The organism is Pseudomonas sp. RHF3.3-3, from assembly GCF_048069595.1.
GTDB lineage: Bacteria > Pseudomonadota > Gammaproteobacteria > Pseudomonadales > Pseudomonadaceae > Aquipseudomonas > Aquipseudomonas fuscovaginae_B.
Genome location: NZ_CP182250.1, coordinates 6,262,501 through 6,491,279, shown reverse-complemented (window position 1 = coordinate 6,491,279; position 228,779 = coordinate 6,262,501). Strand labels below are relative to the sequence as shown.

At 62.7% G+C, this 228,779-nt stretch carries 192 protein-coding genes, 3 tRNA genes, 1 other RNA gene and 3 pseudogenes (2 of these 199 only partly in view); 125 read left to right on the top strand and 74 right to left on the bottom strand.

The window, feature by feature from the left end:
• The 37 genes from rplL to bfr form a co-directional block, all read left to right on the top strand.
• Positions 1-186 carry the 3' portion of a 50S ribosomal protein L7/L12 gene (gene rplL, locus ACMGT0_RS28540; protein WP_017901526.1) on the top strand. Its footprint begins 183 nt before the window's first position, so only the last 186 of its 369 coding nucleotides appear in the window; its start codon lies off the left edge, out of view; the stop codon is at positions 184-186.
• A 220-nt stretch (positions 187-406) separates the two neighbouring features.
• Complete coding sequence (gene rpoB, locus ACMGT0_RS28535) at positions 407-4,480, top strand: DNA-directed RNA polymerase subunit beta (RefSeq protein ID WP_026144791.1); 4,074 nt, start codon at positions 407-409, stop codon at positions 4,478-4,480.
• A 64-nt stretch (positions 4,481-4,544) separates the two neighbouring features.
• Positions 4,545-8,744 (top strand): DNA-directed RNA polymerase subunit beta', encoded by a 4,200-nt coding sequence (rpoC, locus tag ACMGT0_RS28530; protein ID WP_054059486.1) that lies wholly within the window; start codon positions 4,545-4,547, stop codon positions 8,742-8,744.
• Between the two features lie 217 nt (positions 8,745-8,961).
• A complete protein-coding gene (gene rpsL, locus ACMGT0_RS28525) occupies positions 8,962-9,333 on the top strand; it encodes a 30S ribosomal protein S12 (protein ID WP_003186084.1) in 372 nt (123 codons plus the stop codon).
• 110 nt (positions 9,334-9,443) lie between these two features.
• Positions 9,444-9,917 carry a 30S ribosomal protein S7 gene (gene rpsG / locus ACMGT0_RS28520; protein WP_007970418.1) on the top strand — a complete coding sequence of 158 codons (474 nt, stop codon included), beginning with the start codon at positions 9,444-9,446 and terminating at the stop codon, positions 9,915-9,917.
• A 30-nt stretch (positions 9,918-9,947) separates the two neighbouring features.
• Positions 9,948-12,074, top strand: a complete 2,127-nt coding sequence (gene fusA, locus ACMGT0_RS28515) for an elongation factor G (RefSeq protein WP_054059485.1) — start codon at positions 9,948-9,950, stop codon at positions 12,072-12,074.
• Between the two features lie 30 nt (positions 12,075-12,104).
• Positions 12,105-13,298, top strand: coding sequence for an elongation factor Tu (gene tuf, locus ACMGT0_RS28510; RefSeq protein WP_026144793.1), 1,194 nt, complete (start codon positions 12,105-12,107; stop codon positions 13,296-13,298).
• A 158-nt stretch (positions 13,299-13,456) separates the two neighbouring features.
• On the top strand, positions 13,457-13,768 hold the full coding sequence (gene rpsJ / locus ACMGT0_RS28505) for a 30S ribosomal protein S10 (RefSeq protein WP_003186070.1): 312 nt from the start codon (positions 13,457-13,459) through the stop codon (positions 13,766-13,768).
• Between the two features lie 81 nt (positions 13,769-13,849).
• Positions 13,850-14,485: a 50S ribosomal protein L3 gene (rplC, locus tag ACMGT0_RS28500; protein WP_010443950.1), complete on the top strand. Its 636-nt coding sequence runs from the start codon at positions 13,850-13,852 to the stop codon at positions 14,483-14,485.
• Between the two features lie 12 nt (positions 14,486-14,497).
• The gene (gene rplD / locus ACMGT0_RS28495; RefSeq protein ID WP_017901531.1) at positions 14,498-15,100 is read left to right on the top strand and encodes a 50S ribosomal protein L4; all 603 of its coding nucleotides are present in this window, start codon (positions 14,498-14,500) and stop codon (positions 15,098-15,100) included.
• A complete protein-coding gene (rplW, locus tag ACMGT0_RS28490) occupies positions 15,097-15,396 on the top strand; it encodes a 50S ribosomal protein L23 (protein WP_002555488.1) in 300 nt (99 codons plus the stop codon). The genes rplD and rplW overlap by 4 nt, the downstream gene beginning before the upstream one ends.
• Before the next feature lie 14 nt (positions 15,397-15,410).
• Positions 15,411-16,235 carry a 50S ribosomal protein L2 gene (rplB, locus tag ACMGT0_RS28485; protein ID WP_017901532.1) on the top strand — a complete coding sequence of 275 codons (825 nt, stop codon included), beginning with the start codon at positions 15,411-15,413 and terminating at the stop codon, positions 16,233-16,235.
• A gap of 16 nt (positions 16,236-16,251) precedes the next feature.
• Positions 16,252-16,527, top strand: coding sequence for a 30S ribosomal protein S19 (gene rpsS, locus ACMGT0_RS28480; protein ID WP_002555486.1), 276 nt, complete (start codon positions 16,252-16,254; stop codon positions 16,525-16,527).
• A gap of 11 nt (positions 16,528-16,538) precedes the next feature.
• A complete protein-coding gene (gene rplV, locus ACMGT0_RS28475; protein WP_003304070.1) occupies positions 16,539-16,871 on the top strand; it encodes a 50S ribosomal protein L22 in 333 nt (110 codons plus the stop codon).
• 13 nt (positions 16,872-16,884) lie between these two features.
• Positions 16,885-17,571, top strand: coding sequence for a 30S ribosomal protein S3 (gene rpsC, locus ACMGT0_RS28470; protein WP_007924192.1), 687 nt, complete (start codon positions 16,885-16,887; stop codon positions 17,569-17,571).
• Positions 17,572-17,583: 12 nt separating this feature from the next.
• Positions 17,584-17,997: a 50S ribosomal protein L16 gene (rplP, locus tag ACMGT0_RS28465; protein WP_003228729.1), complete on the top strand. Its 414-nt coding sequence runs from the start codon at positions 17,584-17,586 to the stop codon at positions 17,995-17,997.
• Positions 17,997-18,188 (top strand): 50S ribosomal protein L29, encoded by a 192-nt coding sequence (gene rpmC / locus ACMGT0_RS28460; protein ID WP_002555481.1) that lies wholly within the window; start codon positions 17,997-17,999, stop codon positions 18,186-18,188. The genes rplP and rpmC overlap by 1 nt, the downstream gene beginning before the upstream one ends.
• 2 nt (positions 18,189-18,190) lie before the next feature.
• Positions 18,191-18,457: a 30S ribosomal protein S17 gene (gene rpsQ / locus ACMGT0_RS28455; protein ID WP_026144794.1), complete on the top strand. Its 267-nt coding sequence runs from the start codon at positions 18,191-18,193 to the stop codon at positions 18,455-18,457.
• Between the two features lie 23 nt (positions 18,458-18,480).
• On the top strand, positions 18,481-18,849 hold the full coding sequence (gene rplN, locus ACMGT0_RS28450) for a 50S ribosomal protein L14 (RefSeq protein WP_009397502.1): 369 nt from the start codon (positions 18,481-18,483) through the stop codon (positions 18,847-18,849).
• Between the two features lie 11 nt (positions 18,850-18,860).
• Positions 18,861-19,175, top strand: a complete 315-nt coding sequence (rplX, locus tag ACMGT0_RS28445; RefSeq protein WP_010443924.1) for a 50S ribosomal protein L24 — start codon at positions 18,861-18,863, stop codon at positions 19,173-19,175.
• 20 nt (positions 19,176-19,195) lie between these two features.
• The gene (gene rplE / locus ACMGT0_RS28440; RefSeq protein WP_054059483.1) at positions 19,196-19,735 is read left to right on the top strand and encodes a 50S ribosomal protein L5; all 540 of its coding nucleotides are present in this window, start codon (positions 19,196-19,198) and stop codon (positions 19,733-19,735) included.
• A gap of 13 nt (positions 19,736-19,748) precedes the next feature.
• Positions 19,749-20,054 carry a 30S ribosomal protein S14 gene (gene rpsN, locus ACMGT0_RS28435; RefSeq protein WP_017901535.1) on the top strand — a complete coding sequence of 102 codons (306 nt, stop codon included), beginning with the start codon at positions 19,749-19,751 and terminating at the stop codon, positions 20,052-20,054.
• Positions 20,055-20,266: 212 nt separating this feature from the next.
• Entirely contained in the window at positions 20,267-20,659 is a 393-nt protein-coding gene (rpsH, locus tag ACMGT0_RS28430; protein ID WP_017901536.1) for a 30S ribosomal protein S8, read from the top strand.
• A gap of 12 nt (positions 20,660-20,671) precedes the next feature.
• Positions 20,672-21,205 carry a 50S ribosomal protein L6 gene (gene rplF, locus ACMGT0_RS28425; RefSeq protein WP_017901537.1) on the top strand — a complete coding sequence of 178 codons (534 nt, stop codon included), beginning with the start codon at positions 20,672-20,674 and terminating at the stop codon, positions 21,203-21,205.
• Between the two features lie 10 nt (positions 21,206-21,215).
• On the top strand, positions 21,216-21,566 hold the full coding sequence (gene rplR, locus ACMGT0_RS28420) for a 50S ribosomal protein L18 (protein ID WP_017901538.1): 351 nt from the start codon (positions 21,216-21,218) through the stop codon (positions 21,564-21,566).
• Positions 21,567-21,569: 3 nt separating this feature from the next.
• Positions 21,570-22,070: a 30S ribosomal protein S5 gene (rpsE, locus tag ACMGT0_RS28415; RefSeq protein WP_017901539.1), complete on the top strand. Its 501-nt coding sequence runs from the start codon at positions 21,570-21,572 to the stop codon at positions 22,068-22,070.
• A gap of 2 nt (positions 22,071-22,072) precedes the next feature.
• Complete coding sequence (gene rpmD / locus ACMGT0_RS28410; RefSeq protein ID WP_054059482.1) at positions 22,073-22,249, top strand: 50S ribosomal protein L30; 177 nt, start codon at positions 22,073-22,075, stop codon at positions 22,247-22,249.
• 3 nt (positions 22,250-22,252) lie between these two features.
• A complete protein-coding gene (rplO, locus tag ACMGT0_RS28405; protein ID WP_010220318.1) occupies positions 22,253-22,687 on the top strand; it encodes a 50S ribosomal protein L15 in 435 nt (144 codons plus the stop codon).
• On the top strand, positions 22,688-24,016 hold the full coding sequence (gene secY / locus ACMGT0_RS28400; protein ID WP_010443917.1) for a preprotein translocase subunit SecY: 1,329 nt from the start codon (positions 22,688-22,690) through the stop codon (positions 24,014-24,016).
• A gap of 28 nt (positions 24,017-24,044) precedes the next feature.
• A complete protein-coding gene (gene rpmJ, locus ACMGT0_RS28395; RefSeq protein WP_002555468.1) occupies positions 24,045-24,161 on the top strand; it encodes a 50S ribosomal protein L36 in 117 nt (38 codons plus the stop codon).
• A gap of 129 nt (positions 24,162-24,290) precedes the next feature.
• Complete coding sequence (gene rpsM, locus ACMGT0_RS28390) at positions 24,291-24,647, top strand: 30S ribosomal protein S13 (protein ID WP_017901542.1); 357 nt, start codon at positions 24,291-24,293, stop codon at positions 24,645-24,647.
• A gap of 30 nt (positions 24,648-24,677) precedes the next feature.
• Positions 24,678-25,067 carry a 30S ribosomal protein S11 gene (rpsK, locus tag ACMGT0_RS28385; RefSeq protein ID WP_007924177.1) on the top strand — a complete coding sequence of 130 codons (390 nt, stop codon included), beginning with the start codon at positions 24,678-24,680 and terminating at the stop codon, positions 25,065-25,067.
• An 18-nt stretch (positions 25,068-25,085) separates the two neighbouring features.
• Positions 25,086-25,706 (top strand): 30S ribosomal protein S4, encoded by a 621-nt coding sequence (gene rpsD / locus ACMGT0_RS28380; protein WP_017901543.1) that lies wholly within the window; start codon positions 25,086-25,088, stop codon positions 25,704-25,706.
• 22 nt (positions 25,707-25,728) lie between these two features.
• Entirely contained in the window at positions 25,729-26,730 is a 1,002-nt protein-coding gene (locus ACMGT0_RS28375; RefSeq protein WP_003186012.1) for a DNA-directed RNA polymerase subunit alpha, read from the top strand.
• Positions 26,731-26,772: 42 nt separating this feature from the next.
• Positions 26,773-27,159, top strand: coding sequence for a 50S ribosomal protein L17 (rplQ, locus tag ACMGT0_RS28370; RefSeq protein ID WP_017901545.1), 387 nt, complete (start codon positions 26,773-26,775; stop codon positions 27,157-27,159).
• 191 nt (positions 27,160-27,350) lie between these two features.
• Complete coding sequence (locus ACMGT0_RS28365; RefSeq protein WP_054059481.1) at positions 27,351-28,799, top strand: catalase; 1,449 nt, start codon at positions 27,351-27,353, stop codon at positions 28,797-28,799.
• Between the two features lie 156 nt (positions 28,800-28,955).
• The gene (bfr, locus tag ACMGT0_RS28360) at positions 28,956-29,420 is read left to right on the top strand and encodes a bacterioferritin (protein ID WP_054062546.1); all 465 of its coding nucleotides are present in this window, start codon (positions 28,956-28,958) and stop codon (positions 29,418-29,420) included.
• 182 nt (positions 29,421-29,602) lie between these two features.
• Here the strand turns inward: bfr and uvrA are convergent, their stop codons facing one another.
• Positions 29,603-32,437, bottom strand: a complete 2,835-nt coding sequence (gene uvrA / locus ACMGT0_RS28355; RefSeq protein WP_054059479.1) for an excinuclease ABC subunit UvrA — start codon at positions 32,435-32,437, stop codon at positions 29,603-29,605.
• 190 nt (positions 32,438-32,627) lie between these two features.
• On the opposite strand from uvrA, the gene ACMGT0_RS28350 reads away from it, so the two are divergent.
• Positions 32,628-34,025, top strand: coding sequence for an MFS transporter (locus ACMGT0_RS28350; RefSeq protein WP_054059478.1), 1,398 nt, complete (start codon positions 32,628-32,630; stop codon positions 34,023-34,025).
• Positions 34,026-34,034: 9 nt separating this feature from the next.
• Positions 34,035-34,544 carry a single-stranded DNA-binding protein gene (locus ACMGT0_RS28345; RefSeq protein WP_054059477.1) on the top strand — a complete coding sequence of 170 codons (510 nt, stop codon included), beginning with the start codon at positions 34,035-34,037 and terminating at the stop codon, positions 34,542-34,544.
• Positions 34,545-34,689: 145 nt separating this feature from the next.
• On the opposite strand, the gene ACMGT0_RS28340 is transcribed toward ACMGT0_RS28345, so the two are convergent.
• Both ACMGT0_RS28340 and ACMGT0_RS28335 read right to left on the bottom strand, forming a co-directional pair.
• The gene (locus ACMGT0_RS28340; protein WP_081006021.1) at positions 34,690-35,526 is read right to left on the bottom strand and encodes a hypothetical protein; all 837 of its coding nucleotides are present in this window, start codon (positions 35,524-35,526) and stop codon (positions 34,690-34,692) included.
• Between the two features lie 90 nt (positions 35,527-35,616).
• Complete coding sequence (locus ACMGT0_RS28335; protein ID WP_054059476.1) at positions 35,617-37,515, bottom strand: MAC/perforin domain-containing protein; 1,899 nt, start codon at positions 37,513-37,515, stop codon at positions 35,617-35,619.
• 283 nt (positions 37,516-37,798) lie between these two features.
• On the opposite strand from ACMGT0_RS28335, the gene ACMGT0_RS28330 reads away from it, so the two are divergent.
• Positions 37,799-41,122, top strand: a complete 3,324-nt coding sequence (locus ACMGT0_RS28330; protein WP_416770689.1) for an ATP-binding protein — start codon at positions 37,799-37,801, stop codon at positions 41,120-41,122.
• A gap of 2 nt (positions 41,123-41,124) precedes the next feature.
• Here the strand turns inward: ACMGT0_RS28330 and ACMGT0_RS28325 are convergent, their stop codons facing one another.
• The 3 genes from ACMGT0_RS28325 to ACMGT0_RS28315 all read right to left on the bottom strand — a co-directional run bounded on the left by ACMGT0_RS28325 (position 41,125) and on the right by ACMGT0_RS28315 (position 44,055).
• Positions 41,125-41,826 carry a hypothetical protein gene (locus ACMGT0_RS28325; protein WP_081009827.1) on the bottom strand — a complete coding sequence of 234 codons (702 nt, stop codon included), beginning with the start codon at positions 41,824-41,826 and terminating at the stop codon, positions 41,125-41,127.
• On the bottom strand, positions 41,819-42,994 hold the full coding sequence (locus ACMGT0_RS28320) for an AAA family ATPase (protein ID WP_206542424.1): 1,176 nt from the start codon (positions 42,992-42,994) through the stop codon (positions 41,819-41,821). Before ACMGT0_RS28320 ends, ACMGT0_RS28325 begins: the two co-directional genes overlap by 8 nt.
• A gap of 149 nt (positions 42,995-43,143) precedes the next feature.
• Positions 43,144-44,055, bottom strand: coding sequence for a LysR family transcriptional regulator (locus ACMGT0_RS28315; protein ID WP_054062544.1), 912 nt, complete (start codon positions 44,053-44,055; stop codon positions 43,144-43,146).
• A gap of 302 nt (positions 44,056-44,357) precedes the next feature.
• On the opposite strand from ACMGT0_RS28315, the gene ACMGT0_RS28310 reads away from it, so the two are divergent.
• On the top strand, positions 44,358-46,433 hold the full coding sequence (locus ACMGT0_RS28310; protein ID WP_416773576.1) for a mechanosensitive ion channel family protein: 2,076 nt from the start codon (positions 44,358-44,360) through the stop codon (positions 46,431-46,433).
• Between the two features lie 131 nt (positions 46,434-46,564).
• Here ACMGT0_RS28310 and ACMGT0_RS28305 read toward each other — a convergent pair whose 3' ends face one another.
• Complete coding sequence (locus ACMGT0_RS28305; RefSeq protein ID WP_416770687.1) at positions 46,565-50,860, bottom strand: DEAD/DEAH box helicase; 4,296 nt, start codon at positions 50,858-50,860, stop codon at positions 46,565-46,567.
• Between the two features lie 189 nt (positions 50,861-51,049).
• Here ACMGT0_RS28305 and ACMGT0_RS28300 point away from each other — a divergent pair, with 189 nt between their 5' ends.
• Positions 51,050-51,934: a sugar nucleotide-binding protein gene (locus ACMGT0_RS28300; RefSeq protein WP_162491335.1), complete on the top strand. Its 885-nt coding sequence runs from the start codon at positions 51,050-51,052 to the stop codon at positions 51,932-51,934.
• A complete protein-coding gene (locus ACMGT0_RS28295) occupies positions 51,927-52,856 on the top strand; it encodes an NAD-dependent epimerase/dehydratase family protein (RefSeq protein WP_054061300.1) in 930 nt (309 codons plus the stop codon). The genes ACMGT0_RS28300 and ACMGT0_RS28295 overlap by 8 nt, the downstream gene beginning before the upstream one ends.
• Before the next feature lie 57 nt (positions 52,857-52,913).
• On the opposite strand, the gene ACMGT0_RS28290 is transcribed toward ACMGT0_RS28295, so the two are convergent.
• The 5 genes from ACMGT0_RS28290 to ACMGT0_RS28270 all read right to left on the bottom strand — a co-directional run bounded on the left by ACMGT0_RS28290 (position 52,914) and on the right by ACMGT0_RS28270 (position 57,125).
• Positions 52,914-53,612: an OmpW/AlkL family protein gene (locus ACMGT0_RS28290; RefSeq protein WP_054061299.1), complete on the bottom strand. Its 699-nt coding sequence runs from the start codon at positions 53,610-53,612 to the stop codon at positions 52,914-52,916.
• Positions 53,613-53,853: 241 nt separating this feature from the next.
• Positions 53,854-54,387 carry a DUF3299 domain-containing protein gene (locus ACMGT0_RS28285; protein ID WP_054061298.1) on the bottom strand — a complete coding sequence of 178 codons (534 nt, stop codon included), beginning with the start codon at positions 54,385-54,387 and terminating at the stop codon, positions 53,854-53,856.
• Between the two features lie 11 nt (positions 54,388-54,398).
• On the bottom strand, positions 54,399-55,664 hold the full coding sequence (locus ACMGT0_RS28280; RefSeq protein WP_054061297.1) for an ABC transporter permease: 1,266 nt from the start codon (positions 55,662-55,664) through the stop codon (positions 54,399-54,401).
• Position 55,665: 1 nt separating this feature from the next.
• Positions 55,666-56,376: an ABC transporter ATP-binding protein gene (locus ACMGT0_RS28275; protein ID WP_416770683.1), complete on the bottom strand. Its 711-nt coding sequence runs from the start codon at positions 56,374-56,376 to the stop codon at positions 55,666-55,668.
• Between the two features lie 152 nt (positions 56,377-56,528).
• On the bottom strand, positions 56,529-57,125 hold the full coding sequence (locus ACMGT0_RS28270) for a DUF2796 domain-containing protein (RefSeq protein ID WP_054061073.1): 597 nt from the start codon (positions 57,123-57,125) through the stop codon (positions 56,529-56,531).
• A gap of 145 nt (positions 57,126-57,270) precedes the next feature.
• Between ACMGT0_RS28270 and ACMGT0_RS28265 the strand changes: the two genes are divergently transcribed.
• The 8 genes from ACMGT0_RS28265 to ACMGT0_RS28230 all read left to right on the top strand — a co-directional run bounded on the left by ACMGT0_RS28265 (position 57,271) and on the right by ACMGT0_RS28230 (position 67,043).
• Positions 57,271-57,624: a hypothetical protein gene (locus ACMGT0_RS28265; RefSeq protein ID WP_416770680.1), complete on the top strand. Its 354-nt coding sequence runs from the start codon at positions 57,271-57,273 to the stop codon at positions 57,622-57,624.
• Between the two features lie 204 nt (positions 57,625-57,828).
• Positions 57,829-60,897 carry a formate dehydrogenase-N subunit alpha gene (fdnG, locus tag ACMGT0_RS28260; protein ID WP_152972995.1) on the top strand — a complete coding sequence of 1,023 codons (3,069 nt, stop codon included), beginning with the start codon at positions 57,829-57,831 and terminating at the stop codon, positions 60,895-60,897.
• On the top strand, positions 60,897-61,847 hold the full coding sequence (gene fdxH / locus ACMGT0_RS28255; RefSeq protein ID WP_416770679.1) for a formate dehydrogenase subunit beta: 951 nt from the start codon (positions 60,897-60,899) through the stop codon (positions 61,845-61,847). The genes fdnG and fdxH overlap by 1 nt, the downstream gene beginning before the upstream one ends.
• Positions 61,844-62,500 carry a formate dehydrogenase subunit gamma gene (locus ACMGT0_RS28250; protein ID WP_054061078.1) on the top strand — a complete coding sequence of 219 codons (657 nt, stop codon included), beginning with the start codon at positions 61,844-61,846 and terminating at the stop codon, positions 62,498-62,500. Before fdxH ends, ACMGT0_RS28250 begins: the two co-directional genes overlap by 4 nt.
• Positions 62,501-62,504: 4 nt before the next feature.
• Positions 62,505-63,431, top strand: coding sequence for a formate dehydrogenase accessory protein FdhE (fdhE, locus tag ACMGT0_RS28245; protein WP_054061079.1), 927 nt, complete (start codon positions 62,505-62,507; stop codon positions 63,429-63,431).
• Between the two features lie 161 nt (positions 63,432-63,592).
• Positions 63,593-65,020 (top strand): L-seryl-tRNA(Sec) selenium transferase, encoded by a 1,428-nt coding sequence (gene selA, locus ACMGT0_RS28240; protein WP_416770676.1) that lies wholly within the window; start codon positions 63,593-63,595, stop codon positions 65,018-65,020.
• Positions 65,017-66,939 carry a selenocysteine-specific translation elongation factor gene (selB, locus tag ACMGT0_RS28235; RefSeq protein WP_416773574.1) on the top strand — a complete coding sequence of 641 codons (1,923 nt, stop codon included), beginning with the start codon at positions 65,017-65,019 and terminating at the stop codon, positions 66,937-66,939. Before selA ends, selB begins: the two co-directional genes overlap by 4 nt.
• Before the next feature lie 8 nt (positions 66,940-66,947).
• Positions 66,948-67,043 (top strand) — tRNA-Sec (locus ACMGT0_RS28230).
• A gap of 67 nt (positions 67,044-67,110) precedes the next feature.
• On the opposite strand, the gene ACMGT0_RS28225 is transcribed toward ACMGT0_RS28230, so the two are convergent.
• Positions 67,111-68,100, bottom strand: a complete 990-nt coding sequence (locus ACMGT0_RS28225) for an asparaginase (protein ID WP_054061489.1) — start codon at positions 68,098-68,100, stop codon at positions 67,111-67,113.
• 75 nt (positions 68,101-68,175) lie between these two features.
• On the bottom strand, positions 68,176-69,618 hold the full coding sequence (locus ACMGT0_RS28220; RefSeq protein WP_054062535.1) for an alanine/glycine:cation symporter family protein: 1,443 nt from the start codon (positions 69,616-69,618) through the stop codon (positions 68,176-68,178).
• Between the two features lie 179 nt (positions 69,619-69,797).
• Here ACMGT0_RS28220 and ACMGT0_RS28215 point away from each other — a divergent pair, with 179 nt between their 5' ends.
• Positions 69,798-70,610 (top strand): Cro/Cl family transcriptional regulator, encoded by an 813-nt coding sequence (locus tag ACMGT0_RS28215; protein WP_054061194.1) that lies wholly within the window; start codon positions 69,798-69,800, stop codon positions 70,608-70,610.
• Positions 70,611-70,692: 82 nt separating this feature from the next.
• Here the strand turns inward: ACMGT0_RS28215 and trxA are convergent, their stop codons facing one another.
• From trxA to ACMGT0_RS28200, 3 genes are all read right to left on the bottom strand, one after another.
• Entirely contained in the window at positions 70,693-71,565 is an 873-nt protein-coding gene (gene trxA / locus ACMGT0_RS28210) for a thioredoxin (RefSeq protein WP_416770673.1), read from the bottom strand.
• Between the two features lie 146 nt (positions 71,566-71,711).
• Positions 71,712-72,383: a 50S ribosomal protein L11 methyltransferase gene (locus ACMGT0_RS28205; protein WP_054062533.1), complete on the bottom strand. Its 672-nt coding sequence runs from the start codon at positions 72,381-72,383 to the stop codon at positions 71,712-71,714.
• Entirely contained in the window at positions 72,380-72,835 is a 456-nt protein-coding gene (locus ACMGT0_RS28200) for a YbaY family lipoprotein (RefSeq protein WP_054060971.1), read from the bottom strand. Before ACMGT0_RS28200 ends, ACMGT0_RS28205 begins: the two co-directional genes overlap by 4 nt.
• Positions 72,836-72,974: 139 nt before the next feature.
• Between ACMGT0_RS28200 and nrdR the strand changes: the two genes are divergently transcribed.
• From nrdR to ACMGT0_RS28140, 12 genes and pseudogenes are all read left to right on the top strand, one after another.
• Positions 72,975-73,439, top strand: a complete 465-nt coding sequence (gene nrdR / locus ACMGT0_RS28195; protein ID WP_026144921.1) for a transcriptional regulator NrdR — start codon at positions 72,975-72,977, stop codon at positions 73,437-73,439.
• On the top strand, positions 73,436-74,575 hold the full coding sequence (gene ribD, locus ACMGT0_RS28190) for a bifunctional diaminohydroxyphosphoribosylaminopyrimidine deaminase/5-amino-6-(5-phosphoribosylamino)uracil reductase RibD (protein ID WP_416770670.1): 1,140 nt from the start codon (positions 73,436-73,438) through the stop codon (positions 74,573-74,575). The genes nrdR and ribD overlap by 4 nt, the downstream gene beginning before the upstream one ends.
• 45 nt (positions 74,576-74,620) lie before the next feature.
• A complete protein-coding gene (locus ACMGT0_RS28185; RefSeq protein WP_054061163.1) occupies positions 74,621-75,283 on the top strand; it encodes a riboflavin synthase in 663 nt (220 codons plus the stop codon).
• 16 nt (positions 75,284-75,299) lie between these two features.
• The gene (ribBA, locus tag ACMGT0_RS28180; RefSeq protein ID WP_273824155.1) at positions 75,300-76,391 is read left to right on the top strand and encodes a bifunctional 3,4-dihydroxy-2-butanone-4-phosphate synthase/GTP cyclohydrolase II; all 1,092 of its coding nucleotides are present in this window, start codon (positions 75,300-75,302) and stop codon (positions 76,389-76,391) included.
• 91 nt (positions 76,392-76,482) lie between these two features.
• The gene (ribE, locus tag ACMGT0_RS28175) at positions 76,483-76,959 is read left to right on the top strand and encodes a 6,7-dimethyl-8-ribityllumazine synthase (protein ID WP_017902308.1); all 477 of its coding nucleotides are present in this window, start codon (positions 76,483-76,485) and stop codon (positions 76,957-76,959) included.
• The gene (gene nusB, locus ACMGT0_RS28170; protein WP_054062531.1) at positions 76,956-77,456 is read left to right on the top strand and encodes a transcription antitermination factor NusB; all 501 of its coding nucleotides are present in this window, start codon (positions 76,956-76,958) and stop codon (positions 77,454-77,456) included. Before ribE ends, nusB begins: the two co-directional genes overlap by 4 nt.
• Positions 77,457-77,474: 18 nt before the next feature.
• On the top strand, positions 77,475-78,440 hold the full coding sequence (gene thiL / locus ACMGT0_RS28165; RefSeq protein WP_416770667.1) for a thiamine-phosphate kinase: 966 nt from the start codon (positions 77,475-77,477) through the stop codon (positions 78,438-78,440).
• Positions 78,437-78,940 carry a phosphatidylglycerophosphatase A gene (locus ACMGT0_RS28160; RefSeq protein WP_017902311.1) on the top strand — a complete coding sequence of 168 codons (504 nt, stop codon included), beginning with the start codon at positions 78,437-78,439 and terminating at the stop codon, positions 78,938-78,940. Before thiL ends, ACMGT0_RS28160 begins: the two co-directional genes overlap by 4 nt.
• Before the next feature lie 10 nt (positions 78,941-78,950).
• Entirely contained in the window at positions 78,951-79,721 is a 771-nt protein-coding gene (locus ACMGT0_RS28155) for a substrate-binding periplasmic protein (RefSeq protein WP_416770666.1), read from the top strand.
• A 99-nt stretch (positions 79,722-79,820) separates the two neighbouring features.
• Entirely contained in the window at positions 79,821-80,438 is a 618-nt protein-coding gene (gene ribA / locus ACMGT0_RS28150; protein WP_054057971.1) for a GTP cyclohydrolase II, read from the top strand.
• Positions 80,435-80,854, top strand: a complete 420-nt coding sequence (locus tag ACMGT0_RS28145; RefSeq protein ID WP_054057972.1) for a hypothetical protein — start codon at positions 80,435-80,437, stop codon at positions 80,852-80,854. The genes ribA and ACMGT0_RS28145 overlap by 4 nt, the downstream gene beginning before the upstream one ends.
• 67 nt (positions 80,855-80,921) lie before the next feature.
• Positions 80,922-81,113: pseudogene (locus ACMGT0_RS28140) on the top strand (cobalamin-binding protein); the annotation flags it as partial.
• 110 nt (positions 81,114-81,223) lie between these two features.
• On the opposite strand, the gene dxs reads toward ACMGT0_RS28140, so the two are convergent.
• The 3 genes from dxs to ACMGT0_RS28125 form a co-directional block, all read right to left on the bottom strand.
• Positions 81,224-83,122, bottom strand: coding sequence for a 1-deoxy-D-xylulose-5-phosphate synthase (dxs, locus tag ACMGT0_RS28135; RefSeq protein WP_416770664.1), 1,899 nt, complete (start codon positions 83,120-83,122; stop codon positions 81,224-81,226).
• Between the two features lie 129 nt (positions 83,123-83,251).
• Positions 83,252-84,139 (bottom strand): (2E,6E)-farnesyl diphosphate synthase, encoded by an 888-nt coding sequence (ispA, locus tag ACMGT0_RS28130; protein WP_054062528.1) that lies wholly within the window; start codon positions 84,137-84,139, stop codon positions 83,252-83,254.
• A complete protein-coding gene (locus tag ACMGT0_RS28125; RefSeq protein WP_054062527.1) occupies positions 84,136-84,378 on the bottom strand; it encodes an exodeoxyribonuclease VII small subunit in 243 nt (80 codons plus the stop codon). The genes ispA and ACMGT0_RS28125 overlap by 4 nt, the downstream gene beginning before the upstream one ends.
• A gap of 411 nt (positions 84,379-84,789) precedes the next feature.
• Between ACMGT0_RS28125 and ACMGT0_RS28120 the strand changes: the two genes are divergently transcribed.
• From ACMGT0_RS28120 to ACMGT0_RS28095, 6 genes are read left to right on the top strand one after another with little or no spacing between them, the layout of a single operon-like run.
• Entirely contained in the window at positions 84,790-85,581 is a 792-nt protein-coding gene (locus ACMGT0_RS28120; protein ID WP_054057976.1) for a YfaP family protein, read from the top strand.
• Between the two features lie 35 nt (positions 85,582-85,616).
• Entirely contained in the window at positions 85,617-87,341 is a 1,725-nt protein-coding gene (locus ACMGT0_RS28115) for a DUF2138 domain-containing protein (RefSeq protein ID WP_416770663.1), read from the top strand.
• Positions 87,326-87,985: a DUF1175 domain-containing protein gene (locus ACMGT0_RS28110; protein ID WP_054057977.1), complete on the top strand. Its 660-nt coding sequence runs from the start codon at positions 87,326-87,328 to the stop codon at positions 87,983-87,985. The genes ACMGT0_RS28115 and ACMGT0_RS28110 overlap by 16 nt, the downstream gene beginning before the upstream one ends.
• Entirely contained in the window at positions 87,982-92,553 is a 4,572-nt protein-coding gene (locus tag ACMGT0_RS28105) for an alpha-2-macroglobulin family protein (protein WP_416770662.1), read from the top strand. The genes ACMGT0_RS28110 and ACMGT0_RS28105 overlap by 4 nt, the downstream gene beginning before the upstream one ends.
• Position 92,554: 1 nt before the next feature.
• Positions 92,555-94,201: a DUF2300 domain-containing protein gene (locus ACMGT0_RS28100; protein WP_416770661.1), complete on the top strand. Its 1,647-nt coding sequence runs from the start codon at positions 92,555-92,557 to the stop codon at positions 94,199-94,201.
• A 3-nt stretch (positions 94,202-94,204) separates the two neighbouring features.
• Complete coding sequence (locus ACMGT0_RS28095) at positions 94,205-95,014, top strand: YfaP family protein (protein ID WP_273824147.1); 810 nt, start codon at positions 94,205-94,207, stop codon at positions 95,012-95,014.
• A gap of 181 nt (positions 95,015-95,195) precedes the next feature.
• Here ACMGT0_RS28095 and ACMGT0_RS28090 read toward each other — a convergent pair whose 3' ends face one another.
• The 13 genes from ACMGT0_RS28090 to ACMGT0_RS28030 form a co-directional block, all read right to left on the bottom strand.
• Positions 95,196-96,239: a PDDEXK nuclease domain-containing protein gene (locus ACMGT0_RS28090; protein WP_416770660.1), complete on the bottom strand. Its 1,044-nt coding sequence runs from the start codon at positions 96,237-96,239 to the stop codon at positions 95,196-95,198.
• A 300-nt stretch (positions 96,240-96,539) separates the two neighbouring features.
• Positions 96,540-97,700 carry a diguanylate cyclase gene (locus tag ACMGT0_RS28085; protein WP_416770659.1) on the bottom strand — a complete coding sequence of 387 codons (1,161 nt, stop codon included), beginning with the start codon at positions 97,698-97,700 and terminating at the stop codon, positions 96,540-96,542.
• Between the two features lie 138 nt (positions 97,701-97,838).
• On the bottom strand, positions 97,839-99,323 hold the full coding sequence (locus tag ACMGT0_RS28080; protein WP_416770658.1) for a leucine-rich repeat domain-containing protein: 1,485 nt from the start codon (positions 99,321-99,323) through the stop codon (positions 97,839-97,841).
• Positions 99,317-101,263: a putative bifunctional diguanylate cyclase/phosphodiesterase gene (locus ACMGT0_RS28075; RefSeq protein WP_416770656.1), complete on the bottom strand. Its 1,947-nt coding sequence runs from the start codon at positions 101,261-101,263 to the stop codon at positions 99,317-99,319. The genes ACMGT0_RS28080 and ACMGT0_RS28075 overlap by 7 nt, the downstream gene beginning before the upstream one ends.
• A 510-nt stretch (positions 101,264-101,773) precedes the next feature.
• Complete coding sequence (locus ACMGT0_RS28070) at positions 101,774-102,532, bottom strand: LexA family transcriptional regulator (protein WP_054058416.1); 759 nt, start codon at positions 102,530-102,532, stop codon at positions 101,774-101,776.
• A 229-nt stretch (positions 102,533-102,761) separates the two neighbouring features.
• On the bottom strand, positions 102,762-103,289 hold the full coding sequence (ppa, locus tag ACMGT0_RS28065; RefSeq protein ID WP_054062521.1) for an inorganic diphosphatase: 528 nt from the start codon (positions 103,287-103,289) through the stop codon (positions 102,762-102,764).
• 172 nt (positions 103,290-103,461) lie between these two features.
• Positions 103,462-104,274, bottom strand: coding sequence for a zinc-dependent peptidase (locus tag ACMGT0_RS28060; protein ID WP_054058414.1), 813 nt, complete (start codon positions 104,272-104,274; stop codon positions 103,462-103,464).
• Positions 104,275-104,278: 4 nt separating this feature from the next.
• Positions 104,279-104,932, bottom strand: a complete 654-nt coding sequence (locus ACMGT0_RS28055; protein WP_054058413.1) for a DedA family protein — start codon at positions 104,930-104,932, stop codon at positions 104,279-104,281.
• A gap of 280 nt (positions 104,933-105,212) precedes the next feature.
• A complete protein-coding gene (locus ACMGT0_RS28050; protein ID WP_054058412.1) occupies positions 105,213-105,671 on the bottom strand; it encodes a GNAT family N-acetyltransferase in 459 nt (152 codons plus the stop codon).
• A gap of 107 nt (positions 105,672-105,778) precedes the next feature.
• On the bottom strand, positions 105,779-106,609 hold the full coding sequence (eutC, locus tag ACMGT0_RS28045; protein WP_416770655.1) for an ethanolamine ammonia-lyase subunit EutC: 831 nt from the start codon (positions 106,607-106,609) through the stop codon (positions 105,779-105,781).
• A complete protein-coding gene (locus ACMGT0_RS28040; protein WP_054059794.1) occupies positions 106,606-108,000 on the bottom strand; it encodes an ethanolamine ammonia-lyase subunit EutB in 1,395 nt (464 codons plus the stop codon). Before ACMGT0_RS28040 ends, eutC begins: the two co-directional genes overlap by 4 nt.
• 138 nt (positions 108,001-108,138) lie before the next feature.
• The gene (gene eat, locus ACMGT0_RS28035) at positions 108,139-109,509 is read right to left on the bottom strand and encodes an ethanolamine permease (RefSeq protein ID WP_054059793.1); all 1,371 of its coding nucleotides are present in this window, start codon (positions 109,507-109,509) and stop codon (positions 108,139-108,141) included.
• A 223-nt stretch (positions 109,510-109,732) separates the two neighbouring features.
• The gene (locus ACMGT0_RS28030) at positions 109,733-111,253 is read right to left on the bottom strand and encodes an aldehyde dehydrogenase family protein (protein WP_054059792.1); all 1,521 of its coding nucleotides are present in this window, start codon (positions 111,251-111,253) and stop codon (positions 109,733-109,735) included.
• A gap of 400 nt (positions 111,254-111,653) precedes the next feature.
• On the opposite strand from ACMGT0_RS28030, the gene ACMGT0_RS28025 reads away from it, so the two are divergent.
• Positions 111,654-113,585 carry a sigma-54-dependent Fis family transcriptional regulator gene (locus ACMGT0_RS28025; RefSeq protein ID WP_416770653.1) on the top strand — a complete coding sequence of 644 codons (1,932 nt, stop codon included), beginning with the start codon at positions 111,654-111,656 and terminating at the stop codon, positions 113,583-113,585.
• 124 nt (positions 113,586-113,709) lie between these two features.
• Here ACMGT0_RS28025 and ACMGT0_RS28020 read toward each other — a convergent pair whose 3' ends face one another.
• Together ACMGT0_RS28020 and ACMGT0_RS28015 are read right to left on the bottom strand one after the other, a co-directional pair.
• Positions 113,710-114,414 (bottom strand): methyl-accepting chemotaxis protein, encoded by a 705-nt coding sequence (locus tag ACMGT0_RS28020; RefSeq protein ID WP_416773572.1) that lies wholly within the window; start codon positions 114,412-114,414, stop codon positions 113,710-113,712.
• A gap of 198 nt (positions 114,415-114,612) precedes the next feature.
• Positions 114,613-115,497, bottom strand: a pseudogene (locus ACMGT0_RS28015) (methyl-accepting chemotaxis protein); the annotation flags it as partial.
• Positions 115,498-116,060: 563 nt separating this feature from the next.
• Between ACMGT0_RS28015 and ACMGT0_RS28010 the strand changes: the two are divergent.
• Both ACMGT0_RS28010 and ACMGT0_RS28005 read left to right on the top strand, forming a co-directional pair.
• Positions 116,061-116,735 (top strand): histidine phosphatase family protein, encoded by a 675-nt coding sequence (locus ACMGT0_RS28010; RefSeq protein ID WP_416770651.1) that lies wholly within the window; start codon positions 116,061-116,063, stop codon positions 116,733-116,735.
• A 128-nt stretch (positions 116,736-116,863) separates the two neighbouring features.
• Complete coding sequence (locus ACMGT0_RS28005; RefSeq protein WP_054062516.1) at positions 116,864-117,199, top strand: hypothetical protein; 336 nt, start codon at positions 116,864-116,866, stop codon at positions 117,197-117,199.
• 59 nt (positions 117,200-117,258) lie between these two features.
• On the opposite strand, the gene ACMGT0_RS28000 is transcribed toward ACMGT0_RS28005, so the two are convergent.
• Positions 117,259-118,713 carry an ArnT family glycosyltransferase gene (locus ACMGT0_RS28000; RefSeq protein WP_416770649.1) on the bottom strand — a complete coding sequence of 485 codons (1,455 nt, stop codon included), beginning with the start codon at positions 118,711-118,713 and terminating at the stop codon, positions 117,259-117,261.
• 141 nt (positions 118,714-118,854) lie between these two features.
• Complete coding sequence (gene ggt / locus ACMGT0_RS27995) at positions 118,855-120,681, bottom strand: gamma-glutamyltransferase (RefSeq protein WP_416770647.1); 1,827 nt, start codon at positions 120,679-120,681, stop codon at positions 118,855-118,857.
• Between the two features lie 188 nt (positions 120,682-120,869).
• Between ggt and ACMGT0_RS27990 the strand changes: the two genes are divergently transcribed.
• Positions 120,870-122,510: a hypothetical protein gene (locus ACMGT0_RS27990; protein WP_416773570.1), complete on the top strand. Its 1,641-nt coding sequence runs from the start codon at positions 120,870-120,872 to the stop codon at positions 122,508-122,510.
• A gap of 94 nt (positions 122,511-122,604) precedes the next feature.
• On the top strand, positions 122,605-123,312 hold the full coding sequence (locus tag ACMGT0_RS27985) for a dienelactone hydrolase family protein (protein ID WP_273821518.1): 708 nt from the start codon (positions 122,605-122,607) through the stop codon (positions 123,310-123,312).
• Positions 123,313-123,387: 75 nt separating this feature from the next.
• Here the strand turns inward: ACMGT0_RS27985 and ACMGT0_RS27980 are convergent, their stop codons facing one another.
• From ACMGT0_RS27980 to ACMGT0_RS27960, 5 genes are read right to left on the bottom strand one after another with little or no spacing between them, the layout of a single operon-like run.
• The gene (locus ACMGT0_RS27980) at positions 123,388-125,556 is read right to left on the bottom strand and encodes a beta strand repeat-containing protein (protein ID WP_416770646.1); all 2,169 of its coding nucleotides are present in this window, start codon (positions 125,554-125,556) and stop codon (positions 123,388-123,390) included.
• A gap of 11 nt (positions 125,557-125,567) precedes the next feature.
• Positions 125,568-126,305, bottom strand: a complete 738-nt coding sequence (locus ACMGT0_RS27975) for a PilW family protein (RefSeq protein ID WP_416770644.1) — start codon at positions 126,303-126,305, stop codon at positions 125,568-125,570.
• Positions 126,302-126,715 carry a hypothetical protein gene (locus ACMGT0_RS27970; protein WP_054062510.1) on the bottom strand — a complete coding sequence of 138 codons (414 nt, stop codon included), beginning with the start codon at positions 126,713-126,715 and terminating at the stop codon, positions 126,302-126,304. Before ACMGT0_RS27970 ends, ACMGT0_RS27975 begins: the two co-directional genes overlap by 4 nt.
• On the bottom strand, positions 126,699-127,163 hold the full coding sequence (locus ACMGT0_RS27965; protein WP_054059339.1) for a pilus assembly FimT family protein: 465 nt from the start codon (positions 127,161-127,163) through the stop codon (positions 126,699-126,701). Before ACMGT0_RS27965 ends, ACMGT0_RS27970 begins: the two co-directional genes overlap by 17 nt.
• A complete protein-coding gene (locus tag ACMGT0_RS27960; protein ID WP_054062509.1) occupies positions 127,163-127,618 on the bottom strand; it encodes a type IV pilin protein in 456 nt (151 codons plus the stop codon). Before ACMGT0_RS27960 ends, ACMGT0_RS27965 begins: the two co-directional genes overlap by 1 nt.
• A 235-nt stretch (positions 127,619-127,853) precedes the next feature.
• Here ACMGT0_RS27960 and ACMGT0_RS27955 point away from each other — a divergent pair, with 235 nt between their 5' ends.
• The 8 genes and pseudogenes from ACMGT0_RS27955 to ACMGT0_RS27920 all read left to right on the top strand — a co-directional run bounded on the left by ACMGT0_RS27955 (position 127,854) and on the right by ACMGT0_RS27920 (position 146,482).
• Positions 127,854-129,536: an AMP-binding protein gene (locus ACMGT0_RS27955; RefSeq protein WP_416770641.1), complete on the top strand. Its 1,683-nt coding sequence runs from the start codon at positions 127,854-127,856 to the stop codon at positions 129,534-129,536.
• A gap of 439 nt (positions 129,537-129,975) precedes the next feature.
• Entirely contained in the window at positions 129,976-130,332 is a 357-nt protein-coding gene (locus ACMGT0_RS27950; protein ID WP_416770639.1) for a hypothetical protein, read from the top strand.
• Positions 130,333-130,994: 662 nt separating this feature from the next.
• Positions 130,995-131,111 (top strand): annotated as a pseudogene (locus ACMGT0_RS27945) (cell filamentation protein Fic); the annotation flags it as partial.
• Between the two features lie 72 nt (positions 131,112-131,183).
• Positions 131,184-136,457: a DEAD/DEAH box helicase gene (locus tag ACMGT0_RS27940; RefSeq protein ID WP_416773568.1), complete on the top strand. Its 5,274-nt coding sequence runs from the start codon at positions 131,184-131,186 to the stop codon at positions 136,455-136,457.
• Positions 136,458-136,463: 6 nt separating this feature from the next.
• Entirely contained in the window at positions 136,464-139,256 is a 2,793-nt protein-coding gene (locus tag ACMGT0_RS27935) for a helicase-related protein (protein ID WP_416770637.1), read from the top strand.
• A 24-nt stretch (positions 139,257-139,280) separates the two neighbouring features.
• Positions 139,281-143,756, top strand: a complete 4,476-nt coding sequence (locus tag ACMGT0_RS27930; RefSeq protein WP_416770635.1) for an Eco57I restriction-modification methylase domain-containing protein — start codon at positions 139,281-139,283, stop codon at positions 143,754-143,756.
• Positions 143,757-145,706 carry a chromosome partitioning protein ParA gene (locus tag ACMGT0_RS27925; protein WP_416770633.1) on the top strand — a complete coding sequence of 650 codons (1,950 nt, stop codon included), beginning with the start codon at positions 143,757-143,759 and terminating at the stop codon, positions 145,704-145,706.
• Positions 145,703-146,482, top strand: a complete 780-nt coding sequence (locus tag ACMGT0_RS27920) for an HNH endonuclease (RefSeq protein ID WP_416770631.1) — start codon at positions 145,703-145,705, stop codon at positions 146,480-146,482. Before ACMGT0_RS27925 ends, ACMGT0_RS27920 begins: the two co-directional genes overlap by 4 nt.
• A 95-nt stretch (positions 146,483-146,577) precedes the next feature.
• Here the strand turns inward: ACMGT0_RS27920 and ACMGT0_RS27915 are convergent, their stop codons facing one another.
• The 8 genes from ACMGT0_RS27915 to ACMGT0_RS27880 all read right to left on the bottom strand — a co-directional run bounded on the left by ACMGT0_RS27915 (position 146,578) and on the right by ACMGT0_RS27880 (position 157,046).
• Positions 146,578-146,859 (bottom strand): hypothetical protein, encoded by a 282-nt coding sequence (locus ACMGT0_RS27915; protein ID WP_416770629.1) that lies wholly within the window; start codon positions 146,857-146,859, stop codon positions 146,578-146,580.
• Positions 146,856-147,836: an integrase domain-containing protein gene (locus ACMGT0_RS27910; RefSeq protein WP_416770627.1), complete on the bottom strand. Its 981-nt coding sequence runs from the start codon at positions 147,834-147,836 to the stop codon at positions 146,856-146,858. The genes ACMGT0_RS27915 and ACMGT0_RS27910 overlap by 4 nt, the downstream gene beginning before the upstream one ends.
• Positions 147,837-148,780: 944 nt before the next feature.
• A complete protein-coding gene (locus tag ACMGT0_RS27905; RefSeq protein WP_416770625.1) occupies positions 148,781-150,037 on the bottom strand; it encodes an integrase domain-containing protein in 1,257 nt (418 codons plus the stop codon).
• A gap of 187 nt (positions 150,038-150,224) precedes the next feature.
• Positions 150,225-150,613: a transfer-messenger RNA gene (ssrA, locus tag ACMGT0_RS27900) on the bottom strand.
• Between the two features lie 85 nt (positions 150,614-150,698).
• Positions 150,699-150,977 (bottom strand): hypothetical protein, encoded by a 279-nt coding sequence (locus ACMGT0_RS27895; RefSeq protein WP_054057150.1) that lies wholly within the window; start codon positions 150,975-150,977, stop codon positions 150,699-150,701.
• Between the two features lie 236 nt (positions 150,978-151,213).
• Positions 151,214-154,051, bottom strand: a complete 2,838-nt coding sequence (locus ACMGT0_RS27890) for an FAD-binding and (Fe-S)-binding domain-containing protein (RefSeq protein ID WP_416770623.1) — start codon at positions 154,049-154,051, stop codon at positions 151,214-151,216.
• Positions 154,052-154,136: 85 nt separating this feature from the next.
• Positions 154,137-155,282 (bottom strand): FMN-dependent L-lactate dehydrogenase LldD, encoded by a 1,146-nt coding sequence (lldD, locus tag ACMGT0_RS27885; RefSeq protein ID WP_416770622.1) that lies wholly within the window; start codon positions 155,280-155,282, stop codon positions 154,137-154,139.
• Positions 155,283-155,351: 69 nt separating this feature from the next.
• Entirely contained in the window at positions 155,352-157,046 is a 1,695-nt protein-coding gene (locus ACMGT0_RS27880; RefSeq protein WP_416770620.1) for a lactate permease LctP family transporter, read from the bottom strand.
• 261 nt (positions 157,047-157,307) lie between these two features.
• Between ACMGT0_RS27880 and ACMGT0_RS27875 the strand changes: the two genes are divergently transcribed.
• On the top strand, positions 157,308-158,075 hold the full coding sequence (locus ACMGT0_RS27875) for a GntR family transcriptional regulator (RefSeq protein WP_054058266.1): 768 nt from the start codon (positions 157,308-157,310) through the stop codon (positions 158,073-158,075).
• 208 nt (positions 158,076-158,283) lie between these two features.
• Here the strand turns inward: ACMGT0_RS27875 and smpB are convergent, their stop codons facing one another.
• Positions 158,284-158,766 (bottom strand): SsrA-binding protein SmpB, encoded by a 483-nt coding sequence (smpB, locus tag ACMGT0_RS27870; RefSeq protein WP_010447282.1) that lies wholly within the window; start codon positions 158,764-158,766, stop codon positions 158,284-158,286.
• Between the two features lie 127 nt (positions 158,767-158,893).
• Here smpB and ACMGT0_RS27865 point away from each other — a divergent pair, with 127 nt between their 5' ends.
• Together ACMGT0_RS27865 and ACMGT0_RS27860 are read left to right on the top strand one after the other, a co-directional pair.
• Positions 158,894-159,328, top strand: a complete 435-nt coding sequence (locus ACMGT0_RS27865; protein ID WP_054058265.1) for a type II toxin-antitoxin system RatA family toxin — start codon at positions 158,894-158,896, stop codon at positions 159,326-159,328.
• On the top strand, positions 159,321-159,635 hold the full coding sequence (locus tag ACMGT0_RS27860; RefSeq protein WP_054058264.1) for an RnfH family protein: 315 nt from the start codon (positions 159,321-159,323) through the stop codon (positions 159,633-159,635). The genes ACMGT0_RS27865 and ACMGT0_RS27860 overlap by 8 nt, the downstream gene beginning before the upstream one ends.
• A gap of 110 nt (positions 159,636-159,745) precedes the next feature.
• Here ACMGT0_RS27860 and ACMGT0_RS27855 read toward each other — a convergent pair whose 3' ends face one another.
• Complete coding sequence (locus ACMGT0_RS27855; RefSeq protein WP_054058263.1) at positions 159,746-160,276, bottom strand: outer membrane protein assembly factor BamE; 531 nt, start codon at positions 160,274-160,276, stop codon at positions 159,746-159,748.
• 98 nt (positions 160,277-160,374) lie between these two features.
• Between ACMGT0_RS27855 and fur the strand changes: the two genes are divergently transcribed.
• Complete coding sequence (fur, locus tag ACMGT0_RS27850; RefSeq protein WP_026145177.1) at positions 160,375-160,779, top strand: ferric iron uptake transcriptional regulator; 405 nt, start codon at positions 160,375-160,377, stop codon at positions 160,777-160,779.
• Positions 160,780-160,867: 88 nt separating this feature from the next.
• Here the strand turns inward: fur and recN are convergent, their stop codons facing one another.
• Positions 160,868-162,541, bottom strand: a complete 1,674-nt coding sequence (gene recN / locus ACMGT0_RS27845; protein WP_054058262.1) for a DNA repair protein RecN — start codon at positions 162,539-162,541, stop codon at positions 160,868-160,870.
• Between the two features lie 239 nt (positions 162,542-162,780).
• Here recN and grpE point away from each other — a divergent pair, with 239 nt between their 5' ends.
• The 8 genes from grpE to ACMGT0_RS27805 all read left to right on the top strand — a co-directional run bounded on the left by grpE (position 162,781) and on the right by ACMGT0_RS27805 (position 173,187).
• Positions 162,781-163,347 carry a nucleotide exchange factor GrpE gene (grpE, locus tag ACMGT0_RS27840; protein WP_017904117.1) on the top strand — a complete coding sequence of 189 codons (567 nt, stop codon included), beginning with the start codon at positions 162,781-162,783 and terminating at the stop codon, positions 163,345-163,347.
• A gap of 99 nt (positions 163,348-163,446) precedes the next feature.
• The gene (dnaK, locus tag ACMGT0_RS27835) at positions 163,447-165,363 is read left to right on the top strand and encodes a molecular chaperone DnaK (protein WP_054058261.1); all 1,917 of its coding nucleotides are present in this window, start codon (positions 163,447-163,449) and stop codon (positions 165,361-165,363) included.
• A gap of 150 nt (positions 165,364-165,513) precedes the next feature.
• Positions 165,514-166,638 carry a molecular chaperone DnaJ gene (gene dnaJ / locus ACMGT0_RS27830; RefSeq protein WP_054062493.1) on the top strand — a complete coding sequence of 375 codons (1,125 nt, stop codon included), beginning with the start codon at positions 165,514-165,516 and terminating at the stop codon, positions 166,636-166,638.
• Between the two features lie 9 nt (positions 166,639-166,647).
• Positions 166,648-167,454, top strand: coding sequence for a 4-hydroxy-tetrahydrodipicolinate reductase (dapB, locus tag ACMGT0_RS27825; protein ID WP_416770615.1), 807 nt, complete (start codon positions 166,648-166,650; stop codon positions 167,452-167,454).
• Between the two features lie 357 nt (positions 167,455-167,811).
• A complete protein-coding gene (gene carA, locus ACMGT0_RS27820; RefSeq protein ID WP_054062491.1) occupies positions 167,812-168,948 on the top strand; it encodes a glutamine-hydrolyzing carbamoyl-phosphate synthase small subunit in 1,137 nt (378 codons plus the stop codon).
• 105 nt (positions 168,949-169,053) lie between these two features.
• On the top strand, positions 169,054-172,275 hold the full coding sequence (gene carB, locus ACMGT0_RS27815) for a carbamoyl-phosphate synthase large subunit (protein ID WP_054058272.1): 3,222 nt from the start codon (positions 169,054-169,056) through the stop codon (positions 172,273-172,275).
• 2 nt (positions 172,276-172,277) lie between these two features.
• Positions 172,278-172,754: a transcription elongation factor GreA gene (gene greA / locus ACMGT0_RS27810; protein WP_054058271.1), complete on the top strand. Its 477-nt coding sequence runs from the start codon at positions 172,278-172,280 to the stop codon at positions 172,752-172,754.
• Positions 172,755-172,782: 28 nt separating this feature from the next.
• Positions 172,783-173,187 carry a hypothetical protein gene (locus ACMGT0_RS27805; RefSeq protein WP_054058257.1) on the top strand — a complete coding sequence of 135 codons (405 nt, stop codon included), beginning with the start codon at positions 172,783-172,785 and terminating at the stop codon, positions 173,185-173,187.
• Positions 173,188-173,199: 12 nt separating this feature from the next.
• Here the strand turns inward: ACMGT0_RS27805 and ACMGT0_RS27800 are convergent, their stop codons facing one another.
• Positions 173,200-173,508: a YhbY family RNA-binding protein gene (locus ACMGT0_RS27800; protein ID WP_054058256.1), complete on the bottom strand. Its 309-nt coding sequence runs from the start codon at positions 173,506-173,508 to the stop codon at positions 173,200-173,202.
• 96 nt (positions 173,509-173,604) lie between these two features.
• On the opposite strand from ACMGT0_RS27800, the gene rlmE reads away from it, so the two are divergent.
• The 16 genes from rlmE to ACMGT0_RS27720 all read left to right on the top strand — a co-directional run bounded on the left by rlmE (position 173,605) and on the right by ACMGT0_RS27720 (position 189,590).
• Positions 173,605-174,237 (top strand): 23S rRNA (uridine(2552)-2'-O)-methyltransferase RlmE, encoded by a 633-nt coding sequence (gene rlmE, locus ACMGT0_RS27795; protein ID WP_017904126.1) that lies wholly within the window; start codon positions 173,605-173,607, stop codon positions 174,235-174,237.
• Positions 174,238-174,436: 199 nt separating this feature from the next.
• The gene (gene ftsH, locus ACMGT0_RS27790) at positions 174,437-176,347 is read left to right on the top strand and encodes an ATP-dependent zinc metalloprotease FtsH (protein WP_054058255.1); all 1,911 of its coding nucleotides are present in this window, start codon (positions 174,437-174,439) and stop codon (positions 176,345-176,347) included.
• An 8-nt stretch (positions 176,348-176,355) separates the two neighbouring features.
• On the top strand, positions 176,356-177,207 hold the full coding sequence (folP, locus tag ACMGT0_RS27785) for a dihydropteroate synthase (RefSeq protein ID WP_416770612.1): 852 nt from the start codon (positions 176,356-176,358) through the stop codon (positions 177,205-177,207).
• 16 nt (positions 177,208-177,223) lie between these two features.
• The gene (gene glmM / locus ACMGT0_RS27780; protein ID WP_054058253.1) at positions 177,224-178,561 is read left to right on the top strand and encodes a phosphoglucosamine mutase; all 1,338 of its coding nucleotides are present in this window, start codon (positions 177,224-177,226) and stop codon (positions 178,559-178,561) included.
• 66 nt (positions 178,562-178,627) lie between these two features.
• Positions 178,628-179,383 (top strand): triose-phosphate isomerase, encoded by a 756-nt coding sequence (gene tpiA, locus ACMGT0_RS27775; protein WP_054058252.1) that lies wholly within the window; start codon positions 178,628-178,630, stop codon positions 179,381-179,383.
• A gap of 3 nt (positions 179,384-179,386) precedes the next feature.
• On the top strand, positions 179,387-179,770 hold the full coding sequence (gene secG / locus ACMGT0_RS27770; RefSeq protein WP_081005950.1) for a preprotein translocase subunit SecG: 384 nt from the start codon (positions 179,387-179,389) through the stop codon (positions 179,768-179,770).
• A 29-nt stretch (positions 179,771-179,799) separates the two neighbouring features.
• Positions 179,800-179,885: transfer RNA gene (locus tag ACMGT0_RS27765), tRNA-Leu, on the top strand.
• Positions 179,886-179,981: 96 nt separating this feature from the next.
• A tRNA-Met gene (locus ACMGT0_RS27760) sits at positions 179,982-180,058 on the top strand.
• A gap of 141 nt (positions 180,059-180,199) precedes the next feature.
• Positions 180,200-180,658, top strand: coding sequence for a ribosome maturation factor RimP (gene rimP / locus ACMGT0_RS27755; RefSeq protein ID WP_054058270.1), 459 nt, complete (start codon positions 180,200-180,202; stop codon positions 180,656-180,658).
• A gap of 47 nt (positions 180,659-180,705) precedes the next feature.
• Positions 180,706-182,187, top strand: coding sequence for a transcription termination factor NusA (gene nusA, locus ACMGT0_RS27750; RefSeq protein ID WP_017904133.1), 1,482 nt, complete (start codon positions 180,706-180,708; stop codon positions 182,185-182,187).
• Positions 182,188-182,214: 27 nt separating this feature from the next.
• Entirely contained in the window at positions 182,215-184,731 is a 2,517-nt protein-coding gene (gene infB / locus ACMGT0_RS27745) for a translation initiation factor IF-2 (RefSeq protein WP_054058251.1), read from the top strand.
• Between the two features lie 159 nt (positions 184,732-184,890).
• Positions 184,891-185,307 (top strand): 30S ribosome-binding factor RbfA, encoded by a 417-nt coding sequence (gene rbfA / locus ACMGT0_RS27740; RefSeq protein WP_054058250.1) that lies wholly within the window; start codon positions 184,891-184,893, stop codon positions 185,305-185,307.
• A gap of 3 nt (positions 185,308-185,310) precedes the next feature.
• A complete protein-coding gene (gene truB / locus ACMGT0_RS27735; RefSeq protein WP_054058249.1) occupies positions 185,311-186,228 on the top strand; it encodes a tRNA pseudouridine(55) synthase TruB in 918 nt (305 codons plus the stop codon).
• Positions 186,229-186,342: 114 nt separating this feature from the next.
• On the top strand, positions 186,343-186,612 hold the full coding sequence (gene rpsO, locus ACMGT0_RS27730) for a 30S ribosomal protein S15 (protein ID WP_017904137.1): 270 nt from the start codon (positions 186,343-186,345) through the stop codon (positions 186,610-186,612).
• A gap of 225 nt (positions 186,613-186,837) precedes the next feature.
• Positions 186,838-188,943, top strand: a complete 2,106-nt coding sequence (gene pnp, locus ACMGT0_RS27725) for a polyribonucleotide nucleotidyltransferase (RefSeq protein ID WP_054058248.1) — start codon at positions 186,838-186,840, stop codon at positions 188,941-188,943.
• Positions 188,944-189,233: 290 nt separating this feature from the next.
• Positions 189,234-189,590: a BON domain-containing protein gene (locus ACMGT0_RS27720; protein WP_054058247.1), complete on the top strand. Its 357-nt coding sequence runs from the start codon at positions 189,234-189,236 to the stop codon at positions 189,588-189,590.
• A gap of 260 nt (positions 189,591-189,850) precedes the next feature.
• Here the strand turns inward: ACMGT0_RS27720 and ACMGT0_RS27715 are convergent, their stop codons facing one another.
• From ACMGT0_RS27715 to dksA, 14 genes are all read right to left on the bottom strand, one after another.
• Positions 189,851-190,153, bottom strand: a complete 303-nt coding sequence (locus ACMGT0_RS27715; protein WP_054058269.1) for a DUF2845 domain-containing protein — start codon at positions 190,151-190,153, stop codon at positions 189,851-189,853.
• A 2-nt stretch (positions 190,154-190,155) separates the two neighbouring features.
• Positions 190,156-193,080: a DUF748 domain-containing protein gene (locus tag ACMGT0_RS27710; RefSeq protein WP_054058246.1), complete on the bottom strand. Its 2,925-nt coding sequence runs from the start codon at positions 193,078-193,080 to the stop codon at positions 190,156-190,158.
• A 109-nt stretch (positions 193,081-193,189) separates the two neighbouring features.
• On the bottom strand, positions 193,190-194,206 hold the full coding sequence (locus ACMGT0_RS27705; protein WP_054058245.1) for a class I SAM-dependent rRNA methyltransferase: 1,017 nt from the start codon (positions 194,204-194,206) through the stop codon (positions 193,190-193,192).
• Between the two features lie 110 nt (positions 194,207-194,316).
• Complete coding sequence (gene acs, locus ACMGT0_RS27700; RefSeq protein WP_054058244.1) at positions 194,317-196,254, bottom strand: acetate--CoA ligase; 1,938 nt, start codon at positions 196,252-196,254, stop codon at positions 194,317-194,319.
• 193 nt (positions 196,255-196,447) lie between these two features.
• On the bottom strand, positions 196,448-198,112 hold the full coding sequence (pgi, locus tag ACMGT0_RS27695) for a glucose-6-phosphate isomerase (protein ID WP_054058243.1): 1,665 nt from the start codon (positions 198,110-198,112) through the stop codon (positions 196,448-196,450).
• A 306-nt stretch (positions 198,113-198,418) separates the two neighbouring features.
• On the bottom strand, positions 198,419-199,279 hold the full coding sequence (gene panC, locus ACMGT0_RS27690; protein WP_054058242.1) for a pantoate--beta-alanine ligase: 861 nt from the start codon (positions 199,277-199,279) through the stop codon (positions 198,419-198,421).
• Positions 199,276-200,076: a 3-methyl-2-oxobutanoate hydroxymethyltransferase gene (panB, locus tag ACMGT0_RS27685; protein ID WP_054058241.1), complete on the bottom strand. Its 801-nt coding sequence runs from the start codon at positions 200,074-200,076 to the stop codon at positions 199,276-199,278. Before panB ends, panC begins: the two co-directional genes overlap by 4 nt.
• Positions 200,077-200,502: 426 nt before the next feature.
• The gene (gene folK / locus ACMGT0_RS27680) at positions 200,503-200,985 is read right to left on the bottom strand and encodes a 2-amino-4-hydroxy-6-hydroxymethyldihydropteridine diphosphokinase (RefSeq protein WP_054062486.1); all 483 of its coding nucleotides are present in this window, start codon (positions 200,983-200,985) and stop codon (positions 200,503-200,505) included.
• Between the two features lie 4 nt (positions 200,986-200,989).
• Entirely contained in the window at positions 200,990-202,378 is a 1,389-nt protein-coding gene (locus ACMGT0_RS27675; protein ID WP_416770605.1) for a polynucleotide adenylyltransferase PcnB, read from the bottom strand.
• Positions 202,379-203,112: 734 nt separating this feature from the next.
• Positions 203,113-204,549: a sigma-54-dependent transcriptional regulator gene (locus ACMGT0_RS27670; protein ID WP_054058239.1), complete on the bottom strand. Its 1,437-nt coding sequence runs from the start codon at positions 204,547-204,549 to the stop codon at positions 203,113-203,115.
• A gap of 22 nt (positions 204,550-204,571) precedes the next feature.
• A complete protein-coding gene (locus tag ACMGT0_RS27665; RefSeq protein ID WP_162491334.1) occupies positions 204,572-207,526 on the bottom strand; it encodes a sensor histidine kinase in 2,955 nt (984 codons plus the stop codon).
• A complete protein-coding gene (locus tag ACMGT0_RS27660; protein WP_003176118.1) occupies positions 207,510-207,686 on the bottom strand; it encodes a hypothetical protein in 177 nt (58 codons plus the stop codon). The genes ACMGT0_RS27665 and ACMGT0_RS27660 overlap by 17 nt, the downstream gene beginning before the upstream one ends.
• 76 nt (positions 207,687-207,762) lie before the next feature.
• Positions 207,763-208,662, bottom strand: a complete 900-nt coding sequence (gene gluQRS, locus ACMGT0_RS27655; RefSeq protein ID WP_054058237.1) for a tRNA glutamyl-Q(34) synthetase GluQRS — start codon at positions 208,660-208,662, stop codon at positions 207,763-207,765.
• Positions 208,663-208,758: 96 nt separating this feature from the next.
• A complete protein-coding gene (dksA, locus tag ACMGT0_RS27650) occupies positions 208,759-209,202 on the bottom strand; it encodes an RNA polymerase-binding protein DksA (protein ID WP_017904154.1) in 444 nt (147 codons plus the stop codon).
• 309 nt (positions 209,203-209,511) lie between these two features.
• On the opposite strand from dksA, the gene ACMGT0_RS27645 reads away from it, so the two are divergent.
• Together ACMGT0_RS27645 and sfsA are read left to right on the top strand one after the other, a co-directional pair.
• Entirely contained in the window at positions 209,512-210,684 is a 1,173-nt protein-coding gene (locus ACMGT0_RS27645) for a pyridoxal phosphate-dependent aminotransferase (RefSeq protein ID WP_054058236.1), read from the top strand.
• Positions 210,684-211,391: a DNA/RNA nuclease SfsA gene (gene sfsA / locus ACMGT0_RS27640; protein WP_054058235.1), complete on the top strand. Its 708-nt coding sequence runs from the start codon at positions 210,684-210,686 to the stop codon at positions 211,389-211,391. Before ACMGT0_RS27645 ends, sfsA begins: the two co-directional genes overlap by 1 nt.
• On the opposite strand, the gene ACMGT0_RS27635 is transcribed toward sfsA, so the two are convergent.
• Positions 211,388-211,705 (bottom strand): Rieske (2Fe-2S) protein, encoded by a 318-nt coding sequence (locus tag ACMGT0_RS27635; RefSeq protein ID WP_054058234.1) that lies wholly within the window; start codon positions 211,703-211,705, stop codon positions 211,388-211,390. The two genes, sfsA and ACMGT0_RS27635, sit on opposite strands and share 4 nt — an antisense overlap.
• A gap of 213 nt (positions 211,706-211,918) precedes the next feature.
• On the opposite strand from ACMGT0_RS27635, the gene ACMGT0_RS27630 reads away from it, so the two are divergent.
• The 4 genes from ACMGT0_RS27630 (at position 211,919) to deoC (ending at position 215,582) form a co-directional block, all read left to right on the top strand.
• Entirely contained in the window at positions 211,919-212,794 is an 876-nt protein-coding gene (locus tag ACMGT0_RS27630; RefSeq protein WP_054058233.1) for a heme/hemin ABC transporter substrate-binding protein, read from the top strand.
• 50 nt (positions 212,795-212,844) lie between these two features.
• Complete coding sequence (locus ACMGT0_RS27625; protein ID WP_416773566.1) at positions 212,845-213,828, top strand: FecCD family ABC transporter permease; 984 nt, start codon at positions 212,845-212,847, stop codon at positions 213,826-213,828.
• On the top strand, positions 213,828-214,595 hold the full coding sequence (locus ACMGT0_RS27620) for a heme ABC transporter ATP-binding protein (RefSeq protein ID WP_416770600.1): 768 nt from the start codon (positions 213,828-213,830) through the stop codon (positions 214,593-214,595). Before ACMGT0_RS27625 ends, ACMGT0_RS27620 begins: the two co-directional genes overlap by 1 nt.
• Positions 214,596-214,802: 207 nt before the next feature.
• Positions 214,803-215,582 (top strand): deoxyribose-phosphate aldolase, encoded by a 780-nt coding sequence (gene deoC / locus ACMGT0_RS27615; RefSeq protein ID WP_416770598.1) that lies wholly within the window; start codon positions 214,803-214,805, stop codon positions 215,580-215,582.
• A 210-nt stretch (positions 215,583-215,792) separates the two neighbouring features.
• On the opposite strand, the gene ACMGT0_RS27610 is transcribed toward deoC, so the two are convergent.
• The 4 genes from ACMGT0_RS27610 to ACMGT0_RS27595 all read right to left on the bottom strand — a co-directional run bounded on the left by ACMGT0_RS27610 (position 215,793) and on the right by ACMGT0_RS27595 (position 219,106).
• Positions 215,793-216,593, bottom strand: a complete 801-nt coding sequence (locus ACMGT0_RS27610) for a Crp/Fnr family transcriptional regulator (RefSeq protein ID WP_054058230.1) — start codon at positions 216,591-216,593, stop codon at positions 215,793-215,795.
• A gap of 15 nt (positions 216,594-216,608) precedes the next feature.
• Positions 216,609-216,881, bottom strand: coding sequence for a TfoX/Sxy family protein (locus ACMGT0_RS27605; protein WP_010444127.1), 273 nt, complete (start codon positions 216,879-216,881; stop codon positions 216,609-216,611).
• A 233-nt stretch (positions 216,882-217,114) separates the two neighbouring features.
• A complete protein-coding gene (locus ACMGT0_RS27600) occupies positions 217,115-217,459 on the bottom strand; it encodes a pentapeptide repeat-containing protein (RefSeq protein ID WP_017904163.1) in 345 nt (114 codons plus the stop codon).
• Between the two features lie 90 nt (positions 217,460-217,549).
• Positions 217,550-219,106: an AAA family ATPase gene (locus ACMGT0_RS27595; RefSeq protein ID WP_416770595.1), complete on the bottom strand. Its 1,557-nt coding sequence runs from the start codon at positions 219,104-219,106 to the stop codon at positions 217,550-217,552.
• 115 nt (positions 219,107-219,221) lie between these two features.
• On the opposite strand from ACMGT0_RS27595, the gene mrcB reads away from it, so the two are divergent.
• Genes mrcB through ACMGT0_RS27580 form a run of 3 tightly spaced genes read left to right on the top strand, consistent with a single transcriptional unit; the run spans position 219,222 to position 222,635 of the window.
• Positions 219,222-221,546: a penicillin-binding protein 1B gene (gene mrcB, locus ACMGT0_RS27590; RefSeq protein ID WP_054058228.1), complete on the top strand. Its 2,325-nt coding sequence runs from the start codon at positions 219,222-219,224 to the stop codon at positions 221,544-221,546.
• Between the two features lie 16 nt (positions 221,547-221,562).
• Positions 221,563-222,306: a tetratricopeptide repeat protein gene (locus ACMGT0_RS27585; RefSeq protein WP_273821037.1), complete on the top strand. Its 744-nt coding sequence runs from the start codon at positions 221,563-221,565 to the stop codon at positions 222,304-222,306.
• The gene (locus ACMGT0_RS27580; protein ID WP_054058226.1) at positions 222,306-222,635 is read left to right on the top strand and encodes a YqcC family protein; all 330 of its coding nucleotides are present in this window, start codon (positions 222,306-222,308) and stop codon (positions 222,633-222,635) included. Before ACMGT0_RS27585 ends, ACMGT0_RS27580 begins: the two co-directional genes overlap by 1 nt.
• Before the next feature lie 126 nt (positions 222,636-222,761).
• On the opposite strand, the gene ACMGT0_RS27575 is transcribed toward ACMGT0_RS27580, so the two are convergent.
• Positions 222,762-223,193 carry a DUF4124 domain-containing protein gene (locus tag ACMGT0_RS27575; RefSeq protein ID WP_416770592.1) on the bottom strand — a complete coding sequence of 144 codons (432 nt, stop codon included), beginning with the start codon at positions 223,191-223,193 and terminating at the stop codon, positions 222,762-222,764.
• 402 nt (positions 223,194-223,595) lie between these two features.
• Here ACMGT0_RS27575 and ACMGT0_RS27570 point away from each other — a divergent pair, with 402 nt between their 5' ends.
• The 5 genes from ACMGT0_RS27570 to msrP all read left to right on the top strand — a co-directional run.
• Positions 223,596-225,320 carry an acetolactate synthase 3 large subunit gene (locus ACMGT0_RS27570; protein ID WP_054058267.1) on the top strand — a complete coding sequence of 575 codons (1,725 nt, stop codon included), beginning with the start codon at positions 223,596-223,598 and terminating at the stop codon, positions 225,318-225,320.
• Between the two features lies 1 nt (position 225,321).
• Entirely contained in the window at positions 225,322-225,813 is a 492-nt protein-coding gene (ilvN, locus tag ACMGT0_RS27565; protein ID WP_010444113.1) for an acetolactate synthase small subunit, read from the top strand.
• Positions 225,814-225,865: 52 nt separating this feature from the next.
• Positions 225,866-226,882: a ketol-acid reductoisomerase gene (ilvC, locus tag ACMGT0_RS27560; RefSeq protein WP_054058224.1), complete on the top strand. Its 1,017-nt coding sequence runs from the start codon at positions 225,866-225,868 to the stop codon at positions 226,880-226,882.
• Between the two features lie 145 nt (positions 226,883-227,027).
• Positions 227,028-227,885 (top strand): CDP-diacylglycerol--serine O-phosphatidyltransferase, encoded by an 858-nt coding sequence (gene pssA / locus ACMGT0_RS27555; protein WP_054058223.1) that lies wholly within the window; start codon positions 227,028-227,030, stop codon positions 227,883-227,885.
• Between the two features lie 63 nt (positions 227,886-227,948).
• Positions 227,949-228,779, top strand: the 5' portion of a protein-coding gene (msrP, locus tag ACMGT0_RS27550) for a protein-methionine-sulfoxide reductase catalytic subunit MsrP (protein WP_054058222.1). Its footprint extends 183 nt past the window's final position; 831 of the gene's 1,014 nt are visible here — the first part of the coding sequence; its start codon is at positions 227,949-227,951; the stop codon falls past the right edge of the window.

Sequence of the window (228,779 nt, the reverse complement as noted above, 5' to 3'; positions counted from 1 at the left end):
GAAGCTGGCGACAAGAAAGTCAACGTCATCAAGGCTGTTCGTGAACTGACCGGTCTGGGCCTGAAAGAAGCCAAAGAGAAAGTTGACGGCGCTCCTCAGGTCGTTGCTGAAGGCGTTTCGAAAGAAGCTGCTGAAGACGCCAAGAAGAAGCTGGAAGAAGCAGGCGCCAAAGTCGAGCTCAAGTAAGCTCAGACCTTGCGTCTCCGGCCCAAGCGTTAAGCGAAAGGCTGATGGCTGGTGGCTTTTGCCACCGGCCTTTTTCCGTTATTGGCGGCCGGCTCGGCCGGCGCCTCTAACGTGCTTCACCCACCCGAGGCGGTGGCGCAGACCAAGGGGTCTGCAAGATTTTCTGGCTGCTCCCGTCGGGAGAGGCCAAACAAGCAGGTGACCAAGCTGGGGAACGCTGATGGCTTACTCATATACTGAGAAAAAACGTATCCGCAAGGACTTTAGCAAGTTGCCGGACGTCATGGACGTACCGTACCTCCTGGCTATCCAGCTGGATTCGTATCGCGAATTCTTGCAGGCGGGCGCGACCAAGGACCAGTTCCGTGACGTCGGTCTGCATGCGGCCTTCAAATCCGTTTTCCCGATCATCAGCTACTCCGGCAACGCTGCTCTGGAGTACGTTGGCTATCGTTTGGGCGAACCGGCCTTTGACGTCAAGGAATGCGTATTGCGCGGTGTGACCTACGCGGTTCCGCTGCGGGTGAAAGTGCGCCTGATCATTTTCGACAAAGAATCGTCGAACAAAGCGATCAAGGACATCAAAGAGCAAGAAGTCTACATGGGTGAAATCCCCCTGATGACTGAGAACGGTACCTTCGTTATCAACGGTACCGAGCGCGTAATCGTTTCCCAGCTGCACCGTTCCCCGGGCGTGTTCTTCGACCACGACCGCGGCAAGACGCACAGCTCCGGCAAACTGCTGTACTCGGCTCGTATCATTCCTTACCGCGGTTCGTGGCTGGACTTCGAGTTCGACCCGAAAGACTGCGTGTTCGTCCGTATCGACCGTCGTCGCAAGCTGCCAGCTTCCGTGCTGCTGCGCGCGCTGGGCTACAGCACCGAAGAAGTCCTCGACGCCTTCTACACCACCAACGTATTCCACGTTAAGGGCGAGAGCCTGAGCCTGGAACTGGTGCCTCAGCGCCTGCGTGGTGAGATCGCTGTCCTCGACATCCAGGATGGCAACGGCAAGGTTATTGTCGAGCAGGGTCGTCGTATCACCGCTCGTCACATCAACCAGCTGGAAAAAGCCGGTGTCAAAGAGTTGGAAGTACCGCTGGACTACGTCATCGGCCGTACTACCGCCAAGGCTATCGTGCACCCGGCCACCGGTGAAATCCTGGCTGAATGCAACACCGAGCTGAGCACCGAGCTGCTGGCCAAGATGGCCAAGGCCCAGGTCGTTCGCATCGAAACGTTGTACACCAACGATATCGACTGCGGTCCGTTCATCTCCGATACCCTGAAGATCGACTCCACCAGCAACCAACTGGAAGCGCTGGTCGAGATCTATCGCATGATGCGTCCTGGCGAGCCGCCAACCAAGGATGCCGCCGAGACCCTGTTCAACAACCTGTTCTTCAGCGCCGAGCGTTACGACCTGTCCGCCGTCGGCCGCATGAAGTTCAACCGTCGTATCGGTCGTACCGAGATCGAAGGTTCGGGCGTGCTGTGCAAGGAAGATATCGTCGAGGTTCTCAAGACCCTGGTCGACATCCGTAACGGCAAGGGCATCGTCGACGACATCGACCACCTGGGTAACCGTCGCGTCCGCTGCGTCGGCGAGATGGCCGAGAACCAGTTCCGCGTTGGCCTGGTGCGTGTAGAGCGCGCGGTCAAGGAACGCCTGTCGATGGCCGAAAGCGAAGGCTTGATGCCGCAGGACCTGATCAACGCTAAGCCAGTGGCAGCGGCGGTGAAAGAGTTCTTCGGTTCCAGCCAGCTGTCGCAGTTCATGGACCAGAACAACCCGCTCTCCGAGATCACCCACAAGCGCCGTGTTTCCGCACTCGGCCCAGGTGGTCTGACCCGTGAGCGCGCGGGCTTCGAAGTTCGTGACGTACACCCGACCCACTACGGTCGCGTATGCCCGATCGAAACCCCTGAAGGTCCGAACATCGGTCTGATCAACTCCCTGGCGGCCTATGCCCGCACCAACCAGTACGGCTTCCTGGAAAGCCCGTACCGTGTGGTGAAAGAGGGTGTGGTCACCGACGACATCGTGTTCCTGTCCGCCATCGAGGAAGCCGATCACGTGATCGCGCAGGCTTCGGCGACCATGAACGAGCAGAAAGTGCTGGTCGATGAGCTGGTAGCCGTTCGTCACCTGAACGAATTCACCGTCAAGGCGCCGGAAGACGTCACCCTGATGGACGTTTCGCCGAAGCAGGTCGTTTCGGTCGCTGCGTCGCTGATTCCGTTCCTCGAGCACGACGACGCCAACCGTGCGTTGATGGGGTCGAACATGCAGCGTCAGGCCGTACCTACCCTGCGTGCCGACAAGCCGCTGGTCGGTACCGGCATGGAGCGCAACGTGGCCCGTGACTCCGGCGTGTGCGTCGTGGCTCGTCGTGGCGGCGTGATCGACTCCGTCGATGCCAGCCGTATCGTGGTTCGTGTTGCCGATGACGAAGTCGAACCAGGCGAAGCCGGTGTCGACATCTACAACCTGACCAAATACACCCGCTCGAACCAGAACACCTGCATCAACCAGCGTCCGCTGGTGAGCAAGGGTGATCGCGTTCAGCGCAGCGACATCATGGCCGACGGTCCGTCCACCGACATGGGTGAACTGGCCCTGGGCCAGAACATGCGCATCGCCTTCATGGCGTGGAACGGCTTCAACTTCGAAGACTCCATCTGCCTGTCGGAACGCGTTGTTCAGGAAGACCGCTTCACCACGATCCACATCCAGGAACTGACCTGTGTGGCCCGTGACACCAAGCTCGGCCCAGAAGAAATCACCGCGGACATCCCGAACGTGGGTGAGGCTGCGCTGAACAAGCTGGACGAGGCCGGTATCGTCTACGTCGGCGCCGAAGTCGGCCCGGGCGACATCCTGGTGGGCAAGGTCACTCCGAAAGGCGAGACCCAGCTGACTCCGGAAGAAAAACTGCTGCGCGCGATCTTCGGTGAGAAGGCCAGCGACGTTAAGGACACCTCCCTGCGCGTGCCGACCGGCACCAAGGGTACCGTCATCGACGTACAGGTCTTCACCCGTGATGGCGTCGAGCGTGACAGCCGTGCCCTGTCCATCGAGAAGAGCCAGCTCGACGAGATCCGCAAGGACCTCAACGAGGAGTTCCGTATCGTTGAAGGCGCGACCTTCGAACGTCTGCGTTCCGCTCTGGTCGGTCACACCGTCGAAGGCGGCGCTGGCCTGAAGAAAGGCCAGGAGATCACCAACGAGGTTCTCGACGGTCTCGAGCACGGCCAGTGGTTCAAGCTGCGCATGACCGAAGACGCTCTGAACGAGCAGCTCGAGAAGGCCCAGGCCTACATCGTCGATCGCCGCCGTCTGCTGGACGACAAGTTCGAAGACAAGAAGCGCAAGCTGCAGCAGGGCGATGACCTGGCTCCGGGCGTACTGAAGATCGTCAAGGTCTACCTGGCAATCCGTCGTCGCATCCAGCCGGGCGACAAGATGGCCGGTCGTCACGGTAACAAGGGTGTGGTCTCCGTGATCATGCCGGTCGAAGACATGCCGCACGACGCCAACGGTACTCCGGTCGACGTGGTTCTCAACCCGCTGGGCGTACCTTCGCGTATGAACGTCGGTCAGATCCTCGAAACCCACCTGGGCCTCGCGGCCAAGGGCCTGGGCGAGAAGATCAACCGCATGCTCGAAGAGCAGCGCAAGGTCGCTGACCTGCGCAAGTTCCTGCACGAGATCTACAACGAGATCGGCGGTCGCAACGAAGAGCTGGACAGCTTCTCCGACCAGGAAATCCTGGACCTGGCGAAGAACCTCAAGGGCGGCGTACCTATGGCCACCCCGGTGTTCGACGGTGCCAAGGAAGTTGAAATCAAGGCCATGCTGAAACTGGCTGACCTGCCAGAAAGCGGCCAGATGCAGCTGTTCGACGGCCGTACCGGCAACAAGTTCGAGCGTCCGGTTACCGTTGGCTACATGTACATGCTCAAACTGAACCACTTGGTAGACGACAAGATGCACGCTCGTTCTACCGGTTCGTACAGCCTGGTTACCCAGCAGCCGCTGGGTGGTAAGGCGCAGTTCGGTGGTCAGCGTTTCGGGGAGATGGAGGTCTGGGCACTGGAAGCATACGGTGCTGCCTACACTCTGCAGGAAATGCTCACAGTGAAGTCGGACGATGTGAACGGTCGGACCAAGATGTACAAGAACATCGTGGACGGCGATCACCGTATGGAGCCGGGCATGCCCGAGTCCTTCAACGTGTTGATCAAGGAAATTCGTTCCCTCGGCATCGATATCGATCTGGAAACCGAATAACACGTGACGCGATCGAGAGCGGGGCTGTATCAGCCCGCTCTCTGCTCCGCCAGGAGGAAAGGCCTTGAAAGACCTACTGAATTTGCTGAAAAACCAGGGTCAAGTCGAAGAGTTCGACGCCATCCGTATCGGATTGGCCTCGCCTGAGATGATCCGTTCGTGGTCGTTCGGTGAAGTTAAAAAGCCGGAAACCATCAACTACCGTACGTTCAAACCTGAGCGTGACGGCCTGTTCTGCGCCAAGATCTTTGGCCCGGTCAAGGATTACGAGTGTCTGTGCGGTAAGTACAAGCGCTTGAAACATCGTGGAGTGATCTGCGAGAAGTGCGGCGTGGAAGTCGCTCTGGCCAAGGTTCGTCGTGAGCGCATGGCGCACATCGAACTGGCTTCGCCGGTTGCCCACATCTGGTTCCTGAAGTCCCTGCCGTCCCGTATCGGCCTGCTGATGGACATGACCCTGCGTGATATCGAGCGCGTTCTCTATTTCGAGAGCTATGTCGTTATCGACCCGGGCATGACCACCCTGGAAAAAGGCCAACTGCTGAACGACGAGCAGTACTTCGAAGCCCTCGAAGAGTTCGGTGACGACTTCGACGCCCGCATGGGTGCCGAGGCTGTCCGCGAGCTGCTGCACGCGATCGACCTGGAGCACGAGATTGGCCGTCTGCGCGAAGAGATTCCGCAAACCAACTCGGAAACCAAGATCAAGAAGCTGTCCAAGCGTCTGAAGTTGATGGAGGCCTTCCAGGGCTCCGGCAACCTGCCAGAGTGGATGGTGTTGACCGTTCTGCCGGTTCTGCCGCCAGACCTGCGTCCACTGGTGCCACTGGATGGCGGTCGCTTCGCGACTTCCGACCTCAACGATCTGTATCGTCGGGTGATCAACCGTAACAACCGTCTCAAGCGCCTGCTGGATCTGTCCGCGCCTGACATCATCGTGCGCAACGAAAAGCGCATGCTGCAGGAAGCCGTTGACGCCCTGCTGGACAACGGTCGTCGCGGTCGCGCTATCACCGGTTCGAACAAGCGTCCTCTGAAATCCCTGGCCGACATGATCAAGGGTAAACAGGGTCGTTTCCGTCAGAACCTGCTCGGCAAGCGCGTTGACTACTCCGGCCGTTCGGTAATTACCGTAGGTCCGACCCTGCGTCTGCACCAGTGCGGTCTGCCGAAGAAGATGGCCCTCGAACTGTTCAAGCCGTTCATTTTCGGCAAGCTGGAAATGCGTGGTCTGGCGACCACCATCAAGGCTGCCAAGAAGATGGTCGAGCGCGAACTGCCAGAGGTCTGGGACGTTCTCGCCGAAGTGATTCGCGAACACCCCGTACTGCTCAACCGTGCACCGACCCTTCACCGTCTGGGTATCCAGGCCTTTGAACCGGTACTGATCGAAGGTAAGGCTATCCAGCTGCACCCTCTGGTCTGTGCTGCGTACAACGCCGACTTCGACGGTGACCAGATGGCCGTGCACGTGCCGCTGACGCTGGAAGCCCAGCTGGAAGCGCGCGCGCTGATGATGTCGACCAACAACATTCTGTCGCCAGCCAACGGTGAGCCGATCATCGTTCCGTCGCAGGACGTGGTACTGGGTCTGTACTACATGACCCGTGAAGCGATCAACGCCAAGGGTGAAGGTCGCGTGTTCGCCGACCTGCAGGAAGTCGACCGCGTATTCCGCGCCGGCGAAGCCGCGCTGCACGCCAAGATCAAGGTCCGTATCACCGAAACCGTGAACGACCGTGACGGCAACAGCGTCCAGAACACCCGTATCGTCGACACCACTGTCGGCCGTGCGCTGCTGTTCCAGGTGGTTCCGAAAGGCCTGTCGTTCGACGTCGTCAACCTGCCGATGAAGAAAAAGGCGATCTCCAAGCTGATCAACCAGTGCTATCGCGTGGTGGGTCTGAAAGAGACCGTGATCTTCGCTGACCAGCTGATGTACACCGGTTTTGCCTACTCGACCATCTCCGGCGTTTCCATCGGTGTTAACGACTTCGTTATCCCGGATGAGAAAGCCCGCATCATCGGTGCTGCCACCGACGAAGTGAAGGAGATCGAGAGCCAGTACGCCTCCGGCCTGGTAACCCAGGGCGAGAAGTACAACAAGGTCATCGACTTGTGGTCCAAGGCGAACGACGAAGTTTCCAAGGCGATGATGGCCAACCTCTCGAAAGAAAAGGTTGTCGACCGTCACGGTGAAACCGTCGACCAGGAATCCTTCAACTCGATGTACATGATGGCTGACTCGGGTGCGCGGGGTTCCGCAGCACAGATCCGTCAGCTGGCCGGTATGCGTGGCCTGATGGCCAAGCCGGACGGTTCCATCATCGAAACGCCGATCACGGCGAACTTCCGTGAAGGTCTGAGCGTACTCCAGTACTTCATCTCGACTCACGGTGCTCGTAAGGGTCTGGCGGATACCGCGTTGAAAACCGCGAACTCCGGTTACCTGACTCGTCGTCTGGTTGACGTTGCACAGGACCTGGTCGTGACCGAGGTTGACTGTGGCACCGAGCAGGGCCTGGTCATGACGCCGCACATTGAAGGCGGTGACGTGGTCGAGCCGTTGGGTGAACGCGTTCTGGGTCGAGTGATCGCCCGTGACGTCTTCAAGCCGGGCACCGAGGACGTTATCGTCCCAGCCGGCACCCTGGTTGACGAGAAGTGGGTCGAGTTCATCGAGCTGAACAGCATCGACGAAGTGGTCGTGCGTTCGCCGATCAGTTGCGAAACCCGCTACGGCATCTGCGCCAAGTGCTACGGTCGCGACCTGGCTCGTGGCCACCTGGTGAACATCGGTGAAGCGGTCGGCGTTATCGCTGCCCAGTCCATCGGTGAGCCGGGTACCCAGCTGACCATGCGTACGTTCCACATCGGTGGTGCGGCGAGCCGGACCTCGGCTGCCGACAGCGTCCAGGTGAAGAACGGCGGTACCGTTCGTCTGCACAACCTGAAGCACGTGGAGCGTGTCGACGGTCACCTGGTGGCGGTATCCCGTTCCGGTGAGCTGGCGATTGCCGACGACTTCGGTCGTGAGCGCGAGCGCTACAAGCTGCCGTACGGTGCGGTGATTTCGGTGAAGGAAGGCGACAAGGTCGACGCTGGTGCCATCGTGGCCAAGTGGGACCCGCACACTCACCCGATCGTTACCGAAATGAAAGGTACCGTGACCTACGTGGGCATGGAAGAAGGCATCACGATCAAGCGTCAGACCGACGAATTGACCGGTATGACCAACATTGAAGTACTCGACGTCAAGGATCGTCCTGCAGCCGGTAAGGACATGCGTCCTGCGGTGAAGATGGTCGACGACAACGGCAAGGACCTGTTGCTGCCAGGCACTGACGTTATCGCTCAGTACTTCCTGCCAGCCAACGCCCTGGTCGGTGTGGCGGACGGTGCGCGGATCGCGATCGGTGACGTTATCGCTCGTATTCCGCAGGAAACTTCGAAGACCCGTGACATCACCGGTGGTCTGCCGCGTGTTGCCGACCTGTTCGAAGCCCGTCGTCCGAAAGAGGCGTCGATCCTGGCCGAAGTCAGCGGTACCATCGCGTTCGGTAAAGAGACCAAGGGCAAGCGTCGTCTGGTCATCACTCCGAACGACGGTAGCGATCCGTACGAAGAGCTGATTCCGAAGTGGCGCCACCTGAACGTCTTCGAAGGTGAACAGGTCAACCGCGGCGAAGTTATCTCCGACGGTCCTAGCGATCCGCACGACATCCTGCGTCTGCTGGGTGTGAGCGCGCTGGCCAAGTACATCGTCAACGAGATCCAGGACGTTTACCGCCTGCAAGGCGTGAAGATCAACGACAAGCACATCGAGACGATTCTGCGTCAGATGCTGCGCAAGGTTGAGATCACCGAATCGGGCGACTCCAGCTTCATCAAGGGTGACCAGATGGAACTGACCCAGGTACTCGTGGAAAACGAGCGCCTGGCCACGGAAGACAAGTTCATTTCCAAGTTCACTCGTGTGTTGCTGGGTATCACCAAGGCGTCGTTGTCGACCGAGTCGTTCATCTCCGCGGCCTCCTTCCAGGAGACTACCCGCGTACTGACCGAAGCGGCCGTTACCGGCAAGCGCGACTACCTGCGCGGCCTGAAGGAAAACGTGGTCGTGGGTCGTCTGATCCCGGCCGGTACCGGTCTGGCCTACCACAGCGAGCGCAAGCGTCGCCGTGATCTGGACAAACCGCTGCGCGTAAGCGCCAGTGAAGTGGAAGCTGCACTGACCGAAGCGCTGAACTCGAGCGGTAACTGAGTTCTGCGGTAGTAACAGAGTGAGGCCCTGGTAGCCTCTTCCCGCCTGGCGTGACGTTTTTCGTCACGATGAGCGGGGAGAGGAGGCCGGGGCCTCGTCTTGACTGGGGACAAGATCCTCTTTAGACTCTTGTACCCCTAAATTTGGCGGGGATCCGTTCCTGTCATTTTGCTTTCTTGTCGACAATAGCGTCGCAAGACAACAGTGGAGCTAGTAGATGGCAACTATCAACCAGCTGGTACGTCAGCCGCGTAAGCGTATCGTCGAGAAATCCGACGTTCCTGCGCTGCAGAACTGCCCGCAACGTCGTGGCGTGTGCACCCGTGTGTACACCACTACGCCGAAAAAACCTAACTCGGCACTGCGTAAAGTATGCCGTGTGCGTCTGACCAACGGTTTCGAGGTTTCCTCGTACATCGGTGGTGAAGGCCACAACCTGCAAGAGCACAGCGTGGTTCTGATCCGTGGCGGTCGTGTAAAAGACTTGCCAGGTGTTCGTTACCACACCGTTCGCGGCTCTCTGGATACCTCCGGCGTTAAAGGCCGTAACCAGGGTCGTTCGAAGTACGGTACCAAGCGTCCGAAGTAATTGGTCGTTTGCAGTTTCTAATTTTATTGAGTCGATAAGAGTAAGGTCGGGCATGAGCACCCTTGGGTGTGTTGTCCCGAGCTAACCTGAAGACCGTTTGAGGGCTTATCATGCCAAGACGTCGCGTAGCAGCCAAACGTGAGATTCTCGACGATCCTAAGTACGGATCGCAGATTCTCGCCAAGTTCATGAACCACGTAATGGAAAGCGGCAAGAAGGCCGTTGCCGAGCGTATCGTTTACGGTGCTCTGGATACCGTGAAGGCACGCAAGGCCGGTACCGATCCCCTGGAACTCTTCGAAAAAGCACTCGACGCCATCGCTCCGCTGGTCGAAGTGAAGTCGCGCCGCGTTGGTGGTGCTACTTACCAGGTTCCGGTAGAAGTTCGTCCTTCGCGCCGTAATGCTCTGGCAATGCGTTGGTTGGTAGACTTCGCCCGCAAGCGCGGCGAGAAGTCCATGGCTCTGCGTTTGGCTGGCGAACTGCTGGACGCTGCCGAAGGTAAAGGTGCTGCAGTTAAGAAGCGTGAAGACGTGCACCGTATGGCTGAAGCCAACAAGGCTTTCTCGCACTACCGCTTCTAATTTTAGCGTCACTAATTTTGCGAGGGCTTTATGGCTCGTACTACTGCAATCAACCGCTACCGTAACATTGGTATCTGTGCCCACGTTGACGCGGGCAAGACCACCACTACCGAGCGGATCCTGTTCTACACAGGCCTCAGCCACAAGATGGGTGAGGTTCATGACGGCGCTGCGACCACCGACTGGATGGTGCAGGAGCAGGAGCGGGGTATTACCATTACCTCCGCTGCCGTAACCACTTTCTGGAAAGGCTCGCGCGGTCAGTACGATAACTATCGTGTGAACGTGATCGACACCCCCGGCCACGTAGACTTCACCATCGAAGTAGAGCGTTCGCTGCGCGTACTCGACGGCGCTGTCGTTGTGTTCTGCGGTACTTCCGGTGTTGAGCCTCAGTCCGAAACCGTATGGCGTCAGGCCAACAAGTACGGTGTTCCACGTGTTGTCTACGTGAACAAGATGGACCGTGCCGGTGCCAACTTCCTGCGCGTTGTCGGTCAGATCAAGAACCGCCTGGGTCACACCCCGGTTCCTGTTCAGCTGGCGATCGGTTCTGAAGATAACTTCCAGGGTCAGGTCGACCTGATCAAGATGAAAGCCATCTACTGGAACGACGACGACAAGGGCACCACCTATCGCGAGGAAGAGATTCCTGCCGATATGGTCGAGCTGGCCAACGAGTGGCGCAACAACATGGTCGAGGCAGCTGCCGAGGCCAACGAAGAGCTGATGAACAAGTACCTTGAAGAAGGTGACTTGACCGTCGAAGAGATCAAGGCTGGTCTGCGCGCCCGTACCCTGGCGAGCGAGATCGTTCCTGCGGTCTGCGGTTCCTCGTTCAAGAACAAGGGCGTTCCGCTGGTTCTCGACGCCGTTATCGACTATCTGCCGGCTCCGACCGAGATCCCTGCGATCAAGGGCGTTCATCCGGACAGCACTGACGACAACGAAATCGTCGACGAGCGTCATGCGGACGACAACGAGCCGTTCTCGGCTCTGGCGTTCAAGATCGCTACCGACCCATTCGTGGGTACTCTGACCTTCGTTCGCGTCTACTCCGGCTTCCTGAGCTCCGGTGACTCCGTCATCAACTCGGTAAAAGGCAAGAAAGAGCGCGTTGGTCGTATGGTGCAGATGCACGCCAACCAGCGTGACGAAATCAAGGAAGTACGTGCGGGCGACATCGCTGCTCTGATCGGTATGAAGGACGTCACCACCGGTGACACCCTGTGCGATATCGACAAGCCGATCATCCTCGAGCGTATGGACTTCCCTGAGCCGGTAATTTCGGTTGCTGTAGAGCCGAAAACCAAGGCTGACCAGGAGAAGATGGGTATCGCACTGGGCAAGCTGGCCCAGGAAGACCCGTCGTTCCGCGTCAAGACCGACGAAGAAACCGGCCAGACCATTATCTCCGGTATGGGTGAGCTGCACCTGGACATCCTCGTTGACCGCATGAAGCGCGAGTTCAACGTCGAGGCCAACATCGGCAAGCCGCAGGTTTCGTACCGCGAGAAGATCACCGTTGGCTGCGAGATCGAAGGCAAGTTCGTTCGTCAGTCCGGTGGCCGTGGCCAGTTCGGCCATTGCTGGATTCGCTTCGCTCCGGCTGAAGTGGATGAAAAAGGCAATATCACTGAAGGTCTGGTGTTTGCCAACGAGGTCGTCGGTGGTGTGGTTCCTAAGGAATACATCCCGGCTATCCAGAAGGGTATCGAAGAGCAGATGAAGAACGGCGTTGTTGCCGGCTATCCGCTGATCGGCCTGAAGGCTACCGTGTTCGATGGTTCCTACCATGACGTCGACTCTAACGAGATGGCGTTCAAGGTGGCTGCCTCCATGGCGACCAAGCAGCTGCGTGAGAAGGGCAAGGGCGTCGTGCTTGAGCCGATCATGAAGGTTGAAGTAGTAACCCCTGAAGACTACATGGGTGACGTGATGGGTGACCTGAACCGTCGTCGTGGTCTGATCCAGGGTATGGAAGACTCGGTCTCCGGCAAGGTCATCCGCGCTGAAGTGCCGCTGGGTGAAATGTTCGGTTATGCGACCGATGTTCGCTCCATGTCCCAGGGTCGCGCGAGCTACTCCATGGAGTTTTCCAAGTACGCCGAAGCTCCGTCGAACATCGTCGAAGCTCTCGTTAAAAAACAAGGCTAATCCAGCCCTTTAGGCAAGGAGTTAATTGTCGTGGCTAAAGAAAAATTTGATCGTTCCCTACCTCACGTCAACGTTGGCACCATCGGTCACGTTGACCACGGTAAAACCACTCTGACCGCTGCTCTGACTCGCGTTTGCTCCGAAGTTTTCGGTTCCGCAGTCGTTGAATTCGACAAGATCGACAGCGCTCCAGAAGAGAAAGCTCGCGGTATCACCATCAACACCGCGCACGTTGAGTACAACTCGAACATTCGTCACTACGCTCACGTTGACTGCCCAGGTCACGCTGACTACGTGAAGAACATGATCACCGGTGCTGCCCAAATGGACGGCGCGATCTTGGTTTGCTCGGCTGCCGATGGTCCGATGCCACAAACTCGTGAGCACATCCTGCTGTCCCGTCAGGTAGGCGTTCCGTACATCGTGGTCTTCCTGAACAAGGCTGACCTGGTTGACGACGCTGAGCTGCTGGAACTGGTCGAGATGGAAGTTCGCGACCTGCTGAGCACCTACGACTTCCCAGGTGATGACACTCCGATCATCATCGGTTCGGCTCGTATGGCGCTGGAAGGCAAAGACGACAACGAAATGGGTACTACCGCTGTCAAGAAGCTGGTAGAAACTCTGGATGCCTACATCCCTGAGCCAGTTCGTGCTATCGACCAGCCATTCCTGATGCCAATCGAAGACGTGTTCTCGATCTCCGGTCGCGGTACCGTAGTTACCGGTCGTATCGAGCGTGGTATCGTCAAGGTCCAGGACCCACTGGAAATCGTTGGTCTGCGTGACACCACCACCACCACCTGCACCGGTGTTGAAATGTTCCGCAAACTGCTCGACGAAGGTCGTGCTGGCGAGAACTGCGGCGTTCTGCTGCGTGGTACCAAGCGTGACGACGTTGAGCGTGGCCAGGTTCTGGTCAAGCCAGGTTCGGTCAAGCCGCACACCAAGTTCACCGCAGAAGTTTACGTTCTGAGCAAGGAAGAAGGCGGTCGTCACACTCCGTTCTTCAAAGGCTACCGTCCACAGTTCTACTTCCGTACTACTGACGTGACCGGTAACTGCGAACTGCCAGAAGGCGTTGAAATGGTAATGCCAGGTGACAACATCCAGATGACTGTCACTCTGATCAAAACCATCGCAATGGAAGACGGTCTGCGTTTCGCAATCCGCGAAGGCGGCCGTACCGTTGGTGCTGGCGTTGTAGCCAAAATCATCGAGTAAGCTTCTCTTTTGAGATAGCTTCGATGCTTTGAAAAAGCCCCCGCTCAGCGGGGGCTTTTTTATTGGGTTGACACCTTATGGGGGCGTCTATAGAATTGCGCCTCCTTTTAACGGGCGTATTGCGCCCGGTGGGAATAGCAGCCGGAGTCTGAAATCCAATGCAAAATCAGCAAATCCGTATCAGGTTGAAGGCTTTTGACCATCGCCTGATCGACCAATCCACCCAGGAAATCGTGGAAACCGCGAAACGTACTGGTGCTCAAGTGCGTGGTCCAATTCCACTGCCTACTCGTAAAGAGCGGTTCACCGTTCTGGTCTCCCCGCACGTCAACAAAGACGCGCGTGACCAGTACGAGATCCGTACTCACAAGCGCGTCCTGGACATCGTCCAGCCAACGGATAAAACCGTTGACGCTCTTATGAAGCTCGATCTTGCGGCAGGCGTGGAAGTGCAGATCAGCCTCGGCTAAGACTCAGGTCTTGGTCGTGTAACGCTCTGAAATGGGCGGCCATAGCGGGTGAAAGCCCCGTACACTCATGAGGTTTACAACATGACTATTGGTGTAGTCGGTCGTAAATGCGGTATGACCCGTATTTTCACCGAAGAAGGTGTCTCCATTCCGGTCACGGTCATCGAGATCGAGCCGAATCGCGTCACCCAGTTCAAAACTGAAGAAACCGATGGCTACCGTGCAGTGCAAGTCACTGTCGGCGAGCGTCGCGCTTCGCGTGTTACAGCAGCTCAAGCGGGCCACTTCGCCAAGGCGAACGTAGCCGCTGGTCGCACCGTCCTGGAATTCCGTCTTGAAGAAGGCGAATACAAGGCTGGCGATCTGATCAATGCTGAAATCTTCGCCGCTGGCCAACTGGTTGATGTAACCGGTCAGTCCAAGGGTAAAGGCTTCGCCGGTACGATCAAGCGTTGGAATTTCCGCGGGCAAGATAACACCCACGGTAACTCCGTATCCCACCGCGTTCCAGGCTCTATCGGCCAGTGCCAGACTCCTGGTCGTGTATTCAAGGGCAAGAAAATGTCCGGTCACATGGGCGCTGAGCGCGTGACCGTGCAGTCCCTGGAAGTAGTGCGCGTGGACGCTGAACGCAATCTGTTGTTGGTCAAGGGCGCTGTTCCTGGCGCTACTGGCGGCAACGTGGTTGTACGTCCAGCAGCCAAGGCTCGCGGTTAAGGGGAAGCTGACATGCAATTAAATGTAAATGGCGCTCAAGCGATCGAAGTTTCCGAACTGACATTTGGCGGCGAATTCAACGAGACGCTGGTTCACCAAGCAGTCGTGGCCTACATGGCTGGCGGCCGTCAAGGTAGCAAGCAGCAGAAGACCCGTTCCGACGTTTCCGGTGGCGGCAAGCGCCCATGGCGTCAGAAAGGTACTGGCCGTGCTCGTGCCGGTACTATCCGTAGCCCAATCTGGCGTGGCGGTGGTACCACTTTCGCAGCTCGTCCTCAGGATCACTCCCAGAAGCTGAACAAGAAGATGTATCGCGCAGCCCTGCGCTCCATCCTTGCTGAGCTGGTGCGTACTGATCGTCTGGTCGTTGTTCAGGATTTCGCTGTTGAAACCCCGAAAACCAAAGACCTGCTGAGCAAACTGACTGGCCTGAGCCTGACCGACGTTCTGATCGTGTCTGACGCTGTTGACCAGAACCTGTACCTGGCTGCTCGCAACCTGCCACACGTCGACGTTCGTGACGTGCAGGGTTCCGATCCGGTCAGTCTGATCGCATACGACAAGGTGTTGATCACCGTGTCGGCCGTGAAGAAATTCGAGGAGCTGCTGGGATGAACCAGGAACGCGTATTTAAAGTTCTGCTTGGCCCGCACGTTTCCGAGAAGGCTACGGTTCTGGCAGACAAGAAAGGCCAGTTCGTTTTCAAGGTTGCGACCGACGCAACCAAGCTGGAAATCAAGAAGGCCGTCGAAAGCCTGTTCAGCGTGAAAGTAGAGCGCGTGACTACCCTGAACGTTCTGGGTAAGAGCAAGCGTACCGCTCGCGGTCTGGGCAAGCGTAATGACTGGAAGAAGGCAGTTATCTCCCTTCAGCCAGGCCAAGATCTCGATTTCAGCAGCAGTGCTGAGTAAGGAAGGGGTGCATCATGGCAATCGTTAAATGCAAACCGACTTCCCCTGGCCGCCGTTTTGTGGTCAAGGTGGTCAACCAGGAGCTGCACAAAGGCGCTCCTCACGCACCGCTGCTCGAGAAAAAATCGAAGTCTGGTGGTCGTAACAACAATGGCCGCATCACTACTCGTCACGTAGGTGGTGGTCATAAGCAGCATTACCGTCTGGTCGACTTCCGTCGCAACGATAAAGATGGCATCGCTGCCACTGTCGAGCGTATCGAATACGATCCAAACCGTACTGCTCACATCGCTCTGCTGCTGTACGCAGACGGCGAGCGTCGCTACATCATCGCCCCTAAAGGCGTGAGTGCTGGCGACCAGCTGATCGCAGGTGCTCTGGCTCCAATCAAGCCAGGCAACACCCTGCAGCTGCGCAACATCCCAGTGGGTTCGACCGTACACGGTATCGAACTGAAACCAGGCAAGGGTGCACAGATCGCTCGTTCCGCTGGTGCTTCGGCTCAGCTGATCGCTCGTGAAGGCGTGTACGTTACCCTGCGTCTGCGTTCCGGCGAAATGCGTAAAGTGCTGTCGGAATGCCGTGCAACGCTGGGCGAAGTCTCGAACTCCGAGCACAGCCTGCGTTCCCTGGGTAAAGCCGGTGCCAAACGCTGGCGTGGCGTTCGCCCAACCGTTCGTGGTGTTGCCATGAACCCGGTTGACCACCCACATGGTGGTGGTGAAGGTCGTACCTCCGGTGGTCGTCATCCGGTATCGCCATGGGGCTTCCCGACTAAGGGCGCGAAGACTCGTGGTAATAAGCGTACCGACAACATGATCGTCCGTCGTCGCAAGTAAATAGAGGGATACGACAGTGCCACGTTCTCTGAAAAAAGGTCCTTTTATCGATCTTCACCTACTGAAGAAGATCGAAGTGGCGGCGGAGAAGAACGATCGCAAACCAGTTAAGACCTGGTCGCGCCGTTCCATGATCCTGCCACAAATGGTCGGTCTGACCATCGCTGTGCATAACGGTCGTCAGCATGTCCCAGTTCTGGTGAACGAAGACATGGTCGGTCACAAACTGGGCGAATTTGCCGGCACCCGTACCTATCGTGGTCACGTGGCCGACAAGAAAGCCAAGCGTTAAGGGGTTAGGAAATGGAAGTAGCCGCTAAGTTGTCGGGCGCTCGAATCTCCGCCCAGAAAGCCCGCTTGGTCGCCGACCAGATCCGCGGGAAGAAGGTGGGCGATGCGCTCAACCTGCTGGCTTTCAGCAGTAAGAAAGCCGCCGAGATCATGAAAAAAGTGCTGGAGTCGGCCGTAGCCAACGCCGAGCATAACGAAGGCGCTGACGTTGATGACCTGAAGGTCAGCACCGTTTTCGTCAACGAAGGGCGTTCGCTGAAGCGCATCATGCCACGTGCCAAGGGCCGTGCTGATCGCATCGTCAAGCGGTCTTGCCATATCACTGTCAAGGTTGCTGACAAGTAACGGAGTCGAAGAGATGGGTCAGAAAGTACATCCCATTGGCATTCGCCTGGGAATCGTCAAGGAGCACACCTCCGTCTGGTACGCAGACGGTCGCACTTACGCGGACTATCTGCTTGCAGATCTGAACGTGCGTGAGTACCTCCAGGACAAACTAAAAAGCGCGTCCGTAAGCCGTATCGATATCCATCGTCCGGCCCAAACCGCACGCATCACCATCCACACCGCTCGTCCAGGTATCGTTATCGGGAAGAAAGGTGAAGATGTTGAAAAACTGCGTCAGGACCTGACCAAGCAAATGGGTGTGCCTGTGCACATCAATATCGAAGAGATCCGCAAGCCGGAGCTCGACGGTATGCTGGTTGCGCAGAGCGTAGCTCAGCAGCTGGAGCGTCGCGTCATGTTCCGTCGTGCCATGAAGCGCGCCGTACAGAACGCCATGCGCATTGGTGCCAAGGGCATCAAGATCCAGGTGAGCGGTCGTCTCGGCGGTGCTGAGATCGCACGTACTGAATGGTATCGCGAAGGTCGTGTGCCACTGCACACCCTGCGTGCCGATATCGACTATGCCACCTACGAAGCTCACACCACCTACGGTGTGATCGGTGTCAAGGTTTGGATCTTCAAGGGCGAAGTAATTGGTGGTCGCCAGGAAGAGCTGAAGCCGCAAGCACCAGCGCCTCGTAAAAAAGCTGCCAAGTAAGGGGTACGCCAAATGTTGCAACCAAAGCGTACGAAGTTCCGCAAGCAGATGACCGGCCACAACCGTGGTCTGGCACTGCGCGGTAGCAAAGTCAGCTTCGGCGAGTTCGCGCTGAAGTCTGTTGCTCGCGGTCGTCTCACCGCCCGTCAGATCGAGTCGGCACGTCGTGCCCTGACCCGTCACGTAAAACGTGGCGGCAAGATCTGGATCCGTGTATTCCCGGACAAGCCTATCTCCAAGAAGCCCCTCGAAGTTCGTATGGGTAAAGGTAAGGGTAACGTCGAGTACTGGGTTGCCCAGATTCAGCCAGGCAAGGTCCTGTATGAAATCGAGGGTGTTTCTGAAGAGCTGGCGCGTGAGGCTTTCGCCCTGGCTGCTGCAAAGCTGCCTCTCGCCACCTCCTTTGTTAAACGGACGGTGATGTGATGAAAGCGAATGAACTTCGTGAAAAATCCGCACAGCAGCTGAACGAGCAACTGCTCGGCCTGCTGCGCGACCAGTTCAATCTGCGCATGCAGAAAGCAACTGGCCAGTTGGGGCAGTCTCACCTGCTCTCGCAAGTTAAGCGCGATATCGCTCGTGTGAAAACTGTGCTCAACCAGCAGGCAGGTAAGTGATCATGGCTGAAGCCGAAAAGACCGTCCGTACGCTGACTGGCCGTGTTGTCAGCGACAAAATGGACAAGACCATCACCGTTCTGATCGAGCGTCGCGTCAAGCACCCGATCTACGGTAAATACGTTAAGCGTTCGACTAAGCTGCACGCGCACGACGAAACCAACCAGTGCCACATCGGCGACAAGGTCTCCATCCGTGAGACCCGTCCGCTGGCCAAGACCAAGTCTTGGGCGCTGGTCGAGGTTATCGAACGCGCTGTGGAAGTCTAAGGGCTAGGGGTCGGAGAAATTATATGATTCAGACTCAATCCATGCTCGATGTGGCCGATAACAGCGGCGCTCGTCGCGTTATGTGCATCAAGGTGCTTGGTGGCTCCCATCGTCGTTACGCAGCTATCGGTGACATCATCAAAGTTACCGTGAAGGAAGCAATTCCTCGCGGTAAGGTGAAAAAAGGCCAGGTGATGACTGCTGTTGTAGTCCGCACCCGTCACGGCGTTCGCCGTGCTGATGGCTCGATTATCCGCTTTGATGGCAACGCTGCTGTTCTGCTGAACAACAAGCAAGAGCCGATCGGCACCCGTATCTTTGGGCCAGTGACCCGTGAACTTCGCTCTGAGAAGTTCATGAAGATCGTCTCGCTCGCCCCAGAAGTGCTGTAAGGAGATCCGACATGCAAAAGATTCGTCGTGACGACGAGATCATCGTGATCGCCGGCAAAGACAAAGGCAAGCGCGGTAAGGTGCTTAAGGTTCTGGCTGACGACCGTCTGGTCGTCGGTGGCCTGAACCTGGTCAAGCGTCATACCAAGCCTAACCCGATGTCGGGCGTACAGGGCGGTATCGTCGAGAAAGAAGCGCCACTGCACGCTTCCAACGTCGCCATTTTCAACAGCGAAACCAACAAGGCTGACCGCGTTGGTTTCAAAGTAGAAGACGGCAAAAAAATTCGTGTCTTCAAGTCGACCCAAAAAGCGGTTGATGCTTGAACACTGCTAGGTAGAAGACCATGGCACGACTGAAAGAGATTTACCGGAACGAAATCGCTCCCAAGCTTAAGGAAGAACTTAAGCTGGTGAACGTGATGGAAGTCCCGCGCATTACCAAAATCACCCTGAACATGGGTCTGGGCGAAGCGATCGGCGACAAGAAAGTCATCGAGCACGCTGTTGCTGACCTGGAAAAGATCACCGGCCAGAAGGTCGTCGTGACTCACGCTCGCAAATCCATCGCAGGCTTCAAAGTCCGCGAAGGTTGGCCGATCGGTGTCAAGGTGACCCTGCGTCGCGATCGTATGTATGAGTTCCTGGATCGTCTGCTGTCGATCTCCCTGCCTCGGGTTCGCGACTTCCGCGGCCTGAATGCCAAGTCCTTCGACGGTCGTGGCAACTACAGCATGGGCGTGAAAGAGCAGATCATCTTCCCGGAAATCGACTACGACAAGATCGATGCTCTCCGCGGTCTGGACATTACCCTGACCACCACTGCCAAGACGGATGAAGAAGGTCGCGCCCTGCTGCGTGCTTTCAAATTCCCGTTCCGCAACTGATTGGAGTAGGAAAATGGCCAAGAAGAGCATGAAGAACCGTGAGCTGAAGCGTCAGCTCACCGTTGCCAAGTACGCCACCAAGCGTGCAGCGCTCAAAGCTATCATCGTCGACCTGAACGCAAGTCCAGAAGCACGTTGGGAAGCTTCGATCGCTCTGCAGAAGCAGCCACGTGACGCCAGCGCCTCGCGCCTGCGTAACCGCTGCCGCCTGACTGGTCGTCCGCACGGCGTTTACCGCAAGTTCGGCCTGGGCCGTAACAAGCTGCGTGAAGCCGCCATGCGGGGTGACGTACCAGGTCTGGTCAAAGCCAGCTGGTAAGCCGCACTTCCTCAGTCGCCCTGGTCGGGCTCGCAAGATCCTGACCGGTGGTGACCTGGAGTCTGAATCAAGCCCCTTTTGGGGCTTGATTCATTTCTGGCGTATGTCTAGAATGACCGGCTCGCCTGAGCCTGCACTTTTTACGTGTGAAGCAGCTCGGCGACAGTTGCAGCCGCAAGGCTCATTTTTTTTGTATCAGGAGCATCTAGCCCATGAGTATGCAGGACCCGTTAGCGGACATGCTAACTCGAATCCGTAATGCCCAGATGGCTGAAAAGTCCGTCGTAAGCATGCCGTCTTCCACGCTGAAGGTGGCTGTAGCAAAAGTCCTGAAGGACGAAGGTTACATTGCGGGTTTTCAGGTAACCACCGACGCCAAGCCGTCGCTGTCCATCGAGCTGAAGTACTTCGAAGGCCGTCCGGTCATCGAGGAAGTGAAGCGCGTTAGCCGTCCAGGCCTGCGTCAGTACAAGTCCGTCGAAGAACTGCCGAAAGTACGTGGCGGTCTGGGCGTGTCTATCGTCTCCACCAACAAGGGTGTGATGACTGATCGTGCTGCGCGCGCTGCCGGTGTCGGCGGCGAAGTTCTTTGCACAGTGTTCTAAGGGGGGATAAGCATGTCTCGCGTCGCTAAGAACCCCGTTAAGCTGCCAGCTGGTGTCGAAGTCAAATTCGCCGGCCAACAGCTTTCGGTGAAGGGTGCCAAGGGCACTCTCGAACTGAATGTCCATTCGTCCGTCGAGATCGTCCAGGAAGCTGGTGAGCTGCGTTTCGCCGCTCGCAACGGCGACCAGCAGACTCGCGCAATGGCTGGTACCACGCGTGCGTTGGTCAACAACATGGTCCAGGGCGTTAGCCAAGGCTTCGAGCGCAAGCTCCAGCTGGTCGGTGTTGGTTACAAGGCACAAGCAAAAGGTTCGGTCCTGAACCTGGCCCTTGGCTTCTCGCACCCAGTGGATTACGAACTGCCGGAAGGCATCACCGCTGAAACGCCTAGCCAGACCGACATCCTGATCAAGGGTATCGACAAGCAGCTGGTAGGTCAGGTGGCCGCCGAGATCCGCGACTTCCGTCCACCAGAGCCTTACAAAGGTAAAGGTGTGCGCTACGCGGACGAAGTCGTCCGTCGTAAAGAAGCCAAGAAGAAGTAGGGCATAGCAAATGACCGACAAAAAAGTTACTCGACTGCGTCGCGCTCGCAAAGCACGCCTGAAAATGCACGAACTCGAAGTCGTGCGTCTCTGCGTGTTCCGCTCTTCGCAGCACATCTACGCCCAGGTCATTTCGGCCGACGGCAACAAGGTCCTGGCCAGCGCCTCGACTTTGGATAAAGAACTGCGTGATGGTGCCACCGGCAACATCGACGCGGCCACTAAGGTTGGCCAGCTGGTCGCTTCGCGTGCTAAAGCCGCAGGCGTCTCGCAGGTGGCTTTCGACCGCTCTGGCTTCAAGTACCACGGCCGCGTCAAGGCGCTGGCTGAGGCTGCTCGTGAAGCTGGGCTGGAGTTCTAAGTTATGTCCAATAACGACCAAAAGCGCGACGAAGGCTACATCGAGAAGCTGGTTCAAGTTAACCGCGTAGCCAAAACCGTAAAAGGTGGCCGTATCTTCACTTTCACCGCGTTGACCGTGGTAGGTGATGGTAAGGGCCGTGTAGGCTTCGGCCGTGGCAAGTCCCGTGAAGTGCCTGCTGCGATCCAGAAGGCCATGGAAGCGGCTCGCCGCAACATGATCCAGGTGGACCTGAACGGCACCACTCTGCAGTACGCCACGAAGTCCGCCCACGGCGCTTCGAAGGTCTACATGCAGCCTGCATCTGAAGGTACCGGTATCATCGCTGGCGGCGCTATGCGTGCTGTCCTCGAAGTTGCTGGCGTTCAGAACGTTCTGGCCAAGTGCTACGGCTCGACCAACCCGGTAAACGTGGTTCACGCCACTTTCAAAGGTCTGAAAGCCATGCAGTCCCCTGAGTCCATTGCTGCCAAGCGCGGCAAAACTGCAGCGGAGATCCTGTGATCATGGCAACCGTAAAAGTAACGCTGATCAAAAGCACCAACGGCCGCATCCCTAGCCACAAACTGTGCGTGAAGGGTCTGGGTCTGCGTCGCATCGGTCACACTGTAGAAGTCCAGGATACTCCCGAGAACCGCGGGATGATCAACAAGGCTTACTACATGCTGCGTGTCGAGGGTTAATCGATGAAACTCAATGATCTGAGTCCAGCGCCGGGTTCCCGTCGCGAAAAGCATCGTCCGGGCCGTGGTATCGGTAGCGGTTTGGGTAAGACTGGTGGCCGTGGCCACAAAGGTCAGACCTCCCGTTCCGGTGGCACCATCGCTCCAGGCTTTGAAGGCGGTCAACAGCCGCTGCATCGTCGCCTGCCGAAGTTCGGCTTCGTTTCCCTGAAAGCCATGGACCGCGCAGAAGTGCGTCTGTCCGAGCTGGCCAAGGTGGAAGGCGACGTCGTAACCGTGCAGTCCCTGAAAGATGCCAACGTGATCAACCAGAACGTACAGCGTGTGAAAATCATGCTGTCGGGCGAAGTGACTCGCGCTGTAACTATCAAGGGCATCGCCGCCACCAAGGGTGCGCGTGCGGCTATCGAAGCAGCTGGCGGCAAGTTCGAGGAATAAATGGCTAAGCAAGGTGCTCTCTCAGCGCTCAGCAAAGGCGGGTTATCCGAGCTCTGGGCTCGTCTGCGTTTCCTGTTCCTGGCGATTATCGTCTACCGGATAGGTGCGCACATCCCAGTTCCAGGTATCAACCCGGACCGGCTGGCGGACCTGTTTCGACAGAATGAGGGGACCATTCTTAGCTTGTTCAACATGTTTTCCGGCGGCGCGCTGGAGCGGATGAGTATCTTTGCACTGGGGATCATGCCGTACATTTCGGCATCGATCATCATGCAACTGATGACCGCTATCAGCCCGCAGCTGGAGCAGTTGAAGAAGGAAGGTGAGGCTGGTCGTCGCAAGATCAGCCAGTACACCCGCTATGGCACCGTCGTCCTGGCCCTTGTTCAAGCCATTGGCATGTCCATTGGCCTGGCTGGTCAGGGCGTAGCTTTTTCTGCTGATTTCGGCTTCCATTTCGTCGCGGTGTCCACGTTCGTGGCTGGCGCGATGTTCATGATGTGGCTGGGTGAGCAGATTACGGAGCGCGGTGTTGGCAACGGTATCTCGATGCTGATTTTTTCGGGTATCGTCGCCGGTCTTCCGAGAGCGATCGGGCAGTCTTTCGAGTCTGCGCGTCAGGGTGATATCAACATTTTCGCCCTGGTTGCCATCGGTTTGCTGGCAGTAGCGATTATCGGTTTCGTGGTGTTCATTGAGCGTGGCCAGCGTCGTATTGCTGTTCACTACGCCAAGCGTCAGCAGGGCCGCAAGGTCTTCGCTGCGCAGACCAGCCACTTGCCGCTGAAAGTGAATATGGCCGGTGTGATTCCAGCTATCTTCGCGAGCAGCATCTTGCTGTTTCCGGCTTCGTTGGGTGCCTGGTTCGGTCAGTCTGAAGGTATGGGCTGGTTGCAGGACATCTCGCAGTCGATCGCTCCTGGTCAGCCGTTGAATATTCTGCTGTTTAGTGCAGGGATTATTTTCTTCTGCTTCTTCTATACGGCGTTGATGTTCAATCCGAAAGACGTAGCGGAAAACCTGAAGAAGTCCGGTGCCTTTATTCCGGGTATCCGTCCAGGCGAGCAGTCGGCACGCTACATTGATGGCGTTCTGACCCGTTTGACCATGTTCGGTGCTCTATATATGACGGCCGTGTGCCTGTTGCCCCAGTTTCTGGTGGTTGCAGCAAACGTTCCGTTCTACCTTGGCGGGACCTCGTTGCTGATCGTGGTCGTGGTTGTGATGGACTTCATGTCCCAAGTGCAATCTCACCTCGTTTCGCACCAGTACGAATCCCTGATGAAGAAAGCCAACCTGAAGGGCTACGGCAGCGGCATGCTGCGCTGAAGCACCCATAAGGTTCGAGGAGTTGGTGATGAAAGTTCGTGCATCGGTGAAAAAGCTGTGCCGTAACTGCAAGATTATTCGCCGCGAAGGTGTGGTTCGAGTAATTTGCAGCGCGGAACCGCGTCACAAACAGCGCCAAGGCTGAGTGTGATCTGCTTGAAGCCCAGCAGCTAGTGCGCTGCTGGGTTGATTATTTGTTATTACAGCGATATTATCTCGCGCCCTATTTCTTGGCTTCCGGGGCGTAGGTAGCTGTCAATTGGAGTCCCACTGAATGGCCCGTATTGCAGGCGTTAACATTCCAGATAACAAGCACACTGTTATCTCGCTGACCTACATCTATGGTGTTGGTCGCACTACTGCACAGCAGATCTGTGCAGTGACTGGGGTCAACCCAGCCGCGAAGATCAAGGATCTGAGCGACGAGCAGATTGAACAGCTGCGTGGCGAAGTGGCGAAGTTCACCACTGAAGGTGACCTGCGTCGCGAAATCAACATGAAAATCAAGCGCTTGATGGACCTGGGCTGCTACCGCGGTCTGCGTCATCGTAAAGGTCTGCCAGTGCGCGGTCAGCGTACCAAGACCAACGCGCGTACTCGCAAAGGTCCGCGTAAGCCGATCCGCAAGTAATCGCACCAGCGAATCGACAGGAATTTAGTCATGGCAAAACCTGCTGCTCGTCCTCGTAAGAAAATTAAAAAGACAGTGGTTGATGGCATCGCCCACATCCACGCGTCTTTCAACAACACCATCGTGACCATCACCGATCGTCAAGGTAATGCTCTGTCCTGGGCTACCTCCGGCGGTTCGGGTTTCCGCGGTTCCCGTAAGTCCACCCCGTTCGCTGCCCAGGTTGCCGCTGAACGTGCTGGCCAAGCTGCGCTGGAATATGGCCTGAAGAACCTCGACGTCAACGTCAAGGGCCCAGGTCCAGGTCGTGAGTCCGCTGTCCGTGCTCTGAACGGCTGTGGCTATAAGATCGCCAGCATCACCGACGTGACGCCAATCCCGCACAACGGGTGCCGTCCGCCGAAGAAGCGCCGCGTGTAATCCAGGAGATTGTAAAGAATGGCTCGTTACATTGGTCCAAAATGCAAATTGGCTCGTCGCGAAGGCACCGACCTCTTCCTGAAGAGCGGCGTGCGCGCTATCGAATCCAAGTGCAACATCGAAGCAGCTCCTGGTATCCACGGCCAGCGTCGCGGTCGTCAGTCCGACTACGGCACCCAGCTGCGTGAGAAGCAAAAAGTTCGTCGTATCTACGGCGTACTCGAGCGTCAGTTCAGCGGCTACTATAAGCAAGCTGCTGGCAAGAAAGGTGCAACCGGTGAAAACCTGCTGCAACTGCTCGAGTGCCGTCTGGACAACGTCGTATACCGCATGGGCTTCGGCTCGACTCGTGCCGAATCGCGTCAGCTGGTATCGCACAAGTCCATCAGCGTTAACGGCAAGACCGTAAACGTTCCGTCCTACCAGGTTCGTGCTGGTGACGTGGTTGCTGTTCGCGAAAAGGCGAAGAACCAACTGCGTATCGTCCAGGCCCTGGAACTGTGTGCTCAGCGTGGCCGCGTAGAATGGGTAGATGTGGACACTGACAAGAAGTCGGGCGTTTTCAAAAGCGTTCCTGCTCGCAGTGACCTCTCCGCCGACATCAACGAAAGCCTGATTGTCGAGCTCTACTCCAAGTAAGGGCTAGAAAATAGGTGCATCCATGCAGATTTCGGTAAATGAGTTCCTGACACCCCGTCACATCGACGTGCAGGTTGTCAGTCCAACCCGCGCTAAGATCACTCTCGAGCCTCTCGAGCGTGGTTTTGGCCACACCCTGGGCAACGCGCTGCGCCGCATCCTGTTGTCCTCAATGCCAGGCTGTGCAGTAGTCGAGGCCGAGATTGACGGTGTGCTCCACGAGTACAGCGCCATCGAAGGTGTACAGGAAGATGTCATTGAAATCCTGTTGAACCTTAAAGGTCTGGCTATCAAGCTGCACGGCCGTGACGAAGTTACGCTGACCTTGTCGAAGAAGGGTTCGGGGGTGGTTACCGCTGCCGATATTCAGCTGGATCATGATGTCGAGATCGTTAACCCCGATCACGTAATCGCCAACCTGGCGTCCAATGGCGCCTTGAACATGAAGCTCACCGTAGCTCGTGGCCGTGGCTATGAACCAGCAGACTCGCGTCAGAGCGATGAAGACGAAAGCCGCAGCATCGGTCGCTTGCAGCTCGACTCTTCGTTCAGCCCGGTTCGCCGTATCGCCTACGTGGTGGAAAACGCCCGTGTCGAACAGCGTACCAACCTGGACAAACTGGTTATTGATCTGGAAACCAACGGTACCCTGGATCCTGAAGAGGCTATCCGTCGTGCTGCAACCATCCTGCAACAGCAGTTGGCTGCGTTCGTCGACCTCAAGGGTGACAGTGAGCCAGTGGTTGTCGAGCAGGAAGACGAGATCGATCCGATCCTGCTTCGCCCGGTTGACGATCTGGAACTGACTGTACGTTCGGCTAACTGCCTTAAGGCGGAAAACATCTACTACATCGGCGACCTGATTCAGCGTACCGAAGTAGAGCTGTTGAAGACTCCGAACCTGGGCAAGAAATCCTTGACCGAAATCAAGGATGTTCTGGCCTCCCGCGGTCTGTCCCTCGGCATGCGCCTCGATAACTGGCCGCCTGCAAGTCTTAAGAAGGACGACAAGGCGACTGCCTGATCGTCGTAATCACCGAACGTAGTGTTTGGTAAGGAATGAACCATGCGTCATCGTAAAAGTGGACGTCACCTGAGCCGCACCAGCTCGCACCGCAAAGCCATGTTCCAAAACATGGCTGTGTCGCTGTTCGAGCACGAGCTGATCAAAACCACTCTGCCAAAAGCCAAGGAACTGCGCCGCGTTGCCGAGCCGCTGATCACCCTGGCTAAAGTAGACAGCGTTGCTAACCGCCGTCTGGCTTTCGACCGTACTCGTTCGAAAGCTATCGTTGGTAAGCTCTTCAACGACCTGGGCAAGCGTTACGCTACCCGTCAGGGTGGCTACCTGCGCATCCTGAAGTGCGGTTTCCGCGCTGGCGACAACGCTCCTATGGCGTACGTCGAGTTGGTTGATCGTGCTACTGCTGGCGATGCTGTATCTGCCGAGTAAGACGTCAGTCTGAAACAGAAAACCGGGCCCAGTGCCCGGTTTTTTGTGCCTGCTATAAAGGCACAGGTTGTTAATAGTTGTTAACTATTGCCTTTGATGGATTAATGCATTTGTTCCTGTAACCTTCATGGTCAATACTTCCCCTCAGCCGATTAGCCGGCAGCACCAAGACCCAGAGAGGAAGGATGAGTATGAGCCAGAACAAAACGCTGACGACCGCCAGCGGCGCTCCCGTCGCAGATAACCAGAATTCCCGTTCCGCCGGCCCGCGTGGCCCGCTGCTGCTCGACGACTTTCACCTGATCGAGAAGCTTGCCCACTTCAACCGTGAGAACATCCCTGAGCGTCGCGTACACGCCAAGGGTTCGGGTGCCTACGGTACCTTCACCGTTACCAGGGACATCACCCAGTACACCAGCGCCAAGCTGTTCGAGGCGATCGGCAAGAAGACCGAGACCTTCCTGCGTTTCTCCACCGTCGGTGGCGAGCGTGGCTCGGCCGATACCGAGCGCGATCCACGGGGTTTCGCCCTGAAGTTCTACACCGAGGAAGGTAACTGGGACATCGTCGGCAACAACACGCCGGTGTTCTTCATTCGCGACCCGCTGAAGTTTCCAGATTTCATCCACACCCAGAAACGCCTGCCGCAAAGCAACCTGAAAAGCGCGCAGATGATGTGGGACTTCTGGTCGCACTCGCCTGAGGCATTGCACCAGATCACCATCCTGTTCTCCGATCGCGGGATTCCGGATGGCTACCGCCACATGCACGGTTTTGGCAGCCACACCTACAGCCTGATCAACGCCAAGGGCGAGCGTCACTGGGTGAAATGGCACTACAAGACCAAGCAGGGCATCAAGAACCTGGCGCCGGCCGAGGCGGCACGCCTGGCAGGTACCGATCCGGATTATGCCCAGCGTGACCTGTTCAACGCCATCGAGCGTGGCGATTTCCCGAAATGGCGCGTGTGCATCCAGGTCATGACCGAGGCCCAGGCGGCGGCACACTACGAGAACCCGTTCGACGTGACCAAGACCTGGTCGCAGAAGGAGTTCCCGTTGATCGAAGTCGGTGAGCTGGAACTGAACCGCAACCCGCTGAACTACTTCGCTGAAGTCGAGCAGGCGGCCTTCGGTCCAAGCAATATGGTCCCGGGTGTCGGCCTGTCGCCAGACCGCATGCTGCAAGGCCGCGTATTCGCCTACGCCGATGCCCACCGCTATCGCGTCGGTACCAACCACCAGCAACTGCCGGTGAACGCGCCACGCAGTCCGGTCAACAGCTACCAGCGCGACGGTGCCATGGCCTTTGGCAGCAACGGCGGTGCCGCGCCGAACTACGAGCCCAACAGCTACGCCGATGCGCCGAAACAGGCTCCTCGCTACGCTGAGCCGGCACTGGCCCTGAGTGGTGCCGCAGATCGCTACGATCATCGCGAAGATACCGACTACTTCAGCCATGCCGGTGCGCTGTTCCGGTTGATGAACGACGAACAGAAGGCGCTGTTGATCAGCAACATCGCCGGTGCGATGGCCGGTGTGTCCGATGACGTGGTGCAGCGCCAACTGCAGTATTTCTTCAAGGCCGACCCGGCTTATGGTGAAGGTGTCGCGAAAGCGTTGGGAGTAGTGCTGAAGTAAGTCTAAACGAGAAGCAGAACCGCCCTCAATTGGGCGGTTTTTCGCTTCAAATCGATGGTTTTTCTCTGCTATTTCTCACTTTTCTGCTGTTTTTGCCGTGACCTTCCGGTCAGCTTGGTTCAAAATACAGACTTTCAGGCAGGGAGATGTAGGGCGATGCAAGGTCACCCGGACGTAATCGATTACCTCAACACGTTGCTGACCGGCGAACTGGCAGCCCGTGACCAATATCTGATCCATTCGCGGATGTATGAGGACTGGGGCTTCAGCAAGCTCTACGAGCGCATGAATCACGAAAGTGAGGAAGAGGCTCAGCACGCCGATGCACTGATCCGCCGGATCCTGATGCTCGAAGGCACACCGCGCATGCGGCCGGATGATCTCGACATTGGTACCACTGTGCCCGAGATGTTCGAGGCCGACCTGCGCCTGGAGTACAAGGTGCGTGCCGCGCTGTGCAAGGGCATCGAGCTCTGCGAGCAGCACAAGGACTACGTCTCCCGCGATATCCTGCGTCAGCAACTGGCCGATACCGAGGAAGATCACACCTACTGGCTGGAGAAACAGCTGGGGTTGATCAAGTCCATTGGCCTGGAGAATTACCTGCAGTCGCAGTGCTGAGGTGAATGGCCGGTGCCATGCACCGGTTCGCCGGCCAGCCAGGCTCCTGCAGGATCGCGTCGTGCCGCGATATCGGATACACCGCCCCCTGTAGGAGCCAGGCTTGCCGGCGAAAGCGTCCTCAACGCTCACCAAAAAGCCCCTGCCATCACACGATGACAGGGGCTTTTCATTCCCGTTGATTACGCCCGATCGCGAATCAGCAACGGCTTCAGGTAATGCCCGGTATGCGACTGCGGCATCTCGGCTACCTGCTCCGGCGTACCCACCGCGATGATCTGGCCGCCCTTGGAGCCGCCCTCGGGTCCCAGGTCCACCAGCCAGTCGGCGGTCTTGATCACATCCAGGTTGTGCTCGATCACCACCACGGTGTTGCCGTGGTCACGCAGGCGGTGCAGTACGTCCAGCAACTGCTGGATATCCGCGAAGTGCAGGCCGGTAGTCGGCTCGTCGAGGATATACAGGGTCTTGCCGGTATCGCGCTTGGACAGCTCGCGGGACAACTTGACCCGTTGCGCCTCGCCACCGGACAGGGTGGTCGCCGACTGCCCCAGCTTGATGTAGGAAAGCCCCACATCCATCAGTGTCTGCAGCTTGCGCGCCAGTGCCGGTACGGCATCGAAGAACTCCCGCGCTTCCTCGATGGTCATCTCCAGCACTTCGTGGATGCTCTTGCCCTTGTACTTGATCTCCAGGGTTTCGCGGTTGTAGCGCTTGCTCTTGCACACGTCGCACGGCACATAGATATCCGGCAGGAAGTGCATCTCCACCTTGATCAGGCCATCGCCCTGGCAGGCTTCGCAACGGCCGCCCTTCACGTTGAACGAGAAGCGCCCCGGACCATAGCCCCGGGAACGGGCCTCCGGCACACCGGAGAACAGTTCACGGATCGGCGTGAACAGGCCGGTATAGGTCGCCGGGTTCGAACGCGGGGTACGGCCGATCGGGCTCTGGTCGATATCCACCACCTTGTCCAGGTGCTGCAGGCCGTTGATGCTGTCGTGGGCCGCCGCTTCCAGGGTCGTGGCGCCGTTGAGTGCGGTCGCACTGAGGGGGAACAGGGTGTTGTTGATCAGGGTCGACTTGCCCGAGCCGGACACACCGGTCACGCAGGTCAGCAGGCCGATCGGGATTTCAAGGTCGACATTGCGCAGGTTGTTGCCGCGGGCGCCCTTGAGGGTCAGCGACAGCTTCTTGTTGCGCGGCGTGCGCTTGGCCGGCACCTCGATCTTCACCCGCCCCGACAGGTACTTGCCAGTCAGCGAGTCCGGGTGCGCCATGACCTCGGCCGCGGTGCCCTGGGCGACAATGCTGCCGCCATGCACGCCGGCACCGGGGCCGATATCCACCACATAGTCGGCCAGGCGGATCGCGTCCTCGTCGTGCTCGACCACGATCACCGTGTTGCCGATGTCCCGCAGGTGCTTGAGGGTGCCGAGCAGGCGGTCGTTGTCGCGCTGGTGCAGGCCGATGGACGGTTCGTCGAGGATGTACATCACGCCCACCAGGCCGGCGCCGATCTGGCTGGCCAGGCGAATGCGCTGGGCTTCACCGCCGGACAGGGTGTCGGCGCTGCGGTCCAGGGTCAGGTAGTCGAGGCCGACGTTGACCAGGAACTGCAGGCGCTCGCAGATCTCCTTGAGGATCTTGTCGGCGATCTCGCCGCGGCGCCCGGTCAGCTTCAGCCCCGAGAAGTAACCGGCTGCATCGCCGATCGGCAGGTTGGTGACCGCCGGCAGGGTTTTCTCGCCGACCCACACATGCCGGGCCTCGCGACGCAGGCGTGTCCCGCGGCAATCCGGGCAGGGTTGGGTACTGAGGAACTTGGCCAGCTCCTCGCGCACGGTAGCCGACTCGGTCTCGCGGTAGCGCCGCTCCAGGTTGGGCACGATGCCTTCGAACGGGTGCGAGCGCTTGACGATATCGCCGCGGTCGTTGAGGTACCTGAAGTCGACGTTCTGGTTGCCGCTGCCGTTGAGGATGACCTTCTGCTGGTCCGCCGGCAGGCTGTTGAACGGCACTTCCAGGCTGAAGCCATAGTGCGCGGCCAGCGAGCCGAGCATCTGGAAGTAGTAGACGTTGCGCCGGTCCCAGCCGCGTATCGCACCCTCGGCCAAGGTCAGTTCGCCATTGACCAGGCGCTTGACGTCGAAGAACTGCTTCACCCCCAGGCCGTCACAGGTCGGGCAGGCACCGGCCGGGTTGTTGAAGGAGAACAGCTTGGGTTCCAGTTCGCTGATGGCGTGGCCGCAGACCGGGCAGGCGAAACGCGCGGAGAAGATCATTTCCTCGCCCGGCTCGTCGTCCATCGGTGCGACCAGGGCAATGCCGTCGGCCAGCTTCAAGGCGGTCTCGAAGGATTCGGCCAGGCGCTGCTGAAGGTCGGCGCGGACCTTGAAGCGGTCGACCACCACATCGATCGTGTGTTTCTTCTGCTTGTCGAGTTTGGGCACTTCGTCCAGCTCGTACAGCTTGCCGTCGACCCGCGCGCGGACGAAGCCTTGAGCCCGCAGTTCCTCGAACACCGACAGGTGCTCGCCCTTGCGCTCGCGGATCACCGGTGCCAGCAGCATCAGCTTGGCGCCTTCGGGCTGGGCCAGCACCAGGTCGACCATCTGGCTGACGGTCTGCGCTTCCAGCGGGATGTCGTGGTCCGGGCAGCGCGGCGTCCCCACGCGGGCATACAGCAGGCGCAGGTAGTCGTAGATCTCGGTAATGGTGCCGACCGTCGAGCGCGGGTTGTGCGAGGTCGATTTCTGTTCGATGGAGATCGCCGGCGACAGGCCTTCGATGGTGTCGACATCGGGCTTTTCCATCATCGACAGGAACTGCCGGGCGTAGGCCGACAGCGACTCGACATAGCGGCGCTGGCCTTCGGCATACAGCGTGTCGAACGCCAGGGACGACTTGCCGGACCCGGACAGGCCGGTGATGACGATCAGCTTGTCCCGGGGCAGGGTCAGGTCGATGTTCTTCAGGTTGTGGGTTCGAGCCCCACGAATCAGGATCTTGTCCAAAGTGGCCTCGCACGGCGGGCGGTAAAGGCAGGAGTATAAGGCTAAATACTGGATGGATGCACACTATCGCGACACAGCATTGCAGCCTTGCATGACAGGATGCTGAACGAGTGAGCGACAAAGCGTCACCCTATACCCGCTCAAACGATGGGACTGATAGAATCGCCGCCGGTTCACACGAGGTTTTTCCATGCACGATCCCCACAGCGAACGCATGAGTGGCGGCGAGACCCGCGCGGCAAGCGGCCTGGCCCTGGTGTTCGCGTTCCGTATGCTTGGCATGTTCATGGTGTTGCCGGTCCTGGCGACCTACGGGATGGATCTGGCGGGCGCGACACCGGCGCTGATCGGCCTGGCCATCGGTGCCTACGGCCTGACCCAGGCCCTGTTCCAGATCCCCTTCGGGATCATTTCCGACCGTATCGGCCGCCGCCCGGTGATCTACCTGGGCCTGGTGGTCTTCGCCCTCGGCAGCCTGCTGGCGGCCAACGCCGACTCGATCTGGGGCGTGATCGCCGGGCGCATCCTGCAGGGCGCCGGGGCGATTTCCGCGGCGGTCATGGCGCTGCTCTCGGACCTGACCCGCGAACAGCACCGTACCAAGGCCATGGCCATGATCGGCATGACCATCGGCCTGTCGTTCGCCGTGGCGATGGTGGTCGGGCCGCTGCTGACCCGGGCCTTCGGCCTGTCCGGGCTGTTCCTGGCGACGGGCGGCATGGCGCTGGTCGGCATCCTGATCATCGCCCTGATGGTGCCCAGGGCCACCAGCCCGCTGCAGCACCGCGAGTCCGGCGTGGCGCGCCAGGCCCTGTTGCCGACGCTCAGGCACCCGGACCTGCTGCGCCTGGACCTGGGCATCTTCGTGTTGCACGCGATGCTGATGTCGAGCTTCGTCGCCCTGCCGCTGGCCTTCGTGGAAAAGGCCCACCTGCCCAAGGAGCAGCACTGGTGGGTGTACCTGACCGCCTTGCTGATCTCCTTCTTCGCCATGATCCCGTTCATCATCTACGGCGAGAAGAAACGCAAAATGAAACGAGTTTTGCTCGGCGCGGTGACGACGTTGATGCTCACTGAGCTATTCTTCTGGGAGTTCGGTGATGGTTTGCGGGCCCTGGTGATCGGTACGGTGGTGTTCTTCACCGCCTTCAACCTGCTGGAGGCCTCGCTGCCGTCGCTGATCAGCAAGGTTTCACCGGCCGGAGGCAAGGGCACGGCGATGGGGGTGTATTCCACCAGTCAGTTCCTCGGCTCGGCTCTCGGCGGTATTCTGGGCGGCTGGATGTTTCAGCATGGCGGTCTGTCGGCAGTCTTCCTCGGATGCGCCGCACTGGCTGCCCTCTGGCTGGCCTTTGCTGTTACCATGCGTGAACCTCCCTATGTGACGAGCCTGCGCTTGCCGTTATCGCCTGAGGCGATCCGCGAAGCGGGTCTGGTCGAGCGCCTGAAAGCCGTCGTAGGGGTAACCGATGCAGTCGTCGTCGCCGAAGAGGCCGCCATCTACATCAAACTGGACACCGAATTGTTGGATCGCACCACCCTTGAGCGCCTGGTCAATGAACCGGCCTCGCAAGCGTGCGAAGCCTAGGAGAACGTTATGGCCCGTGGGGTTAACAAAGTCATATTGGTCGGCACTTGCGGCCAGGATCCCGAAGTTCGCTACCTGCCCAACGGCAACGCCGTGACCAACCTGAGTCTGGCGACCAGCGAGCAGTGGACCGACAAGCAGACCGGCCAGAAGGTCGAGAAGACCGAGTGGCACCGTGTGGCGATGTTCGGCAAGGTCGCCGAGATCGCCGGCGAATACCTGCGCAAGGGTTCGCAGGTCTACATCGAGGGCAAGCTGCAGACCCGCGAGTGGGAAAAGGACGGGATCAAGCGCTACACCACCGAGATCATCGTCGACATGCAGGGCACCATGCAGTTGCTGGGCGGCCGTCCACAACAGGGCGACCAGGGTGGCTACGATCAGTCCGCGCCACGCCAGCAGGCCCCTCGCCAGCAGGCACCGCGTCCACAGCAGGCACCCCAGCGTCCAGCCCCTCAGCAGGCCGCTCCGCAGCCGGCTCCGGACTTCGACAGCTTTGATGACGATATTCCGTTCTAAGCCGCTGCTTATCCAGCACTGAGAACCTGAAAAGCGAAGCCAGCAACCTGGCTTCGCTTTTTTATTGCCGGCTGCAAAGCCATTGATCGGCCCACATGCCCGTCCTGAACTTTCGCACAAGCCCAGGCCCGGGCTTGCAGGACATCTACAGCAGCGATTCGTGGCGCGTCGGCGTCTTCTCTTCGTGGTAGTGCGGGCGGCCCGTATCGGAATCCATCAGTGCCGGGGTGGCGAGGATGGTTTCGGTCGGCAGGCAATCCTCGTTGCCCTGGAACCAGCAGGCCAAGGCCGAGTTGCGGTTGCCGTGCATGTCGACGACGCTCAGGTACGTGTTCGTCCCGGGCGGCGGCGGGGCAGGAAACGTCTTGGGCGGCAGCACCAGCGCGTCGCCCGGCTTGACCCACAGGTCGGCCAGTTCGATCTGGTTCACGTAGGGCCGCCAGCGCGCCACGCTGATGACCAGCGGCAGCCGGGTATAGCGGGCCAGGAACACGTGGGCGAAGTTGTGGTACTCGAGGTCGGTCGGGTTGTAGTTGAGCAACTCGCGCTGGCGCTCCGGCCCGAGATAGGGCGATTGATGACCTGCCCACTTGCCGTAGGTGTACTGCGCGATCATCAGTTGCTCGTATTCGAAGCGGATGCATTCGCCACTGCGCAGTAGGGTCATGCCAAAGGCCTGGGCCGTTTCCTCCGTGGCCCATAGCGGTTTGTAGCAGACCTCCCTGGCATGGAAGTCGAACTCGGTGATTTCATAGGAACCGCAGGCCGTAGGCACCCGGCGTGGCTTGCTGCCGATGCCTGTGTATTTATGGCCAAGCTCCAGCTCGGGTCTGGTCGGCGCCAGCTCGATCAGGTGACCACGAGGTTCGCTGCAGGGGACTGCCAGGCCCTGATCGTTGTACAGGAACGGGAACTTGTTGGTATCGAGCGGCTGCTGGGCGCCGTCCTCGATGAAGGAAATGCTGTTGAAGAACTGCATCATGACAGGGACCATCCAGGTCGGGGGCTGGGGACAGGCCGGTTGATCGAGGGACCGATCCGGCGGTCGTGCCGGATCGGTGAGCTTACCTCTTTAACGTTGCGGCTGTTGCTGCACGCGGAACCAGTCCATGCCATGGGGTTCGCGCCAGCGGCGAACGGCTGCGCGTTTTTCAACCTGGGTCAGGCACAGGCCGGCCCCATGGTGGTAGACCATCAGCAGGTGGAAGATGTCGTCGCCACGCCGGTCCCAGATCACGTCGTCCTCCTGGCGCCCCGGTTTTATCGGGTGCAGGCGGCAATCGCTCTGGTCCTGCATGCCTTGCAGGAGGCTGCCGGTCTCGTAGTTGATCAGCAGGATCGGATGGTTGATCTCCGGGTAGGGCTTCTCCAGTTCCCTCATGTACCAGAGCTGCCCTGGATTGCTGGCATCCGTTTTCTGCATGGCGATCCGGCTCTTGTTCTGCGGGTCGGCGACCAGTACCGGATGGTCACCGGTGTTGTTGTGCAACCGGTAGAGGACGGTTTGCGTGTCTTCGAGCACCTTGGCGGTCTGTACCAGTTTCACCCGGCCGAAGGAATCGTGGGACAGCCGTGCGCTGATCTTCACTCGTGGCCTGAGGTCTTTTCCCACGTCGCCGAAGCCGGCAATCACGCCGTCCACACCGGCATCTTCCAGGTTGTTGCCGGCCAGCGCGTAGGTCAGGCCAGCCAGGAAGTTGGGCTGCATGCTCCTGACCAGGATCTCCCAGCGCGTCAGGGTGGCTTGCGTGGCGCCGTGGACCAGCAGCGCTTCACGCATGGCGGCGTTCGGGTAGTAGCGGCTGTCGCGCGGCCAGCGTTCGGTGGTCAGCAGCAATTTGTGCTCGGATTTCCCGTTCAGCAGCAGTGCCATGGCGTCCCAGAACTTCTCGAAGGCTTGTGGCGCGGCATCGGCCGCCGGTGGGTAGTGCACGGCTTCGCTGGTCTGCTTGCTCTTGTTGTCGATGAACACCGCACGCAATGCCGGGCCGTTGGCAGCCGCATTGGGCGAACTGCGACGACTGTCGCGGCCGATGACAATCACCGACTCGGACCAGGTCGCATCGATCTCGGCCTTGTAGCTGGTATACCACTGGTAGGCATCTTCCAGGGCCGTGCGGCGCGGGCCATCCTTGACGAAGAGATAGATCGGGGAGAGCTTGAGCTCCACCACCCGTGGACTATCGATCAGGGAATGGCGCCACTTGATGAATTCCGGCTGATAGTTCTGGGGGTTGATCGAACTGAAGTCGATGGAGTGTGTGCCCCCACAGGTGGTCAGCCGGCTTTGACGGTTGGCGATGCGGCTTTTGACCTCCTCTGTGGTTGCGGTCGAGGCTGTGGCGCTGACAAACGCCCCGTATTCGGCTTCGAGCATCGCCTTGAGGCTGGTCTTGTTGCTCAGGTATTTCTTGGAGGCGGTCATGGCGTAGTTCAGCGACCCGCCGACCACGACTTCCTTGACGATGTCGACGCCGAAGTCGACGAAGAAATTGAAGAATTTCCGGGCGTCAGCCGGATCGAAGACCTCGGGCAGTTCCGTGACCCGGCTCTTGAACACCTCGGTGGCATTGTCGGGGTTGACCGCCAGGCTCAGCCTCCACAAACGTACCGTGTGGCTGTAGAGCGCGGCCTCGTGTTCCTGGAGTTGTGAAATATCGCTGCCGAAGGTGGCCTTGAAGCCGGCCGAGAAGGCGCCATAGCTGCCCTTGGCCTCGACGCTCGATTGACTGTGCCGCTCATATTCCTCATGGGAGGAAAAGCTCTCGGTGAAATAGTCTTCCTGGGTCACCAGGTCGAGGGTGACGTGCTTGCCGATGTTGTAGGTGCGCTCCAGGCATTTGATCGGCTGCTTGCCGAACTCGGTATCGCCAACCTTCTGGCATTCCTTGCTGTCGCCGGCCCAGTCCAGTTTGTTCAGGCCCAGTCCCAACAGCTGCGAACCACTGATGTCTGTCAACTCGCTGCTCATTGCAGGCTCCTTTCGTCCAGGTTGTATCAATTGGGGCCAATTGATGGGGCCCAGTATCGGGAGAGGGGCCAATGCCAGACAGTCCAGAGCGGTCTCAGTGCAGTATCAGTTTGGTATCAGCGAGCTGACCAAACTGCCGCACCAGTGGGTTAACGTGGTCGCGGTGCTGGAGTACACTCCCGCGACAGCCGGCTGATAGCAACTTGGTATTGCCCTACACCGATATCCCCGGCGCTTTCATTGGCGAGCCCGCCCAGGGTGAGGGGCGCTCGGGGCTATCGACATGGACTCCAGAGATCTTCCGCTTTCCGTCGTGCCGAGGGTCGAGCCGATGCTTTCCGATGGTCGGGTCCTGCTCGACAGCGGCCTGCTCAAGGCCCTGCGCAAGCAGCATGGCCTGAGCCAGGAAACCCTCGCCGAAGCCTGCCTCAATCGTCATCTGTGCGTCTCCATCGCCTCCATCAAGCGGGCCGAAACCGGCAAGCCGGTGCTGTATCGAACGGCCCGCCACCTGGCGACAGCCTTCGATGTCGACGTCAGCACCCTGCTGGGGCAATCGGCCACCGAGGCCTTGGCCGAAGTCGAAAGCACCATGGCCGAACTGCACGAGCGTCTGTTCCAGGCACCGGAATACGCGATGACGCGCTACGTCCTGGAGTTGTGCTTTGTCACCGATGAAGGCGCGCGTTCGGCGCCGTTGACCGAAGGCATCGAGCGGTTGATCCAGCAGTTTGGTGGCGTCTGCATCGGCAATGCCCAGGGCCTGGTCATTGCCCGGTTCGGTTCGCCCCAGGCCTACCGCAGTGACAGCGAACGGGGCCTGCTGTGTGCCCTGGCGTTGAGCCGCGAGCAGTTTGTCCGGGGCGGGCACGGGATCGTGCTGCGGCTGGTGCGCGAGCACGAGGCGATGCCGCTCGAGGTCCTGGCCCAGGTCCACCATGTGTTTCCCTCCCTGTATGGCAACGCGCCGGTGCATGTCGCGCAGGACCTGATCGAACAACTGGCCTTGCGCTTCGAATTCGCCGCGGCCGACCCGGTATTGCCCAGCTATCGCAAATGCCTGCGCCTGCGCAGCCTCGACGACAATGCGCCGCGGCCTTTGGTAGGCCGGGCGATCGAGCTGTTGCAGTTCAAGGGCGTGATCGAGGCCGCCGAGGAATGCCAGGACGGTCATGTGGTTTACCTGCGTGGCATGGCCGGTATTGGCAAGACCCGGCTGGTCAGCGAGTTCTGCGAAATGGCCCGGCAGGGCGGGTTCGTCTGTCATCGTGGCGATGTGCTGGATTTCGGCATGGACCATGGCCTCTGGCCCCTCGGCCAACTGGTCCTCAGCCTGCTGGGCCTGGGGACTGCGGAGCCGGTTCAGGCACAGGCCCTGGAGGTGGCGGTGAGCCGGTTGAAACTGGCCGAGCCGTCGCTGATGTTTCTGCAGATGCTCACGGGTGTTCAGTACGTCGATCGCGCGTTCAAGGCACAGCAGGCGCTGTACGCGGCGATGGGCGGCGAGGCGCGCTCGCAGGGATTGTTCAACGCGCTGTTGCAACTGCTGTTGCGTGTCGCCGTGCAGCAGCCTTTGCTGATCATCGTCGAAGACCTGCATTGGGGCGACAGCGGCCTGTTGGCGATGCTCGGTCGGCTGCTCGATGCCAGCCGCGAAGCGCCGATTGTCTGGCTGCTCACCTCGCGCCCCGAAGGCGACCCGCTGGAAAGCGAACTGCGCCCGCGTTGCGCCAGCCCCATGAGCCTTCTGGAACTCGCGCCGATCCGCCCGCGTGAGGCGACGGTACTGGCCGAGCAGTTCGTCGACGTCGACCCGGCCTATCGCGCCGACTGCGTGGTGCGGGCCCAGGGCAACCCGCTGTACCTGACGCAGTTGTTGTCGAGCCAGGAGCGGATTGTTCCCGACAGCCTGCGGCACCTGATCCAGACGCGGGTGGAACGTTTCACGCCGTCGCAACGCCGGGCCCTGCATTACGCCGCGGTGTTCGGCAACCGTTTCGAGCTGGCGCTGTGGCGCGAGGCGCTGGCCCAGCCCGACTACGTGCCCGAGGCGCAATGGCGCCAGAGCCTGCTGCGGGAGGTCGAGCCGGGCAGCTACAGGTTCGTCCACGATCTGGTCATGCACTGCCTCTACGATGCGATGCCGCAGGTATTGCGCGACCAATTGCACCGCGAGGTGGCCTCGCTCTACCGCCAGCGCGACCAGGCGCTGTGTGCCCAGCACCTGCTGCGGGCCAACGCACCGGAGGCGTTCGACGCGCTGCTGCTGGCCATGGCGGAAAAACTGCAGAACTGCCAGTACGAGTCGGTCCTCGCCCTCGGCCAGCAGGCGGTGGGCCTGGGCAAGCGCGGCGAGGCCAGCTTCGACCTGGCGCACCGTTGCGCCCAGGCGTGTTCGGGGCTGGGGCGGACGTTGCAGGCCCGCACGCACTTTCAACAGGCGCTGATGCTGGCGGCCCGGGGGGAGGAGCGCATCGAGGCGGCACTGGGGCTGGCCTCGGTATTGAACACCCTCGACTGCCTGGAGGAAGAAGAGCGCCTGATCGAACAGATCCTGCCGGTGGCACACAGCCTGCGGGCGCACACGGCGCTCGCCCGGCTGTATCACCTGCGCGGCAATATCTACTTCCCCCGTGGCGACTATGCCGAGTGTCGGCGCCTGCACGAAGAGTCGCTGTCCTTTGCGCGGATCGGCAAGCACCTGGAAACCCAGGCCAAGGCCCTCAGCGGCATTGGCGATTCCTACTATGCCCAGGGCAGCATGCAGACGGCCTGCGAAGTGTTCGACCAATGCGTGCGCCTGTGCGAGCGCCATGAGCTGGTGCAGGTGGAAGCGGCCAATCGCAGTGCCCGTGGTTCGGCGCGTTTTTATCTGGGACAGCCGGAGCTGGCCCTGCAGGACGCCATGCAGGCTGTCGCCGGCAGCCGCCGGATCGGCAACCACCGCGCCGAAGTGTTCTGCCGGCTGACGGCGGCCTGGGTCCTGCTGGCGTCGGGTGAGGAGGTGAGGGCGCAGCAGGAACTGTCCGAAGCCCTGGAGTTGGCGCGCAACCTGGGCGCCAGCCGTTTCGAGGTGCTTGTGCTGGAGGGGCTGGCGCGGGTGGCGCTGTGCCAGGGCGAGCGCGAACAGGCCCAGGCACTGATCCTGGCAGCGGTGGAGCGGGTCGAGCGCTTCGACCTGCAGCGCTACATCGGCCCCTGGGTCTATGGCAGCCAGGCCCTGATGCTGGATGATGCAGCCCTCAAGCGCCAGGCCCTGCAGCGGGGAGAGGCGTTACTGGACCAGGCGTGCCTGGCCCATAACACCCTGCGCTTTCGGGTGAGCGCGGCCGAGGTCTGCCTGCTGGCGGGCGATTTCGAGCAGGCCGTCGGGCACGGGCAGCAGATGGCGCTGCTGCCCGAGTCCGCGTCCTGTGCCTGGGTGCGTCACCATGTGCGGCTGATCGGTGCGGCGGCACAGTGGCTGCAACACACCGATCAGGTCAGTGCCCAGGCGTTGCGGGCAATCCGCCGCGACGCCGAAGCACTCGGTTTCGTGGCGACCATGCCTCTTCTGATCAGTAGTTTGAATGCTTCATCCCGACAGTCAGACTTGTCCGCTGAGTAAATTCAAGGACGATTCAGATATTCGCGTAGAGAATTTTCAAAAACAACAGCCTGGCCGCACAGTGTTTTTACTTGTGCCCAGTTCGTGCGGACACTATCGGCGTTCTCCCTATAGGCTCGAACGCTTTTCCTGATGCGGTTCGCTTTCGGCAGTCGCTCCAGCGCATCCTCCAACGCAGGGTTGCATTCTGCGTCAGCGCAAAGCGGATGCTCCTCGGGAAGTATGGCGGTTGCCAGCCAACTTCCTGTCGATTGTGCCGGTAGGCACCAGAGGGTTTTGGCGTCTGGTGTCGTTGGCGACAACCAACTCCTCATCATTGCTTCGAGTTGTGCACAGGTATCCGCGACCGGTGGGCAAGGCTGGTTGCAGGGTAACGGCCGCCAGTTTTTCTGACGTGCCATCTCTTCTATCGCCGGGCCACAGTCGGCATAGCGTTTGAGCGCCACGTCGGTATCCAGATGAATGATGAACAGGTCGTAACCTTCCAGCGTCGGGTCCGAACTCAGGGGGCCGCAATGCCTTTCACCAGCGTCCTTGCACCATTTAAGTACACCCGGCCAACCATTTCCTCGCAAGCCCGGTTTCGGCTCGGGCTGAAGCAGTGTCATTTGGAATGGATCCGGAAGAATGGCCCGCAATGCTGCGCTGATCAGCTCATAGTCCGTTGGCCCTTCGGCAATCAGAGCGATGTGCAGCTCAGACATTCGGCACACCTCCCAGGTGCCCCATCAACCAAAGGCGCGATAACGGGTACTCCTCATTCATTGCCCGAAGTTTGTCTGACAGCTCCAGCCTGCGTACCCGGGTCAGTCCTTCGCTATTACGTTCCACGACAAACAGCCGAACATCAGGATCCGACAAGTCCAGCCCATCAAGCACCGCTGGGTTATGTGCGGTAAAGAGCATTTGCCGTTCTGGCCCGTTGTGCTTCAGCCAGCCGGCCAGGCGTGCTGTCAGGCGTGCGACCAGTCTTGGGTTGAGCGCCTGATCCAGGTTGTCGATGGCAAAAAGTCTGGGGGCAGACGGCAATAGACAAAGAAGTGCGCAGAATATGACATAGAGGGCACCCTCACTGGCGTCATAGGCTGTCAACTCGTTGCGGCTTTTGTGCATATGGCGATCGGTGAATTTCAGCATCCATTTGGTTCGCGGAACCTTGGGGGAGAGTAATGCTGAACCCCGTGTCGTGGCCTGGACGTCTGAAACCCAGTCGATCAACTCAAGAACTTCATCCAGTACCTCGCTGTCATCAAGCAGCTTGCTCAGCTCTGAAAAACCCTCAGCCAACTGACCACCACTAAGGCCTACCGGTGCCCGTGGCTGCATGTCCGGTACCGTCCCGCGCAGAGTCGGAGTATTCGGGCAGTAGATCGCATATTCCTGCAGGCACTTCATCAACTGCGCTGCCGGGTTTGCCTGTTCTATCTCGACCAGTCGCAACGCCGCCAGGCCAGCTTGCGGATTGAGGTTCTTCTTGTTGCGTACACCGTCGGAAACAATGTCCTGAACCCCATCTTTCAGGACTTCGGTCTTGTAGGTCCACGCCGGCTCCGGCGATTCCAGAGGATTGAGCAGAGAGACACGGTAAAGTTGTTCGCAGCAGCCTTCTGCACTGATACCGATATGCGCCGGGGTCCGTTTGGTGGTAAACGAACTTTTGAACAGCCGTGGTACCCCTGCCCGTACGCCACGACGCAACAATGCCTCATCATCGACAACCCCGTTGGCAGCGGAGCCCAGCACTCCTATCGCTTCCAGGATATTGCTTTTGCCCACGCCGTTGGCGCCAATGAAACAGTTGACACGACCTAGTTCAACCGTTTCCGAATGGATGGACTTGAAACCATCAACATGAATGGTTTTGACGATCATGGCGTACCTGTCATTGAAGTTGGCGGAGATACTGGGCTCAGGCACTGTGCCCTCCTATCAGGACGCGTGCATATCCAGTCGGGTACTGTACAACGTTCTGAGCTGGCTCTCAGCTAGCAGTGAGCTGACACCTTCGTTCCGGTGTTGCCTCAGCCAAACCGCTGCTCCAGCAGAAAATCGACGAACGCCCTGAGCCGCAGCGGCACGTGCCGGCCATGGGGATAGAGCAGGGTGAAAGGGCGCGAGCGGCCGGCGAAAGGCTGCAGCACCTCCACCAGCGAACCCTCGGCCAGTTCCTTCTCGACGATGAAGCGGTAGGTCTGGAACAGGCCGGCACCATGTCGGGCCAGCGTCACACCGCCCAGCACGTCTTCCGAACAGCAGTAGCCGCTGTCGGCCAGCACCTCGCGGTCCTTGCCATCTTCCCTGAACAGCCAGGTGATGCGCCGCCCGTTGCTGGGCAGTTCGAACTGGATGCACTCATGGTCCTGCAAGTCCTCCAGCTGTCGCGGCGTCCCGGCCCGGCGCAGATAGTCGGGGCTGGCGACCACCACCAGTGCCGCATCCTCCAGATGCCGGGCGATCAGCCCGGAGTCGGGCAGCACCCGTACCCGGATCGCCAGGTCGTAGCCTTCCTCGACGAAATCGATGTTGCGGTTGCTGATATGCGTCTCGACCTGTACTGCCGGGTAGCGCGCGCGAAAGGCCGGCAGCAGGGGCAGCAGGCGATGGTGGGCGTAGGTGGTGGGAATGCTGATGCGCAGGGTGCCGGCCGGCTCCTGCTGTTTGCCCATGACCTCGCGCTGGGCCTCGGACAGTTGCGTCAGCGCCTGTCGACACTGCTCGAAGTAGGCCCGACCGCCTTCGGTCAGGCGAATGCTGCGGGTGGTGCGGGTAAACAGGCGCACGCCCAGGCGCTGCTCCATGCGCGAGATCGACCGGCTCACGGCCGCCGGCGTGACGCCGGCCACCGCGGCCGCACCGGTGAAACTGCCGGCTTCGGCGGCCAGGCAGAACAGCTCGATACTGCCGAGCAGGATGTCGTCGAATTGTCTTCGCATGCTGGATGGCACCCGGGACCCAAGGGGGAATGGCTAGTGAAATACCGCGACTGGCCCGCTGGCGCAATCTTTCGTCTCCCACAGGGGCCGCGCCGAACGCAAAACGAGGGTATCCCCCTACCTGTAGGAGGGTGGCTTGCCCGCGAACACGCCCTCAAGCCTTGCGCAAAACCATGGAGTCCGCGCAGGTGGAACGCTCGGGTGAACCCCAAGCGAACTTTGCCGGTCTTGCGGGACTCAGTTCCTTACAGTGACCGCCGAAGAGGAATTGCGCCGTGCCCGGATTCAAGCTGGCCATCGTCTTGTCGACCTTCCTGCTAGCCGTCAGTTGCGGGGTTGGCGCCGCTCCCGCCGCCACGCCCCAGGCTCCGCCCGAGCCGCTGGTGCAGGGTGGCCTGCTGGGCGCCCTCAGTTCCAGTATCGAGGAGGTCCAGGACAAGCTCGACCTCAACGACAACCTGCTGGACGCCTGGCGCCTGCGAGCCGACCGGGCGGCTGATGAAATGGATCGGCTGGTCAGCCAGACCGTCGAGCGTTCGCCCTGGAGCGTGGCCGCCGACTTCCTGCTGCTGTCGCTGGTGTGGATCGGCAGTTTCGCCGGGCTGAGTCTGCTCGGCCGGTTCGCCGCCCGCCGGTTTAACCGCCAGCCACTGTTGCTCAATCGCGAACGCGGACGCTCGCTGGTGGGCTACCTCCTGCCCTACATGTTGCCAGCCCTGGCCAGCCTGCCGCTGACCCTCTATGCCAGTCATCTGCTGCCGGTCTCGGTGGGCCGCGCCCTGGCGCTGTGCCTGGCCTATGCTACCAGCAGCGGGGTGTTCTCCACCGGGCTGCTGCTGTGCCTGAGCGTGCTGTTCGATCTTGGCCACAAGCGCCAGGCGGTGCGGGTCATCCGCAGCTACAGCCCGCGCCCGCTGTTCCTGATCGGTTTCCTGGCGGCCCTCAGCGATGCGCTCACCAGCCCGCAGATCGCCCGGCAACTGGGCGGCAATATCACCAGCAGCGTCGCCGTGTTCACCGGGCTGTTCGCCTCGCTGTGTTTCGGTGTGCTGGTGTTCCGCCTGCGTCGCCCGGTGGCCCACCTGATCCGCAATCGGCCCCTGGCCCAGCGCCTGCGCCAGCCGGCACTGCAGGAGTCGCTGCGGATCTTCTCCGGCCTGTGGTACTGGCCGATCCTGCTGATGGTGCTGGTCTCGGTGGTGAACCTGATCGGTGCCGGCGAAGACAGCCAGAAGGCCTTGCGCTGTGCCTTGCTGACCACCGTGCTGCTGATCGGCACGGTGTTTCTCAGCACCATCATCCAGCACCTGTTCAAGGGCCGCAGCGCCGAGGCGATCCAGCGCAGCAGCGTGTACAAGGAGCGTCTGCTGAGCCTGTTGCATGCGCTGTTGCGGATTGCCCTGGCGGTGACCTTCATCGAATTGCTCGGGCGGATCTGGGGGCTGTCGCTCTACGAGTTCGCCGCCCAGAACTCCGTGGGGCGGGCGATCAGCGATGCTCTGAGTCGCATCGGCCTGATCCTGCTGGCCACCTGGTTGCTGTGGGTGGTGCTCGACACGGCGATCCAGGAAGCGCTGAAGCCGCCGATCAACCCGCGCTCCTCGCGCCAGCCGAGCATGCGGGTGAAAACCATCCTGCCGTTGCTGCGCAATGCGGTGAAGATCATCCTCGTGGTGATCTGCACCATCACCACCATGGCCAACCTGGGGATCAACGTTGCGCCACTGCTGGCGGGGGCCGGGGTGGTCGGGCTGGCGATCGGCTTCGGTTCCCAGCAACTGGTGCAGGATGTGATCACCGGCCTGTTCATCATCATCGAGGACACCCTGTCGATCGGCGACTGGGTGGTGCTCGACTCCGGCCACGCCGGCACGGTGGAGGGGTTGACCATCCGCACCCTGCGCCTGCGTGACGGCAAGGGTTTCGTCCATTCGGTGCCGTTCGGCCAGATCAAGGCGGTCACCAACCAGTCGCGGCAATTCGCCTTTGCCTTCTTCTCGGTGCAGTTCACCTACGACACCGATGTCGACAAGGCCACCGCGCTGATTCGCGAGGCCGGGCGGATGATCAGCGAGGACAGCTTCCTCAAGTTCAACCTGCAGGGGCCGCTGGAGGTATTCGGGGTGGACCGGATGGATTTGAATGGCGTGGTGCTGACGGCACAGTTCCGCACGGTATCCGGTGGGCAGTACGCGGTGAGCCGGGCATTCAACGAGCGCTTGAAGAAGCTGGTGGATCAGAGCCCCTGGGTGCACTTCGCGCAGACTTATCCACAGACGGTGATGTTGCCGAACCGCACACCGCCGCAGGAAGAGGTGGCGCCAAAACCGGAAGGCGGGGCGGTGCTGCTGCCTGGGGAACGGGTGCAGACTCAGTGATTCGGGGTGCCTGTCCTGGCCCTTTGGCAGATGAATCCGGCCCCACAAGTGCTCGCTCGTGCATGAATCCTGCGAACCACGCTGACACTGTGGGAGCCGGATTCATCCGCGAAGAGGCCCTTCAGTCTTTTCTAATGCCGGATCAGCTTTTGTTTGACCTCATCCGCTGCCGGCTGCTCGAGTTCCAGCCAGAACAGCTGTTTGCCGGCGATTTCGGCGGCTGCGGGTATCCCATCGCGATACACCAGCCGATTACCTGCCAACGCCGGCACCTTGCTGCCCGGCAACAAGGTGCCGGCCAGGTTCAGCGGGTCGGCGCCACATACCGCGACCAGGCTGCCATCCAGGGGTCGACGACGAACCTCGCGCAACAAGGGAATGGCCTCGGGCAAGGCGAACTGTTCTCCGGCCAGGCCACTGACGAAGCGCCCGCCCCGAATCTCGCCACGGGCTTCCAGGCGATGGAGGGTGCGCAGCAGCTCGCGCCAGCTCGGCAGCCATTCCGCTTCCCGTTCCAGCAGCCGCCAGAACACCACGCCATAGCGGCGCAGCAGGGTCCTGGCGATATGCTCGAGGGTTTCTTCCGGCAAGCGATCAGTTGCCTCGGCCGGGGAGCGGCGCAACAAGGCCCAGCGTCCGGCGTCCTCCATCCCGCCGACCAGCGGCCCACGCCCGCGCCGCGCGCCCCGAGCCTGGCGTTTGCTGGCCGGTGTGATCAGCGCCCGCAGCCCGGCGAAGCTGTCGGCGTTCACCAGCCCGGCGCCGACCAGTTCCTGCAGCGCGGCCTCCAGTTCGGTCGGCAGCAGATGGGCCTCGTGCAGCAGTTCGTCGAAGAATAACGCGCCGTGCTGGCTCAGTGCGGCATGGACCTTGAGGGTGCGCGGTGACAGCTCCTCGATCGCGGTCTGTTGCGCCAGGCTGCTCCACCGCGTCACCTGGGGCCGCGGCAGCAACACGACCGGGGTGCTGCGCAGCGTCATCGCCGCACCCTTGCCGCGGGCGTTGAGCCGCATCCACACCAGCTTGCCCGAGCGGCACAACTCATCCAGCCAGCTCGATGAATAATCCTTCAGGCGGGCATTGAGCAGTTCGCTGTCCCAGGCGCCGGCGGCTGCGGCATAACCTTCGAGCTGGCTGACGATCGCTGGCAGGGCGGCATTGCCGCGGGCCTGGCTGGCGCTGGAGAGGTGCTGCCAGTCGAACAGGAAACGCATGAAGTCCTGCAGGCTGACCGGTTCGATTTCCCGCCGCAGGCGCTTGACCGTATAGCGATGAATGCGCGCCAGCAGATGCCGTTCGCACCACTGTTCGGTGCTGGCGCCAGGGCTGAAACGGCCGCGCAACACATAACCCTCGCCCTCCAGTTTCGCCAGGGCATGGGCCACCGTGGTGTCGTCCAGGGCCAGCGGCCGGGCGATCTGCGCCAGCGACAACGGGCCAAAGCCACTGAGGCGGGCGCGGACCACCTCGACGGCGGCCTCGTCGCGGTCCCGGTTGCGCTCGAAGTCCGCCAGCGGTTGCAACGCCGGTTGCAGTGCGGCCTGTGGATAAAGGGCCCGCAGGCAGCCCAGGCGCTCCAGGGCCACCCAGCCGCCCTGGCCGTCGAGTTGCAGGTGGGTGGCGCGCCCACTGTCAGCCAGGGCCTGGAGCCAGTCCGCCCAGTGCGTGTTGTCCGCCACCTCGGCATCGCTGACCAGCGCCAGGCTCATCAGCGCTTCGTGCATTTCGTCGACACTGGCCGGTTGCGGCCAGGCTTCTGCCCGCACCGCGTTGATCGCGTCGCCGTCCAGTGCGCCCAGATCGTCGGTACTCTGCGGGTCGCTCCAGCGGCGGTTGAGCACGGCCTGGGTCCGGCGCTCCTCCAGTGGCGCGTCGTCGAGAAAGGTGTAGGGCTTGGCGTTGAGGATCTCCGCCGCCAGGGGCGAGGGCGCTGGCAGGTCGCGGGCGATCAGGCGGATGTCACCGGCCTCCATGCGCCGTAGCAGGGCCAGCCAACCCTCGCTGTCCATGGCTTCGTGCAGGCAGTCGTCGAGGGTTTGCCGTACCAGCGGGTGATCGGGAATCTCCCGTTCGCCGGCGAGGTTTTCCAGGCAGGCGATCTGGTCGGGGAAGACGCAGGCGGTCAGGTCCTCGCCTTTCATCCGCTGGATCTGCGGTGGCACCTTGCGCCCGCCGACGAAGCGCGGCAAGGCCAGCGCGACCCCGGCATTCCAGCGCCAGCGCACGCCGAACAGCGGTGCGTCGAGCAGAGCCTGGACGAGGATCTGCTCGGCGCTCTGGCTACGCAGGTAACGCCAGACTTCCTCCAGGGCGAAGCTGTGGCTGGTGGACAGCGACAGCACGATGGCGTCCTCGCTGGCCGCTGCCTGCAATTCGAAGTTGAACGTGCGGCAGAAACGCTTGCGCAGGGCCAGGCCCCAGGCGCGGTTGACCCGGCTGCCGAAGGGGCTGTGGATAACCAGCTGGGTGCCGCCGGATTCGTCGAAGAACCGCTCCATCAGCAGGGTATCCTGCGACGGCAGCGCGCCGAGGGCCTGGCGGGCGCGGGCCAGGTATTCGACGATCTGCTCGGCGCTGGCCAGGTCCAGGCCGAGCTCATGGCACAACCAGTCCAGGCTCGGCCGCAGATTACCCGGCGTGGCCCCCAGCAACTCGTCCAGCTGGCTGCGCAGGCGCGCCACGGCAAACGACAGTTCGTTGCTGCGTCCGGGCGCTTCGCCGAGCCAGAACGGAATGCTCGGCGGCTGGCCTTGGGCATCCTCGACCCGCACCCGGCCGGTCTCCACCCGTAAAATCCGATAGGAATGGTTGCCCAACTGGAAGACATCGCCGGCGATGCTCTCCACGGCGAAATCCTCATTGACGGTGCCGATGTTCAGCCCCTGGGGCTCGAGCAGCACGGCGTAGTCGGCGTTGTCCGGAATGGTCCCGCCGCTGGTCAGCGCCGTCAGCTGGGCGCCGCGCCTTCCGCGCAGGGTGCGGGCCACGCTATCGCGGTGCAGGTAGGCGCTGCGCAGACCCTGGCGACTGTTGAAGCCCTCGGCGAGCATCTGCAGCAGTGCCTGGTAGGTCTGTTCGTCGAGTTCGGCGTAGGGGCTGGCGCGGCGGATCATCGCCAGCAGCGCCGCTTCCTGCCATTGCTGGCAACTGACTTCGGCGACGATCTGCTGTGCCAGCACATCCAGCGGCGCGCGGGGAATCAGCAGGACATCGAGCTCGCCGCGGCGTACGCAGTCGAGCAGGGCGGCACATTCGAGCAGGTCGTCGCGGCTGGTCGGGAACAGCCGGCCCTTGGGCGTGCCGCCGACCTGATGGCCGGAGCGGCCGACCCGTTGCACAAACGCCGAGATCGAGCCCGGCGAGCCGATCTGGCAGACCAGTTCGACTTCGCCGATGTCGATGCCCAGTTCCAGCGACGCGGTGGCGACCAGTACTTGCAACTCGCCGCGCTTGAGACGCTGCTCGGCCTCCAGCCGGTGCTCCTTGGCCAGGCTGCCGTGGTGGGCGGCGACGGCCTGCTGGCCCAGGCGCTCGCTCAGGTGGCGGGTCAGGCGTTCGGCCAGGCGCCGGGTATTGACGAACACCAGGGTGGTGCGATGTTCGCGGGCCAGTTCGGCGAGCCGGTCGTAGACCTGTTCCCAGACGTCGTTGGCCATCACCGCGCTCAACGGCACCCTGGGTACTTCGAGGGCCAGGTCGCGCGGGCGGGCGTGGCCGATATCGATGATTTCGCAGGGGCGCCGGTTGCCGACCAGGAAGCGTGACACCGCGTCGATCGGCTTCTGCGTGGCGGACAGGCCGATCCGCAGCAGCGGTTCGCCGCATAATGCCTGCAGGCGCTCCAGGCTCAGTGCCAGGTGGCTGCCGCGCTTGCTGGCGGCGATGGCATGGATTTCGTCGACGATCACTGTGCGGGTGCTGGCGAGCATGCGTCGCCCGGACTCGGAGCCGAGCAGCACATACAGCGATTCCGGGGTGGTGACCAGGATGTGCGGCGCGCTCTTGCGCATCTGCACACGCTCCCGGTCCGGGGTATCGCCGGTGCGCACCGCGGTATCGATCCGCAAGGGCGGCAGGCCCTGGCGCTCGAGTTCGGCGGTGATCCCGGCCAGCGGCTCCTGCAGGTTGATGCGGATATCGTTGGAGAGCGCCTTGAGCGGCGAGACGTAGACCACCCGGGTTTCGGCTGGCAGCTTGCCACCTTGGGCGAGGCCCTGGCGCACCAGCTCGTCGATCACCGCGAGAAAGGCCGTGAGGGTCTTGCCGGAGCCGGTGGGCGCGGCGATCAGGGTCGACCGGCGCTGACCGATGAGCGGCCAGGCACGGGCCTGGGCGGCGGTGACGTCCGGGAAGGTGTGGCGAAACCAGGCGCTGACGGCCGGGTGAAAACCCGCCAGGGCGCCGGGGACCGATTCGGGAAGGTTCATACTGTCCTTTATGCGGCCGCCGGCCGCAGGTTGCAAGCGGGACCGGCCGACCGTGCCTCCCGGCACTTTCTCCGTGACGATTGCCTCCAAAACCCGCAAAATGCAACGATTGTGGTTATCGCCAGTGGGAAACCCCCGGTTTTCCGTACACCTTCATCGTTCTGAACTGATTCTGGGCCAGCTGACTCTATGCGAATGCGCCTTATGTTATTGGGCGGCGGGAATGCCCTCGGGCAGGCGCTGATTCGCCTGGGTGCGGAGGAAGACATCAGTTTCCTCGCCCCCCGCCCGCCGCAGGACGGCTGGGACGCCGCGAGCCTGACGCAACTGCTGGACGACACCCGTCCGGATGCGTTGATCAACCTCGCCTACTATTTCGACTGGTTCCAGGCCGAAACGGTCAGCGAAACCCGCCTGGCCGGCCAGGAGAGTGCGGTCGAGCGTCTGGCCGAACTTTGCCAGCATCACAACATCATCCTCGTCCAACCCTCCAGCTATCGGGTTTTCGATGGCTCGCGGGCGACCGCCTACAGCGAAAAGGACGAGCCGGTCCCCCTCGGCCTGCGTGGCCAGGCCCTGTGGCGCATTGAGCAGAGCGTGCGGGCGACCTGTCCGCAGCACGTGCTGTTGCGTTTCGGCTGGCTGCTGGATGACAGCACCGACGGTTCCCTGGGGCGCTTCCTGGCCCGGGCCGAGCAGCCCGAGGAACTGCTGCTCGCCGACGACCGGCGTGGCAACCCGACGCCGGTGGACGATGCCGCGCGGGTGATCATCTCGGTGCTCAAGCAACTCGATTGCGCCGCGCCGCTGTGGGGCACCTATCACTACGCCGGCCATGAGGCGACCACGCCGCTGGCGCTGGGCCAGGCGATCCTCGGCGAAGCGCGCAACTACCGTTCGCTGGCGATCGAGGCACCGACGGCCCAGGCCCACGCGGCCCGTCCGGACGCCGCCGAAGAGCCGCAGCACGCGGTGCTGGCCTGCAAGAAAATCCTTCACACCTTCGGTATCAAGCCCCGCGCCTGGCGCGCCGGGCTGCCGGCTTTACTGGACAGGTTCTATCGTCATGGCTGATGCCCCCATTCTGATCACCGGTGGCGCCGGTTTCATTGGTTCCAACCTGGCCGAGCGGCTGCTGGCAAAGGGTTATTCGATTCGCGTGCTGGACGACCTGTCGACCGGCAAGCGCAGCAACCTGGCCCTGGACGATCCGCGGGTCGAACTGATCGTGGGCGACGTGGCCGATGCCGCGCTCGTCGCCCGGACCATGGTCGGCTGCCAGGCGGTGGTGCACCTGGCGGCGGTGGCTTCGGTGCAGGCCTCGGTGGACGATCCGGTGCGCACTCATCAGAGCAACTTCATCGGCACGCTGAATGTCTGCGAGGCCATGCGCCAGGCGGGCGTCAAGCGGGTGCTGTTCGCGTCGAGCGCGGCGGTGTACGGCAACAACGGCGAAGGCGAGTCGATCGTCGAGGACACGGCCAAGGCGCCGCTGACGCCCTACGCGTCGGACAAGCTGGCCAGCGAATACTACTTCGACTTCTACCGTCGCCAGCATGGCCTGGAACCGGTGATCTTCCGCTTCTTCAACGTTTTCGGACCACGCCAGGACCCTTCCTCGCCGTACTCCGGGGTGATCAGCATTTTCAGCGAACGGGCGGAGAAGGGCCTGCCGATCACCGTGTTCGGCGATGGCGAGCAGACCCGCGATTTCATCTACGTCGGCGACCTGGTGGATGTGCTGGTGCAGGCGCTCGAAGCGCCACGGGTGGAAGAAGGCGCGATCAATGTCGGCCTGAACCGCTCCACCACCCTCAACCAGATGCTGCAGGCGCTGGCCGAAGTGGTCGGGCCGCTGCCACCGGTGAGCTACGCGCCGGCCCGTTCCGGCGATATCCGCCATTCGCGGGCGAACAACCAGCGTCTGCTGGAGCGTTTCGCGTTCCGCGAGCCGACACCGATGAGCGTCGGGCTGGCCCGCCTGCTGGGCCGCTGAGGTCAGTCGGCAGAAACGAAAAAGGCGCCTTTCGAGGCGCCTTTTCGTTGGGCTGGATCAGAACTTGTAGCCCAGGCCGACCATGTAGACCATCGGGTCGACATCGACGTTGACCTTGGCACGGGTGCCGCCGGCCACGGCGTTGTTGTCGACGTAGGCGGTGGTATCGATATCGATGTAGCGGACCTGGGCGTTGATCATCAGCTTGTCGGTGAGCATGTAGTCGGCACCGACCTGCCAGGCCACGCCCCAGGAGTTCTTCGCACGGAAGTTGTCGAAGCCGGCGGCGTTCGCCTCGCTGCCGACGTGCTCGTCGTAGATCCAGGTGTAGTTGATACCCGCGCCCAGGTAAGGCTGGAAGGCCGACTTGGCGTCGAGTGGGTAGTACACCAGGCTCAGGGTCGGCGGCAGGTGCTTGAGGGTACCGAGCTTGCCGTTGGCAGCGCCCAGGGCGGTGTTCTTGATCTTCACGTCATGCTCGAACGGGGTCGCCGCCAGCAGTTCGATACCGAGGTGATCGGTGACCATGTAGGCGAAGTTCAGACCCAACTGGGTGTCGCTGCTCATGGTCGCCTTGCCGCCCAGGTCGGCGCCGGCCAGCGGACCGCGATCGACCTTGACGCTGGAACTGTCGGCTTTCGGGTTGACCGTGATCGCACCGGCGCGAACGATGATGTCGCCGGCGTCGTGCGCATGGGCAAGTGGAGAGGCGAGGGCGAGCGCAACGAGAGAGGCGCTGAGCAGGGACTTGTGCATGGGGGCTCCAGAGGACGTTTCGAATTCACTGGGGCCAATGGTAAGGAGCGGACCGAACGGGTCCTTGACTCAGCTCAATGAAAGGCCAATGGAGGGGCCTTCCAGGGATTTTTGTGTAGCTATTCGCGGATAAATCCGGCTCCCACAGTTTGTGGTGCACACGGGATTTGCGTTCAACACGATCCCTGTGGGAGCCGGATTCATCCGCGATGAGGTTGCCACCTACCGCAAGACTACCCCCTCAATTCGGCAGCTCGTACACGTAGATCTTCTGCGCCTCCATGCTGTACCCGGCATCCGCCAGCTCACTGGTGCTCGGTTTCACCTGCAACACCCCCTCGATCCAATACGGCTGGTACAGCTCATCGAGCTTGACCCCCAGTTCGCTGGTCACGTGCACGATCTGGTTCGATGGCGGTGGTGGCACATGGATGCAGGCGCCGAAATACGGCACCAGCAGGAACTCGGTGGTGCGTCCTTCCTCGCTCACTTCCAACGGCACGATGTAACCCGGCAGGCGCACGTGCTGGCCATCGAGGGCCTTGACCACCGGCGCATTGGGCAGGGCCTGCCTGGCCGCCGGCGCGGCCTCGGGGTCCATGTTGCCCAGTTGCGACAGGTCGTGCAGCGGGCGCATGTCGGGTTTTTCCTCGGGCGCATCCGGCGGGATCATCTCCTGCCAGACCAGCTCGCGGATGGCGTCCTTGGCCCAGGTGGGCAGAGCCACCAGCAACAGCAGCGCCAGCAGGGCGCGGGGCAATACGGCTTTCTTCATTGCACAGGGGCTCACAAACGAATGGACAGGCCATCGGCCAGGGACTGTCGATAGGCGCGCCAGGCCGGCACGCTGCCCATCAACAGGGCGGCGACGAGAATACCGCCGAGCAGCGTCCATTCATATTCGCTTGGCCAGGACAGCGGCAGGTAAAGCCCGTAGTTGGACTGCACGTAACCCTGGGCCAGGGCGATGCCCAGGTACAACAGACCAAGCCCGGCCGTCACTCCGGCCAGCGCCAGGGCGAAGGCTTCCAGCACCAGCAGGCTGGCGATATGCCAGGGGCGCGCGCCCACCGAGCGCAGGATCGCCATTTCCCGCCGGCGTTCGTTGAGGCTGGTGAGGATCGCCGTGAGCATGCCGATCAGGCCGGTCAGCACCACGAACAGCGAGACCACGAACAGGGCCTTTTCCGCCGTACCCATCAGGCTCCAGAGTTCCTGCAGGGCCACGCCCGGCAGGATCGCCAGCATCGGCTCGCCACGGAACTCGTTGATCTCCCGTTGCAGGGCGAAGGTCGCGATCTTGCTCTTGAGGCCGAGCATGAAGGCGGTGATCGCCTGGGGCGTGAGGTCCATGTTGCGCGCCTGGTCGGCGCTGATCCGCCCGGCGCCGTGGGCCGGGACACCGTTGTGCCAGTCGATGTGGATCGCCTCCATGCCGCCGAGGCTGATGTGCAGCGTGCGGTCCACCGGCGTGCCGGTGCGCTTGAGGATGCCGACCACGGTGAACGGCTTGTCATCGTGCTTGACCAGGCTGATCGCGGCGACCCCATGGGCCAGCACCAGCTTGTCGCCGAGCTTGTAGTGCAGGGCCTCGGCGACTTCGGCACCGAGCACCACCTCGAACGGATCGGTGGCGAAGGCGCGGCCGCTGGCCAGTTCGAGGTTCTGCTGGTGGCCGTACTGGTAGTGCTCGAAGTACGCCTCGCTGGTGCCCAGCACCCGGTAGCCGCGGTGCGAGTCGCCGAGGGACATCGGGATCGCCCACTTCACCCGCGGGTCGTTGGCGAAGTGCTCGAAGCTGTCCCAGCGGATATTGTTGGTGGCGTTGCCGATACGGAACACCGAGTACAGCAGCAGGTTCACCGAGCCGGAGCGGGCACCGACGATCAGGTCGGTGCCGCTGATGGTGCTGGCGAAGCTGGCGCGGGCTTCGGTGCGCACCCGTTCCACCGCCAGCAGCAGGCAGACCGAGAGAGCGATGGCGAAGGCCGTGAGCAGGGCGGTGAAACGGCGGTTGGCCAGGCTGGCCAGGGCCAGTCGTAACAGGTACATCTCAAACCTCCGCGGGCGCGGCCGCGCGATTGAGTTCGGCCAGGGACAGGTGGCGGTCGAACAGCGCTGCCAGGCTCTGGTCATGGCTGACGAACAGCAGGCTGGAGCCGGCCTCGCGGCATTCGGCGAACAGCAGTTGGAGGAAGGCTTCGCGGGCATCGTAGTCGAGGGCCGAGGTCGGCTCGTCGGCGATCACCAGTTCCGGTTGGCCGATCAGTGCGCGGGCGGCGGCGACCCGTTGCTGCTGGCCGATCGACAGCGAGTCGGCACGGCGTTCCAGCAGCGCCGGATCCTTGAGGCCCAGGTGGGCGAGCAGGGTCGCGGCGGCCAGGTCGACACTGCCGTGGCGCTGCGCGGCGCGGCTGGCGCGCAACCTGGAGAAGTGACAGGGCAGCTCGACGTTCTCGCGCACCGAGAGAAACGGCAGCAGGTTGAACTGCTGGAAGATGTAGCCGGTGTGATCGACGCGAAAACGGTCGCGGGCACCGGCGCCCAGTTCGGTCAGTTCCTGGCCGAGCAGGCGGATGCTGCCGCGGCTGGGTTTCTGCACACCGCCGAGCAGGCCGAGCAGGGTGGTCTTGCCACTGCCGCTGGGGCCCTTGAGAAACAGGGTTTCGCCGCGTTCCAGGCGGAACGTCGGGATATCCAGCAACTGCGGATGCCCGGGCCAGTTGAAGCCCAGGTCGGACAGTTCGATAAGTGCTTGGGTCATGGAAACCGCTTCACAGGTGATAGGCCTTGTAGGAGCCGGCGTGCTGCCGGCGGCTCTCCGACGATCCACCCCAGGCGGCCATCCGAGAATGAGTCGGTGGCGCCAGTGGCATCGCTATGGCCAGCAAGCCGGCTCCTACCATGGGCATTGGATCAGAATTTCAGGGTAGCGGCCTTCGGCGTCGCATCGACACCCTGCTGGCCGCTTGGCGAGATCAGTTGTACCTGGATTTTCTGGGTGGCGGGGAACGTCTTGAAGACCTGGCTCAGGTCGAGCTGCTTGAGCGCAGTCGGCGTGCTGCAGGTGAACTGGTAGTGCGCGTGGATTTCGCTGTGGTCGTGATGGTGCTCGTGCTCGCCGCCCGCCTGGGCGTGGTCGTCGTCATCATCGTCGTCGTGGTCGGCATCTTCCGGCGCCGGGTCACCGAACAGCGGGCTCTCCAGCTCCTGGTTGGCGACCACGCAACCGGCACCCTTGGGCAGGTTGAACAGTTCCAGCGGCTTGTCCAGCAGCGCACGCACGGCGGCGACCTTGGCCTTGTCGGCATCGCTGGTGGCCGCGTGCTCGAAGCCCACCAGGTTCATCGCCGGGCTTTGCAGTTCCAGTTCCAGGGTCTGCGCATCCAGCACCGCATTCAGGCGGCCTACGCCATGTTCATGGGCACCGAGGCTGCCATGTTCTTTTTCATGGGCCTGGGCGGCGACCAGGGGCAACAGGGCGAAAGGCAGGGCGAGAAGCAGGCGGCGCATGGCGTTTCTCCGGAAACGGCGAAGGGGATTTTGTTATGTGATCTTATAACGTTTCTGGCTGTTTCGGCCACCCGCTTGGCTATCCTGCTGACGCATGGGAGCATGCAGCCCTGCCTGTGGCACAAAGATGAACGAGGACCGATGCATGGTGAGGATTCGTGGGACCGTCGGCCAGTGGCCGGTGGATTTGACGCTGGAGCTGGACGACAACGAGTGGGCCCGTCTGGGCGCGCAGTTGCAGGGCGTGACGCCGCAGCAGGCGCCCGCCGCCGCAGTGGTGAGCAAACCGGCGAGCCAGGACGACACCCAATGGCAACTGGCCCGGGAGCTGTTGCGCCAGGCCGGACAGCTGAGCGGGCCGGAACTGCGGGAGCAGTTGGAGGCGCTGACCGGCAGCACGGCAGCGGGCAAGCGTCTGCTGGTGCGGTTGCGCCATAGCAGCGAGGTCCGGGTCGAGAGTGGCGCGGATTCGCCGCTCTTCAGTTGGATCGGTGGTTGATTGCCAACGTCCGGTTGCCGGACACGCGACTTCGGCAAATCTTCCTCATTACCCCGCGTCAACTGTCGGCGTCTTGACCCATGTCATCGCACGTTCAGGAATCTTGGCTAGAGTTACCTATTGGCAGGCAGTATTTGCCTCCACCGTGATTGCCAAGAGGCGCCGGCCATGTCCCGTGCGCCCCCACCTGATCAGGAGTGCACGATGGACCTCAACCGTCGGCAGTTCTTCAAGGTCGCCGCTGTCGGCCTTGGAGGCTCGAGCCTTGCAGCGTTGGGCATGGCCCCGACGCCGGCGTTCGCCGAGCAGGTGCGCCATTTCAAGCTGGCGCATACCAAGGAAACCCGCAACACCTGTCCCTACTGCTCGGTCGGCTGCGGCCTGATCCTGTACAGCCAGGGCGACGCGGGCAAGAACGTCAAGCAGAACATCATCCATATCGAGGGCGATGCGGACCATCCGGTCAATCGCGGCACCCTCTGCCCGAAAGGCGCCGGCCTGCTGGACTTCATCCACAGCCCGAGCCGGCTGCTGTACCCCGAGGTACGCAAGCCCGGCAGCAAGGAGTGGACCCGCATCAGTTGGGACGAGGCGCTCGATCGCGTCGCCGAACTGATGAAGCAGGACCGCGACGCCAACTTCATCGAAAAGAATGCCCAGGGCCAGACGGTCAACCGCTGGCTCACCACGGGGTTCCTTGCCGCGTCCGCCGCTTCCAGCGAAGCCGGCTACCTGACGCACAAGGTGATCCGTTCGCTCGGCATGCTGGGGTTCGATAACCAGGCGCGTGTCTGACACGGTCCGACGGTGGCAAGTCTTGCCCCGACGTACGGCCGTGGCGCCATGACCAATCACTGGTCTGACATCGCCAACGCGAACCTGGTCCTGGTGATGGGCGGCAACGCCGCTGAAGCGCATCCGTGCGGCTTCAAGTGGGTGACCGAAGCCAAGGCGCACAACCAGGCGCGGCTGATCGTGGTCGACCCGCGGTTCACCCGTACCGCCTCGGTGGCGGACTACTATGCGCCGATCCGCACCGGTAGCGACATCGCCTTCATGGGCGGGCTGATCAACTATCTGCTGAGCAACGACAGGATCCAGCACGAATACGTGCGCAACTACACCGACGTGTCGTTCATCGTCAAGGCCGGCTATGGCTTCGAGGATGGCCTGTTCAGCGGCTATGACGCGGCCAAGCGCACCTATGTCGACAAGTCCGGCTGGGGCTACGAGCTCGGCGAGGACGGTTTCGCCAAGGTCGACCCGACCCTGCAGCACCCGCGTTGCGTCTACCAGTTGATGAAGCAGCACTACAGCCGCTACACGCCGGAAGTGGCGAGCATGACCTGTGGCATGCCCCAGGACCGGATGATGACGATCTGGGAAGAGATCGCCACCTGCTCGGCACCGGGCAAAACCATGACCATCCTCTATGCCCTGGGCTGGACCCAGCACTCGATCGGCGCGCAGATCATCCGCAGCGCGGCGATGGTGCAACTGCTGCTGGGCAACGTCGGCATGCCGGGTGGCGGGGTCAACGCCCTGCGCGGTCACTCCAACATCCAGGGCCTGACCGACCTGGGCCTTTTGTCCAACTCGCTGCCGGGCTACCTGACCCTGGCCGGCGATGCCGAGCAGGACTACGCCGCCTTCATCGACAAGCGTGCGCCCAAGCCGCTGCGGCCGGGGCAGTTGTCCTACTGGCAGAACTACGGCAAGTTCCACGTCAGCCTGATGAAGGCCTGGTATGGCGCCAACGCCACCGCAGCCAACAACTGGGGCTACGACTGGTTGCCCAAGCTCGATGTGCCGGCCTACGACGTGCTGCGCATGTTCGAGATGATGGGCCAGGGCAAGGTCAACGGCTACATGTGCCAGGGCTTCAACCCGATCGCCGCGCTGCCGGACAAGAACCGCGTCACCGCCGCGCTCGGCAAGCTCAAGTGGCTGGTGATCATGGACCCGCTGGCCACCGAGACCTCGGAGTTCTGGCGCAACGCCGGGCCGTTCAACGACGTCGACACGGCCAACATCCAGACCGAGGTGATCCGCCTGCCCACCACCTGCTTCGCCGAGGAGGATGGCTCGCTGGTCAACAGCAGCCGCTGGCTGCAGTGGCACTGGAAGGGCGCCGACGGCCCGGGCGAAACCCGTACCGACGTGCAGATCATGAGCGAGCTGTTCCTGCGCCTGCGCCATCGCTACCAGGCCGAGGGCGGTGCCTACCCGGCCCCGATGCTCAATATCAGTTGGCCGTACAAGATCCCCGAGGAGCCTTCGCCCGAAGAGCTGGCCAAGGAGATGAACGGCTGGGCGGTCAGCGACCTGAGCGACCCGAGCGGGGTCACGCTCAAGGCCGGCCAGCAGCTCTCGGCCTTCGCCCAGTTGAAGGACGACGGCAGCACCGCGTCCGGCTGCTGGATCTTCGCCGGTTGCTGGACCGAACAGGGCAACCAGATGGCCCGGCGCGACAACAGCGACCCGTACGGTATGCACCAGGTGCAGAACTGGGCCTGGGCCTGGCCGGCCAACCGCCGCATCCTCTACAACCGCGCCTCCAGCGACCCGCAGGGCAAGCCCTGGGATCCAGAGAAGAAACGCCTGGTGTGGTGGAACGGCAAGGCCTGGGGCGGTACCGACGTGCCGGACTTCAAGGCCGACTCGCCGCCGGAAGCGGGGATGAATCCGTTCATCATGAACCCCGAAGGCGTGGCGCGCTTCTTTGCCGTCGACAAGATGGCCGAGGGGCCGTTCCCCGAGCACTACGAGCCGTTCGAGACACCGATCGGCATCAACCCGCTGCACCCGCAGAACAAGAAGGCCATCAGTAACCCGGCCGGGCGGATCTTCGATTCGGTGTGGGACACCCTCGGCAAGCACGAGGAGTATCCCTACGCGGCGACCACCTACCGGCTGACCGAGCACTTCCACTTCTGGAGCAAGCATTGCCGCCTCAACGCGATTGCCCAGCCCGAGCAGTTCGTCGAGATCGGCGAGGTGCTGGCCAACGAGAAGGGCATCAAGGCCGGCGATCGGGTGCGGGTGTCGAGCAAGCGCGGACACATCGACGCGGTGGCGGTGGTGACCAAGCGGATCCGTCCGCTGCAGGTCAACAACCAGACCGTGCACCAGATCGGTATCCCGTTGCACTGGGGCTTCACCGGTACCACCCGGCATGGCTACCTGACCAACACCCTGGTGCCGTTCCTCGGTGATGGCAACACCCAGACGCCGGAGTCCAAGTCGTTCCTCGTCAAAGTGGAGAAACTCTGATGGCCAGCCAAGACATCATCGCCCGCTCGGCCACGACCACCGTGCCGCCTTCGGTACGCCAGCAGCAGGAAGTCGCCAAGCTGATCGACACCACCAAGTGCATCGGCTGCAAGGCCTGCCAGGTGGCGTGCTCGGAGTGGAACGAACTGCGTGACGAGGTCGGCCATAACCACGGCACCTACGACAACCCCCAGGACCTCTCCGCCGAGACCTGGACCCTGATGCGCTTCACCGAGCACGAGCGCGACGACGGCAACCTGGAGTGGCTGATCCGCAAGGACGGCTGCATGCACTGCGCCGAGCCCGGTTGCCTGAAGGCCTGCCCGAGCCCGGGAGCGATCATCAAGCACGCCAACGGCATCGTCGACTTCAACCAGGACCACTGCATCGGCTGCGGCTACTGCATCACCGGCTGCCCGTTCAACATCCCGCGGATCTCACAGAAGGACCACAAGGCCTACAAGTGCACCCTGTGCTCCGACCGCGTGACCGTCGGCCTGGAGCCGGCCTGCGTGAAGACCTGCCCGACCGGGGCGATCGTCTTCGGCAGCAAGGACGAGATGAAGGAGCATGCCGCCGAGCGCATCGTCGACCTCAAGTCCCGCGGCTACGACAAGGCCGGGCTGTACGACCCGGATGGCGTTGGCGGCACCCACGTGATGTACGTGCTGCACCATGCCGATACGCCGAAGCTGTACGCCGGCTTGCCGGAGCAGCCGGTGATCAGCCCGCTGGTGGGGTTGTGGAAGGGCGTGACCAAGCCGCTGGCGCTGCTGGCGATGGGCGCGGCGGTGCTGGCCGGGTTCTTCCACTATGTGCGGGTCGGGCCGCAGCGGGTCGAGGAAGATGAACATCCGACGCCACCCGACGGCAGCGTTCATCAGGTGGACCCGTCGGTGCATGTCTATGATCCGAACCGTCCCGGTGGGCAAGGGGAGCAGCGGCCATGAAGGACAACAAGCCTATCCTGCGCTACAACGCCAACGAGCGCAGCAATCACTGGATCGTCGCGATCCTGTTCGTGCTGGCCGGGTTGTCGGGGCTGGCGCTGTTCCATCCGGCGCTGTTCTGGCTGAGCAACCTGTTCGGTGGCGGCCCGTGGACGCGGATCCTGCACCCGTTCATCGGCGTGGCGATGTTCGTGTTCTTCCTCGGCCTGGTGCTGCGTTTCTGGCGCGCCAACTTCATCACCGCCAACGACCGCCTGTGGTTGCGCCGGGTCGACCGGGTGATGCGCAACCAGGAAGAGGGCGTACCGCCGATCGGCAAGTACAACGCCGGGCAGAAGCTGTTGTTCTGGACCCTGCTGGCGTGCATGCTGGTGCTGCTGGTCAGCGGCGTGGTGATCTGGCGGGCGTACTTCAGTCACTACTTCGACATCGGCGCGATCCGCTTGAGCGCCTTGCTCCATGCCCTGGCGGCGTTCGTGCTGATCCTCAGCATCATCGTGCACATCTACGCCGGCATCTGGATCAAGGGCTCCATCGGCGCCATGCTGCATGGCTGGGTCAGCCGGGCCTGGGCACGCAAGCACCATGAACTGTGGTATCGCGAGGTGACCGGCGACAAGAACCCTCACGACCACGGCGGAAAACAAGGATGAACGTTTGAGCACCCTTCTCGAACCCGGGCAGATCGAAGCGTCGGCGGTGGCGCCGCCGTTCCTGCATCTGCCGCCGGCCAACCTATTCGAACTGCGTGCCGCGCGCCTGGAACAACTCGCCGAGGGGCATGCCCTGGGTGACTACCTGCACCTGGTCGCCCAGTTGTGCCGGGTCCAGCAGCAACTGATCGACAATCCACCTGGCGGTTTGCCGGTGGCCGAGGAACGCCAGCGGCTGTGCATCAGCCATGGTCTCCCCCCTCTGGCGGCGGACAGTCTGGTGCGTGAAGGCCCCTGGCTGGCCTGGTTGCAGGCGTTGCTCGATGGCCTCGATTCACCGGTGACGGGGGCCTTGGCCGAGGCGTTGGACAGTTTGCGTGGCAGTGACGACAACCAGCGCAAGGGCTGGGGCATCGCCCTGCTCGGCGGTCAATACGACGCGGTGCCGGCGGCCCTGGTGCCATTCCTCGGCGCCGCGTTGCAGGCGGCCTGGGCCAGTTGGTTGCTGGCCTTGCCCAGCCAGGAGCTCAAGCCCGCCGGCAGCCTGGCCCAGTGCCCGGCCTGCGGTTCGCCGGCCATGGCCGGGGTGGTGCGCAACCGTGGCAAGCACAATGGCCTGCGTTACCTGGCCTGCTCGCTGTGCGCCTGCGAATGGCATGTGGTGCGGGTCAAGTGCGTGTACTGCGAGTCGAGCAAGGACCTGCGCTACACCAACCTCGAAGACGATCGGCATGCGCCTGGCAAGGCGCCGTTGCGGGCGGAATGTTGTCCGGGCTGCCAGGGCTATCTCAAGCAGAACTACCTGGAGAACGACGCCGCCGCCGAGCCGCTGGCGGATGACCTGGCAAGCCTGGCCCTGGACATTCGGCTGGACGAGGAGGGTTTCCACCGGTTGGCCCCGAACCTGATGCTGGCGCCTGGGGGAGGGTGAGTGGCTACACTGGAAAATCGAGTCGTCTTCATTCGCGGGCAAGCCACGCTCCTACAGAAGCCTGCACTGCGCCGAATATGTGAACGACTCAACCCTTGCAGGAGCGCGGCTTGCCCGCGAATGGTCCCGCCCCGACACCGAATGAACCGAAGGTTGCCCGAATGCCTGCGAGCCTCGCCAACGAAACCCCACGCCTGCCTTCTATCGACACCCTGTTGCGCCACCCCGCCTGCCAGCCGCTGCTCGACCGTCATGGTCGCGACGCGGTCCTGGCCACCCTGCGCCAGTTGCTCGACGATCTGCGCGAGCCGACCCGTCAGGGCCAGTTGAGTGCAGCGGAGCTGGCCGCCGAAGTCCTGCTCGGCCGCGCCGGCGAGCGCCTGGCGATCCGGCAGAGCAGCCAGGTCCGCCGGGTGTTCAACCTAACCGGCACGGTGCTGCACACCAACCTCGGGCGGGCGCTGCTGCCCGAAGAAGCCGTCGAGGCCATGCAGACCGCCGCCCGCTACCCGCTCAACCTCGAGTTCGACCTGAGTACCGGCAAGCGTGGCGACCGCGACGACCTGATCGAAGGGCTGATCCGCGAGCTGACCGGCGCCGAGGCGGTCACCGTGGTCAACAACAACGCCGCCGCGGTACTGCTGGCGCTCAACAGCCTGGGGGCGCGCAAGGAAGGGATCATTTCCCGCGGCGAACTGATCGAGATCGGTGGTGCGTTCCGCATCCCCGACATCATGGCCCGCGCCGGCGTACGCCTGCACGAGATCGGCACCACCAACCGTACCCACGCCCGCGACTACGAAGGCGCGATCAACCCGCGCACCGGCCTGTTGATGCGTGTGCATTGCAGCAACTACAGCATCCAGGGGTTCACCACCCAGGTGCCCACCGCCGAGCTGGCCCGCATCGCCCATCAGCATGAGTTGCCGTTGCTCGAGGACCTCGGCAGCGGCAGCCTGCTCGACCTGACCCGTTGGGGGCTGCCCGCCGAGCCGACCGTGCGCCAGGCGTTGGCCGACGGCGCCGATATCGTCACCTTCAGTGGCGACAAGCTGCTCGGCGGCCCCCAGGCCGGGATCATCGTCGGCCGCAAGGACTTGATCGCGAAGATCAAGAAGAACCCGCTCAAGCGCGCCCTGCGGGTGGACAAGATCACCCTGGCGGCGCTGGAGGCGGTGCTGGCGCTGTACCGCAATCCCGACCGTCTGGCCGAGCGCCTGCCCAGCCTGCGCCTGCTGACCCGGCCTCAGGCCGAGATCGCCGCCCAGGCCGGGCGGCTGGCGCCGGAACTGGCGGCCCGTCTTGGCGCGCAGTGGACGGTCAGCGTCGAAGCCGCCCTGGGCATGATCGGCAGTGGCAGCCAACCGGTGGCACGCCTGCCCAGTGCCGCACTGTGCCTGCGTCCGCAGGTGTCGAAGAAGTTGCGCGGGCGCAGCCTGCATGTGCTGGAGCGGGCCCTGCGCGACCTGCCGGTTCCGGTGCTCGGTCGTATCGACGACGACGCGCTGTGGCTCGACCTGCGCCAACTGGACGATGAAGCCCAGTGGCTGGCGCAACTGCCGGCGCTGCAACTGGGGCCGGTGCAGTGATCGTCGGCACCGCCGGGCATATCGATCACGGCAAGACCGCGTTGCTCCAGGCCCTGACCGGCCAGGCCGGCGACCAGCGCCAGGAAGAGCGTGCCCGTGGCATGACCATCGACCTCGGCTACCGCTACGCCACCCTCGCTGAGGGGGAAGGGCTGACCGGTTTTATCGACGTGCCGGGGCACGAACGGTTTATCCACAACATGCTCGCCGGCGCCCACGGTATCGACCTGGTGTTGCTGGTGGTGGCCGCCGACGATGGGGTCATGCCGCAGACCCGCGAGCACCTGGCGATCATCGAGTTGCTGGGCATTCCCCAGGCGCTGGTGGCGATCAGCAAGTGCGACCGGGTCGAGCCGGCGCGGTTGGCTGAAGTCGACACGCAAGTGGCCGAGCTGCTGGCGCCGGGGCCTTATGCCGGGGCGTTGCGCTTTGCGCTGTCGAGTGTTACCGGCGAAGGTATCGAGGCGTTGCGCCTGGCCTTGCGCGAAGCCCAGTCGCGTGTGCGCCGGCGCAGTGTCGCGGGCGGTTTTCGCCTGGCGGTCGACCGGGCGTTCTCGGTGTCTGGCGCCGGTATCGTCGTGACCGGCACGGCCTTGTCCGGGCAGGTCACCGTCGCAGACAACCTGCTGTTGGGCGCGGCCGGCAAGGCGGTGCGGGTGCGCGGCCTGCACGCGCAGAACCAGGCGGCGCCGCAGGCCGTGGCCGGGCAACGGGTGGCGCTGAACATCAGTGCCGAGCGCCTGGCGGTGGAGCAGGTGCATCGCGGCGACTGGCTGCTGCCGGCCTGGCTGCATGCGCCGAGTTCGCGAGTCGACATCGAGCTGCAGCTGTTGCCCGGTGAAACCCGTACTTTCGAACACTTCAGTGCCGTGCACGTGCACCTCGGGACCCAGGATGTCACCGCCCGGGTGGCCTTGCTCGAAGGCGAGAAGCTGCTGGGCGGCCAGCGCATGTTCGCCCAGTTGCTGCTCAACGCGCCGTTGCAGGCGGTGCATGGCGATCGTCTGGTCGTGCGCGACCAGCGTGCCCAGCGCACGCTGGGAGGTGGCCGGGTGCTCGATCCGTTTGCGCCGAGCCGGCAGCGTCGCAGCGAGGTGCGTCTGCGCCAGTTGCAGGTGCTGCGCGATGCCGGCGATCTGGAGCAGGCCCTGCCCGCGTTGCTCGAAACCGCTCCGGGCGGGCTCGACCCGCAGCGGCTGGAGCGGCAGTTCAATCGCCTGCGCGAGACCTGGCAACTGCCGGAGGGGGTACAGGTGATCGCCACTCGCCAGGGCCCGTTGCTGTTTGCCCGAACGCAGTGGCAGGCACTCCGGGAGCAGTTGCTGGAGCGGCTGACAGCCTTCCATCAACAGGAGCCCGACCAGTTGGGGCCGGACCGCGATCGACTGCGCCGTTTCAGCGCCTTGCCCCTGGAGCGGCCGGCGTTTGTCAGCCTGCTGGAGGAACTGCTGGGCGAGGGCGGCATCAGCAGCAGTGGTCCGTGGTTGCACCGGCCGGATCACACGGTGCAGTTGAGCGAGGCCGATGAGCTGTTGTGGCAGCGCCTGCAACCGCGCCTGCTGGCGGGCGAGTTCGATCCGCCCTGGGTCAGGACCCTGGCCGGCGAAGAGCAACGGGAGGAAGGCGAAGTGCGCCTGCTTCTGCGCAAGCTGGCGCGGCTGGGGATGTTGCACCAGGTGGTGCGGGACCTGTTCTATCCACAGGCGACGTTGCAACGCATGGCCGAGCTGCTGTTGCGGCAGGCTGCGGCATCGCCGATAGTGCAGGTGGCGGCGTTTCGCGATATGTTGGGCATCGGTCGCAAACGCAGTGTGCAGATACTGGAATATTTCGACCGTATCGGCCTGACCCGCAGGGTCGCCGACCAGCGTCATATCCGTGTTGACAGTGCCCTGGCCCGGCAGCAGGCCAGGGACTGAAGCTTCAGGGAAGGCAATCGCGCCCGGTGGCGCGGCCGGGCTTCAAACCCGGTTGGGGACGGCAACCGTTCCCGGGCAGGTTCGACTCCCGCTGCCTTCCGCCAATTTCACCAGAGCCTTGTGCAGGGCTTACCGGTTGGTTGCCCGCGAATAGGCCCGCAAGAGCGGCGCTTACGCGCGCTCCCCGCACAGGTCCAGAGCAAACCACTGCTGCGCCGCCTGCACATCCAGCCCCGCACCGAGCAATGCGAACAACTTGCCCAGCGCGGCTTCGCGGGTCATGCCGCCGCCGCTGACCAGGCCGGTATCGCGCAGGCGGCTGCCAGCGGCGTAGGTGTCGAACACCACCGAACCTTCCGGGCATTGGCTGATGGCAACGATCATCACGCCACGCTGGCGGGCCTCATGCAGCACGTCGAGCAGTGCCTGGTCATCGGACGGGCCGGTACCGCTGCCGTAGCATTCCAGCACCAGGCCCTGGATGCCGCTGTCGAACAGACCGCGCAGATGGGCGGCCTGCAGGCCGGGGTACACCGGCAGCACGGCCAGGTTGACCGGGACCCGTGGCTGGCGGTAGTCCAGCCGATCCGGGACTGCCGCCGCCCGCTCGCCTTCGCGATGACGGGATGGCGCGGTGAAAGCGTCGAACGCCTCGCTGCGCAGTTTCGAGGCACGGCAGCCGTGCAGCAACTGGCCGTGGAAGAACAGTTGCACACCGTTCGCCAGGCCGTGCTCGAAGTGCTTCAGGGCACCGAGCAGGTTGTCCCAGGCATCGCTGTCCGGCGCACCGGCCGGCAGCATGGAGCCGGTCAGCACTACCGGTACCGGCAGGCCGAGCAGCAGGAACGACAGGGCCGCGGCGCTGTAGGCCAGGGTGTCGGTGCCGTGCAGCACCAGCACGCCGTCATGGCCACGCTGTTCGACGGCGTCGACGATGGCATCGCGCATCGCCAGCCAGTTGGCCTGTTGCATGTTGGCGCTGTCGATCAGCGGGTTGAGCTCATGCAGCGACCAGTGCACCTGCGGCGCGTCGGCGCAGCCGGCGAGGTATTCGCGCATGCGCGCCTCGAAGCCGCCAGCCGGAGCCAGGCCTTCGGCGGTCTGCAGCATGCCGATGGTGCCCCCGGTATAGAGGACGAGGAGATTCTTGACTGCACCCATGGGAGCATTCCGTAGAGATTTGGCGAGAGAAAGACACAGCCGCCCACGAACGGGGCGGCTGAGGCAAGGAGAATATCAGCGTTGCGGCTGCGCTTGGGCGGCTGCTTTGTCAGTGGCTGTTTCTACTTGCGGGTTGGCGGGCCAGGCGGCGCGGTCCAGGTCCAGGTCGTTGAACTTGCTGGAATCGAACACGGGCTGGTCGACGCCGGCACGACGTTGCTCGTCGTAGTCGCGCATCACCCGCAGACCGACCTTGAACAGCAGGGCCAGGGCGATCAGGTTGACGAAGGCCAGGCAGGTCATGGTGATGTCGGCGAAGGCGAACACGGTCGACAGGTTCTGCATCGAGCCCCAGACGATCAGGGCCAGTACCAGGGCGCGGTAGGTCATCAGCACGGCGCGGTTGCGGCTGAGGAACTGCAGGCTGTTCTCGCCCAGGTAGTAGTTGTAGAGGATGCAGGTGAAGACGAACAGCGACAGCGCGACGCTGACGAAGATCCGGCCCCAGTCACCGACCACGGCGGCCAGGGAGTTCTGGGTCAGGACGATGCCGTCCCCTTCGAAGCCCGGGGTGTAGAAGCCCGACAGCAGGATCAGCAGCGCGGTGCAGGTGCAGATCACGAAGGTGTCGAGGAACACGCTGAATGCCTGGACCACGCCCTGGGCGCCCGGGTGTTTCACGGCCGCCACGGCGGCCACGTTCGGGGCACTGCCCAGGCCGGCTTCGTTGGCGAACACGCCACGCTTCACTCCCATGACGATGGCGCTGCCGAGCAGGCCGGCGAAGGCCGGGTCGAGGCCGAAGGCGCTCTTGAAGATGGTTTCCAGCATGGCCGGCACGTGTTCGATCTGGGTGCCGATCACGTACAGGGTCACGCCGATGTAGGCCAGGGTCTTGACCGGCACCAGCAGGTCGGAAACCGCGGCGATACGCTTGATGCCACCGAGGAACACGATCGCCAGCAGGACGGCGAGGACGATACCGGTGTGGTTGGGCGAGAAGCCGAAGGCGTTCTGCAGCGAATGGGTCACGGTGTACGACTGCAGGCCGTTGAAGGCGAAGCCGTAGGTGACCAGCAGCAGTACGGAGAACACCACCGCCATGCCTTTCAGCTTCAGGCCGTGCTGGATGTAGTAGGCCGGACCGCCACGGTACAGGCCATCGCCATCGGCGCGCTTGTAGACCTGGGCCAGGGTACATTCGAAGAAGCTGCTGGACATGCCGACCAGTGCGGTGACCCACATCCAGAACACGGCGCCCGGACCACCGAGGGTCACGGCGATACCGACACCGGCGATGTTACCGGCACCGACGCGGCCGGCCAGGCTCAGCATCAGGGCCTGGAACGAGCTCAGTTGGCCTGCCTGGCCGCGGAGGGACTCCTTGAAAACACCGAACATGTGGCCGAAGTGGCGGAATTGGACGAACCGCGAGCGGATCGTGAAGTAGCTGCCGAGTCCGACGATCAGCACGATGAGCAGTTTCCCCGAGAGGAAATCATTGAGTGCTTCTAGCATTGGAGAATGACCTCGATTCTTATTCTTTGCGTGAAAAGAGCAACAGGCGGCAGGCGCGCTGCTATCCGTTGGGGCGCATGGTTGGTCATGGCAGGGGTGGTGACAATTTCGCGGGTTGCTCTGCTTTGGTGCGAGTTGATGCTAGAATGGCGTCACTCGCACCATCCGGGTTCATCGTCATGAGCGACAATTTCGCCGTCAATCTCAAGCTGGCCTGCAGTCATTACCGCTCTATTTCAGAGGTTTGCCGCCAGCTGTCGATCAATCGTGCACAGTTCAACAAGTACTTGAGCGGGCAAAGCCATCCGACGAACTACAACCTCAAGCGCATCGGCGACTTCTTCGGGGTGGAGGATTACGAGCTGGGCCTGCCGCCGGAGCAGTTCGCCCGTCTGATCGGTGCGCGCAATCCGGCGCAGCGCACCGAGCAGCGCAACGATCCGATCAGCGAGCTGTTCAAGCCGTTGCATCAGGAGGCGGGCAACCTGTCGCGTTATTGCGGTTACTACTTCGAGTATTCCAATTGCATGTCGGTTCCCGGCTCGATCCTGGTGTCGCTGGTGCACCTGCGCGAGGAACGAGGGCATTTCCTCTTCGAGCGCCAGGAGCGCCAGGAGCGCAGCACCGCCAACGACGGGCATGCCGAGGTGCGTTGCCGTTATCTCGGTGCGGCCTTCCAGTTGCAGGATCGGCTGTTTCTGATCGATTACGAATCGCTGACCCTCAACGAGATGAGCCAGACGATCCTCATCCCCAGTTTCAAGAGCCGCATTACCCGCCTCAATGGCCTGAAGACCGGGGTTTCCAGCGGCGACCGGCGTAACCCGGCGTGCACCCGCGTGGTCTGGGAGTTCCTGGGGGAAGAAATCAACCGCATCAACGCCTACCGCCAGGTCAAGCTCTACCGCCCGGATGACCCGCGGATCGATGATGACGTGCGCGAACGGCTGAGTGCCGGCTCGGTGGGCAATGGCCTGTTCGAGATCGAGTGATGCGTTGCAATGCCTGTGAGCCACTCAATCCTGTAGGAGCAGGGCTTGCCCGCGAAGAGGCCAGCAAACCCTGTCCAACGCCTCAGTAGAGCGCCGCGAACAGCTTGCGCCGGTAGGTGGTCACCAGCGGATGGTCGTTGCCCAGCAGGTCGAACACCTGCAGCAGGGTCTTGTGTGGCAACCCCTCGCTGTAGCCGCGATTGCGGGTGAACAGCTTGAGCAAGGCATCCAGTGCGGCTTCGTACTGCTGGCGGGCCAGTTGCTGGATCGCCAGTTGGAAGGTCGCCTCGTCATCCTGCGGGTTCTGGGCCAGGCGGGCCTTCAGGTCGGCAGCATCGGGCAGATCGGCGGCCTGGCGCAGGAAGGTCAGTTGCGCCTTGGCGCCGGCCAGCGCCGCCTTGTGCTCGTCGCCCTTGACCGCATCGAGTACGGTCTGGGCCTCACCCAGCTCACCGCGTTCGGCGAGGCAGCGGGCGTACAGGATCAACGCCTTGGCGTTGCTGTTGTCTTCATTCAGCAGGGCGACGAGGGTGGCCTCGGCTTCGGCGACGCGGCCTTCGCCGAACAGCGCCTGGGCCTGTTCGAGCGGGTCGGCGGCGGCCGGCGGCGGCATCTGCACATGGGGTTCGAGCATGGCGCGTACCGCCGATTCCGGCTGGGCACCGGCGAAACCGTCGACCGGCTGGCCGTCCTTGAACAGCACCACGGTCGGCAGGCTGCGGATACCGAAACGGGCGACGATGTCCTGCTCGGCATCGCAGTCGACCTTGGCCAGCAGCAGCTCGCCCTGATAGCTCTCGGCGATCTGTTGCAGCATCGGCATCAGCGCCTTGCAGGGCGCACACCACTCCGCCCAGAAGTCCACCAGCACCGGCTTGTGGAAAGAGTTCTGGATCACCGACTGGTCGAAGTTCAGGGCGGTGGCGTCGAAGATGTAGGGCGTGTCCTGGGTCATCGGGAGTCTCGAAGAACGGGGTATCGCGCAACTATAAGGCCTGGGCCGGTTGGCCGAAAGCGGGTGTTCACAGGAGTTTGCCAATCAGGCCACTGTGGGAGCGGGCTTGCCCGCGAATGGACCTGCATGTCCACGGCAAGAGTGTGTCAGGCCAGATGCCCTCGTGGCCGGCTGGCGTGATAGAGGCTGACCTGGCGGAATTCCTCCGGTTCCATCAGGTCCGGCAGGGTCAGGGCCTGGAGGATCTCCAGTCGCCGGTATAACGGATGACGGAAATCCCGCACCCGCGAGTCGGCCACCAGCGCCTCCCGGCCGCGGCTGAGGAACTGGTCCAGCAGCGGCAGGTTTTCCCGGTCGTACAGCACATCGGCGACCAGAATCAGGTCGAAGCGATCGCTCTCGGCGAAGAAATCCTCGCTGTAGTGGAGCGTCACCTCATTGAGTGCGGCATTCGCCCGGCAGGCGGCCAGTGCCAGTGGGTCGAGGTCGCAGGCCACCACTTCCCGCGCCCCGGCGCGGGCCGCGGCAATGGCCGCGATGCCGGAGCCGGCGCCGAAATCCAGCACGCGCTTGCCGGCCACCCACTCCGGCCGTTCGGCCAGGTAGCGGGCCATGGCCAGGCCGCTGGCCCAGCAGAAGCACCAGTAGGGTGGTTCGTGCAGGATGCGCCGGGTCTCTTGCGGGGTGAACTCGCGATCCATGTTCCCGGCGTCGATCAGCCACAGTTTGAGGTCGGTCCCAGGCAGCGCGCTGGCGGTCAGCCGCGCATCGCCGAGCAGCGCGGCCAGCGCCCGCTGCAGGTCGAGCGGGGCGTTCATGGGGCGCTGACGAATTGCAACGGGCCCATGGCCTGAGTGGTCGGCTGGGTCACGGCCACGGAGGGCAGGTGCAGGATCAACTGCCCGGATTGGCTGGCCCGCCCGCGCAGTTCGACGCGCGCACCGACCGGGAACACGTCCGGGTTGAAGCGCAGACGGAACGGCAGCACCTGGCCGGTGCCATTGATCCTGCTGCTGGCGAGCAGCTGCTGCGGCCGGCCGCGCTCGTCGATCACCAGCAGCGCCAGCTCGACCTCGGCATTGGCCGGTACCCCCAGCAGGGTGCCGCTCAACTCGCGCTGGTACGCGGGCAACGGGCCGAGTGCTTCGTATTCATTCACCGGCTTCTTCACCTGCTGCTGGGGCGGTGGCGTCGGCACGGGCTTGGGTGCACTGCTGCAGGCGAGCAGCAGGCCGGTGAGGCTGAGCAAAACAAGCGGTCGTACTGACATCTACAGCTCCAACTGAGGCGAAAATCGACGGTTCTGATGGGATAACGTTAGCCCGCCGACTGTATACCGCAAACCCTATGGCTTGTCTTGCCACGGAGATGCGCTACCATGGCCCTCCCATTTTTTGTTGCCTGCCACCATGCACTGTCCCTTCTGCGGTGCCAACGACACCAAAGTCATCGACTCGCGTCTGGTCGCCGAGGGCGAACAGGTGCGCCGCCGGCGCGAATGCGTGGCCTGCGGTGAGCGTTTCACCACCTTCGAAACCGCCGAACTGGTTCTGCCACGCCTGATCAAGCAGGACGGCAGCCGCCAGCCCTTCGACGAAGAAAAACTGCGTGCCGGCATGCAGCGGGCCCTGGAAAAGCGCCCGGTGAGTGTCGAGCGCCTGGAAGCCGCACTGGCCCATATCAAGCACAAGCTGCGCGCCACCGGCGAGCGCGAGGTCAAGTCGCTGGTCGTCGGCGAAATGGTGATGACCGAGCTGCAGAAACTCGATGAGGTCGCCTACATCCGTTTCGCCTCGGTCTATCGCCGCTTCCAGGACCTCGACGAGTTCCGCGAGGAAATCGATCGTCTTGCCCGGGAGCCCGCCAAGGAATGAGCCTTGCAGCCGAACAGGCGGTTCTCGACGCCCACTACATGGCCCGTGCCCTGGAGTTGGCGCGCAAGGGGCGCTATTCCACCCATCCGAACCCTCGGGTCGGCTGCGTCATCGTGCGTGACGGCGTGGTGGTCGGCGAAGGTTGGCACGTGCGCGCCGGCGAGCCCCATGCCGAGGTCCATGCCTTGCGCGAGGCGGGCGAGTTGGCCCGTGGCGCGACCGCCTACGTGACCCTGGAGCCGTGCAGTCACTTCGGGCGTACGCCGCCCTGTGCCGAAGCGCTGGTCAAGGCCGGCGTGGGGCGGGTGGTGGCGGCCATGCAGGACCCCAATCCGCAGGTTGCCGGCAATGGCCTCAAGCGTCTGGCCGATGCCGGGATCGCCGTACACAGCGGCGTGCTCGAAGGCGAGGCGCGGGCGATCAACCGCGGCTTCCTCAAACGTATGGAGCACGGCCTGCCGTTCGTGCGGGTCAAGTTGGCGATGAGTCTCGACGGGCGCACCGCGATGGCCAGCGGCGAGAGCCAGTGGATCACCGGTCCTGCCGCGCGTTCCGCCGTGCAGCGTCTGCGCGCCGAGTCCAGCGTGGTGCTTACCGGCGCCGATACGGTGCTGGCCGACAGCGCCCGGCTGACCGTGCGCCCTGCCGAGCTGGGCCTGGACCCCGAGCTGACGGCCCTGGCCGAGAGCCGGCCGCCGCTGCGGGTGCTGATCGACGGGCGCCTGCGGGTGCCCCTGGAGGCGGCATTCTTCCAGGCCGGCCCGGCACTGGTGGTGACCTGCGCGACCGCGGTCGGCGCCGCCTACCAGGCCGCCGGCCACGAAGTCCTGAGCCTGCCCGGCCAGGACGGCCAGGTCGACCTGGCGAAATTGCTCGGGCAACTGGCTGCCCGTGGCGTCAACGATCTGCTGGTCGAGGCCGGTCCGCGCCTGGCCGGCGCCTTTGCCCGCCAGGAACTGGTGGACGAGTACCAGATCTTCGTCGCCGGCAAGTTTCTCGGCTCCAGCGCACGGCCCCTGCTGGACTGGCCGCTGGAACGGATGAGCGAGGCGCCACGGCTGAAAATCACTGAAATGCGCGCGGTCGGCGATGACTGGCGAGTCACCGCAATACCTGACCCGGCACCCGGCGTATAATTCGCGGCCAGCGCCAGGCGCTGGCTCGTTTTCGAGGAGTACTTCATGTTTACCGGCATCATCGAATCCATCGGCAGCATCCGCGCGCTGAGCCCGAAAGGCGGCGACGTGCGTGTCTATGTAGAAACCGGCAAGCTCGACCTGGGTGACGTCAAGCTCGGCGACAGCATTGCGGTCAACGGCGTCTGCCTGACCGCCGTCGAGCTCCCGGGCGACGGGTTCTGGGCCGACGTCAGCCGCGAAACCCTGGACTGCACCGCCTTCAACGACCTCAAGGCCGGCAGCCGGGTCAACCTGGAAAAGGCCCTGACGCCGACCACCCGCCTGGGCGGTCACCTGGTCAGCGGCCACGTCGACGGCGTCGGCGAGATCGTCGCCCGCGAGGAAAACGCCCGGGCCATCCAGTTCCGCGTGCGTGCACCCAAGGAGCTGGCCAAGTACATCGCCCACAAGGGCTCGATCACCGTCGACGGCACCAGCCTGACGGTCAACGCGGTGCACGGCGCCGAGTTCGAACTGACCATCGTCCCGCATACACTGGTCGAGACCATCATGGCCGACTACCGCCCCGGTCGTCGGGTCAACCTCGAGGTCGACCTGCTGGCCCGCTACCTGGAGCGCCTGCTGTTGGGCGAGAAGGCCGCGGAGCCGACCAGCGGCGGCATCACCGAAAGTTTCCTGGCCGCCAACGGCTACCTCAAATCCTGACGCAAGGGGGTGCCGCGTGGCGCTCAACACGATTGAAGAACTGGTCGAAGACATTCGCCAGGGCAAGATGGTCATCCTCATGGATGACGAAGACCGCGAGAACGAAGGCGACCTGATCATGGCCGCCGAGTGCTGCAAGGCCGAGCACATCAACTTCATGGCCAAGCACGCCCGTGGCCTGATCTGCATGCCGATGAGCCGCGAGCGCTGCGAACTGCTCAAGCTGCCGCTGATGGCGCCGCGCAACGGTTCCGGTTTCGGCACCAAGTTCACCGTGTCCATCGAGGCCACCGAAGGGGTGACCACCGGCATCTCCGCCGCCGATCGAGCGCGCACCGTGCAGGCGGCAGCGGCCAGGGACGCCAAGGCCGAAGACATCGTCAGCCCCGGTCACATCTTCCCGCTGATGGCCCAGCCCGGCGGTACCCTGGCCCGCGCCGGCCACACCGAGGCCGCCTGCGACCTGGCGCGCATGGCCGGTTTCGAGCCGAGCGGGGTGATCTGCGAGGTGATGAACGATGACGGCACCATGTCCCGGCGCGCCGAGCTGGAAGCCTTCGCCGCCGAGCACAACATCAAGATCGGCACCATCGCCGACCTGATCCACTACCGGATGATCCACGAGAGTACCGTTCAGCGGATTGCCGAGCAGCCGCTGGACAGCGAACTGGGCCAGTTCACCCTGGTGACCTATCGTGATTCGGTGGAAGGCGACGTGCACATGGCCCTGACCCTGGGCAAGGTCTGCGCCGAAGAGCCGACCCTGGTGCGGGTGCACAACATGGACCCGCTGCGCGACCTGCTGATGGTCAAGCAACCCGGGCGCTGGAGCCTGCGCGCGGCGATGGCGGCGGTGGCCGAGGCCGGTAGCGGCGTGGTGCTGCTGCTCGGCCATCCGCTGGATGGCGACGTGCTGCTGGCGCATATCCGCGAGACGGTCGAACATACGCCAGTGAAAAAGCCGACCACCTACAGCATCGTCGGTGCCGGTTCGCAGATCCTGCGCGACCTGGGCGTACGCAAGATGCGCCTGATGAGTGCGCCGATGAAGTTCAACGCGATATCCGGTTTCGACCTGGAAGTAGTAGAATACGTGCCCTCCGAATAAAAGGCCGGCTGGTTTCGACCTTGATTCGCGGTACACATATCCCTGAGGGGCGCGTATCAGACGCGTCCCGGCTCTTTAAGAGAATTGTCGAATGACCCTGAAGACCATCGAAGGTACCTTCATCGCCCCCAAAGGCCGCTATGCCCTGGTGGTCGGCCGTTTCAACAGCTTCGTCGTCGAAAGCCTGGTCAGCGGCGCGGTTGACGCCCTGGTTCGTCACGGCGTGAGCGAAAGCGATATCACCATCATCCGTGCACCTGGCGCGTTCGAGATCCCGCTGGTGGTGCAGAAAGTCGCCCAGCGTAGCGAATACGCGGCGATCATCGCCCTGGGCGCGGTCATTCGTGGCGGTACTCCGCACTTCGAATACGTGGCGGGTGAGTGCACCAAGGGCCTGGCCCAGGTGTCCATGGAGTTCGGCGTACCGGTCGCCTTTGGCGTGCTGACCGTCGATTCCATCGAACAGGCCATCGAGCGTTCCGGCACCAAGGCCGGCAACAAAGGTGCCGAAGCCGCCCTGTCCGCCCTGGAAATGGTCAGCCTGCTGGCGCAGTTGGAGGCCAAGTGATTAACGACGACAGCGATCGTTTCAACCCGCGCGAGCCTCGCCCCGAAGGCGCCGGCAAGCCGTCCAAGAGCGCCAAGCGTCGCGAAGCCCGTCAGCTCGCGACCCAGGCCCTCTATCAATGGCACATGGCCAAGCAGTCGCTGAATGAAATCGAAGCGCAGTTCCGTGTCGACAACGATTTCAGCGATGTCGACGGTGCGTACTTCCGTGAAATCCTTCACGGGGTTCCGCAGTTCAAGAACGAGATCGACAACGCGCTCAAGCCCTGCCTGGATATCGAGATCGAAGAGCTCGACCCGGTCGAGCTGTCGGTGCTGCGCCTGTCCACCTGGGAACTGCTCAAGCGTGTCGACGTGCCGTACCGCGTGGTGATCAACGAAGGCATCGAACTGGCGAAGATCTACGGTTCCACCGACGGTCACAAGTTCGTCAACGGTGTGCTCGACAAGCTGGCACCGAATCTGCGCGAAGCCGAAGTGAAGGCGTTCAAGCGCTGACCGGCGCTTGCTCCTCCCATGGGTGAGTTCGAGCTGATCCGCAATTTCTTTGCCGCCGCGCCCTGTGCGCAGGCCGGCGAAGGTGTTGCGTTGGGCATCGGCGACGACTGCGCCCTGCTCGATGTCCCCGTCGGGGAGCAATGGGCGATTTCCACCGACACCCTGGTGGCCGGTGTGCACTTCGCCGATCCCTGCGATGCTTTCCTGCTCGGGCAGCGTGCCCTGGCCGTGGCCGCCAGCGACCTGGCCGCCATGGGCGCGACGCCGGTGGCCTTCACCCTGGCCCTGACCCTGCCGCACAACGATGTCGACTGGCTGCAGGCGTTCGCCCGCGGGCTGGACCGGATGGCCCGCCAGTGCGGGTTGCGCCTGGTCGGCGGCGATACCACCCGTGGTCCCCTGAGCCTGACGCTGACGGTGTTCGGCCGGGTGCCCATCGGTCAGGCGCTGACCCGCAGTGGCGCGCAAGTCGGCGACCTGCTCTGCGTGGGGGGCGACCTGGGCAATGCTGCCGGCGCCTTGCCGCTGGTGCTCGGCCAGCGGAGTGCCGAGCCGGCGTTGGCCGAGCCATTGCTGGCCCACTACTGGTCGCCCCGGCCGCAGTTCGAACTGGGGCTGGCCTTGCGCGGCAAGGCCAGCGCGGCGCTGGATATTTCCGACGGCCTTTTGGCCGATTGCGGACATATCGCGGCGGCATCCGGCGTGCGTTTGCTGGTCGAACGTGAAAAGCTGCCGTTGTCCCCGTCACTGCTGGGCTTTCTCGGCCAGGCGGCGGCCTGGGAGGCGGCGCTCAGTGGCGGTGACGACTATGTCCTGGCATTCACCCTGCCTCCCGCCGAGCTGCCCGCGCTGTTGCTCGGCCATGACTCGGTCCGGGTGGTCGGGCGCGTGGTCGCCGGGCAGGGCGTTGCCCTGCTGGCGGCCGATGGCCAGGACATCACCCCGCGAGTCCGCGGTTATCAACATTTTCCGGAGACGCCGTGACAGATCATCCCAAACAGGTTCCCGCCGAGTTCGTGCCACCGTCGGTGTGGCGCAACCCCTGGCATTTCCTGGCGTTCGGCTTCGGCTCCGGAACCTTGCCCAAGGCCCCGGGTACCTGGGGTTCGCTGGTTGCGCTACCCTTTATACCGTTGTGGCAGATGCTGCCGGACTGGGGCTACTGGCTGATGCTCGGCATCACCATGCTGTTCGGCTTCTGGCTGTGCGGCAAGGTCGCCGACGACCTGCGGGTGCATGACCACGAAGGCATCGTCTGGGACGAGATGGTCGGCATGTGGATCACCCTGTGGCTGGTGCCGCAGGGCTGGTACTGGTTGCTGGCGGGCTTCCTGATGTTCCGCTTCTTCGACATCCTCAAGCCCTGGCCGATCCGCTGGATCGACCGGCATGTGCACGGCGGGGTCGGGATCATGCTCGATGACGTTCTGGCCGGGGTGTTCGCCTGGCTGGCCATGCAGGGACTGGTGCATCTCTTCACCTGAGGAATTGACTATGTCCGGCTTGCGTTTGTGGGGCCTGCTTGCGCTGGTGCTGCTCAGCCCGTTGCTCAGGGCGCAGGAGGTCGCTGGCTTGCCGGCGCAGATCCGCCTGGTCAGCGAGGAGTGGGCCGACTACACCAATGCCGATGGCAGCGGGCTGGCCTGGGACGTGCTGCGCGAGGTGTTCGAGCCGCAAGGGATCAAGGTCGAGATTCGCAGTGAGCCGTACGTGCGTTCGGTGGGGCTGGTGGAGCGCGGCGAGGCGGATGCCTGGGTGGGCTCCTACAGCCAGGAAATCAGTGGGGCCCTGTACCCGCGCTGGAACTACGATACCGATCACATCTATGCCGTGGGCCTGGCCATCAAGCCGGTGCCCACCCTGGAGAACCTCGGCAGCTATCGCCTAGCCTGGGTGCGTGGCTACAAGTACCAGAAGTACCTGCCCAACGTGCGCGACTTCAACGAGATCCAGCGGCGTGACGGGATCCTGTCGATGCTGCAGCACGATCGGGTCGATTTCTATATCGATGCGTTGACCGAGGTCGAATCTGTACTCGGGCAGGCCGAGGACCCCAAACTGTTCCGTAATACCCACCTGGCGGAACTGCCGCTCTACCTCGGCTTCGCCGACAACGAGCGGGGGCGGGCGCTGCTGGCATTGTATGATCAGCGCATGACCGAGCTGGTCAAGGCGGGTGGCCTGCGCAGGATATTCGAGCACTGGAAGCAACCCTACCCGTTCGAAAGCGGAAAGTTTCCGGCTGTGACCGATCAAACTTATTGATAGTTATCATGGACAAATCGGCCTAAGCGTCTGTAGGAACCTCCTGTTACAATGTCGCAACCGCGAATTTCCAGCCTTCATACTGATCAGGAGCACAGGGTGCCTGTCGTTTTTGTCGCTGCCTCCAAACTGCCTACCCCCTTCGCGACTTTCACCATGAACGGTTTTCTCGAGGAAGCCACCGGTCGTGAACATGTCGTGCTGACGCTCGGGGATGTGGCCGATGGCGCACCGGTGCTTGGCCGCGTGCATTCCGAATGCCTGACCGGCGATGCCTTGTTCAGCCAGCGTTGCGACTGTGGTTCGCAACTGGAAGCCGCCCTGCAGGCGATTGCCCGTGAAGGTCGTGGCGTGTTGCTCTACCTGCGCCAGGAAGGTCGGGGTATCGGCCTGATGAACAAGATCCGCGCCTACGAGTTGCAGGACGGTGGCGCCGACACGGTCGAGGCCAACGAGCGCCTGGGTTTTGCCGCTGACCAGCGTGACTATGCGATCTGCCGGCCGATGCTCGAACACCTGGGCATCCAGTCCCTGCGGCTGATGACCAACAACCCGCGCAAGGTCAAGGCGTTGACCGACATGGGTATCACCGTGGCCGAGCGGGTGCCGCTGCACACCGGGCACAACCCGCACAACCGGCTCTACCTGGCCACCAAGGCCGGCAAGCTCGGCCACATGATGGGCAACGAGCACCAGAGCGAGGCCGACCCGGCGTGACTCGCGGGCAGGTGAAACGGCGGCTCGCCTTCGGCTGGTACAAGCAATTGCTGCTGACGGTCCTGCCGCTGTTCGTCGCCAACTGGACCTTTGGCCAGACGGAACCGGTGCTGCCGGTGCTGGCGATGCCGTTGTTCATTGCCGGTATCGCTTCGATGTTCATCAGCCTGCGGTTTTTCGGCGGCTACAAGCATGCGTTGATCGCCACCGAGAAGGCGCTGGACACCCCTGAGGAACCGGCGGCCTGGATCACGCTGGCCAACGTCCGGCGCAAGGCACTGGTGATCGCGGCCCTGCCGACCTGGATCGGCACCCTGGCGGTGTTCGTCGGCCTGGAGGCGGTGCCGCTGATTCTGCTGGTGCTGTCCACCGTGCTGCTGTTCTACCTCTACCGCATTCCGCGCCAACTCGGCTGATGGGACGCTGGCTGGCGGTGTTGCTGCTGGCCGTTGTGACGTCGGCTGTCGCTGCGCCACGGGTCAGCTTGAGGCGGTCTTGCAGCGTGATCCGCAGGTGATCCTGGCGAGCAACCAGGCTCAGCTCGATGCCTGGAAGGCCTGGCCGCTGCGGGAAGGACGGTTGGTACAGGTGCCGGACAAGGAGTTGGAGCGGCCCAGTGGGCAGATGATCGAGGCGGTGGCTCGCCTGTGGGCGGTGATGGTACCGGGGCGGTAGCTGCATTCGCGGGCAAGCCCACTCCCGCAAGGGCGGGGCTTTCGATGGCGTGAGGGCTTTCCGTGGGAGCGGGCTTGCCCGCGAAGGGGCCGCCCACCATTCCACTTGGCTTAGAGGCCGAGCAGCTTCATCCGCTCGGTGACCGAAGCCTCGATCCCCGCCACATCCAGCCCGCACTCGGCCAGCATCTGCGCCGGCTTCGCATGCTCGACGTAGGCGTCCGGCAAGCCCAGGTGCAGGATCGGCTTGAGCAGGTTGTCCTGTGCCAGGAACTCGCTGACCGCCGCACCGGCGCCACCCATGATGGCGTTTTCCTCGATGGTCACCAGCAACTCGTGGCTGCCGGCGACCTCGCGGACCAGTGCCTCGTCCAGCGGTTTGACGAAACGCATGTCGACCACGGTCGCATCCAGCTTCTCGGCCACCACCAGCGCTTGCGCCAGCTGCACGCCGAACACCAGCAGGGCGACCTTGCTGCCGCGGCGGCGCACCACGCCCTTGCCGATCTCGATCGGTTCGAGGTTCTTCTCGATGGTCGCGTTCGGACCGCTGCCACGCGGGTAGCGCACGGCCGCCGGGCCGTTGTACAGGTGGCCGGTGCTGAGCATCTTGCGCAGTTCGTTCTCGTCGCTCGGCGTCATCACCAGCATGCCGGGGATGCAGCGCAGGTACGACAGGTCGAAGCTGCCGGCGTGGGTCGGCCCGTCTTCGCCGACCAGGCCGGCGCGGTCGATGGCGAACAGCACGTCGAGGTTCTGCACCGCCACGTCATGCACCAGTTGGTCATAACCGCGCTGCAGGAAGGTCGAATAGATCGCCACCACCGGCTTGGCGCCTTCGCAGGCCATGCCGGCGGCGAAGGTCACCGCATGCTGTTCGGCGATCGCCACGTCGAAGTAGCGCAGCGGGAAACGTTCGCTGAAGGCCACCAGGTCGGAGCCTTCCTTCATCGCCGGCGTAATGCCGACCAGGCGGGGGTCGGCGGCGGCCATGTCGCACAGCCATTCGCCGAACACCGCGGAGTACTTCGGCCCGCTGGGCTTCTTCGGCGCGGCGGCGGGGGCGTCGAGCGGCTCGAGCTTGGTGATCGCGTGGTAGCCGATCGGGTCGATTTCGGCCGGGGCGAAGCCCTTGCCCTTCTTGGTCACCACGTGCAGGAACTGCGGGCCCTTGAGGTCGCGCATGTTGCGCAGGGTGGCGATCAGGGTCGGCAGGTCGTGGCCGTCGATCGGGCCGATGTAGTTCCAGCCCAGCTCTTCGAACAGGGTGCCGGGTACCAGCATGCCCTTGGCGTATTCTTCGGTGCGGCGGGCGATTTCCCAGGCGCCGGGCAGGCGCGACAGCACTTTCTTGCTGCCTTCGCGCATGCTGGCGTAGGTGCGGCTGGAGAGAATCTTGGCCAGGTAGTTCGACAGCCCGCCGACGTTGCGCGAGATCGACATGTCGTTGTCGTTGAGGATCACCAGCATGTTGGCGTCGACTTCCGGCGCGTGGTTCAACGCCTCGAAGGCCATGCCCGCGGTCAACGCACCGTCGCCGATCACCGCGATGGCCTTGCGCTCGCTGTTCTGCAGGCGGGCGGCGATGGCCATGCCCAGCGCGGCGCTGATGGAGGTGCTGGAGTGGCCGACGCCGAAGGTGTCGTACTCGCTCTCCGAGCGGCGCGGGAAGGCGGCCAGGCCGTCCTTCTGACGCAGGGTGTGCATCTGCGCGCGGCGACCGGTGAGGATCTTGTGGGGATACGCCTGGTGACCCACGTCCCATACCAGCCGGTCGTCCGGGGTATCGAAGACGTAGTGCAACGCGATGGTCAGCTCGATGACGCCAAGCCCGGCACCGAAGTGCCCGCCGGTCTGGCCGACCGAATAGAGCAGCTCCTGGCGCAGTTCATCGGCCAGGGTTTCCAGCTCGGCTTCACCTAACCGGCGCAGGCCGGCCGGCGTGTCGGCACGGTCCAGCAGGGGCGTGGTCGGGCGCTGGCGGGGAATCTCATGGAACGTCGTGGGCATCAGGCGAATCGTTATAGGTATGAAGACGCGGCAGTTTACCTTATGGAGCGCACGCTGCCCACGCGATGTCGCATCAGCGGGTCGGATGCTGGCGTTTCGATTGTGCGAAAGGCCAGCATGACCGTCCGGTCAGCTGCGCCGTTCGACGATGTAGCGGGCCAGCTCGCGCAGTGGCTCGGCGGCCGCGTCAAACGGTCGCAGGGCGTGCAGCGCCTGGTCGCGCAGCTCCAGGGCGTAGGCCTTGGCCGCCTCCAGGCCGAGCAGGGCCGGGTAGGTCGGCTTGTCGCGGGCGATGTCGGCACCCTGGCGTTTGCCGAGGGTGGCGGTATCGCTTTCGACGTCGAGGATGTCGTCCTGCACCTGGAAGGCCAGGCCGATGGCCTGGGCGTAGGTCTGCAGCGACTTGAGTTCGTCCTTCTGCACGTTGACGCTGGCCAGGGCGCCGAGGGTGACGCTGGCCTCGATCAGCGCACCGGTCTTGTGCCGGTGCATGGTTTCCAGGGCCTTCTGGTCGAGCTTGAGGCCCACCGAGCCGAGGTCGATGGCCTGGCCGCCGACCATCCCGGCCGGGCCTGCGGCGTGGGCCAGGGTGTTGACCATCGACAGACGGATCTCGGCGTTCAGGTCGCTCAGGCGCGGGTCGAGCAGGGCGCTGAAGGCCAGGCTCTGCAGGCCGTCGCCGGCGAGGATCGCACAGGCCTCGTCGAAGGCCTTGTGGGTGGTCGGCTGGCCGCGACGCAGATCGTCGTCGTCCATGGCCGGCAGGTCGTCGTGGACCAGCGAATAGGCGTGAATCAGTTCAACGGCGCAGGCGGCGCCGTTGGCCTGTTCCGGCTTGCCGCCGAGGGCTTCGCAGGCGGCATAGACCAGCAGCGGGCGTACCCGCTTGCCGCCGTTCATCACGCTGTAGCGCATGGCCTCGTAGAGACGGGCGAGCCCGGCGCCGGGCGGCACGAACAGGGTGTCCAGGGCGGCGTTGACCCGTTCCTGGCAGGCGGCCTGATAGCTTTTGATCATTCTGGCTGTTCCGCATCGAAGGGCTCTTCGGCCAGTTCGCCGTCGCGCTCCAGCAGGATCTGTACCTTCTGCTCGGCCTGGGCCAGGGCGTTCTGGCAGTCGCGGGTCAGGCGGATGCCCTGTTCGAAAGCGGTCAACGAATCTTCCAACGACAGCTCGCCGTTCTCCAGGCGCTCGACCAGTGTCTGCAGATCGGCGAGGGATTGTTCGAAATCCAGGGAAACTTTTTTGCGGGCCATGGCGGCGATCTCGGTAGGCGTTCAACGGGCGCGACACTAGCAGACAGCGGGTTGCGGGGCAAATGCGAGGGGTTGCCAATCATGAGGGCATCAGGCGTGTCCGCAGCCTTTTGGCGGGCACCATCATACCTCCTGAATCATGGGGTGATTTGGGGCACGCATGACAGTCTGTGATAGTGGCCTTTTGCCTTGTTCTGCGGGGCTTCCAGGCCATTGAGTGTGCACGATCTCTCATTTGCCGATTGCCCCTGTAAATACCGGTTTTCCGCCATTGTGTAACAAGATCTGAATCGCTAACCTCTGCGACTTCCCGACCTGCCTCGCCAGGTTCTTTCTGATTTTTCGTGTTTCAGGGGTGCGCCGGTCTGGATCGGGCGCAGGGTTTCGTGATGCATGGCAAGGAGGCTGTTGATGCGCCGGTTATTTCCAATGCTGATAGCTCTCTGGGCCGCGACCGCCTGGGCCGAGCCCTCGGCCGAGCTGCAGGAGCCGACCGGCGGCTGGCGTTACTCGGGCCTGCTCGATCGCAGCGATGCGCCGCAGGTGGCCTATCCGACGCCGCCCATCGACCGTGGCATCCAGCGCAGTCGCACGCCGATCGAAGGGCGGATCAACCCGCCCTCCGGCCCGCGTGAACCGCATACCCTGGCGGTCAACGGCAACCCCCTGAATCTCTACACCGATGACAACGGCCGGTTCGTGCGCCCCTATGCCTTCGGTTCCGGCTCCAACAGCGTCGAGGTGCGCAGCGCCCAGGGCAAGTCCCTCAAACGCGTACAGTTCTACGAAGCCAACCAGCAGATAACGCCGGCGCGCATCCGCGTGGTGCTCGGCTGGGATGACCCCAAGGCCGAGCTGGACCTGCACATCATCACCCCCGACGGCCAGCACGCCTTCTACGCCAACCCGCGCCTGACCAACGGCGGCGGCCTCGACCCCGACGGCGTCGACGGCCCCGGCCCGGAGATGTTCACCATGACCGCGCCGATGCACGGCACCTACCTGGTCTACGTGAACTACTGGGGCAACTACAGCGCCAGCGACGGCTATAACTTTACCGAGCGAGCCAACCAGAACGAGGTCATCACCTCGCAGATCAACCTGGTGCTCAACGAGAACACCGTCGATGAAAAGCGCGAGAGCTTCACCGTACCGCTGCGCGCCATCGGCGATCTGCTGCTGGTCAAGACCTTCAACTATTGAACATCCCGCTCCACGGATGAATGGGCTTTGCGAACATGAGCGATAACACTGCTTCCCCGGCCGCCGCCGCGCCGGCCACTCCTCCAACTGCCGGTTCGCGCCGCTGGCTGGGCCTGGTGCTCGGGCTGTGCGTGACCGGTGCGGTGGTCGGCGGCCTGGGCTGGTTTTTCCAGCACAAGTCGGTTGCCCCGGTGCCGGAACTGGCCCTGGAAAAACTCGGCGTCAGCCGCCCGGACGCGTTGCTGGAAACCGCGTCGCTGAGCCAGTTGCCCAAGGACCTGCTCAGCGTGCCGTTCCTGCGCGACACCCTCACCGAGGACTTCGTCTTCTACTACGAGAGCCATGGCGATCGCCTGGGCCTGATCGGCAGCCTGCGGCGGATCATCTACGAGCACGACCTCAAGCTGCAGGACAACCTGATCGAGCAACTGTTCGACCAGCCGGCCGACATCGCCCTGTGGCGTGGCACCGATGGCCGTCTCAAGGACTTCCTGCTGGTGATGGACCGTGGTGGCCTGGCCAAGCTGCTCGAACCGCTGGCCCATGTCGCCCTCGACGACACCCAGTTGAGCAAGGTCGGCGAGTTGAAGGTCGCCGGCGACAACGTGGCGCTCTACCGCCTGGCCTACAACGCCAGCAAGGCGCTGCTGTTCGCCTCCCGTGGCGACAAGCTGGTGGTGCTGTCCAACCCGGATCGCCTCTACGAGCAGACCAGCGATGACAGCGAAGTGGCGCCCGGCGAGGTGTCGAGCCAGGCCCTGGCCGCGCTGCTGGGGGGCGACAAGCTGTTCCCCGAGGCGTTCGGCCTCAAACCCCGTGAAGCGACCGTCAAGCAGCGTATCTCGGTGGCCTCCAGCGTCCTGGCCATGGGTTATCAGCGCTTTATCCCCAGCTTCGCCGGCCTGCGCCTGGACATGGACGACAAGGGCTGGCACAGCTTCCTCGCGCTCGACGAACAGGACAAGTCCGCCGACTTCGACTTCAAACCGATCTGGCAGGCCATGCCGGTCGGTGCCAGCGCCTGCGTCGCCCTGCCGCTGGCGGCCGAGCAGCAACAGCCGCTGCTGGTCAAGCTCGGCGCCGATGCGGCCACCGCGCAGAAACTCACCGAACACATGAGCGGTGCCGCCGGCCTGTGCTGGTATGCCGATTCACGCCTGTACACGCCGCTGCTGGTGGCGAACCTGAACAAGGACAACGACAGCCTCGATGCCGACCTCGGCAAGCTGTTCGGCTCCATGGTCGGCACCCGGGAAAGCAACGTCGAAGGGGGACTGTTCCCGATCGACGAACAGAACAAGGACAGCCTGCACCAGTGGAAGCGCGTGGTCAGCTCGACCTTTGGCCAGTACGCCGCCCAGGAAGCCGAGAACCCCGACGCCATCACCGGCCGCGCCTTCTTCCGCGTGAGCCTGGCACGGCACGGCTCGACCCTGTTGTTCTCCCTGGACGACAAGCTGGTGGACAAGGCCCTCGGCACCCTCGACAAGCACTTCCCGCCATTGGCGGACGTGGTGCCCCAGGATGCGCTGACGCCGGTCTACCTGGGCCCGGACTCCCTGGCGCAACTGATGAAGCAGGAGACCCTCGACAGCCTGCCCCAGGACATGGAACCGGTATTTCGCAACGCCGCGCAGACTCACCTGCTGCCCAAACTGCAGAAGCTCGCCGGCTTCGGCAAATACGCCCTGACCCTGCCCGAAGGCACCGAGCCTGACGGTCACTGGCAGTGGCTGCCGCTGCAATGGCGGGCGATGTGATTCGTCTGTCCAAGGCCCTGGGCGTGCTGGCGCTGCTGAACCTGGTGTTCGGCACGTCGGCGTTCGCCGTCGAAACGCCGGCCCTGGATGTCGAGCAGTCCCAGGTGTTCCGCGCCTGGTTCGTGCGCATCGCCCAGGAGCAACTGACCCAGGGGCCGAGCCCGCGCTGGTACCAGCAGGACTGCGCCGGCCTGGTGCGCTTCGCCGCCAACGAAGCGTTGAAGAAACACGATGACAAGTGGCTGCGGGCCAATGGCCTGTCCAACCGCTACCTGCCGCCCGAGCTGAGCCTCAGTGACAGCCAGCGCAAGCTGGCCCAGCAGTGGCAGCAGGGCGGCGGCAAGGTCGGTCCGTACGTCAATGCGATCAAGCTGATCCAGTTCAACAGCCAGCTGGTCAGCCGCGACCTCAACCAGGCGCGGCCCGGCGACCTGCTGTTCTTCGACCAGGGCGACGATCAGCATCTGATGATCTGGATGGGCCGCAACATCGCCTATCACACCGGCACCACCACCCCCACCGACAACGGCATGCGCTCCGCCAGCGTGCAGCAACTCATGACATGGAAGGACACCCGATGGATACCCGATGCAACGAACCCCAACTTCATCGGCGTCTACCGGCTGAACTTCCTCTCTCGATGAACGGGTCTTCCATGATGCGTCTGTTATCCCGAATGGTTTTCGCCCTGGCCGTGCTGTTGCCGGTCACCGCTGGTGCCGCCGATGACTCGGTGCCGCCGAGCAACTACACGCCGATTGCCGGCGAAAGCTTCTTCCTGCTCGCCGACAGCAGCTTCGCCAGCGACGAGCAGGCGCTGGTCCGCCTGGAAGCACCGGGCCGCGACTACCGGCGTTTCCGCATGGAACCGTACGGTGGAGCGGACATCCGCGTGTACCGCATCGACCAGCCGCTGGAGTTTCTCAAGCGCCAGAAAAACCTGCACCGGGTGGTCAGCGATGGCCAGTTCAAGGGCGAGGGGCTGTCCAATACCCTGGCCTACCTGTGGGACAACTGGTACCGCAAGTCCCGTCGGGTGATGCAGCGGGCGTTCTCCTACGAGTCGCGCAAGCAGGTGACCGAGGAGGTGCCGGAACTGAAGATGGGCGACGTCATCAACCGGCCGACCCAATATGACAACCCGCCGCAATACGCGCCGTTGCCGGGCCTGCCACTGGTCAGCCAGTTCCGCTACCCGCTGTGGGACGCCAAGCCGATCCAACCACCCAAGGGCGTCGACCTGGCCGGGTCCTCCAGCCAGTTCATCAGCGTCGCACCGGGTAACGTCTATATCCCGCTGGGCAAGCTCAAGCCGGGCCTGTACCTGGTCGAGGCGCTGGTCGGCAAATACCGCGCGACCACCGTGGTGTTCGTCTCCAACACCGTGGCGGTGAGCAAGATCGCCGGCGACGAACTGCTGGTGTGGGCCGCACGCAAGCACGAAGGCAGCTCGGTGCCCAAGGTCAAGGTGCTGTGGACCGATGGCCTGGGCGTGATGAGCAGCGGCGAGACCGATGCCGAGGGCCTGTTGCGCCTCAAGCACGTCAGCCCCGAGCGCTCGTTCATGATCGGCGAGGATGACGAGGGCGGGGTGTTCGTCTCCGAGAACTTCTACTACGACAGCGAAATCTACGACACCAAGCTCTACGCCTTCACTGACCGGCCGCTGTACCGGCCGGGGGACTGGGTGTCGCTGAAGATCGTCGGTCGCGAATTCAAGAACGCCCGCGACTCGGTCAACCCGACCGGTGCGCCGGTGCGGGTCAGCGTGCTCGATGCCACCGGCACCATGCTGCAGACCCTGGACCTGAACCTGGACGGCAAGGCCGGTACCCAGGGCCGTTTCCAACTGCCCGACAACGCCGTGGCCGGCGGTTACGAGCTGCGTTTCAGCTACCGTGACCAGACCTACAGCAGCGCCTTCCGCGTCGCCGAGTACATCAAGCCGCACTTCGAAATCTCCCTGGACCTGGCCAAGCAGGACTTCCGTACCGGCGAGCCGGTCAAGGGCAAGCTGCAACTGCTGTACCCGGACGGCAAGCCGGTGGTCGATGCCCGTGTGCAACTGACCCTGCGTGCCCAGCAACTGTCGATGGTCGACAACGAGCTGCAATACCTCGGGCAATTCCCGGTGGAACTGAGCAGCGCCGAGCTGACCACTGACGACAAGGGCCAGGCCGTGCTCGACCTGCCGGCGGCGGAGAAGCCCAGCCGCTACATGCTCACCGTGTTCGCCAGCGATGGTGCGGCGTATCGGGTCAAGACCACCAAGGAAATCCTCATCGAGCGTGGCGCGTCGCGCTACAGCCTGTCGGCCCCGCAGCGCTTCAGTGCCAGCGGCGAGAAGGTCGCGTTCAGCTACGCCAACGAGTCCGCCGTGGAGCCGGCCAACGCCAGCAAGCCGAGCAGCTACAGCTGGGTACGCCTGGAAGACCAGTCCACCGGTGGCGGCAAGCTCGCGGCCGGCGACAAGGGTTTCAGCCTCACGTTCGACCGTCCCGGCACCTACAACCTGTCGCTCAAGGACGAACACGAACGCATCCTTGGCGCCACCGGCCACTCGGTGACCGGCGATGGCGTCAAGGCCGTGCCCGGCACCGTGGAGATCCTGCTCGACAAGCCCGAGTACCACGCCGGTGACGAAGCCCTGGCGCTTATCACCTTCCCGGAGCCGGTCAACGACGCGCTGCTGTCTCTTGAGCGCGACAAGGTCGAGGCCACCGCGCTGCTGTCCAAGGGGGCCGACTGGCTGCGCCTGGAGAAGATCAGCGCCAACCAGTACCGCGCGCGGATTCCGGTGAAGGACAACTTCGCCCCCAACCTGACTTTCTCGGTGCTCTACACCAAGGGCGGCGAGTACAGCTTCCAGAACGCCGGCCTCAAGGTCGCCACGCCGCAGATCGACGTGGCCATCGCCACCGACAAGGACAGCTACCAGCCGGGCGACACCGTCTCGGTGGACCTGACCACCCAGTTCGCCGGCAAGCCGATCCCGGCGCACCTGACCGTCAGCGTGGTGGATGAAATGATCTATGCCCTGCAGCCGGAAGTGGCGCCGAGCATCGACCAGTTCTTCTACCACCCACGGCGCAACAACGTGCGCACCAGCGCCAGCCTGTCGTTCATCAGCTACGACGTGGCCCTGCCGGGCAGCCCCGGTGCGCCGGGCAAGGCCAACCGCAGCGAACGCGGCGTGAAGGTGCTGGAGCGGCCGCGTCGTGAAGACGTCGACACCGCCGCCTGGCAGCCGGAACTGGTCACCGACGCCAACGGCAAGGTGCGCTTCACCTTCCGCATGCCGGACTCCCTGACCCGCTGGCGCATCACCGCCCGGGCCATTTCCGATGCCGGGCAGGTAGGCCAGCGCAACCAGTTCATCCGTTCCGACAAGCCGCTGTACCTGAAATGGAGCGGCCCGACCCACTTCCGCAACGGCGACCAGCCCAAGCTCGGCCTGTTCGCCTTCAGCCAGGACGACAAGCCGGCCAAGGCCGAACTGCTGATCCGCTACGCCGGCCAGGAACAACGCCTGCCGCTGTCGCTGAACAAGGGCATCAACTACATCCCGCTGCCGGCGATCGCCCTCGGCAGTGGCGACTGGACCGCCGAACTGCAACAGAACGGCAAGGCCCAGGACACCCTGGCCGTACGTCTCACCGCGGTCGCCGACGGCTGGCAGGTGACCCAGAGCCAGAGCCTCAGCGTGGCCAGCGGCGATACCCCGCTGAGCCTGCCGGCCGATGCCAGCGACATTCGCCTGCGCCTCGACGACAGCCCGCAGGCGCTGTTCCGCGCCAGCCTCGACGACCTGCTCGGCTACCCCTACGGTGGTGTCGAGCAGACCGCCAGCCAGTTGCTGCCGCTGAGCATCGCCTACCCGGCGCTGTCGGGTAACGCGCAGATCCGCGATCGCCTGCGCCTGATCCTGCAGAACAGCCGCCTGCGCCTGGTCTCGATGGCCGGTCCCGATGCCTGGTTCACCTGGTGGGGCGAGGACGTCACGCCGGATGCCTTCCTCACCGGCTACGCCTATTACGCCGACTGGTACGCCAGCAAGGCCCTGGGCGTGAGCCTGCCGCCGGAGCATTGGCAGCGGGTGCTGGACGTCTACGCCAAGCAGGCTTCCGCTACGCCGTTGCTGCAACGGGCGCTGGTGCTGTCGTTTGCCAGGGACATGCAACTGCCGGTCAACACCCTGCTCAGCGGCCTGATGGACGAACTGGCGAAAGCCGGCGAGGGTGCCGACGCCAACCTGCTGGATGATGGTGAAGACAGCGTGGTGATGGGCGCACCGGACTCGGCCCTGGGCCTGGCCAGCGCGCGGGTACTGACCGCGGCACTGGCGCGCCAGAGCAAGGTCGCCTTGCCGGACGCGTTCAGCCGGCAACTGCCGGCCGCCGAACAGCGCCTGGGCGCCAGCTCGCAGCCGTTCGCCACCGCCCTGAACCTGTCGCTCAAGCCGTTCAATGCCGAGCAGGCCCAGGAATTGTTGCAGCGTCTGCTGCCGCAGCAATCCACCCTGGAGCGTGCGCTGGCCCTGACCTGGCTGCAACGCAGCGTCGAGCAGACCCCGAAAATGGTCAGCCTGACTCCGGGCGAAGGCTGGCAGGTCCGCCAGGGCAGCACCGGCGAGGCCTACTGGCAGTGGCAAGGCCAGGGCGTGCCGAGCGTGCTGACCCTGAGCGGTGCCCAGGAGCGTCCGTTGCGCGCCAGCCTGAGCTACCTCAGCCAGGGCAAGGCCGCCGCCGACCTGCCGGTGCAGATCAGGCGCCGCCTGCTGGAACTGGTGCCGGACGATGAGCCCAATACCTTCAGCCTCAAGGCCGTGGGCGACAAGCCGCTGTCCAGCGACAGCCTGTACCTGGACGAAGTGATCCTCACCAGCAAGGCAGCCAAGCCGGTGCGTTACGGCATGCTCGAACTGCCGCTGCCGCCGGGGGCGGATGTCGAGCGCACCACCTGGGGCGTCAACCTGGCCGGGCTGGCCGGCGAGGAAGCCACGCCGCTGGAGAAGGCGCATTTCGAACCGGGGCAGATGGCCTACGGGGTGCCGGTCAACAGCCTCAACGGCGAGGTGCGCGTGCGTCATCTGCTGCGCTTCTCGCAGAAGGGCCAGTTCAAGCTGCCGCCGGCGCGCTTCAGTCAGATCTATGCGCCGGAGCACCAGGCCCAGGAGCAGAAGGCGGCCCTTGGACAAGTCACGGTTCAATGACATGAGCCGTCCGCTGACCTGGCTGGTGCTGTGCCTTCTTCCTCTGCTGGCGACGGCAGAGGAGGCGCCGTTGCGCCTGGCCTGGAAAACCGCTGGCGGTTATGAGCTGGTGCAGTTGAACACCACGCAGGTGCTCAGCCGCGAACCGTTGCCGGCGGACCTGCAAACCCCGCTGGGCAGCCTGTGGAAGCTGTTCGTCTATGCCTGGCTGGTCGATACCGACCAGCAGGAGCCGGCCTACGATTGCCACGGCCAGGATCACGAGGAAGTCTATTGCTGCACGCCGGGCGGCAACATCGCCCGCGATGCGGCGCTGGTCCGTTCCTGTGGGTTGTACTTCGACCCCAAGCGGCTGAGCCTCGATGCCGGCCGGTGGCGCGACTACTGGCAGGCCCGCCAGGCTCCCGCCTGGCTGCAGAGCCTCGACCACCTGCAGCCGCAGACCCGCGTCCCCGTGGCACAACTGCTGGAGGCGCTGCGTACGCTGCCGGCCCAGGACGCGGCGCGTCGGCTGCTGCTCGACGTGGTGCTCAACGCCGCCGACGGCCAGGCCGTGGCGGTGTTGGGTGGGCGGCTGCGGGTCAAGACCTGGAGCTGGCTCGGCGACCAGGACCCGCAGTCGCGCCAGGGCGGTTTCGCCGGCTGGCTGGCGGACGGCACGCCGCTCTGGGCCGGTGGCCGCGGCACCAGCCAGATGGTGTTGCGACACTACTCGGACGTGCTCGGCGGTTTCCTGCCGGCACCGCAGGCGGAAGACGCCGGGCGTTGCGTGCAGGTCGAGCTGTTCTCGCGCTACCCGCTCAAGGGCGTCAGCCGTGTGGATGGGCAGGCGGCCGCGGAGGGGGGCCTGCAAGGCCGCTACCGGGTCGACTTCGCCAACGGCAACCAGCTGGACATCGAAAGCACGGGCGAACTGTTCCTGTTGAAGAACGCCGGCCAGCCACAACTGGTGGCCCGGCTCGATCGTGAGGAGTACGTCGCCCGGGTGTTGCAGCGCGAGGCCAGGAGCGAACCGGCCGAGGCGGCCAAGGCCCTGGCCGTGGCGATCCGCAGTTACCTGTTGCAGAACGCCGGGCGCAGCGGCGACTGCCTGAGCATCGACGACAGCAGCAGCCGCCAGCGCGTGGCGCCGCGACCGGCCACGGCCGAAACACGTGCCATCGCCGCCTGGACCAGCGACCTGGTGCTGGCCGGCAGCCCGGTGACCTACCACTCCGACCAGCCCGGCCCGGACAAGCTGTCCTGGCAGCAGGCGGTGGAGCAGGCCAACAACGGCGCGCGCTACGACCAGATCCTCCAGCACGCCTATCCACGGGCGAGCCTGAGCCGCTGGGACAACCCGGTGGCGTCCTGCGAGCCCCTGCCGGCGGCCCAGGAGTGGCTGCTCAAGCAGCGTCGCGTCTGGCGCCAGCGGCTGGACCGGGAGGTCGGCTATAACGAACTGAGCCGCTTCGCCGTCTGCCGCGTGGCGTTCGGCCGGCCCTATGTCGATCGCGAGCGCCAGCGCATCTACGTGCGCGGCGTGCTGACCCAGCAGGACCGCCTCGACCTGACCCATGAATACCTGCACCTGGCGTTCGAGGCCCACCCGAACGGCCAGGACGAAGACTACATCGAAGGGCTTGCCCGCCACCTGTTACTGGAATAGGCCATGACATTGCGTATCCCCACCCTAGCCCTGTTCCTCGCCACCTTGGCGGTGCTGGGCACGGCCCATGCCGACATCAAGCTCGACACCCCGCGGGGTGGCTGGCGCCAGGGTTCGTCGGACGGCGAAAACTACAGCCAGACCGTCAACTACCCGGCCTCGTCGGTCAACACGCCACTGGGCCAGGCCGACACGGCGCGAATCATGGGCCAGATCAAGGGCACGCCGAAGAATGCCCGCGAGCCGGGCAACCTGATCGTCAATGGCGTGAGCATGCCGCTCAAGCTCGATGCCTCGGGCAACTTCGACCGGCCGTTCGCGTTCCCCAACGGCACCAACAGCGTTGAAGTGCGCAGCCCTGACGGCCAGCAGCGCAAGCGCGTGCAGTTTCTCAACGCCGGTGGCGCGACCAAGGCCAAGCTGCGCATCCTGCTGTCCTGGGACAGCGACCACACCGACCTCGACCTGCACGTGGTCACGCCAGACGGCGCGCACATCTGGTACGGCGACCGCACGGCGCCCAACGGCGGCTCGCTGGACGTCGACGTCACCACCGGCTACGGCCCGGAAATCTTCTCCATGCCGGCGCCGATCAAGGGCCAGTACCTGATTTACGTGAACTACTACGGCGGCGGCTATCGCAGCGATGACGACGGGGACGGTGGCCAGGAAAACGCCGTGCAGGCCCTGACCACGGCGAAGATCACGCTGATCACGGAAGAGGGTACGGTGAACGAGAAGATGGAATCGTTCATCGTCCCGATGCGTGCGCCGGGCGAGCTGACGCTGGTGCGCAAGTTCAGCTATCCCTGAGAGCGTGGCGTTTCCAGGCTGGCGAACAAGTCTTGAGGGCCCATTCGCGGGCAAGTCGGATCGCCGCACCGCCGGCTCCTACAGAGACCGCGCCAGACACCTGTCCGATGTGCGCTCCGGGGGCGCAGCATTTATCCGCGAAAGAGCCCGAGAGGGCAGACCAGGACTGATCCGTGATCAGCTAACTCGCGTCATTCCCTGCCAGCTCACGCTCGATCTGTTCGATACTGGGTAGGCTGGTTTGCAGCTCGGCTGGCAGGGACTCCACCAGCTGATACTCGGCCACTCCGATGGGGAGGGCACTATCTCGCAGAGCGTATTCAGCCACGACCTTATTCTTGCTTTTGCATAGCAGTAGGCCGATGGTTGGTGCGTCCTGGGGATGTTTGAGTTGGGCATCTACTGCTGTCAGGTAAAAGCTCAATTGACCCAAATGCCCAGGTTTGAATTTGCCAGCCTTGAGCTCGATCACCACGTAGCAACGCAGCTTCAGGTGATAGAACAGCAGATCAATGAAGAACTCGTCTCCGCCGACATCCAGCAACACTTGTTTGCCGACGAAGGCGAATCCCGCACCCAGTTCCAGCAGGAATTCGGTGACGTGTTTGATGAGGGCACTTTCAATCTCGCGCTCTTGGGCATCGGCGGTCAGGCCGAGGAAGTCGAAGCGGTAAGGATCTTTCAGCGATTCGCGGGCCAGATCGGAGTGGGGCTTGGGTAGATGGTTTTCGAAATTGCTGGCAGCGTTGCCGCTACGCTCCAGCAGGCGGGATTCGATCTGCATCACCAGAATGTTGCGCGACCAGTTGTGCTCGATGGCTTTGGCTGCGTACCAGCGACGAGTCTCTGGGCCGGGCAACTTGTCCAGCAGCGCTAACTGGTGATACCAGGGTAATTGTGCAAGCACCTCTTGCACAAATTCCGTGTCCGGCCACGCTTCGGCAAATGCGCGCATGTATTTGAGGTTGCGGGGCGAAAACCCTTTCATGTCGGGAAAGGCAGTGCGCAGATCCTGCGCCAGGCGCTCTATGACCTTGGCCCCCCAACCCTCCTGGACCTGCCGGGTCAGGATCTCGTGGCCGATCTGCCAGTAGAGCAGCACCAGTTCACGATTGACTGCCAGCGTGGCGCGCTGTTGAGCGGTATGGATGCGACCTTTGAGATCAGCCAGCCAGTCGCCATATCCTTCGGGAGGTGAGCTCAGACCAGCAGGTTGGTTGCTCATGCCTTTTCCTCGTGACGTTCCTTGTGCTGCATTTGCGGGTATCCGGGAGCGCAGGTCAAACGGTTTCCTGAACGATCAGATTTCGAAATCTTACGCAGGCCGTTGGCCTTGGGGTTCAGGAGGATGTGTTTGAAGAGGGGAGCACCTTGCTCACCCGAAGTCGAAATCGAAGATAGTCACCCGAATGGTCAGGCACAAGCGCACTGGAATTTCTAGAAAACTTCAGGCGAAGGAAAGGGAGTCGTCCCGCCAGCGCCGGCAAATCATGCTCAAAAACGCTCAATCCGGTCACTGAACCGATCAGTCTGCGGCGCTGCTCATGGCGACTTCCACGCGGTTACGCCCCTTGCCCTTGGCGCCATACAGCGCCTCGTCCGCCAGTGACAGCAACCGTGACAGTTCGTAGCCGTTTTCCCGTGTCGTCACCACCCCGATGCTTACGCTGAGCAGGCCCGGCTCCAGCAAGGTCAACGCGGCAAACTCGCGACGGATGCGTTCCGCCACGTCGACGGCCGCCGCCTCGTCGCTTTCCAGCAGACAGGCGAATTCTTCCCCGCCAATGCGTCCGAACACGTCCTTCTCGTGCAACGCGCGGCCCATGACCCGGCTGAAGGCGATCAGCGCCTGGTCTCCCACGGCATGGCCGAAGGTGTCGTTCAGTCGCTTGAAATGGTCGAGGTCGCAAAGCAGCAGCGCCATTACCGTACCGCGCCGCTGGCAGGCCTCCAGCCGGCGAGCTCCACGGTCCATGAACGCCCGGCGGTTGCCGACACCGGTCAGGGCATCGCTGTAGGCGGCCGCCTTGAAGCGCAGTTCGGCGCGTTCCTTGACCATCGCCAGGGTCATGTAGGCGATGCCGATCACGTAGACCATGGCCTCGAACAGCAGGAACGAGAAAAACGAGGTGCCCTTGCCGACACCGGTCAGCGCCTGTTCGAGCCCCATGCCGGTGTCGTAGAAGGCCCGGATGTAATAGAACACCGTGTGCAGCAGGGTCAGGAAAAAGGCTGGCAGGTAGGAGACTTCGAGACTTTTCTGGCTGCGCCAGAACTCCAGCACCGTAACCGATCCGTAGACGGCGGTCAGCAGCGAGTAGGCGGTGACCCGTATGCTCAGCGACTCCATGAAGGCGGGTATCAGGCACAGGGCCAGCCAGGCCCCCGCACCGGCCAGCATGCCTGGCAGCGACGGCGCCCGTCCGGCCAGTATCCGCATCGCCGTCCAGTTCATCGCGGCGCTCAGCAACAGCACGACATTGCCCAGCACCAGGGGCACGAAGTCGATGCCCATGCCCCGCAGGCTCACCAGCACCATGCCCAGCGACGCCAGCAGCATCGTGCCGGCCAGGTAGGCGAGCGGTCGTTCGCGGGTTTCACGGCTCCAGGCGTGCAGGGTCAACAGGCCCATCACGCAGAAAATGAGCACCGACACGATGAGCAGGGTCGGGATGTGAAGCGTCATGCGCTGAAGCTCCTTTACCTGGCGCCCAGAGGGTCTCACGGCAGGCGCAAGGGTATGGCTAAAGGACGGCAACTGTACCTCAGTTGCTGCGTGGTTGACCGCACTCCCTTGCGGCGCCTGCTGGAGACTGGCGCAGCTTCAGATGCCAGGTCCGATGACGCGCGCCGGCAGCCTGGCCAGACGATCCCAACCGTCGGCATCGATCCCGGAGCAGTTCTGCAACGACAATTTTTGCAGCGGCAATTGCTCCAGCGTAGGTACCACGGCCGAGGTGATCCGCGACTCCCCCGGGCTTGCCGTGAGCGTCAGGCTGCGTAACGGCAGGCGGGCAAGATGGGCGACGCCGGCATCCGTGAGCCAGGGGCTGTCATACAGGTCGAGGTGCTTCAAGGGCAGGTCGCGCAGGCAGGCGAGGTCGGCGTCGCGCAGGTCCAGACCGCCGATCTCCAGTGCTTCCAGCGGCAGGCCCAGTTCGGCCAGCGTCCGCAGCGCCTTGCCGTCCACGCCATTGCAGAAGTTGAGCTTCAGCCTTTTCAGCGGCAGGCCCGCCAGTTGTTTCAGTTCCTTGTGGGTGACTTCGTTCAGGGAAAGGTCCAGCGACTCCAACGCCAGGCCACGCAAGTCGCCCAGGGCGTCCGCACCGATGCCCTGCACATCGCAGAGCCCCAGCCGCTTGAGCGGGAAGGCGTGCAGTGTGTCCAGCCGCTCGATCATCACTTGGGACGCCTTCAGATCCAGATCGGCGAGCGGCATGCCTTCCAGTTCGGCCAGGTCCTCATCGCTGATATAAGCGCACTGCAGTGACAGCCGCTCGATCGGCAGATCGCGAATCGCCTGCAGGGTGGCCTCGTTCGCATAGCAGTAGTCGAGGCTCAACGAACGCAAGGCCGTCAGGCTGCGCAGCCAACTGGCGTCCTCCAGTATGGCGAGACGGCCCCAGCCGAGGGACAGATGTTCGAGTGGGTGTCTGGACAGATGGGCCATGCCGCGGGAAGTGAGTTGTTCGATGCGCTCCAGTTCCAGGGAGCGCAACGGCAGGCGCGATAGCGCGAGCAGACCGTCGTCGGTGATCTCATCGCAACGGTTCAGCGACAGTTCCTGCAGCGCACTGTCGCCGAGTTGCCGGAGGAACGCGTCGTCGAAGTCATCACCGTAGGTTTGCAGTTTCAGCCGGCGCAACCGCTCGACTGGCGGTAGGCAGGTCTCGTTGTCCGAGCGGGAAAAGCCGCTGATCTCCAGCGTCTCCAGGGCCAGGGCGGGCAGGCGGCGCCAGAGCTCCTGGTCGCAGCTGAAGTTCGGGCCGTCGAGCACCAGCGTGCGCAGTGGCAGTCCGGCCAGGGCATCCAGCCAGTCCGGTTCGGCATCGCCCAGTTCCAGGCGGTCGACCGGCAGCCCGCGCAACTGCGGCAGCCAGGCCCTGGGCCGGTTGGCATGCGGTTTGGCGTGCAACCCGGCAATCACCGTCAGGGCGGCCGGATCGCCCAGGCCGGCGGCGAGCCGCAAACCATCCAGGGCCACATCGGCGGTGTCGAGCAGGTCGCGATAGAGCGCGGCGCGCACCGCAACATCGTCGGGGGCGGCGGCAAGCCGGTCGATCAGGGTCCTGCGGTCGGGATTCAGCACTGTGCACGTTCCGTCGTATTTTCCTGGTCGAGCCAGGCCTCGACCGATGCCGGCGACATCGGTCTGGAATAGTAGTAACCCTGTACCAGCGAGCAGCCCAGGCTGGCCAGGGCATCCAGTTCAGGCTGGGTTTCCACGCCTTCGACAATGCAATCGAGCTGCATGTCCAGGCTCAGCGCCACCAGCGATTTGACGATCTTGTAGCTGGCCGGCTTTTCATGCAAGCCGGTGACGAAGCTGCGATCGATCTTGATCTTGGTGAAGGCCAGCGAGTGCAACTGGCTGAGGCTGGAGTAGCCGGTGCCGAAGTCGTCGAGGGAAATGCCGCAACCCAGCCGGCGGAAGCCGTCGATGGTGCGCTGCACCTGGACGATGTCCTGCATGGTCGCCGTCTCGGTGATTTCCAGGTCCAGTCGCCGGGGATCGAAACCGCTCGCCACGATCACTTCGACGATCTGCTGCGCCACTTCGTCCGACGCGCAGTCGTGGGCCGAGAGGTTGAACGACAGGCGAATGTCGGCCGGCCAGCCGTTGGCGGTTGCCAGCGCCTTGCGCAGCAGGGGCGGGGTCAGGCGGTTGATCAGGCCGATCCGCTCGGCCACCGGGATGAACCGGTAGGGCGAGACATCGCCCAGCTTGGGGCTCTGCCAGCGCGCCAGGGCCTCGAAGGACACGGTGCGTTGAGTGCGCAGGTCGATCACCGGCTGGAACACCAGGTGGAATTCCTGCTCGATGTCCGCCCGGCGCAGGGCCTGCTCCGTCACGCCTTCGTGCAACAGTTGCTGGTGGTGGCAGGCGGTGAACATCGACAGCGCACCGCGGTTGGTGCGTTTGCTGTGATAGAGCGCGTAGTCGGCGTACTCGAACGCCTCGATGGCATTGGTCGCCATGTCCGGGAAGGTCGCCATGCCCAGGGAGCCGCCGATCTGCACCGGCAGGTCGGTGAGCAGGAACGGCGTGGCCAGGGCCTCGCAGACCCGCTGGCCGAAGGCGGCCAGGGCCTGGTCATTGGCGTCGTTGGCCAGGATCAGCGCGAACTCGTCACCGCCCAGGCGCGCCAGGTGCATGCCGTCTTCCAGCAGGCCGTTCAGGCGCTGGCCGACCTGGGCCAGCAGGCGGTCGCCGACGCTGTGGCCGAACTGGTCGTTGACCGGCTTGAAGCCGTCGAGGTCGATGATACCCACCGCCAGCCGTGAACCATTGGCCTCGGCGTTGGCCATCTCGCGGTCCAGGGTGCTGAAGAACTGCCGGCGGTTGGGCAGCCCGGTCAGGCTGTCCTCGTTCGCCAGCTTGAGGTTTTCGTCACTCAACTGCTCGGCCTTGGCCTGGGCGTCGACCAGCCGGGTAAAGGCGCGGTAGTGGTTGTTGAGGATCACCAGCATGGTCATGGACACCAGCAGCACGTTCAGCGCGGTGGCCGTGAAGGCGGTGTTGCCCATGCTGGAGAAGAACACCACGAACACCACGTTGACGATCAGCGCCGTGCTCTGCGCGGCCGGGCGCAGGTGCATCATGCTGAAGATCACGCCGATGACGGTGATCGCCATGTAGAAGGCGACGTGGGATTGCGCATAGATATCGCCATAGGGGAACAGGGCCAGTGACCAGAAGGTAAAGGCCGTGGCAATCGGTGGCGCCAGCAGATTGGTCCGCACCAGCGCGCGGGCGATCAGCTCCGGTGCCGGCGGATGATGGCGCATGCGCCACCACATGCCGCCGCGGATGCCGCAGATCAGGGTCATGGCCACCGGGATGTAGAAGGCCAGCCAGTCTGGCGCATTGTCCAGGTGGGTCATGACCAGCGCCCAGGTGTTCACGATCAGGATGAAATACATCAGCGGCAACTGACGAGCCAGCGCGATGTACTGTGCCTTGAGCAGCCTTGGGTTATCCAGGGGCGGGGTGACGAGTTTTCGAAGCTTCTTGAATAGGCCAGTCATTATCACGAGAGCCTCTGTGGCCGTGGTCGATACAGCTCCCTCTGCTTGAAGGCGGCCTCGCGCATGCATTATCGCGAGGGTCAGGTGCCCGCAGGCCGATCTGTGCCGGCTGTAGCCTTTATTTCGGCTGGGTGGGCGAGTTCTGGAGGGAGGGGGCCGGCTTTTGAGGGGTTAAGAGAATGAGAGGCGATCAACGGTGCTGTCGGGCAGCGCACCTCAAGGAGGCCGGGTGAATGGCAGGCATTAAAAAGCCGGCTTGTGGCCGGCTTCTCGGGGACGGGTTTGGCTTATTTTTGGTAAGCCTCGCCCGCCTTCAAAAGGTACATGCGCAAAGGCAATGTCTGGTCGGGAGACCCTGCGCGGTAGTCTCGCACAGGGTGGGTGGCAGGCTGACCCGCTTTCGGGGGACGCTGCCAGAATGTGCGGCGCAGGATACCCACATTTGCGACATATGCCCAGCGAAAACCGCCATGCAGAGCGATCGTTTTCAGATAAATCCACATTTCGACGCTATTTACAGGGCACTGGCGGGCGGCGCTTGTTCAAGGTCGACCACCAGAACACCCAACCGAGGATCCGAATGCCCTGGCGCTCGATCTCTTCGGCGCTGAAGATCTCGTCGGGATATTCGTCGCTGTTGTGGCTGCGCAGCCGCAACGCGCCTGCCGGCAGGCGGTAGACGTACTTCACCCGGAGCATGCCGTCGTGTTCCAGGGCATAGATTTCGCCGTCCACCACCTGGGTCAGGCTGCGGTCGATGGCGATGGTGGAGCCGTCCTCGATCTTCTCGGCCATGGCATTACCGATCATCGGTGCGCAGATGGCCTTGTCCGGGTCGACGCCCATGGCCTGCAGGATCCGGTACGGCAGGCGTACCTTGCGCCCGGGGATGGCGCTGACCTGAGTCTGCTTGGAGCCGGGGGCCGTAGGCGTTTCCTTGTAGAGCGGAACCTGTACGTCGTTGCGCTCGCTGGCGGCCAGGTCGTCACGGGCCGAGTAGGGCTCCTGTTCGCCGGCCCGTGGCCGCAGGGCGTCGGCCTCTGCCTCGGCGGCAGAAGCACCCGGATGCTTCGGACCCTCGCCCGTTCGTAGCCAACGGCTGTTGACGCACAACAACTCCGCTATCTCATCCATGCGGGCCATGGGGATGCCACGCTTGAACCAGTTATTGACGTGCTGCGGCGTCACCTGCCGGTTGGCAGCGAAGTCCGAAGCGGAAAGATGGCACTCCCGCAGGAGCGCTCTTAAGCGATCGCCTGATGTATTCATGAACACAGAGTTTACTGGCGTGCTACACCCGTTTAAATAAACGAGATGTTCAAAAATAGCCGGCAAAAGCACACAACGTGATTGATTTCGTTGACTATTCCTACTCTTGCGTGTGGACGCCCGTTTCGCGCTGTTTATTCATTAAACGCCTTGTTTGTCCCGGGGTAAACGGGCATAAAAAAACCCCGGCGGACCGGGGTTCTTCATCAGCGTGCGCTGTCGGTGCGAATCAGCCCTTGTAGGCGGCAACCGACTTGCTGATTTCGGCGCGGGCGGCGTCAGCGTTGCCCCAGCCTTCGATCTTGACCCACTTGCCTTTCTCGAGATCCTTGTAGTTCTCGAAGAAGTGCTTGATCTGCTCCAGCAGCAGGGCTGGCAGGTCGGTGTATTCCTTCACGTCGACGTACAGCTGGGACAGCTTGTCGTGAGGAACCGCGATCACCTTGGCATCGCCACCGCCGTCGTCGGTCATGTGCAGGATGCCGACCGGACGGGCACGGATCACCGAGCCTGGAGCGACCGGGTAAGGGGTCACGACCAGCACGTCGAGCGGATCACCGTCGTCGGCCAGGGTGTTGGGGATGAAACCGTAGTTGGCCGGGTAGAACATCGGGGTGGCCATGAAACGGTCAACGAACAGGCAGTCGCTGTCTTTGTCGATTTCGTATTTGATCGGCGCGTGGTTGGCCGGGATTTCGATCGCGACGTAGATGTCGTTCGGCAGGTCTTTGCCAGCCGGGATCTTGCTGTAGCTCATTGGGCGATGCCCCCGTTAGTTGACCAGAAACCTGGTTGGATTGACCAAAAAGTGGCGGCGATTATAGGCACATTCCGGGGTGGATGCCACGTGTTGCAGGACGTGTGGGCGCGGCCGGTGCATGAGTTGTCCGGGACTTCTGGGGCTGTTGGCGAACCCCATCGCCCCCGGATCAGGGGGCAGGCTGGTAGCGCGGGTCGTGCGCCTGCAGGTGCCGCAGCCGCGCCAGCGGGTCCTGGCGGTAGAACGCGCGCAGTTGCTCGTAGACCCGTGGGTAGGCCGCGTCCAGCAGATCCGGGGCGCTGAAGAAGTATTCGCTGGTCACCGCGAAGAATTCCGCCGGGTTCTCGGCGGCATAGGGGTCGATGGCGGTCTCGGCGTCGGGGTCGCGGTCCAGCTGGCGGTTGAGGTCGTCGTAGGCGTGTTGCATGGCCTGGGCCCAGTCGCCGACCCGCATGTCGCTGTGCAAGGGCGGCAGGCCGTTGGCGTCGCCGTTGAGCATGTCGAGCTTGTGCGCGAGTTCGTGGATCACCAGGTTGTAGCCTTCCCAGGCACCACTGGCGAGCACGCCGGGCCAGGCGAGGATGACCGGGCCACGGTGCCAGGCCTCGCCGCTGTGTTCGGCATCCCACTCGTGTTCGACCCCACTGGCATCGCGATGACGTTGCGGGCTCAGGAAATCGTCCGGGTACAACACGATTTCATGGAAACCCGAATACCACGCCAGATCGCCCAGATGCAGCAGCGGCAACTGTGCCTGGGCCGCCAGCAGCAGCCGACTGTACTGATCCAGCTCGACCCCCGGCAGGGCGCTCAGGTGCTTGTCGGCGAGGAACAGCACGCTGTGCTCCAGCAGCCAGCGGTCCTCGGCCTCGCTCAGGCCGTCGAGAAAACTCAGGTGCTCGCGGACCCGCTGCCAGGTTTCACGGGCAACGGGATGGCGGGCGAGGGTTCGGCGGCGGCGCCAGGCACTCAGCGACCACACGGTTTCAGTGGGTCTCGGCCTTGGAAGCACCGCCAAAACGGCTGCGCAGCACGCCGATGATCATCGGCACCAGCGACAGCAGGATGATGAAGACCACCAGCAGCGACAGGTTCTTCTTGATGAACGGTACGTTGCCGAAGAAGTAGCCGAGGGTCACCAGGCCGCCGACCCAGAGCACGGTGCCCAGCACGCTGAAGGCGAAGAACCGCGCATAGGGCATCTTGCCGACGCCGGCGACGAAGGGGGCGAAGGTCCGCAGGATCGGCAGGAAGCGCGCCAGGGTCACGGTCTTGCCGCCGTGGCGATCGTAGAAGTCGTGGGTCTTGTGCAGGTAGTCGCGGCGGAAGATCTTCGAGTTCGGGTTGCTGAAAAGCTTTTCGCCCGCCGTGCGGCCAATGATGTAGTTGGTGCTGTCACCGAGGATTGCCGCCAGCATCAGCAGCCCGCCCAGCAACACCGGGTCCATGCCGCCGCCGGCCGCGACGGCACCGGCGATGAACAGCAGCGAGTCGCCCGGCAGGAAGGGCATCACCACCAGGCCGGTTTCGCAGAAGATCACCAGAAACAGGATGGCGTAGATCCATGGCCCGTAATTGTTCACCAGCATGTCGAGGTACACATCGAGATGCAGGATTAGGTCCAGCGGGTTGAAATCCATGGGTGGCACCTGTGTTGACGGTCTGAATCGGCAGACCTGCGCAAAAAATGGACACGTAGTTAACTACATCGAATGTAGTTTTTTCGTACATTGATTTGAAATCGGGATTATAAGAGTTGGAGAGGATTCTGCTTGCAGAGTTTGTAGCGAGGGATGTCTTGCGCCGGCCCTGCGAATGAGCCGGTGCTGGGCTTGGTGCCCTCTTCGCGGATAAACCGGGACGCCGGCGTTCCGGTTTATCCGCGAAGAGGGCGCCGCAGGATTTTGAGAGGACGGCCGGTCAGTCGTCGCTGATCGGCAGCACGTAGTTCTTGAACTCGGTGTCTTCGCGAAAACCGATGGACTCGTAGGTCTTCTGTGCCACCTTGTTGTCGCTGCTGGTGGACACCCGCAACCGCACGGCATGGGTCTCGCGGGCCATCTTCTTCGCCGTGCGCATCAGGTTGTCGGCCACCAGTTGGCGCCGGGCGTCCTCGGCCACGTAAATGTCGTTGAGAATCCACACGCGCTTGAGCGACAGCGAGGAAAAGCTCGGGTAGAGCTGGCAGAAACCCAGCAGCTTCTTGTCGTCATCATCCGCCAACGCCAGGTAGATCACCGACTCCTTGCGGCGCAGGCGCTTTTCCAGAAAGCTGCGCGATGAATCGGGAAGGGGCAGTGAACCGTAGAATTCACGGTATTTGACGAACAGGGGCGTCAACAGGTCCAGATGTTCCAGGGTCGCTTGAGTAATCCGCATAGATCAGGCCTCAACTTCGTGGATATGACGGCAAACGGTTCACTCTCTCGGGCAGCCGCTACGCCGATGCTGCCCAAAGCCTGGGAAAAGAGCAATCCGGATGACCTTCAATCCCGGGGGGAGCCCAGTAGGAAGTTGCCGCTTGAGTGGACATCCGATTCGCTTTCCAGTGTTTGCACTTGGGCCTCGTCCTTGAGATTGACCCCCGACAGCTGTCGGCGGCAGGCTTCTTTCAGCAGGTACAGCAGTTTATGGGCGGCCAGGCCGTAACTCATGCCCTCCAGCCGGACATTGGAGATGCAGTTGCGGTAGGCGTCAGTCAGGCCGACCTTTGGATTATAGGTGAAATACAGCCCCAGGCTGTCCGGAGAGCTCAAGCCCGGGCGTTCGCCGATCAGGATCACCACCATTTTCGCGCCCAGCAGCTCGCCGATCTCGTCGGCGACGGCGACGCGGCCCTGTTCCACCAGGATCACCGGCGACTGTGACCAGCCTTCGGCTGCCAGCTGTTCTTCCAGGCGGGTGAGGAACGGCACGGTATGCCGATGCACGGCCAGCGCCGACAGCCCGTCGGCGACGACGATCGCCAGGTCGACCCCGCCCGTATGGGCCTGGGCATAGTCGCGCAGTTGCCGGGCCGAGGCGTCGTTGAGCCTGCGGCCCAGGTCCGGGCGTTGCAGGTAGCTGTGGCGGTCATCGGCGGCGCTGTGCAGCAGCAGGGTTTCCCGCCCGCGCTCGGCCAGTTGGCTGGCGAGCCCGGCGTGGTCGAAGGGCAGGTGCACGGCATCGCGGGCCTGCGCGTGGGCGAACTGGAAGTCCAGTTGCGCGCGGGTCGGCAGGCTGGTGCCGGTGCGGCCCAGGGCGATCCGCGCCGGGGTCAGGCGGCGCAGTTGCAGCCAGGGGTTGTCGCTGTCGATCTCGTTGCCCATGTCGTTCATCCTAGCTGCTCCAGGGCCTGGCGGAAGGCCGGGGGCAGGTTGCTGCCGAAGCGTACCTTGCCGTCGGCCTGGGTGAAGATGCCCATCTTCGCCAGCCACTGCTCGAACTCCGGCGCAGGCTTCAGGCCCAGGGTCTGCCGGGCGTAGAGGGCGTCGTGGAACGAGGTGGTCTGGTAGTTGAGCATGATGTCGTCGGAGCCGGGAATGCCCATGATGAAGTTGATCCCGGCCACGCCGAGCAGGGTCAGCAGGGTGTCCATGTCGTCCTGGTCGGCTTCGGCATGGTTGGTGTAGCAGATATCGCAGCCCATCGGGACGCCCAGCAGCTTGCCGCAGAAGTGGTCCTCCAGGCCGGCGCGGATGATCTGCTTGCCGTTGTACAGGTATTCCGGGCCGATGAAGCCGACCACGGTGTTGACCAGAAACGGCTTGAAGTGCCGGGCCACGGCGTAGGCGCGGGTCTCGCAGGTCTGCTGGTCGACGCCGAAGTGGGCGTTGGCCGACAGCGCGCTGCCCTGGCCGGTCTCGAAATACATCAGGTTCTGCCCGAGGGTGCCGCGATTGAGGCTCAGCCCGGCGTCGTAGCCTTCCTGGAGGATTTTCAGGCTGATGCCGAAGCTGGCGTTGGCCGCCTCGGTGCCGGCGATGGACTGGAACACCAGGTCCAGCGGCACTCCACGGTTGATCGCCTCGATGGAGGTGGTGACGTGGGTCAGCACGCAGGCCTGGGTGGGGATTTCGTAGCGTTTGATCACCGCGTCGAGCATGTTCAGCAGGTCGCAGATCGAACTCAGGCTGTCGGTGGCCGGGTTGATGCCGATCATGGCGTCGCCGTTGCCGTAGAGCAGGCCGTCGAGCACGCTGGCGGCGATGCCGGCCGGGTCGTCGGTGGGGTGGTTGGGCTGCAGGCGGGTCGACAGTCGGCCGCGCAGGCCCAGGGTGCCGCGGAATTTCGTCACCACGCGGATCTTCTGGGCCACCAGCACCAGGTCCTGCACGCGCATGATCTTCGAGACCGCGGCGGCCATTTCCGGGGTCAGCCCCGGAGCCAGGGCGCGCAGGCTCTGTTCGTCGGCGGCATCGCTGAGCAGCCAGTCGCGCAGGCCGCCGACGGTCAGGTGGCTGACGGCGGCGAAGGCCTGCTTGTCATGGGTGTCGACGATCAGCCGGGTGACTTCGTCGGACTCATAGGGGATCAGCATTTCCTCGAGGAAATGCTTGAGGGGAATGTTGGCCAGAGCCATCTGGGCCGCGACGCGTTCGCCGTCGTTCTGCGCGGCGACACCGGCGAGAAAGTCCCCGGAACGGGCGGGACTGGCCTTGGCCATGACCTCCCTGAGGCTGTCGAAGCGATAGGTCTGGGCGCCGACGGAATGGGCGAATGTGGCCATGGGGCGGTGTCCTCCTGAACCCTGGTTATCGATGACTCTACCCTGTCTTGCCCAAAACTGGCGTACGACAGCGGCTCCTGCGGGGCGTGGTGTTTTTTGTTCCGTGGCGGGGCTTGGCATGCCCCGCCCTGGTGCAACTCAGTTACCGGTGAGCATAGCGTCCGTTGGCGCTTGCGAGCGCTGGCTGGCGGTCAACTGGAAGTAGATGAACCCCGCCACCATGAAACCCAGGAAAATCAGGCCGATCAGGGTGTTGAACCAGGCCATCGCCACCAGGCAGACCAGGGCCAATGCAAGGGCGATGCCGGGGACCAGCGGGTAGCCCGGCGCGCGGAAGGTCCGTTCTAGGTTCGGCTCGCTGCGGCGCAGCTTGAACAGGCTGAGCATACTGATGATGTACATGACGATGGCGCCGAATACCGACATGGTGATCATCGCCGCCGTCAGGCTCAGGCCCTGCAGGTTGACCAGCCCGTCGCTGTAGATCGCCGCGATGCCGACCACTCCGCCGGCGAGGATCGCCCGGTGGGGCGTCTGGAAGCGCGACAGCTTGGCCAGCGACTGCGGCAGGTAGCCGGCCCGGGCCAGGGCGAAGAACTGGCGCGAGTAGCCGAGGATGATCCCGTGGAAGCTCGCCACCAGGCCGAACAGGCCGATCCACACCAGCATGTGCATCCAGGTCGAGTTGTTGCCGACCACCGCCTTCATCGCCTGGGGCAGCGGGTCGTTGATGTTCGACAGCTGGCGCCAGTCGCCGACGCCGCCGGCCATCACCATCACGCCGATGGCCAGGAACACCAGGGTCAGGATGCCGCTGACATAGGCTTTGGGAATGGTCCGTTTCGGGTCCTTGGCTTCCTCGGCGGCCATGGCCGCGCCCTCGATGGCGAGGAAGAACCAGATGGCGAAGGGGATCGCCGCGAAGATGCCGGGAACCGCGTCAAGGCTGAAGGTGCTCGACCCCGACCAGCCATTGAGGACGAAGTTGCTGAAGCTGAAGCCCGGCGCGACCACGCCCATGAACACCAGCAGTTCGGCCACGGCCAGCACGGTGACCACCAGTTCGAAGGTGGCGGCGATGCTGACGCCGAGGATGTTCAGGGTCATGAAGACGAGATAGGCGCCCACGGCGGCGATCTTCGGATCGAGGCCGGGATACTGCACGTTGAGGTAGGCTCCGATGGCCATGGCGATCGCCGGTGGAGCGAAGACGAATTCGATCAGGGTGGCGATGCCGGCGATCAGCCCGCCTTTTTCGCCGAAAGCCCGGCGGCTGTAGGCAAAGGGGCCGCCGGCGTGGGGAATGGCGGTGGTGAGTTCGGTGAAACTGAAGATGAAGCAGGTGTACATGGTCGCCACCAGCAGGGCGGTGACGAGGAAACCCAGGGTTCCGGCGGTACCCCAGCCATAACTCCAGCCGAAGTATTCACCGGAAATCACCAGGCCGACCGCGATACCCCACAGGTGTAGGGTGCCGAGGGTCGGTTTGAGTTCGGTTTGGGTTGTCATAAGTCCTCGCTTGTCTTTCTTATTGTTTGGTTGTTGGACTTTCGGGTGTCGATTTGCTGTACAGCGCGCACGCAGGGCCCGTAGCGGGGCAGCCAGAGGTTATGGGGTGTCAGGGGGCCTGTTCGCGGGCAAGCCCGGCTCCTACAGTGGGGTGTCGTCCCCGGGATGGTGTTTCACATGAACCTGTAGGAGCGTGGCTTGCCCACGAAGGCGGTTTCAGGGTTTAGAAGAACCCGAGCGGATTGATGTCATAGCTCACCAGCAGGTTCTTGGTCTGCTGGTAGTGGTCGAGCATCATCTTGTGGGTTTCACGGCCGACGCCGGACTTCTTGTAGCCACCGAAGGCGGCGTGTGCCGGGTACAGGTGATAGCAGTTGGTCCACACGCGACCGGCCTTGATCCCGCGGCCGACGCGGTAGGCGCGGTTGATGTCGCGGGTCCACAGGCCGGCACCGAGGCCGAACTCGGTGTCGTTGGCGATCGCCAGGGCTTCGGCCTCGTCCTTGAAGGTGGTGATGCTCACCACCGGGCCGAAGATTTCCTCCTGGAACACGCGCATCTTGTTGTTGCCCTTGAGCAGCGTCGGCTGGATGTAGTAGCCGCTGGCCAGGTCGCCGTCGAGTTTCTGCACCTGGCCGCCGGTCAGCAGTTGGGCGCCTTCCTTCTTGGCGATTTCCAGGTACGAGAGGATCTTGTCGAACTGCTGCTCGGAGGCCTGGGCGCCGACCATGGTGTCGGTGTCCAGCGGGTCGCCGCGCTTGATCTGCTCGACCTTCTTCATCACCGCCTGCATGAATTCGTCGTAGATCGACTCCTGCACCAGCGCCCGGGATGGGCAGGTGCACACTTCACCCTGGTTGAAGAATGCCAGTACCAGGCCTTCGGCGGCTTTCTCGATGAAGCTCGGCTCGGCCTGCATGATGTCTTCGAAGAAGATGTTCGGCGACTTGCCGCCCAGCTCCACGGTGGACGGAATGATGTTCTCGGCGGCGCACTTCATGATGTGCGAACCGACCGGGGTCGAGCCGGTGAAGGCGATCTTGGCGATGCGCTTGCTGGTGGCCAGGGCTTCGCCGGCCTCCTTGCCGAAACCGTGCACCACGTTCAGTACGCCGGGAGGCAGCAGGTCGCCGATCAGTTCCAGCAGCACGCAGATGCCCAGCGGGGTCTGCTCGGCGGGCTTGAGCACCACGCAGTTGCCGGCGGCCAGGGCCGGGGCGAGTTTCCAGGCGGCCATCAGCAGCGGGAAGTTCCACGGGATGATCTGGCCGACCACGCCCAGTGGCTCATGGATGTGATAGGCCACGGTGTTGCCGTCGATCTCGGCGGCGCTGCCTTCCTGGGCGCGCAGGCAGCCGGCGAAGTAGCGGAAGTGGTCGGCGGCCAGCGGGATGTCGGCGTTGAGGGTTTCGCGCACGGCCTTGCCGTTGTCCCAGGTTTCGGTGATCGCCAGGGTTTCCAGGTTCTGTTCGATGCGGTCGGCGATTTTCAGCAGGATCAGCGAACGGGCCTGCACCGAGGTGCTGCCCCAGGCATCGGCGGCGGCATGGGCGGCGTCGAGGGCCTTGTCGATATCCTTGGCGTTGGAGCGGGGGAACTCGGCGATGGGCTTGCCGTTCACCGGCGAGGTGTTGGTGAAGTACTGGCCGTCGACGGGCGCGACGAATTCGCCATTGATGTAGTTGCCATACTTGGCCTTGAACGAAACGATGGCGCCGGCAGTACCAGGGTGGGCATAACGCATGGTGAGTGTCTCCTTGGCTTTTGTGCTTATTAGGGAGTACGCGGTTTAGCGTCTGACAAGCGTAGAGCAAAGGTCGGGCCAGTGCGTTGAAAGCGCTCTATGTCGGGGCCCGGTCTGGTTGGAATGACACGTGGGCCGCCGGGTTGTGACACGGCTGGTACAGTCGGGGGTGACACTTTGTAACGCCTGTGGCACAGCCCATGACTCATCGGTCGCGGGGCGATTGCAATGCTCGCCGTGCAGGAGGATGCTGGGCGTTGAAGTCGAACGTGCTGCGGGGCCTGGCGCCCTGGGCCACGCTTGATGGCCTATTCGCGGGCAAGCCCGCTCCCGCACAATCCGGCTCCCGGAGTGGTTGTGGGGGAGAGGCCATCCCTGGACGGGGGGAGAACAATAAGAAATGCAGAACAACCATCTGAGTCGTCACGCCCGGCAGGTGCTCACCGTGACCCAGGGCAAGGCCCTGAGCGGCGGCCCGGGCAGTGATCCATCGATCGCCCGTTCCTGGCTGCGTTGCCTGGAGGATTACCACCTCGACCCTTCGTTGAGCATCGCCCCCACCGTGCTCGAACACGGTCGCCTGCTGGAAAGCCGCGAGCGCCTGCGCCAGGTACTGCAGATTGCCGGCAACGAGATGACCAGCCTGCACCAGCAGTTGTCCGGCGCCGGTCACGCAGTGCTGCTGACCGATGCCCGCGGGGTGATCCTCAACTGTGTCACCGCGCCGTCCGAGCGCAAGATCTTCGAGCGCGCCGGGCTCTGGCTCGGCGCCGACTGGAGCGAAGCCTGCGAAGGCACCAACGGCATCGGCACCTGCGTGGTGGAGCGCCAGGCGCTGACCATTCACCAGGACGAACACTTTCGCGGCCGTCATACCGGGCTGACCTGCTCGGCCAGCCCGGTGTTCGATCCCCAGGGCGAGCTGCTGGCGGTGCTGGATGTTTCCTCGGCCCGCCCGGATGTGTCCCGGCAGAGCCAGTTCCATACCATGGCGCTGGTGAACCTGTCGGCAAAGATGATCGAGAGCTGCTATTTCCTGCGGCATTACGACCAGCACTGGTTGCTGCGTTTTCATCTGCAGGCCGAATCCGTCGGCCTGTTCAGCGAGGGGCTGCTGGCGTTCGACGGTGAAGGGCGGATCTGCGCGGTCAACCAGAGTGCGCTGAACCTGCTCGGGTTTGGCCGCGGCGGTTTGCTCGGGCAGCCGGTTGAGGCGTTTTTCGATTGTTCGCTGGATGAGCTGCTCGGCCGCGCCAGTACCCAGGCCAGCGCCAGTTGGCCCTTGCGGACCCGCGATGGCCGCAGCCTGTTCGCGGTGCTGCGTGGCCAGCCGCGCAGCGTGCCCAGGCCGTTGGTGCCGGCGGCGGTGGCGGTCGGGCGGGTCGCTGCGGCGGACATCTGCCTGGACGACGAGACCCTGCAGAGCGATTTTCGCAAGGCCTTGCGGGTGTTCGAGCGTGATGTGCCGCTGTTGATCAACGGCGAAACCGGCTCGGGCAAGGAGGCGTTCGCCAAGGCGGTGCACCAGTCCAGCCAGCGCGCCGACAAGCCGTTTGTCGCGCTCAACTGCGCGGCGATTCCGGAAAGCCTGATCGAGAGCGAACTGTTCGGCTATCGCGGCGGCAGCTTTACCGGCGCGCGCAAGGAAGGCATGCGCGGCAAGTTGCAACAGGCCGATGGCGGCACGCTGTTCCTCGACGAGATCGGCGACATGCCGCTGGCATTGCAGACCCGCCTGCTGAGGGTGCTGGAGGACCGGCAGGTGGTGCCGATCGGCGGTGAGCCGGAGGCGGTCAACGTGCGGATCATCAGCGCGACCCATCGCCATCTGTTGGAGCGGGTGCAGAACGGTGGTTTCCGCGAGGACCTGTATTACCGGCTCAACGGCCTGGAAATCGCTCTGCCGGCCTTGCGCGAGCGCAGCGACAAGTCCCGGTTGCTGGATTTCCTGCTGGCGCAGGAGGCGGCGGGGCAGGGGGTATCGATCGATGCGGCGGCGCGTCAGGCCCTGCTGGGGTTTGCCTGGCCGGGGAACGTTCGGCAGTTGCGCACGGTACTGCGTACCCTGGTGGCGCTGTGCGAGGACGGTCGGATCGGCGTGGCGGATCTGCCGACGATGATTCGCCAGGCGCGGCCGCTGGTCGAGGATGTGCCGGCTGAACCGGCTGGCGCGCATCCGCTGGAAGACGCCGAGCGGTTGGCGCTGCTCAATGCGCTGGAGCAGCAGCGTTGGCATATGACCAACACGGCCGGGCAGCTCGGAGTCAGTCGCAACACCCTGTACAGAAAGCTGCGCAAGCACGGGATCGCCCGCCAGGGGCGGAGCCTGTGAGCAACCCCTCTCACCGTCTTGAGAGGGATTTCAGGGGTGGGCAAGGCTGACAGGCCTTTTCGCGGGCCTGGCCCAGAACCCGGGTGTCACCCACAGGCCTGGTCCAGGTACCGTTCCGATCCGCTCAGACCCGGAAGTGGCTGACCATCGTCTGCAACTGGCTGCCCAGGCGTGCCAGCTCGACGCTGGAGGCGGCCGTCTCGTCGCTTGCGGCCGCCGTCTGCTCGCAGACATCGCGAACGTTGATGATGCTGCGGCTGATCTCTTCGGCCACCGCGCTCTGCTCCTCGGCCGCCGCGGCGATCTGCTGGTTCATCGACTGGATGTTCGACACCGTGCGGGTGATGTTTTCCAGCGAAACCCCGGCCTTGCGGGTCAGCTCGACGCTGCTGTCGGTCAGCGAGCGGCTGTTGTTCATCACGGTTGCCACCTGCTGCGTGCCGCTCTGCAGGGCCGCCACCAGGCCTTCGATTTCCTCGGTGGACTTCTGGGTGCGCTGGGCCAGGCCGCGAACCTCGTCGGCGACCACGGCAAAACCACGACCGGCTTCACCGGCACGGGCGGCTTCGATGGCAGCGTTGAGCGCCAGCAGGTTGGTCTGTTCGGCCACGGCCTTGATCACGTCCATCACGCTGCCGATCTTGTCGCTTTCCTGCTGCAGCACGGTCATGGCTTCGGTCGAGCGCACCACTTCAGTCGCCAGGCGTTCGATCTGGGCGATGGCTTCGCCGACCACCCGGTCACCGGCACGGGCTTCGCCGTCCGCGGCGGAGGCTGCCGTCGAAGCCTGTTCGGCGTTACGCGCCACTTCCTGCACGGTGGCGGTCATTTCGTGCATGGCGGTGGCCACCTGGTCGGTCTCGACCTTCTGGCTATTGGCCCCGGCGCTGGTCTGGCTGGTGACTGCCGACAATTGTTCGGCGGCGCTGGCGATCTGGGTCACGCCATCGCGAATGCCGCTGATCAGGTCACGCAGGGTCGCGCCCATGCGCTGGATGCCCTGTTGCAGCACGCCCAGTTCGTCCCGGCGGGTGACCACCAGGTTGTGGGTCAGGTCGCCGGAGGCGATGCGTTCCACCACGCCCAGGGTTTGCTGGATCGGGCGGGTGATCTGGCGGGTGATGACCACGGCGGCGAGGATGCCGAACAGCAGCGCGAGCAGGGTGCTGCCCAATTGCAGGCTGCGGGCCTGGGCGCTTTCGCTGTCACGACGGTCCAGTTGGATCTGGTACAGCTGCTCGCTGAGGGCGACGATGCTGTTGCCCTGGTCGGTCATTTCCTTGCGGGCCTGCACGACATCGTTGTTGGCCTGCTTGTACGCCAGCACGGCCGTACGGTAGTTGGCCAGGCCGGTTTCCAGCTGTTGCAGTTCGCTCTGCTGGCTGCTGCTGAAATGCTCGGCCAGTTGTTTGAGGCCGGCAATCGTTTCGTTCAGCTGATTGGCAGCCTTCTGTTCGGTTTCCGGGTTACTGTTGCCGGTGTAGCCACGCACTTCGTAGCGGGTCAGCAGGAATTGTTCCTTGGCGCGGATGATGGCCTGGAAGCGCTCGAAGCGGTTGTCCTCGCCTGGAGCCATCTGCAGCACGTTGTCGTGGATCGTGGCGATCAGTTTCTGCACGACTTCGGCCGTCTCGCTCATGCTCTGGCGGGCGCCGTTACCGGTGCGGTAGGCCTCGCGCATCTTGTTCAGCGACTGTTGGTAGGCGGTGATGGTCGCCGCCTGCTCCTTGAGCAGCTTGACGTTTTCCGGGCTCTTGAAGCTGTTGAGCAGTTTCTGCTGCTGGACGATGAACGCGTCGAGGTTGACCTGCACGTTCTGCGCGGCGGTTTCGTCGCCGTTGGTCAGCATGTATTGCAGCCGGGCCACACGCAGTTTGGTCAGCGAGGCGTTGAGCTGGGTGATGTCGCTCATCCAGTTGCTGCGGTCGATCAGACCGCCCAGGCTGGTCCAGCCGGTCAGCGCCAGGATCGTGGTCAGCGCCAGGACCAGGCCGAAGCCCAGGCCCAGTTTCAGATTGACGCTGATATTGCCAAACCAGCTATTCATTGAATTCCTCCAGTAACTTGGTGTTGCTTGCTCATCGGGTGGCTGGAAGGTGTTGTTATTGGTGCCAGCTGAATTTGTTCGTAAGGGCTGTATCGGCGGGAAAGCCGATAGCTGAAAGGTTTTTCTCGGGGAAGGTGTTTCACCAATTGTAACTTCTTGCAGGAGATTCGGATGTTTCGAGGGTGTTTACGTTTCGTCAGGGGCGTTCAGCCAGGCCGGATCGAGGTCGGCGATTGAGGAATTTTTCACATTCCTTTCACCGCGACGCGACCTTCACGAACCTAGGCTCTGTGTTCGAATGAGTTTGCAGCAGGCAGGGAAGCGGTTTCTCCAGCGGCAGTCAAGCCCGAGGCTCAGTTGTCATTTTTGTGCTGTAGCGTCGCCGACATTGCCTACTCAACCGGCCTTTTTCGCAGAGGCAGCCGAACGTGGAATCAAGACTGCCGTATAGCTGGTTGAAGCGCTCGTTCGAACTGAACCGCCTCGTCCGGTACCGGAACGCCCTGCTGGTATCGCTGGCAGCGCTGCTCGTCATTCCGCTGACGCTGGTGATGTTGCGGCCCGCTGCCGTTGTCGATCTGGCCCAGGCTGGCAATGATAGCGCGATGGCGCTGACTGCGGGGTGGGCCAGGGGCGAAATGGTGGTGCTGGTGCGCCATGTCGAGCGTTGCGACCGCTCCAGGGCGCCCTGCCTGGCGGAGCCGGACGGCATCACCGATCGCGCTCGCGACGTGGCGGTGGCGTTGGGCGCGCGCTTCGAAAGGCTCGGCCTGTCCCGAACGGATATCTATAACAGCCCGTTGACCCGTGCCGTGCAGACCTCCGCCTACATGTTCAACCACGCCAGCAGCACCCAGGACTGGCTGTTCAATTGCCGCAAGACCCTGCTGCGCGACATTCGCCGCTACAAGGTGCCGGGGCGCAACCTGGTGCTGGTCACCCACAGCGAATGCATGGGGGCACTGGAAGACGCCATGAATTTCTCCATGCCGTCGCCAGGCTACGGGCTGGCGCTGTTCCTGACCGAGCATTCGGCCAGCCAGGCGCCGAAGGTGATGGGTTATATCGAAGCCCCGGACTGGCCGCAGGTGTTCAAGCCCTAGGGCAACGCCGAGAATCGCCAGGCCCAGACCACATGGCACTCGATGAAGCATTTGAGTTTGCCGCTATCCCCTTTACAGTACGCGTCCCCGGGAAATGACTCCCGGGGTTTTTCCCATGGAGTTATCCCTTGAAATACGCGAGCAAAATCGCCGCTTCCCTGCTGGTTACCCTGGCGCTGGGCGGTTGCACCGGCACGGCGATGAAAACCCGGCAGCTGGACAGCAACCAGTACACCGTGGTCGGTCACAGCGAAGCGACCGCTACCGGCATGCTGCTGTTCGGATTCATCCCGATCCGCCAGAACGACCGTTTCGTCCGTGCCCAGACTGCTGCCATCCAGGCCAAGGGCGGTGACGCACTGATCAACACCCAGGTCCAGGAAAACTGGTTCTGGGCCTGGGTCCTGACCGGCTACACCACCAAGGTGTCCGGCGACGTGGTCAAGCTGAAGAACGTTCAGTAAGTACCCGCCCCATGAAAAACGGCGCTCAAGGAGCGCCGTTTTTTTATGCCCATGAGTGTTCAGCGGGTGTAGAAGTAGTAAGTGCGCTTGCCGCCGATGGTGACGGTGGCCAGTACCTTGTGCGAGGCATCGGGTTGCTGGTTCTGGGCCACGGCGACGTTGTCCGGCGAGGCCTGCAGGAACGCGTCCAACTGCTCCTGGGTTTGTACCACCGCTTGTTGGCGCTGGGTGTAGAACACGGTCGAGGCCAGGCGTTCGTCCGGCTGGTATAGCGCGACCTGCTTGCCGCTGGCCTGCAGGGCGATGACCTGGTCGGTCACCGGCTTGAACGAGGTGTTGCGGTCGGCCAGCGGCGCCCGCCAGGCGGCCACCAGATAACCGCAGACGACCACGGCCAGCAGCGCCGCAGCCAGCGGGCGGCGCTTGTCGACCAGTTGGCGGCTGAGCGTGGAGGTGGCGGAGCGCCGACGCAGCCAGGCGAGAACCACCGCGCTGTATTCGGCGGCGATGATAGCGGCGGCGGGCGCCATGGACACCATGTACACCATGCGCTTGCTCGAGGCCAGGGTCAGCAGGGTGAACTGGGCCAGGAACCAGACGCTGGCGAACAGCAGGTGGCGTTTGCGCACCAGCTCCTTGCGCAGGTGCCAGAGCCCCAGGTACACCAGCAGATTCCAGGGCAGGAACGCCTCCGGCAACTTGGTGAAGTAATAGTAGAAGGGCTCGTAGTGGCCGGCCGCAGTGAACGAGCCGCTGAAGCGGCCGACACTGTTGGCCCAGAGCACTTCACGGACAGCATCCGCGCCGCCCTGCCCGTATAGCAGTTTCAGCCAGATCAGCAGCGGGATCAGCCCCACCAGGGTGAACAGTGCCGGGCGCAGCCAGTTGCCGAGGCTGAAGCGCCGGTCGAGCAGGCTCTCGCTGACCAGATAGAAGAAAATCACCACACCCGGCAGGGCCAGCCCCAGTACGCCCTTGGTCAGGGTCGCGATCGCGATGCCGAGCATGAACACCAGCCAGCTCCCCAGGGTGGCGGCCTGGCGCTTGCGCTGCTCATTGGCCTGGAAAAAGGCGAACAGCGCCAGCGATACGCCGAGGCTGAGAATGGCGTCCTCACCGACCTGGCGGGCATTGCCCAGGTAGCTGGCCATGGTCATCAGCATTGCGGCGGCGGCCCAGGCCAACAGGGTGGGGCGGCCGATCCTGCGCATGAAACCGTAGAGCGCCAGCACCGTGAACAGCCCGGCGAACGCCGAGGCCAGGCGCACCGCCAGGGGCGTGCCGCCCAGCAGTTTGATCGCCGTGGCATCGAGCCAGAGGCTCAGCGGGGGTTTTTCCAGGAACGGGTCGCCCAGCAGGCGCGGGGTGATCCAGTCGTTGTTCAGGTGCATTTCCATGGCGATCCCGGCCACCCGGGATTCGGTGGAACCCTGCAACTCATGGTTGCCCAGGGCAAAGAAGAACAGCAGGCAGCCAAGCAGGAACAGCAGGATAACGGGACGTGTCGTGCGCATGGGGATACCGGGGAAAGGAAAGTCGGCCCTGAGGCCTCCAGATGACCCGGCACTATACGGAGGAATATCTTAATAAATTGTGAATGACTGTGTAGCGGGCCCGGCAACGGTGGCGAGCGGGCCCGCCACCGTCCTTGCGCGTCAGTCGCCCAGCGCCTCGCCTTCGCGCCGCGGGTCGGCGCCACCGGCCCAGGACGTACGGCCCTGGGCATCACGCACGCGCATGATCGCCTGGGTGCCGCTGGTCATTTCCAGTTCGTTGACCTCATGCCCCTGCTGCTTCAGCGTGTCGATCAGTTGTGGCGAGAACAGGCCGGGCTCCAGCTCGGTCGGGCCGTTGCGGCTGCCGAAGTTGGGCAGGTTGATCGCGGCCTGCGGGTCGAGCTGCCAGTCCAGCAGGCCGACCAGGGTCTTGGCCACGTACTCGATGATCTGCGAGCCACCGGGCGAGCCGACGGTACCGAGGAATTCGCCATTCTGGCGATCGAACACCAGGGTCGGCGCCATCGACGAGCGCGGGCGCTTGCCCGGTTCGACGCGGTTGGCCACCGGCTTGCCGTTTTCGCTGGGGATGAAGGAGAAGTCGGTCAGCTGGTTGTTGAGGATGAAGCCCTCGACCATCAGGTGCGAACCGAACGAGCTTTCCACCGTGGTGGTCATGGACACCGCGCTGCCCTGGTCATCCACGGCGACGATCTGCGAGGTGGAGATGCGCAGGGGCGAGCGGTCGGGGGCCAGGGCCACCTGCACGCCGTTCGGTACGCCGGGTTCGGCCTTGCCCAGGCTGCGTTCGCTGATCAGCCGGGCGCGCTGGGCCTGGTACGCCGGGTCGATCAGGCCGGCCACCGGTACCGGGACGAAATCGCTGTCGGCCACGTACAGGCCGCGGTCGGCATAGGCCAGCCGTTCGGCCTCGGCGATCAGGTGCACGGCCTCCGGGCGGGGTTCCAGGCCGGCGGCGGTCGACGTTTTCAGGGGCGGTAGTGCCGGCAGCGCCCAGCGCTTGTCGCGGGCCTCCAACGCCTGCAGCGTGCCGAAGATCTGCGCGATGGCGATCGCCCCGGAGGAGGGCGGTGGCATGCCGCAGAGTTTCCATTGCTTGTAGTCGGAGCAGATCGGCGTGCGCTCCTTGGCCTGGTAGCCCTGCAGGTCGGCCAGCGACAGGCTGCCGGGGTTGGCGCTGCCATTGACCGCGGCGACGATCTCCTCGGCGATGCGGCCTTTGTACAACGCGTCGCTGCCTTCGTTGGCGATACGCTTGAGCACCGCGGCCAACGCCGGGTTCTTCAGTACCGTGCCGACCGCTTTCGGGCGGCCATCCGCGTCCAGGAAGTAGGCGGCCATGGCCGGCGATTTCGGCAGGAACGGGCTGGCGGCGATCTGCTTGTGCAGGCGTGGCGAAATCGGGAAACCCTGCTCGGCCAGGCGGATCGCCGGCTCGAACAGCTTGGCCCAGGGCAGCCGACCGTTGCTGCGGTGGGCCAGTTCCAGGGCACGCATCACGCCGGGTGTGCCGACCGAGCGGCCGCCGATCTGTGCCTGGGTGAAGGCCATCGGGGTGCCGTCGGCGTTCAGGAACAGTTTTTCGTTGGCCCCGGCCGGAGCAGTTTCGCGGCCGTCGTAGGCGTGTACCTGCCGGCCGTCCCAGACCATGATGAAGGCGCCGCCACCGATCCCGGTGGCCTGCGGCTCGACCAAGGTCAGCACGGCCTGCATCGCGATGGCCGCGTCCACGGCGGAGCCGCCCTGGCGCAGGATCTCGCGCCCGGCTTCGGCGGCCAGCGGGTTGGCGGCGGCGGCCATGTGCTTGCTCGCCTGCCGGGTGAGCAGGCCGCTGCGATAGCCGGTGCCAATCTCCGGGGCGTCGGGCAGGGCCTTGGCCTGGCTCGGGGCGCTGAACAGGGCCAGCGAAAGGGCGAAAGTCAGGGTACGAAGGGACTGGTGGCGGAGAGTGATTCTGGAGTGCACTGCGTAGGCTCCTACCTTGGACTGACTGGGGACTATAGAGGGTGCCAAGGGCCGGGGGTAGCACAACCTGCCGAGAAGGATTCCCAGTCACGCGGGTTCTGGCCTTCGTTCAGGCAGCATTCAGTGCCCCCCACGGCACCATTAGGGTTTGCCCGTCCACCCTGTTGTTGCGGATGAGTCGTATGCCGATGGCCCACGAAAAACGCCTTAGCCTCGAATCGTTGTCGATCTTCCTGGTCGCCCTGCTGCTCTTCACCCTTGGCATCTGGGACCAGACGGCCCAGGGGTTCGACGGCCGCTGGTGGCTGTTCCTCGAGGAAATGTTCCGTCATGGTCCGGGCTTTTTCGCCACGACCTATGGCGAGCCCTATCCCGATTACCCGGGCACCGCGACTTTCCTGAGCTACCTGTTCGCCCGGCTGTTCGGCGCGCCGAACCACCTGGCCAACGTCATGCCGACGGCGCTGGCCTCGGCGGGCGTGCTGGCGATGATCTACCGGCTGCTGGCGCCATCGGGGCGCACCTGGGCGCTGCTGACGGTGCTGCTGACCGCGCTGACGACGCAACTGCTGGAGAAGTCGCGCTCGGTGTGCCTGGACCAGATGACCTCGCTGTTGTGCCTGGCCTGCTTCTACCTGCTGCACACCGGCGAACGCCTCGGTTCGCGGCTGCGGCAATACGCGGTGTTCCCGCTGTTCGTGCTGGGCTTCGTCATTCGCGGGCCGCTGGGGCTGATCGAGGTCTGTGGCGTGGCCTGTGTCTACTGGGCCATGGGCGTTTGCCGGTCGCGGGCCGAGACGCTGCGGGTCGTGCGCAGGGTGTTGGGCTACGGCGTGGTCGGCCTGCTGTTGCTGGCGGCCTGCTGGTGGGCGCTGATGAGCCTGGCCCGGCTGAGCGGTGGCGAGGACTTCGCCAGGCAGGTCTACACCATGCAGATCGGCGGGCGCCTGGGGGACAGTGGCGAGCCGTTCTTCTTCTACTTCCAGCTCAGCCTGTACCGCTACTTCCCGGTGGTACCGCTGGCGCTGGCAACGCTGATCGCGCTGCGCCACACATGGGCGCAGCGTGACCACGATGATGAGGTGCAACTGGCCCTGCGACTAGGGGCCTGTGGCCTGATGATTCTGCTGGGCTTGTCGGTGCCGCACTTCAAGCGAGCCTATTACATCCTGCCGATGGTGCCGATGTTCGCGGCGGTGGCGGCCTATGGGTTGCTGAACGCGCACGGTTGGCTGGTGGGTGTGCGGCGTTTTTATACCGGGTTGGTGGCGTTGCTGCCGGGGCTGGGGATTGTCGTGGTGTTCGTCCTGCACCATTCCTGGCTCAAGCATGGGTTCTGGCCGCAGGTGTCGGTGCCGTTGCTGGGGGGCGTGCTGGTGGTGCTGCAGGTGCTCGCCGCCAGGCTCTGGCTGAAGCCATCCGCCGAACCGGGGCGGCGCCTGGTACTGCTCAGCCTGATCGCCCTGGCGGCCCAGTGGCTGCTGCTGGTGAAGGTGGTCGAGCCGGCCAAGGACCTGGAATTCGACACCCGGGGCTTCGTTGGCCCGGTGGAGCACCTGCGTGCGACGAATCCGGGGCCGCTGGTGTTCCTCAATCTGGGCCAGGACACCTGGGCGGTGCGCTACATGATGAACCTGGGCCACGACGAGAAGCCGCTGTTCATCGCGGCCAGGAATGCGCCCAGCCTGGATTCGCTGCCGCGCCCGGCCTGGGTGATCCTGTCGCGCAAGGAGCAGAACCTGCTGGCGGGCACCTCGCTGGAGAAGGCGGAGCCGGCGTTCGAAGGGCGCTTCAACGGCAATCCCTGCCTGGTGTTCGAGCTGAAGTAAGGGACAGCCTTCGTTCAAATAGTGCTCGCCAAGGCCGGGACATGGGGCTTTAATCGGGTCCGATTCCATTCAACCCGATTCGAGGTGACGAGCCATGTCCCAAGCAAACAACCCGGTCAGCTTCAAACGCCCGGACGGCCGCGAAGTCAGCGGCTACCTGGCCCGCCCGGCCAAGCTGGAAGGTGCCCCGGCCATCGTGGTCATCCAGGAGTGGTGGGGCCTGAACGACCAGATCCGCGGTGTCGCCGATCGCCTGGCGGCCAGCGGTTACCTGGCGCTGGTGCCGGACCTGTACCGTGGCGAGTCCACGGTGGAAGAGGAAGAAGCCCACCACCTGATGAGCAAGCTCGACTTCGCCGAAGCGGTGAGCCAGGACATCCGTGGCGCGGTGCAGTACCTGGGCGGCTACACGAAGAACATCGGCGTGACCGGCTTCTGCATGGGGGGCGCGCTGACCCTGCTGTCGCTGAATGCGATCCCCGAGCTGACCGCTGGCGTGGTCTGGTACGGCTTCCCGCCGCTGGAATACCTCGACGCCTCGGCAATCAAGGCGCCGCTGCTTGGCCACTGGGCGACCCAGGACCTGTTCTTCGCAATCGAGACCGTCGATGCCCTGGAAGCCAAGCTGCATGAGGCCGGCGTCGATGCCACCTTCCACCGCTACCTGGCCCACCATGCCTTCGCCAACGAAACCGCCGTGGGCCCTGGTCGTATCGCCGGCACCCAGTTCGACCCGGTGTGGTCGCAACTGGCCTGGGACCGCACCCTGACGTTCTTCGGCAAGACCCTTTGGCAGAATTGATCCCTTGGCACTGATCGTTCCCACGCTCCGCGTGGGAGCGATCGGAGCTCCGTGTGGGGAGGCGCTCGGGGTTTGTCAGTACGCCCGCACCCACCGCACCCGAGTCGTCGCCTGGGTCGAGGTGCCGCCGCTGCCCGTGCTCGGCGTCGACGGGTTGGTGATGGTCTGGTCGCTGGTCACCGAGGAGACGTCGATGGCGATACCGCCCTGGGAAATGGTGGTCGGGCTGGGGCTGTTGTTGCCGGTGGTAAGCGAGCCCTTGATGTTGGTGGTGGCGCCCGAGGTGCTGACCAGGCCACCGAGAATCACGTTGCCGTAGAGCGTCCAGCCACTGGTGGACAGCCCGCCGTTGGCCTCGATCGCGATGTTGCCGATGGGCAGGCCGCTGTGGGTGACGTTGGCGGAGTCGGTCCAGGTGGCCAGGCCCGGTGGCGAGGCATTCTTGTTGCACAGGTTGGTCGGGTAGAACGAGCCGGTGCACAGGTTCGAATAGCCGGAGAAGTTCGGCGAGTACAGCGGCACCATGCCGCTGCTGGTCAGGGTCACGTCACCGGTGGTCAGCACGGTGTTGGTCAGGCGGCTCATGCTCTGCACGCCGTTGAAGGTGACGTTGCCGTCGAACCACAGCACGCCCGGTGGGAACGCGGTGATGCCGGTCAGGTTCCAGCCGTTGCCCGGCGTGGCACCGTTGCCGCAGGTGCTGTTGCCGTAGTTGCAGATCATGAAGTTGTTGCCCAGCAGGGTGCGCAGGTCGGTGGTCGCCAGGTTGTAGGGCCCGGCGGAAACCGTGGTGCCGGCTGCGGTCTTGACGTTCTGGATGGTTAGCATCGGCGTGTTCCCGGAGAACGAGAACACGTAGTTGGCCTGGCTTTTCAGCGGCGTGACATCCACCGGCGTGGCGGTGATGTTGCAGTACGGCACGCCGGGCAGGCCGGGCGAGGCGCCGGCGACGTTCGCGGTCAGGTTGGCGATGGTGTTGCCGGTGTAGGGCGTGCCGTTCTGGTTGAGGATCTGTCCGGCGATCTGGCTGGCGGTGCTGAAGGTCGGCGTGTTCCATTGCGTCACGCTGAGGTTGCCGCCGCCCTGGAACTTGCCGACGTTGGCGGTGAGGATCGACACGTCGCTGTTGGCCTTGAGCGTGTTGTAGGTGGCGCTGTAGCCGGTCAGCGCCAGGGTGTTGCCCCAGAACGTGCCGACGGTGCCGGTGAGGAAGTTGACGTCGCCGCCATAGACCGCGTTGTAGGTCAGCGAGATGCTGGCGGGCAGGGTACCGGTGCCGGAGATCAGTTGCGCGTTGCTGGTGCTGATGGCCCCGGCCGACTGCGTGGCCTTGCTCAGGTCCAGGGTGTAGACCGCCCCGGAACTCAGGGTGATCAGCGCGGTGCCGCTGCTGGCGGCAGTGATCGAGTTGTCGCTGTTGCGGATACCGCCGACCAGCGCGGTACCGACGGTCGAACCGCCCGACAGCACGTTGGCGCGGAACGCGCCGGCCTGGATCGCCACGTAGCTGCCGCCGGACTGGGTGATATTGATCGACTTGGCACCCACCGTCAGGTTGACCGGCGCGCTGCTGGAACTCATGGAGAAGGTGCCCTCGGTGTTGAGCGTCGCGTTGTCCGCGATGCCGCCGCCACTGAGGTTGATGCCGCCCTTGGCGCAACCGGAGACATAGGCCTTGGCGCCGTTGGAGATGCTCAGTACGCCGTTGACGACGATGTTCGCCAAAGTCGTGCCGTTGGTGATCGACAGGCTGCCGCCGGTGTAGTTGAAGTTGCCGTTGAACTGCAGAGCCGGCGGCAGGCTGCCACCGGCCGGCGTTGCAGGCGTGCTGCTGGCCGGGGTCAACACATACACCACCTGTAGCGTATTGGTGGCCAGGTTGTTGGTGGCGGTGATGGTGGCCGTGACCAGGGTGCTGCTGCCGCTGGCGACCTTGGAGACGATCTGCGCACTGAGCCCGGTGGCGCTGATCGGCAGGTTGCCGACGGTGACGTTGGCCAGGGTACTGTCCTGGGTCAGTTGGCCCTGCAGGTACAGGCGCACCCATTCCACGCCGCTCCACACCCGCGACTCCGCCGGCGACGTGGCATGGGCCGCCATCTGCTGCTGTTGGGCACCGCCGATGCCGTACATCATGCTCAGCGCGGTGACGCTCAGGGCCATGCCGACGAACAGGATCATCAGGGTGGCGGCCATGCCGCGCTGGGAAGCGCGCGTCGATCGGAAAAACGCGGGTGCAGGCATCGGGCGCTCGGTCAGGAAGTGGGTTTTTCGAAATTGATCAGACAGGCCGTCGCCTTGCTTTTGACGTAGGCGGGCTGGGGATCGGTGCTGTTGGGATCGAGCGTGCTGTTGTTGGCACTCAGGCTGACCTGCAGCCGATAGGCGCTATTGGTGGTGTCGGTGGTTCGGCCATAGGGCCAGCAGGTGGCGAAACCGACCGACAGCGAGGCCGTGCCCTGACCGCTTTCGATCAGCGGGGTACTGGTCCAGGTGGTGCTGCTCCACTGCGTCGATGCCTGGGTGCAACTCGCCGCGGCCTTCAGGCTGAGCAGCGCGCCGTTGCTGATCAGCAACCCGGCGCAACTGGCGGTGGCGGTGGCACTGGTCTGGTAGGACCAGACGATCGCATTGCCGCTGATGCCGTTCGGTGCCGTGCTGGTCAGGGTCGGGAAGCTGGTCTGGGCGGTGGCGGTGCCGGTCAGGGTGCCGTTGTTCAGCAGGGCGCCGGACAGCAGGATGAAGTTGTTGTCGATATCGGAGGTGGCCCGCGCCGTGGCGCTGCCGCTCCAGAAGCCGGCATTCATCAGCTCGCGCTGGGCGGTGATCAGCGCCGAGGCCACCTGGCCGTCCTGGCGCGAACTCTGTGATGAAGCCAGGGCGTTGTAGACCACGTTCTTGTACAGCGCGAGCATGGCCAGGATGCTGATCAGGGAAATGGTCGTGCCGATCAGCAGGCTGATCAGCGTGAAGCCACGCTGCGCGCGGTTCAAGACTCGTCTCCGACCCGGATGATGCCACCGAACAGGCTGCTGTCCTGGGCGCGGGTGGTAAGCACCACCGAGCTTTGCGGCGTGCCGCCGGTGATCGTGCTGGTGCCGACGGTGACGCTCGGTGCGTTGGTGCAGGTCGCGGTGATCGGCACGGTGTCGGTCTGGCTGGGAATGGACACCACCAGCAGCGAGGCCTTGCTCGAGCACAGCAGCGCGCCGTTCTGTTCCAGCAGGCTGCGCATCTGGTTGACCACGATGTTCTGCAGCTTCATGTCGCGCTGGCTGATGGCCGCCCGTGATGAGGCATAGGTGATGCCCAGGCCGATGGTCGCCATCAACAGGATGCCGATCAGCGATTCGAGCAGGACATCGCCGCGCTGGAGCCGGCGCAGCTTAAATGAGCGGGACATCGACCGAACTCTCGCTGCCCGCCGTGACCTGCAGCGTACCGGTGCTGCAGCTGTTGCCGCTGACCGCCAGGCCGCGGTTGCTGAAGGCGACGCAGGCCATGTCGACCCCGGCGACCTTGATTCCCGCCGCGGCCGGGATCGTGCTGCTCCAGACCGGTTGGCTGGTGGCGTTGCAATCGATCGATTGCCCGGCGTTGAGCCGGAACAGCTTGAGATTCTGCCCGGAGCGGCACAGCACGGCGGCGGGTGCGCTGTCCTGCACGGCGCCCTGGTTGCGCAGCGCGGTCGCCTTGGCGCGGCTGATGCCCTGCTTGAGCAGGCCGGCGGCATCGCGCTGGTAGCTGCTGTTGGTCCAGGACTGGGTGAGTGGTACGCCCACCATCAGGATAAGGCCGAGCAGGGCGACGGTGATCATCAGTTCGACCAGGGTGAAGCCGCGGCAGCGCATTACAGCCAGCTACCGTTGTACGAACTGCACGAGCTGATGCTGCGGCTGTTGCTCTGGTCCAGGGTGATGGTGCACCCGTTGAGCGCACCGCCGTTGCCGGTCGCGGTCACGGTGTAGGTGGTCGAGGTGGAACTGATCGAATAGTTGAACTTGCCCGACTGGCTCGGCTGCCAGCCCGACGACGGGCTGGTGCAGGGCGACGGGTTACCGATCAGCGCGCACTGGATCTGGGTGACACCGCTGGCGGTGGAGGTCGGATACACCAGCTGTTTCTGGTAGCTGTTTTCCAGGTTCAGGCTCAGGGCAACCAGGTCGGCCTGGGCGGCCTTGATCGTGCTCTTGTTGACGTAGCTGCTGTAGGCCGGAACGGCGATGGCGGCCAGGATGGCGACCACGACGACGCTGACCATCAGTTCCACCAGGGTGAAACCCGACTGTGCTGGATTGTGCTTCATGGATGTTTGACCGATGTGTTCCGGAGAGCCCGTGGGCGGGTCGCATTATGCCACTATTGCGTAACGTTTCGGTGACTGTCCCCACTACCGTTGGGTAATCTTTCTTGCTCCGGCTGTCCGCTGGATTTCGCTGTTGGATTTCGCGTCCTCCGCGGTTTTGTACTTCACTGCTTGGCATCCTCAGGCAAGGCCTCCCCGCCAGGACGGCACACAAGTACAAGATCGAGGGGACATCATGACTTCACCCAGCTACACCCGCGGCCGACAGGACAAGCCGCTACTGGCCATGACCATCGGCGCCGCATTCGACCAGACCGTGGCGCGCTTTGCCGAGCGCGAGGCATTGGTGGTGCGCCACCAGCAGGTGCGCTACAGCTGGGCGCAACTGGCCGAACAGGTCGAGCGCTGCGCCCGCGCGCTGCTGGCGATCGGCATGCAACCGGGCGAGCGCCTCGGCATCTGGGCACCGAACTGCGCCGAGTGGTGCATCGCCCAGTTCGCCAGCGCCAAGGTCGGCGTGATCCTGGTCAACATCAACCCGGCCTACCGCGTCAGCGAACTGGAATACGCGCTCAGGCACTCCGGCTGCCGCTGGCTGATCTGCGCCGACGCCTTCAAGACCAGCGACTACCACGCCATGCTCGGCGAACTGCTGCCGGAACTGGCCGGCAGCGCCCTGGGCGCCTTGCACAGCCGCCTGCTGCCGGAACTGCGCGGCGTGATCAGCCTGGGCCGCCGTCCGGCCGCCGGCATGCTCGGCTGGGCGGCGCTGCAGGAGCGCGCCGAGTGTGTCGCCGCCGAAGACCTGCGCGCCTGCAGCACCCAGTTGCAGTTCGACGAACCGATCAACATCCAGTACACCTCCGGCACCACCGGTTTCCCCAAGGGCGCGACCCTCAGCCACTACAACATCCTCAACAACGGCTACCTGGTCGGCGAAAGCCTGGGCCTGACCGAGCACGATCGCCTGGTCATCCCGGTGCCGCTGTACCACTGCTTCGGCATGGTCATGGGCAACCTCGGCTGCCTGACCCACGGCAGCACCCTGATCTACCCGGGCGACGCCTTCGACCCGCTGACCGCCCTGCAGGCGGTGGCCGAGGAACGCGGCACGGTGCTGTACGGTGTACCGACCATGTTCATCGCCGAACTGGACCACCCGCGCCGGGCCGAATTCGACCTGTCCAGCCTGCGCAGCGGCATCATGGCCGGCGCCACCTGCCCGATCGAAGTGATGAAACGGGTGATCGGCGAAATGCACATGGTCGAAGTGCAGATTGCCTACGGCATGACCGAAACCAGCCCGGTGTCGACCCAGACCGCAGCCGATGACGACCTGGAGCGCCGCGTCGCCAGCGTCGGCCGCACCCAGCCGCACCTGGAGAGCAAGATCATCGACGAAGCCGGGCGCATCGTGCCGCGCGGGCAGATCGGCGAACTGTGCACCCGCGGCTACAGCGTGATGCTCGGCTACTGGAACGACGCCGAGGCCACCGCCCAGGCCATCGACGGTGCGCGCTGGATGCACACCGGCGATTTGGCGGTGATGGACGAGGCGGGGTACGTGAGCATCGTCGGGCGCAACAAGGACATGATCATTCGCGGGGGCGAGAACGTGTACCCGCGGGAGATCGAGGAGTTTCTGTTCAAGCACCCGGCGGTGGCGGATGTGCAGGTGATCGGGATACCGGATGAGCGGTATGGGGAGGAGATTGTGGCTTGGGTGAAGTGTCATCCAGGGCATAGCGCGTGTGATGAGGAGTTGAAGGCGTTCTGCAAGGGGAAGATTGCGCACTTCAAGGTGCCGCGGCATTTCCTGTTCGTGGAGGCGTTTCCGATGACGGTGACGGGGAAGGTGCAGAAGTTTCGGATGCGGGAGATGAGTTTGGAGAGGTTGGTGGGGGAGAGGGTGGGGTGATGTGAGGAACATGACGTGTCGCTATTTCCAGGTTTTAGCGACACGTTTTTGGCTTATGTCGTTGGCAGCGACATAAGCGATTCTCCTTTCTCTGTGGTGGCTTGCCGATGTTTCGTAATGAGTAGAAATAGCTTTCAAAATGAACTTACTTTTCCTACGTGATTTAGGCGTGGGAGAATATTGTGTGCGCCAATGACCGTGCCTACATTTCCGGTGTCGCTGCAAATTCAGCGATATGGGTTTCGCAGCCCGTTTAGTTAGGCGCACAGCGCCGCGCAAGCGGCTTTTTCATGTCTGCGTTATGGCGGGCTGTGCGCAGGAGGCTTATGCCTGCCGGGATCCTAACTAACCGGTCTGCGAACCTGCGTACAGTTCGCCACCCTTGTGTCGCAGCAAGCGTGGCGGTCTCTCCCTCGGTATGAGTGTTAGGAGATTTGCCATGGTTAAGAAGATCACCCCTGATCCACCGCCCGTTTCCGATGATCCTGTGAAGTCCGCGCGGCCAGATGTTGCCCGATTGCTTGATACCCTCGCTTTGACCCTCTCCAAAACCGTCAATCACGCTGATCCGCTTTGTCCCTCGATTTTTGCTATTCAGCCGGGAGTCACGGCTCATGATGCGTTGAGCTATGTGTCGAAACTGCTGGAGGTTGCTGAGCTGAACGGTGATGAGATCAGCTTGCATGAGAACCCGGTGGAACGGACGTTGTTTTGGGGAATGTTGCATTCGGTGGAGGTGGCGAAGGCTGTGGTGGATGCGTTGCTGGAAGGATCGCCGCCGCCCTTAGGCTGTTGAACATCTGCTTGTTGATTTAAAGGGACCAGAAATGACAAAGCCCGCATTCGGCGGGTTTTGTTTTTTTCATTTGCCGGGGTAATCTGAAATGATTTGATAGGCCTATGAAAATTATTGGTTTTTCAGTTTCTTATTTCTCGTGGAATACCGTTTGGAATGCGCTGTACGGGATTGAGGAGGAGTGTTGAATAGTGATCTTTCTCAGTCAACTATCAGGAGTCGTTTCGCAGCGGCCAATCGCGAGGTCGTCAGCCCTTTTTCTTCCCTGTGTTGGAGGAAGAGGGGACAGGTATCGCTCGTTTAGCCTGAGATGCAAATGCGCAAGAGCCAAAGACTCCTTACATATGTAGTGACGGCTTGGTTACCGAGACCTGAGTCGAGAGTCACTTAGCGTATTCGATTCGACATGGCAGGGGTGATCACTGCCGGAGAGGAGGGGCATTTCGCTCAAGGTTCGTGGGACAGCGGTACCTGTGGCAAATTTTATGAGGTATTTTCGAGACAATACCCCATTTGCACCCTATGATTTGTACTTTTGTGTGCCTCTGCTTACGTTACCATGCAACCGCTCACTCCCGAGTACCTCCCCACGCTTCCTCGAACCACTCAAATAACGACATCACGTCGCGGCAGCACTTGCGGCCGGCCGCGCATTTGACGTCATCGAAAATGCCTGTCCAGGCGTGAGCCGGGATATGGCGCGGCTTGTGCTTCGGGTCATCAAGTCAGAAGGGTTGATTGAGTCGACCGGCAAAGGGCGCGGAGCAAAATGGAAGCGCATCACGGCAGGCATCTACGTTAGTACGGCGTTTCTGGCGACTAGCAGCAAGACGGATCAGCGAGGACTCACCATGGATAACGTTTTTCAATTCCGCGACCAGCTCATTGAACGCTATGGCAATTTTTCCCGCAGCTTCGTTCGCATCGCAGCACCCGATATCCAAGCAGAGGTAGAGCATCAATACACCCAAGGTCGCTACTGGCCTGAGCCACTGGTGCAGATCAATCCGAACTACCAACGTCAAGGTACGGCGCAGCAATTAGTGGACCAGGGCATTTTGCACGCGGCCTGTGCGGAGATATTTCAGGTCGGGAAAACCGAAGGTTCGCCACAGCCCCTGCATCTTTACAAGCACCAGTTGGAAGCCCTGGCCAAAGGTCAAGAGCGTCAAAGCTATGTAGTCACGACCGGTACGGGATCGGGAAAGTCCCTGTCCTTCTTCATCCCGATCATTGATCGCATTCTCAAAGCGAAGCAAGCCGACAGCAAAGCACGCACTAGGGCTATCGTTATTTATCCGATGAACGCTCTGGCCAACAGTCAACTGGAAGAGCTCGACAAATTTCTGCATGGCTATCCGCCAGATCTTCAGCCCTTTACCGTGAGGCGCTACACGGGCCAGGAAAGCAAGGCTGAGCGCAGCGCCATTGCGGATAACCCGCCTGATATTCTGCTGACCAACTTTATGATGCTGGAGTACATCCTCACGCGCTTTGACAAAGTGGACCGTCGCGTGGTGGAGCACTGTGAAGGACTTGAGTTTCTGGTGCTGGATGAACTTCACACCTATCGTGGTCGTCAGGGTGCGGACGTTGCCTTGCTTGTGCGCCGCCTGCGCGAGCGACTGAAGGCTGACCAATTGGTCTGCATCGGCACCTCGGCCACCATGTCCACTTCCGGTAGCCAGGCTGACCGCAACCGGGTGGTTGCTAACGTGGCCAGCAAGCTTTTTGGTACCCAGATCAGCGAGCATGATGTCATCGGCGAGACCTTGGAACGGGTCACTAACCCGCTCAAAGATGTCAACGCTATCCGCGCTGAGCTATCAGCGGCTATTGCGCGTGAGCAGGATATCTGGGTCGACTTCGAAGCCTTTCGCAACGATCCGCTATCCATCTGGGTTGAGCTGAACCTGGGTATCGAACTACCCGCTGACGAGCCGCCTCGCCGCGCTCGGCCCATGATGCTGGAAGAAGCCAGCCGCCACCTTGCCAAAGATGGAGGTTGCCAGCCTGACGCTGCGCGAGCCGCTCTACAGCGCTTTCTCGTGGCTGCCCATGACGTGAAAACGCCTCAGGGTAGGCCGCCATTTGCATTCAAACTGCACCAGTTTATAAGTGGTCCTGGCAAGGTGCTCACCACTCTGGAGGCTCGCGGCAAACGCCATATCACGCTGGATGCCCAGCGTTTCGCCCCAGGACGCCAGCACGAGAATGTGCTCCTTTATCCCACCCACTTCTGCCGCGACTGTGGTCAAGAATACCTGCCTGTCTGGCACTCTCAGCACTCATTCAGCTTTAGTTCGCGTGAAATCGACGACATCGCGGCAGAGGATGATGCCAGCTATGGCTTTCTGTGTCCTCTGGTGCCTGGACAGCAATATGGTGGTATGCAGGAGGATCTGCCGGAAACCTGGATCGACCTCAGCCGTAGCGTGCCCAAGGTCAAACGCGACTACGAGGGAGCAATTCCCTACATGGTCACTGTAGATGCCAAAGGGCAAAAAGGCGCTGGAGCGGAGTTCTGGTTCATCCCAGGCAAGTTCCGCTTCTGCCTGAACTGCGGCATAACACACGAAGCCCATGGTAAGGATGCTAACCGTCTCTCCAGCCTATCCGGCGAAGGCCGCTCCTCTGCTACTACCATGATTGCCTTAGCGGCATTGCAACAGCTGTTTGCGTTTCCCGAACCGTCGCCAGGTCAACCCGACCCGCGCAAGCTGCTCGGTTTCACCGACAACCGTCAGGATGCCGCCCTGCAGGCGGGGCATTTTAACGACTTCATTTTCCTGTTGACACTACGTGCAGGTTTGATCGGTGCACTCCAGGTTAGCGCCGGCCAGCTCGACGAAGAGCACCTGGCCGAAAGCGTTTTTAAAGCTCTGGGCTTTCACCGAATCGATGAAGCGGCCCTGATGGAGTATCTGCGTACTCCCAAGCTTATGGGGCTGGCCCGGCAGGAAGCGCAACGCACCTTGCGCTTCATCATCGCCTATCGGCTATTGCGTGATTTGCGTCGAGGCTGGCGTTTCAACAACCCAAATCTGGATCAGATCGGTCTTTTGACGATTCGCTATCGTGACCTGGATGCCTTCTGTGCTGACGCCAGTATCTTTACCGGCAACAGCATTCTGGCCAAATTGACGACCGCGCAACGGAGAAGTCTGTACGAGCTGCTATTCGACACCCTCCGCCGTAATCTGTGCCTAGAAAGTCGTTATCTTGACCCGGTCGAGCAGGACAAGGCACGCACCAGCGCCCACACTTACCTGAATGAGCGCTGGGCTTTCGCTCCCGACGAGAAACTCGATACCGGCCGCTATCTCATTCTTAGTAAACGACCTGAATACAAAGGCCGGCCCCGTACCGACCTGGTGACGGGTGGCCCGCGCTCCCGCCTGCTGCGGCAAATCAAGACCGCCGCCTTCTGGCGTGACAGCACCTGCGCCAGCGAAGTCGCACACTGGAAGGATGCCGAATGGGCCGAGTTGATCGAAGCCCTGCTGGAGTCCGCCAAGGACTACGGCTATGTGCAGCGCCAGCCCATCGACGCCCAGCTCGCCGGCTGGCGCCTGAACGCGGCAGCCCTGGACTGGTGCCTGATTGCCGATCAGCCGCAAGCTGACAGCAGTCGTATCAATCAGTATTTCCGCGCTCTTTATCTCGGCATTGCCGACCTGCTGCAACGGCCCTCGCATCCACTGTTCGACTTCGAGGCTCAGGAACACACGGCCCAAGTGGATGCGCCACGCCGACAACTGCTGGAGCAGCGTTTCCGCTACACGGAAAAAGATAGGCAGGACTGGGCACAGAACCCCGCTCACGAAGCGCCCCTGGAGCGTCTGCCGGTGATGTTCTGTTCGCCCACCATGGAGCTGGGCGTGGACATCTCCGCGCTCAACACGGTGTACCTGCGTAACGTACCGCCGACCCCCGCCAACTATGCCCAGCGCAGTGGCCGAGCCGGTCGCTCGGGCCAACAGGCCCTGGTCATTACCTACTGTGCGGCGCTCAGTCCGCATGATCAGTGGTTCTTCCACAATGCCGAGCAGATGGTGCACGGTGTAGTGCGCGCACCAACCCTTGACCTGACCAACCGAGACCTCATCGACAGTCATCTGCAAGCGGTCTGGCTGGCCAGTACCCAGGTGCCACTAGATGACAGCATCGCGCCCATGCTGGATCTCGATCAGTCCGGCAAACCACTGAAACAGCCCCTGCACGAAGCGTTGGGTTCACCTGCTGTCCAACAGCGGGCATTGGTAAGTGCGGGGCGGGTCATCGACCAACTCACGGGGGAGCTCGAAAGCAGCTCCTGGTTTACCCAAGATTATGTGCGCCAGGTCATCGACAACGCGGCGCAGGCGTTCTCTGGGGCACTGGAGCGCTGGCGCGTGCTGTTCGATGCCACCCGTCAGCAGATGGACATGGCCGACCGCATCGTCAAAAGCCATAGCGCCTCGCACACGGAACGCCAGAATGCCCAGCGGCGCTATGGTGACGCTGCTCGGCAGTACGCCGTGCTGCTCAAGTCCGGCAACGGCCAGAACAACGACTTCTACACCTATCGTTACTTGGCTAGCCAAGGTTTCCTGCCCGGCTACAACTTCCCGCGCCTGCCTCTGATGGCCTGGATTCCCGCACGTGGCGGCCAGACTGCCAATGGCAAGGACGACGAAGGTAGCATGGTCAGCCGGCCGCGCTTTCTGGCCCTATCCGAGTTCGGCCCACGCAGCCTCATCTACCACCAGGGCCGCATGTACCGCGTGGTGCGCGCCAAGCTCAACGTCGGCAATACGGATCACATTTCCGGTAACAGTCAATTGTCTACCATTGCCTCGCTGGTATGCAGCCGGTGTGGCTACGGTCATCTCGGTGAACCTGGCGGCGAACAGCCGCTGGTCAACTGCTGCGAAAACTGCGAAGCCTTGCTCACCGAGCACGATTGGGTACGCGAGCTCTACCGCATCGAAACTGTGGAAACCGTTGCCACCGAGCGCATCTCCATCAACGACGAGGAACGTCAGCGCCAGGGCTTCGAGCTGCAAACCACTTACCGCTTCCTGCCTGGCCCCGATGGCCGTATCCAGCAGCAGAAGGCCGTTATCCAACAAGGCGAGGACGTGTTGGGCGAGCTCACCTACGCCCCTGCCGCACAAATTTGGCGCATCAACCGTGGTTGGCGCAGGCGCAAGGACAAGGAGCAACTGGGCTTCTACATCAACCCCATCACCGGTACCTGGAGTAAGCAGGATGCACCGGGCGCCGAAGACGACAAGGGCGAAGGTGATGCCCTGATGGAGAAAGTGCCCAACCAGCGCATTGTTCCCTTCGTTGAGGATCACCGCAATTTGTTGATTCTCGCGCCTCTGCAAGAGTTATCGCTGGAGGCCATGGCTACGCTGCAGGCTGTGCTCAAGCGCGGCATAGAAATGACCTTCCAGATCGAGGAATCCGAACTGGTGGCCGAGCCTCTGCCGAAATCCGACGAGCGTCGCGCCCTGCTGTTCTATGAAGCGGCCGAAGGCGGTGCTGGCGTCCTCACCCGCCTGGCAAACAGCTCCGCCGATCTGGCGCTAGTGGCAGACAAGGCGTTGCAACTAATCCACTATCGCGCCCCGCAGAACGGCGTCTGGGCCCTGGACGACCTGCCGTCACTGGAGCGCAGCAATGAGCTTGGCAATCATCAGTGCGAAGCTGGCTGTTACCAGTGCCTGTTGTCCTACTTCAACCAGCCCGACCACGAGCACATCAACCGCCGCAACGCCGATGTGCTCAAGTTGCTGGTGGCGCTGGCCAACGCCCAGGTACAGCCCCCGATGGACAGCCCGACCGCTGCGGCCCCCAGTAAGTCAGCCGACGAGCCACTCGATGCTTGGCTGATCTCCCTCAAGCAGGCTGGCACATTGCAACCCGATGCGCTCAACGTGCCCGTCAACAACGGCGCAGCTATCGCAGCCGCCCAATTCAAGGCATCCCGTGCCCTGGTGTTCCTGTACACAGTGGATGAGCAGACCACCAGCGTATTGCAGGACAAAGGCTGGCAGGTGCTCGATTTTTCGGACGCTTCACGCTGGTCACAACAATTCGCCACACACGCCGATGTGTTCGGTTCCAAGGAATAAAGGCGCATGACAACCCTCGAACACGACTTTCTGCCCGGCAATCTAGTGCGCGCCCGTAGCCGTGAATGGGTGGTGCAAAGTGACTCCCGCCGCGACTGGTTGCGCCTGCGCCCATTGAGCGGTGCCGATGACGAAAGCATCACCCTGATCCCCGAACTGGAACTGCATCCCGTCGAACCCGCCACCTTTTCCTGGCCCGATCCCGCGTATGCTGGCAACCACGCCGCCTCACTGTTGCTGCGCGACGCCCTACGTCTGACCCTACGCGCTGGAGCCGGCCCGTTCCGCTCCTTCGGTAACATTGCCGTTGAACCGCGCGGCTACCAGCTCGTGCCGCTGTTGATGGCGCTGCGCCTATCTACCGTGCGCCTTTTGATTGCCGACGACGTGGGTATTGGCAAAACCATCGAAGCCGGCCTGATCGCCCGCGAACTGATGGACCGCGGCGAAATCAGCCGTTTGGCCATCCTCTGCCCACCGCATCTGGTCGAGCAATGGCAAAGCGAACTGGAAACCCGTTTCAACCTCCAGACCACTGCACTGACCTCATCCTCCGCCGCTCGCATCGAGCGCGAACTACCGCATGGCGTGCGCTTGTTCGACCATCATCCGGTGGTAGTGGTCAGCCTGGATTACATCAAGAGCGAACGCAATCGCGAGCAATTCCTCGCCACGGCCCCAGAGTGCATCATCGTGGACGAAGCGCACACCTGTGCCAGCAGCGGTGCAGGCAAGCAACTGCGTTTTGAACTGCTACAACGCCTGGCGAGGGACGAACAGCGTCACTTGATTTTGCTCACCGCCACGCCGCACTCAGGCGACGAAGCCGCTTTCTACAACCTGCTGTCGCTGCTCGCCCCACGCTTTGCCGCCCTGCAAGGCCGAATGACCTCCACCGACCCGCTGCGCCAAGAGCTGTCCCGCCACTTTGTTCAGCGCCGCCGCAAGGACATCGCCGAATGGCAGGCCGAAACCGACGACGGACGTGGCTTCCCCCGTCGCATGAAAACCGAACTCACCTATCAACTCAGCGGCGAATGGGGCGCGTTCTTCGACGCCGTGCAGGACTACTGTCGCGAGCTTGCCGAAACTATTGAACAGCAGGATGAACAGGGCGGTGCCGGTCTCATCTGGTACGCCACACTGGCATTGCTACGCTGCGTAGCCTCATCGCCCGCCGCCGCTGTCAAGGCACTGACCACCCGGCTTGAAGGTGCCCTGCTGGATGACTCCCTCCTCAGCGACGAACGCCTGCACGATGGCGAAGCCGACGACCTCTCCAGCAACGACCTAGAGCCGCCTGCCCAAGTACAAAACCAGGTGCGGGATGCCAGTCGCCTCCAAACCCTTATCACCGATGCACGGCGCCTCAGCGGTAAAAGGGGCGACCCCAAACTGGCCGCGCTCATCCAACATATCGAGCTGCTAGTGAAGGATGGCTACCATCCCGTGGTGTTCTGCCGCTACATCGCCACCGCCCATTACGTGGCCGAACACCTCAAAGCCGCGTTTCCCAAGACCACGATCGAAGCCATCACCGGCGAGCTCACGCCGGAACAACGCCGAGAGCGTGTGGACGACATGGCGGATGCCGACCAGCGTATCCTGGTCGCCACCGACTGCCTCTCCGAAGGCATTAACCTACAGCACCTGTTCACCGCCGTCGTCCACTACGACTTGGCCTGGAACCCCACCCGCCACGAACAGCGCGAAGGCCGGGTCGACCGCTTCGGTCAACAGGCCGAAGAAGTGCGCTGCACCATGCTCTACGGCCAGGACAACCCGGTGGATGGCTTCGTGCTCAATGTCATCCTCAAGAAGGGTGAAGCCATCCAGAAGGAGCTGGGCGTGCTGGTTCCGCTACCCGAAGACGAAGCCCGCATCAACCAAGCGCTAGTCAAGGCCGCCCTGATGGGCCGTGAGCGAATGGCAGCACCCTACACGCCTGATCTATTTGCCGAAGCCAACGTCGAATTACAACCACTGCAAGCGCAATGGCAGGATGCCCTGGAAAAAGCCAAGGCCAACCGCACCGTGTTCGCCCAGCGCCGCATCAAACCCGACGAAGTGTTGCCCGAGTGGCACAAACAGCAACAAGCACTGGGCACCCAGGCCGACGTGCAGCGCTTCCTGCAAAGCGCCTGCGTGCGTCTGGGTGCGCCGCTTGAAGCTGGCCGCAAGCAGACCGCACGCTTCCTGCCGCAGCACCTGCCCGAAGCCCTGCGCCAACGCCTGGCCGATGAAGGCATTACCACGCCCCAGCCCATCGACTTTAGTGAACTGCACCGCAGCCACCCATTGGTGGGCCTGCTGGCCCAGCACCTGCTGGAAGGTGCGCTCGGGGGCGAAAACCCGCTGGCCGCCCGCTGCGCCGCCACCCTGACCGAAGACGTCGAAGTCGTCACCACCCTCTATCTGCTGCGCCTGCGCCACCAGCTCAACTACGTGCGTCGCCGCGAACCCTTCCAGATGATGGCCGAGGAAACCGTGGCCCTGGCTGTGCAGGGCCGCAACGCTCCGCAGTGGTTGGCAGACGACAGCGTGAGCCGTCTGCTCGAATGCACGCCCAGCGGCAACTTGCCTACGGAAACCGTGCAACGCGAAGTACGCATCGCACTCGACTACCTCGCTGCGCACCCACAGCAACTGCAAGCGCTCGCCCAGCAGCGGGCCGATGCCCTGCTGGCCGACCACCAACGTGTGCGTGAGGCCACCCGCGACGTTGGCCAGTACAGCGTCAGCCCCTGCCTGCCCGTCGATGTGATGGGTGTGTACGTGCTGCTGCCTGACTCGCTATAAGCCTGGGCCTAGAGAAGAACAACCATGAAACGCATCCGAAAAACCCAGGCCACGCTGAACCTGCCTACCCTCAAGCTCGAAGGCGGACTGTTCCTGCCCGACCAACTTGAGAAGGCCGCCCATGGCCGTGCCAGCGCACAGCTTGAGTCCGACTACCGCACCCCCAAAGGCGTCAAGCTCAAGGACGAATACAGCCGTGCCTTCCAGATCGCCTGCGCCCAATGGCAGCACTTTGCCGCGCAGATGGAACGCGCCGACGTCGATGCCACGCAGTTCACCACCGCTTTCATTGACGAACTGCTGCGTCACGCCTTCGGCTACACCGCTCTGCAACCTGCGCAAGCACAGCAGGTAGGCGAACTGCGCTACCCCGTCAGCCTTATGACCGGCCACGTCCCCGTGCTGGTCGCCCCGCACACCCTTGGGCTGGACGATGCTGACGCGCAGTTTGCCGTGCAGGGCAGCGGCAACCGCAAGAAAGCCCCATTCCAGGCCATGCAGGAATTGCTCAACGCCAGCGAGCCGTTGCAATGGGGCATCGTCAGCAACGGCAAACAACTGCGTCTGCTGCGTGACGCCGCCTCGCTCACCCGCCCCAGCTTTCTGGAGGTCGATCTCGCCGATTTGCTCGGCGGCCAGCGTTATGCCGAATTCGCCAACGTTTGGCGCCTGCTGCACGCCAGCCGAGCCCCGCAAACCACCACCATGTGCATCTGGGAACAATGGCGTGACGAAGGCCAGCAGGAAGGCACCCGCGTGCGCGAAGGCCTGCGCAATGGCGTCGAACAGGCCCTGCTTACCATAGGCGCCGGCTTCCTGCAACACCCTGCCAACCACGCCCTGCGCGCCGCCCTGGACAATGGCGCGCTAAGCAAGGACGCCTACTTCCAGCAATTGCTGCGCCTGATCTACCGGCTAATCTTCGTCTTCACCGTCGAAGAACGTGGCGTGCTGCACCCGCAGGATGACAGTACTGAATCCCTGGCTGCCCGCCGCGCCTATGCCGAAGGCTACGCCCTGGTCCGCCTGCGCGAGCTGTGTCTCAAGCGTCGAGCCCGCACCCGGTACGACGATCAATGGCAGGCCATCCGCATCGTCTTTCGCGGCCTGGCGCAGGGAGAGCCACGCCTGGCACTACCTGCGCTCGGCGGCCTGTTCGTCTCCGAACAATGCCCTGATCTGGATACCGCCAGCTTGGACAACGCCCACCTGCTCGCCGCCCTGCAACACCTGCGTTGGGCCGTCGTCGCACAAGGAAAAGGCAGCAGCCTGACACCGGTTGACTACCGCAACATGGGGCCGGAGGAGCTGGGCAGTGTCTACGAAAGCCTGCTGGAACTAGTGCCCACCATCGACCTGCCAGCCCGCACGTTTGGCTTTGTCGGCCGTACCGAGGAGGGCAGCACCGCCGGCAACGCCCGCAAGCTCACCGGCAGCTACTACACCCCCGACAGTCTGGTGCAGGAGCTGATCAAGAGCGCGCTGGAGCCTGTTATCGAACAGCGCCTGGCCTGCAACCCGGCCAACCCCAGCGAGGCGCTGCTGGCCATCCGCGTTATCGACCCCGCCTGCGGAAGCGGCCACTTCCTGCTTGCCGCCGCCCGCCGTCTGGCGGAAAAACTGGCCCAGTTGCGCAGCCTCGAAGGCGAGCAGGAAGGAGCCATCAAGCCGCAGGACTATCGCCATGCCCTGCGCGAAGTCGTGGCCCACTGCATCTACGGCGTGGACCGCAACCCCATGGCCATCGAACTGGCGCGCATGGCGCTGTGGCTGGAGGGCTACGAGGAAGGACGCCCGTTGGGCTTTCTTGACCACCATCTTCAGGTCGGCGACGCCCTGCTCGGCCTGACCAACCTACAAGTACTGGAGCAAGGCATCGCCAAGGATGCCTTCAAGCCCCTCAGCGGAGACGACAGGGACGTGTGCAAGGCATTGGCTAAAACCAATGCCGCCGCGCTCAAAGACCTGGAGAAAAAGCGCACCGCACACGCTTTTGGCCAGACTGAACTTGTGCAGCGCCACGACAACGGCCTCGCCGCATTGCGTGCGCTGGAAGCCCTGCCCGAAGACAGCACCGGGCAGATCGCCGCCAAGGCGCAAGCCTACGAACACTACCTGCACAGCTCCCGCACCGGCTTACTGGCCCAGGCCGCCGACCTGTTGCTGGGCGCCTATCTGCTGCCCAAGACCGAAAGCAACGCCCTGGCCATCCCCACCACGGCCACCCTCTACCTCACGTTGCTGGGCAGCGCACTGCCTGCCGAACAGCAGGCCGCGCAGGTAGCCGCCCGGCAAGCCTGTGAAGAGGCTCGCGTGTTCCATTGGCCGCTGGTCTTTCCGCAGGTGTTTGCGCAGGGCGGTTTCGATTGCGTGCTGGGTAATCCGCCGTGGGAACGTGTCAAGTTGCAAGAGGAAGAGTTCTTTGCTACCCGTCACCGCGACGTGGCGGAGGCCCGCAACAAGGCCGAGCGCGCCCAGCGTATCCAGTGGCTCAGTGAAGGCATGTTGGCGCGGCACCTCCATCCCGAATTGGCCCATGAAGCGCACGAGGACGAAGCCGAGCAACGCCTGTATCGGGAATTCATCAGCGCCCGCCGCACTGCGGAAGCCGCCAGCCTATTCGCTCACGTCAGAGGCGAAGACGGTGGCCGCTATCCACTAACCGGCGTGGGCGATGTGAACACCTATGCACTGTTTGCCGAAACCATCCTGCAAATCCATGCAGATACTGGCCGCGCTGGCTTTATCGTGCCCACTGGTATTGCCACCGATGACAGTACCAAAGCGTATTTTGGTTATCTGGCCCAGAGTAAAAGACTGGCTGAACTCTGCTCTTTCGAGAATGAAGAGCTCATCTTTCCTTCTGTTCATCATGCCTTTAAGTTCTGCATCGTCACGCTTGGACAAGTTGATCGTGCGAGTTTTGTATTCTTTGCTCGCCAGCCGATTCAAATACATGATCCGCGCCGCCGCTTCACTCTCACTCCTGATGAATTCCGCCTTATCAACCCCAACACGCTTACCTGCCCGGTATTCCGCAGCGAACGCGATGCGGAAATGACCAAGAAGCTCTACCGAGAAGCGCCGGTGCTGATGCGCGATGCCGCCATCGTCGGCGAAGGCAAGAGGGCCAGGATCGTGGAGCCCGCGCAAAACCCTTGGGGCATTTCGTTCATGCGCATGTTGGACATGGCGAACGACAGCCATCTGTTCATCGACAAACCCGCCGCCGACTGCTTGCCGCTGTACGAGGCCAAGATGATCAATTTCTACGATCATCGGGCTGGAACTTATGGATCAAGAGGAAGCGAAAGAGGCTATCGAGTTTTGCCTAATCCTACTCTGGACGAGTACCAAGACCCCAGCTACCTATCTGTCCCTTTTTACTGGATTTCAGAGCACGTGGTTGATGAAAGACTCGACGACTGGAGTCATTCTTGGCTGCTGGCTTTCAAAGATGTTACGGCTGCCACAAATGAACGCACTGTGATTTCAACAATAATCCCGAGATCTGGCGCGGGCCATACAGCGCCACTAATCTTCTCCTCTGAAACTCCAAGGTTGGTGTCTGTACTACTTGCGAACCTTAACTGCATGGTTCTGGACTATGTAGCACGACAAAAGGTAGGCGGACTTCACTTGACATATTCTTATGTCCGTCAATTTCCATGCCTCCCACCTTCAAGGTACACAGATAAAGACCTCGCCTTCATCGTCCCACGTGTGCTGGAACTGACCTACACCGCCCAAGATCTAGCCGGCTGGGCGCAGGATTTGGGCTACAACGGTCCACCCTTCGCCTTCGACCCCGGCCGCCGCGCTATCCTGCGCGCCGAACTCGACGCCTACTACGCCAAACTCTACGGTCTAACTCGCGATGAACTCCGCTACATCTTCGACCCAGCCGACATCATGGGGGAAGACTACCCCAGCGAAACCTTCCGGGTGCTCAAGAACAAAGAGCTAAAGGAGTTCGGTGAATATCGCACACAAAGGTTGGTGCTGGAGGCCTGGGATGCGTTGGAAGTACAGCAGCCCATACCAGCACTCAAACCGACGCGACGTACCGCGCCGCTTCCAATCTATGCCGATGGCGGCACACCAGCCTCCGAGGCGGAGGATTGGCTGGCTGGTCTGATATGCGATGTGCTAGTACACGCCGGAGAGTGTGATGACAATCGCTTGCGACGTATTCTTGAAGTACGGCTGCCAGAAGGCACTCCGCATGCAGAGTGGCTGCATGAATGGTTGGCGCCTGTGAGCACGGCGCGCTGGACAAATATTTGCGGTTGGCTTCGTGATCTATTTGGCGTAGCCGTGACTGCATCGCTGTCCATTCGCAACTTGGAAGCACTGCACGGCATCATTGGCGACCATCGCACGGAATCTCTGGCTCACGCCTTGATCGAAGCACGCCGCCAGAAAGAAGTTGCTTTGACGGAAGCGCTGGCAGGCTCGACATCGACTGCACAGACGGACAATCTACGCAAACGGGGATAAATGGATATGGTCGATGCTGCAACTTTGCCTACAAGCCCTGCCAAACCGCGCCTATGGGTGGAAAGGCTGTGGTTTCTGGACTCCCTGACAGCCCTGCAGCCGTTGCGCGAAGTTTCATTGCAGCGCGGGCTGAACCTGATCGTATCGCCACCAGGGTCAGGCAGTTCAGGGCATGGTGTAGGTAAAACAGCATTCTGCCAATTTGTGCGTTTTGTATTGGATGACCCGCTCTGGTCGAATGGTTCGACCTTGCGCGATGAGTTGTTGAGCAGTCGTGAATTGAAGGAAGGCGCAGTAGCCGCCCGCGTTCATATAGGCGGTGAAGTCTGGAATGTTCTGAAACCATGGCTGTATCAGAAGCATTACCGAGCATCACGCACCGCCGATTGGCGGCAGTTGGCCACAGGTGATGCCGAAAATGAATTCAACGCCTACCAAGCTGCTCTACGCCAGCATCTGGTAGAAATCCTGCCCGTTAAAGAACTGCCAATGTCGAAACAAAAAATCGAGTGGCATCAGATTCTGGCTTGGTGTTCCCGCGACCAGAATGCTCGCTATCACAACTATTACCAATGGCGCGCGGATGGGGTTGGATTCAGCCTGCCAGCGAAGTCCCCTGCGGCACTCATGCAAATCGTGCTGGGTCTGCTGCACAACGCCACAATACTGCGCGATCTGGATAGCGCAGCCAAGGAGATAGAGGAGCAAAAATCACAGCTGCAAGCGTTGCGCGAGGAGCCCGCGCGCTTGCTGAGACATGTGCGCCGTCAATTGACTCGACGCCTCAGTGCCCCTGCCGCTACTCCGTTCCGGCAGGATGGTCTCCTTGAGCATCCAAACCTGATCGGCTTCGCCAAGCAAAGGTATGAGGCCTATCAGCAGGAACTGCGGTCAATCGAGACTGAACGACAAAGTCTTGCAACTGATCATCAGGAATGGGTGGAAAGGCGAGCGCCACTAAAAAGCCTCATGGATCTTCTCGCCAACGAGATTCAGCAAGTGGAGGCATTGATTGCTGGCGATATCCAGCGAGTAGAAGAGTTGCAAAACGAGGCTTCGTCATTGCAACAACGGCTGCCAACACGCTGCGATGCAGGAAATCGCTTGCTCAAGGATTGCAGTTATGTGATCGAGCGCATCGAACAGACGCAAATCGATCGAAAGCAGCGTATCGCGGGGCATCAACGATCTAAGGAGTCTCTTGAAAGAGAGCTACCGCCCCTGCGCGACCGGCTAAATGAATTGAAGGACGAGACAGCGCCTATCGGTGCACAACTAGCAGCAATCGAGCAGCAGCATACTGAACTGGATGCAAAATACGCACAATCCCTCTCTGCACATCAGCTTCTCGACGAGGCCATCGAAGACTACGAATATTACGAAAGCATCGCATCAGGCAGATCACAGTCGACCAACACCGAAGCAGTAGAGCGCAAACTAGAATCGACCCAGCGTCGCCATGAGCAGCTTCAAATACAACTTGAGAGAGAACGTGAGGCGGTGAAGGGGCGTCGCCGTATCATCAGTGAAGCCATGCAGGCTGTTGCCAAATCTCTACCCTCGTTCCGGTGGGGCATTTTCAACGATGAGGAGAAGCACCGCAATCATCCCTTTCAAATGGGGCCAATGCATTCAACGACATTCAAGGTTCTAGAAATCCTGGCTGGAGATGTGGCCTGCTTGCTAGACAGCACGAAAGAGGAAAGCTTTCACCCTGGGTTCCTTCTGCATGACTCACCTCGCGAGGCGGAAATGAGCGAGGCCATACTATGGTCTTTGCTTAGGCACGTAGCATCGAGTGGAAGTGATTCGTTCCAGTACATTGTCACCACTTCAACTGAGCCCACTGAGGCTTTCAAGTCTTTTGAGCGTCTCAGACTTTCATCCGATAACGAGAATGGCCTTCTTCTTCGTAGACGCCTGGGTGCAGATCCTGAGCCGTTGACATGAGTGTCGCAGTGAATCCTTTACAGCGTGCCTTGATCGAGAAAGCAGGCCATGACAACGGCTTTGAGTATGTACTGCCCGCCCTTGATAATACCGTGATACTGGCTTCGGCGCGTCACCGAAGCAGTGCAGCAATAGTGCCTATGGCCGGCGGCTTTGAGGTGCGCTTGCAGCCCGCTTCACCTGCGCTGGTACCGGAGTTATTGCGCAGCTTTAAGCTATGGGCGGGGGTAGATGGCGCATTCTGCGTGCCTACCCTAGCCGATCTGTCGACATTGCTCCGCCGCGGAGCCAGCCTGTCACAGGCGCTACCGAATCAGGCTGTACGCGATTTCCATACGGCAGTTGCGCAGGCATTAGCAGACTTACCGAGCGAAAGCGGAGGTACAGAAGCCAAACGCTTGGTACGCCAGCGCGTAGGGCAAGATCGTTTTCGAGATGCTCTATTGATCTACTGGGGCGGTGCCTGTGCGGTGACCGGCGTCACCGTAACTGAAACACTTCGGGCCAGTCACGCCAAGCCTTGGGCGCAATGCGCCGACGATGTCGAACGGCTAGATTCCTTCAATGGCTTCCTGCTTGTGGCTCACCTTGATGCACTTTTTGATCGCTTTCTGATCAGCTTTGATGATGACGGAAATCTGCTAATCGCTGGTCGCATATCCCAAAATGATCTGCACCGCCTTGGTATCCACTCAGGCATGACATTGCGCTGGCTGGCCAACGAGCATCGGCCATATTTACGGTGGCATCGCGAACGTTTCCTGCTCGGTGCCTGATCTAGAAATAGATCAATGCCTTGAATTCTTGAGTCAAACCCCGGTACAGATTCACCCGCAAGTCAGCTTACTGAAAGCCGTCGTCTTGGTAGTGGCTAGCGCTCGCTATGGAGTACCCATGATTTCCCTAATCGACGAACAAGTAACCGCACAGTTAGCAAATAGTAATATCGCGTCGCGTTACTTCGCTGGCTCATGCGATTTTCTAGATACCAAGCCAAATGCTTCCTCTGCCAACGCAGAGGCGTTTCTCGCTGCCAGCGCTCTGCAATTTCAGCTTGGATGATTTTCGCCTGGCGTACATGGCGTTGCCGGGTTGCGTGGGAACCGGTCAGCACGCCAGCCAAGAACAGCTCCATATCAAATGGCTTACTCATGGCCTTCCCCCGATGTAGGCAGCCACCACATCGATCCGGCCGTGCCCCAGCTCATAGCTGATTTGACTCCGGGCCTCACGATCAAGGTGCCTATCGACCTGGCAACATTGGCCGCCGTTGATAGGCGCGCGGTGTTGGGTAATTTGCTCATAGCGCTCACATGCGTAAGCCGCTCGCAGCTCATGGAACCCTTTAAGGTTGTGTGCATGCAGGATGTCCCGTGCAGGGCGGATGATTTCTTGCAGAAACGTCAGATAGCTTTCGTGTCGCGCAATCAGATTGCGGCTACTCGCAGGCGATACCTGCCGTGCAAACCCAAGTGCGTCTTGAACATGGTGGTCCACCTCAATCCATCGTGGCGCCGAGGCGCCGGCGCGGCCGCCTTTAGTGCCGTCTTGGATGTTGATCTTGCCAATGTCTCGAGCCTCACGACTTAACCGTGGCAAGTCGGCCAAAATAGCCTCACGCAGGCGCATGCCGGTGGCTCGCGCCAACAATACAATCGCGGCGGCCCGTTGCTGATGATTGCGGCAAAGCGTATTGACGATCTCTTTTACCTGATCGCGATCTTGGCCCTGCGGCATCGAGTGTCGAACTCCGCTGCGCTGCATACCCAACGCCTTGCTCGGACTGGGCAACTTCACGTACTGATCACCTCGAAGCGCCGTCATGGTCCTGTTAACGCTGGATAGGCGGTTTTGTGCGGTACTGACGGCGAGGTCACCGCGCTCAACCAGGTCGCGCAAGTACGTCGCATAGTCGCCCAGCACCTTCCGATCAATCTGCCGGGCATCATTGATACCCGGCCCCTGTTCGGAGCGGCACCACTTCACGAATGCCTGCCACCGATCACAGTGCGCCTTCACCGTGCCGTAATGACCGCCACCGAACATGTCTTTCAGCGCTTGCGGCCCTGCGTAGCTCAATTGTCTGCCGTAACCGAAATTGCGGCCATCGCGTCTACCCACCAATGCCATGTCAGTCACCTCATCATCCGCTCTCCGATCCTCGCCCCACGTCATCCCGCCAAGAATGTTGAGTGTTATCAGGGATCAAGGCCCCTGCGACCTGTGGGGTGTCCTCTAACGCGGGACTAGCGGCTCCTTACGACCGGGAGCAAGGGCATCTCATGATCTGGCCTCCTGAGCACCGTTGCCGGTGGGCGGGTGGAGGCAGTGCTGGCTGACGAGACCAGCGCCTGAAGATCCTGAGCCATGTGCAAGCAGCAATGCGATGACCGGGGCATGCCTGACTGTCAGTCAGGTGCAGTCCATTCCTTGGTCTGCGGCACCATCATCTACAGCGCTGTTGCTGGTGACATCGGCGTTTGTCACGCCGATTGTCACGAGGGGGATTGCCGCAAGCCCTTGTGCGATCAGGGCTGCAGCAGTGGTAGAAGTGCCCGTCTCTTTCCAGAAGAAAGAGACGGGCACAGGTTGGCGCAAAATTCGGCCAAGCGGATGGGTTGCTGCAGTGCAGGACAATACGGTGTAGCTGGCGCATGAGGGCCATGAGATTAGAGAGCATCCATCACCGGGGGAGGTGACCGGGCGAGCTGCCGGATGCGAATCACCCTTTGGGAGAACCACCGCGGGAGCGGCGTGACCTTCAAGGCTCGGGTCACCTGGGGTGCTGTCAACGACAGCGCTAGCATGGCCAGTTCTACGCCTGTGGATAAACCCGGTCAAGGGCCGAAACTCAGCGCTCTTAGAGACGTGAAAAGCGGTTATCCATCGGTGGAATTCCGTGGTAATTCCCGGACAACGTCGTGGCTTTTAGCTTTTCAAAGTGAGGTCCATCCAAACAGGGCGGCTTTGCAGCCCTGTTTGGATGGACCCGCGCTGAGAAGCGGATAAGCGAGGCTGCTCGCCCTGAAGCTTTAACGCTCAGTTGTTGCTGCCTTCACTGCGCCTGCAGAGCGCTAGCGTATCGGCACCACGTTCTTGTCTCTGACTTGGCCGTACGCTGAGGCGAGCAGGCTGCCGGTGGCGGCTTTCTGGATGTACTCACTCCACCACGCCATCATCGGGCGACGGCGCTCGATGTAGTCGGCTCGGTTATATGCGCTCCGCACCTCATCCTTGTCGACATGCGCCAGGGCTACTTCGATGAGTTCAGGATCCCAGCCATGTTCATTCAAGATGGTGCTGGCCATTGAGCGCATGCCGTGGCTGACCAACCGATCCTGGAACCCCATGCGCTTCAACGCCATGTTTGCCGTCTGGCTATTGGCGTGGGTGCGTGGATTTCTATCGGCCGGGAAGACGTATTCGCGGTGGCCGCTGTGAGTCTTCAGTGACTCCAACAGTGCGACAGCGTGATCACTCAACGGGATGCTATGCGGACGGCGCTTCTTCATCCGCTCCGGTGGGATAGTCCAGACACGCCTTTCAAAGTCGATGTCTGCCCAGCGAGTAGTCGCCGCCTCGGCGGGGCGAGTCATCGTGTGTAACTGCCATTCGATCAGGCAGCGTGTGGTGCGTTTGATGCTGGCGTTCGCGATCTCCATCATGAGTTCGGGCAGATCCTCAGGCGGAAGCGCAGCCATGTTTTCTTTCTTGGGCTTCTTGAAGACTGCCCGAATGCCGGTGAGCGGGTTGGCGAAGATCAGGCCGGAGTTTACGCCGTAGGTCATGATCTCGTTTAGCCGCTGGCTGAGACGTTTGACCGTCTCCAGGCTGCCTTTGGCTTCGATTGGGCGAAGCAATGCGATCACCATCGGCGCGGTGATTTTCGTCAGTGGTGTCGTCTTCAAATCGGGGAACACGTGCAGCGTGAGCGACCGCCAAATGTCCTCGGCGTAGGCCGAGGTCACCGAGTCTTTCTTGAGCTCGAACCAGGCGGTGGCCACGTTCTCGAAGGTGTGTTCCGTTTCTGCGCGCTTGGCTTCATTCAGAGTGTTGCGTTGCACCTTGGGATCGATGCCCTGTGCAAGCAGCTCGCGGGCATCGACTGCCATCTTTCGTGCGTTCGCCAGTGACAGTTCGGGGTAGGTCCCGAAGCCGATGTTGATGCGCTTCTTGGTCACCGGTTCGCGGTAGTTGAAATTCCACAGCAACGAGCCGTTGCTGCGTACCCGGAGCTGCAAACCGTCACCGTCAGTAAGGACGTAATCCTTGGACGCGGGTTTGACTCCCTTGAGCTGTCGATCGGAGAGGCGGAGCGTTTGAGCAGGCATGAGATTGTCCTCAGGCACTGATTCGGTATTCCAAAGATTAGCACTGGGTGAGCTGGAATACCGTCTGGAATACCCCAACGGCTGGAACTCAAAAACTCTCAAAAGACCGCAAAAGCACTGGAAGCCGCGGATTTACTGGGTTCCAGGCACAAAAAAAGACGTCCGTGGACGTCTTTGATTGAACATTTGGTGGAGCCGGGGGGATTTGAACCCCCGTCCGCCAGTACTCCGCTGTCGGTCCTACATGCTTAGCCGTGTCTATTGAGTTAACCCTCAGCGACCCGACGGGCAGGGTGCTTTGGGCGAGTTGTGTAAGTTTTAGCCACTTCGTCCACAACGTACTACGCGGCGATTCTGTTCTGTATGACAATCATTTCGGGTTTACAGACATCCCCTGATGATTGCTGGGCCCGAAGGCACCAGAAGTGCATGTCAGCTGCAATTAAGCAGCGAGAGCAGCACCGTATTGGTCGTCGTTGGCAACTATAGAAGTTGCAACAGTGGATTAACGAGTTCTGTTACCAACTCGGCATGCACCTAGAGTTTCGCAACCAGCGTCGAATCCAAAACGGCCCCGAACCGGCTTACTTCTCAGTAGGCAGGATCAGTGTACGCCACTGTGGCTCGAAAGGCCATCCCAAAGCGTGGCGTGCGGTTTTGACTAGCCGCCTTTCTGGCTGTTCTGGATCTGCTGGATCGCGCGCTGGGTGATGGCGATGCAGTCCTTGGTGCCTTCGGCGGTGTTTTTCGCCTGGGCGGCCTGGGCCTGCTGCACGCTGTTGGCGATTTCGCCCTGCAGGTCGGCGGCGAGGATGGTGGTCTTGGCGTTGTTGATGGTTTGCAGGTTGGTGGTGCACAGGTCTTTCTCGCCATCGGCGAAGGCCGGGGCGGCAAGGAGTGCGGTGACAACGAACAGGCCGGGCAGTACGGAACGTTTCATGTGGATCTCCTTGAACCTGGGGTTCAGGCTGCGAGGTTGCCGAAGTGGCAGGGAGGCCCCGATTGGTGGCGGCTTGCTCGGTAGACTGCGCGGGGTGTTCAAGGTTCTATTTTTGTTGAGCGCGGTGGGGCCTGCAGGAGCGTGGCTTGTCGGGGCCCTAACCGCCGCGCAGCTTTTTAGCGGTTTCGAGGGCGCATTCGCGGGCAAGCCACGCTCCTACAGTTGTATGGTCGCGTTTAGTCGATGGTGGTGGTCAGTGGGGGGAGGGTTTTCAGGGGCCGGGTGACGCGATCGACCAGGTAGACCAGGCCGTGGTAGTCGATGCCGCCGTGCTGGCTCAGGCCGATTTCGCAGGTGCGGCTGGTGGAAATGCCTTCTTCGCAGTACTGCACCGCATCCTTGAGGGTGCGCAGCGAGTGGGCGTTCAGTTCCGGGGTGGTGAAGCCCTTGTCGCCGGCGAATCCGCAGCAGTGGATGCCTTCGGGGATCACCACGTTGTGGCTGCAGCGCCGCGCCAGGTCGATCAGCGCCTGGCTTTCGCCCAGGTGCTGGGTGCTGCAGGTCACGTGGACGGCAATCGGGGCGTCCTGCGGGGTGAAGGTCAACTTATCCACAAGGTGCGTGCGAATGAAGCGCACCGGGTCGTAGAGGTCGAGGCGGCTGTCGCCCAGGTCCTGGACCAGCCGCAGGGTGCACGGGCTGGTGTCGCAGTAGATCGGGTCGAGGCCGCCGCGGCTGGCGTGCAGCAGGGCGCCGATCAGTTCCTGGCGCTTGTGTTCGGCCTGTTCGACGTAGCCCTTGGAGGCGAACGGCTGGCCGCAGCACAACTGGTCGGTGTTGTCCGGGAACACCACCTGGTAGCCGGCCTTTTCCAGTAGCGAGCGGGTTTTGTCGAGCAGCGAGACCTGTTCCTTGTCGCCCGCCGCCGGGCCCATCACCCGTGAGACACAGGCGGCCAGGTAGACCACCCGTGGGCGTTCATCGTTGACCGCCGGGCTGAAGCGCACCGCGCGCTCGGGTTGCGGCATGGCATTGGTCCACAGGGGCACGCGCCCCTTGGACAGGCGGGTCAGCCCGGCCGACAGCCGTGCCAGGCGCGGGGCGCCGAGCAGCATGCGGGCGCCGTTGGCGACGTGCAGGGTGAAGCGCGCGCCTTGCAGCGTGGTGGCGAAGTTCGTCGCCAGCCAGTCGGCGCGCTTCACCTGGGTGGCTTCGCGGCCGCGCAGTTTCTTCACCAGCTCGCCGGTGTTGATGCCCACCGGGCAGCGCTGGGCGCACAGGCCGGTGGCGGCGCAGGTGTCGATGCCCTGGTAGTGGTAGGCGGCTTCCAGTTCGGTGGTGTCGATGCCGGCGCGCTTTTTCGCCTGGATATCGCGCCAGATGACGATGCGCTGGCGCGGGCTGAGGGTCAGGCCCTTGGATGGGCACACCGGTTCGCAGAAGCCGCACTCGATGCACTTGTCGACGATCTCGTCGGCGGCCGGCAGCGGCTTGAGATTTTTCAGGTGGATCTGCGGGTCGTCGCTGAGCACCACGTCCGGGTTGAGGATGCCCTGGGGATCGAGCAGGCGCTTGATCGCCCACATCAGTTGGTAGGCGTCGCTGCCCCATTCCTGTTCGACGAAGGGCGCCATGTTGCGCCCGGTGCCGTGCTCGGCCTTGAGCGAACCGCCGAACTCCACGGCCACCAGTTGCGCCACGTCGTCCATGAACGCCTGGTAGCGGGCGACTTCCGCGGCGCTGTTGAAGCCCTGGGTGAAGACGAAGTGCAGGTTGCCTTCCAGTGCGTGGCCGAACAGGATCGCCTCGTCGTAGTGGTGCTTGTCGAACAGCTCGATCAGGCGGTTGACGCCGATGGCCAGTTGTTCGACCGGGAAGGTCACGTCCTCGATGATCACCGTGGTGCCGGTCTGGCGTACGGCGCCGACCGCCGGGAAGGTGTCCTTGCGGATCGCCCAGAGCCTGGCGTTTTCCGCCGGGTCTTCGCTGAAGTCGACCTGTTTCTCTACCGGGAAGCTCGCCAGCGAGGCCATGATCTGCGCCAGTTGTTCGTGCAGCAGCGACGAGCTGGCGGCGCGGGATTCGATCAGCAGGGCGCAGGCGTTGTTCGACAGCTCGCGCACGAACGCCGGCATGCCGGGCTTGTCCTGCACCGAGCGCAGGCTGCGGCGGTCGAGCAGTTCGACGGCGGACACCGGCTGGCGCTTGAGCACGGTGACGGCGGTGCAGCAGGTTTCCACGTCGGGGAAGACGATCAGCGCCGAGGCCTTGTGCGGGTGGTCGACCACGGTGTCGTAGGTCACCGCGCTGATGAAGCCGAGGGTGCCTTCGGAGCCGACCAGCAGGTGGCTGAGGATGTCCAGCGGCTCGTCGAAATCCACCAGGGCGTTGAGGGACAGGCCGGTGGTGTTCTTCAGCCGGTACTTGTGGCGGATCTTCGTGGCCAGTTCGGTGTTGGCGCGGGTTTCGCGGGCCAGGGTCGCCAATTGGTCGAGCAAGGCACCGTGGCTCTGGCGGAAGGCCGCGACGCTGGCCGGGTCCTCGGTGTCCAGGCGGCTGCCGTCGGCCAGCACCAGGCGCAGGCCGGCCAGGGTGTGGTAGGTGTTCTGCGCGGTGCCGCAGCACATGCCGCTGGCGTTGTTGGCGACGATGCCGCCGATCTTGCAGGCATTGATCGAGGCCGGGTCCGGGCCGATCTTGCGCCCGAACGGTGCCAGCCAGGCGTTGGCCTGGGCGCCGATCACCCCGGGTTGCAGGCGGATCTGCCGGCCCTCTTGGCGAATCTCGCGGCCGTTCCAGTTGTCACCGAGGACGATCAGCACCGAGTCGCTGATGGCCTGGCCGGACAGGCTGGTGCCGGCGGCGCGGAAGGTCACCGGCACCTGGTCGCGGGCGGCCAGCTTGAGCAGGGCGACCACTTCGTCTTCGGATTCGACGCGGATCACCAGTTGCGGAATCAGCCGGTAGAAGCTGGCGTCGGTGCCGAAGGCCAGGGTCGAGAGCGCGTCGTCGAAGCGGCGCTCGCGGGGAATCAGCTGTTCGACCGAGCGGAGGAACGGGGTGGGCAGGCTCATGCAAACTCCTAACGAGGCCGTTGGCATCTGGCGTGCCCTGGCCGGCCCCGTTCAATCAGGCGGTAATTCGTGCGGACGCGACGGTTCAGGCGCCCAGTTCACGGACCAGCGAATCACGGGTGATCTCGCTGATCGACTTGGCGCCGGTAAGCACCATGGCAACGCGCATTTCCTTCTCGAACAGCTCCAGCAGGTTTTTCACGCCCGCTTCGCCGGCGGTGGCGAGGGCGTAGAGGAAGGCGCGGCCGATCAGCACGGTGTCGGCGCCGAGGGCGATCATGCGCACCACGTCCAGGCCACTGCGGATGCCGGAGTCGGCGAGGATCTTCAGCTCGCCCTTCACCGCATCGGCGATGGCCGGCAGCGCTCGGGCACTGGACAGCACGCCGTCGAGCTGGCGCCCGCCATGGTTGGAGACGACGATGCCGTCGGCACCGAATTTCACCGCGTCCCTGGCATCCTGCGGGTCGAGGATGCCCTTGATGACCATCGGGCCGTCCCAGAATTCGCGGATCCACTCCAGGTCCTTCCAGGAGATCGACGGGTCGAAGTTGGCGCCGAGCCAGCCGATGTAGTCGGCCAGGCCGGTCGGGTTGCCGCGATAGCGCGAGATGTTGCCCAGGTCATGGGGCTTGCCCAGCAGGCCGACGTCGAGGGCCCAGCGCGGGTGGGTCATGGCCTGCCAGACGCGGCGCAGCGGCGCGTTCGGGCCGCTCATGCCGGAGTGGGCGTCGCGGTAGCGGGCGCCGGGGACCGGCATGTCGACGGTGAACACCAGGGTGGTCACGCCGGCGGCCTTGGCCCGTTCCAGGGCGTTGCGCATGAAGCCGCGGTCTTTCAGCACGTAGAGCTGGAACCACATCGGCCGGTCGATGGCCGGGGCGACTTCCTCGATCGGGCACACCGAGACCGTCGACATCGTGAAAGGGATACCGTGGGCGGCGGCCGCGCGGGCGGCCTGCACTTCGCCACGGCGGGCGTACATGCCGGTCAGGCCGACCGGGGCCAGGGCCACCGGCATGCTCAGGGTTTCGTTGAATAGCCGGGTTTCCAGGCTCAGTTCGGACATGTTCTTCAGCACGCGCTGGCGCAGGGCGATGCCGGCCAGATCCTCGACGTTGTGGCGCAGGGTGTGCTCGGCGTAGGCGCCGCCGTCGGCATAGTGGAACAGGAACGGTGGCAGCTTGCGTTGGGCGGCTGCGCGATAGTCGGTAGAGGCGGAAATGATCATGGGAACTCGCAGCGTGGGTTGACGGGTAACGGCTGCCGGGACCGTCGATGGGCCCCGGCACCTATCACGTTAGTGCACCAGCATGCCGGTGAACACGTAGGCCTGGGCCAGGGTGATCAGGCCGACGAGGGTGGCGAAGAACAGACTGTGCTTGAGCGTGAAGCGGAACAGGTCGGATTCCTTGCCCACCAGGCCGGTGGCGGCGCAGGCCACGGCGATCGACTGCGGCGAGATCATCTTGCCGGTGACGCCACCGCTGGTGTTGGCCGCAACCAGCAGGGTGTCGTTGACGCCGATCTGGTGTGCGGTGGTGGCCTGCAGCGAGCTGAACAGCGCGTTCGACGAGGTGTCCGAACCGGTCAGGAACACGCCCAGCCAGCCGAGGAACGGCGAGAAGAACGGGAACGCCGCGCCGGTCGCTGCCAGTACCAGGGCCAGGGTCGAGGACATGCCCGAGTAGTTGGTGACGAAGGCGAAGGCCAGCACCATGCCGATGGAGAGGATCGGCCAGCGCAGCTCGTAGAAGGTCTCCTTGAAAGTGGTCAGACCAGTTTTGAGGTCGATCTTGAGCACCAGCATCGACACCAGGGCGGAGAAGAAAATCGCCGTGCCGGTGGCGGAGATCGGGTCGAGCTTGAACACCGCCGGAATCGGCGTCGGGTTGGCGACGATCGGTGCGGTCTTGATCACCAGCTGGTCCAGGTGCGGTACGGCGAAGCTGAAGACGCTGCTGTACATCGCGCCGCCGGTGGCGAACATCGCCTTGAACGACTTCAGGGTCCAGATCGTCACCAGCACGGTGAGGATCAGGAACGGCGACCAGGCCTTGAAGATCTGGCCCAGGCTGTAGGGCGAGGCCAGGGTGCGGCGTGGCTGGCCGAAGCCGCCGGCGCTGGCCGTGACGGCGGCGCCCGCGGTGGCACCGGCGATCTGTGCGCCGGCGGTGCGGCGTGGCTGCCAGACTTTCAGGAACAGGGTCAGGCTGATCAGGCTGGCCAGGGCCGAGGTGATGTCCGGCAGTTCCGGGCCGATGAAGTTCGAGGTGAAGTACTGGGTGATGGCGAAGCTCAGGCCGGCGACCAGCGCGGCCGGCCAGGTTTCCCGCACGCCGCGCAGGCCGTCCATCATGAACACCAGCCAGAACGGCACGAACAGCGACAGCAGCGGCAGTTGGCGGCCGGTCATGGCGCCGATCTTGAACGCATCGATGCCGGTGACCTGGCCGGCGACGATGATCGGGATGCCCAGGGCGCCGAAGGCCACTGGCGCGGTGTTGGCGATCAGGCACAGGCCGGCGGCGTACAGCGGGTTGAAACCCAGGCCCACCAGCAGCGCGGCGGTGATCGCCACGGGCGCGCCGAAGCCGGCCGCACCTTCGAGGAAGGCGCCGAAGCAGAAGCCGATCAGCAGGACTTGCAGGCGCTGGTCGTCGGTGATCGACAGCACCGAGCTGCGGATGATTTCGAACTGACCGCTCTTGACCGTCAGTTTGTAGAGGAACACCGCGGCGACGATGATCCAGGCAATTGGCCAGAGGCCGTAGGCGAATCCATAGCCGGCAGCGGCCAGGGCCATGTCCACCGGCATCTTGAAGGCGAAGATCGCCACCAGGATCGCCAGCGCCAGGGTGATGCTGCCCGCCACGTGCCCCTTGAGGCGGAACACCGCCAGGGCGAGGAAGAAGAACACGATGGGAATGACGGCCGCGAGAGCGGACAGGCCGAGGCTGCCGAGCGGGCTGTAGAGCTGTTGCCAGGTTTGCATATGGGGTGGCCCCTAATTGTTGTTGGTAGGCGCAGATAAGTCGATTTGGATAATTGGTAATACCAATTTACAATCGCTGAGCGCTAGGTTAAAAGCCTTGCAGGGCATGTGTCAATTTGCCGCCCTGAAACTTTCGTCGCACAGCGGTCGGGAAAAGGAACTGATCGGGTGATTCAGGCGCTCTCTGGTGGGTGCTGGCGCGGCGCCAATAGGCCAGAATAGACAGCCCCGGCAAGGGTTCGGGAGCGTGAGGAGTGAGTGATGGGGTTTGATCAGATTCGTCAGCGCCGTTTGTCTGACGATATTGTCGAGCGGCTCGAGGGGATGATTCTCGAGGGGACGCTCAAGCCCGGTGAGCGCCTGCCGGCCGAACGGGCGTTGGCCGAGCAGTTCGGCGTGTCGCGGCCGTCGTTGCGCGAGGCGATCCAGAAGCTGGTGGCCAAGGGGCTGCTGGCCAGTCGACAGGGCGGCGGCAATTACGTGGTGGAGACGCTGGGTTCGACGTTCAGCGATCCGCTGCTGCACCTGCTGGAAAACAATCCCGAGGCCCAGCGTGACCTGCTCGAGTTTCGTCATACGCTGGAGGCGTCCTGTGCCTATTACGCGGCGATGCGTGCCACCGAAGTGGATCGGGAACGGCTGAGGGTGGCGTTCGAGCGATTGCAAAGCTGTTATTCGCGGGCGGACGAGGTGAGTCGCGCGGAAGAGGGCGAGGCCGATGCGAGCTTTCACCTGGCGATTGCCGAGGCCAGTCATAACGCGGTGTTGCTGCACACCATTCGTGGATTGTTCGATCTGCTCAAGCGTAATGTGGTGACCAACATCGGTGGGATGTACAAGCAGCGCACAGAGACGCGCGACATGCTGATCGCGCAGCATCGGGAGTTGTACCTGGCGATCATCGAGGGGCGGGCTGAGCAGGCGCGGGAGGTGTCGAGCCGGCATATCCTGTATGTGCAGGAGGTGCTGGAGGAGGTCAGGCAGGAGGCACAGCGGGTGGCGCGGGCGGAGCGGCGCAAGGGGATTTGAGCAGGCGGTTGCGTTTGTTCGGGTGGGGGCGGTTGCCTTTGGATCGCAATCGCCAGCAAGCCGGCTCCCGCAGTGGACGGGTCGTACTCGGAATTGGTGTACGGTACGGACCTGTAGGAGCAGGGCTTGCCCGCGAAGAAGGCCTCGAGGCCGCCAAAAACTTCGCGGGCAAGCCCGGCTCCTACATACAGGGCGGTTGCCCGGGGCGTCAGTCTTCCTTGCCCTTGTTGCGCACCGCACGCTGCAGCTCGCGACCGGCGTCGCGTTCGCGTTCGGTATCGCGCTTGTCGTATTCCTTCTTGCCCTTGCCCAGGGCAATCTCGCACTTGACCAGGTGCTTGCTCCAGTACAGCGAGAGGCAGACGCAGGTGTAGCCCTTCTGCTGCACGCCGGCGAAGATCTTCTCCAGCTCGCGCTGGTTGAGCAGCAGCTTGCGCGTGCGCGTCGGGTCGGCGATGACGTGGGTGCTGGCGGTGGTCAACGGCGTGAAGTGGCTGCCGAACAGCCAGGCTTCGCCATCCTTGAGCAGCACATAACTGTCGACCAGTTGTGCCTTGCCCGCCCGCAAGCTCTTTACTTCCCAACCGGCCAGGACCAGGCCAGCCTCGAACCGTTGTTCGACGAAGTAATCGTGGCGCGCCTTTTTGTTTTGCGCGATGGTCCCTGTAGGGTGTTTCTTCTGTTTAGCCATAGGGGCGGCATTATAGGGGGTTGCGCGTCCGTCGGCTACGGTGAAGCTGCGTGCTTGAGCGCGTAGGATGAATCCCGGACAATGCGCCCTCTTTTGTATGCTGCCCAGCCGTGGAATTGACGCTGACATGACGACCCATATTCAACGTTCGGCCTTGCTGCCCTATCCGGCGCAGGCGCTTTATGACCTGGTGAACGACGTCGCACGTTATCCGGAATTCCTGCCGTGGTGCTCGGCCTCCCAGGTGCTGGAAAGCTCGGACGTGCACATGCGCGCCACGCTGTCGGTAGCCAAGGGGGGCCTGAGCCAGCAGTTCGTGACGCGCAATACCCTGGTGCCGGGGCAGTCGATCGAGATGAATCTCGAAGAGGGGCCGTTCACTCAACTGCATGGTGTGTGGGTGTTCAAGGCACTGGGCGAGAAGGCCTGCAAGATCAGCCTCGACCTGACCTTCGATTACGCCGGGCCCATCGTGCGTGCGACGCTGGGGCCGTTGTTCAACCAGGCGGCGAATACCTTGGTGGATGCGTTCTGCCAGCGGGCGAAGCAACTTAATGGCTGAGTCGTTGGTGGCCATCGAGGTGGTGTACGCCGAGGTCGGGCGCCAGTGCCTGCTGGAGGTGTCGGTGCCGGCGGGGACGACAGTGCGGGCGGCGGTTGGCTTGTCGGGGATGGCCCAGCAGTTTCCCGGGGTCGATCTGTCGGGCTGCCCGTTGGGAATCTTCGGCAAGGTGGTGAGTGATCCCGAGGCCAGGGTAGTGGCTGAAGGGGATCGCATCGAGATTTATCGGCCGTTGCTGGCGGACCCGAAAGAGGTTCGGCGGTTGCGGGCGGAAAAGGCGGCCAGGGCGCGGGCGCAGAATTTGTAGAAGGATTGATTGTTCCCGCGCTCCTGCGTGGGAACGATCAACAAGGAGTCTTGCGCCGATTGGCAGGCAATAAAAAGCCCGGACATGCCGGGCTTTTTTGCGTCGCAATATTACTGCGGCGAGGTATCCAGCGGCTCCGGGGTCGGAACCGGCACGGTCTTCACGCCATCGACGTCTTTCTGGATCTGGTCGAGCAGCGAGCCTGGCTTGGCCGGCTTTTCCTTCTTCTTCGGCGTTTCGGTGTTCTGCGCCGGGGCTTCGACCGTGGTGCCGCTGTCCTTGCCGAGAATGGCTTCGTCACGGCTCACGCCGGGCATGAAGTCACCCGCGAGGTTCACCAGCTTGTCGTCGTCACTGAAGATCAGGCTGACGCGCTCCTGCTGGCGCTCACCGCCACCTGGTTGCAGGCTGTACAGATAATCCCAGCGATTGGCGTGGAATGTGTCGGTCAGCAAGGGGTTGCCCATGATAAACCGTACTTGCCGCCGGGTCATTCCGGGGCGCAACTGGTCTATCATGTCCTGCGTGACGACATTGCCCTGTTGGATGTCGATTTTGTAAACCCCGGGGAATGAACAACCGGCGAGTGCGAGCAGTCCCACTAAGGTGAAACTGGTTAGCAAGAGCTTGGTGTTTTGCATCGGTGGGCGACTTCCACTATCTTGGCTGGGACAACGTAAACCCCGATCATACCCGTATTAAGAGAAGCTGCGAAGCAGCATCGGCGAGAAAGCTGACCATGGTTGAAAATAGCGAACTACGCAAAGCTGGCTTAAAAGTGACTCTGCCACGGGTCAAGATTCTACAGATGCTCGATTCCACCGAGCAGCGTCACATGAGTGCCGAGGATGTCTACAAGGCGCTGATGGAAGCTGGCGAGGACGTCGGCCTGGCGACGGTCTACCGTGTACTGACCCAATTCGAAGCGGCCGGGCTGGTGGTCCGCCACAACTTCGATGGCGGCCATGCGGTGTTCGAGCTGGCGGACGGCGGCCACCACGACCACATGGTCAACGTGGATTCCGGCGAGGTCATCGAGTTCATCAACCCGGAAATCGAGAAGCTCCAGCACGCCATTGCCGAGCAGCATGGCTACGAGCTGGTGGATCACAACCTGGTGCTGTACGTACGCAAGAAGAAGTAATCCTGCCGTGCGGATTCAGCTCCGGTGAAGCGAGCGAAGGCGACCCCAGGGTCGCCTTCGTGTTTTTTGTTACCTGAAATGTTGTGGCTCAGCTCTTGGCGGTGACCACCATCTTTTTCGCGTGGGCGATGGACTCCTTGGTGAGGTCGATGCCGCCGAGCATCCGCGCGACTTCCTCGACCCGTTCGGTCTTGCCCAGCTTGGACACGGCCGTGTGGGTCGCATCGCTGCCGCGCACCTTGTGCACGAATAGATGATGGTGACCCTGGGCGGCCACCTGCGGCAGGTGGGTGACGGTCAGGACCTGGCCGCGGTCGCCGAGGCGGCGCAGCAATTGGCCGACGATTTCCGCAGTCGGCCCGCCGATGCCCACGTCCACTTCGTCAAAGACCAGGGTCGGGATGCGTGAGGTCTGCGCGGTAATCACCTGGATCGCCAGGCTGATACGCGACAGCTCGCCACCCGAGGCGACCTTGGCCAGGGCCTTGAGGGGCTGGCCGGGGTTGGCGCTGACCAGCAGCTCGACCTGTTCCAGGCCATAGGGCAGCGGTTCGTCGCTGGTATTGGCGTGCAGCTCGATGCTGAAGCGCCCGCCGGGCATGCCCAGGCGCTGGATTTCCTGCTCGACCGCACTGGCCAGGCCGGTGGCGGCCTCGCGACGCAGTTCGCTGAGTTCGCGGGCGCGCTCCTGGTAGTGCCGGGCGTAGGCGGCCAGTTCTTCGCCGAGGCGTTCGATGGCCTCGTCGTTGGCGTTCATGGTTTCGATTTCGTCCAGCAGCTTCTGCTGCAGGGTCGCCACCTCGGTGGGCTGGATGCGGTGCTTGCGTGCCAGGGTGTAGATGGCGTCCAGGCGCTCTTCGAGATACTGCAGGCGGCCCGGGTCGGCGTCGAAGTGGTCGACGAAGCGGTTCAGCTCGCCGACGGCTTCCTCGACCTGGATCTGTGCGCTGGCCAGCAGGTTGGCGGCTTCGCCCAGGGCGCCGGAGCCGTTGCTGACGCTGGTCAGGCGGTTCAGGCAGGTGGTGAGGGCGTGGAGCACGTTGCCCGAGTCGCTTTCGCTGCACTGCTCGACCACCTGCCGGCAGACGCCGAGCAGGGTCTCGGCGTTGGTCAGGTTCTTGTGTTCCTGTTCCAGTTCATCCAGCTCGTTTTCGCCGAGTGCGAGGTTTTCCAGCTCTTCGAGCTGATAGCTGAGCAACTGGTGGCGCGCCCGCTGCTCGTCGCCGGAGTTGGACAGGCGCTCCAGCTCCTGGCGGGTCTGGCGCCAGCGCTGGGCCGCGAGCTGCACCTGGCGGGCGAGGTCGGTGGCGCCGGCGTACTCGTCGAGCAGGCGGCGGTGGGTGTCGGTCTTGAGCAGGGACTGGTGTTCGTGCTGGCTGTGGATATCGATCAGCAGTTCGCCCAGGGCCTTGAGGTCGCCGAGGGGGCAGGTCGAGCCGTTGATGTAGCCGCGGGAGCGCCCTTCGGCGGTAATGACCCGGCGCAGGATGCACGGCCCGTCGCTGTCCAGGTCGCGTTCGGCGAGCCAGTGGCGCGCCTCCGGGATGTCCTGCAGGTCGAAGGTGGCGAGAATGTCGGCCTTGTCCGCGCCGGGCCGCACCACGCCGCTGTCGGCGCGATCGCCGAGGGTCAGGCCTAGGGCGTCGAGCATGATCGACTTGCCGGCACCGGTTTCGCCGGTGATGACGCTCATCCCGCGGTCGAGTTCCAGGTCGAGATGCTCGACGATTGCGTAGTTGTGTACGGACAGGTGCACCAGCATGAAGGCCGCTCCCAGGTTCAGGTCTGGTTATTTATACAGTGTTTTGATTTTGCCTGACAATGCCTGCCTTTAGTTCGATTCGCTTGAATGGCCGGATTTTTTAGCGCGATCGGCGATGCATGACCTCCATCGATCGGGTGAAGAGCATGTTTTGGGCACTTGAACCTGGAAAATGCGGCCCCATATACGGGGGCAGAAGCGCGGGCCGAGCCCGCGGACGATATTGAAAGGAGGTTTTTATGGCTGACGAACAGAATCTGGATGCGCAAAATCAGGAAGCCAATCAGGCTGCCGAGGCTTCGAGCGATGACCTGGCAACCCGCGTGCAGGTGCTCGAAGAGCAACTGGCCGCTGCACAGGACCAGGGGTTGCGCGTAGCCGCCGACCTGCAGAACGTTCGCCGCCGTGCCGAGCAGGATGTCGAGAAGGCGCACAAGTTCGCCCTGGAAAAATTCGCCGGTGACCTGCTGCCGATCCTCGACAGCCTGGAGCGCGGCCTGGAGCTGTCCAATCCCGATGACGAAAGCATTCGCCCGATGCGCGAAGGTATCGAGCTGACCCTGAAGATGTTCCAGGACACCTTCAAGCGTCACCAGCTGGAAGCCATCGATCCCCATGGCGAACCCTTCAATGCTTCGCTGCACCAGGCCATGGCCATGCAGGAAAGCGCCGACGTCGAGCCGAACAGCGTCTTGAAGGTGTTCCAGAAGGGCTACCAGCTCAACGGTCGCCTGCTGCGTCCGGCCATGGTGGTGGTGAGCAAGGCGGTTGCACCGGTTTCGCCGACTATCGACGAGCAGGCTTGAAATCGGTCGTAGCGACCCCATCTATAAGTCAAGCGTTTAAGTGCTACCGCAGTTGGCAATAACCGCTGCGGCAAAAAATCCAAGTTTCGGGAGAGTGAAATGGGCAAAATTATCGGTATCGACCTGGGGACTACCAACTCCTGCGTCTCCATTCTGGAAAACGGCAACGTCAAGGTGATCGAGAACGCCGAAGGCGCTCGCACCACGCCGTCGATCATTGCATACGCCAACGATGGCGAAACCCTGGTTGGCCAGTCGGCCAAGCGTCAGGCTGTAACCAACCCGCACAACACCCTGTACGCGGTGAAGCGTCTGATCGGTCGCAAGTTCGACGAAGAAGTCGTACAGAAAGACATCAAGATGGTTCCGTACAAGATCGCCAAGGCCGACAACGGTGACGCCTGGGTTGAAGTGAACGGCCAGAAGATGGCTCCGCCACAGATTTCGGCTGAAATCCTGAAGAAGATGAAGAAGACCGCCGAAGACTACCTCGGCGAGGCCGTGACCGAAGCGGTGATCACCGTTCCGGCCTACTTCAACGACAGCCAGCGTCAGGCTACCAAAGACGCCGGCCGTATCGCCGGTCTGGACGTCAAGCGCATCATCAACGAACCTACTGCGGCTGCACTGGCCTACGGCATGGACAAGGCCAAGGGCGACCACACCGTCATCGTTTATGACCTGGGTGGTGGTACCTTCGACGTTTCCGTGATCGAGATCGCCGAAGTCGATGGCGAGCACCAGTTCGAAGTGCTGGCCACCAACGGTGACACCTTCCTCGGTGGTGAAGACTTCGACATCCGTCTGATCGACTACCTCGTCGACGAATTCAAGAAAGAAAGCGGCATGAACCTCAAGGGTGACCCGCTGGCGATGCAGCGCCTGAAGGAAGCTGCAGAAAAGGCCAAGATCGAGCTGTCGTCCTCGCAGTCGACCGACGTCAACCTGCCGTACATCACGGCTGACGCCACCGGTCCGAAGCACCTGAACGTGAAGATCTCCCGCGCCAAGCTGGAAGCGCTGGTGGAAGACCTGGTTCAGCGCACCATCGAGCCTTGCCGCATCGCTCTGAAAGACGCCGGTATCGACGTCGGTTCGATCAACGACGTGATCCTGGTCGGCGGTCAGACCCGTATGCCGCTGGTGCAGAAGGCCGTGACCGATTTCTTCGGCAAGGAACCACGCAAGGACGTCAACCCTGACGAAGCCGTTGCCATGGGTGCTGCGATCCAGGGCGCCGTACTGGCCGGTGACGTGAAGGACGTGCTGCTGCTGGACGTCAGCCCGCTGACCCTGGGTATCGAAACCATGGGTGGCGTGATGACCGCGCTGATCGAGAAGAACACCACTATTCCGACCAAGAAGTCGCAAGTGTTCTCGACTGCCGACGACAACCAGAGCGCCGTGACCATCCACGTGCTGCAGGGTGAGCGCAAGCAGGCCGCGCAGAACAAGTCGCTGGGCAAGTTCGACCTGTCCGAGATCCCGCCAGCGCCACGTGGCGTGCCGCAGATCGAAGTGACCTTCGACATCGACGCCAACGGCATCCTGCACGTCGGCGCGAAGGACAAGGCTACCGGCAAGGAGCAGAAGATCACCATCAAGGCCAACTCCGGCCTGTCGGATGAAGAAATCCAGCAAATGGTGCGCGACGCCGAGCTGAACGCCGAGGAAGACCGCAAGTTCGAAGAGCTGGCCGCTGCCCGTAACCAGGGTGATGCGCTGGTTCACTCGACTCGCAAGATGGTCGCTGACGCCGGTGACAAGGTGACCGCGGAAGAGAAGACCGCGATCGAAGCCGCCGTGGTTGCCCTGGAAGCCGCCGTGAAGGGCGACGACAAGGCAGCCATCGACGCCAAGGTCGAGGAGCTGTCCAAGGTCTCCGCACCTGTGGCGCAGAAGATGTACGCCGAGCAGGGCGCCAAGCCTGAAGCCGGTGCGCAGCCTGCCCAGGAAGAAGCGCACAAGGACGACGTCGTCGACGCCGAGTTCGAAGAAGTCAAAGACCACAAGTAATTCTGCTTGTTGGTCGGCCGGTTGACTGCGTTTGCGCGGTGACTGGTAGGATGTCGCCGCGCGGGAGCTTGCTCCCGCGTTGGCGTGTCTGGAGTACGCAAATTTTTACAGCATGCGACTACGCTCGGGTGCTGGCCTCAGGGGCAATTTATGGCAAAGCGTGACTATTACGAGGTATTGGGGGTCGAGCGTGGCTCCAGCGAGGCGGAGCTGAAAAAGGCTTATCGTCGTCTTGCGATGAAATATCACCCGGACCGCAACCCGGATGACAAGGCCGCGGAAGAGAAATTCAAGGAGGCCAACGAGGCCTACGAGGTTCTGTCCGATTCCAGCAAGCGGGCCGCTTACGATCAGTACGGCCATGCCGGCGTCGACCCGAGCATGGGTGGCGGCGGTGCCGGTTTCGGTGGGCAGAACTTCTCCGACATCTTCGGCGATGTGTTCAGCGATTTCTTTGGTGGCGGTCGCGGCGGTTCCCGTGGTGGCGCCCAGCGCGGCAGTGACCTGCGCTACACCCTGGAACTGAACCTGGAAGAAGCGGTGCGCGGGACCACCGTGAATATCCGTGTGCCGACACTGGTCAACTGCAAGCCGTGCGACGGTTCCGGCGCGAAGAAGGGTTCTTCGCCGGTGACCTGTCCGACCTGTGGCGGTATCGGCCAGGTGCGCATGCAGCAGGGCTTCTTCTCGGTGCAGCAGACCTGCCCGCGTTGCCATGGCCAGGGCAAGATCATTTCCGATCCGTGCGACTCCTGCCATGGCCAGGGCCGTGTCGAAGAGTACAAGACGCTGTCGGTCAAGGTGCCGTCGGGCGTCGATACCGGCGATCGTATTCGCCTGTCCGGCGAGGGCGAGGCGGGCACCCAGGGTGGTCCGACCGGCGACCTGTATGTGGTGATCAACGTGCGTGAGCACGATATCTTCCAGCGCGACGGCAAGCATCTGTACTGCGAAGTGCCGATCAGCTTCGTCGATGCGGCCCTGGGGGGCGAGCTGGAAGTGCCGACCCTCGATGGCCGGGTCAAGCTGAAGATTCCGGAAGGCACCCAGACCGGCAAGCAGTTCCGTCTGCGCGGCAAGGGTGTGGCGCCGGTGCGTGGCGGTGGGGCGGGCGACCTGATGTGCCGCGTGGCCGTCGAGACGCCCGTGAACCTGAGCCGTCGTCAGCGCGAGCTGCTGGAAGAATTCCGCGCTTCGCTGGATGTCGACAGCTCCCATTCGCCCAAGGCCAGCGGTTGGTTCGAGGGCATGAAGCGCTTCTTCGGCGACCTGTAAGGAGCGTTTATGCGACGTATAGCTGTGATGGGTGCCGCAGGGCGCATGGGCAAGATCCTGGTCGAGGCGGTACAGCAGCAGGTGCCGGTTGCCGGCCTGACGGCGGCCGTGGTGCGTCCGGGCAGTTCGCTGGTCGGCGCCGATGCTGGTGAGCTGGCTTCCCTGGGGCGTATCGGCGTGCCGTTGTCCGATACCCTGGAAAAGGTGGCGCAAGAGTTCGATGTATTGATCGACTTCACCCTGCCGGAAGTGATGCTGAAGAACCTGGCGTTCTGCCGCAAGGCCGGCAAGGCCATGGTCATCGGTACCACTGGCCTGACGGGCGAGCAGAAACAGTTGCTGGTGGAGGCGGGCAAGGACATTCCGATCGTCTTCGCCGCCAACTTCAGCGTGGGCGTCAACCTGTCGCTGAAACTGCTGGAACTGACCGCCCGGGTGCTGGGCGAGGATGCGGACATCGAGATCATCGAGACCCATCACCGGCACAAGGTCGACTCGCCTTCCGGGACGGCCATGCGCATGGGCGAGGTGATTGCCGATACGCTGGAGCGTGACCTGCAAAAGGTCGCGGTCTATGGGCGTGAAGGTCATGTCGGTGCGCGGGCGCGTGACACCATCGGCTTTGCCACCGTGCGCGGTGGTGACGTGGTGGGCGATCACACCGTCTTGTTTGCGACCGAGGGTGAGCGCCTGGAAATCACCCACAAGGCCTCGAGCCGCATGACGTTCGCCAAGGGAGCCGTGCGTGCGGCGCTGTGGCTGGATGGCAAGGCGGCCGGGCTGTACGACATGCAGGATGTGCTCGACCTGCATTGATGTCAGGGCGGACACCTGTTTCTGGTGCGCCTCGTTCTTGTAGGAGCAGGGCTTGCCCGCGAAGCTTTTAGCGGCCTCGGGGTCGCTTTCGCGGGCAAGCCGCGCTCCGGCAGGGGTGCGACAGGAGCGGGCGCATGCCCCTCAAACCGCTTGGCGACGTCCTGTCGCATTTCCTGGCCTTCAAGGCTCATTAGCGGTGGATTAAAAAAGCATTTTTCTGTAAGCTACAGCTTTAGTGTGTCCACTAAAAGCGCGCAGAATAATTCAGTGAAAGAAGCGGGGTGACGTGTCCATACGTCACTCCGCTTTTTTACAACCTGCGATCGCCCTTTCAGGCTTTATTTACGGGAGGTCTTCTTGACTAAGCCAGCCATACTTGCCCTTGCTGATGGCAGCATTTTTCGCGGCGAAGCCATTGGAGCCGACGGCCAGACCGTTGGTGAGGTGGTGTTCAACACCGCAATGACCGGCTATCAGGAAATCCTTACCGATCCTTCCTACGCCCAACAGATCGTTACCCTGACCTATCCGCACATCGGCAACACCGGCACTACGCCGCAAGACGCCGAGTCCAACCGTGTATGGTCGGCCGGCCTGGTCATCCGCGACTTGCCGCTGGTGGCGAGCAACTGGCGTAACACCCTGTCCCTGTCTGACTACCTGAAGGCCAACAATGTCGTGGCCATCGCCGGTATCGACACCCGTCGCCTGACCCGCATCCTGCGTGAAAAAGGCTCGCAGAACGGCTGCATCCTGGCCGGTGACAACATCACCGAGGAAGCGGCCATCGCCGCAGCGCGCGGCTTCCCGGGCCTGAAGGGCATGGACCTGGCGAAAGTCGTCAGCACCAGGGAAGCCTACGAGTGGCGTTCGACCGTCTGGGAACTGAAGACCGACAGTCACGCGACCATCGATGCCGCCGACCTGCCTTACCACGTCGTGGCCTACGACTACGGCATCAAGTCGAACATCCTGCGCATGCTGGTCGAGCGCGGCTGCCGCGTCACCGTGCTGCCGGCCCAGGCGCCTGCCAGCGAAGCCCTGGCCCTCAACCCGGATGGCGTGTTCCTGTCCAACGGCCCTGGCGATCCGGAGCCTTGCGACTATGCGATCCAGGCCATCAAGGAAATCCTGGAAACCGACATTCCGGTGTTCGGCATCTGCCTGGGTCACCAACTGCTGGCCCTGGCCTCCGGTGCCAAGACCATCAAGATGGGGCACGGCCACCACGGTGCCAACCACCCGGTACAGGACCTGGACACCGGTGTCGTCATGATCACCAGCCAGAACCACGGTTTCGCCGTGGACGAAGCGACCCTGCCAGGCAATGTCCGGGCTATCCACAAGTCGCTGTTCGACGGCTCGCTGCAAGGCATCGAGCGCACCGACAAGAGCGCGTTCAGCTTCCAGGGCCACCCTGAAGCCAGCCCGGGCCCGAACGACGTGGCACCGCTGTTCGATCGCTTCATCAATGAGATGGCCAAGCGTCGTTGATTGCCTGAACGCCCAGGGCGGCCCCGCCACGCGGAGGCCCCCTCGGCAACTTCAAGGATTGTTCAACGGCTTGCCGACTGACCCGCGGATTTGAGTGACAAACCCATGCCAAAACGTACAGACATTAAAAGCATCCTGATTCTCGGTGCCGGCCCGATCGTCATCGGCCAGGCCTGCGAATTCGACTACTCCGGCGCCCAGGCCTGTAAAGCCCTGCGCGAAGAGGGCTACCGCGTCATCCTGGTGAACTCCAACCCGGCGACCATCATGACCGACCCGGCCATGGCGGATGCGACCTACATCGAGCCGATCAAGTGGCGCACCGTGGCCAAGATCATCGAGAAGGAGCGTCCGGACGCCCTGCTGCCAACCATGGGTGGCCAGACCGCCCTGAACTGCGCCCTGGACCTGGAGCGCGAAGGCGTGCTGGAGAAGTTCGGCGTGGAGATGATCGGCGCCAACGCCGACACCATCGACAAGGCCGAAGACCGTTCGCGTTTCGACAAGGCGATGAAATCCATCGGCCTGGAATGCCCGCGTTCCGGTATCGCCCACAGCATGGAAGAGGCCAATGCGGTCCTCGAGAAGCTCGGCTTCCCGTGCATCATCCGTCCGTCCTTCACCATGGGCGGCACCGGTGGCGGCATCGCCTACAACCGTGAAGAGTTCGAAGAAATCTGTGCCCGTGGCCTGGACCTGTCGCCGACCAAGGAACTGCTGATCGACGAATCGCTGATCGGCTGGAAAGAATACGAAATGGAAGTTGTCCGCGACAAAAAGGACAACTGCATCATCGTCTGCTCCATCGAGAACTTCGACCCGATGGGCGTGCACACCGGTGACTCGATCACCGTGGCGCCGGCCCAGACCCTGACCGACAAGGAATACCAGATCCTGCGTAACGCCTCCCTGGCGGTACTGCGCGAGATCGGCGTGGAAACCGGTGGTTCCAACGTGCAGTTCGGTATCTGCCCAAACACCGGCCGCATGGTCGTCATCGAGATGAACCCGCGGGTTTCGCGTTCCTCGGCGCTGGCTTCGAAGGCCACCGGCTTCCCGATCGCCAAGGTCGCCGCCAAGCTGGCTGTGGGCTACACCCTGGACGAACTGTCGAACGACATCACCGGCGGCAAGACCCCGGCGTCCTTCGAGCCGTCGATCGACTACGTCGTCACCAAGCTGCCACGCTTCGCCTTCGAAAAATTCGGCCAGGCCGATGCGCGCCTGACCACCCAGATGAAGTCGGTGGGTGAAGTCATGGCCATCGGCCGGACCTTCCAGGAGTCCCTGCAGAAAGCCCTGCGCGGCCTGGAAGTGGGCGTCTGCGGCCTGGACGAGAAAGTCGACCTGAGCAATCCGGAAAGCATGAGCGTGCTCAAGCGCGAACTGACCGTGCCGGGCGCCGAGCGTATCTGGTACGTGGCGGACGCCTTCCGCGCCGGTCTGAGCGTCGAAGAAATCTTCGGCATGAACATGATCGACCCCTGGTTCCTGGTGCAGATCGAGGACCTGGTCAAGGAAGAAGAGCGCGTCAAGACCCTGGGCATGGCCGCCATCGACCGTGACCTGATGTTCCGCCTCAAGCGCAAGGGCTTCTCCGACCAGCGTCTGGCCAAGCTGCTGGGCGTGACCGAGAAGAACCTGCGTACCCACCGCCAGAAGCTGGAAGTGTTCCCGGTCTACAAGCGCGTCGACACCTGCGCGGCCGAGTTCGCCACCGACACCGCCTACCTGTACTCGACCTATGAGGAAGAGTGCGAGGCCAACCCATCGACCCGCGACAAGATCATCATCCTGGGTGGCGGCCCGAACCGTATCGGTCAGGGCATCGAGTTCGACTACTGCTGCGTGCACGCGGCACTGGCGCTGCGCGATGACGGCTACGAGACCATCATGGTCAACTGCAACCCGGAAACCGTTTCCACCGACTACGACACCTCCGATCGCCTGTACTTCGAGCCGGTGACCCTGGAAGACGTGCTGGAAATCGTCCGCGTCGAGAAGCCCAAAGGCGTGATCGTCCAGTACGGCGGCCAGACTCCGCTGAAACTGGCGCGTGCCCTGGAAGCGGCCGGCGTACCGATCATCGGCACCAGCCCCGACGCCATCGACCGTGCCGAAGACCGTGAGCGCTTCCAGCAGATGGTCGAGCGCCTGAACCTGCGTCAGCCGCCGAATGCCACCGTGCGTAGCGAAGACGAAGCCGTGCGTGCGGCCAGCAGGATCGGCTATCCGCTGGTGGTGCGTCCGTCCTACGTGCTGGGCGGCCGGGCGATGGAAATCGTCTACAAAGAGGAAGAGCTCAAGCGCTACCTGCGTGAAGCGGTCCAGGTGTCGAACGACAGCCCGGTCCTGCTCGACCACTTCCTCAACTGCGCCATCGAGATGGATGTGGACGCGGTCAGCGACGGCACCGACGTGGTGATCGGCGCGATCATGCAGCACATCGAGCAGGCCGGCGTTCACTCCGGTGACTCCGCGTGCTCGCTGCCACCGTACTCGCTGCCGGCGCACATCCAGGACGAGATGCGCGAACAGGTCAAGAAAATGGCCCTGGAACTGGGCGTGGTCGGTCTGATGAACGTGCAACTGGCCCTGCAGGGCGAGGACATCTACGTCATCGAAGTGAACCCGCGTGCCTCGCGTACCGTGCCGTTCGTGTCGAAGTGCATCGGTGTGTCCCTGGCCATGATCGCCGCCCGCGTGATGGCTGGTAAGACCCTGAAGGAACTGGGCTTCACCAAGGAAATCATCCCGAACTTCTACAGTGTGAAAGAGGCGGTGTTCCCATTCGCCAAATTCCCAGGCGTCGACCCGATCCTCGGCCCTGAGATGAAGTCCACCGGTGAGGTGATGGGTGTCGGCGATACCTTCGGCGAAGCTTTCGCCAAGGCGCAGATGGGGGCCAGCGAAGTGCTGCCGACCGGCGGTACCGCGTTCATCAGCGTGCGTGACGACGACAAGCCACTGGTTGCAGGCGTGGCCCGTGATCTGATCAACTTGGGCTTCGAAGTGGTGGCGACCGCCGGTACTGCCAAGGTGATCGAGGCGGCAGGCCTGAAAGTGCGCCGGGTCAACAAGGTGACCGAAGGCCGTCCGCACGTCGTGGACATGATCAAGAATGACGAAGTCACCCTGATCATCAACACGACCGAAGGTCGCCAGTCGATTGCCGACTCGTACTCCATTCGTCGTAACGCGCTGCAGCACAAGATCTACTGCACAACCACCATTGCTGCTGGCGAAGCCATCTGCGAAGCGCTCAAGTTCGGTCCCGAGAAGACCGTGCGTCGCTTGCAGGATCTACACGCAGGATTGAAGGCATGAGCATAACCAAGTACCCCATGACTGTTCAGGGTGCCAAAGCCCTGGAAGATGAGCACGCTCACCTGACCAAGGTCGTCCGTCCCAAGCTGAGCCAGGACATCGGCACGGCCCGCGAGTTGGGTGACCTGAAGGAAAACGCCGAATACCATGCTGCCCGCGAGCAGCAGGGTATGGTCGAGGCGCGGATCCGCGATATCGAAGGTCGTCTGCAGAACGCGGTGATCATCGATGTCACGACTATTCCGCACACCGGCAAGGTGATTTTCGGCACCACGGTGGAGATCGCCAACGTCGAGACCGACGAGAGCGTGACCTATCACATCGTGGGTGAGGATGAAGCTGACATCAAACAGGGCAAGATCTCGGTGGTTTCCCCCATCGCCCGTGCCCTGATCGCCAAGGAAGAAGGCGATGTCGTGACCGTCAAGACGCCTGGTGGCGTGATCGAGTACGAGATTGTCGCAGTCCGTCACATCTGAGCGCAGACGCCCGCTACGCGCGGGCGCCATGCTCTGGCAGCTGGCCCAGATGCTCTGGGTCGGCGGCTTGTGGTTATTGCATGTGGGACTGTTGCCGGTCCTTGCGCAAATCGGCCTGGCTCCGTTGCTGATCGAGGAGATCGGTGCTCAGTTGGGCGTCCTGTTGGTGGGATTTGCAGTGGTCTGCGTGACCGTGCAGGTCCTGGTGCTGGTTTTTGCCGAAGGTCGGTCGAGCCTGTGGCGCGATACCCGTGGGCAATTGCTGTTGATGGGCTGGTATGCGTGCGCGATGTATTTCGCGGTGCGTTACTGGCAGCCGCAAGCCTTGCGCTGGCAGTTGTTCAGTTACCTGGTGCTCGGCCTGTCCGGCCTGGTGCTGGTGCTGCAGCCCGTGCCGGGCGAGGGTGGCAGGGCACGCGAAGCGTACCCTTGACCCTGCCGGGTATCACTTGTAGCGGTGAACGTTCGACAGTTGCTTGTTGACGTCGAAGTTGCGGCGATAAATCAGTGCCATCTTGCCGATGACCTGAACCAGGTCCGCCTTGCCGACCTTGCACAGTTCCGCGATGTGCGCCTGGCGTTGCTCGCGATCGAGGATGTTGAGCTTGACCTTGATCAGCTCGTGGTCGTTCAGGGCGCGCTCGAGTTCGGCTAGCACACCTTCAGTCAAACCGTTGTCAGCCACAGTCAATACTGGTTTCAGATGGTGGCCAATGGATTTGTACTGTTTCTTCTGCTCTTGAGTGAGCGGCATAATCTGACCCCTGCGTCTGATCTGGTAAAAAAATGGCGGCTAGTTTACCCGAGCGAGTCCGGGACCGCCCAGTTAATCTATTTTTCGAGGTGGCCCGTGGCCCGTTCCAAGACCAGCCATAACTGGCTGAAAGAGCATTTCAACGACCCATTCGTCAAAATGGCGCAAAAGGACGGCTATCGTTCCCGTGCCAGCTACAAGCTGCTGGAGATCCAGGAGAAGGACCGGCTGATCCGTCCGGGCATGAGCGTGATCGACCTCGGCGCGGCGCCGGGTGGCTGGTCGCAGGTGACCAGTCGTCTGATTGGTGGCCAGGGTCGCCTGATCGCCTCCGATATCCTGGATATGGACGCCATTCCCGACGTGACCTTCATCAAGGGCGACTTCACCGAGGACGCCGTGCTGGCGCAAATCCTCGAGGCGGTCGGAAATTCCGAGGTGGACCTTGTGATTTCCGATATGGCCCCCAATATGAGTGGTACGCCCGCTGTGGATATGCCGCGCTCGATGTTCCTTTGCGAGCTGGCGCTGGACCTGGCGGGGCGTGTGTTGCGCCCTGGTGGTGATTTTCTGATCAAGATCTTCCAGGGCGAAGGCTTCGACGAGTACCACAAGAACGTGCGCAAGATGTTCGAGAAGGTGCAGATGCGCAAGCCGAGTTCGTCCCGCGATCGTTCCCGCGAGCAGTACCTGCTGGGGCGTGGTTTCCGCGGACGCGATACCGAGTAATAGGTTTTTTGGGCTGGGCAATAGGAAATTCGCATTTCGCCTCGTGAACATAAGCGAATATTGTGTAGTCAATGTTTCACAAAGGGTTACAGACGGCTCCTGCGCAGCTGTAGGTAATGTAGTAAGTTACGCCGGTGAATTTCATGCGAAGCGCGCGCCACAAGCGGAGCTGGCTTCAGAGGGCACTTAATTGAACGATATGGCAAAGAATCTGATCCTGTGGTTGATCATCGCAGCCGTCCTGGTGACGGTGATGAACAACTTCTCCAGCCCTAACGAGCCACAGACCCTCAACTATTCCGACTTCATCCAGCAGGTCAAGGACGGCAAGGTCGAGCGTGTCGCCGTGGATGGCTATGTGATCACCGGCAAGCGCAACGATGGCGACAGCTTCAAGACCATTCGTCCGGCGATCCAGGACAACGGCCTGATCGGCGACCTGGTCGACAACCACGTCGTGATCGAAGGCAAGCAGCCTGAGCAGCAGAGCATCTGGACCCAGTTGCTGGTGGCCAGTTTCCCGATCCTGGTGATCATCGCGGTGTTCATGTTCTTCATGCGCCAGATGCAGGGCGGTGCGGGCGGCAAGGGCGGGCCGATGAGTTTCGGCAAGAGCAAGGCGCGCCTGCTGTCCGAAGACCAGGTGAAAACCACCCTGGCCGACGTCGCCGGTTGCGACGAGGCCAAGGAAGAGGTTGGCGAGCTGGTCGAGTTCCTGCGTGATCCGGGCAAGTTCCAGCGTCTGGGCGGTCGTATTCCCCGCGGCGTGCTGATGGTCGGCCCTCCGGGTACCGGTAAGACCCTGCTGGCCAAGGCCATCGCCGGTGAGGCGAAAGTACCGTTCTTCACCATTTCCGGTTCCGACTTCGTCGAAATGTTCGTCGGTGTGGGTGCCAGCCGCGTGCGCGACATGTTCGAGCAGGCAAAGAAACACGCACCGTGCATCATTTTCATCGACGAGATCGACGCCGTGGGTCGCCATCGTGGCGCCGGCATGGGTGGCGGTCACGACGAGCGCGAACAGACCCTCAACCAGTTGCTGGTGGAGATGGATGGTTTCGAAATGAATGACGGCATCATCGTCATCGCCGCGACCAACCGTCCCGACGTGCTCGACCCGGCGCTGCTGCGTCCCGGCCGTTTCGACCGCCAGGTGGTGGTCGGCCTGCCGGATATCCGCGGTCGCGAGCAGATTCTCAAGGTGCATATCCGCAAGGTGCCGGTCGGTGACGACGTCGCGCCTGCCGTGATTGCCCGTGGTACCCCGGGTTTCTCCGGTGCCGACCTGGCCAACCTGGTCAACGAGGCCTCCCTGTTCGCCGCCCGCGCCAGCAAGCGCATCGTCGAAATGAAGGAGTTCGAGCTGGCCAAGGACAAGATCATGATGGGCGCCGAGCGCAAGACCATGGTCATGTCCGAGAAGGAAAAGCAGAACACCGCGTATCACGAAGCCGGTCACGCCATCGTCGGCCGTCTGGTGCCCGAGCATGACCCGGTGTACAAGGTCTCGATCATTCCGCGCGGTCGCGCGCTGGGTGTGACCATGTTCCTGCCGGAAGAGGATCGCTACAGCCTGTCCAAGCGCGCGCTGATCAGCCAGATCTGCTCGCTGTACGGCGGTCGTATCGCCGAGGAGATGACCCTGGGCTTCGACGGTGTGACCACCGGTGCCTCCAACGACATCATGCGCGCCAGCCAGATTGCCCGGAACATGGTCACCAAGTGGGGCCTGTCCGAGAAGCTTGGCCCGCTGATGTATGCCGAGGAAGATCAGGAAGTGTTCCTGGGTCGTGGCGGTGGTGGCCAGAACGCCAGCTTCTCCGGCGAGACGGCCAAGCTGATCGACTCCGAGGTGCGCAGCATCATTGACCAGTGCTATGGCACGGCCAAGCAGATCCTCACCGACAACCGCGACAAGCTTGACGCCATGGCCGATGCGCTGATGAAGTACGAGACCATCGATGCCGACCAGATCGACGACATCATGGCCGGTCGTACTCCACGCGAGCCGCGTGACTGGGGTGGTTCGGGCTCTTCGGGCACCACGCCTCCGGTGGTGAAGAACGAGCGTCCTGAAGCTCCGATTGGCGGCCCTGCGGCTGATCACTAAGGTTTGAAATGACTTCTGTTCAGTCCTCGACCCGGTTGCCTTGCGGCAACCGGGTTCTTGATTTGGCCCGGACGCATGTCATGGGCATTCTCAACGTTACCCCCGATTCCTTTTCCGATGGCGGGCGCTTCAGTCAGCTGGACGCAGCGTTACGGCATGCCGAAGGCATGGTCCAGGCCGGTGCTACGCTGATCGATGTCGGTGGTGAATCGACCCGGCCGGGTGCGCGGGTCGTTTCGCCGCTGGAAGAACTGGAGCGGGTGGCGCCGATCGTCGAGCGCATCCACCGTGAGCTGGATGTGATCATCTCGGTCGACACCTCGACGCCGGCGGTGATGCGTGAAACCGCGCGTCTCGGTGCCGGCCTGATCAACGACGTACGCTCGCTGCAGCGCGACGGTGCCCTGGACGCGGCGGCGGCTACCGGTTTGCCGGTGTGCCTGATGCACATGCTCGGCGAACCTGGCGACATGCAGGACAACCCGCACTACGACAACGTCACGCAGCAAGTGCAGGCGTTTCTCGTCGAGCGTATGCGTGATTGTGAAGCCGCGGGAATTCCTGCCGAGCGGATTGTCCTGGACCCAGGATTCGGCTTTGCGAAAACCCTGGAGCACAACCTGAGCCTGTTCAAGCATATGGAGCAGTTGCACGTGCTGGGTCGGCCGCTGTTGGTGGGTGTTTCGCGAAAGAGCATGATAGGCCTGACACTGGGGCGACCGGTGGGTGAGCGCCTGTATGGCAGCCTGGCCCTGGCGGCGTTGGCGATGAGCAAGGGCGCGCGGATCCTGCGCGTCCACGATGTGGCCGAAACGGCCGACGTGGTCAAGATGCTCGCTGCGGTCGAAGCTGCCGAATAAGAACGATGGAGCACGTATGAAGAAGAAATATTTCGGCACCGACGGTATTCGGGGCCGCGTCGGACAGTATCCGATCACCCCTGATTTCATGCTCAAGCTGGGCTGGGCCGCCGGTATGGCGTTCCGCAAGCAGGGCACCTGTCGCGTCCTGGTTGGCAAGGACACCCGGATCTCCGGCTACATGTTCGAATCCGCCCTGGAGGCCGGTCTCTCCGCGGCGGGCGCCGACGTGATGCTGCTGGGGCCGATGCCGACCCCGGCCATCGCCTACCTGACCCGTACGTTCCACGCCGAGGCGGGGATCGTCATCAGTGCTTCGCACAACCCCCATGACGACAACGGCATCAAGTTCTTCTCCGGCGAAGGCACCAAGCTGCCGGATGAAGTCGAGCTGATGATCGAGGAACTGCTCGATGCGCCGATGACCGTGGTCGAATCGGAAAAGCTCGGCAAGGTTTCGCGGATCAACGACGCGGCCGGTCGCTACATCGAATTCTGCAAGGGCAGCGTGCCGACCGGCACCAAGCTGTCCAACCTGAAGATTGTGCTCGATTGCGCCCACGGTGCGACCTACAAGGTGGCGCCCAGCGTTTTCCGCGAGCTGGGCGCGCAGGTCACCGCGCTGTCGGTGCAGCCCAACGGGCTGAACATCAACGACAACTGCGGCTCGACCCACATCAAGCCGTTGCAGGCCGCGGTGCTGGCCGAGCAGGCTGACCTCGGCATCGCCTTCGACGGTGATGGCGACCGGGTGCTGATGGTCGATCACACCGGTACGGTGGTCGATGGCGATGAACTGGTGTTCATCATTGCCCGTGACCTGGCCGAGCGCGGCAAGCTCAACGGTGGCGTGGTTGGCACTCTGATGAGCAACCTCGGAATGGAACTGGCGCTGAAGGAGCTGGATATTCCGTTCGTGCGCGCCAATGTCGGCGACCGTTATGTGATCGCCGAACTGCTCGAGCGCGACTGGCTGGTCGGTGGCGAGAACTCGGGGCATATCCTGTGCCTGAATCACAACACCACGGGTGACGCGATCATTGCGGCGCTGCAGGTGCTGCTGGCGTTGCGTCGTCGTGGCGAGACCCTGGCCGAGGCGCGCCAGGTCGTGCGCAAATGCCCACAGGTGCTGGTCAACGTGCGTTTCGGCGGCGGTGTCGACCCGGTCAAGCACCCGCAGGTGGTTGCCGAATGCGAGCGTGTCACCGAGGCCATGAACGGTCGTGGTCGGGTACTGCTGCGCAAGTCGGGGACCGAGCCGCTGGTGCGTGTGATGGTCGAAGGCGAGGACGAAGCGTCCGTTCGTGGGCATGCCGAAGGGCTGGCAAAACTGGTTGCTGAAGTTTGTGCCTGAATTTGGCTTGCCAGTGATGATCTGGTTGGGTAATATCTGCGCCCACTTTAACCCGCGAGGTAGAGCATGCGTCGCCCCCTGGTAGCTGGTAACTGGAAAATGCACGGTACCCGCGCCAGCGTCGCTGAGCTGATCAAGGGGCTGCGGAATCTGGCCCTGCCGAGCGGTGTTGATGTTGCGGTATTCCCGCCTTGCTTGCATATCACCCAAGTGGTCGATGGTTTGAAGGGCAAGTCGATTTCGGTCGGCGCGCAGAACTCTGCAGTGGAATCCATGCAAGGCGCCTTGACAGGTGAGATCGCACCGAGCCAGTTGGTCGATGCAGGTTGTTCCCTGGTGCTGGTTGGGCACTCTGAGCGTCGCCAGATAATGGGCGAGACCGATCGGATGCTCAATCGCAAGTTTGCGGCAGCGCAGGCTTGCGGGCTGATTCCGGTGCTGTGTGTAGGGGAAACCCAGGCGCAGCGTGAAGCCGGCAAGACGCTGGAAGTGGTTTCGCGTCAGTTGGGCAGCATCATCGAAGAGTTGGGTGTCGGTGCTTTTGCCAAGGCTGTCATCGCTTACGAGCCGGTCTGGGCCATTGGTACCGGGCTGACAGCTTCGCCGCAACAGGCGCAGGATGTGCATGCAGCCATTCGCGCGCAGTTGGCGGCAGAGAATTCCGAAGTCGCTCAAGGTGTGCGGCTTCTGTACGGCGGCAGCGTGAAGGCGGCCAATGCGGTCGAACTGTTCGGCATGCCGGATATCGATGGGGGGCTCATTGGTGGGGCTTCCCTGAATGCAGATGAATTCGGTGCGATTTGTCGCGCTGCGGGAAACTGAGAAATGCTGGAAACGATCGTAGTCGTTCTTCATCTGTTGGCTGCACTGGGGGTTGTTGCTCTCGTACTGCTGCAACAGGGTAAAGGTGCGGAAGCTGGTGCATCTTTCGGCGCAGGTGCTTCAAATACTGTGTTCGGAAGCCAAGGTTCCTCTACCTTTCTTAGTAAGTTTACTGCTATACTTGCCGCAGGTTTCTTCATAACCAGCTTAGGGTTAGGATACTTTGCTAAAGAGAAAGCTCACCAGCTGACTCAAGCAGGTCTGCCAAGCCCGGCAGTGTTGGAAGCACCAAAGCAAAAGCCGGCATCTGATGATGTACCGGTGCTCCAGGAGCAGAAGTCGGCCACTCCGGCAGGCGATGTACCTCAGGCTCCAGAGCAGAAGTAAAACGGGTTTCATGCTGTAAACGTTGTATTGCCGAGGTGGTGGAATTGGTAGACACGCAACCTTGAGGTGGTTGTGCCCATAGGGTGTAGGGGTTCGAGTCCCCTTCTCGGTACCAATTATCAGGAGAGCCCGCTGTTGCGGGCTTTCTTGTAGGTGGAAGGTTACATTGACCCAAAAAGGGATCAGTCGTATACTTTTGCCCCAGCTTTGTCGCGGGGTGGAGCAGCCTGGTAGCTCGTCGGGCTCATAACCCGAAGGTCGTCGGTTCAAATCCGGCCCCCGCAACCAGTTTTAGCGGAGCCCCTTTTCAGGGGCTTTTTGTTAGCTGGACACAATCGATGCCGCATTTCGACGGCATTTCAGGGATGGGCGATTCGCCCATTTTTTGTTTTCTTAAATCGCATGCACATCATGCACGAGGGGGTTCAGGTGTCGAGCAAGCTAGAACAGTTGCAGGCCTTGCTGGCCCCGGTGGTCGTGGCCCTGGGCTATGAATGCTGGGGTATCGAGTTTTCCGCTCAAGGCCGCCATTCCGTGTTGCGCGTTTATATCGATAAAGAGGGTGGTGTTCTGGTGGATGACTGCGCCATCGTCAGTCGCCAGATCAGTGGCGTGCTGGATGTCGAAGATCCGATTTCCACTGAATACACCCTTGAAGTTTCCTCTCCTGGCATGGAACGCCCGCTGTTCACCCTTGAACAGTTTGCCTCGCATGCCGGCGAACAAGTGAAAATAAGGCTGCGCTCGCCTTTCGAGGGACGACGCAACTTTCAGGGCCTTCTGCGTGGAGTGGAAGAGCAGGACGTCGTGGTGCAGGTAGATGACCACGAGTTCCTGTTGCCGATCGATTTGATCGACAAGGCCAACATTATTCCCAGTTTTGACTGAGACGCGGATCCCGCGGATCCAATGGCTTGCGAAAGGCGAGGCGTACGATGAGCAAAGAAGTATTGCTGGTTGTTGAGTCGGTATCCAATGAAAAGGGTGTACCGGCAGGCGTGATTTTTGAGGCGCTGGAGATTGCTCTGGCGACTGCTACCAAGAAACGCTTTGAAGACGAAGTTGACCTGCGTGTGGAAATCAACCGCCACACCGGTTCCTATGAGACTTTCCGTCGTTGGACTGTGGTCGAGGAAGCCGATCTTGACGATCCGGCGATCGAGACCTGGCCAAGCAAGGTGGCTCTGACCCATCCGGGTGCCAAGGTTGGCGATGTCGTCGAGGAGAAGATCGAGTCCATCGAGTTCGGTCGCATCGCTGCCCAGACCGCCAAGCAAGTCATTGTGCAGAAGGTTCGCGAAGCCGAGCGTGCGCAGGTGGTCGATGCCTACCGCGAGCGCCTGGGCGAAATCATCTCCGGTACCGTGAAGAAGGTCACCCGCGACAACGTCATCGTTGACCTGGGCAACAACGCCGAGGCGCTGCTGGCGCGTGAAGACATCATTTCCCGCGAGACTTTCCGCGTCGGTGTACGGGTTCGTGCACTGCTCAAGGAAATCCGCACCGAGAACCGCGGTCCTCAGCTGATCCTGTCGCGTACCGCGCCGGAAATGCTGATCGAGCTGTTCCGTATCGAAGTGCCCGAGATCGCCGAAGGGCTGATCGAGGTGATGGCGGCGTCCCGTGACCCGGGTTCGCGTGCCAAGATCGCTGTCCGCTCCAAGGACAAGCGTATCGACCCGCAGGGCGCGTGCATCGGCATGCGTGGTTCGCGCGTCCAGGCCGTCTCCGGCGAGCTGGGTGGCGAGCGTGTGGATATCGTGCTGTGGGACGACAACCCGGCGCAGTTCGTCATCAACGCCATGTCGCCGGCTGAAGTCGCGGCGATCATCGTTGACGAAGACGCCCATGCGATGGACATCGCCGTGGGTGCCGACAACCTGGCCCAGGCCATCGGCCGCGGCGGTCAGAACGTGCGTCTGGCCAGCCAGCTGACCGGCTGGACCCTGAACGTGATGACCGAGTCGGACATCCAGGCTAAGCAACAGGCAGAAACCGGTGACATCCTGCGCAACTTCATCGACGAGCTGGAAGTCGACGAAGAGCTGGCACAGGTGCTGGTCGATGAAGGTTTCACCAGCCTGGAAGAAATTGCCTACGTACCGTTGGAAGAGATGCTCAACATCGACGGCTTTGACGAGGAAATCGTCAACGAGCTTCGCGCTCGTGCCAAGGATCGCCTGTTGACCAAAGCCATCGCTACAGAGGAAAAGCTGGCAGACGCCCATCCGGCCGAAGACCTGCTCTCGCTTGAGGGTATGGACAAGGATTTGGCGATGGAACTGGCGGTGCGCGGCGTCATTACCCGCGAAGACCTGGCCGAGCAGTCGATTGACGACCTGCTCGACATCGACGGCATCGACGATGATCGTGCCGGCAAGTTGATCATGGCCGCCCGAGCCCACTGGTTCGAGTAATTAGGCGCGGCCTGAGGAGAGAAGTGCATGACGCAAGTCACGGTGAAACAACTGGCCGATGAGGTCAAAACACCGGTAGAGCGCCTGTTGCAGCAGATGCGTGAGGCAGGTCTGCCGCACACCGCCGCCGAGGAACATGTGAGCGACAGCGAGAAGCAGTCGCTGCTGACTCACCTGAAGAGCAGCCACAAGGCGAAAGTGGAAGAACCGCGCAAGATCACCTTGCAGCGCAAAACCACCAGTACCCTGCGTGTTGCCGGCAGCAAGAGCATCAGTGTTGAAGTACGCAAGAAGAAAGTCTTCGTACAGCGCAGCCCGGAAGAAATCGAAGCCGAGCGCAAGCGCGAGCAGGAAGAACGTCGCGCCGTAGAAAATGCGGCCCGTCAGAAGGCGGAAGAAGAAGCCAAGCGTCGCGCCGAAGAAGAAGCGCGTCGCCAGCCTGCGCCTGCCCCTGTGGTCGAGCCTGTGGTCGAAGCGGTTGCCGCTCCGGTCGAGCTCGACGAGCCTGTGCGTGAAGCGCCGGTTGCCGCGCCTGCGCCGGCTGCCGAGCGCAAGCGCGAAGAGCCGCGTCGCTCCGACAAGTCCCGTGGCGACGAGAATCGTCGTGGCGACGGCGAGCGCAAGAACGCTCCGCACCGCGCTTCGGTCAAGGAAAAGGCTCCGGCCGTTCGTGTTGCCCCACGTACCACCGACGAGGAAAGCGATGGCTTCCGTCGTGGCGGTCGCGGCGGTGGCAAGGCCAAGCCGAAGAAACGCAACGTTCACGGTTTCCAGAACCCTACCGGTCCTGTGGTCCGTGACGTGAAGATCGGCGAGACCATCACTGTGGCCGACCTGGCCCAGCAGATGTCGGTCAAGGCTGCCGAAATCATCAAGTTCATGTTCAAGCTGGGTACTCCGGCGACGATCAACCAGGTTCTGGACCAGGAAACTGCCCAGCTGGTTGCCGAGGAACTGGGCCACAAGGTGACCCTGGTCAGCGACACCGCCCTGGAAGATTCCCTGGCCGAGTCGCTGAAGTTCGAAGGTGAGGAATTCTCCCGCGCGCCAGTCGTGACCGTCATGGGTCACGTTGACCACGGCAAGACCTCGCTGCTCGACTACATCCGTCGTGCCAAGGTGGCCGCTGGCGAAGCCGGTGGTATTACCCAGCACATCGGTGCGTACCACGTGGAAACCGACCGCGGCATGGTCACCTTCCTCGACACCCCGGGCCACGCCGCGTTTACCGCGATGCGTGCCCGTGGTGCCAAGGCGACCGACATCGTGATCCTGGTGGTCGCGGCCGACGACGGCGTGATGCCACAGACCATCGAAGCGGTCCAGCACGCCCAGGCCGCCGGCGTACCGCTGGTGGTGGCGGTGAACAAGATCGACAAGCCGGGTGCCGACCTCGATCGCATCCGCAGCGAGCTGGCGACCCACGGCGTGACCCCGGAAGACTGGGGTGGCGATACGCCGTTCGTTCCGGTGTCGGCGAAAGTCGGTACTGGCGTCGACGAACTGCTCGAAGCGGTGCTGCTGCAGGCCGAGGTTCTGGAACTCAAGGCGACCCCTTCGGCTCCTGGCCGTGGCGTGGTGGTCGAGTCGCGCCTGGACAAGGGTCGTGGTCCGGTGGCGACCGTTCTGGTTCAGGACGGTACCCTGCGTCAGGGCGACATGGTCCTGGTCGGTTCGAACTATGGCCGCGTGCGTGCCATGCTCGACGAGAACGGCAAGCCGATCAAGGAAGCCGGCCCGGCGATTCCGGTCGAGATCCTCGGCCTGGACGGTACCCCGGATGCGGGCGACGAGATGAGCGTGGTGGCTGACGAGAAGAAAGCCCGTGAAGTCGCGCTGTTCCGCCAAGGCAAGTTCCGTGAAGTCAAACTGGCTCGCGCTCATGCCGGCAAGCTGGAAAACATCTTCGAAAGCATGGGCCAGGAAGAGAAGAAGACGCTCAACATCGTCCTCAAGTCCGACGTCCGTGGTTCGCTGGAGGCGCTGCAAGGCGCGCTCAACGGTTTGGGTAACGATGAAGTGCAAGTGCGCGTCGTCGGTGGCGGTGTCGGTGGTATCACCGAGTCCGACGCCAACCTGGCACTGGCCTCCAACGCCGTGCTGTTCGGCTTCAACGTGCGTGCCGATGCCGGCGCACGGAAGATCGTCGAGCAGGAAGGTCTGGATATGCGTTACTACAACGTGATCTACGACATCATCGAAGACGTGAAGAAAGCCCTGACCGGTATGCTGGGCAGCGACGTACGGGAGAACATCCTGGGCGTGGCCGAAGTCCGCGACGTGTTCCGTTCGCCCAAGTTCGGCGCCATCGCCGGCTGCATGGTGATCGAGGGTAGCGTGCACCGTAACCGTCCGATCCGCGTACTGCGTGAAGACATCGTGATCTTCGAAGGCGAGCTGGAATCCCTGCGCCGCTTCAAGGATGACGCGTCCGAAGTGCGTGCCGGCATGGAGTGCGGTATCGGCGTGAAGAGCTACAACGACGTCAAGGTCGGCGACAAGATCGAAGTCTTCGAGAAGGTCCAGGTTGCTCGCAGCCTCTGACTCGCATGCTTCAAGAGCCGCGATGGCCTGCCGCAGCCGTGCTGCGCAGGCCGCGAGCGGACTCTAAACGCAACGCCCGGTCCGGCTTCTGCCAGGCCGGGCGTTTGCCGCTTTCAGACCTCGAGGGTTTCGCCCCGAGGCAGTAACAGGTAACAAGACATGGCAAAAGAATACAGCCGTACCCAACGTATCGGCGATCAGATGCAGCGCGAGCTGGCACAGTTGATCCGTCGTGAAGTCAAGGATCCGCGCGTCGGCCTGGTCACCATCACCGCGGTCGACGTCAGCCGTGACGTCGGCCACGCGAAGGTCTATATCACCGTGATGGGCCAGGACAACCTGGAAGAGATCGCCCAGAGCATCAAGGTGCTCAACTCGGCGGCCGGTTTCCTGCGTATGCAACTGGCCCGTGAAATGAAGCTGCGCAGCGTGCCGCAGTTGCACTTCCACTACGATGAGAGCGTCGCCCGCGGTGCCCATCTGTCGGCCCTGATCGAGCGCGCCGTGGCCGAAGACAGCCTGCATGGCGAGGGTAGCGACCCTCAGGCCGCCCAACCAGAAGACGGTCGGGAGTAAGCGGTGGCCCAGGTCAAACGTATCCGCCGCAACGTCAGCGGTATCATCCTGCTGGACAAGCCGCTGGGGTTCACCTCCAATGCGGCGCTGCAGAAGGTTCGCTGGCTGCTCAACGCCGAGAAGGCCGGCCACACCGGCAGCCTCGATCCGCTGGCGACCGGCGTGCTGCCGCTGTGCTTCGGCGAGGCCACCAAGTTCTCGCAATACCTGCTCGATTCCGACAAGGGTTATGAGACCCTGATGCAACTGGGCAAGACCACCAGCACCGCGGACGCCGAAGGCGAGGTTCTGCAGACCCGCCCGGTGACCGTTGGTCGTGCCGATATCGAAGCGGTCCTGCCGGATTTTCGGGGCGAAATCAGTCAGATACCGCCCATGTACTCGGCGCTCAAGCGTGATGGACAGCCTTTGTACAAGTTGGCTCGTGCAGGGGAAGTAGTGGAGCGCGAACCGCGTTCTGTTACTATTGCGCGCTTGGAATTACTCGCCTGCGAAGGCGATACTGCCCGACTGGCAGTGGAGTGCAGCAAGGGCACCTATATTCGTACCCTGGTGGAGGATATCGGTGAGCGGCTCGGTTGCGGTGCTTATGTCGCCGAACTGCGCCGGACCCAGGCCGGACCGTTCAGCCTGGCCCAGACGGTGACGCTCGAAGAGCTGGAAGCCGTTCATGCCGAAGGTGGCAACGAGGCGGTCGACCGCTTCCTGATGCCCTCGGACAGTGGCCTGCAGGATTGGCCTTTGCTCAAGTTCTCCGAGCACAGTGCGTTCTACTGGCTCAACGGCCAGCCAGTACGTGCCCCGGACGCGCCGAAGTACGGCATGGTTCGGGTACAGGATCATAACGGCCGCTTCATCGGTATCGGTGAAGTGAGCGAAGACGGGCGCATCGCGCCGCGTCGACTGATTCGGTCAGAATGACCGGACGAGGGTGGCTGTCAACAGGCACGGTCACTACTCTTTTATAAATGCGGGGATTTGTCTCCGGCCTGTTGAAACCGTCCCTGGATGGTTTCCTGATAGAAGGATTGCCACATGGCACTCAGCGTTGAAGAAAAAGCTCAAATCGTTGCCGACTACCAGCAAGCCGTTGGTGACACTGGTTCGCCAGAAGTGCAAGTTGCACTGCTGACCGCCAACATCAACAAGCTGCAAGGTCACTTCAAGGCCAACGGCAAGGACCACCACTCCCGTCGTGGTCTGATCCGCATGGTAAACCAGCGTCGCAAGCTGCTGGACTACCTGAAAGGCAAGGACGTGACTCGCTACAGCACCCTGATCGGTCGTCTGGGCCTGCGTCGCTGATCCAGCGATCATGCTAGAGGTTGGTTGTCTGTCCTGTGTCGGTGGGTTTCCCACCGGCATGGGGCAGGCTCCCAGCCTCAAGTTTTATCTGGAGTGCCGGATCATTACGAAAGCTGCCCCGCAGGCGGTTTTCGTAATGATCCAGAACCGGGCCGATGCCCGGTGCTGACCAAGGATTTCGCAAGAAGCCAGTTCCCCCAAGAGCCACAAAGAAGGTAGGACACCGTGAACCCGGTAATCAAAAAATTCCAGTTCGGTCAGTCGACCGTTACCCTCGAGACTGGTCGCATCGCTCGCCAGGCCTCCGGCGCAGTGCTGGTCACCGTTGACGACGACGTCAGCGTGCTGGTGACCGTTGTTGGCGCCAAGCAAGCCGATCCGGGCAAGGGCTTCTTCCCTCTGTCCGTGCACTACCAGGAAAAGACCTACGCTGCCGGCAAGATCCCTGGCGGCTTCTTCAAGCGTGAAGGCCGTCCTTCCGAGAAAGAGACCCTGACCTCGCGCCTGATCGACCGTCCGATCCGCCCGCTGTTCCCTGAAGGTTTCATGAACGAAGTGCAGGTCGTCTGCACCGTCGTCTCCACCAGCAAGAAGACCGATCCGGACATCGCGGCGATGATCGGTACCTCGGCTGCCCTGGCCATCTCCGGTATTCCGTTCGACGGCCCGATCGGCGCCGCTCGCGTGGCTTTCCACGAAAGCACCGGCTACCTGCTGAACCCGACCTACGAACAACTGAAAGCCTCGAGCCTGGACATGGTCGTGGCCGGTACCGCCGAAGCGGTACTGATGGTTGAGTCGGAAGCCAAGGAACTGACCGAAGACCAGATGCTGGGCGCGGTTCTGTTCGCCCACGACGAATTCCAGGCCGTGATCCAGGCCGTCAAGGAGCTGGCTGCCGAAGCCGCCAAGCCGGCCTGGAGCTGGGCTCCGCAAGCCGAAGCCAGCGACCTGCTGGGCGCTATCCGCGCCGAGTTCGGCGAAGCGATCTCCCAGGCCTACACCATCACCGTCAAGGCCGAGCGTTATGCGCGCCTGGACGAGCTGCGCGAGCAGGTCGTGGCCAAGCTGTCGGGCGAGGAAGGCCAGCCTTCGGCCGGTGAAGTCAAGGCCGCTTTCGGCGAGATCGAATACCGCACCGTTCGCGAAAACATCGTCAACGGCAAGCCACGTATCGACGGTCGCGACAACCGCACCGTACGTCCGCTGAACATCGAAGTCGGCGTTCTGTCCAAGACCCACGGTTCGGCCCTGTTCACCCGTGGCGAAACCCAGGCCCTGGTCGTGGCCACGCTGGGTACCGCCCGTGACGCGCAACTGCTGGACACCCTGGAAGGCGAAAAGAAAGACGCCTTCATGCTGCACTACAACTTCCCACCGTTCTCGGTCGGTGAATGTGGTCGCATGGGCGGCGCTGGCCGTCGTGAAATCGGCCACGGCCGTCTGGCCCGTCGTTCGGTACAGGCCATGCTGCCAAGCGACAGCGAATTCCCGTATACCATCCGCGTGGTATCGGAAATCACCGAGTCCAACGGTTCCAGCTCGATGGCTTCGGTCTGCGGTGCTTCCCTGGCCCTGATGGACGCCGGTGTACCGATGAAGGCACCCGTGGCCGGTATCGCCATGGGCCTGGTGAAGGAAGGTGACAAGTTCGCCGTCCTGACCGACATCCTGGGTGACGAAGACCACCTGGGCGACATGGACTTCAAGGTAGCCGGTACCGCCAAGGGCGTCACCGCGCTGCAGATGGACATCAAGATCAAGGGCATCACCGAAGAAATCATGGAAATCGCCCTGGGCCAGGCCCTGGAAGCGCGCCTGAACATCCTCGGCCAGATGAACCAGGTGATCGGCCAGTCCCGTAGCGAACTGTCCGCCAACGCTCCGACCATGATCTCGATGAAGATCGACACCGACAAGATCCGTGACGTGATCGGTAAAGGTGGTGCGACCATCCGTGCGATCTGTGAAGAAACCAAGGCTTCGATCGATATCGAAGACGATGGCTCGATCAAGATCTTCGGTGAAACCAAGGAAGCGGCCGAGGCTGCTCGCCAGCGCGTCCTGAGCATCACCGCGGAAGCCGAGATCGGCAAGATCTACCTGGGCAAGGTAGAGCGTATCGTCGACTTTGGCGCGTTCGTCAACATCCTGCCGGGCAAGGACGGTCTGGTGCACATCTCGATGCTGAGCGACGCTCGCGTGGAGAAGGTCACCGACATCCTGAAGGAAGGCCAGGAAGTTGAAGTGCTGGTACTGGACGTGGACAACCGCGGCCGTATCAAGCTGTCCATCAAGGACGTCGCCGCAGCCAAGGCATCGGGCGTCTGATCGACCCCGCCATCTTGTGCTGAAAAAAGGACCCCTCGGGGTCCTTTTTTCATGGGCGAGGAAAAAGGTGGCCGGGTGACGGGCTGCTGGCAGAAAGAAGCTGCAACTTGCATGCATTCACGCGGGTCGGTCATGCAATCTGCACGATCGATGTTTTAAGCCTTTGTTTTAACTAATTGATTTTAAAGGATTTTATTTTTATTCGCGGTTGGCACAGCGCCTGCAATATCCCTGGTAACCCTGCTGCCAGGACACGGCGCAGATTTTCCAGAAGAACAGGAGTGACTCATATGAAAAAGTTCGCTATCGCTACCGCAGCTGCCACCGCTCTGACTCTGACCCTGGCCAACGCTGCCTTCGCGGCTGAACAGACTCAGGCCTCCAAGCCGATGATGCTCGCCGCCGGTGAAGTCACCAAGGCCAAGGAAGAGACCTCCGACACCTGGATCACCACCAAGGTCAAAGCCGACCTGCTGACCGAAAAAGGTATTCCAGGCAGCGACATCAAGGTTGAAACCGAGAAGGGCGTCGTTTCGCTGTCCTCGGAAACCAAGGTGACCGCCGCCCAGAAGGAAACCGCGGTGCACATCGCCAAGAACATCAAGGGCGTTAAAGGCGTTACCGCTGAAGCCCTGAAAACCGAGTAAGTACCCAGGGTTTCGCCAGAACCGGCAGTAGGGCGAAACGGATGAGTCTGTGGTCCATCCGTTGAGCCTTGAGGTTCATGCGACAGGCAACAGGGACGTAGCCATTACAGGCCCCGGCGTATTGCGTCGGGGCCTGTTCTATCTGGATTTTCAAAAGCTTCGCGGGCAAGCTCCGCAGGCGTCGCACAGCATTGCGGGCATACCCCAAACCTGTAGGAGCGGGGCTCGCCCGCGAATAGGCCCTGAAGCTCAGCCCCGGCTCAAGGGCTGCGGCTGCTGCGGATATCCACCAATTGGCCACCCTCGAAGCGCAACGACTGTTTCATGCCACCACTGGGCGTGTAGATCCATTCCTCGACCTTGACCCCGTCCCGGCGGTTGCCATGGCGTATTTCGATGTAGCCCTTGTCGATCACCGCCACTGGCGTGCCGCACTTGGTGGTGACGTCGTAGGTGCTGTCGCCGTAGCTGATCAGGCCCTTCTCGCAGCGCAGGGTGGTGGCCTGGGCCTGGCCGGCCATCGACAGGATGAGCGCCAGGCTGAAGAGGAGGGGTTTTCCCATGGTCATTCGCTATCCAGGTGCATGGGGGTGACGACGCGCCCATCGCTCTCGGCCTGGCCGATGGCGGCGTCGATGAAGTACACACGATCGTCTGCCAGCTGCCCCTTGTCCACCAGGAAGTCCTTGATGCTGCTGGCACGATCCTGGCCGAGCTTGCGCAACAGCACGGTGTTGCCGCTCCAGTTCTTGAGCACGCCGTCGCGCAGCTTGGCGGTACGCTCGTCGCGGCTCAGTTGCGCCCATTCGGCCGGTGGCTGCTGCTTGATCAGGTTGCGGTAGATGCCCTCCAGCATCGGTGCCTTCTCGTCTTCGGGCACCTGCAGTTGCGCCGCCTGGGCCGGCACCTTGTCACCGCGGCGCTGGAGCATCTTGTAGTAGGTCGCCTGGTATTCGCGCTCCAGGCGCTGTTGGGCGATCAGCATGCCGTCGCTGCTCTGGGCGCTGGTGCCTTCGATTTCCAGGCGCAGGTTGGGGCGTTCTTTCAGAGCCTCGGCCAGTTTGGTCAGCGACGACTCGGCGTCCTTGCTCAGGTCGCTGGAGCCCGGTTCGAACGATACGTTGCTCAGGTCCTGGGCATCGCCACCGGCAATCAGCCCACCGATGAATTTGAAGGGCGCCGTCGCCGCGCGCAGGATCAGGTTGCGCAGGGTCTGCCAGACGATCGGCATCACGCTGAACTGCGGGTTGTTCAAGTCGCCGGAAACCGGCAGCTCGATGGAGATCTTGCCGTCGGTGTCCTTGAGCAGGGCGATGGCCAGCTTGATCGGCAGGTCGACGGCATCCGGGCTGTCGACTTTCTCACCCAATTGCAACTGTTCGACCACCAGCTTGTTCTCGGCCTTGAGCTGACCCTTGGTGATCAGGTAGTGCAGGTCGAGGTTGAGCCGCCCCTTGCGGATGCGATAGCCGGCGAATTTGCCGGAGTAGGGGGTCAGCGTGGTCAGCTCGACACGCTTGAAGCTGGTGGCGATATCCAGGCTGGCCATCGGGTCGAAGGGGTTCAGCGCGCCCTTGATGGTCACCGGTGCGTAACGGTCGACCTTGCCCTTGACGTCGACATCCGCCGGTTTCGCCTGGCGGCTGTCGATGGTGCCGATCTGGCCGTTGAGCTGCTGGATGGCGGTGGCGAAGTTCGGCGTCAGGCTGAAGTCGGCGAAGTTGGCCGAGCCGTCATTGATGGCAATGCCGCCGATATGGATACCCAGCGGCTTGCTGTTCGACGGGGCGGCTTTGCTCGCCGATTTCTTGTCGCCGCCAGCGGGCTGAGGAATCAGCAGGTCATCGACGTTGGTGGTGCGGTCGTCGTTGATCATGAAGCGTGCGTAGGGCTGGTACAGGCTGACCTTGTCGATCGACAGGCTGTCACCGTGCTGGTAGTTCAGGCCATCGACCTGCAGTTTCTGCCATTTGACGAAGTCGCGGCTCTTGAGGGTATCGAGCGTATGCATCTGGTCGACCTGGGCCCGGCCGGTGACGCTGAAGGCCAGCGGTTCGACGCTTTTCAGGTTGACGTCGAGGTCGCTGCCGAGCATCCCGCTGCGCACCTCCAGGCGGATGAACGGCTCGACGTAGGCCTGTGCCACCCGCAGGTCGATGTCTTTGGTGTTGACCTTCAATTTTGCCCTGATGGGGCTCAGGTTGACCTCGCCGCTGGCCAGGACCTTGCCCTGCTTGCCCAGCCCGCTGTCGAGCTTGAGGGTGAAGGGCGACTGGTTGAGGCTGTCGAAGTTCTGCAGGTCCAGGTTCAGCGGGCCGACCTCGAGCGCGACCGGGGTCTTGTTCGCGCGGTCGGCCAGGTGCACGCGGTAGTCGCGCAGTTGCACGTCCTTGAGCAGCACCTGCCAAGGCTTGCTCGGCGCGGCCGGCGCCGGCGGTGGCGCATCGGCGGTGGCCGGCGGCGGTTTCTTCGCCTCGGGCTTGGCCGGCTGGCTGGCGAACAGTTTCTGCCAGTCGAGCTGGCCATCGGCTTCGCGGGCGGCCCAGGTTTCCAGCTTGGTGCTGTGGATCTTGCCCACCACCACCTGCTGCTTGGCCAGGTCGACGCTGGTTTCGCTCACGTCCAGGCGTTCCAGGCGTGCCAGCGGACGGCCGTCGGGGGCCTTGATGGCGAAGGGGGCGACGCTGACCGAGGCGTTGCTCAGCAACATCTCGGTTTCCTTGGCGAGGCTGAGCTTGTAGTCGGTGCTGAGATTCAGCAGGCCATCTTCCAGCACCAGCGGCAGGGCGTCGCGAACATAGGGCCACCAGAGTTTCATCTTGCCATCGGTGACTTTCAGCGAGCCTTCGGAGGTGATCGGCGTCAGGCTGAAGTTGCCTTTCCAGTCGATCCGCCCGCCCTCGGGGCCGGCGGCCACCAGCACCATGTCGGCGCTGTCGTCGGGCAGGGTGCTGAGGTTTTTCAGTTGCAGGTCGAGCTTGTCGTAGACGAACTCGATGGGCTCGCTGGGGCGCAGGTCCTGGAAGTGCAGGTAACCGTCATCCAGGGCGATCTTGTCGATGCGCACCGGGAACGGCTTGGCATTCGGGTCGGCCGGCGTCGGTTCGCTGGCCGGCAACTTGAACAGTTGGGCCAGGTTCAGCGTGCCGTCCTTGTTGAAGGCCACTTCGGTGTGGGGCTTGTCGAGCCGGACCTCCGCCAGGTGCAGGGCGTGGGTCCAGAGGCTGTCGATCTGCAGGTTGACGTACAGGCGCTCGAACGCCACCTGTTCCTTGCCCGGCTCACCGATGTTCAGCCCCCACAGCGTGACTTCCAGGCTGAACGGGTTGAGTTCCAGGCGTTGGAGCTTGGCAGGCACCGTGGCGTAGTTTGCCAGTTGCTGGTTGGCGATGCGCAGCACCACGCCCGGCAGGATGAAAAAGCCCAGCACGGTGTACAGCGCGAGGACGGTCAGCAAGGCGCCCAGGGCGCGTTTCAATCCTTTGGACATGTGATGCGTCGTCTTTCTCAGTCGGAGGTGCCTTGGAGTATGGCACGCGTTTATGGTTGCGAAGCAATCCCCTTTTTTCTTCGCAACCCCCGGTTTTCTGGCGTCATTTCTAGAGCTGCAGGACCAGTGTCTTCAGCGGTGGCTGACCGTCCATGGAAGGAAAGTCCTCGGCGGGCTTGAGCACCTGCCAGTCGCGGACCGGGCGGCCGGCCTTTTGCGCACAGCGCAGCACCTGTTCGCGCCAGTCGTCCAGGCCGACCTTCGCCAGATTGTTGCAGCAGATCAGCACGCCATCGTCGGCGGTGGCCAGCAGTGCGGGCTTGAGCAGGCTCTGGTAGTCGCGCAGCAGATCGACGGTGCCGAAGGCACTCTTGGCCCAGGCGGGTGGGTCGAGCAGCACCAGGTCGTACTGGCGTTGTTCCAGACGCGGATAGCTGGGCAACTTCTGACCCCGGCGCTGGGCAATCGGCAGCCCGGCCAGTTGGCGGATGGCCGGGAAATAGTCGGATTGCACGAACTGCATGGCCGGCAGTTCGGGATTGAGCTGGCCGTTCTCGCGGCCCACCGCCAGGTTGCCCTCGGCGAAATCGAGGTTGCAGATTTCCCGCGCCCCACCGGCCGCCGCACTCAGGCCGACGCCGCAGGTGTAGGCGAACAGGTTGAGCACGCTTTTGCCGCGGCTGTGCCGCTTGACCCAGCCCCGGGCATTGCGCAGGTCGAGGAACAGTAGCGGGTCTTGCCCGGCGTGGCGGCCACGGACCCGGTAGTTGAGGCCCCACTCGTGGCCGACCAGGTCGGCCAGGGCACTGTCCTCGGCGCGGTAGACCGGGTCTTCCCGGTCGATCCGCGAATGGCCACGGGAGCGGTCGTTGTAGACCAGCAGGGTCTCCAGTCCCAGGGCCCGGTTGACGGCCTCGTGCGCGGTCAGCAGCGACTCGCGGTCCAGCGTCTGGTGGAAACTCTGCACCATCAGTTGCGGGCCGTAACGGTCGATGGTCAGGCCGCCGGCGCCTTCCTGGCTGCCATGGAACAGCCGGTAGCAGTCGGTGCCCTGGGCATGCAGTTCGGCCAGCAGGTCCTGGCGTTGGTCGAGGGCGGCGCGCAGCGCCTGGTTCAAGGAAGACATGGAGCGCGCCTTGGGTCGGAATTGGCGGGCGATTCTACCAGCCTTTTGCTGGGCGATCCTTCCCGTCGCCCCCGTCATACGGGGGCTGGGAGTGGTTCTTGTTACGAGGCTCAGCGGTTCAGGCGTTGAGCGGTCAGGTTCTCGACCACACTCGGATCGGCCAGGGTCGAGGTATCGCCCAGGCTGTCCAGTTCGTTGCCGGCGATCTTGCGCAGAATGCGCCGCATGATCTTGCCCGAGCGGGTCTTCGGTAACGCTGGCGCCCACTGGATCAGGTCCGGCTTGGCAAAGCTGCCGATTTCCTGGCTGACATGGGCCAGCAGGGCCTTCTTCAGGGCGTCGTCCGCCTCGACACCCTTCATGGGCGTGACGAAGGCATAGATGCCCTGCCCCTTGAGGTCATGGGGATAACCGACCACGGCGGCCTCGGCGATGCTTTCATGCAGGACCAGGGCGCTCTCCACTTCGGCGGTGCCGATGCGGTGCCCGGAGACGTTGATCACGTCGTCGATCCGCCCGGTGATCCAGTAATGACCGTCCTCGTCGCGGCGCGCGCCGTCGCCGGTGAAGTAGTAGCCGGGGTAGGGCTTGAAGTAGGTGTCGACCATGCGCTGCGGATCGCCGTAGACGCTGCGGATCTGCCCGGGCCAACTGGACTTGATGGCCAGCACGCCGCTGCCGGCACCGCAGATCTCCTGACCCTGTTCATCCAGCAGCACCGGCTGCACGCCGAACATCGGCTGGGTGGCGCAGCCGGGCTTGAGCTGCCGGGAGCCGATCAGCGGGGTGAGCATGATGCCGCCGGTCTCGGTCTGCCACCAGGTATCGACGATGGGGCAGCGTTGCTCGCCCACCACATTGAAGTACCACTCCCAGGCCTCGGGGTTGATCGGTTCGCCGACGCTGCCGAGCAGCCGCAGGCTGGCCCGCGAGGTCCGTTTCAGCGGCTCGGCGCCCTCGCGCATCAGCGCCCGGATGGCGGTCGGGGCGGTATAGAAGATGTTCACCTGGTGCTTGTCGACCACCTGCCAGAAGCGTGAGCTGTCGGGGTAGTTCGGCACGCCTTCGTAGATCAGGCTGGTGGCGCCGTTCGCCAGCGGGCCATAGACGATGTAGCTATGGCCGGTGACCCAGCCGACATCGGCGGTGCACCAGAAAACCTCGCCCTGGCGGTAGTCGAAGACATGCTTGAAAGTCATCGCCGCCTGCAGCAGGTAGCCGCCGGTGGTGTGCAGCACGCCCTTGGGTTTGCCGGTGCTGCCGGAGGTGTAGAGGATGAACAGCGGGTCTTCGGCGTCCATCGGCTCGGGCGGGCAGTCGTCGCTGGCCCCGTGCACGGCCTCGTGGTACCAGAGGTCGCGGCCTTCGAGCCAGGGCACGGGGCTCTGGGTGCGCTGCACCACCAGCACGCTGCCGACTTCGGGACAACTGCGCAACGCCTTGTCGACGTTCTCCTTGAGCGGGATGTACTTGCCGCCGCGCACGCCTTCGTCGGCGGTGATCACGGTCTGGCAGCCGGCATCGAGGATGCGGTCACGCAGGGCGTCGGGCGAGAAGCCGCCGAACACTACCGAATGGATTGCGCCGATCCGCGTGCAGGCGAGCATCGCATAGACCGCCTCGGGAATCATCGGCATGTAGATGCACACCCGATCGCCTTTCTTCACGCCACGCTGTTTCAGCACGTTGGCCAGCCGGCAGACGTGATGATGCAGCTTGCGATAGGTGATCTGTGCCGACTCGGCCGGATTGTCGCCTTCCCAGAGCAGCGCGGTGCTGTCGCCGTGCGCGGCGAGGTGGCGATCGATGCAGTTGTAGCTGACGTTCAGTTGGGCGCCACCGAACCATTGCGCCTGGCCGGTGCGCAGGTCGTATTGGCGGACCGTGTCCCAGGGCCTGGACCAGTCGAGAAAGCGCCTGGCCTGCTCGGCCCAGAAGGTGTCGGGGTGGTCGATGGATTGCCGGTAGAGCCGCTGGTAGTCGTCCTGGCTCAGTTGTGCGGCCTGGCGGGTGGCTTCGGCCTGGGGGTATGTGCTGATATCGAACATGGCGATTCCTTGTTCTTGTCTGCGACAAGCCTAAGGGTGCGCCCAGTTGGCGAAAAAAGACAGGCCCGTGGTGGGCCTGTCTTCTGTAGGGGCCTCTCTCGGCCCCCTTTAGGAGCCGGGCTTGCCCGCGAATGGGCCGGCAAACCCTACCCCAGACCCCGGGACCTTTCCCGCCGGGAGAGAGCGCCCGGAATCAACCGCGATGACGACCGCGGAAGTAGTTGATCAACCCCTGGGTCGAGGCGTCTTCGGCAGCGGACTCTTCGGTGCCGGTCAGGCGGTTGTAGACGCCCTTGCCCAGCTCCTTGCCCAGCTCCACGCCCCACTGGTCGAAGGCGTTGATACCCCAGATCACGCTCTGCACGAAAACCTTGTGCTCGTACATTGCGACCAGGGCGCCCAGGCGGCGCGGGCTGATGCGTTCGACCACCAGGGTGTTGCTCGGACGGTTGCCCGGAATCACCTTGTGCGGCGCCAGTTTCTGCACGTCGGCCTCGCTCAGGCCTTTCTCACGCAGCTCGGCTTCGGCCTCGGCGCGGGTCTTGCCGAGCATCAGCGCCTGGCTCTGCGACAGGCAGTTGGCGTACAGCCACTGGTGGTGGTCGGCGACCGGGTTGAAGCTGACGATCGGCACGATGAAGTCGGCCGGGATCAGTTGGGTGCCCTGGTGCAGCAACTGGTGGTAGGCGTGCTGGCCGTTGCAGCCGACGCCGCCCCAGATCACCGGGCCGGTGTCGGTCGAAACCGGCGTACCGTCCTGGCGTACGCTCTTGCCGTTGGATTCCATGTCCAACTGCTGCAGGTGCTTGGTGATGTTTCGCAGGTAGTGGTCGTACGGCAGGATCGCATGGCTCTGCGCACCCCAGAAGTTGCCGTACCAGACGCCCAGCAGGGCCAGCAGCACCGGCATGTTCTGTTCGAACGGCGCGTTCTGGAAGTGCTGGTCCATGGTGTAGGCACCGGACAGCAGTTCCTTGAAGTTCGACATGCCGATGGCCAGGGCGATCGGCAGACCGATGGCCGACCACAGCGAGTAGCGGCCGCCGACCCAGTCCCACATCGGGAAGATGTTCTCTTCGCGGATACCGAAGGCCACGGCGGCGGCATTGTTGCTCGACACCGCGATGAAGTGCTTGTACAGCTCGGCCTCGGAACCGCCCTGGGCCAGGTACCATGAACGGGCGGCCTGGGCGTTCTTCAGGGTTTCGAGGGTGTTGAAGGATTTCGACGAGACGATGAACAGGGTGGTCTCGGCGCGAATCTTCGCCGACAGTTCGTGGAACTCGCTGCCGTCGATGTTCGCCAGGTAGTGGCAGCGCACGCCCTTGTGGGTGTAGGACAGCAGGGCTTCGGAAACCAGCTCCGGGCCGAGGAACGAGCCACCGATACCGATGTTCACCACGTCGGTGATCGGCTTCTCGCTGTAGCCGCGCCACAGGCCGTCGTGAATGCGCCCGACCAGTTCGGTGATCTGGTTCAGCACCTTGTGCACGTCGGGCATCACGTTGACGCCGTTGACCAGCAGCTTGTCGCCGACCGGCCGGCGCAGGGCGGTGTGCAGTGCCGGGCGGGCCTCGGAGGAGTTGACCGGCTCGCCGGCGAACAGTGCCTTGATCGCGCCTTGCAGGTCGACTTCGTTGGCCAGGCCGACCAGCAGGTTGCGGGTCTCGCTGGTGATCAGGTTCTTGGAGTAGTCGAGAAACAACCCGCAGCTGCTGAGCGTGAATTGGTTGAAGCGCTGCGGATCGGCATTAAAGGCTTCGCGCATGCTGAAGTTGTGCATGTTTTCGCGGTGTTGATTCAGCGCCTGCCAGGCGGGCAGAGCGGTCACGTCGTGAGGAGTGCGGTAGTACGCCATCGCTGCGGATTTCCTTTTACGAGAACTGCCTTTTGGACATGTGGCTTTTTTGGACACCAGAAACGCCGGAACGTCCTGCTTTTATCGGTGGCAGTGTCCGGCAACCTGCGTCGGCACGGTTGGGGAGACGCAGCGCGATTACAGTAAACCTCGCGCTGGCGTCTGTCTTGGCTTTGTCTGACCTTTTCCCGGTACTTTTTCGCACTCCCCGGGTTTTCCGGTGGGTGGGCGAACAGTTCCGAGGTCGTATGGAAGTCCAGGTGCGGCGGCAGTTTGCCCGAAGCCTGGGGCTCGGGCAATCGCTGCTCAGGCCGGGGTGTCGAGGTTCAGGTGCAGGTTGTCGATCAGGCGGGTGGTACCGAGGAACGCCGCAACCAGAATCACCAGGTCGCGATCCTGTGCGGTGGCGGTGCGCAGGTTCAGGGCGTGGCGGATTTCCAGGTAGTCCACCCGAAAACCGGCGGCCTCGATCAGCCGGGTCTGCTCGGCGAGCAGCTTCGGATAATCGCGCTCGCCCTGCTCGATGGCCGTGGCGATCTGGCTCAGGCTGCGATACAGGGCCGGGGCGGTGGCACGCTCCGTTTCACTGAGGAAACCGTTGCGCGAGGACAGCGCCAGGCCATCGGCGGCACGCACCGTCGGCTCGCCGATGATCTGGATCGGCATGTTCAGGTCGTGGACCAGCGCGCGAATCACCGCCAGTTGCTGGAAGTCCTTCTGGCCGAACACGGCCAGATCCGGCTGGACCATGTTGAACAGCTTGCTGACCACGGTCGCCACGCCTTCGAAGTGCCCGGGGCGGCTGGCGCCGCACAGGCCTTGGGACAATTGCGGGACGCTGACCCGGGTCTGGCCGGCCATGCCGTCGGGGTACATCTCTTCCACCGTTGGCGCGAACAGCAGGTGGCAGCCGGCCTCCAGCAGTTTTTCCTGGTCGGCGGCGAGGGTGCGCGGGTACTTGTCGAGGTCTTCGTTGGCGCCGAACTGCAGCGGGTTGACGAAGATGCTCGCCACCACGAAGTCCACCCGTTGTGCGGCCTTGGTCACCAGCGCGGCGTGGCCGGCGTGCAGGTTGCCCATGGTCGGCACGAAGCCGATGCGTTTGCCTTCGCTGCGGGCGCGCGCGACGGCGGCCCGCAGTTCACGGACGGTCTTTACTGTGTTCATGCCGAAAACCCGTGTTCGGTTCCAGGGAAGGTGACTGCCTTGACTTCGCTCACGTAGGCGCCGATGGCGGCCTGGATGCTGGTCTGGCCGGCCATGAAGTTCTTGACGAACTTGGGCACGCGGCCGCTGATGGAAAGGCCGAGCATATCGTGCAGCACCAGCACCTGGCCGTCGGTCGCACTGCCGGCACCGATGCCGATGACCGGTACCTTGACCGCCTGGGTGATTTCCGCGGCGAGGTCGCTCGGTACGCATTCGAGCAGGATCATCGCGGCGCCGGCCTGTTCCAGGGCAATGGCGTCGGCGCGCATCTGTCGCGCCTGGGCTTCGCCGCGGCCCTGGACCTTGTAGCCGCCGAAGATGTTCACCGACTGCGGGGTCAGCCCCATGTGCGCACACACCGGCACTCCGCGCTCGGCCAGCAGGCGAATGGACTCGGCCAGCCAGGCGGCGCCCTCGACCTTGACCATGTTGGCGCCGGCCTGCATCAGTTGGGCACTGTTGTGCAGGGTCTGTTCGACGGTGGCGTAGGCCATGAACGGCAGGTCGGCGACGATGAAGGCGCCCTGGTTGCCGCGCTTGACGCTGGCGGTGTGGTAGGCGACTTCGGCCACCGTCACTGGCAGTGTGCTGTCATGCCCTTGGGAAACCATGCCCAGCGAATCGCCAATCAGCAGCACCTCGACACCGGCTTCACAGCTGGCATGGGCGAAGGTGGCGTCATAGCAGGTCAGCATGGTGATTTTCTCACCTTTCTGCTTGAGGCCTTGCAAGGTGGTCAGGGTAATGTCTGGCATGAAAAAGTCCTCTTCAGGCGCCGTGCAAATTACTGCGAGTAACGCGCGTGATTCGTCATTTATACAGGCGCACGTTCTTCTGTCGTGCTTATAAAGCCTGGATTGCGCCCTTTAACGCCGCAGGGGCGGCAATGGGACGCCTATAGTCGTGAGGAGGACTGGGGAAGTCAATCGTGTGTGTTACCGCGATGTTACGGCACAAGTGTTACCGCTCTGACTGATGCGATTCAGCAGTGTTGCCGAAAAAAAACGCAACCCTGTGTTGATGAAATTCGGGGTGCTGGTTGAAACGCGGCCTGTAGGAGCCGGGCTTGCCCGCGAAGGCCCCTCGCTGGCGCCGCCTATGCCTGGGCAGGCTGCGAACATCTCGGCGGATGGCCGCCCTTGGCGGTTCGCGGGCAAGCCCGGCTACTACAGGGAGGGGGATTACTGGGCCAGGCGCTCCAGGCCGACGAACGGGCATTCGGCGAGCAGGTTCTGCAGGCTGCGGCCATCGGCCAGTTGCAGGTCGGCCGGAGCCAGTTCCGCCAACGGATACAGCACGAACGGGCGCGCCTGCATGTGGTAGTGCGGGACTTTCAGCCGCGGTTCGTCGATCAGGCGGTCACCGAACAGCAGGATGTCCAGGTCCAGCGTGCGCGGGCCCCAGCGCTCGTGGCGCTCGCGCCCCTGGTCGAGTTCGATGCGCTGCAGGGCGTCGAGCAGGTCCAGGGGCGCCAGGCGGCTGTCGAGGGCCGCGACCGCGTTGGTGTAGCGCGGTTGGCCGGGAAGCAGCGAGTCGCTCTGGTAGAACGCGGAAACGCCGGCCAGTTCGCTGTCCGGCAGTTGGGCCAGGGCCTGTACCGCGTTGCGCAATTGCTCCGCCGGGTCCGCCAGGTTGCTGCCCAGGCCGATGTAGATGCGTTCCATCACGTCACTCTTCCGAACCGGCGGTGCGCTTGCGTTTGCCGGCGCTGCTGCGCCGCCGCTTGCGGGGCGCACCGCTGCTCTCTTCCTTGCCGCTGAGGTCGCGGATCATGTCGCGGCGGCCGGCATCGGTGGCGTCCTGATAGTCGGTCCACCAGTCGCCCAGGCCATCGGTCTGCTCGCCGGCGGTTTCGCGCAGGAGCAGGAAGTCGTAGCCGGCGCGGAAGCGCGGGTTGTCCAGCAACTGGTCGGCGCGCTTGCCGCTGCGACGTGGCAGGCGTTCCTGCATGTCCCAGATCTCGCGGATCGGCAGGGTGAACCGCTTGGGGATCGCAATGCGCTGGCACTGTTCGCTGATCAGTTCGTGGGCGGCTTCCTGCATCGCCGGAATCGGCGGCATGCCGCGTGATTGCAGGCGCAGCACCCGCGCCGGCAGGGCCGGCCACAGCAGCGCGGCGAACAGGAACGCCGGGGTCACCGGCTTGTTCTGCTTGATGCGCAGGTCGGTGTTGATCAGCGCCTGGCTGATCAGTGTGTGGGTGTAGGTCGGATTGTTTTCCAGCGCCTCGAAACTGGCCGGGAACAGGGGCTCGAAAAGGTTCAGGTCGACCAGCATCTCGAAGGTGTCGGCGGCATGGCCGGAGAGGAACAGCTTGAGTACCTCCTCGAACAGCCGCGCCGACGGGATCTCGCGCAGCAGCGGCGCCAGGTCGCGGATCGGGGTGACGGTATGGCGTTCGATGCCGAAGTCGAGCTTGGCGGCGAAACGTACGGCCCGCAGCATCCGTACCGGGTCTTCCTGGTAGCGGCGGATCGGGTCGCCGATCAGGCGGATCAGTCGGTTGCGGATATCGTGCACGCCATTGGCGTAGTCGAGGATGCGCTCGCTGACCGGGTCGTAGTACAGGGCATTGATCGTGAAGTCACGGCGCTGGGCGTCGTCTTCGAGGGTGCCGTAGACGTTGTCGCGCAGGATGCGCCCGTTTTCGTTGCGGGAGGACTGGTTGCTGTCTTCCTCGTCTTCATCCTGCGGATGGTTGGCGCGGAAGGTCGCGACCTCGATGATTTCCCGGCCGAAATGAATGTGCACCAGCTTGAACCGGCGTCCGATGATACGGGCGTTGCGGAACTCGGCACGGATCTGTTCCGGCGTGGCGCTGGTGGCGACGTCGAAGTCCTTGGGCGTGATACCCAGCAGCATGTCGCGCACGCATCCGCCGACCAGGTAGGCCTGGTAGCCGGCGTTCTGCAGGCGTTCGACGATATTCACCGCATACCGGCTGAATTGGGCCTTTTGCAGCGAATGCTGGCTGCTGTTGAGCACTTCAGGGGTACTGCGCTTGTGTTGCGTTCGACGCAAGGGAGAACGGAATGACTGGAACAGCTTCTTCAGCATGGGATGCACTGTTTGAAGGAATATTCGGCGAGCACGGATAATGGCCGCATGATGGGCGGGGATTCTAGCATTTAGTCGAGGGATGGTGTAGGACGCTGCGGGACGAGAGCCCAAGGTGGCTTGAGGCCTTGTGGCGCGGGGCTGAAACAGGGGCGGGAAGGATGTTGCGGAAACTACAAGGGGAGCTCGAGGCTCCCCCAGAAGTAGTTGTGTGCTCTTTTTATTATGGTCGCGGGCTTCTTGTTTTTGTGATTGCCCTGTGTCGCAGGTCTTCTTGCCTGTGACATCTCCCAATCGGGAGATAAGAGCAAACGGATTGTTTTGGTCGCTGTGTTGTGGTGATCCGTGGATCCAACCAGTTCAGGCTCTGCGTCAAGTGCAGTTTTTGTTGTTCTCGGCCTGGTCGTGGGGCAAGCCCCAAATACAACGCCTCTCCAAAAGAATCAGTTAGCTGCGCCTCCGCCGTGTTGTTTTTGTTATGCGTGAGTCGATTCGTCTTATTTTTATTGTCTTGTACGTTGCTTGTTATTGTTCTTGTGCCAGATATATAGCAGGTGCCGTGCCAACTTTTGTAAACCCCAGCAAAACCGGGGGTTTCGAGGGTTTTCCAGTTTTTCATGGCCGAAAAAAAGCCGGGCTTTCGTTACCGATAGACCCGGCTTTTGTTACGTGAAAAATCTGAGGTAACAGTTTTTTCACAGAGGAGGGTGTTACCTGTGGGGCTGGCTCCCCACTCAGCTTTCGCTGGTCGCTCCGGTTTTACGCCGTGGAATGCCCAGGCGCTGGCGGCGCTCCCACAGGCACTTGCGGCTGACCCCGAGCTTGCGCGCCAACTCGGTCTCGGTCATGTGGTCCTGGTGCTCGAGGACGAAGTGCTGGAAGTAGTCTTCCAGCGACAGGTCCTCGGTCGGCTCATGACTGGTATTGGCCGGGTTGCTCGGCGCCGGCGTGAGACCGATGAATTCCTCTTCCTCCAGGTCGCCCAGCTCGATGTCGATGCCCAGCAGGTCGGCGGAGATTTCCGGGTTCTCGCAGAGGATCACCGCGCGCTCGACCGCGTTCTCCAGTTCCCGGACGTTACCCGGCCAGGAATAGTGGCGGATGGCCTGTTCGGCGTCCGCGGCGAACTTGAGGTCGTTGCGGCCGATCCGCGCGCTCTGGCGGGCGAGGAAGGCGTTGGCGATCTCGTTGACGTCTGCACCGCGTTCGCGCAGGGCCGGCAACTTCAGTGCAATCACGTGCAGGCGGTAATACAGGTCTTCGCGGAACTGGCCGATCTTGGCCAGGCTCTTGAGGTCGCGGTGGGTCGCGGCGATCAGGCGCACATCGACCTTCTGCGACTGCACCGAGCCGACCCGGCGGATCTCGCCTTCCTGCAGTACGCGCAACAGGCGGGCCTGGGCCTCCAGTGGCAATTCGCCGATCTCGTCGAGGAACAGCGTGCCGCCGTCGGCAGCCTCCACCAGGCCGGCGCGACCGGCGCTGGCACCGGTGAATGCGCCTTTCTCGTGGCCGAACAGCTCGGACTCGATCAGGGTTTCCGGAATGGCCGCGCAGTTGACCGAGATCATCGGCGCCTTGGCCCGCTTGGACAGGTTGTGCAGGGCGCGGGCCACCAGCTCCTTGCCGGTGCCCGACTCGCCCTGGATCAGCACGTTGGAGTCGGTGGGCGCGACCTTGCGGATCTTGCCGTAGAGGTCCTGCATCGGCGGGCAGGAGCCGATGATGCCGATCTCGCCGTTGCTGTTGCCGCCCAGGGATTTCTCCGCCGCGCCGCCACTCTTGGGCGCACTGCGCTCGGCGGGGGCGGCCTGGCCGTTCTGGCGATCACGCAGGATGCGCGCGACGGCCTGCAGCATTTCGTCGTGGTCGAACGGCTTGGCGATGTAGTCCACCGCGCCCATCTTCATCGAATCGACGGCCGAGCGCAGGCTTGCGTAGCTGGTCATGATCAGTACCGGGGTGCCCTGGCCGAGCTTGATCAGTTCGGTGCCCGGTGCGCCGGGCAGGCGCAGGTCGCTGACGATCAGGTCGAACGAGGGGATGCTGAAGCGTTCCTGGGCTTCCTGTACCGAGCCGGCCTCGCTGACCTGGTACTGATTGCGCTCCAGCAGGCGGCGCAGCGCGGAGCGGATGATGGTTTCGTCTTCGACGATCAAAATGTGCGGCATTGATTCGGTTCTCTCGACGGTCTCAGTTCACAGCGGACGTCGCTTCGACATGACGGGGCAGGGTTATCCGGATACGGGTGCCACGTTGGCTTTCGGTGTCAGCCGGGCTGTCGATGGTGATTTGTCCATAATGCTCTTCAACGATGGAATAGACCAGTGCAAGGCCCAGTCCGGTACCTTCGCCAGGATCCTTGGTGGTGAAGAAGGGTTCGAACAATCGGTCCATGATGTTCTTCGGAATACCACTGCCTTCATCTTCGACGATCAGATCGACGGTATGTTCGAAGGCCTCGCTCTTGACCCGTACCGCGCTGCCGGCGGGCGACGCGTCACGGGCGTTGGACAGCAGGTTGATCAGCACTTGCGCCAGGCGCTGCGGGTCGCCCTCGACGTAATGGTCCGGGTCGCAGAGGTTGAAGAACTGTACTTCGAAATTGCGCCGGTTCAGGGCCAGCAGACCAATGGCATCCTGCGCGACCTCGGCCAGGCACACCGCTTCGTCGTTGTGCTGGTGGCTGCCGGCATGGGCGAAGCTCATCAGCGACTGGACGATGCGCGATACGCGCTTGGTCTGTTCGAGGATCTGCCCGCTGATTTCGGTGATCTCGCCATCTTCCTCGCGCTCCTCGCGCAGGTTCTGCGCCAGGCAGGCGATACCGGTGATCGGGTTGCCGATTTCATGGGCGACCCCGGCCGCCAGGCGGCCGATGCTCGCCAGGCGCTCGGAGTGCACCAGCTTGTCCTCGAGCATCTGCGTTTCGGTCAGGTCCTCGACCAGCAGCACCAGCCCGCTGTTGCCGGGGGCCAGCGGTTCGTCGATCGCCGCCTTGTGCAGGTTCAGCCAGCGGGTCTGGCCGTCGAGGGCCAGGCGCTGCTTGTGCAGGTGTTCGTCCGGCAGGTCGATAAAACCTTGTAATAATTCTCGCCACGGTTCACCCAGGGTCGGCAGACGCGAGCCGACCACCCGTTGCGCGGCGACGCCGGTCAGTTCTTCCATGGCCCTGTTCCACATGAGGATTTCCTGGTCCTTGGCCAGCGAGCAGACGCCCATCGGCAGTTCCTGCAGGGTCTGGCGGTGGTAGCGGCGCAGGGCATCGAGTTCGGCGGCGAGGCCGGTCAGGCGCGAGTGGTAATCCTCGAGGCGGCTCTCGATGAAGTGGATATCCTCGGTCACGTAGCTTTCGCCGCCGGCCTTGTAGGGCAGGAAGGTCTCGACCATGTCCTGGGCCACGCTCGGCCCCATCAGGCCGGAGAGGTTGGCCTCGATACGGTCGCGCAGGCGGCGCAGGGCGTAGGGGCGGCGTTCGTCGAAGGGCAGGTAGAGATCACGCAGGGCCTGCTCGACTTCCTTCTGCGCAGCCTTGGCCCCCAGCGGCTTGGCCAGTTGCGTGGCGAACTCCTGGGGCGAGGCGGCATGCAGTTCGCGGCGTTGCGGGCGGCGGACGTTGTCGACCGCGCAGGCCTCGGCGGCACTGGCTTCCTCGGCGCTGGCGTTGCTGAACAGGGAGACCAGGGTGAACATCAGCACGTTGGCCGCCAGCGAGGCAATGGCCGCCATATGCCAACTGGTGTCGTCCAGCACGTAGATCATGTTCAGCAATGGAATATAGAAACCCTGCAGATTGCCGATCAACGGCAACATCATGGTCACCACCCACACCAGCACCCCGGCCAGCAGGCCGGCGATGAAGCCGCGGCGATTGGCGGTCGGCCAGTACAGCACCGAGAGCACGCCGGGCAGGAACTGCAGGGTGGCGACGAAGGCGACGATGCCCAGGTTGGCCAGGTCCTGCTCGGCGCCCAGCAGCAGGTAGAAGCCGTAGCCGGCCATGATGATCGCGACGATCAGGGCACGGCGGGTCCACTTCAGCCAGCGGTAGATATTGCCTTCGGCCGGTGGCTGGTAGAGCGGCAGCACCAGGTGGTTGAGGGCCATGCCGGAGAGGGCCAGGGTGGTGACGATGATCAGCCCGGTGGCCGCCGAGAGTCCGCCGACATAGGCCAGCAGGGCCAGGGCCGGGTTGTTGGCGGCGATGCCGATGCCGAGGGTGAAGTATTCCGGGTTGGTGGTGGCGCCGAGCTTCAGGCCGGCCCAGAGAATCAGCGGCACCGCCAGGCTCATCAGCAGCAGGAACAGCGGCAGGCCCCAACTGGCGCTGACCAGCGAGCGCGGGTTGAGGTTCTCGGTGAAGGCCATGTGATACATGTGCGGCATGACGATGGCTGAGGCGAAGAACACCAGCAGCAGGGTGCGCCAGGGGCCTTCCTGCAGCGGCGTGTGCAGGGCGGCGAGGGCGGTCTGGTTCTGCAGCAGCCACAGCTCCAGTTGCTGCGGGCCGTCGAATACGCCATAGAGGGCGTAGAGGCCGACCCCGCCGATGGCCACCAGCTTGATCACCGACTCGAAGGCGATCGCGAACACCAGGCCCTGGTGTTTTTCCCGGGTGGCGATGTGCCGCGAGCCGAAGAAGATGGTGAACAGCGTGACCAGTGCGCAGAAGCTCAGGGCCACGCGGTGCTGCACCGGCTCGCGGGTGAGGATGCCGATGGAGTCGGCCACCGCCTGGATCTGCAGGGCCAGCAGCGGCAAGACGCCGACCAGCATGAACACTGTGGTCAGCGCCCCGGCCCAGGTGCTGCGAAAGCGAAAGGCAAACAGGTCGGCCAGCGAGGACAACTGGTAGGTGCGGGTAATCTTCAGGATCGGGTAGAGCAGCACCGGCGCCAGCAGGAACGCGCCGGAGACGCCGAGGTAGCTGGAGAGGAAGCCGTAGCCGTACTGGTAGGCCAGGCCCACCGTGCCATAGAACGCCCAGGCACTGGCGTAGACGCCCAGCGACAGGGTGTAGGTCAGCGGGTGGCGAATGATCGAGCGCGGGATCACGCCCCGTTCACTGATCCAGGCCACGCCGAACAGCGCCAGCAGGTACGCGGCGCTGACCAGCAACATCTGGGTCAGGCTAAAGCTCATCGGCATCTTTTTGGCTCTGCAGGATGAAGGTCACGACGATCAGGATCAGCCAGAGCAGGTAAGGCCGATACCAGGCGCCTGTCGCGTCGATCCACCAATCCATGATCGCTGGCGAGAACAGGTAGATCCCGACGACCAGGAGCAGGACCAAACGATAGATGTACATCCTGGCCTCTCTTTTTTGTGACGTGCCCGAAAACGTGCGGCGATGGTAACGGATGGGCGCCAACCTGCAAGGGGCGTCAGTGCAATTGCGCCTCGGCCAGGGTCGCGACCCTGGGAATCAGTGTGGCATCCCAATGGCCAATTCCCCAGTCGAGCACTTCCCGCGGGGTGGCCTGTTGCAGTTCGGCCGGTGGTTGCTGGCCCAGGGTGCGCAGGGCACGCAGCAGCAAGGGGGTGGCCTGGTCGCCGGTCAGCGGCGGTGAACGGTAGGACTTGCCGAGCTTGTTGCCATTGGGCTGGATGATCAGCGGCACATGCAGGTAGCGCGGTTGCGGCAACCCGAGCAGTTCCTGCAGGTAGAGCTGGCGCGGCGTCGAGTCGAGCAGGTCGGCACCGCGCACGATATCGGTGACACCCTGCCAGGCGTCGTCGAGGACCACCGCCAGTTGGTAGGCGTAGAGGCCGTCGCGGCGGCGGATCACGAAGTCGCCGGCCTCGCGGCCCAGGTGCTGGCGGAACTCGCCCTGGACCCGGTCCTGGAAGCTGTAGCCGAGTTCCGGGACCCGCAGGCGGATGGCGGCGTTCTCGCGGGCATGGCCGAGGTTGCGGCACAGGCCCGGGTAGATGCCGTGGTAGGCCTCCAGTTCCCTGCGCGAGCAGGTGCAGGCGTAGGCCAGGCCCTGGCTGAACAGGCGTTCGAGCACCTGGGCGTAGGCGTCATGGCGCTCGCTCTGGCGGATCAGTTCGCCGTCCCACTCGAAACCGTAGCGCTCCAGGGCTTCGAGAATCGCCGCCTGGGCACCGGGCTCTTCCCGCGGAGGGTCGAGGTCTTCCATGCGCAGCAGCCAGCGGCCGCCGACCGCGCGGGCGTCCAGGTAGGAGGCCAGCGCCGCGACCAGCGAGCCGAAGTGCAGGTGCCCACTGGGCGTCGGGGCGAAGCGCCCGATGTAGGCGGGAGAAGCGGTAAGGGCAGTCATGACGGGCAGGGTACTGGAGAGTCCGCGGGTGGTGCCAGTAGACGCAGAAACGAAAACGGAGCGTTCGCACGCTCCGTTCGTTCAGTCCGGCGACGTTTACTTGCCGACCTGTTTTTCCTTGATTTCTGCAAGGGTCTTGCAGTCGACGCACATGTCGGCGGTCGGACGGGCTTCCAGACGGCGGATACCGATCTCGACGCCACAGGATTCGCACCAGCCGTACTCTTCGTCCTCGATGAGCTGCAGGGTCTTGTCGATCTTCTTGATCAGTTTGCGTTCGCGGTCGCGGGCGCGCAGTTCGAGGCTGAATTCCTCTTCCTGGCTGGCTCGGTCGGCGGGATCAGGAAAGTTGGCTGCTTCATCTTTCATGTGATCAACGGTGCGGTCGACTTCCTGCATCAGGTCCTGCTTCCACTTCTGCAGGATCTTGGTGAAGTGCTTGCGCATGGGCTCACCCATGTACTCCTCGCCCTGGCTTTCAACGTAGGGTTCGAAGCCGCTGATCGACTGGATGTTTTGCTGCTTTGCTTGGGTGGGCATGTAATGGACCGCCTCTACTCTTCTAATCCATTGCGCAGGATTGAAACGTTACCGACACCTGCCGGCCCTGCGGCTGCAAGCGGGCGAACTTACCAGATCAAATCGGGGCGCGCTACTCCCGGTTGTCGAGCCTGGCGGGAAGGGATCACTGATCATTCATTTTAGTCAATCCTGGCCATGATGTCGGAATGCTTCGTTACCGGTATTCATGGACTTCGGCGATCTTTTAAAGGTTCCCGGCGGGCTGCGCTCGGGTAAGATCAGGCTTTGCCCAAAGCGATTTTGCCCACCCGAATGCAAGGAAGGCCAATGGCTCAGCTCTACAGTGCGCGCAGTCGCGCGATCGAACCGTTCCACGTGATGGCCCTGCTGGCGCGCGCCAACGAGCTGCAGGCCGCCGGGCACGACGTGATCCATCTGGAAATCGGTGAGCCGGATTTCACCACCGCCGAGCCGATCATCCGGGCCGGCCAGGCGGCCCTGGCGGCGGGCAAGACCAGCTACACCGCCGCCCGCGGCCTGCCGCAACTGCGCGAGGCGATCGCCGGGTTCTACCGGCAGCGCTACGGCCTGGACATCGATCCGCAGCGCATCCTGGTCACTCCCGGCGGCTCCGGGGCGCTGCTGCTGGCCAGCAGCCTGCTGGTCGACCCGGGCAAGCACTGGCTGCTGGCCGATCCGGGTTACCCGTGCAATCGCCACTTCCTGCGCCTGGTGGAAGGTGCCGCCCAGTTGGTGCCGGTGGGGCCGGATGTCCGCTACCAGCTGACCGCCGAACTGGTGGACCGGCACTGGAACCCTGACAGCGTCGGCGCCCTGGTCGCTTCCCCGGCGAACCCGACCGGAACCCTGCTGAGCCGTGACGAGTTGGCGGGGCTGTCGAAAGCGGTCACGGCCCATGGCGGTCACCTGGTGGTCGACGAGATCTACCATGGGCTGACCTATGGCTGCGACGCCGCCAGCGTGCTGGAAGTCGACGACGGTGCCTTTGTCCTGAATAGCTTTTCCAAATATTTCGGCATGACCGGTTGGCGCCTGGGTTGGCTGGTGGCGCCGCCGCAAGCCGTGGCCGAGTTGGAGAAACTGGCCCAGAACCTCTACATCAGCGCTCCGAGCATGGCCCAGCATGCTGCCCTGGCGTGTTTCGAACCGCAGACCCTGAGCATTCTCGAGGAGCGTCGGGCCGAGTTCGCCCGTCGCCGGGACTTCCTCCTGCCGGCGTTGCGCGAGTTGGGTTTCGGCATCGCGGTGGAGCCTGAAGGGGCGTTCTACCTCTACGCGGATGTCAGCGCGTTCGGCGGTGATGCCTTCGCGTTCTGCAAACATTTCCTGGAGACCGAGCACGTGGCGTTCACCCCGGGCCTGGATTTCGGTCATCACCTGGCCAGCCGGCATGTGCGGTTCGCCTACACCCAGAGCCTGCCGCGCCTGCAGGAAGCGGTGGAGCGGATTGCCCGTGGCCTGCGGAGCTGGCAAGGCTGATGCGTTTTTCTCCTGCACTCGAAGAGGGGCGGCTGATCAGGCGCTACAAGCGCTTCCTGGCGGACATCGAGACCGTCAGCGGTGAATTGCTGACCATCCACTGCCCGAACACCGGCTCAATGCTCAATTGCATGGTCGAAGGTGGGCTGGTCTGGTTCAGCCGCTCCAACGATCCGAGGCGCAAGCTGCCCGGCACCTGGGAAATCGGCGAGACGCCCCAGGGCCGGCTGGCGTGCATCAACACCGCGCGGGCCAATCCGTTGATCGAGGAGGCCCTGCGTGCCGGGCTGATCAGCGAGCTTGCCGGCTTCACCGGGTTGAAGCGCGAGGTCGCCTACGGCCAGGAAAACAGCCGGATCGATTTTCGCCTGGACTATCCGGCGGGGCCGGCGTTCGTCGAGGTGAAAAGCGTCACCCTCGGGTTTGACGACAGCGCGGTGGCGGCGTTTCCGGATGCGGTGACCCAGCGCGGGGCCAAGCACCTGCGTGAATTGGCCACCCTGGCGCGCGAGGGCGTGCGGGCGGTGCAACTGTACTGCGTGAACCTGACGGGGATCGAGGCGGTGCGTCCGGCCCGGGAAATCGACCCGGCCTACGCCCAGGCACTGCGGGAGGCGGTGGCGGCGGGCGTCGAGGTGCTTGCCTATGGGGTCAGCCTCAGTGCTGAGGAAATCCGCGTGGATCGGCGCCTGCCGGTGCTGTTCTAGGCGCGGACCCAGACGCCCTCGGCGTCTTCCCGGCAGTCCAGCGCCGTCAGCGATTGCCCGGTGCAGGGCCCGGCCACGCATTCGCCGCTTTCGATCAGGAACAGGGCGCCGTGGGTGGCGCACTGGATCAGGCTGGCGCTGGCATCCAGAAACTGGTCGGGCTGCCACTCCAGGGCAATGCCGCGATGCGGGCAGCGATTGCGATAGACATACACCCGACCGTCACGACGCACGGCCAGCAATGCGCTGCCGTCCAGCTCGAAGCCGCGGCTGCTATTGTTGGCGAGGGTGTCTGAAGCGCAGAGAAATTTCATCCCGATCCTTTCATCGATCTTTTGCAAGCCGGTCTTGCCTTCATGGGAGAAGGATAAGGCAATCGGTGGTATGGGGAGAAACCTGTGACAAGAGATGTTCCGGGTTGACGGTCAAATGCAAATAATTATCAAATAGATGTTTGCCTGAGGGGCGTCTGCTGCCTTTCTTCCTTTGGGCCTGTCGCTCGATCACCTTTCCAAGGATGTCTGTCCATGCGCCTGAGTTCACGTCTGATTGCACTGGGAGCCGCGCTATCGCTCAGCCATGCGGCGCTGGCGGATGAGGTGCCGCAACGCTGGGTCAGCGCCGGCGGCGCGTTGTCGGAGTGGGTCAGTGCGCTGGGCGGGCAGGCGCGGCTGGTTGGCGTCGACACCACCAGCCAGCACCCCGAAACCCTCAAGGCGTTGCCGAGCATCGGTTATCAGCGGCAGTTGTCGGCCGAAGGCATCCTGAGCCTGCGCCCGCAGATTCTGATCGGCACCGAGGAGATGGGGCCGCCACCCGTGCTGGCGCAGGTCCGCGGAGCCGGGGTACAGGTGGAACTGTTCTCTGCCGAGCCGGACTTGCCGACCCTGCAAGGCAATCTGCAACACCTGGGCCGGTTGCTGGGCGATGAGGATCGGGCCGCAGAGCTGTTTCAGGGCTTCCGACAACAGCTCGACCGGCAGCAGGCCCGGCTCAGGGAGGTCCAGGCCCGGCAGCCGGCGCCAGGAGTGTTGCTGCTGATCGGCAACGCCGGTGGCAAGCCGCTGGTCGCCGGCAAGGGCACCGCCGCCGAGTGGCTGTTGACCCAGGCGGGTGGGCATAACCTGGCGAGCCACACTGGCTACAAGCCGTTTTCGGTCGAAGCCCTGGCCGGATTGAATCCCGAGGTGCTGGTATTCGCCGATCGCAGCCTGACCGGTGAGGCTGCCCGCCAGGCGCTGCTGAAGGAAAACCCGATTCTGGCCTCGACCCGGGCGGCCAGGTCCGGCCGGCTCTTTGAGCTCGACCCGACCCTGCTGGTGGGTGGTCTCGGTCCGCGGTTGCCCGAGTCGCTGAAAAAACTGACCACTGAGCTCTACGCAAAGGCCCCGGCCACGCCATGACCGCGCCGGTCAAACCCCGCGCCCTGTTCATCGGCCTGGGCCTGCTGTGTCTGCTGGCAACCTGGTTGTCGCTGGCATTGGGGCCGGTCAGTCTGCCGCTGGCCGATATCCTGCGTGCGGCATTGCGCCTGCTGGGCCTGCCGTTGCCGGCCGAGGGGCTGGAGCAGGCGGAACTGATCCTCGGGCAGATCCGCCTGCCGCGGACCTTGCTGGGGCTGGCGGTGGGTGGGGTGCTGGCGCTGTCCGGTGTCGCCATGCAGGGCTTGTTCCGCAACCCGTTGGCTGACCCGGGGCTGGTGGGCGTTTCCAGCGGTGCGGCGCTCGGTGCGGCGATTGCGATTGTCGGCGGGGCGGCATTCGGTGGAGTGCCGGAGGTGATGGGGCCCTATCTGTTGTCGCTCTGCGCTTTCCTCGGCGGGCTCGCGGTGACGGCGCTGGTCTATCGGCTGGGACGGCGCAACGGCCAGACCAGCGTGGCGATCATGTTGCTGGCGGGGATTGCCCTGACCGCCCTGGCCAGCTCGGCGGTCGGGCTCTTTACCTACCTGGCCGACGATGCGACCTTGCGTACCCTGACCTTCTGGAACCTGGGCAGCCTCAATGGCGCCAGCTACGCACGCTTGTGGCCGCTGCTGCTGGTCACCGCAGGCGTGGCGCTGTGGTTGCCGCGTCGGGCCAGGGCGCTGAATGCGCTGCTGCTCGGCGAGTCGGAGGCCGGCCACTTGGGCATCGATGTCGAAGGGCTCAAGCGCGAATTGGTACTGTGCACGGCCCTGGGCGTTGGGGCGGCGGTGGCGGCTGCCGGCATGATCGGCTTCATCGGCCTGGTGGTGCCGCACCTGGTCCGGCTGCTGGCGGGCCCGGATCACCGGGTGCTGTTGCCGGCATCGATGCTGGCGGGAGGCTGCCTGCTGTTGTTCGCCGATCTGGTGGCACGTCTGGCGCTGGCGCCGGCGGAACTGCCGATCGGCATCGTCACGGCATTCCTGGGCGCGCCATTCTTTCTGTATCTGCTGTTGCGGGGGCGGGCCTGATGCTGCGCGCGCAGAAGCTGACGGTCTGTCGCGGCGTGAAGACCGTGCTGGCCGACATCGATCTTGAGCTCAAGCCCGGTGAGCTGCTGGGCGTGCTCGGCCCGAACGGCGCCGGCAAGAGCACCTTGCTCGGCGCCTTCTGCGGCGAACTGGCACCAAGCCAGGGGCGTGTCTGGCTCGGTGGGCAGCCCCTGGCCCACTGGCAGGGCACGCAGCGGGCACAGCGTCTGGCGGTGCTGCCGCAGACCTCGACCCTCGATTTCGCCTTTCGCGTCGAAGAGGTGGTCGGCATGGGGCGCCTGCCACACCAGACCGGGCAGGTACGCGATCGGGAAATCGTCAGCGAGGCCCTGCAAGCCGCCGACGCCACTCACCTGGCCGGGCGCAGCTACCTGGCGTTGTCCGGCGGCGAACGTCAGCGGGTGCACCTGGCCCGTGTGCTGGCGCAACTCTGGCCGGGGCACAGCGGCCAGACGCTGCTGCTTGACGAGCCCACCTCGATGCTCGATCCACTGCACCAGCACACCACCCTGCAGGCGATTCGCGAGTTCGCCGACCGCGGTGCCGCAGTGCTGATCATCCTGCACGATCTCAACCTGGCGGCACGCTACTGCGATCGCCTGCTATTGCTGGAACAGGGCTGCCCCCGCGCCTTGGCAAGCCCGGCAGAGGTGCTGCAGGCCGACATGCTCAAGACGGTGTTCGGCCTGGAGGTGCTGGTGTTGCCTCATCCCGAGCGCGGGCACCCATTGATCGTCGCCCGTTGAGCGGCGCGCATCGCCGCGTCATGTAGGTCGCTTCGCAAATGCTGTCGACATGAGTCGACAGGCTTATTTTTGTGGGACCGACACCTGGGTGGGCAAAGATTTTTCCTGTTCTTGTGTAGTCAGGGTCCTTGTCTTTGGCTCTCCATGATTTCCGCCGAATGAGTCCTTTATTGTGTCCGGGAGGTGTGATCGGATGTGGGAGCAAACATGAAGCAGATTAATCAGACGGATCGGCAGTTGGCGCACCAGGCCCTGGGTCTGCTCGACCTGACCTCGTTGAGCAATGACGACGATGCCGAGCGAATCGTTTCGCTGTGTCAGCGGGCCATGACGCCGTTCGGGCCGGTGGCCGCGGTGTGTGTCTTTCCACGCTTCGTCGCCCTGGCGCGCAAGACGCTCGATGGCCTGGGCGCGCCGGGAATTCGGGTGGCCACGGTGGTCAATTTCCCCTATGGCGGGCCGAACGTGGCCTCGGCCGTCTCGGAGACGGAAGCGGTGCTCAGAGCCGGCGCGAACGAGGTGGACCTGGTCTATCCCTATCGTTCGCTGCTGATGGGCGACACGCAGACGGGGCTGACCATGGTGTCGGCCTGCCGTGACCTGTGCACTGGCCGGGCCAGGCTCAAGGTGATCCTGGAAACCGGTGAGTTGCGCGACCCGCAGATGATTCGTCAGGCCAGCCAGGATGCGATTGCCGCCGGTGCCGATTTTCTCAAGACCAGTACCGGCAAGGTGCTGGTCAACGCGACCGAACAGGCGGTGCGGATCATGCTCGAGGCGATTGCCGAGCGTGGTGGGCTGGTGGGCCTGAAAGCGGCGGGCGGTATTCGCACGCTGGCCGATGCCCGTACCTACATCGAACTGGCCAGGAGCCGCTTCGGCGCGGGCTGGGTCGACGCCGATCATCTGCGTCTGGGGGCTTCGGGGCTGCTGGACGAACTGCTGGCGCACCTGGAGTGGTCGACGCAGCCTTCGGGCAGCGACTGAGCAGGGGCTTGTTCCGGGCAAAAAAAGACCCGGCAAAAAGCCGGGTCAATAACCGTGATTAGCCTGATGAGGAGATAATCTGAAGAGTCCGAACCAAGGGCCTTTCAGAAAATCCAACCGATCTCGCGATCAGTTGTGATAATCATAACGATTCTCATTTCTAAGTCAACAGCTTTTTTTCGACCGCCCGTCGCCGTGCCCTGGGCGGGCTCAACCGGACAGCCTGGCCGTGTTCAGGCGGGTGACTTCCCGGTTCAGCAGGTCGATGCGGCGCGCCATGCTCTGGATCAGGCTGTGGGCGATGCGCGGGTTGCTCTGGGTCAGGCTGAGGAACTGGTCCTTGGGAATCAGCATGACCGAGCAGGCCTGGCTGGCGATCACCGTGGCGCTGCGTTTCTCGCCGGTGAACACCGCCATGGCGCCGAAAATCTCATCCTTGGGCACATCGCCGACCTTGTGGCCGTCGACAAAGGCCTCGGCGTGCCCCTCGATAATAATGAAGACGTGATCGGCATCATCGCCCTGGCGGATCAGCACCTCGCCGGCCGCTACCTGCTGGAAGCCGTTGCTGCTGCGAAATTCCGGCTGCTTGAGGCGGGTGACGGCATCCGACAGCAGGGCGGTGTGCCCCACCAGGTAGCGCAGCAGCATTTCGCTGCGGGTTTCGTCGGCATGGATATGCTGGAACACCTCGCGTCGCCGGTAGGGCAGCAGGCGCAGCGGACCATCGCTGCTCAGCAGGCAGCGTGGCCAGTCGATGCCCTGGCGCAAGCCCACCAGGTCGCCTTCATGCAGGTAGAACAGGGGGCGTTCGTCGACCCTGGCATGCACCAGGCCGCTTTCGATCAGGTAGAGCCGGTCGTCGGCCAACTGCGCGGAGAGGTCGGCAGTCTCCTCCAGTTCGACGGCCTCGTCACAGGGAGACAAGCCCTCCAGTAGCCGAGCGGGAATGCTCTGCAGCCGATTGATCAATTCATCGGCGTACGCCGGTTGCTCCCCGAGTAGATACATGACAAACCTGCACAATCAATTTTTATGGCGTGACGATATCGCTTCCAGTTGTTTATTCAAGGCCTCTTTGCGTTCCAGCGGGATGTCGTTCCAGTGAATGTCCATCAAGGCGCCCTCGATGGCGTACAACAGCACTTTCGATGCTCTGAATCCCCGGGTTCTGACTGCGCGATAGGCGTCCACTGCCCCTAGCCGCCGCAAGTCCGATGCGCTGTGGATGCCCACCGCGTGCAGCCATTGCGCCGACGTCTTGCCCAGGTTTTTCAGATGTTGCAGTTCATCGTTCATCAAGCCTCCTTGCGATGGCCGAACGCTGCGTTGACGAGAGTAGGCAAGCCTGAAAAGAGTGTAGCGGTCAGTAGGAAAAGCGTGGTTCGTTGGTCGGTTTGGGCGCAAAAGCTTCTAAGAGCCAGTGCGAAACCGCCCTGGTCCGGCGGGGCCGGGAAGGGATAAGCGATACCTGCCGCTGTCCGGGGCATCGACTGGCGCCGGACTCGACGAGTGTGATGTTGCCGGACGGATTATTCCGGTTCGTAGCGCATCCGCGTGCCGAACTGGACCGACATCAGGATTTCCGCAGCCTTCAGTTGGGGAGGGAAGTAGGCGCCGGAGATCTGTGCGTGGGCCACGCTGGCACCTTCGAGCCGGGAGTTCTGGAAGTCCACCCCGCGCAGGTCGGCAGAACGGAAGTAGGCGTTGGTGAAGTCGATCCCGTCGGCATTCAGTTCGCGCAGGTCGAGACCGCGGAAATCACCACCGCGCATGTCGATCGGGCCGTCCTTGGGACGGGCCTTGTTGAAGCCGGCAATATCGTCTTTGTGCAGCAGGGCATACAAGGCAGAGTCGAGAAGCTTGGGCTGGCTCATGGGGCGTCTCCCGTTGGATTTATGACGCCAGTATAATGCCACTATGTTTCAGCCGTGAAGCGAATGCGGCTTCACGGCTGAATATAGTTTCTACAGATTAGGCAAACGCAGGCGAATTTGCGCGATCAGGGTGTCGAGACTACCACTTTCATTGGTCTGGACACGCTTGGTGTGGAGAATTTCATCGGCACCCAGTGCTTCGCGGGAAGCCTGTTGCGCGGCGATGACTTCCAGGGTCGCATCGGATGGGTCGACGGCGTCGGCCTGGCGTTGTGCCAGCCAGCTTTCGATGACGGCCTGGGGGGCGTCGCAATCGATGATCAGGCACGGCGCCCCGGTGGCCTCGGCCACCTTGGCGGCGGCGTCGCGCTGGTTGCGCTTGAGGTAGGTGGCGTCGATCACCACCGGGAAGCCGGCACGCAGGATGATGTCGGCGATCTCGTGCAGGCGCTGGTAGGTCTGCGCGCTGGCGTCCTGGCTGTAAATGCCGGCGCCGACGTCCTGGCTGCCCTGCTGGAGGCCGAACAGGCGCTTGCGTTCGACGTCCGAGCGCAGGCGTACCGCGCCCAACGCCTCGACCAGGCGCATGGCGACGTGGCTCTTGCCGACTGCCGAGACGCCGTGGGTGATCGCCAGGAAGCGCGATGGAATGGTGCTGTAGCTTTCCGCCAGGTTGGCGTAGTTGCGGTACTGGCGCAGGGTGGTCGCGCGCTGCACGGCGGTGGCTTCGGGCGACAGGCTGAACAGCGCGACCTTGGCCCGCACCAGGGCCCGATAGGCCTTGTAGAAGTTCAGCACTTCCAGGCCCTGGTAATCGCCGGTCAGTTCCAGGTACTGGCTGATGAAGCGTCGGGCCAGACTCTTGAGGCCGCGGTCTTCCAGGTCCATGGCCAGGAACGCGGTGTCGGCATAGACGTCGGTGAAGCGGAACGGCTCGTTGAACTCGATGCAGTCGAAGATCACCACCTTGCCGTCGATCACGGTGGCGTTGCCCAGGTGGATATCGCCGTGGCACTCGCGGATGAAGCCTTCGGCCTTGCGCTGGGTGAACAGCGGCTTGAGGCGCTCGAAGCTGGATTCGGCCCAGGCTTGCAGCGCATCGAGCTGCTGCAGGTCGGCCTTGTCCTGGAGGAAGGGGCGAATCTGCTCGAAGTTCTGGCGGACAGGGTCCATGACCGCTTCCGGCGTGCCCTGGTAGTGCTCCTGGGGAACGTGCGGGGCGTTCAGGTGGAACTGCGCGATCTGCTGGGCCATCTCGTCGATATGCCGGGTGGTCAGCTCACCGTTGGCCTGCAGGGTGCTGAGCAACTGGCTCTGGGGGAACTGACGCATTTTCAGCACGTATTCGATAGCCGGGCCGTCGCCGCCCAGTTGTGGCGCCTCGGCGCTGCCGGTGATCGGCAGGACTTCCAGGTACAGGTCGTCGGTCAGGCGCTGGTTCAGGCGCAGTTCTTCATTGCAGAAGTGGCCGCGGGCGGACAGTTCGGTGAAGTCGAGGAAGCCGAAGTTCATCGGCTTCTTGATCTTGTAGGCGTAGGACCCGGTGAGCAGCACCCAGGAAATATGGGTTTCGATGAGCTGGAACCCTTCTACCGGATGCGGGTAGAGGGCCGGGTTTTGCAGGGCGGCGATCAGGGACTGGCTCACGAGCGATCCTTCAGAGGTCAGAAATTCAAGGGCGTCATTATGGCCGCTAAGGTGGGGAGTGCAAACCGCCGGGTGTACATGTTGATCATGAATAAAGTGCGTATAATCCGCGCCCATGACTCGTACCCGATCCCCTCGTTCCAAACCCAAACCTCCGTCCGGTGGCCTTCGTCCCTGGCTCGGCTGGGCGCTCAAGCTCAGCCTGGTCGGTCTCGTGGTGCTGGCCGGCTTTGCCGTCTACCTCGATGCCGTGGTGCAGGAGAAGTTCTCCGGCAAGCGCTGGACCATTCCGGCCAAGGTCTATGCCCGGCCGCTGGAGTTGTTCGTCGGCCAGAAGCTGAGCAAGGAAGACTTCCTGACCGAGCTCGATGCCCTGGGCTACCGCCGTGAGTCGGTGGTCAATGGCCCCGGCGCGGCGTCCGTCAATGGCAACACGGTCGACCTCAACACCCGTGGCTTCCAGTTCTACGAAGGAATGGAGGCTGCCCAGCCTGTACGGGTGCGCTTCTCCGGCGACTATGTGGCGGAGCTGGCCGGGCTCAACGGCGCGAAACTCTCGGTGGTGCGCCTGGAGCCGCTGCTGATCGGCGGCCTGTACCCGAAAAACCTCGAAGACCGGATTCTGATCAAGCTCGACCAGGTGCCGCCCTACCTGCTCGATACCCTGGTCACCGTGGAAGACCGCGATTTCTATCACCACTTCGGGGTTTCGCCGAAGTCGATCGCCCGGGCGGTCTGGGTCAACACTTCCTCCGGGCAGATGCGCCAGGGCGGCAGTACCCTGACCCAGCAGTTGGTGAAGAACTTCTTCCTGACCAACGAACGCAGCCTGAGCCGCAAGCTCACCGAGGCCATGATGTCCCTGCTGCTGGAGATGCACTACAGCAAGCAGGAAATTCTCGAGGCCTACCTCAACGAGGTCTTCATCGGCCAGGACGGCCAGCGCGCGGTGCACGGTTTCGGCCTGGCCAGCCAGTTCTTCTTCAGCCAGCCGCTGGCCGAGCTGAAACTGCACCAGGTGGCATTGCTGGTGGGGATGGTCAAGGGCCCTTCCTATTACAACCCGCGGCGTTATCCGGACCGGGCACTGGAGCGGCGTAACCTGGTGCTCGACCTGCTGGCCCAGCAGGGCGTGGTGACCACCGAGCAGGCCGAGGCGGCGAAGAAGATGCCGCTGGGTGTGACCAAGCGCGGCAGCCTGGCCGACAGCTCGTTCCCCGGCTTCCTTGACCTGGTCAAGCGCCAGTTGCGCGAAGACTACCGTGACGAAGACTTGACCGAGGAAGGGCTGCGGATCTTCACCAGCTTCGACCCGATCCTGCAGATGAAGGCCGAGGCGTCGGTCAATGACACCTTCAAGCGCCTGGGGGCCCGCAAGGGCGCCGAGGATGTGGAAGCGGCCATGGTGGTGACCAACCCGGAAACCGGTGAGGTCCAGGCCATGATCGGCAGCCGCCAGCCCGGTTTCGCCGGTTTCAACCGTGCCCTGGATGCCGTGCGCAACATCGGCTCGCTGATCAAGCCGGCGGTCTACCTGACGGCGCTGGAGAAACCGAGCCAGTACACCCTGACCAGTTGGCTGTCGGACGAGGCGTTCTCGGTGAAAGGCGCGGACGGGCAGGTCTGGAAACCGCAGAACTTCGATCGCCGCTCCCATGGCACGATTTTCCTGTACCAGGGGCTGGCGCACTCCTACAACCTGTCGACGGCGCGCCTCGGCCTGGAAGTCGGGGTGCCGAACGTGCTCAAGACGGTTGCCCGACTCGGCATTACCCGCGAATTCCCGGCCTATCCGTCGATTCTGCTGGGGGCCGGCGGCATGACGCCTATGGAAGTGGCGACCATGTACCAGACCCTCGCCAACGGCGGTTTCAATACGCCGATGCGCGGTATCCGCAGCGTCCTGACGGCTGAGGGCGAACCGCTCAAGCGTTATCCGTTCCAGGTCCAGCAGCGTTTCGACCCGGGCTCGATCTACCTGATCCAGGCGGCGATGCAGCGGGTGATGCGCGAGGGGACCGGGGCCAGTGCCTATAACGTCCTGCCCCGGACCCTGACCCTGGCGGGCAAGTCCGGTACCAGTAACGACTCCCGGGACAGCTGGTTCGCCGGGTTCAGCCAGGACCTGCTGGCCGTGGTCTGGCTGGGGCGCGACGACAACGGCAAGACGCCGTTCACCGGTGCCACCGGCGCGCTGCAGGTGTGGACCAGTTTCATGAAGAAATCCGATCCGCTGCCGCTGGACATGCCGCAACCGGATAACATTGTTCAGGCCTGGATCGATCCACATACCGGGCAGGGCTCCGATGCCAATTGCCCCGGTGCGGTACAGATGCCGTATATTCGCGGCAGCGAGCCGGCACCCGGTGCGGCTTGCGGTGGCTCGGCGCCCGCGCCGGCCAGCGAAGTGATGGATTGGGTCAAGGGCTGGTTGAATTAAGCGAAGAGGGTTTGCAGTGAACAAATGGTGGTTTCCAGCTTTTACAGCTCTGGCTTTGCTTGGCGGTTGCTCGAGCGTGCCCCATGGTTCGATCCCGGTCGTCGACTCCGGGACAGCCGTCTCCAACAATGACCGGATTTCGGCCAACGGCGGCTTCCGCCAGACCACCATCCGCCGTGCCGCGCCGAACCAGGCCCAGGCCGTTCCGCAGGATTCCGGCGTGGTGGTGATGGTTCCCGGGGGTGGGGCGACGACGTCCGCGCCGATCAGCAGTGAGCCGTGGACGCCCGGTCCTTCCACCACCGGTCCGATCACGCCGGGCCCGGTGGACAGCACGCCGATCCAGACGTCGTCGATCAACCAGGGCGGCTACGGCCTGTCGCAACCGACCGGCATTCCATCCGGCAACAGCGGTGGCCTGTCGGCGGACGAACAACTGGATGGTCCGGTGCTGGCACTGCTGACCACGGCCCAACAGCAGCAGTCCGGCGGCGACCTGAACGGTGCGTCGTCGAGCCTGGAGCGCGCCCAGCGTGTGGCGCCGCGTGAGCCGCAAGTGCTGTATCGCCTGGCCCAGGTGCGCATGGCCCAGGGCGATGCGCCGCAGGCCGAGCAACTGGCACGGCGTGGCCTGGGGTTTGCCAACGGTCGTCCGGACCTGCAGGCCAGCCTCTGGGAACTGATCGCCCAGGCCCGGGAAAAGCAGGGTGACGCCGCCGGTGCCGCCCAGGCTCGCCAGAAGGCCAGGGTCAATCTCTGATGGATAGCCGCTTTCCGTTGATCGCCGACCAGTTGCTGCTGATCGAGCGTGAGCTGCGTGCCCAGGGGTGGTGGGACGAGGAGGCGCCGAGCGAGGAGGCGTTGTCCAGTGTCGAGCCGTTCAGTGTCGATACGCTGGAGTTCGAGCAGTGGCTGCAATGGATCTTCCTGCCGAGGATGAAGATCATCCTCGAAGAGGATCTGCCGCTGCCCAGCGCTTCGGGCATCCTGGCCATGGCCGAGATGGTCTACGGCCAGCGTCCGGGAGAGGGCGTGGAGTTGCAGGCATTGCTGGCGCAGTTCGATCGATTGATCGGCGAGTCCAGCTAGTTCGACCAGCGAGCACCTTCACGGATGAGTCCGGCTACCACAGGTGCTCGCGCCATGCATGAATCCTGCGAACGGCGCTGACACTGCGGGAGCAGGATCTATCCGCGAAGAGGGCGCCACGAACCTTCAGGAGCAGTGATCCTCGATCACCTTGCGCGTCTCGATCAGGCGTGTCTGCCGTTCCTCATCGGTCAGCCGATGCAATTCCCCGTTCACTTCCTCCCGAACCCGCGGGTCGTTCAGTAGTTGCGCCAGGTTGGTCCTGGCCTTTTCGCAGAACACCTTGCGCGCCGCTTCCTGCTCGGCCACCTGCTTCCTGACCTTGGCATCCACGGCATTCTGGTCGCCCACCGGCCTGCTGGCCGGGACGTCGCCTCTGGTCGGCGAGGTCGGGTTGGGGCTGATCGCCGGGGTCACCACGGTCGCGGACTGCCCGGGAGGAGGGGTTGCGTCGAAATGGGTCACGCCCTGGGCGTCCACCCATTTGTAGATCGGAGCGGCCAGGCACAGCGGGCTCAGGGCAAACAGCAGGCTGGCCGTGAGAATGCTCGTACGCATCGGGTTTCCTTGTCAGGCAGTTCAATCAGCAAGCTAGCATATACCTTGTGTCAGGGTTTTCTGCTGCATTCTCATGCACTTGGTTCGAAGAAAGCGCATAGATGACTTGACTTGAGCGAGGCGAATCAGAACAATCCAAAGTCCGCTGTAGAGGGACTGCCAGAAGCAGACCCACTCGGCAGATCATGAGGCGCACATCCGCGCCGACCTGTTACACCCGCAACGCGTTACCTCGCGCTGGGTGGGAAACCCCCGCAACACTTGGGGCACTCCCAATACTTGCTCAGTCAGTGCTGACGTAGTCGGCGACCACCGTCGCTCATGCTCTGTCGAGAAGTAAACCTATTAAGACCCGTCTCCAGTGTCTGTGGACGGTATTCTGGCGTTTTAGAGGTGAACAACGTGGAGCTTTTATCTGGCGGTGAGATGCTCGTCCGCTTCTTGCGTGACGAAGGCGTCAAATATATCTACGGGTACCCGGGTGGTGCTCTTCTTCATGTCTACGATGCCCTGTTCAAGGAACCGGAAGTAACCCACATCCTGGTTCGTCACGAGCAGGCCGCTACCCATATGGCTGACGGCTACGCCCGTGCCACCGGCAAGGCCGGCGTGGTACTGGTGACTTCCGGTCCTGGCGCGACCAACGCCATCACCGGTATCGCCACGGCCTACATGGACTCCATTCCGATGGTGATCATCTCCGGTCAGGTGCCGAGCACCCTGGTCGGTACCGACGCGTTCCAGGAAACCGACATGATCGGTATCTCCCGGCCGATCGTGAAGCACAGTTTCATGGTCAAGCACGCCTCGGAAATCCCGGAGGTCATGAAGAAGGCGTTCTACCTGGCGCAATCCGGCCGTCCTGGTCCTGTCGTTGTCGATGTCCCGAAAGACATGACCAACCCGGCCGAGAAGTTCGAATACGTTTTTCCGAAGAAAGCCAAGCTGCGTTCCTACAGCCCGGCGGTCCGTGGTCATTCCGGCCAGATCCGCAAGGCTGCCGAAATGCTCCTGGCCGCCAAGCGTCCGGTGCTCTACTCCGGCGGTGGCGTGATCCTCGGCGGCGGTTCCGCACCGCTGACCGAACTGGCAAAGATGCTCAATCTGCCGGTGACCAACACGCTGATGGGCCTGGGTGGCTACCCTGGCACCGACCGTCAGTTCGTCGGCATGCTCGGCATGCACGGCAGCTACACCGCCAACCTGACCATGCACCACGCCGACGTGATCCTGGCCGTCGGTGCGCGTTTCGATGACCGTGTCATCAACGGCGCGCCGAAGTTCTGCCCGAACGCCAAGATCATCCACGTCGATATCGACCCGGCATCGATCTCCAAGACCATCAAGGCAGACGTGCCTATCGTGGGTCCTGTGGAGAGCGTGCTGACCGAAATGGTTGCAGCCCTCAAGGAAATCGGCGAGACCCCGAACAAGGAGTCGGTTGCCAGCTGGTGGAAGCAGATCGACGAGTGGCGCGGTGATCGCGGCCTGTTCCCTTACGACAAGGGCGACGGCAGTATCATCAAGCCACAGACCGTGATCGAGACCCTGTGCGAAGTGACCAAGGGCGATGCCTTCGTCACCTCCGACGTGGGCCAGCACCAGATGTTCGCGGCGCAGTACTACAAGTTCAACAAGCCCAACCGCTGGATCAACTCCGGTGGCCTGGGCACCATGGGCTTCGGCTTCCCGGCGGCCATGGGCGTCAAGTTGAACTTCCCGGATTCTGACGTCGCCTGTGTCACCGGCGAGGGCAGTATCCAGATGAACATCCAGGAACTGTCCACCTGCATGCAGTACGGCCTGCCGGTGAAGATCGTCAACCTGAACAACGGTGTGCTCGGCATGGTCCGCCAGTGGCAGGACATGAGCTACGGCAGCCGCCACTCGCACTCGTACATGGAATCGCTGCCTGACTTCGTCAAGCTGGTCGAGGCCTACGGTCACGTCGGTATCCGTATCACGGATCTGAAAGACCTGAAGCCGAAGATGGAAGAAGCGTTCGCCATGAAGGATCGCCTGGTGTTCCTCGACATCCAGGTCGATACCAGCGAGCACGTCTACCCGATGCAGATCAAAGACGGCTCCATGCGCGATATGTGGCTGAGCAAGACGGAGCGTACCTAACATGCGGCACATCATTTCCCTGCTTCTGGAAAACGAACCGGGTGCTCTGTCCCGTGTAGTCGGCCTGTTCTCGCAGCGCAACTACAACATCGAAAGCCTGACCGTGGCACCGACCGAAGACCCGACCCTGTCGCGTCTGACGCTGACCACCGTCGGGCATGACGAGATCATCGAGCAGATCACCAAGAACCTGAACAAGCTGGTCGAAGTGGTCAAACTGGTCGATCTGTCGGAAAGTGCTCATATCGAGCGCGAGCTGATGCTGGTCAAGGTCAAGGCCACCGGCGCCCAGCGCGCCGAGATCAAGCGCACCACCGATATCTATCGTGGGCAGATCGTCGATGTCAGCGCCAGCGTCTATACCGTGCAACTGACCGGTACGAGCGACAAGCTGGACAGCTTCATCCAGGCGATCGGGACGGCCTCGATTCTGGAAACCGTACGCAGTGGCGTCACCGGGATTGCCCGTGGCGACAAAGTACTGAGCATCTGATTTCAATCAATTTAGCGAATGGCCTGATGGCCTGGATATATAGGGGTATTTCATGAAAGTTTTCTACGATAAAGACTGCGACCTGTCGATCATCCAGGGCAAGAAAGTCGCCATCATCGGTTACGGTTCCCAGGGCCACGCGCAAGCCTGCAACCTGAAAGACTCCGGCGTCGACGTGACCGTCGGCCTGCGTAAAGGCTCGGCCACCGTTGCCAAGGCCGAGGCCCATGGCCTGAAAGTGGCTGACGTTGCCACCGCCGTTGCCGCGGCCGACCTGGTCATGATCCTGACCCCGGACGAGTTCCAGGGCCAGCTGTACAAGAACGAGATCGAGCCGAACATCAAGAAGGGCGCTACCCTGGCCTTCTCCCACGGCTTCTCGATCCACTACAACCAGGTCGTTCCACGTGCCGACCTGGACGTGATCATGATCGCGCCGAAGGCTCCAGGCCACACCGTACGTTCCGAGTTCGTCAAGGGCGGCGGTATCCCTGACCTGATCGCTATCTACCAGGACGCCTCGGGCAACGCCAAGAACGTCGCGCTGTCCTACGCTGCTGGCGTCGGTGGCGGCCGTACCGGCATCATCGAAACCACCTTCAAGGACGAGACCGAAACCGACCTGTTCGGTGAGCAGGCCGTTCTGTGCGGCGGTACCGTTGAGCTGGTCAAGGCCGGTTTCGAAACCCTGGTTGAAGCAGGCTACGCGCCGGAAATGGCTTACTTCGAGTGCCTGCACGAACTGAAGCTGATCGTTGACCTCATGTACGAAGGCGGTATCGCCAACATGAACTACTCGATCTCCAACAACGCCGAGTACGGCGAGTACGTGACCGGTCCGGAAGTCATCAACGCCGAATCCCGTCAGGCCATGCGCAACGCTCTGAAGCGCATCCAGGACGGCGAATACGCGAAGATGTTCATTGCCGAAGGTGCCACCGGCTACCCATCGATGACCGCCAAGCGTCGTAACAACGCCGCTCACGGCATCGAGATCATCGGCGAGCAACTGCGTTCGATGATGCCTTGGATCAGCGCCAACAAGATCGTCGACAAGACCAAGAACTAAGTTCGAGTCTGTCTGGAAAAACGCGGCCTAGGCCGCGTTTTTTCGTTTAGGGGGCGGCTTCTGGTATAAAGCTGCATCGTTTTGCCGCCGAACGCCGGTTGCGAACCCCTGTCGAATCACTTTTCACCGTTGCAAGGTACTGTCCATGAGCGAACGTCCCGAAGAGCCGAACCAGGCTCCTGACGCCGAAAGCCTGCTGCCGATCGATGAACATGTCGAAGAAGGGCATGACGCCGAAGGCCGTAAGGTCCGGCATCGTGGTATCTATCTGCTGCCTAACCTCTTTACCACCGCGAACCTGTTCGCCGGTTTCTACGCCATCATCAGTGCGATGAGTGCGCAAAGCGCCGCCAGTGCCGGCGATCCGGCCGGAGCGAGCAAGTATTTCGCGTTTTCCGCCATCGCGATCTTCGTTGCCATGGTGCTCGATGGCCTGGACGGGCGTGTGGCCCGGATGACCAATACCCAGAGCGCCTTCGGTGCCGAATATGACTCGCTGTCCGACATGGTCGCCTTTGGCGTCGCCCCGGCCCTGCTGGCCTTCGGCTGGGCGCTGGGGGACATGGGCAAGGTCGGCTGGATGGTAGCCTTCATTTATGTGGCGGGCGCGGCGTTGCGTCTGGCGCGCTTCAACACCCAGGTCGGCACGGCCGACAAGCGTTACTTCATCGGCCTGGCCAGCCCGGCGGCAGCCGGTGTGGTGGCCGGCACGGTCTGGGCGTTCAGCGACTACGGTATCCAGGGGTCGAAGATGTCGTTCCTGGTGGCGTTGCTGGTGGCGGCGGCTGGAATGCTGATGGTCAGCAACATCAAGTACAACAGTTTCAAGGAGCTGGATCTCAAGGGCCGCGTACCGTTCGTGGCGATCCTGGCCGTGGTGCTGGTGTTTGCCGTGGTCTTCAGCGACCCGCCACGCATCCTGTTGCTGATTTTCCTCGCCTATGCGGCGTCGGGGCCGATCCAGTACCTGCTGCATTTACGTCGGAACAACAACGGCAAGTGATGTAATTTCCTCCAGACTCCGTAGTCTATTGATGCATCTGTCATCCAATACTGCGGAGTCGCCATGCTGATCAAGCTTTCCAGAACCTCCGACTCCAGGGAGTCGGAGGTCACGCCTGAAGCACTCTATCTTTCCCGTCGCAGCCTGTTGGGTGGCTCCGTGGCTGCCTTGGCGCTCGCTGGCATGCCGGGTTGGGCCGGCGCCGAACAGATGGCGCCCTATGCCGATGTCGAGGCAGGCCATGCGCCGTCCTGGTTTGCCGGCAAGCTGCCGGATACCCGCTGGGGTGCGGTAACGGTCAAGGACGAAGCTATCACGCCGTACAAGGACGCGACGCACTACAACAACTTCTACGAGTTCGGCACCGACAAGGGCGACCCCGCGCAGAATGCCGGTTCGCTGAAGACCGAGCCGTGGTCGGTGGTGATCGATGGCGAGGTTGGCAAGCCTGGCCGCTATGCCCTCGAAGACTTCATGAAGCCCTATCAGTTGGAGGAGCGGATCTATCGGCTGCGCTGTGTCGAGGCCTGGTCGATGGTAATCCCGTGGATCGGTTTCCCGATCTCGGCCTTGCTCAGGCAGGTCGAGCCGACTTCGAAGGCCAGATACATCCGTTTTGAGACTCTGCAGGATCCGAAGAGCATGCCGGGGCAGCGCTCCGGGTTTGCCCTGATCGACTGGCCCTATGTGGAGGGGCTGCGCCTGGATGAGGCGATGAATCCGCTGGCGATCCTCGCGGTGGGCATGTATGGACGGGAACTGCCGAATCAGAACGGTGCGCCGTTGCGTCTGGTGGTGCCATGGAAATATGGCTTCAAGAGCGTCAAGTCCATCGTGCGCATCAGTCTGGTGGAGGAACAGCCGAAGACCACCTGGCAGAGTATCGCGGCGAAT

What these genes read in the sequence shown, in the direction of transcription:
- ACMGT0_RS27605 (WP_010444127.1), bottom strand. Translation starts at nt 216,881, where the DNA reads ATGAACGATGAACTGCAACATCTGAAAAACCTGGGCAAGACGTCGGCG.
- bfr (WP_054062546.1), top strand. Translation starts at nt 28,956, where the DNA reads ATGCAAGGTCACCCGGACGTAATCGATTACCTCAACACGTTGCTGACC.
- ACMGT0_RS27920 (WP_416770631.1), top strand. Translation starts at nt 145,703, where the DNA reads ATGAGTGTCGCAGTGAATCCTTTACAGCGTGCCTTGATCGAGAAAGCA.
- rpsJ (WP_003186070.1), top strand. Translation starts at nt 13,457, where the DNA reads ATGCAAAATCAGCAAATCCGTATCAGGTTGAAGGCTTTTGACCATCGC.
- ACMGT0_RS28040 (WP_054059794.1), bottom strand. Translation starts at nt 108,000, where the DNA reads ATGGCCACATTCGCCCATTCCGTCGGCGCCCAGACCTATCGCTTCGAC.
- ACMGT0_RS28285 (WP_054061298.1), bottom strand. Translation starts at nt 54,387, where the DNA reads ATGAAGAAAGCCGTATTGCCCCGCGCCCTGCTGGCGCTGCTGTTGCTG.
- glmM (WP_054058253.1), top strand. Translation starts at nt 177,224, where the DNA reads ATGAAGAAGAAATATTTCGGCACCGACGGTATTCGGGGCCGCGTCGGA.
- ACMGT0_RS27970 (WP_054062510.1), bottom strand. Translation starts at nt 126,715, where the DNA reads ATGTCCCGCTCATTTAAGCTGCGCCGGCTCCAGCGCGGCGATGTCCTG.
- ACMGT0_RS27860 (WP_054058264.1), top strand. Translation starts at nt 159,321, where the DNA reads ATGGCTGAGTCGTTGGTGGCCATCGAGGTGGTGTACGCCGAGGTCGGG.
- ACMGT0_RS27895 (WP_054057150.1), bottom strand. Translation starts at nt 150,977, where the DNA reads ATGAAACGTTCCGTACTGCCCGGCCTGTTCGTTGTCACCGCACTCCTT.
- rplQ (WP_017901545.1), top strand. Translation starts at nt 26,773, where the DNA reads ATGCGTCATCGTAAAAGTGGACGTCACCTGAGCCGCACCAGCTCGCAC.
- ACMGT0_RS27715 (WP_054058269.1), bottom strand. Translation starts at nt 190,153, where the DNA reads ATGGGAAAACCCCTCCTCTTCAGCCTGGCGCTCATCCTGTCGATGGCC.
- ACMGT0_RS28020 (WP_416773572.1), bottom strand. Translation starts at nt 114,414, where the DNA reads ATGACCGCCACCGTGCAGGAAGTGGCGCGTAACGCCGAACAGGCTTCG.
- dnaJ (WP_054062493.1), top strand. Translation starts at nt 165,514, where the DNA reads ATGGCAAAGCGTGACTATTACGAGGTATTGGGGGTCGAGCGTGGCTCC.
- ACMGT0_RS28335 (WP_054059476.1), bottom strand. Translation starts at nt 37,515, where the DNA reads ATGAGCAGCGAGTTGACAGACATCAGTGGTTCGCAGCTGTTGGGACTG.
- ACMGT0_RS28030 (WP_054059792.1), bottom strand. Translation starts at nt 111,253, where the DNA reads ATGCGTTATGCCCACCCTGGTACTGCCGGCGCCATCGTTTCGTTCAAG.
- folK (WP_054062486.1), bottom strand. Translation starts at nt 200,985, where the DNA reads ATGGAACGCATCTACATCGGCCTGGGCAGCAACCTGGCGGACCCGGCG.
- ACMGT0_RS28315 (WP_054062544.1), bottom strand. Translation starts at nt 44,055, where the DNA reads ATGCGAAGACAATTCGACGACATCCTGCTCGGCAGTATCGAGCTGTTC.
- nrdR (WP_026144921.1), top strand. Translation starts at nt 72,975, where the DNA reads ATGCACTGTCCCTTCTGCGGTGCCAACGACACCAAAGTCATCGACTCG.
- ACMGT0_RS27990 (WP_416773570.1), top strand. Translation starts at nt 120,870, where the DNA reads ATGGCCCACGAAAAACGCCTTAGCCTCGAATCGTTGTCGATCTTCCTG.
- ACMGT0_RS27960 (WP_054062509.1), bottom strand. Translation starts at nt 127,618, where the DNA reads ATGAAGCACAATCCAGCACAGTCGGGTTTCACCCTGGTGGAACTGATG.
- ACMGT0_RS28090 (WP_416770660.1), bottom strand. Translation starts at nt 96,239, where the DNA reads ATGAGCAACCAACCTGCTGGTCTGAGCTCACCTCCCGAAGGATATGGC.
- ACMGT0_RS27575 (WP_416770592.1), bottom strand. Translation starts at nt 223,193, where the DNA reads ATGCGTACGAGCATTCTCACGGCCAGCCTGCTGTTTGCCCTGAGCCCG.
- ACMGT0_RS28120 (WP_054057976.1), top strand. Translation starts at nt 84,790, where the DNA reads ATGCGCCGGTTATTTCCAATGCTGATAGCTCTCTGGGCCGCGACCGCC.
- ACMGT0_RS27950 (WP_416770639.1), top strand. Translation starts at nt 129,976, where the DNA reads ATGGTTAAGAAGATCACCCCTGATCCACCGCCCGTTTCCGATGATCCT.
- ACMGT0_RS28365 (WP_054059481.1), top strand. Translation starts at nt 27,351, where the DNA reads ATGAGCCAGAACAAAACGCTGACGACCGCCAGCGGCGCTCCCGTCGCA.
- eat (WP_054059793.1), bottom strand. Translation starts at nt 109,509, where the DNA reads ATGACAACCCAAACCGAACTCAAACCGACCCTCGGCACCCTACACCTG.
- ACMGT0_RS27630 (WP_054058233.1), top strand. Translation starts at nt 211,919, where the DNA reads ATGCGCCTGAGTTCACGTCTGATTGCACTGGGAGCCGCGCTATCGCTC.
- ribE (WP_017902308.1), top strand. Translation starts at nt 76,483, where the DNA reads ATGACCCTGAAGACCATCGAAGGTACCTTCATCGCCCCCAAAGGCCGC.
- trxA (WP_416770673.1), bottom strand. Translation starts at nt 71,565, where the DNA reads ATGACCCAGGACACGCCCTACATCTTCGACGCCACCGCCCTGAACTTC.
- rpsO (WP_017904137.1), top strand. Translation starts at nt 186,343, where the DNA reads ATGGCACTCAGCGTTGAAGAAAAAGCTCAAATCGTTGCCGACTACCAG.
- ACMGT0_RS28095 (WP_273824147.1), top strand. Translation starts at nt 94,205, where the DNA reads ATGACATTGCGTATCCCCACCCTAGCCCTGTTCCTCGCCACCTTGGCG.
- ACMGT0_RS27720 (WP_054058247.1), top strand. Translation starts at nt 189,234, where the DNA reads ATGAAAAAGTTCGCTATCGCTACCGCAGCTGCCACCGCTCTGACTCTG.
- ACMGT0_RS28225 (WP_054061489.1), bottom strand. Translation starts at nt 68,100, where the DNA reads ATGGGTGCAGTCAAGAATCTCCTCGTCCTCTATACCGGGGGCACCATC.
- ACMGT0_RS28220 (WP_054062535.1), bottom strand. Translation starts at nt 69,618, where the DNA reads ATGCTAGAAGCACTCAATGATTTCCTCTCGGGGAAACTGCTCATCGTG.
- ACMGT0_RS28200 (WP_054060971.1), bottom strand. Translation starts at nt 72,835, where the DNA reads ATGTCAGTACGACCGCTTGTTTTGCTCAGCCTCACCGGCCTGCTGCTC.
- ACMGT0_RS27905 (WP_416770625.1), bottom strand. Translation starts at nt 150,037, where the DNA reads ATGCCTGCTCAAACGCTCCGCCTCTCCGATCGACAGCTCAAGGGAGTC.
- ACMGT0_RS28320 (WP_206542424.1), bottom strand. Translation starts at nt 42,994, where the DNA reads ATGATCGTCAAAACCATTCATGTTGATGGTTTCAAGTCCATCCATTCG.
- ACMGT0_RS28115 (WP_416770663.1), top strand. Translation starts at nt 85,617, where the DNA reads ATGAGCGATAACACTGCTTCCCCGGCCGCCGCCGCGCCGGCCACTCCT.
- fdxH (WP_416770679.1), top strand. Translation starts at nt 60,897, where the DNA reads ATGGCCAGCCAAGACATCATCGCCCGCTCGGCCACGACCACCGTGCCG.
- fusA (WP_054059485.1), top strand. Translation starts at nt 9,948, where the DNA reads ATGGCTCGTACTACTGCAATCAACCGCTACCGTAACATTGGTATCTGT.
- dksA (WP_017904154.1), bottom strand. Translation starts at nt 209,202, where the DNA reads ATGCCCACCCAAGCAAAGCAGCAAAACATCCAGTCGATCAGCGGCTTC.
- rpsD (WP_017901543.1), top strand. Translation starts at nt 25,086, where the DNA reads ATGGCTCGTTACATTGGTCCAAAATGCAAATTGGCTCGTCGCGAAGGC.
- ACMGT0_RS27610 (WP_054058230.1), bottom strand. Translation starts at nt 216,593, where the DNA reads ATGTATCTACTCGGGGAGCAACCGGCGTACGCCGATGAATTGATCAAT.
- rplR (WP_017901538.1), top strand. Translation starts at nt 21,216, where the DNA reads ATGACCGACAAAAAAGTTACTCGACTGCGTCGCGCTCGCAAAGCACGC.
- rplX (WP_010443924.1), top strand. Translation starts at nt 18,861, where the DNA reads ATGCAAAAGATTCGTCGTGACGACGAGATCATCGTGATCGCCGGCAAA.
- pgi (WP_054058243.1), bottom strand. Translation starts at nt 198,112, where the DNA reads ATGGCGTACTACCGCACTCCTCACGACGTGACCGCTCTGCCCGCCTGG.
- eutC (WP_416770655.1), bottom strand. Translation starts at nt 106,609, where the DNA reads ATGAACGACATGGGCAACGAGATCGACAGCGACAACCCCTGGCTGCAA.
- rpmJ (WP_002555468.1), top strand. Translation starts at nt 24,045, where the DNA reads ATGAAAGTTCGTGCATCGGTGAAAAAGCTGTGCCGTAACTGCAAGATT.
- ACMGT0_RS27875 (WP_054058266.1), top strand. Translation starts at nt 157,308, where the DNA reads ATGGGGTTTGATCAGATTCGTCAGCGCCGTTTGTCTGACGATATTGTC.
- grpE (WP_017904117.1), top strand. Translation starts at nt 162,781, where the DNA reads ATGGCTGACGAACAGAATCTGGATGCGCAAAATCAGGAAGCCAATCAG.
- ACMGT0_RS28105 (WP_416770662.1), top strand. Translation starts at nt 87,982, where the DNA reads ATGAACGGGTCTTCCATGATGCGTCTGTTATCCCGAATGGTTTTCGCC.
- rplC (WP_010443950.1), top strand. Translation starts at nt 13,850, where the DNA reads ATGACTATTGGTGTAGTCGGTCGTAAATGCGGTATGACCCGTATTTTC.
- secG (WP_081005950.1), top strand. Translation starts at nt 179,387, where the DNA reads ATGCTGGAAACGATCGTAGTCGTTCTTCATCTGTTGGCTGCACTGGGG.
- thiL (WP_416770667.1), top strand. Translation starts at nt 77,475, where the DNA reads ATGGGTGAGTTCGAGCTGATCCGCAATTTCTTTGCCGCCGCGCCCTGT.
- ACMGT0_RS28050 (WP_054058412.1), bottom strand. Translation starts at nt 105,671, where the DNA reads ATGCGGATTACTCAAGCGACCCTGGAACATCTGGACCTGTTGACGCCC.
- ACMGT0_RS28280 (WP_054061297.1), bottom strand. Translation starts at nt 55,664, where the DNA reads ATGTACCTGTTACGACTGGCCCTGGCCAGCCTGGCCAACCGCCGTTTC.
- sfsA (WP_054058235.1), top strand. Translation starts at nt 210,684, where the DNA reads ATGCGTTTTTCTCCTGCACTCGAAGAGGGGCGGCTGATCAGGCGCTAC.
- ACMGT0_RS28375 (WP_003186012.1), top strand. Translation starts at nt 25,729, where the DNA reads ATGCAGATTTCGGTAAATGAGTTCCTGACACCCCGTCACATCGACGTG.
- panB (WP_054058241.1), bottom strand. Translation starts at nt 200,076, where the DNA reads ATGCCAGACATTACCCTGACCACCTTGCAAGGCCTCAAGCAGAAAGGT.
- ACMGT0_RS27955 (WP_416770641.1), top strand. Translation starts at nt 127,854, where the DNA reads ATGACTTCACCCAGCTACACCCGCGGCCGACAGGACAAGCCGCTACTG.
- rplP (WP_003228729.1), top strand. Translation starts at nt 17,584, where the DNA reads ATGTTGCAACCAAAGCGTACGAAGTTCCGCAAGCAGATGACCGGCCAC.
- dapB (WP_416770615.1), top strand. Translation starts at nt 166,648, where the DNA reads ATGCGACGTATAGCTGTGATGGGTGCCGCAGGGCGCATGGGCAAGATC.
- rpoB (WP_026144791.1), top strand. Translation starts at nt 407, where the DNA reads ATGGCTTACTCATATACTGAGAAAAAACGTATCCGCAAGGACTTTAGC.
- mrcB (WP_054058228.1), top strand. Translation starts at nt 219,222, where the DNA reads ATGACTCGTACCCGATCCCCTCGTTCCAAACCCAAACCTCCGTCCGGT.
- ACMGT0_RS27670 (WP_054058239.1), bottom strand. Translation starts at nt 204,549, where the DNA reads ATGCCGCACATTTTGATCGTCGAAGACGAAACCATCATCCGCTCCGCG.
- carB (WP_054058272.1), top strand. Translation starts at nt 169,054, where the DNA reads ATGCCAAAACGTACAGACATTAAAAGCATCCTGATTCTCGGTGCCGGC.
- rpsC (WP_007924192.1), top strand. Translation starts at nt 16,885, where the DNA reads ATGGGTCAGAAAGTACATCCCATTGGCATTCGCCTGGGAATCGTCAAG.
- rplD (WP_017901531.1), top strand. Translation starts at nt 14,498, where the DNA reads ATGCAATTAAATGTAAATGGCGCTCAAGCGATCGAAGTTTCCGAACTG.
- ACMGT0_RS28155 (WP_416770666.1), top strand. Translation starts at nt 78,951, where the DNA reads ATGTCCGGCTTGCGTTTGTGGGGCCTGCTTGCGCTGGTGCTGCTCAGC.
- ilvC (WP_054058224.1), top strand. Translation starts at nt 225,866, where the DNA reads ATGAAAGTTTTCTACGATAAAGACTGCGACCTGTCGATCATCCAGGGC.
- ACMGT0_RS27800 (WP_054058256.1), bottom strand. Translation starts at nt 173,508, where the DNA reads ATGCCGCTCACTCAAGAGCAGAAGAAACAGTACAAATCCATTGGCCAC.
- ACMGT0_RS27890 (WP_416770623.1), bottom strand. Translation starts at nt 154,051, where the DNA reads ATGAGCCTGCCCACCCCGTTCCTCCGCTCGGTCGAACAGCTGATTCCC.
- tpiA (WP_054058252.1), top strand. Translation starts at nt 178,628, where the DNA reads ATGCGTCGCCCCCTGGTAGCTGGTAACTGGAAAATGCACGGTACCCGC.
- ACMGT0_RS27980 (WP_416770646.1), bottom strand. Translation starts at nt 125,556, where the DNA reads ATGCCTGCACCCGCGTTTTTCCGATCGACGCGCGCTTCCCAGCGCGGC.
- ACMGT0_RS28000 (WP_416770649.1), bottom strand. Translation starts at nt 118,713, where the DNA reads ATGCGCACGACACGTCCCGTTATCCTGCTGTTCCTGCTTGGCTGCCTG.
- rbfA (WP_054058250.1), top strand. Translation starts at nt 184,891, where the DNA reads ATGGCAAAAGAATACAGCCGTACCCAACGTATCGGCGATCAGATGCAG.
- nusA (WP_017904133.1), top strand. Translation starts at nt 180,706, where the DNA reads ATGAGCAAAGAAGTATTGCTGGTTGTTGAGTCGGTATCCAATGAAAAG.
- ACMGT0_RS28305 (WP_416770687.1), bottom strand. Translation starts at nt 50,860, where the DNA reads ATGAACCTTCCCGAATCGGTCCCCGGCGCCCTGGCGGGTTTTCACCCG.
- ACMGT0_RS27985 (WP_273821518.1), top strand. Translation starts at nt 122,605, where the DNA reads ATGTCCCAAGCAAACAACCCGGTCAGCTTCAAACGCCCGGACGGCCGC.
- rpsH (WP_017901536.1), top strand. Translation starts at nt 20,267, where the DNA reads ATGAGTATGCAGGACCCGTTAGCGGACATGCTAACTCGAATCCGTAAT.
- ACMGT0_RS27935 (WP_416770637.1), top strand. Translation starts at nt 136,464, where the DNA reads ATGACAACCCTCGAACACGACTTTCTGCCCGGCAATCTAGTGCGCGCC.
- ACMGT0_RS27705 (WP_054058245.1), bottom strand. Translation starts at nt 194,206, where the DNA reads ATGTCTTCCTTGAACCAGGCGCTGCGCGCCGCCCTCGACCAACGCCAG.
- rplV (WP_003304070.1), top strand. Translation starts at nt 16,539, where the DNA reads ATGGAAGTAGCCGCTAAGTTGTCGGGCGCTCGAATCTCCGCCCAGAAA.
- acs (WP_054058244.1), bottom strand. Translation starts at nt 196,254, where the DNA reads ATGTTCGATATCAGCACATACCCCCAGGCCGAAGCCACCCGCCAGGCC.
- recN (WP_054058262.1), bottom strand. Translation starts at nt 162,541, where the DNA reads ATGCTGGTGCACCTGTCCGTACACAACTACGCAATCGTCGAGCATCTC.
- ACMGT0_RS28025 (WP_416770653.1), top strand. Translation starts at nt 111,654, where the DNA reads ATGCAGAACAACCATCTGAGTCGTCACGCCCGGCAGGTGCTCACCGTG.
- rplN (WP_009397502.1), top strand. Translation starts at nt 18,481, where the DNA reads ATGATTCAGACTCAATCCATGCTCGATGTGGCCGATAACAGCGGCGCT.
- panC (WP_054058242.1), bottom strand. Translation starts at nt 199,279, where the DNA reads ATGAACACAGTAAAGACCGTCCGTGAACTGCGGGCCGCCGTCGCGCGC.
- dxs (WP_416770664.1), bottom strand. Translation starts at nt 83,122, where the DNA reads ATGCCCACGACGTTCCATGAGATTCCCCGCCAGCGCCCGACCACGCCC.
- ACMGT0_RS28330 (WP_416770689.1), top strand. Translation starts at nt 37,799, where the DNA reads ATGGACTCCAGAGATCTTCCGCTTTCCGTCGTGCCGAGGGTCGAGCCG.
- rpsK (WP_007924177.1), top strand. Translation starts at nt 24,678, where the DNA reads ATGGCAAAACCTGCTGCTCGTCCTCGTAAGAAAATTAAAAAGACAGTG.
- ACMGT0_RS28270 (WP_054061073.1), bottom strand. Translation starts at nt 57,125, where the DNA reads ATGCGCCGCCTGCTTCTCGCCCTGCCTTTCGCCCTGTTGCCCCTGGTC.
- folP (WP_416770612.1), top strand. Translation starts at nt 176,356, where the DNA reads ATGACTTCTGTTCAGTCCTCGACCCGGTTGCCTTGCGGCAACCGGGTT.
- ilvN (WP_010444113.1), top strand. Translation starts at nt 225,322, where the DNA reads ATGCGGCACATCATTTCCCTGCTTCTGGAAAACGAACCGGGTGCTCTG.
- ACMGT0_RS28110 (WP_054057977.1), top strand. Translation starts at nt 87,326, where the DNA reads ATGGCGGGCGATGTGATTCGTCTGTCCAAGGCCCTGGGCGTGCTGGCG.
- ACMGT0_RS27880 (WP_416770620.1), bottom strand. Translation starts at nt 157,046, where the DNA reads ATGCAAACCTGGCAACAGCTCTACAGCCCGCTCGGCAGCCTCGGCCTG.
- ACMGT0_RS28075 (WP_416770656.1), bottom strand. Translation starts at nt 101,263, where the DNA reads ATGACTGGCCTATTCAAGAAGCTTCGAAAACTCGTCACCCCGCCCCTG.
- ACMGT0_RS27645 (WP_054058236.1), top strand. Translation starts at nt 209,512, where the DNA reads ATGGCTCAGCTCTACAGTGCGCGCAGTCGCGCGATCGAACCGTTCCAC.
- ACMGT0_RS28290 (WP_054061299.1), bottom strand. Translation starts at nt 53,612, where the DNA reads ATGCACAAGTCCCTGCTCAGCGCCTCTCTCGTTGCGCTCGCCCTCGCC.
- ACMGT0_RS27620 (WP_416770600.1), top strand. Translation starts at nt 213,828, where the DNA reads ATGCTGCGCGCGCAGAAGCTGACGGTCTGTCGCGGCGTGAAGACCGTG.
- ACMGT0_RS27805 (WP_054058257.1), top strand. Translation starts at nt 172,783, where the DNA reads ATGCTCTGGCAGCTGGCCCAGATGCTCTGGGTCGGCGGCTTGTGGTTA.
- ACMGT0_RS27865 (WP_054058265.1), top strand. Translation starts at nt 158,894, where the DNA reads ATGACGACCCATATTCAACGTTCGGCCTTGCTGCCCTATCCGGCGCAG.
- smpB (WP_010447282.1), bottom strand. Translation starts at nt 158,766, where the DNA reads ATGGCTAAACAGAAGAAACACCCTACAGGGACCATCGCGCAAAACAAA.
- gluQRS (WP_054058237.1), bottom strand. Translation starts at nt 208,662, where the DNA reads ATGACTGCCCTTACCGCTTCTCCCGCCTACATCGGGCGCTTCGCCCCG.
- rpsL (WP_003186084.1), top strand. Translation starts at nt 8,962, where the DNA reads ATGGCAACTATCAACCAGCTGGTACGTCAGCCGCGTAAGCGTATCGTC.
- fur (WP_026145177.1), top strand. Translation starts at nt 160,375, where the DNA reads ATGGTTGAAAATAGCGAACTACGCAAAGCTGGCTTAAAAGTGACTCTG.
- rplE (WP_054059483.1), top strand. Translation starts at nt 19,196, where the DNA reads ATGGCACGACTGAAAGAGATTTACCGGAACGAAATCGCTCCCAAGCTT.
- ACMGT0_RS27675 (WP_416770605.1), bottom strand. Translation starts at nt 202,378, where the DNA reads ATGCTGAAGAAGCTGTTCCAGTCATTCCGTTCTCCCTTGCGTCGAACG.
- selA (WP_416770676.1), top strand. Translation starts at nt 63,593, where the DNA reads ATGCCTGCGAGCCTCGCCAACGAAACCCCACGCCTGCCTTCTATCGAC.
- ACMGT0_RS27600 (WP_017904163.1), bottom strand. Translation starts at nt 217,459, where the DNA reads ATGAGCCAGCCCAAGCTTCTCGACTCTGCCTTGTATGCCCTGCTGCAC.
- ACMGT0_RS27910 (WP_416770627.1), bottom strand. Translation starts at nt 147,836, where the DNA reads ATGGCATTGGTGGGTAGACGCGATGGCCGCAATTTCGGTTACGGCAGA.
- ACMGT0_RS28265 (WP_416770680.1), top strand. Translation starts at nt 57,271, where the DNA reads ATGGTGAGGATTCGTGGGACCGTCGGCCAGTGGCCGGTGGATTTGACG.
- ACMGT0_RS27940 (WP_416773568.1), top strand. Translation starts at nt 131,184, where the DNA reads ATGGATAACGTTTTTCAATTCCGCGACCAGCTCATTGAACGCTATGGC.
- rpsE (WP_017901539.1), top strand. Translation starts at nt 21,570, where the DNA reads ATGTCCAATAACGACCAAAAGCGCGACGAAGGCTACATCGAGAAGCTG.
- rpmD (WP_054059482.1), top strand. Translation starts at nt 22,073, where the DNA reads ATGGCAACCGTAAAAGTAACGCTGATCAAAAGCACCAACGGCCGCATC.
- ACMGT0_RS28085 (WP_416770659.1), bottom strand. Translation starts at nt 97,700, where the DNA reads ATGACGCTTCACATCCCGACCCTGCTCATCGTGTCGGTGCTCATTTTC.
- ACMGT0_RS27965 (WP_054059339.1), bottom strand. Translation starts at nt 127,163, where the DNA reads ATGCGCTGCCGCGGCTTCACCCTGGTCGAACTGATGATCACCGTCGCC.
- ACMGT0_RS28100 (WP_416770661.1), top strand. Translation starts at nt 92,555, where the DNA reads ATGAGCCGTCCGCTGACCTGGCTGGTGCTGTGCCTTCTTCCTCTGCTG.
- dnaK (WP_054058261.1), top strand. Translation starts at nt 163,447, where the DNA reads ATGGGCAAAATTATCGGTATCGACCTGGGGACTACCAACTCCTGCGTC.
- ACMGT0_RS27925 (WP_416770633.1), top strand. Translation starts at nt 143,757, where the DNA reads ATGGATATGGTCGATGCTGCAACTTTGCCTACAAGCCCTGCCAAACCG.
- ispA (WP_054062528.1), bottom strand. Translation starts at nt 84,139, where the DNA reads ATGATCAAAAGCTATCAGGCCGCCTGCCAGGAACGGGTCAACGCCGCC.
- ACMGT0_RS28205 (WP_054062533.1), bottom strand. Translation starts at nt 72,383, where the DNA reads ATGAACGCCCCGCTCGACCTGCAGCGGGCGCTGGCCGCGCTGCTCGGC.
- infB (WP_054058251.1), top strand. Translation starts at nt 182,215, where the DNA reads ATGACGCAAGTCACGGTGAAACAACTGGCCGATGAGGTCAAAACACCG.
- ACMGT0_RS27660 (WP_003176118.1), bottom strand. Translation starts at nt 207,686, where the DNA reads ATGTACATCTATCGTTTGGTCCTGCTCCTGGTCGTCGGGATCTACCTG.
- rplF (WP_017901537.1), top strand. Translation starts at nt 20,672, where the DNA reads ATGTCTCGCGTCGCTAAGAACCCCGTTAAGCTGCCAGCTGGTGTCGAA.
- lldD (WP_416770622.1), bottom strand. Translation starts at nt 155,282, where the DNA reads ATGATCATTTCCGCCTCTACCGACTATCGCGCAGCCGCCCAACGCAAG.
- ACMGT0_RS28340 (WP_081006021.1), bottom strand. Translation starts at nt 35,526, where the DNA reads ATGATGCAGTTCTTCAACAGCATTTCCTTCATCGAGGACGGCGCCCAG.
- ACMGT0_RS28055 (WP_054058413.1), bottom strand. Translation starts at nt 104,932, where the DNA reads ATGGATTTCAACCCGCTGGACCTAATCCTGCATCTCGATGTGTACCTC.
- deoC (WP_416770598.1), top strand. Translation starts at nt 214,803, where the DNA reads ATGAAGCAGATTAATCAGACGGATCGGCAGTTGGCGCACCAGGCCCTG.
- ACMGT0_RS28350 (WP_054059478.1), top strand. Translation starts at nt 32,628, where the DNA reads ATGCACGATCCCCACAGCGAACGCATGAGTGGCGGCGAGACCCGCGCG.
- secY (WP_010443917.1), top strand. Translation starts at nt 22,688, where the DNA reads ATGGCTAAGCAAGGTGCTCTCTCAGCGCTCAGCAAAGGCGGGTTATCC.
- ACMGT0_RS27665 (WP_162491334.1), bottom strand. Translation starts at nt 207,526, where the DNA reads ATGCCGATGAGCTTTAGCCTGACCCAGATGTTGCTGGTCAGCGCCGCG.
- ACMGT0_RS27915 (WP_416770629.1), bottom strand. Translation starts at nt 146,859, where the DNA reads ATGAGTAAGCCATTTGATATGGAGCTGTTCTTGGCTGGCGTGCTGACC.
- rpmC (WP_002555481.1), top strand. Translation starts at nt 17,997, where the DNA reads ATGAAAGCGAATGAACTTCGTGAAAAATCCGCACAGCAGCTGAACGAG.
- rpsM (WP_017901542.1), top strand. Translation starts at nt 24,291, where the DNA reads ATGGCCCGTATTGCAGGCGTTAACATTCCAGATAACAAGCACACTGTT.
- ACMGT0_RS27930 (WP_416770635.1), top strand. Translation starts at nt 139,281, where the DNA reads ATGAAACGCATCCGAAAAACCCAGGCCACGCTGAACCTGCCTACCCTC.
- ribD (WP_416770670.1), top strand. Translation starts at nt 73,436, where the DNA reads ATGAGCCTTGCAGCCGAACAGGCGGTTCTCGACGCCCACTACATGGCC.
- ACMGT0_RS27635 (WP_054058234.1), bottom strand. Translation starts at nt 211,705, where the DNA reads ATGAAATTTCTCTGCGCTTCAGACACCCTCGCCAACAATAGCAGCCGC.
- ACMGT0_RS27855 (WP_054058263.1), bottom strand. Translation starts at nt 160,276, where the DNA reads ATGCAAAACACCAAGCTCTTGCTAACCAGTTTCACCTTAGTGGGACTG.
- rplO (WP_010220318.1), top strand. Translation starts at nt 22,253, where the DNA reads ATGAAACTCAATGATCTGAGTCCAGCGCCGGGTTCCCGTCGCGAAAAG.
- ACMGT0_RS28295 (WP_054061300.1), top strand. Translation starts at nt 51,927, where the DNA reads ATGGCTGATGCCCCCATTCTGATCACCGGTGGCGCCGGTTTCATTGGT.
- pssA (WP_054058223.1), top strand. Translation starts at nt 227,028, where the DNA reads ATGAGCGAACGTCCCGAAGAGCCGAACCAGGCTCCTGACGCCGAAAGC.
- rpsN (WP_017901535.1), top strand. Translation starts at nt 19,749, where the DNA reads ATGGCCAAGAAGAGCATGAAGAACCGTGAGCTGAAGCGTCAGCTCACC.
- ACMGT0_RS27710 (WP_054058246.1), bottom strand. Translation starts at nt 193,080, where the DNA reads ATGTCCAAAGGATTGAAACGCGCCCTGGGCGCCTTGCTGACCGTCCTC.
- ACMGT0_RS28345 (WP_054059477.1), top strand. Translation starts at nt 34,035, where the DNA reads ATGGCCCGTGGGGTTAACAAAGTCATATTGGTCGGCACTTGCGGCCAG.
- ACMGT0_RS28215 (WP_054061194.1), top strand. Translation starts at nt 69,798, where the DNA reads ATGAGCGACAATTTCGCCGTCAATCTCAAGCTGGCCTGCAGTCATTAC.
- rpsQ (WP_026144794.1), top strand. Translation starts at nt 18,191, where the DNA reads ATGGCTGAAGCCGAAAAGACCGTCCGTACGCTGACTGGCCGTGTTGTC.
- ACMGT0_RS28300 (WP_162491335.1), top strand. Translation starts at nt 51,050, where the DNA reads ATGCGAATGCGCCTTATGTTATTGGGCGGCGGGAATGCCCTCGGGCAG.
- ppa (WP_054062521.1), bottom strand. Translation starts at nt 103,289, where the DNA reads ATGAGCTACAGCAAGATCCCGGCTGGCAAAGACCTGCCGAACGACATC.
- ACMGT0_RS28185 (WP_054061163.1), top strand. Translation starts at nt 74,621, where the DNA reads ATGTTTACCGGCATCATCGAATCCATCGGCAGCATCCGCGCGCTGAGC.
- ACMGT0_RS28125 (WP_054062527.1), bottom strand. Translation starts at nt 84,378, where the DNA reads ATGGCCCGCAAAAAAGTTTCCCTGGATTTCGAACAATCCCTCGCCGAT.
- ACMGT0_RS28070 (WP_054058416.1), bottom strand. Translation starts at nt 102,532, where the DNA reads ATGAATACATCAGGCGATCGCTTAAGAGCGCTCCTGCGGGAGTGCCAT.
- rplB (WP_017901532.1), top strand. Translation starts at nt 15,411, where the DNA reads ATGGCAATCGTTAAATGCAAACCGACTTCCCCTGGCCGCCGTTTTGTG.
- ftsH (WP_054058255.1), top strand. Translation starts at nt 174,437, where the DNA reads ATGGCAAAGAATCTGATCCTGTGGTTGATCATCGCAGCCGTCCTGGTG.
- ACMGT0_RS28325 (WP_081009827.1), bottom strand. Translation starts at nt 41,826, where the DNA reads ATGTCTGAGCTGCACATCGCTCTGATTGCCGAAGGGCCAACGGACTAT.
- ACMGT0_RS28250 (WP_054061078.1), top strand. Translation starts at nt 61,844, where the DNA reads ATGAAGGACAACAAGCCTATCCTGCGCTACAACGCCAACGAGCGCAGC.
- rplW (WP_002555488.1), top strand. Translation starts at nt 15,097, where the DNA reads ATGAACCAGGAACGCGTATTTAAAGTTCTGCTTGGCCCGCACGTTTCC.
- rpsG (WP_007970418.1), top strand. Translation starts at nt 9,444, where the DNA reads ATGCCAAGACGTCGCGTAGCAGCCAAACGTGAGATTCTCGACGATCCT.
- ACMGT0_RS28275 (WP_416770683.1), bottom strand. Translation starts at nt 56,376, where the DNA reads ATGACCCAAGCACTTATCGAACTGTCCGACCTGGGCTTCAACTGGCCC.
- ACMGT0_RS27580 (WP_054058226.1), top strand. Translation starts at nt 222,306, where the DNA reads ATGGATAGCCGCTTTCCGTTGATCGCCGACCAGTTGCTGCTGATCGAG.